Raw genomic sequence first — 230686 nt, forward strand, 5'->3', positions numbered from 1 at the left:
CTGTCCAGCACAACGCGCACAGCCAGCGGCCAAGGCGAAACTGCACGACGCTATCAGCAAACTCGCGATAGCCGTAGCGGGCGCGAATCTCGATGGTGTGCCGCCAGCGCTGTTCGCTCTCGCGGTAGGCCAGCACGCAGTCGGGGTCGGCGATGCCAAGCTGGGACGACAGCGCATGCAGTACCGCGCCGGGCACGGCGGCCGGGTCTTCCTGGAAGGTGCCGAGAAAGTGGGCCGTGGTCAGTTGCAGGACCATAACCCAGCCGATGGCTGTCGCGCCGCTTGGTGGCGATCCACTCACGGTCATCGTCGTCCGGGTGGAAGTAGCGCGCCAGTTCTTCGCTGGAAAGCGTGTCTGGATAGCGGCCGTAGCGTTCCCGTTGCGTGGTGGACAGGAAATTGACCGGCATGGCTCAAAGCGCCTCGGCGCAGAAGATGGCCGGCGTGACGATGTGCGTACGCCCAATGCGGCCGCGTTGCAGCAGCCCGGCGCGGCGGTCGCCTGTCACCAGGTAGTCGGCCTCGCCGCCCAAGGCCATTGCCAGTAGGAAAGCGTCGTTCGGATCGTTCGCCTCGATGCCATCCGACAGCGGCGGTAGTTGCGCCAGCACGATGGCGCGCTGCATGTTGTTGACCATCGTGCCGACGCGGTGTGCGGGCAGGATGGCCTTGAGCTTGGGGTAGCGGTTCACTCGCCGCAGCTCATCAAGTTGCGCCGCCGATGTCACCAGCTCGAAGCGCGTCGCGCGCCAGGCGCGATAAATCGCATCGGGTGGCCCGTGTGGCGAAATCAGTGCGCCGAGCAGCACGTTGGTGTCGAGGACGACGCGCATCAGTGCTCACGCGCCCACTGCACAGCCTCGTCAATGAGATCGGTCAGTTCGGTTTCGCTCATGCCGGCGGCGGCAGTCTTGGCCTGATCGACGGCGCGCTCCAGTAGGTAGGCGCGCACGGCTTCCTCGATGAAACGCGACAGGTCACCCTTGCGGCCGCCGCCCTGCGCGGCGATGAACATGCGCACGGACTGATCCACGTCCGGCGACACAGCGATGTTCCAGCGAACGGTGTTCATGATGATCTTCAGTCCAGCATTTGGATGTATAGGTGTTTACACACCTTATTGGCGCTCTTCGCAATAGTTCGATAAAGCCTTCGTTTTGTAAGACTTTAGTGAAGCGCCCGACCGGGGTGTCCTCTGGTCGTAGCGTTCCGTGCAAGTTTTGGGCTTTGGCCTTTATGGCTGTCTCACCCCGCTACGCCGCCTCTATCCGCTTCCTGTTCGTCGAACCAGCATGTTGCCTGCAGCTTCCTTCAGACGCCTCCTCGCGGAGAATTCCCTTGCTGTTCGGCTAGACCCTTCCCCTTGCCGGGTGGGTTCCGGACTTTCACCGATTAGTCGTTTCTCTCGCCACCACAGCGAGACAGACAGCGCCAGGCACGGCGCTACGCGCCGTGCCTGGCGCACAATAAAAAGGCCGCCCACAAAGGACGGCCTTGTATGCACTAATAGGGATCACTCAGATCCGACTCTGCGTGGCCGGATCCCCAACCTTCGCCCCGGCATCGCCACGCGGTGGCGGCGGTGGCACGGACGAACCGGACGACGAGGAGGTCTTCGACCAGTCCGCCGGCGGACCCGGGACGCGGCCAGCCATGATATCGTCGATCTGGTGTGCATCGATGGTTTCGTACTGCAACAAGGCATCGGCCATCACGTGCAGTTTGTCGATGTTGTCGGTCAGGATCTGGGTGGTGCGGGCATAGGCGTGATCGAGAATGTCACGCACCACTTCATCGATTTTGCGTGCGGTTTCGTTGGAGACGTTCTTGTGCTGCGTGACCGAACGACCCAGGAAGACTTCGTCTTCCTCTTCGCCATAGGTCATCGGACCCAGCGCATCGGACAAACCCCACTTGGTGGCCATGTTGCGGGCCATTTTGGTAGCACGCTCGATGTCATTGGACGCACCGGTGGTGACCTTATCCGCGCCGAAGATCAGCTCTTCAGCCACACGACCACCGTACAGCGAGCAAAGCTGCGATTCGATCGCCACCTTGTTCATGCTGTACTTATCGCTTTCCGGCAGGTACATGGTGACGCCCAACGCGCGGCCACGCGGAATGATCGTGACCTTGTAGACCGGATCATGCTCGGGCACGACGCGACCGACAATGGCGTGGCCCGCTTCGTGATAGGCGGTGAGCTTCTTTTCGTCTTCGCTCATGGCCATCGAGCGGCGCTCAGTACCCATCAGGATCTTGTCGCGCGCCTTGTCCATGTGACTCATGCGCACTTCGCGAGCATTCTCGCGCGCGGCAAACAGCGCTGCTTCGTTGACGAGATTGGCGAGGTCCGCGCCGGAGAAGCCCGGTGTACCACGCGCGATCACCATCGCGTCCACGTCGCTGGCGGTGGGCACCTTGCGCAGGTGCACTTTGAGGATCTGCTCGCGGCCCTTCACGTCCGGCAGGCCAACCACCACCTGGCGGTCGAAACGGCCCGGACGCAGCAGCGCCGGATCCAGCACGTCAGGACGGTTGGTGGCCGCGATGACGATGATGCCCTCGGTACCTTCGAAACCATCCATCTCCACCAGCAATTGGTTGAGGGTCTGCTCGCGTTCGTCGTGACCACCGCCGAGACCGGCACCACGGTGACGGCCGACTGCGTCGATTTCATCGATGAAGATGATGCACGGTGCGTGTTTCTTCGCCTGATCGAACATGTCGCGTACACGCGATGCACCCACGCCGACGAACATTTCCACGAAGTCGGAACCGGAGATCGAGAAGAACGGCACCTTGGCCTCACCCGCAATCGCCTTGGCGAGCAGCGTTTTACCAGTACCGGGCGGGCCGACCATCAACACGCCACGCGGAATCTTGCCGCCCAGGCGCTGGAACTTGCCTGGGTCGCGCAAGAACTCGACCAGCTCGCCGACTTCTTCCTTTGCTTCGTCGCAGCCAGCGACGTCACTGAAATTAACCTTGACCTGATCCTCACCCTGCAGCTTGGCGCGCGAACGGCCGAAGCTCATCGCACCACGGCCACCGCCGCCCTGTTGCATCTGGCGCATGAACCAAATGAACACGCCGACGATCAGGATCACCGGCAGCCAGTTCACCAACAAGCCAATCAGAGAGAAGCCCGTGCCGGAATCCTGGGTGACGGTGACATTCTTATCCTGCATCTGCTTGATCACCGTATTGGTGGAAAAGCCGAGTACAGGGGCTACCGTGCGGTAGTTGCTGCCATCCTTCAGCTTGCCACTGATGGTGGCGGGGGTTTCGGCGCTGATCGTGGCGGTCGCGACATTGCCGCTATCCACGCTCTGCACGAAGCTGCTGTAAGCCAGATCCGAAGAGGCGCCACCGTGCGGGTTGAAACTCTGGAAGACGGTGATCAATACCACCGCAATCACCAGCCAGAGCAACAGGGTTTTCCATGTCTCGTTCATGCGTGGTTCTCGCCAGTTTGCCGCTCCGCCGGTTTGAACCCGGTAGCCAGCGCGTATACCTCACGCGAACGCGCGCGGGAGGCTTTAGGTTTACGCATACTTACGCGCGAAAAATCCGCGCGCAAGCTGCGCAGGTAATCATCAAAACCCGTTCCCTGGAACAGCTTGATTAGAAACGCTCCGCCCGGTTTGAGCCAGTGCCTGCTGAAATCAAGTGCCAGTTCGGCCAGATCCATGGCTCGGATCTGGTCGGCCAGTGCCACCCCACTCATATTGGGGGCCATGTCCGACAGCACAAGATCGAGCTTCTGCCCTTCCAGGTGGGACTCAAGTTCACGCAAGACACTTTCTTCACGAAAATCACCCTGCAGAAAATCCACCCCGGCAATCCCCTGCATAGGCAAGATATCCAGCGCCACCACGGCACCACTATCGCCCAAGCGCTGCCGGACTAGTTGCGACCAACCGCCGGGAGCTGCACCCAGATCAACCACCCGCATGCCTGACTTGAGCAGGTGATCGCGCTCGATCAGCTCTTCCAGTTTGAAAACGGCGCGCGAGCGCAGACCCTCAGCCTGGGCCTTCTTGACGTAGACATCGTCGAAATGCTCCCGCAGCCAGCGGGAACTACTCTTGCTGCGAGGCATGGTGGGGAATGGGCCGGGGACAGCGGGCGATCATGATACCCTGCGCGGTCATCCCGCCGCGAATCCCAAACTGAACACATGGCCATTTCCCCTTCACAGCGCCGCTACCTGCGCAGCTTTGCCCATGACCTCCATCCGGTGATCCTGCTGGGCGCCAAGGGTGCGACCGAAGCCGTGGTGAAAGAGCTCGATCTGGCGCTTTCGCACCATGAACTGGTCAAGGTGAAGTTGTCCGGCGGCGACAAAGAAGAGCGCGCGGCCCAGATCGATACGCTGATCCATGGCACCGGCGCGGAAAACGTGCAGCAAATTGGCCATATTGTGGTGCTGTTCCGGCGCAACGAAGACGATCCGCGTCTGGCCCTGCCCCGCTGAGGAATCACGATGGATCTGTCGCTGGATCGACCGGGCGATTTCCTGTTTGTACGTCGGGTCGCCCCTAACGCTATTACGGTGGTGGATCGCGAGCTCACCGCCAGCTTTCTGCTTGCACCGGAACGCGCCGTGGAACACTGGACTGTTACCAGCGCCCAAGCCCTGGACGAAAGCCATGTCGATGGCATCCTCGAACTGAAACCCGAAGTGGTGCTGCTCGGCACCGGCTTCCGCCAGCAGTTTCCGCCAGCCGCCTTCATGGCCGGCTTCCTGCGTCTGGGTATTGGTATCGAAGTGATGGACAACGCCGCCGCCGCGCGCACCTATGGCCTGCTCGCGGGCGAAGGGCGGCGAGTCGTCGCGGCCTTTATCTTGCCGTGACGGCCTGATTGGATCGCTCAAGCCCCTCCGGGGGGAGAGCCATCTTGCGAGAAGGCATGGATCATGTTGTTTGTGCGTGAACACGTCGCATGCGCCGCTGCCACGTCGCGGGTACCCCGTGAGGGCTGAATATTACGCAAGGGCACATGCGGGTTGCGTGTTAGGAGTTCTCTGAACCACCTGCCCGGCTTATTTCGGCACGCGTTCCAGCGTGCCGGCTGAATGCCTCTGCTCTCCCAAATACTCCAGCCAGCGAGCCAGGAAGCTGTTCATCTGCAAGCGGTGCTGGAACACGGTATGCGTAGGCGTGAACGGTCCCAGCACCTGCCACAAGTGACGCCCGGGATGGCAATGCAAGGCCTCTGCCACATGCGCGTCGGTGTAAACACGCAACTGGGCCGAGGGCGCGCGACGCCCGGTCTGGGCGTCGACAAATCCATAGGTAAGTTCCAGCTCCAGCGTGTACGGGTGGCATTCCTGCACCACCAGATGCACCGGCAAGCCATCGTCGACATCCGACACATAATCGCCCGGCTCCAGCTTCTGTGGCGCAAACAGGCGCGTCAGCCGATGGTAGTTTTCGGCATAGAGTCCCATCAGGAACTCGAAGCGTCCTGGCAGCAAGGCGGTACGGCGGTCGAGTACGACACTCATAAGGTTAAGGGTTTCTCCATCGCTCAGAACATGGTTTTTTCAATACCGAACTGATCGAAGATTTTGCTCGCAATCTCTTCGATCGATACATGTGTGGTATTGAGACAGGGAACCCCTGCCTGCCGCAACAGCCGGTCAGCCTGATCCAGCTCCCATTTGCATTGCTTCAGCGTGGCATAACGGCTGCCTGGGCGCCGTTGTTCGCGAATCTGCGCCAGGCGATTGGGCTCAATAGTCAGGCCGAACAAACGATTCTTGTACGCCCGCAGGCGGGACGGTAGTTCGAGCTTTTCCAGATCCTCGTCGGTCAGCGGGTAATTGGCGGCGCTCACCCCATAATGCAAAGCCATGTACAGGCAGGTGGGTGTCTTCCCCGAGCGTGACACCCCCACCAGGATCAAGTCGGCCTGGGCGTAATCCACGTCCATGCCATCGTCATGGCTCAAGGCGTAGTTGGTGGCGTTGATACGCGCTTCGTATTTGTCGAAATCCACCAGGCCGTGCGAACGGTTCACTGCACCGGAATGACGGGTGCCGAGCTCTTCTTCCAGCGGCCCGATAAACGGAGCGAACACGTCCAGCATCAACGCACCGCTGGTCGCGACGATGTCGCACAACGCTCGATCGGCCATGGTGTTGACCACGATCGGCCGATCTCCGCTCTGGGCATAGCGGGTCTTGATGCGCGTCGCTGCGGCTTCGGCTTTTTGCGAGTTATCGATAAACGGTAGGCGATGCTTTTCGAATTGCACCCCGTCGAACTGGGCAAGGATGCTGTTTCCGATCGTCTCGGCCGTAATACCAGTGGAATCGGAAATGAAAAAAACCGAACGTTGCATGCGTTTTCCATAGGCTGATGGGTTCCTGTCCTGCACCATATCGCAAGCAGTAATCCCTGTCTTTGCTTGACCAACGCCTGACTGGTATGCAGTTGGCGCGGCTACGGTTTGGAATGGTCTTCTTGTGCCACGCACCATCAGCAGCGGACAATACCAATCTTTCGCGGCACGGACTTCCCCCACACCGCCCCCAGCTTATTAATGACGAGCTCTTTGAGGAGACTCCCTTGAACGACCTGGTGCTTTGGCTCGACCAACTGCGCATGACTGATCTTGGCAAGGTCGGCGGCAAAAATGCGTCACTCGGCGAGATGATCGGTCATCTGGCCCAGCTCGGAGTCTCCGTGCCGGGCGGTTTTGCCACCACGGCAGACGCCTTCCAGCAGTATCTGGAAAAAAGCGGCCTATCCAAGCGCATCGCCGAACGGCTGGCCGCGCTGGATGTGGATGATGTGGACACCCTGGTCGCCGGCGGCAGGGAAATCCGTGGTTGGATCGTCGACACCGCCCTGCCCGTCGACCTCGAAAACGCCATCCGCGACGCCTATGTCAAGCTCTGCAAGGATACCGGCAGCGACAACATCGCCGTCGCCGTGCGCTCCTCCGCCACTGCTGAAGACCTGCCCGATGCTTCGTTCGCGGGCCAGCAGGAAACCTTCCTCAACGTGGTCGGCATCGACGAGGTGCTGCACAAGGTGAAGGAAGTATTCGCGTCGCTCTACAACGACCGCGCCATTGCCTATCGCGTGCACCAGGGTTTCAAGCACGAAGACGTGTTCCTCTCCGCCGGCGTGCAGTTGATGGTGCGCTCGGACGTGGGCGCTTCCGGCGTGTTGTTCACGCTCGATACCGAATCGGGCTTCCGCGATGTCGTGTTCGTCACCGGCAGCTATGGCCTGGGCGAAATGGTGGTGCAAGGCGCAGTGAACCCGGATGAGTTCTACGTATTCAAGCCCACGTTGAAAGAAGGCAAGCCAGCCGTACTGCGCCGCAGCCTCGGCGCCAAGCAGCAACGCATGGTTTATTCGAACAAACCGGACGAGCGCGTGCGCATCGAAGAAACGCCCACGGCTGACCGCAACCGTTTCTGCATCACCGATGCCGACGTGCAAGAACTGTCCAAGCAGGCGCTGGTGATCGAAAAGCATTATGGCCGCCCTATGGATGTCGAATGGGCGAAAGACGGCAACACCGGCAAGCTGTACATCGTGCAGGCCCGCCCGGAAACCGTGAAATCCCGCGCCCACGCCACCCAGTTGGAACGCTTCCATCTCAGCGAGCAAGGCAAGGTGCTGGCTGAAGGTCGCGCCATCGGCCAGAAAATCGGCGCCGGCAAGGCGCGCGTGATCCGCTCGCTCGCCGACATGAACAAGGTGCAGCCAGGCGATGTGCTCGTCGCTGACATGACCGACCCCGACTGGGAGCCGGTGATGAAGCGCGCCTCCGCCATCGTCACCAATCGCGGCGGCCGCACCTGCCACGCCGCGATCATCGCGCGCGAACTGGGCGTGCCCGCCGTAGTAGGCACGGGCAATGCGCTGGATACCATTCCGGATGGCCATGCGGTGACCGTGTCCTGTGCCGAGGGTGATACCGGCATGATCTACGAAGGCCAGCTCAAGTTCGATCGCGTCACGGCGGACCTCGGTGCCATGCCCGCAGCACCGCTGAAAATCATGATGAACGTAGCCAACCCGGAACGCGCCTTCGACTTCGGCATGCTGCCGAATGCCGGCATCGGTCTGGCCCGCCTGGAAATGATCATCGCCAGCCATATCGGCGTGCATCCGAAAGCACTGCTCGAATACAACAAGCAGGATGCCGAAATCAAAGCCAAGATCGACGCGCGCATCGCCGGCTATGCCGATCCGGTGAGCTTCTATGTCGATCGTCTGGTCGAAGGCATCGCCACTATTGCCGCTTCGGTGTATCCGAAACCGGTGATCGTGCGCCTGTCGGATTTTAAATCCAACGAGTACGCCAACCTGCTTGGCGGTTCGCGCTACGAGCCGCATGAAGAAAACCCGATGATCGGCTACCGTGGCGCCAGCCGCTACGTCGACGCCGGCTTTGCCGAATCCTTCGGCCTGGAATGCAAAGCCGTCAAGCACGTCCGCGAAGTGATGGGTCTCATCAATGTTTGGGTGATGATCCCGTTCGTGCGTACGCTGGACGAAGGCCGCAAGGTGGTCGAGGTGCTCGGCAAGAACGGTCTCAAGCAACGCGAGCACGACCTGAAGATCATCATGATGTGCGAGCTGCCGTCCAATGCTCTGCTGGCCGACGAATTCCTCGACATCTTCGACGGCTTCTCCATCGGCTCCAACGACCTCACCCAGCTCACCTTAGGGCTGGACCGCGATTCCAGCGTGGTCGCCCACCTGTTCGACGAACGCGATCCGGCGGTGAAGAAACTGCTGTCGTTGGCGATTCAAACCGCACGCAAGCGCGACAAATACGTCGGCATCTGCGGCCAGGGGCCCTCCGATCACCCGGATCTGGCCGAATGGCTGATGGACCAGGGCATCGAATCGGTGTCGCTGAATCCGGACACGGTGGTGGATACCTGGCTGCGGCTGGCCAAGAAAAAAGCCGGTTGATTCGCAAAGCGTTGATGACGGGGCGGTGGCAACACCGCCTCGTTGCGTATGTGATACTCGAACGATCAATTCCGTGTTTGCTTCATCTGGAAAGATGGCGCTGCTCACGACGTCGAAATCACCGACTACGATTGATGACCTTACAGTCAGATACAACAACGGCTGGCATACTCTTTGGCATACCAACCGTTACTGCCTGTTTAGAAGCCAAATGAAAACAGTGAATTGGCTCTATTTTTGTGGCGGAGAGGGTGGGATTCGAACCCACGGTACGCTTACACGTACGCCTGATTTCGAGTCAGGTACATTCGACCACTCTGCCACCTCTCCGGTAAGGTGCCCTTGGTTCGGCGCGAACCAAATATGGTACGTGCTTGTCGAGGGGCTGGCAACTGATTCGGCAAATCATAGCCGTTTGCCCGTCGCCCGGCGCGGGCCCACTGCTGTCTAGGGAAGATCACACTGATCAATGGAATGTCGCCTATACCAAACGTTTCGCAGCATCAGCGGATGCAGAGAATGGACCGGACAATCCCACCCATGCGAATTCACAGAATCTTTTGCGCCACGCATCCACATCCGGCATGCTGCGGCTATTCACGTAGCAGATTCACATGATCGAATTCGGACACGGAACCCACGTTGGATTGCGCCGTACGCGCAACGAAGACACCTATTACGCCGATGCCGCGCTAGGCCTCTTTTTGGTGGCCGACGGCATGGGTGGGCATCAACACGGCGAAGTAGCCTCTGCATTGGCGCGGGATGCCGTGGTGGAAGGTGTGCGGCATGGGCAATCGCTGGCCCAGGCCGTGCATAGCGCGGCCACGCAAGTGCTGGAACGCGCGCAGCGTTATGACGATGCGCTGCCGATGGGTAGCACCGTTGCAGCCATCCGTATTTCCGACCAGAGTTACGAAGTGGTCTGGGTGGGCGACAGCCGCATCTATCAATGGAAGAATGGGCTGCGTCAGATCAGCCACGACCACTCGCTGGTGCAGCGCCTGGTTGAGGCAGGGCTGATCGATGAATTGCAGGCCAGGCGGCATCCGCAACGCAATGTGCTAACCCAAGCGCTGGGCATTACCGCACTTGGACAACTACATATCAGCCTGGCGAAGGGCGAGCTTGCGCCCAGCATGAGCTTTCTGGTGTGCAGTGATGGGTTGACCGAGGAGGTGGACGACAACGCTATTGCTGGTGTGGTTGGGCGCCAGGACCTGGCCGCGCAGGAATGCATCGATCACTTGCTACTGGCCGCACTCGATCATGGCGGCAGCGACAACATCACGGCAATTCTGGCACGCGTTCGCTGACACGTGCCCGATCGTTCACGCTCCCATTTCCTGCTTGCGCCAAGCCGATTGCCCGCCTGCGCTCTTGTCCAATGCATCGAGACGCTGGGTATGCGCACCCAGCTCTTCTTCATTGGCTCGCAATACACGGGGACGCCGCGTCAGCACCAGCGGCGTAACGATCGCTTGTGCACCGGTTTCCTTGGTACTTTCGAATCCCAGGTCGAGCACGACTTGCCCAGACGTCATGGCCAGATAGACATCCGCCAGGAGCTGCACGTCGATCAAACCACCATGCAGGTCGCGTGCCGAGTTATCCACACCCAGTCGCTTACACAATGCATCGAGGCTGTTGCGCTGGCCGGGATAGCGTTCGCGCGCCATCGTCAGCGTATCCAGCACCGTACAATGATCCTTGATGCGGCCGTAGTGTTCGCCGGCACGCGCCAGCTCGGCATCGAGGAAGCCTACGTCGAAGGTGGCGTTATGGATGATCAGTTCGGCGCCATCGATAAACGCCAGGAACTCTTCCACAATGTCCGCAAAGCGCGGCTTGTCGAGCAAGAACTCGTCCGCAATACCTGTCACCTCACGCGCGGCTTCATCGATGGCGCGATCAGGATTGAGGTAAGTCTGGTAGTGATGACCCGAGAGCCTGCGCTCGATCATTTCAACGCAAGCAATTTCGATCAGGCGATGCCCCTGGCGTACTTCGAGGCCGGTGGTTTCGGTGTCGAGAACGATCTGCCTCATGTAAGGGGTGTTCCTATATCCTTGAATTGCTCTGCCTGCTCGCGCGCAGCCTGATCCACCCGTTCGTTTTCGACATGGCCAGTGTGTCCTTTCACCCATTGCCAGCGCACCTGATGCGGTGCCGCCGCTGCCGCAAGACGCTGCCAGAGATCCTGGTTCTTCACCGGCTTTTTGTCGGCGGTACGCCAGCCATTGCTGATCCAGCGCGGCACCCATTCTTCGATACCCTGCATGACGTAACGCGAGTCGGTGGTAACCGTGACCTGGCACGGGCGCTTGAGCGCTTCGAGTGCGCTGATCGCAGCAAGCAGTTCCATCCGGTTATTGGTGGTCTGCGCTTCACCACCGCTCAGTATCTTTTCTGTTCCCCTGGCTCTTAATAACGCAGCCCATCCACCCGGGCCGGGATTGCCAAGGCATGCGCCATCGGTAAACGCTTCCACATCCGCCACTCGTTCTGCTCCGACTTCTCTATGCGTGTATTTGTAGTGTTGCTCAACTGACCGAACTGCGCCGTGCACCCGGTGCAAGACCTGCCCGAACAGGTGTCGTCACTGGCTTGGGACGCAACCGTGTGGGCGTACTCATCGGCCCATTCTTGCGCGCAATCAGCACATACCCGCCACCCAGCAGCCTGGACGCTTCGCTACTCCCTTTCGACGCCAACGGCAGTGCACGCCCTACCCTTTGTACCCGCTCGACCTGCAGGTCGGCGCGACGCAGACGAGCGGCGATCTGAATGGGGGACATCGCATGCGAGGCGCTGCCCCGTGTCTGCCATAACCACCAGGGGATCCAGCCGCTGAGGGGATTCATCCCGGTCAGCACAAGCATCCCGCCCGGGGCCAGCACCCGGGAGATCTCTTCCAGAGACAGCGACGCAGGTTCCAACGCATGACGAACCAAGACCAGATCGAAGACCTGATCCAGAAAGGGCAGTGGCTCGGTTGCGCTAGCGTGAATGTCACCCTGAAACCGTCCTTGGGCCAGTCGCAGTGTCACCCACTGACCAAGGTAGGGAGGATTAGGTGGCCTGTCCTGGGAGGCCGCCGAAAGCAACAACGCCCGGCTGCCCGTACAACGGCGCAAGTCCGGGATGTAGGCCACTGCCTCGTCGGCGAGCAGACCAAGCATGGGCGCACTGGCATAAATATCTTGGGTGCGCTGTGGCATGTAAGATGGCCTGTCGCGGGGCGGGCTGGACCCAGAGTTTAGCGGGTGACCCCACAAAGACGAACCTGCACCCAGCCCTATTCGAAAGATATATCTATTAAGGATGCTCTGATCTATTCCACGTCATGCCGGCGACGTGGAATAGATCAGAGCATCCTTAACGCATATCTAACGCCCCCTCACGCCTGGGGTTTTATAGTCCCAAGCTGCGCGCATGCGGGAAGCCTGCGCCAGTCGATACGAAAACAGAGCGGAGAACGCCCTTGCACGTCGTACCGTTACCGGCGCTTGCCGACAACTACATCTGGCTGCTGCATGACAAGAGCAAGCAGGCCATCGTGGTCGACCCGGGCGCAGCCGCTCCAGTCGAGGCTGCGCTCGCTTCGCGCGGGTTGGTGTTGCGTGCCGTTCTGCTGACACATCACCATGCGGATCACATCGGCGGCGCGGGTCGTCTGCGCGACATCTACGACGTTCCCGTCTATGCGCCCGATGACGAGCGCATCGAGGTCGCGACGCACCACGTGAAGGATGGCGAAACCCTGTCGCTGCCACAACCCTCTGCGCGCTTCGACATCATCGCCGTACCAGGACATACGCTAAGCCACATCGTTTACGTCGGTGAAGGTGTGCTGCTGTGCGGAGATACCCTTTTCAGTCTTGGTTGTGGCCGCCTGTTTGAGGGTACGCCAATGCAGATGCTTGCTTCCTTGCAACGTCTTGCTTCGCTACCCGGCGACACCCTGATGTGCTGCGGACACGAATACACGGTTGCGAACGGTCGTTTTGCGCAAACCATAGATCCCGATAACGCTGCACTCCGGCAGCGGCTCGACGAAGTCGCGAAGCTGCGCGCCGATCATCGCCCCAGTGTGCCTGTAACACTGTCGAGCGAATTGGCCTGCAATCCTTTCCTGCGCATAAACAGCGAGAGCGTGATCGATTGGTGTCGCCGGCATGGTGCCGCCAATGATCCAGTGACTCGCTTCGCTGCGTTGCGTTCTGCCAAGGATGCATTCCGCGCATGAAACCGACGCCGCGATTTCTTCCTGCTGTACTTGCCTCGCTACTTGCAGCTTGCGCAACCCCGCCCACCACCGGCCCAACCCACGCACCTGCAACGGTGACACCCACACCGATGCCCTCACCCACACCATCACCGACGGCCGCAACACAGCCGGAAACTGCGCCGCCAGCATCGCAGGCAGACACGGCCAAAGTGTGGGACAGGCTGCGCAACAGCTTCGCGATGTCGGACTGCGATGCAGACCCGCAAATCATGGTCTGGGCGCATCGCTATACGCAGAGTCCACAGCGCTTTGAAACACAGATGAGCCAAGCACTGCCGCAGTTGATCTACGTGCAGCAGGTGGCCGAAAAATACGACGTCGCCGGCGAATTCGCCCTGCTACCTTGGGTGGAAAGTCAATATCGGTCAGTGCCTGGGCATCACAATCTGCCGGCGGGTATGTGGCAGATTGTGTCCAGTACAGCAAAAGTGATTGGCCTGCATGCCAATCACGGCTATGACGGCCGTCTGGACACCGCCGCTTCGACCGACAGCGTCATGCGTATGCTGCGCGACTATCACAACGATCTACACGATTGGCGCCTGGTCGATTACGCCTTCAATCGCGGCGAATTCGGCATGCAACGGCTGGTGCGGCAGCACGGTCTGCCGCCGGATGAACCGGCCATTCCAAAGATGCCGGTACCGCGCGTCACACGCGAGCATCTGACCAAGCTGTTAGCCATTTCTTGCATCGTGCGCGATCCGGAACGCTTCAATGTGGAACTGCCGACGCTTTCGGCTGACCAGCACCTGGAAACGGTTGAAGTCAATCACGGCATGACACTGTCCACCGCAGCCATCCATGCCGGCATGGATGCGGATTCGCTCAAACGACTGAACCCGGCACTGTTGAGCAATACGGTGGATGCCAATACACCCAGACATCGGCTGCTGATGCCACACCGCAATGCCGAACAATTGCGCACGGCAATGCAGATGGCGAACGACCAGGACATGACAGCCAGCCTGTCTGGCATCAACAACCCACCGCCACCTTCTCTCTTTGCGGATCAACCGACGATCACGGATGAGAGTACCCAGACCTTTTCCAACAAAACGCGCCACGCCCGCACCCACACGGTGCGCAATGGCGAAAATCTCTGGCAGATCGCGAAGAACTATTCCACCAGCGTCAGCAAGATCGAGCGCCTGAACCATCTGCACGGCAAACCGCTCAAGCTCGGACAGGTGCTCAAGCTCGATTCACCCTGAATCCCCTGCTCGCGCCCAGCTGCTAGACTGCTAAGACGACTCCTTGGGGACCGCCTTTTTATAGGCACGACCTCGCCAGTTACATACGATCCTTGGCGATCTGAATCTTGGTCTTGGTCTTCAGCATATCGACGAAGCCCTGGGTTTCCACACCACCATAAGCTTGCACCATCTGGCGATAGAGCTGACGCCGATCGTCATCAGTGAGCTTCGACAAGTCGCCACCTTCCACCTTGTCGAACGCAAGCACCGCGTAAGAGCCATGATCCAGCGCCACATCTGCGAACTGCGGCTTGCCATCAGTCATCGGATGTGGCATCACGAAAACCTTGTCGAGCAAGGCTTGCGGAACACCCTGCTGCACGCGCTGTGCCTGATTGACCGTTTGCACATTCGCATGTTCGGCCTGGGCCAGCGTCATGATGTCCTCACCCTTGCCCAATCGCTGGACCAGCACGTCGGCCTTCTCTTGCGCCGCGCTGGCAATGCGTTCGTCCAGAATTTTCCGCACGATCGCATCATGCACTTCGGCAATCGGCTTAGGGGATGCCGGTACGTGTTTGTCCACGCGCAGCACGACCGAATCCGTCTTGCCCAGGTCGACTAGGTTGGAGTTGTTGCCGGAATTCAACACGTCATTGGAAAACGCGGCCGCGATCACTTTCGGATTGGCAGCAATGCCCTCGCCACCCGTGCGGCTGAACAGCGATGTTTCCTTGACCTGCAACTGCAAAGCCTGCGCAGCTGACTCCAATGAGCCTGGATTCTGCGAGGTCAGGTCGGTCATCTTGCCCGCGGCGTCGTTGTAAGCACGGTCGTGATCGGCCGAGGTGGCTTCCTTCACAAGCTGGTCGCGCACTTCTTCAAATGGCTTGGTCTGACCACTTCGGACGTCACGCAGATAGATGATGTGATAGCCCTCGTCGGATAGCACCGGCTTGGAAATCTGGCCTTTCTGCAAGGCAAACATAGTCGATTCGAACACTGGGTTGGTTACACCCTTCTGCAGCCAGCCGAGATCGCCACCAGCGAGCTTCGAACCCACGTCGTCCGAATTCTGTTGCGCCAGCTTGGCGAAGTTTTCCGGGGTGGCCTGGGCGGCAATCTTTTCGGCCTTCTCCAGCGCGACCTTCTGCTGATCCGGCGTGGCGTTTTTCGGCACATTGATCAGAATGTGCGAAACCTCGCGCTGCTCTGGCAAGCCGAAACGGGCAATTTCATCCTGGTAGCGCTTCTTCAATTCTTCGTCGGTAGGTTGCGGAGCTTTCGACTTCAGGTCGGCTGCTTTCACCTCGATGTACTTCAGCGACACCCGTTCCGGATTCATGAAATCCGCCTGATGCGTCTTGTAGTAATCCTGCACTTGCGCGTCCGTTACCTGGCTGTCTGTCGGCGTCTGGCGCGGTAGCACGACATAGCGGAACGTTCGGCGCTGCAGTTTGATGTCCAGATAGCGATCGATATCGGCCTGGGTGACGATGGTGCTGCCGCTGATGGCATCCGGCAGCAGGCTGCTTTCCAACGAGGTGCGGATATTGTTCTGGAACATGTCCGGTGTCATGCCTGCAGCGGCAAGTTGCGCGCGGTACATGTCGGCACTGAACTGGCCATCGACCTGGAACGCCGGGTTCGAGGCGATGGTATCGCGCAGAGCCTGATCCGACACCCGCATGCCGAGGTCTTCATTGGCTTGCAGCAGCACTTGCTGGGCGATCAATTGATCCAGGATCTGCTGCTTGAATTCGGGCTTGTCGAAAACGCTCGCGTCGAACTGGTCACCCATCTGCGCACGCTGCTGCTGACGAATGCGGTTGATTGTGTCTTGATAATGCTGCTGATCGATCTCGCGTTTGCCGACCTTGGCGACGAAGGATTCAACCTGCGAGCTGAAGTAACCCTCGATGCCGAAGAATGACATCGCAAATACGGCGATGCCCAGCACCACAATGGCTGGCCACCCTTGCATTTTGTCGCGTAGTGATTGCAGCATAGATCTTCCCGCGATGGTGTTGGCGCGTTGCCGCGCATGTTCGATATGTCCTAAACAACAAGGGCGCCACGGGGGCGCCCTTGCAAACCGTGGCGGAGCGGACGGGACTCGAACCCGCGACCTCCGGCGTGACAGGCCAGCATTCTAACCGACTGAACTACCGCTCCACATACTGGTGGGCGCTGTAGGGATCGAACCTACGACCCTCGCCTTGTAAGGGCGACGCTCTACCGCTGAGCTAAGCGCCCGCAACCAAATCGGCCGTTTAGTTTACGGCGTCCTTGAGTCCCTTGCCAGCCTTGAACGCTGGAATCTTCGAAGCGGCGATCTTGATCTCTTCATTGGTGCGAGGATTGCGACCAGTACGGGCAGCGCGCTCGCGAACGGTGAAGGTACCGAAGCCGACGACCGCCACGTCTTCGCCACTCTTTAGAGCCTTTTGCACCGTCTCGAAAAAGGCTTCGAGCGCACGGCCGGCATCAGCCTTGGTCAGTTCGGCGTGTTCGGCAACGGCATTGATCAGATCGGTTTTATTCATTGAGTTACTCCCTTAAACAGGTATTCGGCCCGCGGATAGGTTGGGGACGGGACAACGCAGGAAAGGATCGGAAGGATTCTATGGAAGGCGTTGCCACGCGATCCCGCATCACTGTGCATACTGACGCAGCCTCAGGATGGCGGTGAGCCTTTATACCAGCGCCCCCCGAGGTCCGCAACACAAGCTATACCAACGCTTTGCATGGTATTCAGATGTATACGACGGGCACCACAACATACCGTGCAAGCGTTGCTTGGCAATGGTGTGGCTTGGTGTGAAACGGGCGACACATAAAACGTGTCGCCCGTCGCAATCACAACAAAGTCAGTGCACTTAGTGCGTGCGCGTAGGTGCTTCGGCCGCCTCTTCGTGCGAAGTAGTCTCTGCCGATGCCGCAGCGGGCTCCGCCTCCTCCTTGGCAGATAGTGGTTGCAGTGGACGCTCGAGCGCAATATCCAATACCTCATCGATCCAGCGCACCGCATGGATATCCAGCGACCCAGTGATGTTTTCCGGAATATCCGCAAGATCCTTGCGGTTCTCGTCCGGAATGATCACGGTGGTGATGCCTCCGCGATGAGCTGCAAGCAGCTTTTCCTTTAAGCCTCCGATGGGCAGTACGCGACCGCGCAGAGTGATCTCACCCGTCATGGCGACCTCGGAGCGCACTGGCACCTTGGTCAAGGCGGATACGAGTGCCGTACACATGGCAATACCCGCGCTGGGACCATCCTTGGGCGTGGCACCTTCCGGCACGTGGATATGCAAGTCCAATTTCTCATGGAAGTCCGGATCGATGCCGAAGCGGGCGGCACGCGCGCGCACCACCGACAATGCGGCCTGGATCGATTCCTTCATGACATCGCCAAGCTGGCCGGTGTGCACCTGGCGCCCCTTGCCGGGCACGATCGATGCTTCGATGCTGAGCAGATCGCCACCGACCTGGGTCCAGGCCAAACCCGTCACTAGCCCCACTTCGTTCTGCAGTTCCTTACGACCGAAGTCGAAGCGGCGCACGCCGAGGTAATGATCCAGATTGTCAGAGTTGACCCGTACCTTACCGAGCACGGCCTTGATTTTGCCTTTCTTGGTTTCCGCAGACTTGGCTTTCTCGGCGACAACCTTGGTTTTCTCCATAGCCTTCTTATGCTCACCCAGCGTGAGTTGCTTAACCACCTTGCGGCAGATTTTGGAGATCTCACGCTCAAGATTGCGAACACCCGATTCGCGCGTGTAGTAACGCACGATGTCGCGCACAGCCTCTTCGTCGACGCTGATTTCGTCCGGCTTCAGACCGTTGGCTTTGATCTGCTTGGGCAACAGATATTTCTGTGCAATGGCGAGTTTTTCGTCTTCGGTGTAACCGGGGATACGAATGACTTCCATGCGATCCAGCAACGGACCAGGAATGTTGAGCGAGTTAGCCGTCGCAATCCACATCACTTCGGAAAGGTCGAGATCGACTTCCAAATAATGATCGTTGAACGCGTGGTTCTGCTCCGGATCGAGCACTTCCAACAGCGCCGATGACGGATCGCCGCGAAAATCCATCGACATCTTGTCGATCTCGTCCAGCACGAACAGCGGATTTTTGCTACCGACTTTGTTCATGTTCTGCACGATACGACCTGGCATCGAACCGATATAGGTACGGCGATGACCACGAATTTCCGCCTCATCGCGTACGCCACCCAGGCTCATGCGAACGAACTTGCGATTGGTCGCCTTGGCAATCGATTGGCCAAGCGAGGTCTTACCCACACCCGGCGGGCCGACGAGACAAAGAATGGGACCCTTCATAGCGCTGACGCGCTGCTGCACAGCGAGGTATTCAAGGATGCGTTCCTTGACCTTCTCCAGACCAAAATGATCGGCATCTAGCACGTCCTGTGCGAGCGCGAGATCTTTGCGCACTTTGCTGCGCTTTTTCCACGGCACGCCGATCAGCCAATCTAGATAGTTGCGCACCACCGTAGCTTCGGCGGACATCGGCGACATCTGTTTGAGCTTGCCGAATTCCTGGCGCGCTTTGGCCAGCACCGGCTTGGGCATGCCAGCATCTTCGATCTTCTTTTGCAGCTCTTCGATTTCGTTCGGGCCATCCTCACCCTCGCCCAACTCTTTCTGGATGGCCTTCATTTGTTCATTGAGGTAGTAGTCACGCTGACTCTTTTCCATCTGCGACTTCACCCTGCCGCGGATGCGCTTTTCCACCTGTTGCAGATCGATCTCGCCATCGACCAGGCCAATCAACAATTCAAGCCGTTGACCGACATCGGCCGTTTCCAGCACGCGTTGCTTGTCGGACATGCGCACAGTGAGATGTGCCGCAATGGAGTCGGCAAGACGCGAGGGATCATCGATGCTCGACAAGGTTGCCAGCACCTCCGGCGGCAGCTTGCGGCTCTGTTTGACCAGTTGCTCGAACAGCGAGATCAAGGTGCGCGATACGACATCCAGCTCGCGCTCTTTCACACTGTAGACGGGCTCGATCACACGCGAGCGTGCAGTAAGCATGCCGGCGTCATCGTGATATTCCTCGATCACCACGCGCGACTGGCCTTCGACCAGCACCTTCACGGTACCGTCAGGCAATTTCAACAATTGCAACACACCTGCAAGTGTGCCGACTTGGTGAAGGTCCTTGACCGCAGGATCATCGATATCGGGGCTCTTCTGAGCCACCAGCAGGATCTGGCGCTCGCCTTCCATCGCACGTTCAAGCGCGCGCATGGATTTGTCACGGCCGACAAACAGCGGAATCACCATGTGTGGATAGACCACAACATCGCGCAGGGGTAGCACCGGCAGCGCATCCAGAAGGGTGCCAATGGCGGCAGGACTTGCGGCAATTTTTACCATCGCTGGAATTCTCTCGCGAAAAATGAGCCTTTCAACCCCGACACTGCGCCGAGGTCACTGTCTCGTCAAGTGGAGGCGATGTGGCTGGCACTCAAGTGCCCGCCAAGCAACGAAAAACACGCGGCCCCGGCAGTTGCCCGCCAGGGCCGCGGAATGCGGACTCTGTAACAATCAGATGATCAAGCTGCGGCGTCGCCGCTTTCGCTGCTGATCCTCGGTTGCTGCTGCAAGCTTCCGCGATAGATCAGGTAGGGTTCGGCCTGCCCTTCGATCACTGCGTCATCCACCACTACCTTGCTGACGTGTTCCAGCGACGGTAGTTCGTACATCGTGTCGAGCAGTACTTGTTCAAGGATGGTGCGCAAACCACGCGCACCCGTCTTGCGCTTAAGTGCTTTGCGTGCGACGGCTTGCAGTGCCTCTGGACGGAATTCCAACTCGACGCCTTCCATATCGAACAGTTTGCGAAACTGTTTCGTGACGGCGTTGCGCGGTTCGGTGAGGATTTTAACCAATGCAGATTCGTCGAGTTCGTCCAGTGTAGCCACAACAGGCAGACGGCCGACGAATTCCGGAATCAGGCCGAAGCGCACCAGATCCGCCGGCTCGACTTCTGCTAGAACCTTGCCAAGATTTTCCGTGCGTTCCTTCGAACGTACCTCAGCCGAGAAACCGATGCCCGTTGTTTCGGAGCGCTGCTGGATAACTTTTTCCAGACCTGCAAAGGCGCCACCGCAGATGAACAGGATGTTCTTGGTATCAACCTGTAGGAATTCCTGCTGCGGGTGCTTGCGACCGCCCTGCGGGGGCACCGAAGCGAGCGTGCCTTCGATAAGCTTCAGCAACGCCTGCTGCACACCTTCGCCGGACACGTCGCGAGTGATCGATGGGTTTTCGCTCTTGCGCGAGATCTTGTCGATTTCGTCAATGTAAACGATGCCCGATTGCGCCTTCTCGACATCGTAGTCGCACTTCTGCAATAGCTTTTGGATAATGTTTTCGACGTCCTCGCCCACGTAACCCGCTTCGGTCAGCGTGGTAGCGTCGGCGATCGTGAACGGAACGTTGAGCAAGCGCGCAAGCGTTTCCGCCAGTAGTGTCTTGCCCGAACCGGTCGGGCCGATAAGCAGAATATTGGACTTGCCCAGCTCGATATCGTCGCTGCGTTGGCGAGACTCCATCCGCTTGTAATGGTTGTAGACTGCAACGGCGAGTGCTTTCTTGGCGCGCGTCTGCCCGACCACGTACTGGTCGAGGGTCTCCATGATTTCCTTGGGCTTGGGCAACTGGCTACGCCCGGAGGCGGCCTTTTCTTCCAGCTCCTCACGGATGATGTCGTTACACAGCTCCACACACTCGTCGCAGATGAACACGGACGGACCCGCGATCAGCTTACGTACTTCATGTTGGCTCTTGCCGCAGAAGGAGCAGTAAAGAATCTTGCCGCTGTCATTGGAACGGCCCTGCCGCTCGTCGCTCATTCGTTTGATCCTGCTGGTAAATCCCGGTTACGGGTCGAGAATAGCACAGGGTTCCGAGTCCGCACCCGGATGCGGAACCCACGCATGCCTAAAATTAGAGCCTGTCTGCGATCTCCCCATGGCGGCCGCTCGGCACAACACGGGCTATGCGCAGATCGCAAACAGGCTCTAAATCGGCCCAAATCAGGCGGATTTGACCGTTTCGACCGCACGGCGGTCCAGAACGGCGTCGATCAAGCCATATTCCTGGGCTGCCTCAGCGCTCATAAAGCGGTCACGCTCCATATCGCGCTCGATCTTCTCCAGAAGCTGGCCGGTATGTTGAACGTAGATATCGTTCAGGCGGCGGCGCAGGTACAGGATTTCCTGGGCCTGTATCTCTATATCGGTCGCCTGACCGCGGGCGCCGCCGGATGGCTGGTGGATCATTACACGAGAGTTGGGCAGCGAGTAGCGCTTGCCTTTGGCCCCGGCCATCAGCAGCAACGAAGCGGCGCTGCAGGCCTGGCCGATGCACATGGTGCTGACGTCAGGTTTGACGAACTGCATGGTGTCGTAGATCGCCAATCCGGCAGTCACGGCACCGCCTGGGCTGTTGATATACAAATGGATGTCCTTATCGGGGTTTTCCGACTCCAGGAACAGCATCTGGGCCACGAGCAGATTGGCCACCTGGTCGTTCACTTCGCCGACCAGGAAGATCACACGCTCCTTCAGCAGGCGCGAGTAGATGTCATACGAACGTTCGCCACGAGCGGTCTGCTCGACAACGATCGGCACCAGATTGAGGTTATGGATGGGATCCATGGCCATGCGTGCGATTCTCCGCGTGTGGGGACTGAAGAGCGATTCGTGGGATTGGGTCAGACTATAGCCGGACCTGATCGAATCGTCTCAGGCACCGACCGGGCGCATTACTTCGTCGAAGCTCAGGTTCTGGACGGTGGTCTTGGCGTGATCGGCCACCCACTCCGCTACCTGATCTTCCATGACACGGTTCTGCAGTCCGGACATCAGTTGGGGATCGTCGTTGTACAGTTCAATGACCTTTTCCGGCTCTTCGTAGGTAGAGGCAATCGCGGCGAGCTGTTCGGCCAGACGGGTGCGGTCCAGTTTCAACTGCTGCTTGCGGGCGATTTCGCCCATCAACAGGCCGGCGATCACACGCATACGCGCGGCAGACGCGGCCGAATCAACAAGATGCGCCGTAGGCTGCTGGCCACGCGGTACGCTGCTGGCAGCAAGATTACGCGCTTCAGACTGCACCATCAGGTTCGGTACGTCCAGTTCCTTGTGCGATTCGGCCAGCTTCTCGGCCACCTGGGACTTCAGACGGCCCATCAACGCAGCCTTCAGCTCGCGCTCGAGGTTGGCACGGACCTCCTTGCGGAAGTTGTCCATGTCGCCATCGGCGATGCCGAACAGCTTGATGAACTCGACGTCGACTTCCGGCAGCTTCTGTTCCTGCACCTTCACGATCTTGAAGTTGACTTTGGCGGTCTTGCCCGCGAGCTGGTCATTGCGAAAATCAGCCGGAAACTCGATCTCGGTTTCAAACTCGTCGCCCGCCTTGTGGTCGGTCAGCGCGCTATCCAGCGCCTTGAACAGGGTGCCTGAGCCGATGATGCTGCCCGCGCGCTCCATACCTTCGACGGGGAAGCAGTAGTCGTTAGCGGCAGCGACGTATTCGAACATCACGAAATCACCCTCGACAGAGGCACGTTGGACTTCATCGAAGCTGCGGCGCTGCTGACGCAAGGTTTCGACCATCCTCTCGATGTCGGCGTCGGTGACTTCGGCCACTGGACGGCTGATTTCCAGCACAGCGACGTCGATTTCCGGGAATTCCGGCATCACTTCGAAGGTTGCCGTATAGGCAATTTCACCGTTTTCCGGCTTGCCCGTCGTATCGATCGCCGGGTTGGCAACCGGACGCAGGTTTTCCTTCTCAAAGGCTTCACGCAGCGTGCTGCCGATCAGGTCCGAAAGCACCTCGCCACGCACCTGCGCGCCGAAGCGCTGCTGGATCACGTAGGCCGGTACTTTGCCAGGGCGGAAGCCCTTCAGGCGCACCGTGCGGCTCATCTCAGCGATGCGAGCACTGACCTGCGTCTCGAACCGCTCAGCGGGAAATTTGACCGTGAGCCTGCGTTCAAGTTTGCCGACGTTTTCAACGGAAAACTGCATGACGTCTCCTGGAATTATCTGTGATGGCTCGTGACTGCGCCGCAGCGGTCTGGCCGCCCGCAAAATCAGCTCAAGGTCGGTGGTGCGAAAGAAGGGACTCGAACCCTTACGGGGGTTACCCGCTGGAACCTAAATCCAGTGCGTCTACCAATTCCGCCACTTTCGCATCGATCCCCAGATTGCAAGCCTCGGATTTCCAACAATTTTCAACGCGTAGCGCCGAAATGCATTGAAAAGCTGTTAGGCCACGACCCTAAGTTGATGATTACCTTATGCCAAGCCCATCATTTTACGGTTGTGTCCGCGGCCAGCACAAGCGCTTGGCGCCTCGGCTGACAGTAATTTCAGACAAACAAAAAGGACCCATAGCAATGCGGGTCCTTTATGAATTCATTCACCGAACACTTCTTCAGCCCATTGCTTTGGATCGATAGTCACCTAGGACCCATTCTTTTTTGAACGAAAGAGCTTGCACTCTAGAGTTCAAGAAAAATTGTGATCGAGAGAGAGCACAGCCAGGGAAACTCTACAGGTTGGTTTCGGGCGTGATCTCAAACACCGTACCGTCCGCGTTGCCAGAGGCATTGCCGCCACCACTATAGGTGGTGCCATACAGATGGCCACTCGCGTCTAGGATAAGTCCAGCCAAGGGAGCGGCTCCATCCCTCTCCCCTGCGAACGCATGGAGCACGCTTTCCGTGTATGTCCCCGACGAAGGATTAAGGGTCAGTTTGAACACGCTGCCATGGTTATGTTGGCCACCGTGTTCTGTCGTGCCATACAGGTTGCCCTGTATATCTTGGAGGAGTTCCGCTTGGGGAAACCCAATCGCACCAAACCTATAAAGCACGCTTTCCGTGTACGCCCCCAAAGCGTTGAGGGTGAGTTTGAACACAGTGCCGACGCCATTGCCACCTTCCGTTGTCGTACCATACAAATTGCCGCTCTTGTCTTGGATGAGTCCGGCAGTGGGCCTAGCTCCATCCGTGACCCCATTCGAACCAAATTCATAGAGCACGCTTTCCGTATATGTCCCCGTGGAAGGATTGAAGGTGAGTTTGAACACAGTGCCTTCATTGCAAACATTGCCACCGTGTTCTGTCGTGCCATACAGATTGCCACGCGCGTCTTGGAGGAGTCCAGCTACAGGAAAGTGTCCGTCGTTAAATCCTTTCGTGCCAAATGTATGGAGCACGCTTTCCGTATATGTCCCCGTGGAAGGATTGAGGGTGAGTTTGAACACGGTACCGACGCCATTGCCACCTTCCGTTGTCGTGCCATACAAATTGCCGCTCGCATCTTAGACGAGTCCTGCATAAGGAAGGGATCCATCCCCCGTCCCCCCGAACGCATAGAGCACGCTTTCCGTGTATGTTCCCGTGGAAGGATTGAGTGTGAGTTTAAACACGGTGCCATAGCCATGGCCACCGGATTCTGTTGTGCCATACAGACTGCCGCGCGTGTCTTGGATAAGTCTCGCCCGGGGATGGGCTCCGTCGCTTCCCGATGCGAATGCATAGAGTACCTTTTCCAGGTATCTCCCTGATCCGGGATTGAAATACACGTTGAACACCGTACCGGCTCCATGGGCACCCTTGAAGCAGGTTGTGCCATACAAATTGCCGCTTGCGTCTCGGAGGAGTCCGGCAGAGGGATTGGCTCCATCGTTGGTGTGCTGGAGCCCAAACGTATACAGCAACCGCTCGGTGGGAGACTGCACCTGTATGGTTTGTCGGGCCAACGTCAACATTGTCGCGCTGAGACTCAAGGCGCCCAGGACACACAGCGCTAACCAACGCCGCGGACATAACGGATAACGATTCATATACCCCTCCCCTAAACGTTAAGCCTGCGATAGCGTGACGGACGAAGCGACAGTGTGAGCTGGTCGGGATGACATTTCACGGGCGGCGATCATCTGCGACTACACATCTACGGCTTGTTGTCACAACCCATGGCGTTCATCGTTTCGTGGTTTGAAGCCTGCAGGGACTCCACAAGGGAGACCCAATGTTATGGCTGACTGGCGTTGCTCGCTGTTGAATGTTTTTGACCAAGTAACCGGACTTCAAGGTGGGGTAGCGATTGAGCTCTACTGTACTCTTCGTGATGGCAGCGTCAATTCAAACAATACCTACGCTGGCGGGGGGCTAAGGCGAAAATCGGCGCGAACTGCGAAAAACCCTTCTCTCGCATGCCTGGAACGGGTCTCGTGAATTGGGCTACACCGCCCTACCCAATCCTTGCGAGGGGTCAAGGGCTTTCGCGAAGACGGTCGCGACGTCTACATCGAGGACGACGTCTATCAGGCCGTCTGGCAGGTGGTCTCAGTCCCGCTACAAGACGCCATGGACCTGGCCTATCTCACCGGCCAGCGGGTCGCCAACACCCTCCGAATGGACGAGCGGGATGTCCGCGAAGGTTTTCTGCACGTTAAACAAGGGAAAACCGGGGGCGCGTCGCCGCATCGAGATCGCCAGCAAGCTGGTGGTCGAACTCCTGGCCCGGATCCACTGCCCGCAAAGCCTCCTACGTGGCCCAACCCACCTGACTGATCGTCACCGAGGATGGCCAGCCGCTCACTCACGGCGGCCTACGTCGCGCATTCGACCGGGCGCGTAGTCAGCCGGGGCTGAGAAGGCCGTCTTCCAGTTCCGCGACCTGCGTGCAAAGGCCGGCACCGACAAAGCCGACGACATTCGCCAGTCCCAGCAGCAGCTGGGACACTCCTCAGTGACGATGACGGAGCACTATGTCCGGCAGCGCCGCGGCGCGAAAGTGACCCTGACAAAGTAAAAATTGCGGAACAGATAGGGAATTGCGGAACAAAAAAGCACCTAGGGGTTACCTAAGTGCCTGTCTGAATTGGTGGGCCGTCAAGGATTCGAACCTTGGACCAATTGATTAAGAGTCAACTGCTCTACCAACTGAGCTAACGGCCCTGAAAAACTCGTTTTTAATCTTGCAAATTGGGGTGGACGATGGGACTCGAACCCACGACAACCGGAATCACAATCCGGTACTCTAACCAACTGAGCTACGCCCACCGTAACCTAAGTATCTGGCGCGCCCGACAGGAATCGAACCTGCAACCGTCGGCTTAGAAGGCCGATGCTCTATCCGGTTGAGCTACAGGCGCTTGACTGAAGCATAACACCTGCTGGTCGGGGCAGAGGGATTCGAACCCACGACATCCAGCTCCCAAAGCTGGCGCTCTACCAGGCTGAGCTATACCCCGATTTTCGAAACCCGGCCAGCTTTCGCGTACCGAAGCTTAGAAATGCTACGGGTGACACTCTGGCCCGTCAATCCGTATCGAACACGCCGGACTTCATTTTTTTGTCCGGCTTGCAAGCAATGCCCCGCCTGCAATGTAAACATGACTCAAACCGACATCATGCTTTTGCGAATATGGCGCGCCCGGAGAGATTCGAACTCCCGACCACCAAGTTCGTAGCCTGGTACTCTATCCAGCTGAGCTACGGGCGCGCAGTACAACCTTCTGCCACCGGCGCCGACCCGACCCGACCTTCGGAAGGCGCTGAAGCAAGAAGCGAAATTATTCAGGTACTGGCCGCAGCCGTCAATACTCTTTGTGATTTTTTTTGAAATATTCTATTCACGCACCTGACAGCAACCCATCGATCCCCGTGGCAATTCGCATTTACATGATGTTGAGCGTGAAATCGTCCGCATCCATCCATGCCGGAAAGCGCTCACGGTGTGCCAACAATGAAGCCGGATCGAGTGACACCGTGATCACCTGTTCCTGAACACCCAACTCGACAAGCGGCTCACCCACTGGATCGATGACCGCACTGTCGCCCGCGTAAGGAAGATCGTTGCCATCCGTACCAACGCGGTTCACGCCGATGACGTAGGCCAGATTTTCGATCGCACGAGCACGCAGCAACGTGCACCAGGGTTGTCGACGCGGAGCAGGCCAATTGGCAACGAAAAAAGCCAGGTCGTAATCCATGCCGCCCGCCGCCGATTCAAGCCGACGATTACGCAACCACACCGGAAAACGCAGGTCGTAGCAGACCTGCGGTAAGATTCGCCAGCCCTTCAGCTTCACGATCAGGCGCTCGGAGCCGCCTCCATAACGCAAGTGCTCGCCCGCCATGCGGAACAAATGACGCTTGTCGTACTGCGCAAAACTGCCATCCGGCCGCGCCCAGATCAATCGGTTGTAAACTTTGTCGCCTTCGCGAATGGCAAGGCTACCCGTAACAACCGCATTGACCTCGCCAGCCAATGCACGCATCCACGCCACACCTTTGCCGTCCATGCCTTCGGCAGCATGACTCGTGTCATTACTGAAGCCGGAAAGAAAGGTTTCCGGCAACACGATCAGGTCACTTTGCCCGGCTACGCGACGTAGCAGTGAACCGTAATACTCGCGATTGGCGGGCGCATCGTGCCAGCGCGTGGCGCCTTGCACGAGGGAAACATTCAGAGTTTGCATAGACGCTCTGCTGCGGCATCCATAGTGGCATCGCTCTTGGCGAAGCACAGGCGCACCAGGCGCGTACCTGGTGCTTTTTCATAGAACGGCGTGAGCGGAATGGCAGCCACCCCACCCTCTTTCACCAGCCATTCGCAGAACGCGAGATCGTCTTCGTCGCGGATGGCTGAATAATCCACCAACTGAAAATAACCACCCGGCACATCCAGCAACGTCAGGCGCGATGGTGCGAGCAGGCTGCGGAAACGATCGCGCTTGGCCTGATAGAAGCTCGACAGTTCCAGATAATGCTCCGGCGTGCTGGCAAGAAACTCGGCAAACGCCGCCTGTGCGGGATGGAAGGTGGAGAAAGTCAGGTATTGATGCACCTTGCGGAATTCCGCCGACAAATGGGGAGGCGCCACCGCATAGCCCACTTTCCAGCCGGTGCAATGGAACGTCTTGCCAAAACTCGACACCACGATGCTGCGCGCCGCCAGTTCCGGATGACGCAGCACGCTCTCGTGTGCCGCGCCGTCGTACACGATGTGCTCATACACTTCATCCGACAGCACGACGATGGGCGTGTCGCGCACGATGGCGGCAAGCTCTTCCAGATCTGCCGACGACAACACGGCACCCGATGGGTTATGCGGGCTGTTGATGAGGATCATTCGCGTTTTCGGCGTAGTCGCATCACGCACGCGCTGCCAATCGATTGAAAAGCTCGGCACAGTCAGCGGTACATGCACGGCACGCGCACCTTGCAGATCAATGGCAGGCTCATAGGAATCGTAAGCTGGATCGAACACGATCACTTCATCGCCAGCGCGCACTAGCGCCGCAATCGCCGCAAACAGCGCCTCGGTCGCACCGGAAGTGACCGTGACATCACTTTCGGGACTGATCTTATGAGCATAAAGCCGCGCAGTCTTCAATGCGATCTGCTCGCGCAGCGCCACCGTACCGATGCTGGACGCGTATTGATTGAATCCGTTCGACATGGCCCGATCGATGGCATCACGCAATGCTTGCGGTGGTTCGAAATCAGGAAAACCCTGACCCAGGTTGACCGCCTTGTGCTGCACGGCTAGATGGCTCATCACGCTGAAGATAGTGGTACCTACTTTCGGAAGCTTGGATTCGACGGTCATGAGCGGCAGTATGGATGTCCAAACGAGACGAGAAGACTAGCATGGCACCCAGTAAGACTGTCATCTCAGCGACCGAAGCGGATCTCGCCACCATCATGGTCACGATCCCAGCCACGCAGTTCGTCGCGAATATGCGCAATGCGCTGCCGACCGAGTGCATTGCGCTCCTCGTCAAGCACTTGACCATCGAGCAGTTCTGCCAGCCGCTGTGCCGTTGGCAGCATCGCATCCCAGGCATCCAGCGCAGTGACCGGGCCCGGCAGCGCCATGAAGAAACTGAGGCCAGGCGTACGCAGCGCGTCGACGCGCGTAAGATCGAAGCTACCCGGCTTGAGCATGTTGGCGACGCTGAAGATCGACCCGACTTCGCGCTTGCCGTCAACCAGTCGGTGATAGATGCCCATGTCGCCGTACTCCAGACCCGCCTTCTCAGTGGCCACGATGAGATCGGCACCATGGAAGAAATGGTCTTCACGGGCCACCACGAACAAGCTGACGATACGTTCGACCGGCACCTGCGACGGGCGCTTGCCGAGGTCGGAGCGAGGCGGAATCCGTGGTGCTGGCGTGGGAGCGGACACCGGTGCGGCAGCGGATGTTTCGTGAACATCCGCCGCCACAGACGGCGCATGAGCAACTGGCTTCGCTACCGACTCCGACGGCGCTATGGGCTGCGAGGGAGCACGTAATATGTCGACAATCGAGGCGGCATGACCGGTCGGCTTGGGCATCTGCACGGTGCTATGACCATGGCGTTGATCCGCCAAGGTAGCCCCCAGTTTTTCCAGCTCTTCGCGCAACCCCACGTCCAGCTCACCTTGCTGGGGGGCTGTTTCCGAAAACAGCAAATCGTGCCGATCGTCGCCAATATCTCTGAAAACATCATCCTCGCCGGGCGATCCACCCAGCGTCGGCTCGCGGCGTTCCACACTCGGCTCTGGTGCGGGACGGCGCTTGCCCTGCTCTTTCTTAGGTTCGCCGAACAGCCACACCAGCATCAGCACGATGATGCCAATGATCATGAGCGGGATGCCCACCCATGGATTCCACGCAAAAGCCAACTCGATTCCAGACATGATGTAACTCCTCAAGCGGCGCCAGCCAGCTTGGCCGCTTCGGCAAGGTCAACCTGCACAAGACGCGAAACACCTGGCTCACGCATGGTAACGCCGCAGAGCTGGCTGGCCGCTTCCATGGTGGCCTTGTTGTGACTGACGAAGATGAACTGCACCTTTTCGCTCATCTCGCGCACCATGTTGGAGAAACGGCCCACATTCGCCTCGTCGAGCGGCGCATCCACTTCGTCCAGCAAACAGAAAGGCGCCGGGTTCAGGGCGAAGATGGCGAACACCAGCGAAACTGCCGTCAACGCCTTTTCACCACCGGACAGCAAGGTGATGTTCGATACGCGCTTGCCCGGCGGGCGGGCCATGATCGAAACGCCCGTGCTGAGCAGATCGTCACCGGTAAGCTCCAGATAGGCATGCCCACCACCGAACAGGCGCGGGAACAATTCCTGTACACCGGCATTGACACGATCGAAGGTTTCCTTGAAACGCTGGCGGGTTTCGCGGTCGATCTTCTTGATCGCATTCTCCAGCGTTTCCATCGCGCTGGTCAGGTCAGTGAGCTGATTGTCGAGGTAGGTCTTGCGCTCGCTTTGCTCAGCGTGCTCTTGAATAGCAGCCAGGTTGACTGGCTCCAGACGAGCGATCTTCTGGCCGAGATCGGCAAGCTGCTGACGCCACTGCGTAGCATCGATATCTTCAGCGAGTTCGGACAGCAAGGTTTCCAGATCCAGGCCGGAGGCCGCAATCGCTTCGGCAAGCTGGTCGGCACGCATCTGCAACGCCTGCGCAGCGAGCTTCTGTTCGGATACTTTCTCGCGCAGCCCGGATAGCTCCTGCTCAAGATTGTGACGCTGCTGCTCCAGTTTGCGCAATTCGATATCGCAATCTTCTAACGCGCGACGTGCATCAACGAGCTGGCGATCGACCAGCAGGCGTTGATCAAGATAGGTCTGACGCTCGGCTTCCAGCTCGGCAATCGGATCAGCGCCCGCTTCGAGCTGTTCGGCAATTTCGATGCGGCGTGCTTCGATCACGCGAACCTGACTGTCCATACGCGCCAACGCTTGCTCAAGCGAGGTCCGCGAAGAACGCTTGGATTCCAGGCTCAACGCCAATGCATGCGCCTGGTCCGCGGCCTCGCGGGCGTTCATGCGCGCTTCTTCACGCGCTTCCAGCAGGGCGCGCCGTTCGTTCTCCAACTCGCGGCGCTGGTCTTCCAGATCGCCCATGTTGTTGACCGATTCGTCCAGACGTGCGCGCGCATCGCGCGTTTGTACTTGCAACTCGTCCATCTGTTCGATCAGCGTGGTGATCTCGCCGGCCACTTTTTCGGCACGGGCCCGGGCGGTTTCCACCTTGCCGTGATGACTCTGCAACTGCCCGGCCAGTTCGGACTGACGACGATGCGCGTTGTACAGCTCGCGTTGTGCGTCGTCGCGGGCACGCTCGGCCTCGAACTTGCTGGTGCGCAAGGTATCCATCCGCGCAGTGGCTTCTTCGATCTGCGCCTCAAGCGACTCGATCTGTTCAGTCAGTACACGAATCTCGCGTTCGCGTGCCAGCACGCCGACCTGATTGCCTTGCGCACGACGCACACGAGCCCAGCCCGGCCCCAGCCACTCGCCCGTCCGGGTAATCACCGACTGATACGGTGCCAAGGCTGAAAGTTCAGAGACGCGACGATGGGCTTCATCGATCGCTTCGGCAATCAGCACGTGACCGAGAATGGCCATCGCCGAAGCCGGACCACGCACATACGCGGCTAGTGTACCTGCGGTGGAAGCGCCACCCTCGGTCGCATTCAGCAAAGCCACGTCAGCATCTTTAAGCCCAGGGAATTCGCACGCCAGATCATGCGCGCCGTCAACCAATACGCTATCAATAAAACCGGACAGCACGGTTTCGACCGCCGTTTCCCAACCCGCTTCGACTTGCAGCACTTCGCCAAGCCGGCGCTTCTTGTCCAATCCGAACTGCGACAACCACGCGCTGGCCGCGCTTTCTTCCTGCCCCAGCGCAGCATTCTGCAAGGCCTCCAGCGAAGCGAGACGACCGCGCGCCGTCTGCAACTGCTGGCGTGCTTCGTTCAGCACAGCCTGCACCTGCCGCTCTTCGTCCTGCACTTTTTCATAGCTCAGCTTGTGCTGATCGAGCAGGTCACCTAGCGATTCGACGCGCTCACGCTGTGTATCGTGCTCGCTGTGCAACTGTTCGGCAGCAGCATCGAGCGCGGCCACGTTAGTGGCTTTCTGCTCGTTATCCAGGGTTTCCTTGCGCTTGCCTAAATCCATCGACTGGCGATCGAGGTAAGCCAATTTGGTACGTTCGACTTCAGCCGCGCGGCTCGCTTCGCCAGCCGTGCGCGTATAGGTATCCCAGCGCGGCTGCCAATCGGCCAGCTTGGTTTCCGTTTCGCGCTGGGCATCCGCCGTTTCATCCTGCATCTGTTGCAGGGCTTCCAGCCTCGGCTCGCCTTCGGACAAGGCCAGGCGCAAGGTTTCAATCTGCTCGCGATCCGTCGCAATGTGCGCGGCAAGTTCACCGTGTTCGCGCTCGGTGTCAGCGTGCACACGCTGCAAACGTTCGGCGGTTTCGCGGTTGTAGCGAACCTGTTGTTCGACACGCGCGATCTCGGCGCCCACCTTGTAGACCTCGGCCTGCACTGTGTTCAGATGTTCGCCGATTTCGGTGTGACGCTCACGCGCACTTTCGATCTGTGATTCGATCTGGCGCTGGGTAGTCATGCGCTTTTCGATTTCAATTTCCGCTGCGGAAAGCCCCTGTCCCTGCCCGTCGTGCTGGCTTTTGAGCCCACGGTATTCCAGCGCGCGCAGTTCGGCTTCCTTGTGGGTTTGTTCTTCCTTGTAAGCCTTCCAGCGTTCGGCGGCACGCGCCTGACGGTTGAAGTGCTCCAGTTGCTTGTCCACCTCGTCGCGCACGTCGCGCACGCGATCAAGATTTTCGCGCGTAGCCTTGATGCGGCTCTCGGTTTCCTTGCGGCGCTCTTTGTACTTGGAAATGCCCGCGGCCTCTTCCAGATGCGTACGCAACTCTTCCGGGTGCGCCTCGATGATCTGGCTGATCATGCCTTGCTCAATGATCGAGTAGCTGCGCGGACCCAAACCGGTACCCAGAAACAGGTCGGTGATGTCGCGGCGGCGGCAACGCGCACCATTGAGGAAGTACGACGACTGCCCGTCGCGCGTCACCTGGCGTTTCACCGAGATTTCCGCGTACTGGGCGTATTCGCCCTGAATGGTGCCGTCGGAGTTGTCGAAGATCAGCTCGACCGTCGCCTGTCCCACCGGCTTGCGCGCATTGGAGCCGGAAAAGATCACGTCAGTGATCGAATCGCCGCGCAAACGGCTGGCCGCACTCTCGCCCATCACCCAGCGAATGGCGTCGATGATGTTGGACTTGCCGCAGCCATTAGGCCCCACCACACCAATCATATTGGTAGGCAGATGCAAGGTGGTCGAGTCGACGAAGGACTTGAACCCGGTGAGTTTGATCGTGGTTAGGCGCATGCAGATCAGCAGCTCAAAAGGTAATGACCCGCGATCGCGGGCGACGGGTCACTGTGCCAAACGCAGGACAGCACCGCAATGCGCTTGGATTCTTGAATGATCCAAACACGTTGATGCAGGGGATTGATGGGGCTCAATCCGGCACCTTGGCGTCGATGGAAAGAGCGTGAATGCCATGGTCCATCAATTCGCCCAGCGCGGCATAGACCAGACGATGCCGCTTGATCGGCAGTGCGCCGGCAAACTCGGTACTGACGATGCGCACGTGGAAATGCCCCTTGCCCTCATTGGCATGGCCTGCATGCTTATAGCCTTCGTCCAGCACTTCCAGTTCCACCGGATGCAGGGCGTCGGTGAGACGTTGACGGATTTCCTCCACCATCGCCGCAGTCATACCGGCAGCACCTTGCGGAAGGGCTTGACGCTGACGCTGGCGTAGACGTTCGCCTCGACGTAGGGATCGGCCTTGACCCATTGCTCCGCCTCGGCCAACGAGGCGAATTCGGCCACGATCAGGCTGCCAGTAAAACCGGCCGGGCCGGGCTGTTCGGCATCGATGGCCGGAAAAGGACCAGCCAGCAGCATGCGGCCTTCTTCCTGCAGTTTGTCCAGGCGGGCCAGGTGAGCGCTGCGAGCCGCAAAGCGGCGCTCAAACGAATCAGGATGATCCGTGCCAACGATGGCGTACCACATAGTGTTGTGCTCCCACATGCAATCCTCGATTTTAGCCGACTGCGGAGGCGTCGATGCGAGGACCTTGACAAGCCCAGGTCCCCAATCACTCGGTTGCCCACGGCGGCATAGGCCATCCGTCATACCCCAGTGTGTGTTGACAGTTTTTGATATGGTGATATAGTTCACTACAACACCGGTCCACGAGCTCACTAAGGAGAGCCGTCATGAAAACACCGAACCCGATCGCTATCACCGCCGCGGTTCTGTTAACCACGGTCAGCCTGGTCGCCCTGAGCCCGAGCATCCCCAAACTCCCCGCCGCCGACATCGATGGCCTGAAGGTCATCAACCTGGCCCCGGTCGAAGTACGTCCCTCTATCGATGACGAGCGGGCAGCCGCCTTGCCGACAACCGCCAGCCTGATCCTGAGCGGTTCGCCGATCGCTCGCCAGACCGAAAGTGGCGCCAGCTTGCTCGGAGCGCAATTGGCCATGCCCTACTATTCGTTCGGCTCCACCAAGCTCGCTGCCATCGACAAGGAATAAATCCATGTCCATCACCTGGAACGACAGCGTCCCGATCTATCGTCAATTACGCGAACGCGTGGTGGCGATGATCCTGGACGGCGCCTTGAACGAGGGCGACCCGCTGCCGTCAGTGCGCCAGGTGGCCGCGGACTTCCAGATCAATCCGCTCACCGTATCCAAGGCGTACCAGGAACTGGTCGACGATCAACTTGTGGAAAAAAGGAGGGGGCTTGGCATGTTCGTTACCGATGGAGCCCGCGAGGCCCTGCTCAAGTCCGAGCGCGAGCGCTTTTTGCGCGAAGAATGGCCGGCACTGTATGCACGTCTGCAACGCCTTGGCCTGAATCTGAAAACCCTGATGCGCGAAGCGCCGCAGGATCCGGAGAACCCATCATGAATGCTGTCGTCACCGCCAGCGGCCTTAGCAAGCGTTACAAGAATGCGATCGCTCTGGATAACGTCAGTTTCGAGATTCAGCCCGGCCGCATCGTCGGCCTGATCGGCCCGAACGGCGCCGGCAAAACCACCGCTTTGAAGGCAATGCTTGGCCTGACTGATTTCCAGGGCCAGCTCAATGTACTGGGGCTGGATCCGCGCACCCAGCGCGACAGGTTGATGGAACAGGTGTGCTTTATCGCCGATGTCGCCGTGTTGCCGCGCTGGATTCGCGTGCGTGAGGCGGTCGACTTTGTCACCAACATCCATCCGCGTTTCAATCGCGCGAAGTGCGAGACCTTTCTCGCTCGCACCAAACTCACGCCTGATCAACGTGTACGGCAGATGTCCAAGGGCATGATCGTGCAGTTGCATCTGGCACTGGTGATGGCCATCGACGCCAGGATCCTGGTGTTGGACGAACCCACATTGGGTCTGGACATCCTGTATCGCAAACAGTTCTACCAAAGCTTGCTGGAAGAATATTTCGACGATAACAAGACCATTATTGTCACCACTCACCAGGTCGAAGAGATCGAACATATTCTCACCGACCTCATGTTCATACGCGACGGAAAGATTGTGCTGGATACGGATATGGATGCTGTCGGTGAGCGATTTGCCGAAGTCATGGTCAGCGCCGACATGACCGCGACCGCACGTCAGTTGAAACCCTTGGACGAACGCCAGGTATTCGGCAAGAGCATCTTCCTGTTCGACGGTGTCGAACGCGCACGACTGGAAACGCTCGGTGAAATCCGCCGTCCTTCGGTCAGTGACCTGTTCGTCGCCACCATGAAGGGGACTTACGCATGAAAACCGTGTACTGGCTGATCAAGCGCGAATTCTGGGAACATCGCGGCGGCTTTTTCTGGGCCCCGGTGATCACTGGCGGCGTGTTCCTGCTTTTGAACATCATGGGCATCATCGGCGGCGAAGTTTTCGGAGCCCATCACGGCCCCGTCTTCGGCGACTCCAACGATCCCAACAGCCTTGCCTTCATGGTCCGCTCGCTGGATGCCCACCAGATGCAAATGGTTGGATCGGGCCTAGACCTGGCCATGCTTTCGGCCAGCTTCCTGATCAGTGTCGTCTTCTGCTTCGTGGTGTTTTTCTACTGCCTCGGCGCGTTGTATGACGACCGTCGCGACCACAGCATCCTGTTTTGGAAATCCTTGCCGATTTCAAACACCGCCACGGTCGCATCCAAAGTCATCGCTGCCATCGTGGCGGCACCGATCATCGCCATCGTTTGCGGCGTGCTGACCGGCATTGCGATGCTACTGCTGTTTGCCTTGACCTTGTCGCTGCATGGTATCGGCGTCTGGTCTGTGCTGATGTTGGCCCATCCCTTCCAGGTCGTTGGCTTCCTGATCGGTTCGCTGCCTATCTATGTGATGTGGGCGCTACCGACAGTAGGTTGGCTGATGCTGTGCTCGGCCTGGGCCAAGAGCAAGCCTTTCCTGTGGGCGGTGGTGATTCCAGTTGCATTGGGCGTCATCCTCGGCTGGTTCCATCTGCTTGGCATCACTACGCTGAAAACGGATTGGTACTGGAACAAGATCCTGACACGCCTGCTGTTCAGCGTGTTTCCAGGCGGCTGGTTCAAGGAAGCCGGTGTGGATCAGTTGGATCACAATCCTCAGGCCATTGGCAACTTCCTTACCCTGTCCCATGCCTACGGGGTGCTGAGCAAACCCGACATCTGGATTGGCGCAACGGCCGGCATCGCAATGCTTGCCCTGGCCATCTGGTTCCGCCGCTGGCGCGACGATAGCTGAAACGACATAAGCACTGGCAATGTCAGTGATGGCAAGAACGATACCAACGTGCGGCACGACGTCAGCCACCACCGCTACCGCCGTGGATGCCACCCTTGGTCAGCGCACGTGGATCAAGCAGTTTCTTCAGTTCAACTTCGGAAAGCCCGGATTTCTCGAGCGCCACATCCAACACCGAGCGCTTTTCCTTGTAAGCCTGCTTGGCGATCGCCGCACCTTTTTCGTAGCCGATCACCGGATTCAACGCCGTTACCAGAATCGGATTCATCGCCAGCGCCTGATCCACACGCTCGGTATTGACGCGGAAACCGGCGATCGCCTTGTCCGCCAGCAAACGCGACACGCTGGCGAGGATATGAATCGACTGCAGCAGGTTGTAGGCGATCAGCGGCAGCATGACGTTGAGCTGGAAGTTGCCGGATTGTCCTGCAATGGTCATCGCTGCATCGTTGCCGATCACTTGCGCGGCTACCATCGCAGTTGCCTCTGGAATCACCGGATTCACCTTGCCAGGCATGATCGACGAACCCGGCTGGAGTGCCGGCAATTCGATTTCGCCCAAACCAGCGAGCGGGCCGGAATTCATCCAGCGCAAGTCATTGGCGATTTTCATCAACCCCACGGCCAGCGCCTTGAGCTGACCAGAAAGCTCCACCGCGGCATCCTGCGCTGCCATGCCTTCGAAGTAATTGCCGGCTGAATCAAAACGCACACCGGTGAGTTTTTTCAGTTCGCGCGCAACCGCCTTGCCGAATTTCGGATCAGCGTTGATGCCGGTACCTACCGCAGTGCCCCCCAAGGGCAACTGCCGCATGCGCTTCAGGCTATCCTCGATGCGATCGATCGCCGATTCGATCTGCGCCGACCAACCCGACAACTCCTGCCCGAACGTTATCGGCATCGCATCCATTAAATGCGTGCGCCCGGTCTTTGGCACATTGCGCAATTGCTGTGCACGGCGGTCGATAGTGCGCTTGAGGTGTTTTAGCGCTGGCAATAACTCTTCATGCGCGGTCAGCGTTGCACTCACATGGATGGCAGTGGGAATCACGTCATTGGAACTCTGCCCGTAATTCACGTGATCGTTCGGATGCACCTTGTTAGCGGACTTGGCTGCAAGATGCGCGATCACCTCATTGGCATTCATATGGGTGCTGGTGCCTGAGCCGGTCTGGAACACATCAATCGGGAACTGCGCATCGAACTGACCTTCTGCCACGGCCAGGGCAGCCTTGCGGATCGCGGTGGCCTGGCCCTTCTTCAGATGCCCCAGTGCAAGATTGGCTTCGGCCGCGGCGGCCTTGATCAATCCCAGTGCCCGGATAAAGGATCGCGGCAAGTGTAGGCCGGAGATGGGAAAATTATCGATCGCGCGCTGCGTCTGTGCGCCATACAGGGCATCGGCAGGCACTTTTAATTCGCCCATGCTGTCGCGCTCGATACGAAAACCGCTCATGGCTATGCCTCGTACTGGGGAAACGTCACGTGAAATGTGGAGCTCGCAACGACATAACAAGCCCGCCGGCACGTCTTGGGACCCTCTGATTTATTCCTACGCACCCGGCATGACGTCCAGAAGGCCCGCAGGCTGTGTTGCGCGGCGCAGGGCAGACTGGCCGTCTGTTCAAGCCGCGTGGCACAGCCTGCGGGCCTTCTGGACGTCACCCCGACCCTTAAAATCAGCATGTTGGGGCCGCACTGTATGCTCGCCTCGCTGCGACCCAACGTCTCGACAGACAGCCAGTCTGCCTTCGCCGTTGGGTCGCAGCGAGGCGAGCATACAGTGCGGTGACGGGTACGTAGAAATAAATCAGACGGTCCCTTGTGCCACCCGACTATAAGCCGGCCGACGTAAACCCGCCGGCAATGTAAGATGCCTGATTCTGATCCCTCGGAAGCTGCGCGATGTCCACCCATGCCCTCACCGCCCTGTCCCCGCTGGACGGTCGATACACTAGCAAGACCGAAGCGTTGCGCCCCATCTTCAGTGAATTCGGACTGATGCATCGCCGCGTGCAGGTGGAGATCGAATGGCTACTGGCCCTGGCCGCCGAAGCCGGCATTGCCGAGCTACCCGCCTTTACCCCGACGCAGATCGCCAAGCTGAAGACAATTGCCGCCGATTTCAGCGTCGAGGATGGCGCCCGCATCAAAACGATCGAAGCCACCACCCATCATGACGTGAAAGCGGTGGAGTACTTCATCAAGGAGCGCATCGGCAACGACGAATCCCTGGCGCAGGCCAAGGAATTCGTGCACTTCGCCTGCACTAGCGAAGACATCAACAATCTTTCCTATGCACTGATGCTGCGCGATGCACGCGCCCACGTGTTGCTGCCCTGGCTGGACAAGATCATCGCCAAGCTACGCGAGCTGTCACACGCTAACGCTGACCTGCCAATGTTATCGCGCACACACGGCCAGACCGCGTCGCCCAGTACCCTTGGCAAGGAACTGGCCAACGTGGTCGCGCGCCTGGAGCGCCAGCGCAAGCAGCTGGCCGCGGTGGAAGTGCCTGGCAAGATCAACGGGGCGGTGGGCAACTACAATGCGCACGCCATTACCCATCCGGCATTGGATTGGTGCGCGTTCTCGCAGCGTTTCGTCAGCGGCCTTGGCCTTGATTACAATCCGTATACCACGCAGATCGAACCGCACGATGGCGTTGCGGAATACTGCGATGTTGTACGTCGCGCTAATACGATCATGATCGACCTGGCACGTGACATATGGGGTTATATCTCGCTGGGCTACTTCAAGCAGGCGCTGAAAGCCGGTGAAGTGGGCTCCTCGACCATGCCGCACAAGGTCAATCCGATCGATTTCGAAAATGCAGAGGGCAACTTCGGCCTGGCCAACGCACTGCTCTGCCATTTCGCCGAAAAGCTGCCGATCAGCCGCTGGCAGCGCGATTTGACCGACTCCACCGTATTACGCGCACTCGGCACGGCCTTCGGTCACACACTGGTCGCGCTGGAATCGCTGCAAAAGGGCTTGGGCAAGCTCAACGTCAATGCCAACCGCCTTGCCGCCGACCTTGACGCAAGTTGGGAAGTGCTGGCCGAGGCGGTGCAAACGGTCATGCGCCGCTATGGCCTCCCCGAACCCTACGAACAGTTGAAGGCCCTGACCCGCGGCCAGAGCATCACGCGCGAATCGATACGTGAGTTCATCGGCAACCTCGCCCTACCGCATGATGCCAAGCAACGCCTGCTTGACCTGACGCCAGGCACCTACATCGGCCTCGCCGCGAATCTGGCAAAGACGATCTGATCCACCGGACCGGACAAATCAGGGCGGCATTTGTCATGATGCCCACTGCCCGGTTTGAACGAGCATCATGGCGCCACTTTCCGAATTCCTGATTTTCACCGGCATCGGTGCGCTCGCCCAACTGGTGGATGGCGCGCTGGGCATGGCGTATGGCGTTACCTCGGCCGGCATGTTGCTGGGGATGGGTATGCCGCCTGCGCTAGCGAGCGCCAGCGTGCACTACGCGGAAACGTTCACGTGCGGCGCATCCGGCCTGAGTCACTGGTGGGCCGGCAACGTGCAGAAACGCTTGTTCTGGGTATTGGTCATTCCCGGTGTGATCGGCGCCATCCTCGGCGCCACCCTGCTGGCTCATCTGCCACCTACCTGGATTCGATATTTCCTAACGCCCTACCTGCTGTTCATGGGGCTGTTCCTGCTGTTTCGTACGACCCGCCGCAAGGAGCGGCGCAAAGACATACCGCGCGGTACCGGCGTACTGGGTTTCGTGGCCGGGGTGCTCGACGCGGCAGGCGGCGGCGGATGGAGCGCGCTGACGGTCACCACCATGGTGGCGCGTGGGCAGGAACCACGCATGGTGATCGGCAGCGTGCACTTGGCCAAATGCGTGGTGAGTCTTGCTGCCAGCATCGCCTTCCTGCTGAGCATCGGCGAAAGCAAGCTGCACGTCGTGCTTGGGCTGATTCTGGGCGGCGTCATTGCCGCTCCGTTCGGTGCTTGGCTGGTGCGCCGGTTGCCGCCGCGAGTCTCGACCTTGCTGGCCGGTCTGACCGTCATGGCACTGGGTGTGTACAACGCCTATCACCTGTTGCGCTAGGACCTGTTTACCCAAGGCGCAAAGCACGCGGACACGCTTACAATGCCGTCCCATGACTCTTACACATCCATCCCGCAAACCCTTGCCCATCGAAGTGCGCGGCACTGCGAAACTGCCGTTCGGCATGTCCGCCGCGCAATTCCTGCGTGACTATTGGCAAAAGCACCCGTTGCTGATTCGCAACGCTTTTTCTGATTTTCAGTCTCCGGTTACGCCGGAAGACCTCGCCGGTCTGGCCTGCGAAGAAAGCGCCTTGTCGCGTCTGATCCAACACGATGAAGACCGCGAACGCTGGCGCGTGAAAACCGGCCCCTTGAGCGAAAGCGATTTTGCCAAGACGGGCGACGCGAACTGGACCTTGCTGGTGCAGGATGTCGACAAGTGGGATATGGACGTAGCCGCGCTGCTCGACCATTTCCGCTTTCTGCCAAGCTGGCGCGTGGACGATGTGATGATCTCCTACGCCGAACCGGGCGGCGGTGTCGGTGCACACGTCGATCAGTACGATGTGTTTCTGCTGCAGGGGTTGGGGCAGCGCTACTGGGCTATCAGCACCGATCCGAATGCGCCGAAAGATTTCCGCAGCGATGTGGAGCTGAAGCAGCTCCAACACTTCGAACCCACACACAAATGGTTGCTGGATCCCGGCGACATGCTGTATCTGCCGCCCGGCATACCCCACGATGGCGTGGCGTTCGGTGGCCCCTGCATGACTTACTCGGTGGGCATGCGTGCGCCATCACAAGGCGAACTGGTCGGCGATCTTGCCGACTACCTGGCCGAACACCTAACTGAAGACCAGCGCTTCACCGACCCGAACCTTGTGCCCGCCAAGCACCCGGGTGAAATCGACAAGGCTGCGCTAACCCGGGTGCGGGAAGCGGTACCTCTCGCAACCGCGTTGGACGAGGTGACGCTGATCGACTGGTTCGGCCGCTTCATCACCCGTTACCGCAGCGCGCAGACCCCGCTTGCGCTGAGCAAGCCGCTGACCGAAGCGGCGCTGATGAAACAACTCAACGGCGGGGCATCGCTGCTGCGCCATCCGTGGTCGCGCATGGCCTGGGCCCGGCATCGTTCGCGTTGCACCTTGTTCGCCAACGGCCATGCCTACCCTGCCACGATGGAATCGGCTACCCAGCTTTGCGACCAACGTATGTTGTCGCCACCGCACACCTTCAGCACCATCGAACGCGAGTTGATCCTGGCCCTGGTCAATGACGGCTATCTGATTCCTCGCAAACCGCGCGGACGCCACGCATGAACACGACATCCTCCACCCCAGACAACGGCATTCGTGCGATCGAAGGCCGCGAAGAATTCGCAACCGCGCGGCAACAACTGCTGACCGCCACCCACTACAAGTTGGCGATCTACCTGCCAACGCTGCTTGCGGATGTGCTCAGCAGTCCCGTCGAACTGGCAGAACTGCGCCGTATCGTGACTTTGAGAAGGATGAACGCGTGAGCTTGTGGTTTCTGATTTTCCTGAGCGTACTGCAGGGCGTCACCGAACTCTTTCCAGTCAGCAGCCTTGGCCATACCTTGCTGATCCCGGCGCTGTTCGGCATGCACATCGACAAGCACGCACCGCAGCTCATCCCCTTTCTGGTCGCCCTGCACCTAGGTACGGCGCTGGCGCTGCTAGGTTATTTCCGCAAGCGCTGGATCGCCCTGATCCGTGGCTTAGTCACCTCTCTGGGTGGCCATCACAGTGATGATGGCCACATGATGTGGGCGCTGATCATCGGCACGATTCCAGCCGGCCTGGTGGGTGTGCTGCTGGAGAAGAAACTGGAACTGGTGTTCAAGGACCTGCGCATGGTCGCCATGGCGCTGATCGCCAATGGCGTGCTGCTGTGGCTGGGCGATCGCCTCGAGCGATCGCGTGCACACAAACCGCCGGAAAAGCTCAGTTTTCGCCAGGCGTTTTTGGTCGGCCTGGCACAGGTCGGTGCACTGATTCCAGGTTTTTCGCGCAGCGGCCTCACCATGATCGCCGGTTCGGCCACCGGACTCGACAAGGAAAAGGCAGCGGAATTTTCCTTCCTGCTCGGCACACCGATCATTCTCGCCGCCGGCCTGCTTGAAATCCCCAAGCTGTTCAAGGCGCCGGAGCAACTGGCCGATGCGTTCCTCGGCGGTGTGCTCACGGCGATAGCGGCGTGGCTCAGCCTGCGCTTCCTGATGCGCTACTTCGAAGGCCGCGGGCGGTTGGCGTCGTTCGGTACGTACTGCGTGATGGCCGGCGCGGTATTCCTGGGCTGGTTCTTGTTGCACCCACAACCAGTGTAACGGCGAATCATTATTTGATCCCGCAGGTCATGTGGGCAGCGCCGCCGCCCGGCTTGCTGGCAATTTGTGAAACCCATCTCAGAAATCACTGCCTGAAGAGCGAAGGCTGTCTTTTTTACGAATTCGACGAGTGGACTTCACTGTCTACTTCCCGCATGAGGCTTTAAAGACGCAAGTAACTCAGATAGCCATTCTGGCTGCCAAATGGACCTGCCATGGGTCCGGGAGGTTATCTTCGTGGATATGGAAAATCTTGCATGCGAGCCCAACACGGAGCTTGCAACACGGCTGCACCAGCTGAGTTTCAGCGAGCGCAGAAGCGTCCTCACCGAACATATTGCCAACGAAATAACCCGGCTGGCCAATGCCGAAAGTCCAATGCCGTTGCCCAACACCCGGCTTATCGATACCGGGCTCGACTCACTCAGCGGTATGCAACTTATCGGCCACATTGAACGCCATTTCGGTGTAGCGATACCCATCACCATGTTGCTGGGCTCCGCCACGCTCAACGATCTGGTCGCGAAAGTGGAACAGTCATTCAATGATGATGCGATGGATGAAAGCGATGGCGATCTCGCTGTGCGCGCAGCCTATTCGCCGATGCATACACAAAGATCGCGGGCGTTTGCCTTGCGTGACTGGCAAGTATCAGCACCCCTTTTCCTGATTCCGGGTGCCAATGGCACTGCCTACTATTTGTCGTCATTGTGCAAGGCCCTCGACACGGATCGCGCCTGCATTGCCTTTCAGGCACCCGGTGTCGATGGCCTTGAACCGCCACTGGGTTCGATCGAGGAAATAGCGTGTCGCTATGCGGAGGAGATGCACGCGATCCAGCCCCATGGTCCTTATGCAATCGCCGGACACTCGTTCGGCGGCATCGTCGCCTATGAAGTGGCGCAACGATTGACCGAGCAAGGCGAGACGGTATTGCCACTGATCTTGCTGGATTCGGCGATCAGCGAATCCGAAGAAGGGGCCGATCAGAGCGACGAGACCATGGCGCTGTTCGAAGTGATCGGCGTGTATTGCCGCTTCTCCGAGCCACCGATGGAGCCGCCTTCGCCGAAAAAATTGACTCGGCTGCCTAGGGAGCAACAACGCCAGGCCTTGTGGACCTTGCTGAGTTCCAATCCGGCAGCAGCTCATGTTGTCACCGTCTATCGCAAGAGCTTTGCCGCTGTAACGCGCTATCGTCCACGGCATTACGCGGGCCCTGTCGTTCTGTTCCGTTCTATCGGAGGATTACCCGGTGAGGCGGTGCATCCCGAACGACGCGTCCGGCATCAGTTTGCCTCGCCTACGCTCGGGTGAGGTCAGCTTTGCCCGGCACTGCAGGTGATCGATGTACCCGGCGATCATTTCACGATGGTTATGCCACCACATGTGAGTGCGCTTGCGTCGACGATACAGCGCGTGCTGAATCACCCTGTGAGGATTCATGTGGGCCTCGATCGCCTGCGTCCCGCAACGAACACGCATACGATCGGTCGTGCGCTGGTGGTGGATACCAACGGCATCCATTTTGACCCGCAACATCCGGAAGTTCGCGAAGATCCTTACCCTTTCCTCCATCAGATTCGCGAACACTCGCCGATCTTCCGCAACGCCATCGACCAATGGTGGGTAACCCGTCATGCTGATGTTTCCACCGGCCTTCGCAACCGGCTGCTTTCCGTAGATCCCAGGCAGCTTGACTACAGCCGCGACATCAGTAGTGGGAGCGCGAAGCCCTCCGCACTGAGCAGTTGGTTTCGGCACCAGGCCAATTCGCCGCTGGCACATCTGTACAACCATTTTCTGCTGTTCCTCGATGCACCCCGGCACACCTTACTGCGCAAAGTTTTTTCCCCGCTGTTTTCCCAGGATATCATCCAGCATCTGACGCACTACATCGACGAACGTGTCACCACGTTGGTGGCGGATATGCGCAAGCAGCCAGCACCCGATCTTATGCGAGGCCTAGCACTGCCATTGCCGGTAAACGTGATCTCCAGGATTTATGGCGTGCCGCAGGAAGATGAACCTTTTGTGACCCAATGGGCCCGTGACCTGGGCATGGGACTGGATATGGGCATGTCTCATCAAGCCGTCAAGAAAGCCGAACAAAGTGCAGATGACTTCACACGTTACCTGCGCGAACACGTGGCGCGCCTCCACGACCCACGAACATCATCGCAACGTACCTCGCTGCTGAATGTCGATGACGTGATCCGTCAAGGCGTTACGCCGGACGAACTGATTGCACATATCGCCCTGTCCTACTTTGCCGGGTTCGAAACCACCACCAATACCATAGGCAATGGAACGCTGGCACTGTTGCGCAACCCGGATCAGTTTGCCGGCTTGAGAGCTGATCCAGCGCTTGCCGAAAACGCGGTGGATGAGCTACTTCGCTACGACTGCCCGGTGCTTTATGCCGTGCGTTTCGCGCTTGAAGATACCGAGATCGCGGGACAGGAAATTGCACGCGGAAGCTCCCTCATCTTCGCTCTCGCCGCCGCCAATCGCGATCCGGCGGCCTTTCCGGACCCGGATCGCCTGAACATCTCGCGTACTTCCGCCAAGCATCATGTGGCGTTTTCGCATGGAGCCCATTATTGCCTGGGCGCTGCGCTGGCATGCCTGGAACTGCAGCGCGTATTCCTAGCCCTGACGAGAGAAAACTTCGCGCTGGTTCCGGGAGGGCTTGCGTGGAGAAACTCTCTCAGCTTCCGCGGACTCGATCAGTTTCGGATTGCCTGGCCATCAAACCCGACGACGTAGTCGTTTTTTATGGAACCCACGAATCCTATTCGCTCGAATCATTCGTCAGCCATGGGATCCATGTCGGGAAACAGCACTTCGGTAAAACCGAACTTGGTGAAGTCAGTCATGCGCGACGGATACAAGCGCCCAATCAGGTGATCGCATTCATGCTGCACGACGCGCGCATGAAAACCCTCGGCGCGACGATCGATACGCTCGCCCTTGGGATCGACGCCTTCGTAGCGGATCAACGAATAACGATTCACGGCGCCGCGTAGCCCAGGAACGGACAAGCAACCTTCCCAGCCCTCCTCCATGTCCTGTGACAGTGGCGTAATGACCGGATTGAGAAGAACGGTTTGCGGTATCGGCGGTGCGTCGGGATAGCGCTCGGAGCTATCGAAGCCGAAGATCACCAGTTGCAGATCCACGCCGATCTGCGGCGCGGCGAGACCGACACCACCGGCGTCGTGCATGGTGTCGAACATGTCGGCAATCAGCGCGTCGAGTTCGGCACTGCCGATCATCGCATCGGGCACGGGCGGTGCAACGCGTAGCAAACGCGGATCGCCCATCTTCAAAATCTCGTGAATCATGCCAACCTCACGCAGGCGGAACCCTGTAGCTAACTGTGGACGGCGGGTAATGAACTCAAGCCGTCCGTGTCCTTTGTAAAGGAGGTGCCAGGCATGTGCAATGCTTCATCTATCATGGCGATGTTGTCATCAGGCGGTGGCCGACGCATACACCGAAACCGAGGTGCAACCAGCCGACGCCAAGCTGGCGCAACCGCTATTGACCCCTTGCCGCCGACAGGACGACTCTTAGCACCCATCCAAGCCTTCGCGCGGCCAAATATGCCGCCGAGGCGCAGCAAGGCGCGCGACGGAATGGAGTCGGCGCTGTCATTGATCGATCCGGAGACCGTCCATGGGAAGCATCGCAACAAAGCCGGCCGGTGTGGCAGGCAAGGTCGTCTGGGCGATCATCGCCCTCGTCGGCGCCGCCTGCCTGGGAGTGATCGCGCTGCGCCGCGACGAACCGATCAATGCCATCTGGCTGGTGGCGGCAGCGATTGCCGTGTTCCTGATCGGTTACCGCTTCTACGGCCGGTTTATCGAGCTGCGGGTGTTGCAGATGGACCCTGGCCGCGCGCCTCCCTCGATGTTGCGCAATGACGGACTGGACTACGTGCCGACCGACAAGTGGGTGGTGTTCGGCCACCATTTCGCCGCGATCGCCGGGGCCGGACCGCTGGTGGGGCCGGTGCTGGCAGCACAGATGGGCTATCTGCCGGGTACATTGTGGATCCTGTTCGGCGTGGTGCTGGGCGGCGCCGTGCAGGATTTCATGGTGCTGGGCTTGTCGGTCCGGCGTGATGCCCGCTCGCTGGGGCATATGCTGCGCGAGGAGCTGGGGCCGTTTGCCGGCGTGGTCGCCATGTTCGGCCTGCTAGCCCTGATGATGATCGTACTGGCGGTGCTGGCACTGGTGGTGGTGAAAGCACTGACACACAGTCCGTGGGGCACGTTCTCGGTGGCGTGCACGATCCCGATCGCGCTGCTGATGGGTATCTACCTGCGTTGGCTGCGGCCTGGACGCATTCTGGAAGTGTCGCTAATCGGCCTGGTGCTGCTGGCGTCCATTGCCTATGGTGCACACGTCGCGGCCACGCCAAGCCTCGCTGCCCTGTTCGACTTCGATGCGAAATCGCTAGCCTGGTTGCTGATCGGTTATGGTTTCTTTGCTTCGGTGCTGCCGGTGTGGCTGCTGCTCGCGCCGCGCGATTACCTGTCCACCTTCCTGAAAATCGGCACGATCGTGCTGCTGGCGATGGCGATCCTGTTTGCAGCGCCGGATCTGCGGATGCCCGCCGTATCGCGCTTTATCGACGGTACCGGCCCGGTGTTCCAGGGGCAGTTGTTCCCCTTCCTGTTCATTACCATCGCCTGTGGCGCGGTATCGGGCTGGCATTCGATCATTGCTTCGGGCACCACGCCCAAGCTCCTCTCCAACGAGGGCGAAGCGCGCATGGTTGGCTACGGCGGCATGCTGATGGAAGCCTTCGTCGCGATCATGGCGCTGATTGCCGCCGCTTCGCTGCATCCTGGGGTGTACTTCGCGATGAACTCGCCCTCCGCGCTCATCGGCAATACGGTGGAGCACGCCGCAGCTACCATCAGCCAGTGGGGTTTTGCTGTGACGCCGAATGACCTGTCACGTACCGCGCACGACATCGGGGAAACAAGCATCCTGAGCCGCACCGGCGGTGCGCCGACACTGGCCGTGGGCATGGCGCAATTGCTGCACAGCATTCTTCCGGGCGAACGGATGATGGCGTTCTGGTATCACTATGCCATTCTGTTCGAAGCGCTGTTTATCCTGACCACGGTGGATGCCGGCACGCGCGTGGGCCGCTTCATGATCCAGGAGATTGCGGGACTGGTGCACAAGCCGCTGAAAAGCACGGAGTCTTGGATCGGCAACGTGCTAGCCACGTCGATCTGCGTTGGCCTGTGGGGTTATTTCCTTTACCAGGGCGCTGTCGATCCGCTGGGCGGCATCAATACCTTGTGGCCGTTGTTCGGCATCGCCAACCAGATGCTCGCGGCGATCGCCCTGATGCTGGCGACCGTGGTGACAGTCAAGCTAAAGCGCGAACGCTATGTATGGGTGCCCGGTATTCCCGCGTTGTGGCTGGTGATTTGCACGCTTACCGCCGGCTGGGAAAAATTGTCGGGCCCGATCAGCTTTACCCATGCTTCGCAGGTCTACACCCAAGCCATGCAGGCAGGCACGCTGATGGGGCCGGCCAAGAATCTGGCGGAGATGCAACGCATCATCACCAACAACAGCGTGGATGCCACGCTCACCGCGGTATTCATGCTGCTGGTGTTGACGATGTGTGGCTTCAGCCTCTACGCCATCATGCAAGCCTGGCGCAGCCACCTACCCACGGCCCATGAAGCACCGCGCGTGGCGTTGGCGTCCGTGGTAGGACAAAGATCATGAAGACAGCACTTTCGGCTTGGTGGCATCGTCTGGTGCAAGCCGCGCGGCTGAGTTGTGGCGTTCCGGACTATGACGTCTATGTGGCCCACCTTCGCACGTATCACCCCGAACGCCGGATTCCAACCTACGCCGAATTCTTTCGGGAACGGCAGTCGGCCCGCTACAAAGGTACCGGCGGGCGCTGTTGCTGAACACCCGCTACAACCCAAACGTGGAAACACCGGACGATGCCCGTATCCAGAGCATGGCGCCTTTCTGTCATCCCCGCCGGTTAAACTACGATCTTTTAACGCAAGCCCGTGCCCGATCACCATGTCCCCAGGCAACCACCGCATCACCCAACCCACCTCCGAAATCGAAGCCAGCCATAGCCTTGGCTTGCGCGTGATCGCGATCTACAAGGCGGTCAAGACCGTCTGCTTGATCATCGTGGCCATCGTGGCGTTTGGCCTGCATCAGGAAAAGAATTTCGATCATCTGGTGCATGCGCTGGAACATCTGTCGCTGACCGACAGCAACGGCTTGCGCTGGCAACTGGTGCAACGGCTGGAAGAGATGGGGCCTGGCAAGTTCGTCGCCATCGGTATCGTGGCGTTGGCATATGCCGCCATCTTCGCCACCGAAGGCACGGGCTTGTGGTTGCGCAAGCATTGGGCGGAATGGTTCACCGTGATCGCCACCGGCTCGCTGATTCCGTTTGAAATCTACGAAATGTTCCACAAGTTCAACCTGCTGAAACTGGCTGCGTTGCTCGCCAATGTGGCGATTGTGATTTATCTGGTTCGGCTTGCGATGCAACCGCATGCGCGTTCTTAAGGCAACGCTGAATAAGTATCGCCGTCGTCACCAGCCCTGTCTGTCCGCAGGCCATAGGTCTGACGGCGAAGGCAGACTGGCTGTCTGTCGAGGCAACGGGCCGAAGGAATGCGAACAGACAGGGCTGGCCCCAACGTATTGAATTTAAAATGATGGGGTGACACCTGGAAGGCCCGCAGGGTGTGCCACGCGGCTTGGCAAGACGGGGCCAGTCTTCCCTGCGCCACGCAACACACCCTGCGGGCCTTCCAGGTGTCATGACGACGGCGATACTTATTCAGCGTTGCCTTAAGGCACTTAACCCGAGCAATCCAGCAACTCACACCTCGTGATGGATGGCTTCGGCAGGCAGATTCTCTTTATCCCCACGGCGCGGCACGAGTTCGACCAGATACATCGCCCCCAGCACCAGCCCACCACCCACCAACATGCGCCAGGTCAATGCATCCGCGCCCAGCGCAACGGCAAAACCTGCCGCGAAAACAGGCTCGGTGGTCATCACTATCGCGGCGCGCGTAGCGGGAAGGTGCGCTTGTGCCCAGGTTTGCATCAGCATCGCGCCGGCACCCGCCACCAGCGCCATGTAGAGCGTGGCAAGCCACGCACGAGGGTCGGGCGGCAACATCGGGCCGCCGTGACCAGCCGTGGCCAGCAGGCATATCAGGGCAATCGCCAGCATTTGGACGGCTGAAAAACCGAAGGCTTCATCAGCCCGCGACCAGGAGCCCAGCGCAACGATATGCAAACCGTACAGCAGCGCCGAAAGCAGGGTCAGCCACACGCCCTTATCTACGGAAAAATCATTCAACGACAACAATGCCAGCCCCAAGGTTGCCAGGCCAACAGCCAACCACACAGCAAGCGGTGTCCGCTGTCGCAACAGCACGGCGGCGAGGATCGGCGTAAACACCACGTACATGCCGGTGACGAAACCGCTGACGCTGGGCGAGATCAGCGCCAGTCCCCATGTCTGCAGTAATTGTCCGCAACCATAGATCACACCCAGCAGCACACCGCGCCATAACTGCCTGCGTTCTAGACGCGCCACGTGGCGATGAAAAAGCACAAACATCGCGATGGCCGCAAGAATGAAGCGCACAGCCAGAAAATCCGCAACGGGCATGCGATCCACCACGTCCTTGATCAGGACAAAAGTGGAGCCCCACACCGCCGTCATGGCCAGCAGACCGATGGTCGCCAGCACACTGATGCGCGAGGCGACACTCATCGTGTCATCAGCCCGCGCCACTGGCCGGGAATCTTGAGCAGAAAGTGCGCCCATATTCCCAACCAGACCATGGTTGCAAGATGTGGTTTGTGTGCTGCCGGATCGAACTTGCGAAACCAACGCCACATGCCGCGATGCTTGTAATAGCTGACAAACACCGGACGATGCCGGCTCGATCCACCTTTGCCGTGCAACACGCGCACATCGCCGGCCAACAGCACGCGCCAGCCGGCATCACGCACGCGGCGGCAAAAATCGAGGTCTTCGCAATGCAGGAAGTATTGTTCGTCGAATCCGTTCAACCATTCGAAGACACGGCGTGGCATCAACATCACCGCGCCCGACACGGCCTCGGCTTCCACCAGGTGATCGGGCATTTGGCCTGTGACGTTCACGCCCTCGGCGTTACGCTTGAACATCGTTGCCAAGGCACGCTGCATGATGGGGTCGCGCCGATAGGAGGCCGGATCCGGCACGCCCCGCGCGTCGCATACCACGGCACCGACCAGACCGGCCTTTTGTTCAGTGTTCGCCACGTCGAGCAGGCGCTGCAAGGCAGCTTGCTCCAGCAGGCAATCGGGATTGAGGATCAGGAAAACCTGTCCACGTGCCTGCGCCGCCGCGCGATTGATGGCCGGCCCAAAGCCCAGGTTGGCGCGATTGTAGATCACCTTCAGGCGTGAATCGTTTTCACGCGCACGTGCAATCGCCTGCGGAATACCGTCAGAGGATGCGTTATCGATCAGTAGCAATTCGAGCGGCGTGGTGCAGGCGAACACACTGTTGACGCAGTCACGCAGACTTGGACCGCTGTCGGCGGACACGACGATGACACTGAGGATGACCGGTGTGGTATCGAGGGCTGGCATGATTGGGCGGTAATTCGGCTTATTGACCGTTTATTGCGTTCTGAGGGATGAGGAATGAGGGACGAGTAGTGAGGTAGTGAGGGCGCGAACTCAAACACTGGCTCGGAACTGCACGCTTGCACCCTCGCTACTTGCCCTTCATCCCTCTTTTAAAAGTATCGACTAAAAGTATCGACATCCGTTTGACCTGAATGGATCAGAGCATCCTTTAGAGAAGATCTTTCACTTCACAACTCCTCAAGCTGATCCTGCCCCAGCACGTGCGATAGCGCGAGTGGTGGCTGATCTTCACTGCAACTGAGCCACGCCTCACCGGCATGCCATCCGTATAGTTGCCAACCATGCAAGCGGTACTGCCGTTCGTTCGCTCGATCGTACAGCACCACACCTCGTCCGGATGTGATGGGCAACGCCAACCAACCCTGCCCCGGAGCGACGGCAAGCCGCGGCTCAATGTGATCAATCTGTGTGCACGCACCTATCCGGCAACTGCCCCCGTCGATCCATGCAACGTCGACAGATATGCCATCCCTGGCGCCATCAAGCTCCAGCCATATGGGTGCCTGCAGCTCAATGATGGCGACGGCCGGACCACTCGGTGACAGTGCCAATTCGCTCCATTCGGGTTCAGCCGCTGCGATGGCGGCGCTGCGCAATGGCTTGTGATCCTGCCAGGACTCCAGCAGCACCAGCAGCGAAAAACCGATCAGCGCCGCCAGCAGGGTCAGTGTGGGTGCCAGTTCATAACCTTGCAGGGCTCGATAAGCGGCAACCAGCAAGCCTGCAAGCCCCCAACGCAACGCCCGCCGAAGGGTCCTGTTGAAACGTTGCCATCGCGGCCACAGTGTGAGCTGTATCGCGACCAATCCCAGCAACAAAAGCAAATCGATCCACCACGGCATGCATGCAAGCAACAAAGCCCATGCGATGGCCAGCACCCAGGCTGGCCATCCGCGTCGCCGCAGGATGCGGTCTAGCCGCACCACACCCTTGCGTTGCGGAACATGCGCATCCACGGCGAATCCTCGCCCCAATGATCCGGATGCCAGCTCATCTGCGCCGTGCGGAACACGCGCTCCGGATGTGGCATCAGGATCGTTACACGGCCACCCGCAGCCGTGAAGCCGGCGAGGCCACCCGGCGAGCCGTTCGGGTTGAGCGGATAGTTTTCCGTCAGCTTGCCACGGTTGTCGACGAAGCGCACCGCACTGCCCGACTTGGCCGGGCTGCACGACGGCGAAAAATGCGCACGCCCCTCGCCATGCGCCACGACCACCGGAATGCGCGAACCGCTCATGCCCTTGAAAAAAAGGCTTGGTGAGTCGAGCACTTCCACCGTAGCCAGGCGTGCTTCATATTGCTCGGATGCATTGCGCAGAAACGTCGGCCAGTGCTGTGCGCCGGGGATGATGTCCTTGAGCTGGCTCAACATCTGGCAGCCGTTGCATACACCGAGGACAAACTTGCCGGGGTCGGCAAAGAACGCGGTGAACTTGGCACGCAACATGTCGTTGTAAAGGATCGACGCGGCCCAGCCGCGACCGGCACCAAGCACGTCACCGTAAGAGAACCCGCCGCACGCGGAGAAGCCACGGAAATCGCCGAGCTTGATGCGGCCGCTGGCGAGATCGGACATGTGTACATCCACCGCTTCGAAACCGGCGCGGGTAAACGCTGCCGCCATTTCGACCTGGCCATTCACACCCTGCTCACGCAGGATCGCCACACGCGGGCGTGCGGACGCATTCACATACGGCGCCGCAATGTCATGCGCCGGATCGAAGCTGAGCTTGGGGCTGACGCCCGCGTCGGCATCGTCAATGCGCCACGCCATTTCCGCATCGGCGCTGACCGGATTGTCACGCAGGCGCTGCATAGCGTGGCTAGTTTCATTCCACGCTTTGAAGAGTTGCGTCCAATTCCACTTGAACAGCGTCTCGCCATTGAGGAACAGCTTAATGCCAAGCTTCTCCTTCGGATGGCCGATACGGTTGCTCATGCCCGCCAAGCCATACTTCACCAGCAAGGCTTCGAAGGCTTCGCGATTGGCGGTGGCGACTTGCAGCACCGCACCCAGCTCTTCGCTGAACAATGCGCGCAACGTTGCCTCCGCCCAACCATCCAGGTTGATCTCCAGGCCACAGTGAGCGGCAAAGGCCATTTCCAGCAGGGTGACGATAACGCCGCCGTCGGAACGATCGTGGTACGCCAGCAGCAAGCCGCTGCGGTTCGCCTCCTGCACCAGATCGAACAGCGCCTTCAGACGCTTGGGGTCATCCAGATCCGGCGGCACGCCGCCCCCGCGGTTGAAAACCTGCATAAGGCACGAGCCGCCCAGGCGTGCACGGCCGGCACCCAGATCCACCAACCACAGATCAGAATCGCCACGATCAAGCCGCAATTGCGGCGTAAGGGTGCGGCGTACGTCGCTGACACGCGCAAAACCGGTGATGACCAACGATACCGGCGCAACCGTGCGCTGCGGCGTATCACCATCCGTCCACACGGTTTGCATGGACAACGAATCCTTGCCCACCGGAATGGAGATATCCAGCTCAGGGCACAGTTCCATGCCCACGGCTTTCACCGCATCAAACAATGCAGCGTCTTCGCCCGGATGATTGACTGCGGCCATCCAGTTGGCGGACAGGCGCACTTCGCCCAGATCATCGATCGGCGCGGCGGCGAGATTGGTGATGGCTTCGCCGACCACGAGACGCGCAGCACCGGCACTGTTGAGCAAGGCCACCGGCGCGCGTTCGGCCATCGCCATCGCTTCGCCTTGGTAGCCTTCGAAATCAAGCAAGGTGACTGCGCAATCAGCTACCGGCACCTGCCACGGACCGACCATCGGGTCGCGTGCGCAAAGGCCGCCAACGGTACGGTCGCCGATGGTGATGAGGAAGCTCTTGCTGCCCACGGTCGGCAGACGCAACACGCGCAGCAATGCTTCGTCCATCGCGATGCCATTGAGATCCGCCACCAGATCGACGCGCGGCTTGATGTGCTTGGCATCACGATGCATGCGCGGTGGTTTGCCGAACAGCACGTCCATCGGCAGGTCGATCACGGTGAGATGGCGGCGCGGATCGGCTACGTGCAACACGCGTTCCTGTGTCGCCGTACCTACGACGGCGTAAGGGCAGCGCTCGCGTTTACAGTACGCTTCGAATTCCGGCAGGTCCGTGGTGGCGATCGCCAGCACGTAGCGCTCTTGCGATTCGTTGCTCCACACCTGCATCGGTGACAGCGAGGGATCATCACAAGGTACTTTCGACAAGTCGATGTCGCCACCCACGCCGGCATCGTTGAGCAACTCGGGGATCGCGTTGGATATACCGCCTGCGCCCACGTCGTGGAGGCTCACGATGGGATTCTCGTCGCCGCGCGACCAGCAGGCATCGATGACCTGTTGACAACGACGTTCCATTTCGGCGTTGTCACGCTGCACGGAAGCAAAGTCGAGTTCGGCGCGGGATGCCCCGGAAGCGACCGAAGAAGCCGCACCACCACCCAGGCCGATCAACATCGCCGGACCACCCAGCACGATCACCGCATGACCGGGTTGCACTTGGTGCTTGTGCACATGCTGACGGCGAATATTGGCCAGGCCACCGGCGATCATGATCGGCTTGTCGTAACCGCGACGCACGCCGGCTTCGCCGGTTTCGTGTTCATAGGTACGAAAATAACCACCCAGGCATGGACGGCCGAATTCGTTATTGAACGCTGCGGCGCCGAGCGGACCGTCGCGCATGATTTCAAAGGCACTTGCCATGCGCGGCGGCAACGGACGCTCCACTTCCCAGGGGCGCGGAAATCCTGGAATGCGCAGGTCTGACACCGAGAAACCGGTGAGACCCGCCTTAGGCTTGGCGCCACGACCCGTTGCCCCTTCATCGCGGATTTCACCACCAGCCCCGGTAGCGGCGCCTGGCCACGGCGCAATCGCCGTGGGATGGTTGTGCGTTTCCACCTTGATCGCGTAGTCGATGCGCTCTTTGCTCGCACACCACACGCCATCGGTACCACTGACGAAACGCTTGCCGGCGTTGCCCTCGATCACCGCCGCGTTGTCCTTGTAGGCGGATAGCGTATGCGCTGGCGAGCACTGATGCGTGTTCTTGATCATGGCGAACAGGCTCTTGTCCTGCGCTTGGCCATCGAGTGTCCAGCTCGCGTTGAACACCTTGTGACGACAATGCTCGGAGTTGGCCTGCGCGAACATGAAGAGTTCGGCATCGGTGGGATCGCGTCCTAATTCTGCATAACGTGCGGCGAGGTATTCGATCTCGTCGTCCGCCAGTGCCAGGCCCAGTTCGGCATTCGCCTTGGTGAGGGCGGCGCGCGGGTCGCTACCCAACGCGATGTGCACCAGCGGCTCCGGCTGACCGGCCAGGAACAAGCCCTGTGCCTGATCGAGGCCGGTGAGCACCGATTGCGTCATCGCGTCGTGCAGTACGCCGAGCACATCGTTGTAGGCCGCATCACCCGAGGCCGGCAGCCCGCTTACCTGCCAGGCGGTGCCGCGCTCCACGCGACGCACATCGAAACCGGCGCCATGCAAGATGTCGGTGGCCTTGCTGGACCAGGGCGAGATCGTGCCCAGGCGCGGCACGACCCACAGCGAAGCGGGCTGGGGCTGGGCGTCTTTGGCTTCCAGGGCTTCGAGCAGACGGGCGCGCTGCTTGCCTTCGGGCACGACAGCGGCATCGATGAAGTAGACAAACCAGCACGCCTGTGCCTTGGCACCACGATGCAAGGCATCCAGGCGGGCGTTGAGACGTTCCAGGCGGAAAGGCGAGAGGGCGCTCTGCCCGTCGAGTGAGATCATGCGGGGAAAAGGCGCTAAGCGGCGGAGCGCCGTATTGTACCTGAGAGCCTGCCGAATATTCCTTCAGCGCCTGACAGGTCCTTACATCTCGTCCCGGACACGCATGAAACGGGCAAACCGAGGCTTACCACCTGATGTCATGCCCTGATATCGAAACGTCACCATGCTGCCGACAGGCGGTGGATCACGGCGCAGTTCGTCGCTCAAGCCAGTGCCAATGCGAAAACGCGTACCGTCAGGCAGCTCGACCAGCAAGGCGCCCATCATGCCGCTGTACTTGCCTTTACCAGGCGCATAGCCGACCACTTTTGCCTCGGCGTCGTCATACGGCTTGAGCTTGAGCAGATCACCATTGCGGCCGGCGTGGTAAAGCGAAACGCCACGATGCAGCACCAGGCCCTCGCCCCCGCCTTGCACGACTTCATCGAGGCGTTGTTTCAATTCGGCTTCATCCGCCACCTTGAATTGCTTTACGGCTTGCACCCACGACACACCGAGCGCTGCAACCGTTCGCTGAAGCACAGGGATACGCTGATCGAACGTTGCTGCCTGCCCAGGCATGTCGAACACCATGTAGCGAATATGGCGCCATGCTTCGTCGTCAGGTGAATCCTGACGGATCGTGGCCGAAGCCATATCGAACTGCTCACGCCCGGCCCAAAGTTCGCCGTCCAGAGGAGTTTTTGGCCAGTTCGCGATGAACCATGTCGGCGCATGGATAACGGCACCACTGCGGGTGAGAAGCTGTTTGCCATCCCAGTAGCCACGTACGCCATCGTATTTTTCGCTGACCCAGTAGTCGCTCAGGTTGATGCCGGAGTGGTAGACATTCGCCAGCATCACTGGCGATGGCGCGGGCGCCGCAGCGTGAGCCGGATAAAGGATTAGCCCGATAAGAAGTGGCAGAGCGCAAAGTGCGCCGACTCGTCGCGTTGTTTTATGCATGACACGTCCTTGTGCAACACGAGGGATCAACCACCCGAGATGGAATGCGCCTGTACCGCTTTGAGCATATCTGTCGGCGAAAGGTAACCGCCGATCTGGGTGCCATCCTCAGCGTAGACGGCTGGTGTGCCAGTAACGCCCAGTTTCAGGCCAAGGTGGAACTGGTCCTTGACCGGATTGGTGCACGTAGCCGACTTTGGCTCACGCCCCTTCTTCGCCGCTGTGAACGCATCGTTACGATCGGAAGCGCACCAGATCGAGACCATTTCGTTATATGACGCGGTGGGCTTGCCGTCATCGCCGGTTACACCGGTGCGCGGCCAGGCGAGATACTGCACGGCGATGCCTTCCTTGTTGAACGCCTCGATTTGTTCGTGCAGAACACGGCAATACGGACAGGTCACGTCGGTAAAAACCGTCACCGTATATTTAGGATTTTTCGGTGCGAATACGATGCGGTCAGCCACGGGAACCTTGGCCAGTTCGATCTTGCGATAACCGGCCCAGGCACTTTCCGTGAGGCTGGTGCCCTTGGTGGCGTCAATCAGGTCACCATTCATCACGTACTTGCCATCCGCGCTGACATAAACCAGATGGCCCGAGGCGATCACCTGATAAAAGCCTGACATGGGTGCGGGAACGACCGATTGAATCTGCGCCTTGGGCACCAGCCGCAGGATCGCCTGCCGTGCAATGTTTTCAGGCGTATTGGCCGCCGGTGGCGGTGTGGAAACCGTAGCCGCGGCCATGGCAAGGCCAACATGGATCGCAAGCACGCCAGTGCAGAGCATCAACCAGAACTTCTTCGACATCACAACCTCACTAACATGCCGGCACCATACGGGGCACAGGCCGAAAAGATGTCGGAAGTATCGCATATCACCTGTAAAAACTTCTTCACCCTCTTTCTGAAATACGTGTCAGCCGCGCGGATGATGTTGGGCATGCAAGCGCTTCAGCCCTTCCTTGGCCACCAGCGTATAAATTTGCGTCGTGCTCAGGGAGCTGTGGCCTAACAGCATCTGCAAAGCACGCAGATCGGCACCATGGTTCAACAGATGGGTGGCGAAGGAGTGCCGTAGCACGTGCGGCGAAATGCGCTTGGCGTTGATGCCAACCGACACCGCATAGCGCTTCACCAGGGTCCAGAACATCTGTCGAGTCATGCCCTCCCCGCGCTTGCTGAGGAACAAGGCAGGCGGTTGCTTGCCCTTGGCCAGTATCGGGCGCGAGGCGGACAGATAGGTCTGGATACGCTCCAGCGCCACCTCGCCCACCGGCACCAGGCGATCCTTGCCACCCTTACCGATGACTCGCAGCACACCCTGACGAGTATTCAATGCCACCAGCGGCAGTTCCACGAGTTCGGACACGCGCAGGCCCGAGGCATACATCAGCTCGAACATGGCCCGGTCACGCAGCCCCAGGGTGGTGGTGACATCGGGTGCATCGAGCAGCCCCTCTATCTCTCGTTCTGCCAGCGCCTTAGGCAGGCTACGCGGCATTTTCGGCCGCTCGATCAACAGCGTTGGATCATCGAAACCGGGGTCGTTGCGCGCTAGGGAGGCATAGAAGCGACGAAAGGCCGACTGGCGCCGCGCCATGGACCGCACCGCGACCGGTTGCGCGCCGTGAAACGCCGTCAGGTCTTCGCGCCGTGCCGTGCGCAAAGTGCGTCCTCGCGCCGCAAGCCAGCGCGCCAAAATTTCCAGATCCTGGCGGTAGGCATCCAAAGTGCGTTGGGCCAGACCATCCTCCGACCAGACGCGTTCGACGAAGGCCGCGATCTCCTGCGCATCCGCCTCGGCGATACCGGCCGGACCTTCCTGACTGAGTTGCTCTTTACGTGTACTCACTTTCATGGGCACGATGCTGGGCATTGCGCGAGCGCCTTGCAAGCTGATCGATGACAGCGACAACGATGAACGTGATTTGCCCGCTTTGGCGGCGATGGATCGCCCTGGTCTACGACCTGGTCGCCGTGCTGGCGATCGTGATGGTGGTTGGCCTGATTTGCCAGTTGGCCACGGGCGGCCGACTGATCACCGCCGGCGCGCAAGTGCATATTGCATGGTGGTATCAACCACTGCAGGGCATCGTAGTAGCCACATACTTTGTGCTGTCCTGGCTGCGCGGTGGACAGACGCTGGGCATGCGCTCCTGGCGGATCCGGGTGACCGCCGGTGACGGCGACCCCTTGTCCCTGCGCCAGGCGATGATCCGGGTACTGGTTGCGTCCCTGCCCTTGCTGTTGCTACTGCTGGCACCGGCGTTTGGCCTCAACGTAGCACTGTGGACCTTGGCAGCCGGCTGGATAGTCTGGCTTTTGGCCGCACAGTTTGTTCCCCGCCGCCGCACCGTGTACGACCTCGCGGCCGGGACGGAAATTCGCCGAATCGGATGAAACCCAAGCGCGCGCGACCGTCCCAGCACAATGAGATAATTCCGAATTATCAAGTTGTTGATTTATAAAGACACAAAGCCTTCCCGCAATGCAGCAATTCGGACCAGAACCCGCTATCATTCGTCTTTAGAAAAACCTCGGTCTACCCCCCCATGCTTTATCAACTCCACGAATGGCAACGCGCCTTCCTTGGGCCGCTTAGTTACTACGCCGAAGCCAGCGCCCGGATGCTCACCGACCCCAGCAGCCCCCTGGCCCAGTTGCCGGGCGCGCAACGCGTGGCAGCCGGGTATGAGCTGATCCACCGCCTGGGCAAGGATTACGAGAAACCCTCGTTCGATATCCACAGCATCACCCATCCCCAGGGCAACCAGATCGCCATTATCGAGCGCATCGACCTGGAAACGCCATTCTGCCAGCTTCGCCGCTTCAAGCGCTTCAGCGACGATCCGGAAACCATCGAAAAGATGAAGAATGAGCCAGTGGTGCTAGTGGTCGCTCCGCTTTCGGGCCATCACGCGACACTGCTGCGCGATACGGTGCGCACCCTATTGCTCGACCACAAGGTGTACATCACTGACTGGATCGATGCGCGCATGGTCCCCGCTTCGGCCGGCCCGTTCCACCTGAACGACTACGTCGCGACCATTGAGCAGTTCATCCGCCACATTGGCGCCGAATCGCTGCACGTCATCTCGGTCTGCCAGCCCACCGTACCGGTGCTCGCCGCCATTTCGCTGTTAGCGGCGCGCGGCGAGGCCGCACCGCGCAGCATGATCATGATGGGCGGCCCCATCGATCCTCGCCGCAGCCCGACCCAGGTCAACAACCTGGCAATGACCCAGCCGCTGAGCTGGTTCAGGGGAAATGTGATCCACACCGTGCCCAACAATTATCCCGGGCGCGGTCGCGAGGTGTATCCGGGCTTTCTGCAGCACGCCGGATTCATTGCGATGAATCCGAATCGCCACTTCAACTCGCACTGGGATTTCTATCTCAACCTGCTGCGTGGCGATCTGGACGATGCACAGTCACATCGCAAGTTCTACGACGAATACAACGCCGTGCTCGACATGCCCGCGGAGTATTACCTCGACACCATCAGTACCGTGTTCCAGCAGTTCCTGCTGCCGCGCGGCCTGTGGGAGGTGAATGGCGAGCGCGTGAATCCCGCTGCGATCAAACGCACCAGCCTGCTGACCGTTGAAGGTGAGCTGGACGATATCTCCGGCATTGGACAAACCGAAGCGGCGCATGATCTGTGCACCGGCATTCCATCCACGCACCGCGCGCACAAAGTGATTGACGGCGCAGGGCACTACGGCATTTTCAGTGGTCGTCGCTGGCGTGAAGTGGTGTATCCGCAGGTGCGGGATTTCATCCGGCGGTCGGATATGACGCTGGTTTCCAAGCGCGCATAAAAACATCGCACCTCGCTCGAATACTGCGACAAATCCAGAGCCATCGTCCCAGCGCAGGCCGGGACGACGATGCTTAAGTGAGTGCCATGGGGGCAGCACAGCGTAACCCAACGCCTCCACGCATTAGCCGGCAAAGAATAGTCGGAATGCATCGATCACCCTTTCAACACCCGCATCATCGATATCCAGATGCGTCACCAACCGCAGCGTCGGCAGATAGCCAATACCGATACGCACCGACGCTGCACGCAGATGCGCATCCAATCCACGCAAGCATTCCGCTGGCACATCGATGAACACCATGTTGGTGTGCAGGCCAAGCAGCTTCACACCGGGAATATCACTCAAACCCTCCGCCAGGCGCGCCGCACGTGCGTGGTCATCGGCCAGACGCTCAACATGATGATCCAGCGCATGCATGCACGCAGCGGCCAGCATGCCGGCCTGACGCCAACCGCCGCCAGCGACCTTGCGCCAGCGACGCGCCTTGTCGACCAGCGCGACGGAGCCCACCAATACCGAACCAACTGGGGCACCCAAACCCTTCGACAAGCAGATGGAAACACTGTCGAAGTGTTGGGTAATCTCCCTCGGCCTCACACCGCTCGCCACAGCGGCGTTATAAAGCCGCGCACCATCCAGATGCAACGCAAGCCCACGTTCCTTGGTGAAATCACGCGCGGCCCGGATGTAGTCCATCGACATGATGCGCCCGTGCCAGGTGTTTTCCAGCGCCAGCAGGCGAGTACGTGCAAAGTGCGGATCAATCGGCTTGATGGCGACCGCCACTTTGTCCAATGGCAGCGAGCCATCCACATCATGCGCTATCGGCTGCGGCTGGATCGAACCTAACACCGCCGCACCACCACCTTCGAACTTGTACGTATGCGCATCCGCGCCAACGATGTACTCATCGCCGCGCTCGCAGTGCGTCATCAGGGCCAGCAGGTTCGATTGCGTACCGGATGGCACGAATAAACCCGCTTCAAAGCCAAGATCTCCGGCAAGGCGTTGCTGAAGCGCGTTAACGGCGGGATCTTCGCCATAGACGTCATCGCCCACCTCGGCATCCAGCATCGCCGCTCGCATGGCGCGAGTCGGCCTGGTTACCGTGTCGCTGTGTAAATCAACCCAATCCACATCACACCTCTTGAAAATTCTGGAAATACATCACTTTGCCGGGCACGAGCGCGGTCAGCAAGCCTTAAGGCGCACTCGTTTCCTGATCAGGTGCTGCCCCCAAAGAGCATTTCGCTGCACGAAAAACCTCACAAGATCAGATTTGTCCCATAGTCGCACCTCGCCGTCTTCCTCTTTAATCACACTCCACCGCTCTGACATGCGGCTTGTGTGGGAAGACATCCATGGATTCGAAAAGCATCAAGGACGATCACCGTGCACGTCGTTACCGTCTACGCTGGCACTGGCTACCGATCGCCGGATTGGCCACGCTTTCGCCCTTAGCATTTGGGCAAGAAAAACCCCTCACGCTCGACGAGCAGCAGCAACGCTTGCGTACCCAGCAGCAAGCGCTGGACCGTTCCGTGCGTACGCAAGCGCAAGATGTACGCATCGGCCAGCATGCCGCCACCGATTTCCACAGCACCGAACTCCCCATGGAAACCCCGTGTTTCGTGCTGAAGCAGATTCGCCTCGTCGGCGAGCACAGCGATGCCTTCGGCTTCGTGCAGCGCTATCTTGATCACTACGCCGGTCGTTGCGTGGGCCACGAAGGCATTAGCCTGATCGTGCGCCGTGCGGGCGATCTGATCCTGGATCGCGGCTATGTCACGACACGCGTGGGCCTGAGTGAACAGGATCTCTCCCACGACGTGCTGACGCTCATGCTTGTACCTGGCGTGGTGCATGCCATTCGCAAGGCCGATAACACGCCATCCGGTAATTGGACCTGGGCGCTGCCGATCCGCCCTGGCGACCTGCTTAATCTGCGCGACATCGAACAGGGTCTGGAGCAGATGAAGCGCGTTCCGTCGCAAGACGTCACTATCGACATCGCGCCGACCGAAGTGCCGGGCCAGTCCGATCTGGTCATCACCACCAAACGCAGCAAACCCTGGCGCGTGGTCGCCACACTGGACGATACAGGAGCATCCACCACTGGCCTGTATCAAGCGGGCCTTAACGTGGGGCTCGACAATCCGCTCAACGCCAACGACACGTTGTCGCTGGGCATGACGCACGATGTCTTCAATGGCGCCGGCCACGGCACACAAGGTTACAACGCCAATTATTCGATACCGCGCGGCAACTGGTTGTTCACCGCCGGCGTGTACGGCTATCGCTACCAGCAGACGGTGGAGGGATTCACGCAAACCTTTTTGAGCCGTGGCACCTCTCAATCCGTCGACCTTGGCGCGCAACACCTGCTGTATCGCGATCACCACAGCAAGACCACCGCCGAAGTGCATCTTGGCAAACGCTGGGCACATAGCTATATCGAAGACGTGGAGCTGGATTCGCAGCGCCGCCACATGAGCGCGATCGAAGCCGCTATCACGCATCGTCGCTATCTGGGCAACGCACAACTCGATCTGCGGCTGGCCGAGCGCTTCGGCGTGCCGTGGTTCGGCGGTCAGCGCGATCCGGCCGGCCGCACGGCAGACGACCCCACTTTCCGCTACCGGCTCACCACACTGGATGCCTCGCTCAACCATCCATTCTCGCTGGCCGGCCAGCCGGCGCAGTGGACCAGCGAATTCCACGCGCAATACAGCCATACACCGCTGTACGGCTCCGAATACATCGCCATCGGTGGCCGCTACACCGTGCGCGGTTTCGATGGCGAGCAAACGCTCGCCGCCGAGCGCGGCTGGTATTGGCGCAACACCATCACTCAGCCCATCGGAAGTTGGCCGCTGATGTGGTACGCCGGCATCGATGCCGGTCGTGTGAGTGGGCCAGGTACGGCGTACATCCCCGGCAACACCACGCTGGCCGGCGGTTTCTTCGGCTTGCGTGGCACGTACAAGCAGTTGAGCTGGGATGTGTTCGCCGGCAAGGCGATGCACGGCGGCAAGCTGCTGGAAAACACGCGGCCCGCCACAGGTTTTCAGCTCGTGTATGCGTTTTGAAACGCATGACGAAAAATCACTCGCGGCGAGCTACGACCGCTCCGCGGCGGGTGCGAATCAAGTCATTTCTTCAACAACCCAGAGAAAGGAAAGGTATGAAGAGCGTTGTGGGCGGTGTGATAGCGATGTCGATGGTGCTTACTGGATGCGGCAGCAAGACTGATGCGAACGAAAAGAACTTCGGTGCGGCGATTGGGCAATACCTAGAGCATGTCGTCATAAGATTCTGAGCCACATGACGAGGCAGCGAATTTGCACAGCGGCAAGGAAAGAGGACAGATTCTTCGCGTAGCGTGTCGCCACACCACGCCACTGTTTCAGGTACAAAAACGCATTCTCAACCAGGTGGCGATGACGATACAGGTACGTGTCGTAGTCGCGCGGCTCTTTTCGGTTTTTACGTGGCGGAATATGCGCCTGCATGCCTTGCTCATGAGCCTGCTCAACAATGGCATCACTGTCATAACCTTTGTCGGCCATGAGATGCTCAGCAGGAATGTCTTTGATCAGTTCCGCGGCCTGCGAACAATCTGCCCGGGTACCCTCTGTAACAAGAATTCGGACTGGCATACCATGCGCATCCACGGCCAAATGTATCTTGGTGTTGCGCCCCCTTTTGTGAGACCTATGCCCTGATTGCCGCCACGAGCTCCCGCTGCATGAGGATGAACCTTGCAGTGACTGGCATCGATCATCAGCCACTCAAAGTCCGGCTCATCCATCACACGTTCCAACAGACCTTCCCATGTGCCGTTATCGCGCCAGCGACAAAAGCGCCGATGGGTATTCTTCCAATCGCCGTACTCGGGTGGTAAATCTCGCCACGGCGCTCCGGTGCGAAGTATCCAGAACACTGCGTTGATGAATTGCCGATTATCTTTGGCTACACGCCCCCATCGGCCCGCTTGACCCGGCAAATGGGGTTCAAGCAAACCCCATTTTTCATCGGAGATGTCATGGCGTCGATAGGCCGCAGTCACAGAGGATTCCATCCAGCAAGATTCCATGGCGGGTAGTTAACCATATTTCAACACCTCATGACGACAGGCTCTAGACAAGAAGGGTGAGATGTGTCTGAACATCACCCAGTGGCCGGTCGATGTCTCTCAAATGGATTTGCAGCTGCAAAACACCTTTCGAACGGGAACGGCTAGCCAAATGGCTGCGCTGGAAGCCGTGGGATTGGTCATTGGCATGGACACGCAAATCGAAGGAACGGATTTTGGCGGCAAGCCAAACGGCGCGAAGTTCAAAGTTAGGCGATACACCTTGACTGACGCAGCCAAGCCATTTGAAAGGACGCAAGAGGTGAAGAGATTCGGCCTGGATGGCAGCACCAAGGAAGCGCGGACCGACCTGTGCTGGGGCAAGAAGACGCTCGAGAAAGTGGTGAAGTGGGAAGGCCCAATGAAACTCGGTGACTACCAGGAAGCCACGGTGACATTCCAGTACAAGATCAACGGGCTCGCCGACTGGGCCAAGAAGCCAGAAATTCTAGCCGCTTTCCCTTATATCGGACAGATCACGGAAGACGCCGGGAAGGAAGATCAGCAACGTGCTGTGAAGCTGACCAGCGCTGGCTGGGAAGCTAAGGGATTGAGCGACTGACCAACTGAGGGGAATGCAACATGCGTTTGCTGATTTCTTTGATTCTTCCGTGGCTGACGTTCTTCACCATTGGAAGGCCGATTGCCGGGGTAATCTGCCTGATTCTCCAGATCACACTGATCGGATGGCTACCAGCGACGATCTGGGCCGTCTATGCCTTGAGCCAGTACAAGACCGACCAGAAGATCAAGAAGGCTCTCGCTCAAAAAAACTGAACAACACAACCGAACGGGGCGATGAGCTGCTAAGTCGAGGAACAGCTTCATGGCCATGGCCCCTTAGCTCTTGATCAGAGCGTTACCTTGCAGTGGCAGTCGAACGCGCAGTGGTAACCCCCGCAGTGGTAACCCCCCGTGCGAGCACTAATTCGATGTAGGCAACGACTGATTTCGTGTCATCCGTGGGTTAGCGCACGGATGGTCTTGCTACGGTAACCCCCCGTGTGTACCCGTGCTCGCTTTGGTTTTTTCATCAAGGACAGGATGATGATCTCGCGTCGTGTTTCTTCGGGTTCTTCTCGCACATTGCCGCGTCATGCCTTGACCACGGCGGTGCTCGCCGCACTGCTCGGCACCCCGGTTCTGGTTGCCGCGCAAGTCACGCCCGATCCGAATGCCGGCGTACACCGCCCCGGTGTCGATGCGGCGGCCCATGGCACGCCGGTGGTCAACATCGTGGCGCCGTCGGCCGCTGGCGTGTCGCACAACCAATACCAGCAATTCAATGTCGATCAGCCGGGGCTGATTCTCAACAACGCCGCCAACGTGTCGCCGACGCAGTTCGGTGGATACATCACCGGCAATCCAAACTATCCGCCGGGCCGATCGGCCAAGGTGATCGTCAACGAAGTCACCTCGACCCACCCGACCTATCTGCGCGGCTATACGGAAGTGGCCGGTAACGCCGCCGATGTGATCATTGCCAATCCCAACGGCATCCGTGTGTCGGGAGCGGGCTTCATCAACACGCCACGCGCCACGCTGACCACCGGTGTGCCGGTGTTCGGTGGCGATGGTTCCTTGAGTGCCTTTCACACGACGCGCGGCGCCATCAGCATCGATGGCGATGGCTTGAATGCCTCCAACATCGACCGCCTCGATCTGATCGCACGCAACCTGGCCGTGAATGGCAAGGTGTGGGCCAATCACCTCAACGTGGCCACGGGCGCGAATCAGGTGGGCTATGCGGATCTGTCCACCCAGGCGATCGGGGGCGATGGCGTCGCCCCGGTGGTGGGCGTGGATGTGGCCGCGCTGGGCGGCATGTATGCCAACCAGATCATGCTGGTCGCCACCGACGCGGGCATCGGCGTGCGTAACGCGGGTCAATTGGCCACGCAGAGCGGCGATTTCATCATCGACAGCGCCGGTCAATTGCAACTGACCGGCACGACCTCGTCGGCGGGCAACCTCACGATCCACAGCCGCTCACTGGCCAACAGCGGCACGCTGCAGTCCGGCGGTGGGTTGTCCGTGCAAACAGCCGGCGACACGACTAACGCTGGCACGCTCTACAGCGGCGGCAACGTGGGCGTGGTCGCCGGCGCGCTGACCAACCACGGTTCGCTGCAATCGGCGGGCAGCATAGCGCTGCAAAGTGCCGGCGATGTCACCAACACCGGCACGCTCTACAGCGCCGGCGATATCCACCTTACTGCCGCCGGCACGCTCAGCAACAGCAACCTTATCGCGGCGGCCAATAACGCGACCTTGCGTGCGCAGCAAGGGGTTTCCTCCGGCACACTCGGTGCCGGTGTGGCTGGCGACGGCAGCCTGCAAGGCAGCGGTGCGCTCGACGTCGCCACCACGAACCTGCTTGCTGCTAATGGCCGCAACCTCGCCGCTGGCGGCATGACCCTGCAAGGCAGCGCGCTCGACCTGTCCCATGCGCAGACGCAGGTCGGCAGCACGATCGTCTTGATCAGCACCGCGGGCGATATCGATCATCACAACGCCACGCTTGCCACCCATGGTGCGCTGACGGTGCGCAGCGCCGGCACGCTGGACAACACCCGCGGCACGATCCAAGCCGGTTCGCTCGATGCGCAAGCCGCCGTCTGGCGCAATGCTTACGGTTCCGTGCAAACCCGCGGCGCCATGACCGCCCAGATCCAAGGTTTGCTGGACAACACGCACGGCACCTGGATCAGCGCGGCCAACGCTGCGCTGCGCGCTGGCAGCTTCAGCAATAACGATGGCCTGCTGTACGCGGCTAACGATCTGTCGCTCCACAGCAGCGGCTTGCTGCAATCCACCGGCACCCTCTACAGCGGCCAAGCGCTGGACCTGTACGCCGGTCAACTTGACCAACGCGGCACGCTGCGCAGTGACGGCGCACAAACCGTGCAGGTAGCGGGCGATGCCACCCTGGCCGGTACGACCTATGCCGGTGCGGCGTCGCAATGGCAAGTCGGCGGCACGCTCACCCACACCGGCACCCTGGCCGCACTCAACGATCTCACCCTCACCGCCGGCACCTTGGCGAGCCGCGGCACGGTGGCGGCGGGCCTTCAGTCCGATGGCAACCTCAGCGGCAACGCGTCACTGACCCTGCGCACCCAAGGCGCACTCGCCGCCACCGGCACACTCGCCGCCTCCGGGGCGCTCAGCGTGAGCGGCAGTGCCCTCGATCTGCATGGCGCCACCACGCGCGCCGGCGGCGATATCGCACTCACCGCATGGCTGGGTGATATCAACCATGCCGGCGGCGACCTCGCCACCCCGGGTCGTCTAAGCATCCAGGCCGCACACGCCTTGAACAACGCACAAGGTCGCCTCCAAGCCGGTCAGTGGAACTTGCAAGCCGGCAGCCTGACCAACCAAGGCGGCCAACTGCTGCAAACCGGCGACAGCGACACCACACTTGCCGTGACCGGCTTGTTGGACAACGCCAACGGCACCTTTGCCAGCAATGCGAACAACCTCACCATCAGCGCGGGCGTGATCAACAACACAAACGCCGCCATTCAGCACGCCGGCGCCGGCACGCTGGCGATCACCACCGATACGTTGACCAATACACAGGGTCACATCGTCGGCAACGGCAACCTGGTTCTCGACAGCGCCACCACCGTCAACGACGGTGGCACGCTGAGCGTCGCCGGCAACGCCACCCTCACCGGCACCGACTTCAGCAATGCGGGCGGCACCGTGGTGGCCAACGTGCTGCAAGCCAACCTCGGCGGCACGCTCAGCAACCAGGCCGGCCTGCTGCAAGCCAAGCTCGCGCACCTCGCCGCCGATGCGCTGACCAATGGCAACGGCCAGATCAAGGCGTTGGATGGCGATCTGGCCATCACCGTCGCCACCACGCTCAGCAACGATACCGATGGCTTCCTTGGCAGCAACCAGGGGGTGAACCTCCACACCGGCAGCCTGAACAACGCCGGCCAGCTCTACGCCGGCACCGACCTCACGCTCACCGCGCAAGCGGACGCCCTCAATCGCGGTGCGCTGCAAGCCCTGGGGTCCGTCAACGCGACTATCGCCGGCACCCTCGGCAACGACCACGGCCGCCTCGAAGCCGGCGGTGGGGACGGCACGGCATCGTTGACCCTCCACGCCGCATCGATCAGCAATCACGCTGTTCGCCAACCACGACGTGGTCTTCAACCTGGGCGGCACACTGACCAACACCTGCGGCGCCACCTTGCAAGCGGTCAACGCGCTCACCGTCAACGCGGCCAGTCTGGACAACCAGGCCGGCGCCGACATCAACAGCCGCACCACCACCCTCCATGCCGCCACGCAAACTAACCAAGGCCGCCTCGAAGGCGACAACCTGGTGTTGAACGCCAGCCACGTCAGCAACACCGGCACCATCATCGGCAACACCATCACGATCCACGCTGCCAGCCTGACCAACGGCGCCGACCTTGGCACGCAAACCGACAACAACCCCTACCAAACCGGCCTGATCGCCGCCGTCAATGCACTCAATCTCTATATCACCGGCGATCTGCTCAACCGCGACGCCATGCTCTACAGCCTGGGCGACCTCACCCTCGCCGCCGATGCCGCCGGCACGCGCAGTCAATCGGTGACGAACCTTTCCGGCGACATCGAAGCCGGCGGCAACCTCATCGTCAACGCCCAGCAGATCACCAACGAGCGGCGCGTGCTGGAGACGGAAACCTACACGCTCAGCCCCGCCGAACAGCAAGCCAACCGCACCACCCGCACCACCCTCTTCGATTGGACCACCGACCCCGAAGCCACCACCTTCTGCAACGCCTACGCGCAAACCATCGGCATGAATGGCCACGCCGTGCGCTGTGGTCCGCTGGGTTATTACGGCGATGCCGCCTACGACACGCTCACGCAAACCATCCTGTCCATCACCCGCCTCACCGCCGCCAGCGCCGAAAGCCGCCTCTTGGCCGGTGGCAACATCCGCCTCAACGGCTCCGTCCTCAACAGCAACGCCACGATCGCCGCCGGCAACCATCTGATCATCAACGGCCAGGATGGCAACAACGGGGGCGGCAACGTCGGCAGCGACACCGTGCAAAACCTCGCCTTCGTCCCCACCGTGTTGCTCCAGAACGACCTGGTGCGCTCCGTCGATGGCGATTACCGCGGCAAGCGCTGGTACTCCAACCGCGAATCCAACCAACCACCGATGGTCTTTGCCGAGCACGTCACGAGCGCCACCCTGGCGGCGGGCAGCGTGCCTTTTCTGACCCTCGATGCCGGCCCCAGCTTGCGCGCCACGATGAGCGCTGGCAACGCGGTGGACATCCGCGCGCAAGACGTCAGCAACACGCCCGTCGGCGCCGACGGCAAACCGGTCAGCGGCGTGGGTCTGGGACAAAACAGCAGCGGCCCATATCTCAGCGGCCAGGGTGGCGGCGGCGCCGGCAACGTCGTCGGCAACACCCACCCCGGCAACCTGGGCAACCTCGGCCCCGCCCCCGGCGCCCCGTTCGTCGGCACCCCGCAGCAGCCCTATCCGGTGCAACTGCCCCGCAACGGCCTGTACACCCTTCACCCCGGCAACGGCAGCCCGTATCTGGTGGAAACCGATCCACGCTTCGCCACGATGAGCGGCTTCCTCGGCAGCGACTACCTCCTGAACCAGTTGGGCCTGCAAGGTGACCTCACCTTGAAGCGCCTGGGCGATGCCTTCTACGAAACCCAGCTGGTGATGGACCAACTCACCAGCCTTACGGGCCGCCGCTTCCTCGACGGCAACGGCGATGCGTTGGAGCAATACAAAGCCTTGATGGATGCGGGCACGCAGGAAGCCCAGTCATTCAACCTCAGCGTCGGCGTCGCCCTCACCCCCGCCCAGATCGCCAGCCTGACCCAGGACATGGTCTGGCTGGTCAACCAAACGGTGAACGGCGAACAAGTCCTGGTGCCAGTGGTGTATCTGAGCCAGAACACCGCCAGCCACGTGGCCAGCGGCGCGGTCATGCAAGGCAGCACCGTCAGCATCAACGCCAGCAACCAGCTCACCAACACGGGCACCCTGCAAGCCAGCAACGATGCCCGCCTGAAAGCCGGCAATCTGCTCAACGCCGGCACCGTCGCGGCCGGCGGCAACCTGAGCGTGCAAGCCGCGCAAGACCTGCTCAACGCCGGCGCCCTCCAGGGCGGCAACGTCGCGTTGGTGGCCGGCAATAACCTCACCAGCCGCGCCGATAGCAGCACCGTCAGCCTGGGCACCGTCAACCTCAGCGGTCTCTCGCTCAGCGATGCGCAACGCGCCGGTATCGCCACCGGTGGCCAGCTCAGCGCCACCGGCATCCTCACCGCCCAAGCGGGCAACAACCTCAATCTCGACCATGCTAACGTCAACGCCGGCCAAAACCTCGGCCTGGCGGCGGGCAACGACCTCACCGCCACCGCCAGCACCCTCAACGCCGGCAACGACGCACAACTGATCGCCGGCCATAACTTCACCCTCAACGCCGCCGCCGGCCAAGGCAGCAGCCAGCAAAGCGCCCACGCCGCCAGCGCGAGCACGCACACCGATGTCACCACGCTCCACGCCGGCGGCAGTGCCGTGCTCGCCGCCGGCAACGATCTCACCAGCCAGGGCGCACAGCTCCAAGCCGGCGATCAACTCGCCCTCAGCGCCGGCCACGACCTCACCCTCAACGCCGTCACCGATACCCAAAGCCAAGGCAACAGTTGGCAGAGCGGCCACACCCAATACAACCAGATCACGCAAGACCAATCGTTGCGCGGCACCACACTCGACGCCGCCCACGGCATCGCCCTCAGCGCCGGCCACGACCTCACCACCGTCGCCGCCAACGTCACCAGCAGCAACGGTGCCATCGCACTCGCCGCCGGCAACGACGTGAACCTCCACGCGGCCCAAGAAAACCACAGCTGGCAACAAGACAGCACCACCAAAAAATCCGGCCTGCTCAGCAGCAGCACCACCACCACCCACGATGCCAGCCAGGACAGCCTGGCGGTCGGCACCTTGCTCAGCGGCAACACCGTCACCGTCGCCGCCGGTCATGACGTGAACACCCAAGCCGCACAAATCGTCGCCACCGACGACATCGTGATGGCCGCCGGCAACAACCTGAATATCGGCGTCGCCACCGACACCCACAGCGAACAGCACGAGCGCACCACGAAGACCAGCGGTGTTTTCACCAGCGGCCTGAATCTGATGATCGGGTCCAGCAAGGAAAGCAACACGTACACCGAAACCGACACCACCCCGCAAGGCAGCCTGATCGGCAGCTTGAACGGTGGCGTCACGCTTACGGCGGGCAATCTCGTGCACATCACCGGCAGCGAGGTGCTGAGCGACACCGGCACCGCCATCGTTGGCAACGACGTCACCCTCGACGCGGCGGTGGGCACGCAAGACACCACACAAACCTACAAACAACAGCAAGCGGGGATCACGCTAGGTTTGGGTGGCGGCGTGGCCAATGCGGTCAATAGCGCTTATGCCAGCGCCGAGCGCGGCAGCCAAGTCAGCGACGACCGCCTCAAAGCGTTGTATGCCGCGCAAGCCGCTTACAGCGCCAGCGATGCGCTGGGTTTTGCGCAGGGTGGATTGCTCAACGGTGCCACCAAAGACAATCCCACCTCTCAGCAAGGCGTGAACCTGCAACTGGGCCTCGGCGCCAGCAGCGCATCCAGCAGCACCACCACCCACGACGAAACCGCCTACGGCAGCCGCATCCAAAGCAACGGCGATGTGGTCATGGCAGCCACCGGTGGCGATCTGAACATCATCGGCAGTCAGGTCAATGGCAACAATGTTGCGCTGGCCGCTGCCAACAACCTCAACATCTTGAGCCAACAAGAAAACCACAGCCTGCAAAGCAGCAACCAGAACGCCAGCGGCGGTGTCGGCATCCAGATCGGCAGCGATGGCTTGGGCTTCTATGCCCAAGCTTCCGTCGGCCAAGGCAACGCCCACGGCAACGGCACCTCGCACGCCATCAGCAGCATCAACGCCAGCGACACACTCACCCTGATCAGCGGCAACGACACCACCATCCAGGGCGCCCAACTCACCGGCAACACCGTGCTCGGCGCCATCGGCGGCAACCTCTTGATCCAAAGCGAACAAGACACCGACGACTACGCCAGCAAGCAGCAACAGCTGGGCGGCAAGATGGTGATCGGCTACGGTTCGGGCGGCAACGTCAGCTACAACCAGAGCAAGGTGAATAGCCACTATGCCAGCGTCACCGACGTGAGCGGCATCAGCGCGGGTAGTGGTGGTTTTGATATCACCGTGGGCGGCAACACGCACTTGATTGGTGGTGTGATGGCCAGCAATGCCGACCCCAGCAAAAACCTGCTGGATACCGGCACCCTCACTTACGAGAGCCTTCACAACGAAGCGAACTACAGCGCCAGTAATGTGGGCGTGAGTGCGGGCTACAGTGCCGGTGGTGGTTTCAGCGGTTCGCCCATGCTTGGGGTGCCACAGAGCGGCCATAGCAGCAGCGATACGCATAGCGGTATTGCGCAAGGCACGATCATCCAACGAGATGGCAACACCGACCTCGGTGGCCTTGATCGAAATCCCACGCTCGACAATCAAACGCTCGCGCCGATCTTCGATGCGCAGAAAGTGCAAGAGCAGATGGAGATGGGGCAAGTTGCGGGCCAGGTGGGCATGCGAGCAGCCGGCGACCTGGCTGGACAAATGGGCTGGGCCGAAGGCAGTCCGGAGCGCACGATTTTGCACGGCGTCGTTGGCGCGGGTATCGCCGCGCTAGGTGGCGGCAATGTGATCCAAGGTGCACTGGGCGCTGCCGCCAATCAGCTCGTGGTCCAGAAAATGGCCGATTATCTGGAAAGCCGAGGTTACACACCTGGCACGCCGGAATTTGCCAGCATGATGCAACTGGCCAGCACCGCGGTAGGTGTGGCCGTGGGCGGTGGTGCGGGCGCGGCGACGGCGCTGGATGGAACAACGTACAACTATCTGACCCATCAGCAGAGAGATGCTCTCAAGGCGGCACTCAAATCATGCGGAAATCAAAGTGAGTGCCAGAAAGTCGTAGATGCATACACTGAACTATCGCAACAAAACGATGCAGCACTACAACAAGCCTGTGCAGTCGCGCCACAAAGTGCCTCCTGTCAGGATGGTGTACGTGAGGCATTAAGCTACGCCAGTGCACTAGCACTCCCCTGGATGGCAGGTGACGTCAATCAGTCGCGCAACAATGCGCTCAATTTAGTCATGACCAACTCGCCTGCTTACGGCGCCATCAACACCATTGATGCGCGTGCAGACTTCTTTGAGGCGATGTATCAGCTGACGGGGGCGCCATGGTTTGGCGCGGCGGAAAAAACGTCGACGACGGATTTAACAGGATGGTTATTTAACGTAGGTAACTTCGTAGCCAGCGGAGGGCTGGCGGATTGGCGTAGTCAAGCCGGCGCCCTGATCATGCAAAATGGCCAAAATAGTTTCGCCAACATCTATCAAAACTATCAAAACACAGGCTTCGATCTGAATGCATGGAGCCTTCGACAGCTAGTAACCGAACAGAACATGTTGCAGCCAGTGTATGAGCAACAAGGATCCTTGACAAAGTCGATAATATTTTTCGGTGGATTTCCCTACCACATTGATACGATGGATTTGAAAGATAGAATTGAGTTTGGATGTGGCAGGATGGCTGCGTTTGGTTATCAAGGGGATTGTCGATGACGTTTAACTATTTGATGGTAAATGGTCAGTAATTTTTAACTTATTTCTATCTTGAGTTATATCAAATAGGATGGTAAGGTAAAATATGTGGCGACTTTCTTTATTTGTTTTTATAGTCTCCCTCGTTGCGCCGTTTGCGCTTTGGTTGGCCAAGATTGGATCGGGTGTATTTCCATTTTTATTATGGATGATAGGGGTTGTTGCTGTTTGCATATTTGGATCGCGAGTTTGTGATGAAAGTGACTGGAGGAAATTTGTTCTTCCAGCTTCAACTATGTCGTTCTTTTTGCTGATGGGGATAATTTCTAGCATTTTTTTTATTGGAAATAAATGGATATATGTAGCTACTCTTTCTCTTTATTTTATTTCAGGATTTTTTTCACTAATATGCCTATGGAATCTATTGGTTTTTTATAAAAACAATGCTTGCATTAACACGAAGATATATGGATGGATGTTTTTTTAAGCACATGGTCCGTATCAATAATATTTATGATCTTATCTTTACTTCCACCCATGGTTTATATTTAGATGAGCCAAATAGAAACTACGATACGAACGCATGGATTGCGCAAGGCACGATCATCCAACGAGACAGCAACACCGATCTCAGTGGCCTTGATAGAAATCCCACCCTCGATAACCAGGCGCTCGCGCCGATCTTCGATGCACAGAAGGTGCAGGAGAACATGGAGATGGGGCAAGTTGCGGGACAGGTGGGTATGCGTGCGGCCGGCGATCTAGCCGGACAAATGGGCTGGGCCGAAGGCAGTCCGGAGCGCACGATTCTGCATGGCGTCGTTGGCGCAGGCATCGCGGCCTTGGGTGGCGGCAATGTGGCGCAAGGTGCGTTGGGTGCTGCGGCTAACCAGCTCGTCATACAACAAATGACTGATTACCTGGAAAGCCAGGGTTACCAAAAGGGCACGCCGGAATTTGCCAGCATGATGCAACTGGCCAGCACTGCGGTAGGTGCGGCGGTGGGCGGTGGTGCGGGCGCGGCGACAGCGCTGGATGGAACGACATACAACTATCTGACGCATCAGCAAGTGACCGACCTGCAAAAGGAGATCAATCGATGCGACGGCGATCGTGTTTGCATCGAATCCGCCAAGAGCAACGCGGAGATCTTGTCGGCCAATCAGGAGCAGCAGCTCATCAGCGCTTGTGGCGGCAGTGCCAGTAGCCTCTCCGGCACGTGCAAGGCAAACATCCTCGCCGCGCGTGCTTATGCCACTGATCCGCTGGCCGCCCAGTTGGGGCTGCACGTGGACCAAAACATCAGCCTGCAGGATTATCTGAATCATCGACCAGAGTGGGGATTGGTCTATGCGGATAACGCCGTCAGCCAGAATGGGCAACTGATGTTTGCGCCGGCGGTGGCGGGCGCGGGTACCGCTGTCGCGGTTGCTGCAGCGCCGGCAACGTTGGCCTGGGGGCAGGAAGCGTGGGCTGCCTATCAGGTTGCCACGCAAGGGTATTCGTTGGGGGCGGCAGCGGGTACTGGGGCTGTCGCGTCTGGGGTGACGTATACCCTGGGCATTAGTTATGGAGCTCGGCAAGATTCACGTTACGGCCAAATTAGCTTTGGCACCGCCTTCAATCAACGCTTCTCGTATCTGGGCCTTGGCACCTCGATGGCTGTGGGTGCTGTAAACAGCATGGTTGCTACGCAGATGTTTCAGTGGGCTAATGTGCCTAACGCGTGGTCTAACGTGACTTCCCCAGCGGGGGCTGTGATTCGCATAAATACCATGGCAACAGGTAAGGCTGCAGGCATGGCCGCTCAAGGTGCAGTTCAGGCTCATGAGCAAAAGCAGGAGGGGAAATAATGTTGGATGGATTTTGGTCTGGAGTATTCGGAGGGTTGTTCGCCAAGCCCATATCCATTTGGATGAGGCGCTTTAGGCTATGGCTGATTTTTATCATCGTTGTCATAGGAGTCCATATGGCATCTTTCATTGAAGATGGATGGACGAATGGTTGGGCTTATGCCTTGCAACGATCGATAACATTTACCTTTACTCCCATTGGTTTCTTTGTGCCAATCGGTATTGGACTTGGGGTGATATTCATCATATTGATTAACGCGCCAGGCAATCCAGAAAAGAGGGGCGAGCGTACGAAGGGAGGCAAAACTTCAACTTGAAGAGATGAGGCCCCTGTTTAGGCTTACCTGATTAGCGTCGAACCTCAGCCAGAAATCGCGAGATGTGCGACGCCGTCAGGCAAACACGAGCGCAGCGAACAGCGGAGATGGCTCATGGCGATCAATCATGTGCAGTTTCAGCAGGGATTGTCGATGGTGGACTTCATGCGGGCCTGTGGCACCGAGATCCAGTGTTACCGAGCCCTGTACCGGACATCGCCTGGGTGCCCACCGGTAGGGTGGGTGGTTACTCGCATCGATCAGCAATCGGTCATGCAGCGATTGGTTGACGATCCGCGTGGCTGGGTCGACGGCCCCTGGATGAGCTACGGGCAACAGACGCTCATCGACACCCTCGCGCTGGGCAACGGCCAACTCCCCAGCTGGATCACGCTCGCCATCGGCCCCGGCGCCAATGCGCACCTGAGCGCCTGCCACGCGGTGGACATCCGCGCACACGACATCCGCAACACACAAGTGGGTGCCGACGGCAAACCGGTCAGTGGCATGGGCCTAGATAGCAACGGCACCGGACAGAACCTGATCGGCAACAGTGGTGGCGGCGCCGACCTGAGTGGACTAGATCGCAATCCCACGCTAGACAATCAAGCCCTTCATCCCATCTTCGATGCACAGAAAGTGCAGGAGAACATGGAACTGGGCAATGTCGCGGGCCAGGTGGGCATGCGTGCGGCTGGCGATCTCGCCGGACAGATGGGCTGGGCCGAAGGCAGCACAGAGCGGACGATTCTGCACGGCGTGGTGGGTGCTGGCATCGCAGCGCTAGGTGGTGGCAATGTGCTGCAAGGTGTGCTGGGAGCTGCGGCTAACCAGCTCGTCATACAACAAATGGCCGATTATCTGGAAAGCCAAGGTTACACACCGGGCACGCCGGAATTTGCCAGCATGATGCAACTGGCCAGCACCGCGATAGGTGCAGCGGTGGGCGGTGGTGCGGGCGCGGCAACGGCGCTGGATGGGACGACGTACAACTATCTAACGCATCAACAAGTGACGGACTTGCAAAAGGAGATCAATCGATGCGACGGCGATCGTGTTTGCATCGAATCCGCCAAGAGCAACGCGGAGATCTTGTCGGCCAATCAGGAGCAGCAGCTCATCAGCGCTTGTGGCGGCAGTGCCAGTAGCCTCTCCGGCACGTGCAAGGCAAACATTCTCGACGCTTATGCTTATGCCGCCGATCCGCTGACTGCTCAGCTTGGATTGCAGGTGGACCAGAACATCAGCCTGCAGGATTATCTGAATCATCGACCAGAGTGGGGATTGGTCTATGCGGATCACGTCGTCAGCCAGAATGGACAGTTGATGTTTGCTCCGGCGGTGGCGGGAGGAGGCACGGCGTTGGCGGTGGCGGCTACGTTGGCCTGGGGGCAGGAGGCTTGGGCGGCTTATCAGGTTGCTACGCAGGGGTATTCGTTAGGGGCGGCAGCGGGTTCAGGAGCGCTCGTTTCAGGAGGTATGTATACAGGTGGATCTGTGGTTGGCGCGCTCGGTGACTGGTATAGAAACGGCGCAAATTTTGCGTCATCGTTTAATCAACGCTTCTCATACCTAGGCCTTGGCACCTCTATGACTGTAGGTGCTGTCAACGGCATGTTTGCTACGCAGATGTTCCAATGGGCGAACGTGCCTAATGCTTGGTCCAACGCCTTAACTGCTGAAGGTGCTGTAATTCGTATCAATACCATCGCCACGGGCAAGGCGGCAGGGATGGCTGCGCAGGGCGCAGTCCAAACGTATGAGCAAAAACAGGAGGGGAAACCATGATTGACGGATTTTGGTCGGGAGTGTTTGGAGGATTGTTCGGCCCGTCTTCGATACGATTTTTACGAAGATTTAGGTTGGTAACCATATTTCTATTTTGCCTCGCAAGCACGCCACTCGCTTTCCTCTTATTTGATGCAGTCCAAAGTGGATGGGCGATAGCTGCTCAACGATTTCTATCGAAGAAATTCTTTGGGCTGCTGCTTGGAGGGGCAGCACTTGGTGCGATAGCTGTGCTCGTTGTGGGGATCAGCACAGCAATCATGCCAGCGCAGCGGAGAGGCCGTAGCTTGAAAGATTGATAGTGATTCTCAGTTTGGCAATTTCAGACACCCAATTCAGTACAGTGGCACCTCGACAATGGCTATCTAAAAGTGATCTAGCAATGACACGAGATCAACTAGTTTCAAAGCTAACAGAACTAGGGGTTGACCCGCACAGTTATTCGTTGGATGGACTACGAAATAGTGATTGTGTTTGCGTTGTGAATGAAGATGGCAAGTCGACGGTCTACTACGTAGAGCGTGATAAGTCGGATGAACTAGCGACACTTCCTTCCGCCGAAGATGCCTACGATTTTGTCTATATGACTTTTTGTAGATGGCTCGGAGTAAAAGCGTCCACGTAGATCACCCGATATTTGCGTCATGCTTGTTGCAGACAACCGAGTGCACATCACCGGCAGCGATGTGCTGGGCAACACCGGCACCGCGATCGTCGGCAAGGACGTGACCATCGATGCGTCGGTGGGTACGCAGGACACAACGCAAACTTACAAACAACAGCAAGCCGGACTCACGCTCGGCTTGGGTGGCGCCGTCGCCGATGCGATGAACAGCACCTACGCCAGCGCCGAACGCGGCAATCAAGTGAAGGATGATCGCTTGAAAGCCTTGTATGCCGCGCAAGCCGCGTACAGTGCCAGCGATGCCTTGGGCATGGCCGGCATCTCACTCGGCCAAGCCGCCACCAAAGACACCAACCCCAACGGCATCAACCTGCAACTGGGCATCGGTGCCAGCAGTGCCAGCAGCACCACCACCCACGACGAAACCGCCTACGGCAGCCACATCCGCAGCCACGGCGATGTCACCATCGCCGCGACCGGCGGCGACCTCAACCTCATCGGCAGCCAGATCGACGGCCACAACGTGGCATTGGCTGCCGCCAACAACCTCAACATCTTGAGCCAACAAGAAAACCACAGCCTGCAAAGCAGCAACAAGAACGCCAGCGGCGGTGTGGGCTTCTATGCGCAAGGCTCCATTGGCCAAGGCAACGCCCACGGCAACGGCACCACCCATGCGATCAGCCGCATCAACGCCAGCGACACACTCACCCTGATCAGCGGCAACGACACCACCCTCCAAGACGCCCAACTCACCAGCAATACCGTGCTCGGTGCCATCGGTGGCAACCTCTTGATCCAAAGCGAACAAGACACCGACAACTACGCCAGCCAACAGCAACAGCTGGGCGGCAAGATGGTGATCGGCTACGGCTCGGGCGGCAGCATCAGCTACCACCAGAGTAAGGTGAACAGTCACTATGCCAGCGTCACCGATGTGAGCGGCATCAGTGCCGGCAGTGGCGGGTTCGATATCACCGTAGGTGGCAACACCCACCTGGTCGGAGGGGTGATCGCCAGCCGCGCCGATCCCAGCAAGAACAGCTTGACCACTGGCACGCTCCTCTATGAAGACATCCAGAACCAAAGCAGTGGCAAAGTCTCAAGCAGCAGCTTGGGTAGCGACAACAGCGTACTCAGCGGAAGCAAATATGCGATCGGCAAGACCGTCGTGGGCAACCTGATGGGTGGTGGCAGTGATGGCGAAACGCACAGCGGCACCACGCATAGCGCCATTGCCAGCGGTACGATCGCCATCGCGGACGGGCAGGCGCAACAAGCGTTGACGGGCAAGACCGCTGAGCAAGCGATGTAAGCGCTAACTCAGCGGCGTTATAAAACCATCCCCCTTCCACCACCACACTGTCCCCACGTTCAGCCCAGTGGAGATAGTTATGATCAAGCGGGAAAAAACGGAAGCGGCCCTTCAGCGCGAGGCGTTGTGGCGAGATCGACTGGAACGCTACGCGGCAAGCGGAAAGAAAGCATCTGATTTCTGCCGAGCCGAAGGCATACCGGTGTGGAGCTTCTACTCATGGCGTCAACGCCTTGCGCGTCACGCCGAGCCTCGCGTTGAGAAAGAAGCGCCCGTTGCGCCCTTCCTCGATTGGGGTGCACTCACTTCACCGGCGCCATCCATGAACGGCTTGGAGATTCGCCTCGATCTGGGTGCCGGTCTGGTGTCGACGATCGCGAGGCGCTGATGTTTTTCCCCGAAGGTCAGATCCGGATCTTTCTGTATGGCGAGCCGGTCGATAAGGCGCGCGCGGCGACAACGCCGATTCGAAACTGTTTTTCGACGAGACAAAAGTCCCGGTCGAAACCATCCACGTGCCCAACCCAGATATGGAAGGCTTGTCGCCCGACGAATACGAGGTGATCGGCGAGAAGATCAGTCATCGCCTGGCGATGCGTCCGTCACGTAGTGCCGCGCTACGTGCGCACGCTGAGCGCCGCGATACCCAAGCCCTGTCGTGCCCACCGGCACCCACAGGCGTCCTGGAAGGCAGTCGCGCCGATGTGAGTTTCATCGCCGGCACGCGGGGGAACAAATGCCGTTACCACGTGCCGCTGCATCGGCAATGGCAGCATTTGAAGGACACTGGCATCGACGTCAGCCGTGGCTGGCTGACCCAACTCTCGCAACGCGCCGTCCGTTCGCTAACACCGATCTATGACGCCTTGCTGACATCGATCCGTACGTCCCGCGTGGTCGCGATGGACGAAACCACGCTCAAGGCGGGACGTGCGAACGGGGCGATGAAAAAAGGCTATATCTGAGCCGTGTACGGCGAGCAGGATGAAATCTGCTTTGCTTATGGCGCTGGTCGCGGTACTCAATACGTCTATGACACCTTGGGCGTATCATCCGTCGACCGCCGCGTCCTGCTCAGCGACGGCTATGGGGTTTATACCGCGTATGTCAAACGGCTCGGTCTGACCCAAGCGCCATGCTGGGCACACAGTCGGCGTGAAGTGTTTGAAACACAAAAATACGAACCGCAGGCCGCCCAGACACTGCTGGACATGATCGGCCGACTGTATGCGGTAGAAAAGACCATCCGCGACGAGGGCTTGATCGGTGAGGCCAAGCGTCAACGACGCCAAGCCGACGCGGCGCCAGTGATGCGCCGGCTCTTCGAGTGGGTGGATGAAAACATCCAGGCACAAGCCTTTTTGCCCAGCAACCCGTTTCTCAAGGCACTTGGCTACATCCAGGAGCGCAAGGACGGTTTGATGGTGTATCTGGATGATCCGGATGTACCCATCGATACCAACCATGTGGAACGGGTGATTCGTGCCATTCCCATGGGAAGAAAAAACGGGACCTTCTGTTGGACTGAGCTGGGCGCCCAGCAGATCGCCATCGTGCAAAGTGCGGATTTCGGCGATCGTGATCGCGTATTTCGGTTGATCGTGACCGATCTGCGCCAGTCATTGTGCGGTGCACTCGAGTGTAACTGGACCGGTCACGATGAGGTATCGGCGGCTGGCTTGGCGGAGGACTTTCGGCGCATCGATTCGCCCTTCAACACGATGCGATGAGAGCGGTGTACGAGACGGTCGAGGATGGCATCGGCGAGGGTGGGATCGTTGAGCCAGGCGTGCCAGTGTTCGATCGGTAGCTGGCTGGTGATGAGGGTCGATTTGCCGTTGCCGCGATCGTCGATGACCTCCAGCAGATCATGGCGCGCCGCCTGATCGAGCGGTGTCATGCCCCAATCGTCAAGGATTAGCACGTCGATGCGCGCCAACTGAGCAAGCACGCGACCGAAGCTGCCGTCGGCGTGGGCGATGCGTAGCATCTCGGCGAGGCGTGGCACACGCTGATACAGCACCGGGAAGCCTTGGCGGCAGGCATGTTGTCCAAGCGCACACGCCAGCCACGTTTTACCAACCCCGGTCGGACCGGTCAGCAACACACTTTGCCCCTGCCGGATCCAGTCGCCGCCGGACAAGGTGGCGATCAGGCGTTTGTCGATACCGCGGTCGGCGCTGTACTGCACATCTTCCAGGCAGGCCTGGGCGTGTTTGAGCTTGGCCACACGAAGTAATCGTTCCTGCCGTCGACCGTCACGCCAATGGCGTTCGCGATCGACCAGCATGCCGAGCCGATCTTCGAACGGCAGATCGTGACAGGCCGGCAACAGGCGCTGTTCTTCCAGCGCCTGTGCCATGCCGTCGAGCTTGAGGGCACGCAAGTGTTCAAGGGTGGGATGGATCAACAAGGTGGTCTCCTTTTCAGTGAGTGGTGGGTGGATCGCGGTAATAGGTGGGGCCACGCAGGTTGACGTGGTCGGGTGTGACCCAGTCGGTTTGGGCGATGGCGCTGGGCAAGGGGTGTTGATCGAGCTTGTTGTGCAGGATCGACTGCACGGATTTGCGCGTGCGCGAACCGATCGCCCACGCGCGTGCGCAGGCCGCTTCCAGGCGGTCGTCGCCGTACTGGCGCGCGAGCGCCAGCAGCCCCAGGCAACTGCGATAGCCCATCTCCGGATGCGGGCGCTCGGTCAGCAGGTGCTCGACCAACTGACGGGTTGCCGCGCCGATCGTGTCGGCCCAGTGCAGGAAGCGACCGGGTGACCATTCCCGATGCGCACGATGTGCGGCCGGCATGTGGTCGGCGACCGTGGTGTGGCGTCCGCGCGCCGGGGAACGGACGTGGCTGGCGATGCGCTGGCCGGCATGCAGGATCTCGACGGTGGTGTCGGTGATGCGCGCCTCGACCTAGAGCCTGTCGTCATGAGGTGTTGAAATATGGTTAACTACCCGCCATCGAATCTTGCTGGATGGAATCCTCTGTGACTGCAGCCTATCGACGCCATGACATCTCCGATGAAAAATGGGGTTTGCTTGAACCCCATTTGCCGGGTCAAGCGGGCCGATGGGGGCGTGTAGCCAAAGATAATCGGCAATTCATCAACGCAGTGTTCTGGATACTTCGCACCGGAGCGCCGTGGCGAGATTTACCACCCGAGTACGGCGATTGGAAGAATACCCATCGGCGCTTTTGTCGCTGGCGCGATAACGGCACATGGGAAGGTCTGTTGGAACGTGTGATGGATGAGCCGGACTTTGAGTGGCTGATGATCGATGCCAGTCACTGCAAGGTTCATCCTCATGCAGCGGGAGCTCGTGGCGGCAATCAGGGCATAGGTCTCACAAAAGGGGGCGCAACACCAAGATACATTTGGCCGTGGATGCGCATGGTATGCCAGTCCGAATTCTTGTTACAGAGGGTACCCGGGCAGATTGTTCGCAGGCCGCGGAACTGATCAAAGACATTCCTGCTGAGCATCTCATGGCCGACAAAGGTTATGACAGTGATGCCATTGTTGAGCAGGCTCATGAGCAAGGCATGCAGGCGCATATTCCGCCACGTAAAAACCGAAAAGAGCCGCGCGACTACGACACGTACCTGTATCGTCATCGCCACCTGGTTGAGAATGCGTTTTTGTACCTGAAACAGTGGCGTGGTGTGGCGACACGCTACGCGAAGAATCTGTCCTCTTTCCTTGCCGCTGTGCAAATTCGCTGCCTCGTCATGTGGCTCAGAATCTTATGACGACATGCTCTAGCACTGGACGCGAAGGCGAGAGCGATCCAACGGGTTTGCTGGGTGGCCTGAATACCTATGTCTATGACGCGAACAATCCGCTAAGCAACATCGACCCCCTGGGGTTGTGGGTTTGCAACGGAAGCACAGCGCAATGCAATTCGTTTGCTCAAGGCTTGCAGTCACTTGAAGATGCATCGCAGATGCGACAACATTTCAGACTACATGCAACAAGACCTTCAGAACATCGTCAACGCCTACGGGTAAAGTGGACCCCGGATTTGAGACACCAGTTTAGACTGTCCTCCGCGAGAGGATAACGAGCAGATGAGCGAAGGCAAGAAGCGTAAGACGCACAGCGCGGAGTTCAAGGCCAAGGTCGGCCTGGAGGCGGTGCGAGGGGTGAAGACGATCAACGAGATTGCCCAGCAGTACGGCGTCCATCCGGTGATGGTCAGCCAGTGGAAGAAGGAAATCATGGATCGGGCCGGCAGCCTGTTCGAGACCAAGCGCGGTCCCAAGCCGAACGAGGCGAGCGGTGATGACGACCGGCTGTACAGCGAGATTGGTCGACTGAAAGTGGAACTGGACTGGCTGAAAAAAAGTCCGGTCTGTGAGCATGGCGATGCGGATGAGTTGGATCGATGCGACGGACACGGCGCTGTCTATCACGCAGCAGTGCGTATTGAGCGCGGTGCCACGGGCAAGTGTGTATCGCCAACGGAGCGCGCAGACCCTACCCTGCGAGGAGGATTTGCTGTTGTGCAGGTTGATCGATGAGGCGTACACCGCAAGGCCGTTCTACGGCAGCCGGCGGATGGTCAGGACCATGCGTGCGCAAGGCTATCGGGTCAACCGTAAGCGCGTGCAGCGCCTGATGCGTGCGATGGGCTTGGCAGGCATGGCGCCCGGTCCAGCGACCCGCGTGAAGCATCCTGAGCACAAGGTCTATCCCTACCTGCTGCGTGGCGTGCCGGTCGTGCGCCCGGGTCAGGTGTGGAGCACGGACATCACCTACATCCGGCTACCGCGTGGTTTCGCTTACCTGGTCGCGATCATCGATGGGTACAGCCGCAAGGTGCTGAGCTGGCGGATCAGCAACAGCCTGGATGCCGCGTTCTGCGTCGACTGCCTGGAGGAGGCATTGAGCGTTTACGGCCGGCCGGAAATCTTCAACAGCGATCAGGGTGTGCAGTTCACCAGCAAGGCATTTACGGATGTGCTCAAACGCGAAGGTGTGCAGATCAGCATGGATGGTCGCGGACGCGCATTGGATAATATTTTCGTCGAACGGCTGTGGCGCACGGTCAAGTATGAAGACGTATATCTGAAAGGGTATTCCACGATGGCCGAGCTGATGATCGGCCTGACGAACTACTTCGCGTTTTACAATGCGGAGCGCCCGCACCAGTCCCTTGGCTATGAGTCGCCGGACACGGTGTACGCCACGAGGAATGGCGGCGGTGCGCTGATCATCGACAAGTACGGCAAGGATGATGTATCCATGTCGAAAACAGGGCAGCGCTGTTCCGCTGCGGATGAGGTTGTGGAAGCAGCTTAAACTGGACTAAAAACTGTCTGGACAGTGGGGTCCACTTTAACTTAAGCGGCTCCAACTACGTCCGTCCCGTTTTTCTTCTTGGCCCGCAGCATTTGAAAAACTCACCGCACCGGGCCAGCCTGCTCATGTGAACGTCACGACGACGCTAGGATTGGCAGCGCGATCAATCATGATTTCCATCGTCCTAATGGTTGCTGGACTACTCGCCGCATTTGTTCCGGTCAATTCTCCGTCTGATGTCTCTACCGATACACGTACATCCCCGGGCCCATAATGTCCGGCGGCTTCGAACCAGGCCATGCCTGCCCCCCTGGCCCCCCCCCAACTGCGTATGCCCAGTTTCGCCGTAGTCGGCTGCCCATAGGAGCTTGGCAGATCGCACTTAAACGTAACTCCCCCCATGGTCACGGAAACTTTCTTTGTGCGATCCCAATCCAGCACGCTCTTGTTCGTAATGACGATATCGACTGTTCGCGCCGCAGCCGCATCAGCACAACCCGCAGACGTTCTTTGTCCTCTTCAGAAATGTGCTGCGCATCTACGTAACGCTTCACACCATCGCGCAACGCCCGCATCTTTTTCGACGCGTTGTTGAACTCATCCGGCACGACACCGCGATCAAGAAGCGCCTCAACGCGACGCGTGTACTCATCGCCTTCGACTTCGGTGTCAAAGCTCAGGTAGATCGGGCGTGGTAGCAATCCCTGCCGCTTAATTACGTAATGCCAACGTCCTGCTCTTATCCGTTTAGTCGCCATCCTGCACTCACGTAAGCGCCCAACGCGCCAACTTACTTTAGTTTGCCGCCCGAGAACGGGTGGTTTATGGCGCGTTATTAGGACATTTCGCAGGATTTTGCGCAACAAAAAACCGCCTTTCGGCGGTTAAGTGCTTGATCTACTTGATACGCAATGGAGGCCGAGGTCGGAATCGAACCGGCGTACACGGCTTTGCAGGCCGCTGCATGACCACTCTGCCACCCGGCCATTGCTGGGATTCTCGATCTTAATGGATCGGGACGCCTCTAAAAAACAAAAACCCCGGTGATCCGAGGTTTTACTGGAAACTAGAGCGTGAAACTAGACTGACATCGAGCCCACAAACCGAAACCGTTGTTAACTCGAGAGCCTCGTCTTATCTCGCTCTCAGACAAGAAATTAATTGTGGACTGATTCTGCATCGCTGTCAACGAGTTGAGCCCATCTCTTCCCTAACTGCAATAGCACTAACCGCGGATATAGGTCACGATCTCGACCCGCCGGTTGGGTTGCAAGCATCGAATCAACGCATCGCGATTCGGGTTTGAACACTGCACGATCGGATCCTGGTTACCGAGCCCTTCGGCACGGATCTTCGCGGCCGGCACACCCTGCTGTACCAACACGGCTTTTACGGCATCCGCACGGCGTTGCGACAAATCGATGTTGTAAGCATAGGTACCCAGTCGATCGGTATAGCCACGCACCTCGACGTGTCCGAACGACTGCGCCCTGAGTTGCGCGGCGATCTGCGTGATGTCGGCGAGTCCGCGCGGACGGATATCGCTCACGCTGCCGTGATCGAAAGGAAAGAGTGTATCGGCCGACAAACGCTCGACACGCGGCGGGGGTGGTGGCTGCGGTGAAACAACCACGAACGGATACGGACTGGGTGCTACCACGACAGGCACCCAAACCCCTGGCGCCCATACATAGGCACCGTGCGCCCATCGCCAATAGCCCTGATGCCACACCATTCCGTGGCGCGGCGGAAGAATCACTTCATAGCGTGGCCTGGGCGGCGGCACTAGAACCACTTGTGCAGACCCCGCAACAGGAGCCAGCAATGCAGCACCGATCATGGGTACAAGAAAAGCGGCACCTCCTTTCATATCAATCGCTCACTCCGTTAAAGAACCGTTTTGCGGCAATGCACCTTGCACGGGAACTGGCCATACTTGCCGGCGAGCAACGAGGCGTTTGCGCTATGGGTTAACGGGAGTGACGTCAGCGCCGTTGACCACCAAGGCGTAACTTGCGGCGTCTGGATTTACGATGTGTTGTGTTTCCCTTTGCTGCGTGCCGAAGTCATCGACTACTGACTCAAGCAACCTCGTAACGCTCCAGCCAATGAGCGTAGGATGCGGGCAGTGTCCATGACGGACGTTCAATACCCAAGGCACGCGCAGCCTTGTACGGCCAATGCGGATCGGCAAGATGCGCCCTGCCAATCATCACGAGATCGAGCTGGCCATCCTGCAGCACGCGCTCGGCAAGTTCAGGCGTGCCAATACCCCAGGCCGATGACACGGGTATGCCCACCTCGCGACGCACACGCTCGGCGATCGGTGCGAGGAACGCTGGCGCCCAGGGAATGTTCGCCATGCGCGTGGAAAACCCCACGCTGACGCTAAGCAAATCTAATCCCCTGAGTTTGAAGCCCTTGGCCAATTCGATGGATTCGGCAAGCGTCTCCTCGTCGCGGCCATCGTATTCGATCACGCCCAAGCGGGCCGTCAGCGGCAGATGCTCAGGCCACACCTCACGCACGGCGGCCAGCGTTTCCAATAGAAAGCGGCTACGGTTCTCGAAGCTGTCACCATAAAGGTCATCGCGCTGGTTGGAATGCACGGAGAAAAAACTCTGGCCAAGATAACCATGCGCAAAATGCAGTTCCAGCCATTCAAAGCCAGCATCGCGTGCGCGCTTGGCCGCCGCCACAAAGTCCGCACGTACCCGGGTGATCTCTTCCAGGGTCATTGCTCGTGGCACTTTAGGCAGGTTACCGCCGAACGATATCGCCGAAGGGGCAATGGTTTGCCAACCACGCGGGTCGTTCTCGGCAATGTGATCATCCCCCTCCCACGGCACATTCGCGCTAGCCTTGCGTCCCGCATGACCAATCTGGATGCCGGGCACCGCACCCGCCGCCTTGATTGCCTCGACTACCGGCATGAACGCCTGCGCCTGCTCGTCGGTCCACAAGCCAACACAGCCAGGTGTGATGCGACCCTCCGGCGACACCGCCGTCGCCTCCACGATAACCAGGCCGGCACCACCGCGCGCAAGGCTTGCCAGATGCACCCGGTGCCAATCGTTGATCAATCCGTCCTTGGCCACGTACTGGCACATCGGCGGCACGGCAATGCGGTTGCGCAAGGCAACGCTTTTGAACATGAGCGGCTCGAACAAAGAAGACATCAGGTGACTCCAGATTCATGTACAATAATTCGATAATAAACGAACTATCGTGCAACAGTCAAAAAGCCTTACCATCCACCCCATGCGACCCTACAAACACCTTGCCGCCGACCAACTGACACTTGAGCGGATTTTTCATGCCCTTAGCGACCCTATCCGACTGGAAATCGTACGCCATCTGGCACGCGTGGAAATGGCCACGTGCGGAGAATTGGATGGCGGTCGTCCCAAATCCAGCATGTCCCACCACTTCCGCATCCTACGCGATGCGGGACTGCTTCATACACGCGCCGAAGGCACCATCCATCAAAACACCTTGCGCCTTGCCGACCTGAATGCGCGCTTCCCAGGTCTTTTAGATGCCATCCTCGCGCAACCGACGGAAAGCGGTACACACCCAGCCAAACGCAAGCGCTGATTTATTTCGCTTAGGCGGTATCTCCCAAGCCTTTCATCTGGACCGCCCGCGCCGATGACATCCTCGCCAAGGTGACTCGAGCCAAGGCCGCGCTAGCCCGTGCCGGGCGATAAGAGCTGAACAAATCGGCGCACCACACTAGCAGGCGCGCCCGGCCGGGCGCACCAAGACAAAAGGGCGGCCGAAGCCGCCCCTCCTTATCTCACGTAGTGCCTCGCCGCCGTTTTATTTCTGCAGCAAATGCGCAATGTGCACACTTGTAATCCATCCGATTTACATGTTGCGACGATACTCACCGCCCACATCATAGAGCGCATGACTGATCTGCCCCAACGAGTTGTACTTCACCGCCTCCATCAACTGCTCGAACACATTCCTCCGCTCACGCGCGGTGCTCTGTAGCGTCTTGAGACTCTCCGGCGCCAACCCGTTGCGAGCCTTACCAAACGCCCGCACATTGTCGATCTGCTGCCCCTTTTCTTCTTCCGTGCTGCGGATGAGCTCGATCTCAGTGGCAATTTCTCCGCCGTGGTCTTTGGGCAGAAAGGTGTTGACGCCGATCAAGGGCAAACTACCGTCGTGCTTTTTATGCTCGTAATACATGGATTCTTCTTGAATCTTGCCGCGCTGATACATGGTATCCATGGCGCCGAGCACGCCGCCGCGTTCGCTGATGGCTTCGAATTCCTTGTACACCGCTTCTTCCACGATGTCGGTCAGGGCGTCAACAATGTAGCTGCCTTGCCAGGGATTCTCGTTGAAGTTAAGACCGAGTTCCTTGTTGATGATCATCTGGATGGCAACAGCGCGGCGCACGCTTTCTTCCGTTGGCGTGGTGATGGCTTCATCGTAGGCGTTGGTGTGCAGGCTGTTGCAGTTGTCGAACAGGGCGTACAGCGCCTGCAACGTGGTGCGGATGTCGTTGAACTGGATTTCCTGCGCGTGCAGGGAACGGCCGGAGGTTTGAATGTGGTACTTCATCATCTGGCTGCGGGCGCTGGCGCCGTAGCGTTCACGCATGGCACGAGCCCAGATACGACGGGCGACGCGGCCGATCACGGTGTATTCCGGGTCCATGCCGTTGGAGAAAAAGAAGCTGAGGTTGGGCGCAAAGTCGTCGATGTTCATACCCCGCGCGAGGTAATACTCAACAATCGTGAACCCATTGGATAGCGTGAAGGCAAGCTGGCTGATCGGGTTGGCGCCAGCTTCGGCGATGTGATAGCCGGAGATGGACACCGAATAGAAGTTGCGTACCTTATGGTCGACAAAGTACTGCTGGATGTCGCCCATCATGCGCAGTGCGAATTCGGTGCTGAAAATGCAGGTGTTTTGCGCCTGGTCTTCCTTGAGAATGTCAGCCTGCACGGTGCCACGCACGTTTTGCAGGGTTTCCTCTTTGATGCGCGCGTAGGTTTCGGCGTCCACCAGTTGATCGCCGGTGACGCCGAGCAGGCCAAGGCCGAGCCCTTCGTTGCCTTTGGGCAAGTTGCCGGAATATTGCGGGCGTGGCTTGCCGGCGAAAAGTTCTTCGAGGCGCTTTTGCGCCGTGACCCAGCGACTGCAGTCTTCCTTGAGGTATTTCTCCACGTTCTGGTCGATCGCGGTATTCATGAACATCGCGAGCACGATCGGCGCGGGACCGTTGATGGTCATGGAGACAGAGCTAGTCGGCGCACTAAGATCGAAGCCGGAGTACAGCTTCTTCATGTCGTCGAGCGTGGCGACATTGACGCCGGAGTTGCCGATCTTGCCGTAGATGTCCGGACGCGGCGCGGGGTCTTCGCCATACAGGGTGACAGAGTCGAAAGCGGTAGATAGGCGCGTGGCGGCGCCGCCCTGGCTGAGGTAATGGAAGCGGCGGTTGGTGCGCTCGGGTGTGCCCTCGCCCGCGAACATACGGGTGGGGTCTTCGCCGCTGCGGCGATACGGATACACGCCGCCGGTGTAGGGGTAATGGCCAGGGAGGTTTTCGCGCATCAGGAAGCGTAGTTGATCGCCCCAGTTTTGGGTTTTGGGCGGCGCAACCTTGGGGATTTTTTGGTGGCTGAGTGAGATGCGGTAGTTTTCGACGCTAATCACTTTGTCGCGCACTTTGTATTCGTTGACGTCTTCGGTGACGGATTGGTAGCGGGCCGGCCAGTCGCGTAGCAAATGCACGGCTTCGTGGCTGAGTTCGCGCAGGGCGATGTTGTAGTGTTGGCGCAGCTCCATCGGGACTCGGGACTCGGGACCCAGGACTCCGATCGCGGTGGCAGGGTATGGATGCAAAACTTCGGGTAATTTTTCGTCGCCGAGAGCCTTGAGCGATTCGTAAAAATGCTGGACCTGACTCGCCACTTCAGCGAAGTGCTCGATTTCAGTATTGATAGCCCTGCCCTGTTCGGCAATTTCCGCCAGGTAGCGCACGCGTGCGCCAGGAATCAGCACCATTGCCCGCGGCTCCTTCAATGCCGTATCAAGATGGGGAATGAAATCGCAATGCGACGCTTCCCCACCGAGTCCCGCAACTTTATCGCGCACCAACCGGCACAAGTTCGTAAACATCCAGGTGACGCCTGGATCGTTGAACTGGCTGGCGATGGTGGGATACACCGGCACGTCTTCGTCTTTCAAGGTGAAGGCAGTGCGGTTGCGCTTCCACTGTTTGCGTACGTCGCGCAGAGCGTCTTCGGCGCCGCGCTTGTCGAATTTGTTGAGCACAACGAGTTCGGCGAAATCGAGCATGTCGATTTTTTCGAGCTGGCTTGCGGCGCCGTAATCACTGGTCATCACGTAGACAGGGAAGTCGACGAGATCGACGATTTCCGAATCGCTCTGGCCGATACCGGCAGTTTCCACGATCACCAGATCGTAGGGTTGCGCCTTGAGGAAGTTGATGCAGTCATGCAGCACTTCGTTCGTTGCCGCGTGCTGGCGGCGCGTGGCCATGGAGCGCATATAGACGCGATGGCTGCGCAATGCATTCATGCGGATGCGGTCGCCAAGCAAGGCACCACCACTACGGCGACGCGTCGGGTCGACGGCGAGCACAGCAATACGCATGTGCGGGAAGGCGTGCAGAAAACGCAGCAACAGTTCGTCCACCACAGAGGATTTGCCGGCTCCACCGGTGCCGGTCATGCCGATGACAGGCACTTTGCGGGACTCGGGACTGGGGACTCGGGACTCGGTGCCGCGAGACCATTGCTTACGGAGCATGGTGAGTTCTGTGTCGGAGAAAGCACCTTCTTCCAGCGCGCTGAGTACGCGGCCGATGCTGATCTCATCGTCGATGTTCGCTTCGGCGATACGCTTTGCCGAGTCCCGAGTCCCGCGTCCCGAGTCCCGTTCGCGCGCAGCGCGAACCATCACATCTTCGATCATCTCGGTGAGGCCAAGCTTCATACCGTCGTTGGGGTGGTAGATGCGCTCCACGCCGTAGGCTTGCAGCTCGCGGATTTCTTCCGGGGTGATGGTGCCACCGCCGCCGCCGAACACACGGATATGCGAGGCGCCCTTCTCCTTGAGCATGTCCACCATGTACTTGAAATACTCGACATGGCCGCCCTGGTAAGAGGACAGCGCGATGGCGTCGGCATCTTCCTGCAGCGCAGCACGCACCACATCCTCCACCGAGCGGTTGTGGCCGAGATGAATCACTTCCGCGCCCTGCGATTGAATGATGCGCCGCATGATATTGATCGCAGCATCGTGGCCATCAAACAGGCTGGCGGCGGTAACGAAACGCAGCGGACTAATTTCAGCCTGCGCAGCGGTGGCAGGTACGTGCTTGGCGGGGGAACTCATGGGGACTCCGACAACGTGTGCGTTCAATTCCAATATTCTAGTGGGCTTGAGGATGGAGTGCTTAGAGAGGATGACCAGCAGACGGTTTTGCAAGGGATGCGCAGGCTGCATGCCCCCTTGCCCGCAAGGGAAGGTAGGCTGCCCCCGACATAACGAAATTTTTAACAGCACCCCCAGGATCGATTGAGATTCTCAAAAAGCATGCAGGACATAACGCATGCTCAAGCCATACCTTTGCAATGGGGAGAAAACCCAATGACTTCCACCGAACGATTCGGCCTGCCGCGTCTGCAAATGTGGCATCAAATTCTGATTGCGATGATCCTCGGTCTTGCCGCCGGGCATTTCATTGGCGAGCCCGCCAAGATGCTGCAACCGCTTGGCGATATCTTCATGTCGCTGATCCGCATGTGCGTGGTGCCGGTGGTGTTCGTCTCTGTGGTATGCGGCATTACCTCGCTGACCGATCTGGCCGCGATGCGTCGCATTGCATGGAAGTCGATTGCGATTTATATGGTGTCGATGGCGGTCATGGCGGTTCTGGCCATGAGTGTGGCCAGCTTTTTCAACGTGGGCGCGGGCTTTGGCCTTACCATGGGCAGCAGTCATGCCGTGGTTGCCGAGCCGACCAGCCTGAAGGATGCGCTGCTGAGTGCGATCCCGTCGAACCCGTTCAAGTCTTTTGCAGAAGGTGCGTTGCTGCCGACCATCGTGTTCGCGGTGTTGTTCGGCCTGGCCATCAACCTGACGGGTGAAAAAGCGGCACCGGTGCACAAGTTCTTCGACAGCATGTCGGCCGTGGTGTTCAAACTGGTCGACATGGTGCTGAGGTTTGCGCCGATCGGTGTGTTCGGTCTGATGACTTATGTCACGGCAGATCATGGCTTCTCGGTGTTGGGTCACCTGGGTGCGCTGGTGGCAGTGAACTATGCGGTGATGATCTTCTTCATGGTGGTGATCTGCGCGGTCATGCTGATGGCCTTCCGCCTGAATCCACTGCCGTTCCTGCGCAAGGCGATTCCGGTGCAATTGTTCGCCTACTCCTCCGCCAGCAGTGCTGCCACCTTGCCGCTGAACCTGGAGAACACGCAGCAGCGCATGGGTGTTGATCCGCGAGTGGCCAGCTTCGTGCTGCCGTTGGGCTCCACCATCAACATGTCGGGCCTGGCGGTTTACCTGGGCACCGTGGCGATCTTTGCCGGCAATGCTTATGGCATCCATTTATCGCTGATGCAGATGGTGACGATCGTGCTAACCACCACGCTGGCCTCGATCGGTGCCGCGGGCGTGCCGGGTGCGGCGCTAGTGGTGATGAGCCTGGTACTGTCATCGGTGGGCTTGCCGCTGGAAGTGATTGCGGTAATTGCGGCGGTGGATCGCTTGCTCGACATGTGCTGCACCTCGGCCAACGTGACCGGCGATACGGTGACGGCGGTGATGGTGGCGAAGTCGGAAGGCGTGTTGGATATGGAGTGTTACAACAAGGCTTGATGGTAACTGGATGGAAAAATCCCCCTTACAAGCGGGGGATTTTTTTGGTGCTTTGTAGCCACTTCCTCGGTTTCTGTTTTACGCAAGGCCAAAGGAACCTCTGAACAATTCAGCTTCCTGATTCGTTCCAAAGTTCAGCTGATAAGGCTGAGGAACCGGCTTGATACAGCCACTATTAGTGGCTCCACTGATGGTGCGTGTTCGCACCCTACAAATTTGGCTGAACCCCGCATGGCAGTTGGCTTACGAGTCGAAGGCAGCTGAACTTCGGAACGAATCAGGTTCAGCTTTGGACATCACATTGACTCACTCGGGCTTCGCTGCCGTCAAAGTAAGTATCCCCCGGCAAAGCCGGGGGCTTTATTGGGTGAGCCCCTCAAAGGGGCGATAACAGCGTGAGCCGCCTGAAGGCGGCGGGCTACACGCCCAGCTTCATCTGGTCGTAACGTTCATCCTCTTGCTCTTGGTTTCGGATGTATGCCCTCACCATCGCTTCGTCCAAGCCCACCGTCGAGACGAAATAGCCTCGTGCCCAAAACGACTCCCCAGTGAAGTTTCGATTCCGTCCTCCGAACTTGCGCGCAATGGTGATGGCACTCTTACCCTTGAGGTAACCCACCACGTTCGACACTGCATACTTCGGCGGAATGCTGATGCACATGTGAATGTGGTCGCTCATCAGGTGGCCTTCCACAATCTGCGATTCCTTGTGCGAAGCCAACTCGTGGAAGACCTCGCCCAAGTGCTTGCGTAACTCTCCAAACACCTGCTTCTTTCTCCGCTTGGGAATGAACACCACGTGGTACTTACAGTCCCAACGGGCATGACTCAAGCTTTGATACTCTTTCATCGTGAACCTCGTCTCTTGGTCGAGATTTCAGGTTCACTACGACCGCCGTATAGGTCAAACCTTGGTGAGTCCCCCGGCAAAGCCGGGGGCTTACCTCATTCTGAGTTACCTTCCGCTACGGGGCCTGTGGCTAATCCCGACGAGGACTTTCACCTCGCTGGTTGAGCGCCTTCGCGGGCGCACGGTCGCCTCTTCGATTACGACCTGGTGTTCTCCTCAAACCCTTCGGATTCCTCCAGACATCCGGTCACCCGCCATGCCCTTGCCTTTGGCTAACTCTTCCCTTTGCCGGGCGAGTAGAGGACTTTCACCTCCTAGCAGGTGTGCCCTACCGGGCGCACTAAAAAAAGCGGCCGCACATGGCGGCCGCTGGGAATGGCGAAAAACCTTTGAATCAGAAGCGGTATTCGCCCTGGATCGAGTACATGCCGACACGGGTGCCACGCATTTCCAGGCCATCGACGAACGACTCGGAAGTGCGCAGCGCGCTGCCCGGGGTGTGATAGGTGTCGTAGGCCAGGCCGAGGCTGAAGTTCTTGCTGAAGTTGTAGCCACCACCGATACCGAAATATTCACCGGTGTTGGTCGTCGTACCCCGGCCCGAGTATGTACCTTCCGGCGCATAGGCGGTAAGCGTGTACGTATTGCGGCCACGGAACCAGCCGGCGCGTGCCGACACATACCAATTCTCGGTGATGTTGTAATTGAGGTTGCCGCCCAGTAGGAAACCGCGATTCTTCTGGGTCAGGCGTGCCGCATATGGATCGGCCGAAACCTGGATGCGAGCCTGGCCCAGGTAGCCATAGCCCACTTCCACACCGTAATCGACCACGCTGTTCCAGCGATAGCCAACGCGCAGGGCACCGGCTGGATCGCGCTTGCGCAGATGGGTATCGATACCTGTGACACCTACCGAGGAAAGGGAATTGTTGTTGATGTTGTAGTCGGAATAACCGGCATTGGCATTGACAAAGGCATTGCCCTCGGCAAAAGCCGCGGCCGAAGCCGTGCCCAGGGTCAGTGCAACAGCAAGGGTGACGAGTTTGCGCATGATGCGAGTTCCTTATGGAGGTGATGTCGTGTCCATCGAGCCGCACACAAGCCGGAGCAGCTCTGACTGTAAAGATTTCGCGAAATGTAGCGGACCAAGTGGCTGATGCCTAAAGGTTTTTCATCATGCATGGTAGGGGTGCGCTTACATGATTCGTCTTGTATTTACGATTGATACGAAGGGAGTGCGATGCATCAATTCAGGGATGACACCTGTATGCGGCTCCGCAGTGTCATCCCGAAAACAAACCCAGAATTTTTCCTATATAGATATTCAATCATGCCTACCTGCCACTCAGGTATTTCCACGGCCATTAAGAGCGCTATAGTCTGCTCAAGCGGCGCAATGCCAGTCACCAGGGGAGACGAACGACGTCGAGAGGAAGAAGAGAGATAACCAGCCAATACCCGACGGCTTGCCGATGGGCAACGGTGTGTATCTGGTACCCATACCACTCAGGCGAGCGGATCGTTGTACCCACCCGGAGAAATAACATGTTCTCGACATTGCACCGCAAATCGCTTCCGCTATCCCTTGGCCTGCTATTGACCGGCCTGAGCACTGGCGCCATGGCAGCCAGTGCCACCACCGCTGTCGACATCGGGGCCACCCCGGCCAGTCAAAACGTACAGGTCACATGGGTGTTGAAGTTGCGCAATCAGGCGGCCCTGGAGGACTACATCCGACAAACCGTGACACCAGGAAGCGCGCACTATCAGCAATTCCTGACCACCAGCCAGTTCGCTCAACAGTACGGCGCGAACGACAGTGATATCTCCCGTGTGCAGACTTATCTCCAAAAGCAAGGACTGAGCAGCCAGATACTGCCAAGCCATCTGGCGATTCGCACCAGTGGCACGACCGCGCAACTCAATGCCCTGTTCAATACTTCGATCCACACCTACGTATCGCGCGAGACCGGCCATCCATTCCACAAGCCGGCGACCACCGCACAGATTCCTTCGGCGATTGCCGATGTGGTGGATGTCGCTAGCGGCTTGAGCAACGAGCTCACGTATCGTCCGCATCTTGTTTCGTCATCGGCCTTCACCGCACTCAATGTGCAGAGCCCGAAGACCAACGCGCTGAGCGCAAAGACCAGTGGCTCCAACGGCAACCCCACGGCATCGGGTGTACCCGGTGAATACACCGTGGGTGACGTGGCCAACTTCTACAACATCAATCCGCTGTATAAGCGCGGCGTCGTCGGTAAGGGCTCGACTGTCGCGATCGTGACGCTCTCGAACTTCTATCCCAGCGACGCCACCACGTATTGGTCGGATATCGGTTTGGCGACCAAGCCCAACCGCATCACGCAGGTGCATATGGATGGCGGCGGCGCGATCGATGACGGCAGTAGTGAAACCTCGATCGACGTGGAGCAGTCCGGCGGTATAGCACCCTATGCGAACATTATCGTTTACGATGCCCCCAATGCCGGAAACGGATTTGTCGATGCGTTTGCGCAAGCCGTGTCGGACAACATCGCCGACAGCATTTCAACCAGTTGGGGCCTGCCTGAAATCTTCAACTTCGCGGCGTTGAATGTAGAAGGCGCCAGCGATACCGACACCACCGACGTCGGCGACCTGCGCGCGTTCCATTCGATCTTCCTGGAAGCGGCGGTGCAAGGACAATCGTTGTTCGCCGCCGCGGGTGACTCCGGTGCGTACGACACGGTGAGCGATCTGGGTGCGGGCACAGCGCCTGGCGACTACACCGCACCGCTTACCGTGGATTCGCCGGCATCCGACCCCTACATTACTGCCTCGGGCGGCACCACCACGCCATACAGCTATGCGTTCGGCACAGGCCCAACCAAATCGATCACACAGGAGAGCGTGTGGGGTTGGGACTATCTGCAGAACTACTTCGATACCTACATCGGTCCGAATGTGGTCAATCTGTTCTCGGTCGGCGGCGGCGGCGGCGTGAGCGTGTACTGGCATACGCCGTTCTACCAGGTGCTCACCCATGGCATTCGCCGCAGCGAACCGAACCAATCGCTGGTCTACAACGACCCGGTTGCCGGCCCGACCCCCCTGTTGATCCTGCCCAGCCGCTTTAGTGGTCGTAACGTGCCGGATATTTCGTTGAACGCGGATCCGGAGACTGGCTACATCTTCGTCTCGACCTATGATGGCGGTCTCAACAGCGGCGAAGGCGGCACCAGCTTCGTGGCGCCACAGCTCAATGGCATCACTGCATTGTTGCGGCAGAGTTCCGGCCATCGCATCGGCTTGTGGAATCCGCAGATCTACGCGCTGCAGAACGTCTTCGGCTACGGCCCCTTCTCGGCGTTCAACAGCATTCGTGCCGGCGATAACTGGTTCTACTATGGCCAGCCGCGTTACAACCAAGGCGCGGGTATCGGTTCACTAGACGTAGCTAATTTGGACCTATTTTTGCGCAGCGGGTTCTGAGCAATAAACCCCGATCCCTCCCCGCTGTCGGGGAGGGATCCTCGGCAAGACAGGCATGCCGATGTCGATTGCCATGATGAAGCCCTATAAAACCACGCATTTTTTGCTACTTTTATGCACTGCAGCATTATGTCTATGCAAGCGATCCGCTGAATGTTCGATCTCGACAAATTGTACGCCTGGCATATAAATATATTTATCTCGGCTCATCCTTCCATTATGGTCAGCATCTTCTTTTTTTAGCTTCTCAAATTCATTAATCTCATTCATCAAATAGGTATAAGACCTAAAACCCATATCATTCAACATACAGGAAATTCCGTCACTGCCTTTGTAATCAACCGCATGACTAGCGCCACAAACAACCAAGCACTTATATCCTGCAACCACATCATTACTAATTTCCTTTGCCCAATAATAATTTAATTCCTCCCTTCTTTTTTGCTCTTCTTTCATCCTTTCGGACAAATCATCCAATAAATGATCAAGCACGTCCTTAGATGAAACTCCACCCTTACCAAAATTCTTGACCATATTTTTTACAAAAAAATCAGAATAGCCAAGCAATTCTTTATTTTTAGAAAAATACAACTTAAGTCTCTTTTGAACGCTATCCAGATTATCACCATCCATAAAAGACTGGCGAATTCCGTTAAATTCACTTGCAACTTTAGAAAGTTTCGACGTCTCCAACCCCTTAATATTAAGGCCCATCATGACAAAATAAGAGGCGACTCCACCGTGTCTTAAGATATCATCCTTATGATAATCTCTATGGATATTTTCAGAGATAACCAATATACCGTTATATGGATCAGCAATATAATCTAAATACTTTCCAATATATCTATCACCATGATAAAAATCATGATTTTCAGAAATAACCACTACATCAGCATCTGAAAAAAGATATTTTGGATGTGCAATGTCGATGCCTTGACTATAATAAATATGATTTAACTGATCCACATCCATTTCGTATAAATATTTAGAAGTAATCGCATCTTTTATAGACACTAACTCTTGATCACTTTCATTAGATATTTTTTCTTTACTAGAATAATATAGTTGCGATCTAATCCGTATATTTTCACTTTCCATACAACCACCTTTACGATCTTGCCCCTGAATCACGGACACTCGGTTAAGCAATATGTCGTAGCTCGAACTCGACCGGGCTGAGATAGCCGAGCATGGAGTGGAGCCGTTGTCAATTGTACAACCTAACAACAAAACGCCCACATTACCGAGCAGCGAAGTTCTCTATCGGTGGCATCAGTGGTATGGGCATACAGTGACGATTGTCTATGCGACGATTCGAGGAGGCGTCGCGCCTTTTCGCTGTCGAGTGGATGATAGCAATCGTTGTTTCGAAGTTCCGCAGTGGATGTTCTATGCAGTGACGTGCAATCGCGCATCACTAGCGTCGCAAGCAGCGCTTGATCGTGTTACGGGACGGGCTTGTGCGGCGGGCGATCTCGCTGATCGGCAAACGCTCGCGGTAATGCATTCGACGGACTTTGGCGTATGTAGCCATGGTGTGCACCTTGTCAGTCAATATGCGTTGCCGGCGGCGTCGAAGCTGCGGTTCGTGCTGCCGGTGTCGGGGCTGGCCTGATCCGTCGCATCGCTTAACCCATCGTAGCTATAGGTGGTGTTGAGTAGGTGGTGTTGAGGTTGCTGGGGTCGGTGACTTGAGTGAGGCGATCCAGGCTGTCGTATTGATAGGCCGGCATGGCGTGGAATCGATGACCGGCTTGCCGTGGAATAGGTGGCCGGCATGACACGGAATACGTATCAAACGGCAAACCAAGCCCGAACGGGCGGCCTCATGAGCATGCGTATCCCCAGGCTTCCCACGCACCTGCAACCGGAGGAGGCACACACGCTTCTCGAATTGATCGATCGATTGCGTGAAGAGCTGACGTTTCATTATGCCGATGACATCGTCACCATGCTGAAGCAGGCGTCGCCAGGTGGCATCGACGATGACTCCGAGTTGTAGCCGACGGTCAACCATGTCGCATCAAAAGGAGGCCTCGCCTCCCTTTTTACTGCGCAGCCGATACGACGGCAATTCGGCAGCCTGTACGATACCAGTGTGGTTGAGCCGGGAAAATCGTACCTGATTCGTTCCGAAGTTCAGCTATAAAGTGGACCCCGGATTTGAGACACCAGTTTAGACTGTCCTCCGCGAGAGGATAACGAGCAGATGAGCGAAGGCAAGAAGCGTAAGACGCACAGCGCTGAGTTCAAGGCCAAGGTCGACCTGGAGGCGGTGCGAGGGGTGAAGACGATCAACGAGATTGCCCAGCAGTACGGCGTCCATCCGGTGATGGTCAGCCAGTGGAAGAAGGAAATCATGGATCGGGCCGGCAGCCTGTTCGAGACCAAGCGCGGTCCCAAGCCGAACGAGGCGAGCGGTGATGACGACCGGCTGTACAGCGAGATTGGTCGACTGAAAGTGGAACTGGACTGGCTGAAAAAAAGTCCGGTCTGTGAGCATGGCGATGCGGATGAGTTGGATCGATGCGACGGACACGGCGCTGTCTATCACGCAGCAGTGCGTATTGAGCGCGGTGCCACGGGCAAGTGTGTATGAGACGTAAGCTGTTTCCGTAATTAGTGCTGGCGAAATAGTTGATAGGCGCGTGATCCGCACGCGCATTTAGCGCCACACCTAACAGGCATGGCAGCAAACAAACCATCGCATAACGGCTCACTATCGACCAAAGCGTTGGTCGCCTTGTCGTTTTACTAAAAACGGTGGATCTACATCTTACAAAGAGTATGCCAACCTAGATCGAGCACGTACTCAATACGACATACAAAATCGAAACTAGCCGAGGTTAGTTTGCGCAATGTACGATCAATCGGGAACCCATAGTTCGAATTTGCGGTGTGCGTGGTATCCATGATCAACCTCCCTGTCAGTTCGTGCCGTTGTTGTTGTCGATTGTCTGCACTAGGCGATTGAGCGCGTTGTCGCCCCATGCGATATCCCTACTTACGAGTTGTGGCACGCCAGCCGCAAGCTTGGCGCGGCCCGTACACATAGCACGATTGAGCCCCTTTGCGGAAGCGTTACAGCCTCTAGAGCCTGCCGCCAGCCATTCCGGGGAGAGGAGTGGGGAGAGGAGTAATGATGTGAGACGCATCCATGATGGCAATCATCCATGAAAATTTCCTTTTCGTTCCTACTGCGTTCGTTCCTGCCGCGTAAGCGCTAACTCAGCGGCGTTATAAAACCATCCCCCTTCCACCACCACACTGTCCCCACGTTCAGCCCAGTGGAGATAGTTATGATCAAGCGGGAAAAAACGGAAGCGGCCCTTCAGCGCGAGGCGTTGTGGCGAGATCGACTGGAACGCTACGCGGCAAGCGGAAAGAAAGCATCTGATTTCTGCCGAGCCGAAGGCATACCGGTGTGGAGCTTCTACTCATGGCGTCAACGCCTTGCGCGTCACGCCGAGCCTCGCGTTGAGAAAGAAGCGCCCGTTGCGCCCTTCCTCGATTGGGGTGCACTCACTTCACCGGCGCCATCCATGAACGGCTTGGAGATTCGCCTCGATCTGGGTGCCGGTCTGGTGTCGACGATCGCGAGGCGCTGATGTTTTTCCCCGAAGGTCAGATCCGGATCTTTCTGTATGGCGAGCCGGTCGATAAGGCGCGCGCGGCGACAACGCCGATTCGAAACTGTTTTTCGACGAGACAAAAGTCCCGGTCGAAACCATCCACGTACCCAACCCAGACATGGAAGGCTTGTCGCCCGACGAATACGAGGTGATCGGCGAGAAGATCAGTCATCGCCTGGCGATGCGTCCGTCACGTAGTGCCGCGCTACGTGCGCACGCTGAGCGCCGCGATACCCAAGCCCTGTCGTGCCCACCGGCACCCACAGGCGTCCTGGAAGGCAGTCGCGCCGATGTGAGTTTCATCGCCGGCACGCGGGGGAACAAATGCCGTTACCACGTGCCGCTGCATCGGCAATGGCAGCATTTGAAGGACACTGGCATCGACGTCAGCCGTGGCTGGCTGACCCAACTCTCCAGACACTGCTGGACATGATCCGCCGACTGTATGCGGTAGAAAAGACCATCCGCGACGAGGGCTTGATCGGTGAGGCTGCGTATTTCGGCCCATCGTGACCGCCCATTTCGGTAAGGCGTGACCGGTCATTTCGGTAAGCCGTGACCGCCCGTTTCGGTTGATCGTGACCGATTTTCGACGGTCACCGAAATCAGCGGTCACGGCTTACCGAAACGCGCCCCTCGTTGTGCATAACTTCAACGCAACGGCATCCTCCACGGCTTTTTGGAGTGGCGATGCCGACCCCGCGAGTAGCTATGCGCAAGATCAAAGAATGTCTTCGACTGAAGCTGGAGTGCGACCTCTCGCACGAACGCATCGCCTTGGCCTTGGGTCTGTCCAAGGGCGTGGTCAGCAAGTACGTGAAACGTGCCACGGCCGCCGGACTGGACTGGCCCGGCCTGTCCGCCATGGACGACAACGCGATTGCCGCCCAGCTGTGTATGTCACCACCCGCCGTGCGTGGCGAGCGGGCACCCATCGATCTGCCATGGGTGCATCGGGAGTTGCGCCGCAAAGGCGTCACGCGACAATTGTTGTGGCAGGAATACTGCGACGCGAACGCTGGCCGTCTCACGTACCAATACACCCAGTTTTGCCAGCACCTCCACGACTACACGGCCTCGCTGCGCCGTTCGATGCGTCAGTTGCACGTTGCCGGTGAAAAGCTGTTTATCGACTACGCCGGCCCCACCCTTGGCGTCGTCAACCCCGACACCGGCGAGCTGCAGCGAGCGCACATCTTCGTGGCCGTGCTGGGTGCGTCCAGTTTCACCTATGCCTGCGCCACACCGGGCGAAACGCAGATCGACTGGCTGCGCGGCTTGACGCAGACGTTGGCATTTTTTGGTGGCGTGCCGGCGCTGGTGGTACCTGACAATCCGCGCGCGCTGATCACCCAGCCGGATCGCTACGAGCCCGTGCTCAACCGTGCTACGCAGGTGTGTGCAGAGCATTACGGCATGGCGATCCTGCCGGCCCGCCCACGACGCCCGCAGGACAAGGCCAAGGTCGAGGTCGGCGTGCAGGTGGTCGAGCGCTGGATCCTCGCGCGCTTGCGCCATCCGTGCTTTTTTACCTTCAGCGCTCTCAATCACGCCATCGCCGACCTGCTGACGGACTTGAATGCACGGCCGTTCAAGAAGCTCGACGGCTCGCGCCGTTCGTGGTTCGAGACGATCGACCGTCCCGCCCTGATGCCCTTGCCGGCGCAACCCTATGAGCCGGCGCGCTTCAAGCCGTGCAAGGTCAACATCGATTACCACATCGAGGTCGATGGCCATTACTACAGCGTGCCGCATAGCCTGGTACGCAAGACCGTCGAGGCGCGCATCACCGACACCACCGTCGAGATCCTGCATGCCGGCCAGCGCATCGCCAGCCACGTCCGCTCCCCGGCGCGCGGACGCCACACCACCGTCGCCGACCACATGCCGGCCGCACATCGTGCGCATCGGGAATGGTCACCCGGTCGCTTCCTGCACTGGGCCGACACGATCGGCGCGGCAACCCGTCAGTTGGTCGAGCACCTGCTGACCGAGCGCCCGCATCCGGAGATGGGCTATCGCAGTTGCCTGGGGCTGCTGGCGCTCGCGCGCCAGTACGGCGACGACCGCCTGGAAGCGGCCTGCGCACGCGCGTGGGCGATCGGTTCGCGCACGCGCAAATCCGTGCAATCGATCCTGCACAACAAGCTCGATCAACACCCCTTGCCCAGCGCCATCGCCCAAACCGACTGGGTCACACCCGACCACGTCAACCTGCGTGGCCCCACCTATTACCGCGATCCACCCACCACTCACTGAAAAGGAGACCACCTTGTTGATCCATCCCACCCTTGAACACTTGCGTGCCCTCAAGCTCGACGGCATGGCACAGGCGCTGGAAGAACAGCGCCTGTTGCCGGCCTGTCACGATCTGCCGTTCGAAGATCGGCTCGGCATGCTGGTCGATCGCGAACGCCATTGGCGTGACGGTCGACGGCAGGAACGATTACTTCGTGTGGCCAAGCTCAAACACGCCCAGGCCTGCCTGGAAGATGTGCAGTACAGCGCCGACCGCGGTATCGACAAACGCCTGATCGCCACCTTGTCCGGCGGCGACTGGATCCGGCAGGGGCAAAGTGTGTTGCTGACCGGTCCGACCGGGGTTGGTAAAACGTGGCTGGCGTGTGCGCTTGGACAACATGCCTGCCGCCAAGGCTTCCCGGTGCTGTATCAGCGTGTGCCACGCCTCGCCGAGATGCTACGCATCGCCCACGCCGACGGCAGCTTCGGTCGCGTGCTTGCTCAGTTGGCGCGCATCGACGTGCTAATCCTTGACGATTGGGGCATGACACCGCTCGATCAGGCGGCGCGCCATGATCTGCTGGAGGTCATCGACGATCGCGGCAACGGCAAATCGACCCTCATCACCAGCCAGCTACCGATCGAACACTGGCACGCCTGGCTCAACGATCCCACCCTCGCCGATGCCATCCTCGACCGTCTCGTACACCGCTCTCATCGCATCGTGTTGAAGGGCGAATCGATGCGCCGAAAGTCCTCCGCCAAGCCAGCCGCCGATACCTCATCGTGACCGGTCCAGTTACACTCGAGTGCACCGCACAATGACTGGCGCTGACCGGTCACGATCAACCGAAATACGCGGTCACGATCGCCGAAATCCGCAGTGAGGCCAAGCGTCAACGACGCCAAGCCGACGCGGCGCCAGTGATGCGCCGGCTCTTCGAGTGGGTGGATGAAAACATCCAGGCACAAGCCTTTTTGCCCAGCAACCCGTTTCTCAAGGCACTTGGCTACATCCAGGAGCGCAAGGATGGTTTGATGGTGTATCTGGATGATCCGGATGTACCCATCGATACCAACCATGTGGAACGGGTGATTCGTGCCATTCCCATGGGAAGAAAAAACGGGACCTTCTGTTGGACTGAGCTGGGCGCCCAGCAGATCGCCATCGTGCAAAGCTTGCTGGCGACCTGTCGCTTGCACGACGTTAATCCCTACGACTACCTGGTCGATGTCTTGCAGCGCGTGGGCGAGCATCCGCAGGCGCGCGTCCATGAACTGACTCCACGCGTGTGGAAGACGCTGTTTGCCGATAAGCCGATGCGCTCTGATCTACATCATGCACATGGGGGCATCAAGGACGCCGGGTAGCGAGCGCTTACGCTGCCGCGTATTAATCCAGATTGACACGGTCGTTGTAAGTATTTGCGATGGGAAATCAGGGCCACCCACTATTCAACAACAGACACAAAGCGGAGCGGACAAACCTGCATCGACGACTTCCACATGCCAAGTACGTTTATACCTGTCGTTGTATACCTGTCGTTCCCCACAATCCGAACTTTCCTCAACCTCATCCCCTTAGGCTTTTTCCTGAAGAATCAGCGCAGCGCCCTTTTCCGCCACCATCATGGTGGCGGCGTTGATGTTGCCCGAGGTGACGTTGGGGAAAATCGAAGCATCGACGATGCGCAAGCCGCGCAAGCCATGCACCTTCAGGTGCTTGTCCACCACCGAGGTGGCCGGATGGCTGCCCATCGCCGCCGAGCCGCACAGGTGGTAGATCGAACCACAATTCTCGCGGAAATAACTGAGCATGGCCTGGTCGTCCTGCACTTTCGGCCCTGGCAGCATTTCTTCGACGGTGATGTTGCCCAGCGCCTTGGTCGACATGATACGGCGGATCAGACGGCTACCTTGGATTGCCTCCACGATGTCTTTGTCGGTGCTCAAGTAGTTCGGATCGATCACCGGCGCGTCTTCCGCACGGTTGGATGCGATGCGCACGGTGCCGCGACTGGTCGGACGGCACGGATTGAAGCACAGCAGAAAACCCGGATACGGCTCCGGCTTGATGGTGGCCTTGTTGCTCTTGGGAATCTGGTAGGAGAGCGGATTGAAGTACAACTGCAGGTTAGGATGCACCTGCACGCTGTCGCCGCGGAAGAATCCACCCGACTGATTCACGCTCATCGCCAGCGGCCCGCTGCGGGTCAGGTAGTACTGCAAGCCGACCTTCATCTGGCTGAACTTTGAACGCAACTCGTCGTTGAGGGTGGGGACGTTGGCCCGGTAGTAGTAGCTAACGCAGAGATGATCCTGCAGATGCGCACCTACCGACGGCAGATGATGGATGACCGGGATGTCGTACTGGTCGAGCAGCAGCTTGTCGCCAACACCCGACAATTGCAGGATCTGCGGCGTGCCGACCGCACCGGCGGCGAGCACCACTTCGCGCTTGGCATGGAAATCCTGTTGCCGGCCGTTCTGCTTCACGCGCACGCCCATCGCACGCGTTTCGGTATCGAACAACACACGCTCGACCAGAGCGTCCGTTTCGACCTGCACATTTTTGCGCTTCATCGCCGGATGCAAACAGGCCACGGCGCTGGAGCTGCGTTGACCGTTACGCGTACTGAGATCGTAGATGCCAGCACCTTCGAACTGCGCCCCGTTGAAATCCTGGCTGCGCGGATAACCTAGCTCTTCGCAGGCGGCGAGAAAGGTGTCGCAGATCGGATGCGTCTCGCCACGCATCGAGCTGATATGGATTGGCCCGTGGCCGCCGTGGTATTCGCTATCGCCTTCCGAATGCGTTTCCAGTTGACGGAAATACGGCAGCACATCGCACCATGCCCAACCGTCATTGCCATCCGCCGCCCAATCGTCGAAGTCATGCGCCTGGCCGCGCACATAGATCATGGCGTTGATGGCGCCGGAACCACCCAGTACCTTGCCACGCGGCGCATACAGCTTACGCCCGCCAAGATGCGGCTGCGGCTCGGAGTAATACATGTAGTTGTATTGCGGGTTGTAGTACAGCTTCACGAAGCCGCCCGGCATCTTGATCCAGGGCGAGTTGTCCTTGCCGCCGGCTTCCAGCACGAGCACTGAATACGTGCCCGACTTACTGAGGCGATCGGCCAGAATGCAGCCAGCGGAGCCGGCACCAACGATGATGTAGTCGAATGTCATGGATAAAAAACCGGTAAGGATTAGCGGAGTGCCGCGAAAAATTCAGCCGCGAGCGGGCGAGTGGTCTTTCACGTCAACGGGACACTCAGCCATCTGCAGGTGCAGGCGCCCGCCCGTGTACGGCGAGTGCTTGCGCACCACATCCATGTTCAGCTCGACACCCAGGCCCGGTTCTTTCGATGGGATGATGTAACCGTCTTCCCATTGCAGCGGCTTCTTGAGCACTTCGGCGTGGAAACCATCCCAGGTGCCGATGCTTTCCTGGATCAGGAAGTTCGGCGTGCAGGTCGCCAACTGGGAGCTTGCCGCGGCACCGACGGGGCCGTTGTAAAGGTGCGGTGCAATCTGGGCGTAATAAGCCTCGGCCATGCTGGCAATCTTCTTGGCTTCCAGCAGACCGCCGCAGCGTCCGACATTCATTTGCAGGATCGACGCGCCGCCAGCCTGCAGCAACTTGAAGAATTCGTATTTGGTGGTGAGGCGCTCGCCGGTGGCGATCGGAATCGACGTCTTGGCCGCGACCTGCGCCATCGCTTCTTCCTGGCCGGGTGGCACCGGTTCTTCGAACCACAATGGATCGTATTTCTCCAGGCGCCTGGCCAAGCGAATCGCCGAGGACGGCACCATCTGCCCATGCGTACCGAACAGCAGATCGGCGCGATCGCCTACTGCATCGCGAATTTTGCGGCAGAAGGTTTCGCAGCGCTCAAGTACCGCCAGCGAAATCTGGTGCCCGGAATAAGCCGTGTATGGACCGGCCGGGTCGAACTTCACCGCAGTGAAGCCTTGCTCTACCGCACGCACGGCGTACTCGGCAGCCAGATCGGGATCGCTGTAGTCGTACTCGCCCCTGCTGTTGACCGGATACAGATACGTGTAGGAGCGCAGGCGCTCATGCACCTTACCGCCCAGCAATTCGTAAACAGGCTTGCCGGCAGCTTTGCCGATGATGTCCCAGCATGCCATTTCCAGGCCACTGACCACACCCATCATGGTGATATCCGGACGCTGGGTGAAACCGCTTGAATACGCCTGACGGAAGAAACGTTCCACATGATGCGGATCGTGATCGAGCAGGTAGCGCTGAAACACATCGTCGATGATCGGCTGCATCGCTTTCGGATGGAAGGTGGCGGCGTAGATTTCACCCACACCCTCGATGCCATCATCGGTTTTCAGTTTCACGAATAGCCAGTACATGCCGCCGATGTGCGGTGGCGGTACGGCGACGACGTAGGTCTCCAGAGCGACAATTTTCATGCGGCCTTCCTCTTAGCAATGCGCTTGTTGAGGGCGAGTGCGGCGATCACGCCCATGACACCCACCGTGGCGATATAGGAGTAATAAATCTGGTAGCCGAACAGACCCGGATAGGTCTGGATGATCCAGCCATTGATGAGCGGTATGAAGGCATCAGGCAGGTAGCCCAGCACCGAGATGATGCCGATTGCCAAGCCTTCCACACGCGCAGGGATAGGGCAGACATCAAGAATGGCCCAATAAAGGCCGCGGATCGCATACGTCACAGTGCCGATGAAAATCACCAGTCCGGCCAACACGCCGCCCGCGGCGAACTTTGGCAGCAGCACCAGGCAGAACATGCCCAGGGCCGCCAGGCACATGGCGATGGTGAGCACACGTAGATTGGAGAAGCGATCACCCAGCCAGCCGCCACCGATACCGCCAACCGGACGCGTCCACAGCTTGACGGTGGTGATCAGTGCAGCCGTCGCCATGCCCAAGCCGACACCACCCGCCCCGAGGTAGTTGGAAAAACTGTAAGTGGACCAGAAAAAATGATAGCCACAGAACACGATGGCAGCGACCAGCCACAGTTCGCGAATGCCTGCGAGCAGTTTCAGATCGGCCCATAGATTGGTTTTGCGATGTGGTTCGATATCCGATCTGTCGTCCCGTCGCGGATCACGGATCAGCGCAAACACCACCCCCAGCGTGAGGCACACATACGCATACACGTGGATCACTGCCTTGAACGCTTCCGGATCGCTGGCATTCTGATCGTTCTTCAGATGCATGAAGATAAGCAGCGCAACCGTGGCCAACGGCGCCTCGATCAATCCGCGCCCACCATCGAGCAGACCGAAGAAGCGCCCTTGATCCTGTTTCCTGGCAATGGTCTTGACGCGCTTGATCAATGGCGCCCAGAAGGTCAGCCCCGTGGTGACGCCAAAACCGCCGAAGATCAGCAACAGCACATGAAACGGCGGCAATGTCGCATAACACATCGCCAGGACACCCGTGCCGAGCAACGAGAAGCTGATCAAGTACCGGGGCGAGATGCGATCAGCCAGCCATCCGCTGGGCAGGTAGCACACCAGGAAGGACGCGCCTAGGATCGAATAGAGATAGCCGAGCTGCACCTGGTTGAGCGCAAGAGCACCCATCATCGGGTCCTGATAGACCTGGCGCAGATAGGCCACCGCGTAGATGGAACCGGCAGCAACAACCAGAAGCAGGAGCTGGCCGTAGCGATAGAGTGTGTCACTGCGCGACCAGGTGGACACGGCTTCCGCGTTCGTGCTCATAGGCTTAGTACCTCATGACCACGAGACGTGTCTGGGTGAACTCCAGCATGCCGTGCTTGCCGTCGTCACCGCCCAGGCCGGAACGCTTCCAGCCTGCATGGAAGCCTTGATAAGGATCGGCCGGTGTGCGATTGACGTAGAGCTCGCCCGCTTCGATGCGATTGGCAACCTTGAGCGCCGTGCGATATTGCTCGGTATAGAGCACGGAAGACAGGCCGAACTGGTGATCATTGGCCATCCGCAGCGCTTCGTCCAGCGTGCCATAGCAAAGCACCGGCAGCACTGGCCCGAAGATTTCTTCTTGCACGATCTCCATGTCCTGCCGGCAATGACTCAGTAAGGTGGCCGGATAGAAGAAGCCACGGCCTTCGGGTATGGCACCACCCGCTTCGAGTACGGCACCTTCAGCCGCGGCGCGCATCACCTTGGCATGAATGTCCCGGCGCGCGCCCTCGCTGATCAGCGGCCCCATGCGGGAAGGATCTTCGGAGCGATCGCCGATGCGAATGGCGGCGAACTTCTCGCGCAACAAGTTCAGAAAGCGGTCATGCACCCTGGCGTGCACGTAGACGCGTTCGATGGCGGTACACAACTGACCGCAGTTCGTGGTCTTGGACGCCACAATCGCGCTGGCCGCTTGTTCCAGATCCGCATCCGGCTCGATGATCGCCGGAGTCTTGCCGCCAAGTTCCAGCGATGGCTTGGCGATATTCACCTTGCAATATTCCAGTACCGAACGACCGACGCCAACGCTGCCGGTAAGCGTGATCATGCCGACCGGAGGCTGGGTGCAGAGTAGGCTGGCATGCTCGTGTCGCATCGCCAGGATGTTCACGACACCGGCGGGGAATCCCGCCTGTTCAACCGCACGGGCAATTTCAAAGGCGCATAGCGGCGTGTTGTTGCTGGGCCTGACCACCACGGTATTGCCGGTAATCAAGGCCGGCGCCACCTTGCGCAGCAAGGTATAAACCGGATAGTTGAAAGGAATCAGGCAGGCTACGACGCCAATCGGCTCACGCTGCAACAGGATAGTTTCATCGGCGCTGTCGCTCGGAATCACTTCGCCCTCGATGCGGCGAGCCCATTCGGCGTGATAGCGCGTAATTTCTGCGGCATAGATGGCTTCGTTGCTGGCGTCAGTCAAGCTTTTGCCGGATTCGCTGGCCAATGCGGCACCGATCCGTGCCGCATTGGCCACGAGCACATCCGCCAGTTTGCGCAGGTATTGCGCGCGTTCGATGGCCGGCCGGCGCGCCCAATCGCGCTGCGCCCGTGCTGCAACGGCAACGGCAACTTGCACCTGTGCCGGGCTAGCTGCGTCGATCTCGGCGATGTGTTCACCAGTCGCAGGGTTATGCACGGCAATCGGCGGCTCGCCACCCGCATCGACGAATACGCCATCCATAAAGTTCCGCTCGTTGTGCATAAGTACTCCCACCCACACTTGAATGATGATTTGTCCGCGGTATCGTGGAATGCCGCTCCGTGCACGACGCGCAAGTGACCGTGCCAACTAAAAATAGTAGCCAACATTCATATAGATCTGACCTTTCCAACTATCGGTGCCTCTGGCCGCGGCACTCTGCGTATAGCTGCTCCCGCCAAGATAGGGATCGTTGCGGCCATTCAGCCATTCCACCGCAATCCACAGTTTTTTCAGGGAAAACGACGTACCCAAAATGAAACGCTGGGAATTTCGGAATGCGCTATAAGACTTGTCGTAGAGACCGTAATTCGCATACACCTTCATGCCAGACATCCATCCGCCTACATAAGTACCAGGGAGCGCGTAGCTGAGGTCGCCCGTGTAAAAGTTGCCGCGGCTGGCCACGTTGAAGGTTCCGTCATAACCACCGAAGCTCACGGAATGGTTGTCACTCGGATTTTGCGGCAGCATCTGCTGGCGCGCGTATTGAAGCTTCACGCCCCAAGGTCCATGGATGCCGGCGTAATGCAGCGCGTAGGCAACGCGCCGCCCGTTGCGATGAGTATCGCGGTTGTGCAAGGTGGAATTCATCATGGAAATACCCGCCTCGCCGTTCCAGCCACCAAGCTCGAACGTTCGCGCCGCACGCGCAATCGCCAGGCCGCGCTCGTCGTTCTGGCTGCCACCGGCTACCCCGGAATCTGCTGGAGTCACCACGATCGAATACGTGGTGCCGTTGCTGGTGCCCCGCCCCGGCCAGGCCGTCCATGCGTAATAGCCGAACTGGAGATTCCAGTCATCGACATCCTGGATGTATTTGGCGCCCAGTTCCCAGGTATCTTCCAGGCCAAGGATATTGCCTAGCGTTCCATAGAACGTGCTGCTGTAGTAAGGCTGCAGACCGAAGGGCACCTGGTTCAGGCCAATCTGCCATTGCCTCTTCGGATCAAAGCGATAGCCGATCCAGGCATATTCCGCGAACTGGATGTCACCGAAGCGGCGAACGTATTGATAAGGGTATTCCTTACCGTAGAAGCGGTAGCGGGCTGCGCCGATCCAGCTATCGGAATCATACGTGGCGCGGAGCATCACCGTATCGAGGCTGACGTTATGGATGCCACGACTCGTGTCATTGTCGATACGCATGCGCACCGCGCCGCCCAGGTCAAGGTTGTCGCTTACCTTGACCGCCAGAGCTTCCGCGCAGAAACCGGACAGGAGGAGGAAAAGCAAACTGGCGACAGGTGTCGGTAATCGTCGATGAGCCACGGTATGCGCATCCCTCGCGTGTATCTGTCAGCAGAAAAACGACGTCGCCGGACGAACCCCAAACGCAGTCCGTCAGGCAATGGGCCGAAGCCATCCTCATCGGAAACAGGCAAAAACGACAAAAAGCAGCCTTTTCCAGGCTAAAAACATGACGGCCTCGTTAAGAACAAGAATTCCGTTCACGCACGGACTGCGCTATGGGAACATATCGCGCAGACACCTCATCTCTTCTCCCTGGCAAGCGTAGGATTACAACGGTCCTGTGACATTGTTGGCCAAAACACAGGAGACATGGCCGTTGTGGCTGCACCCTGTCCGCAACCTCACGCGGGATAGTTTCTGTGCTGACTTCGTCGGAATTTGCATGATCAAAGGTGTACTTGTGGGTTTTGCTTCCGCATGGCTTATGCGATCCGCGACGCCTTCGTCAAGTCACTCGCAACGTGCCAAAAGTCATACAAAGCAGCCACGCCTCAGCATGTATTTCAATAGGCTTGTCCACAATGTCTAGGGCAACGCTACTTATTCAGCGTTGCCCTAGACTCAAAAGTGATAACTGGAGATGGTTATGAGTGCCGACACCCTGCGAGCCGCCGGACACTTCCGCAAGAGCCGCGGCACGTTGGTCGCCGTTGTGATCATCATGGCGATCATCCTGCTCATGCTGTTCCATCTCATCTTTGGCGGCAAGCCCGCCCGCACCGGCAATCCTCCACAAGTGGTCAGCGCCGCAACCGCCACGCTTGGCGACATGCCGGTGATCCTGAACGAGCTGGGCACCGTCACGCCCATTTCCACGGTGACCGTGCTGCCCCAGCTCAGCGGCTACCTGACCGACATCGGCTACCAGGAAGGTCAGGACGTGAAGAAAGGCCAGTTCCTGGCCCAGATCGATCCGCGCCAATACGAAATCAACAAGCTGCAGGCCGAAGCGCAACTGGCCAAGGATCAGGCAAGCCTCGACCAGGCCCGCGCCGATCTGGCGCGCTACCAGCAATTGCATCAGCAGAAATCGATCGCCGAGCAGACCTACATCGACCAGACCTTCACCGTGGCGCAGGACGAAGCCGCCGTGAAGGCCGACAAGGCCACGATCGCGCAAGACGAACTCAACCTCACCTATTGCCATATCACGGCACCCGTGGATGGTCGCGTGGGCCTGCGCCTGGTCGATCCTGGCAACTACGTCACCGCATCCAGCTCGCCAGGCATCGTGGTGATCACCCGCATGAAGCCGACCACCGTGCAATTCACCGTGCCACAGAATTCGCTGAGCCAGGTGCTGCAACGCTTCAATGCCGGCAACAAGCTGCCCGTAACGGTCTACAACAGCGACGACACCAAGCAGCTTGCTTCCGGCACGCTGTATGCAATCGGCAACCAGATGGCCACCAGCACGGGCACGGTCACGCTACGCGCCACCTTCGCCAATGATGACGAATTGTTGTACCCGAATGAGTTCGTCAATGCGCGATTGCTGGTGGACACGATGAAGCAGGCCGTGCTGGTGCCCACGCCCGCCGTACAGAGCGGCGCACCGGGCGACTATGTCTATCTGGTCAACGCCGATGACACAGTGTCGGTGCACAAGGTGACGCAGGGCCCGAGCGATGGCAAGAACACCGTGATCCTGTCGGGCCTCTCGGCCGGCCAGACGGTGGTGACCGATGGCATGGACCGCCTGAACGACGGCGCCAAGATCAAGATCGCCCAGGCCAAGCCGGAGTCAGGCACTGCACCCGCTTCTGCATCATCCTCGGCAAATACCCCGCATCACGGCGACAAGCGGAAGCACGACTCCGATTCCGCCTCATCCAACTCGTAATCGGCGGACGGCGATCCGATGAATATTTCCCGCCTGTTCGTACTCAGGCCGGTGGCTACGTCGCTACTGATGATCGCCCTGGTACTGGTGGGCCTGGTCGCGATGCGCTTCCTGCCGGTGTCCTCGCTGCCGGATGTCGATTATCCCACCATCCAAGTGCAGACTTTCTATCCGGGTGCGAGTCCGGAAGTGATGGCCACCACGGTCACCGCGCCGCTGGAAGTACAGCTTGGCGAAATCCCTGGCCTGCAACAGATGACGTCGAGCAGTTCGGCGGGTGCATCCATCATCACCTTGCAGTTCGATCTTTCGCTCAACCTCGACGTGGCCGAACAGAACGTGCAGGAGGCGATCAACGCCGCCAACAGCCTGCTGCCCAGCGGCTTGCCGGCACCACCTACCTACGCCAAGGTAAACCCAGCCGACCAGCCCATTCTCACGTTGGCGGTCACGTCCGATTCGATGTCGCTGACGCAGTTGCAGGACGTCGCCAACAATCGCCTGGGCACGAAGATTTCCGAAGTCCCCGGCGTGGGTCTGGTCACCCCGGCCGGCGGCAACGTACCGGCCGTGCGCGTGGAAGCCGATCCGCAGAAGCTGGCCGCGTATGGGCTCAATATCGACGACCTGCGTTCGCTGATTTCCAACGTCAACGTCAGCCAGCCCAAGGGCAACTTCGATGGTCCGAAGCTGGACTACACCATCAATGGCAACGACCAGATCCAGGATCCCAAGGATTATCTGGATACGGTGATCGCCTACCAGAACGGCGCGCCGGTATTCCTCAAGGATGTCGCCCGCGTCACTCAGTCCGCCCAGAATACCGAGCAGGGCGCCTGGTACAACAAGACTCCCGCGATCGTGCTGAACGTGCAGCGCCAGCCCGGCGCGAACGTGATCGCCACGGTCGACCAGATCAAGAAAGTACTGCCGCAGCTTGAGTCCACGCTGCCGGCCGGCATGCAGGTGAAGATCGTTTCGGACAGCACCGGCGTGATCCGTGCCTCGGTGTCCGATGCCGCGTTCGAGCTGATCCTTGCGGTGGTGCTGGTGGTGCTGGTGATCTTTGTGTTCCTGCGTAACCTGCCTGCCACCATCATTCCCAGCATTTCGGTGCCAGTGTCGCTGATCGGTACGCTAGCGATGATGTACGAGCTCGATTACTCCATCGACAACCTCTCGTTGATGGCATTGATCATCGCCACCGGTTTCGTGGTGGATGACTCGATCGTGATGATCGAGAACATCGTGCGTTACCTGGAAGAAGGCGAAACGCCGCTCAATGCCGCGTTGATCGGCGCGGGCCAGATCGGTTTTACCATTCTGTCGCTGACGGTGTCCTTGATCGCCGTGCTGATCCCGCTGCTGTTCATGGGTGGCGTCATCGGACGACTGTTCAGTGAATTCGCCGTGACGCTGGCGGTGACTATTGTGCTGTCCGGCGTGGTATCGCTGACCCTGGTGCCTATGTTATGCGCACGCATCCTGCGCGCCGAATCCGAGCGGCATCCCAGCCGCTTCGAAAAATACAGCGAAGGCTTGTTCAACAAGACACTCGCTGCCTACGAGCGCGGCCTGCGCTTCGTGATGAATCACCAACGGGCAACGCTGGTGGTCTTCGTGATAACCCTGGTCATCACGGTGATGCTGTACATCGTCATTCCCAAGGGCCTGTTCCCGGTGCAGGACGTGGGCGTGATCCAGGGTATCAGCGTCGCCGACAACTCCGTGTCCTACGCCACCATGGTCGATCGCCAGGTCGCGATGGCCGAAGCGATCCTCAAGGACAAGGATGTCGTCAACCTGACCTCTTATGTCGGCATCGACGGCACCAACACCACGCTTAACAACGGGCGCTTCCTGATCAACCTGAAGTCGCGCGACGATCGATCCGAAACTGCCGAGCAAATCGCGCGCCGCATCCAGACGGAGGTAACAAGCGTACCCGGCATCAAGCTGTATCTGCAGCCTGAGCAAGACCTGACGCTGGATACCACCATCTCGCCCAACCAGTACCAGTTCGTGCTGCGTGGACCGAGCCAGCAGGTGTTCCAGAAATACGTGCCGGCGCTGATCGACAAGATGAAACAGATCACGTCGATCCGCGATGTCACCAGCGATTTGAACAACGACGGCCTGAGCGTCAACGTTGAAGTCAACCGCCCATTGGCCGCACGCTTCGGCATCACCGCGGCGACCATCGACAACGCGCTTTACGACGCGCTGGGCCAGCGCATTGTGTCGACCATCTTCGACCAGTCCAGCCAGTATCGCGTGATCCTGGTGGCCAAGCCGGAGAAAATGCCGACCCTGCAGTCGCTGGGCGAACTCTATCTGCCCAGCCAGACCAGCAGCAGCGGCCAGGTACCATTGAGCGCCATCGCCAAGATCGAAGTCACCAAGTCGCCATTGGTGATCAGCCATCTGGCACAGTTCCCGTCGGTGACGATCTCTTTCAACCTGGCGCAGGATGCTTCATTGAGCAAGGCGGTGGAGGAGGTCAACCAGGCCGAGAAGGCGGTGAATCTGCCGCCATCGATTACCTCATCGTTCCAGGGCGCCGCGCAGGCGTTCCAGGATTCGCTGTCGAGTGAGGTGTATCTGCTGATCGCCGCACTGGCGGCCGTCTACATCGTGCTCGGGGTGCTGTACGAAAGCTTCATCCACCCCGTGACGATTCTCTCCACCCTGCCCTCCGCCGGTATCGGCGCGCTGTTGGCACTGATGATCGCCGGCGCCGATCTGGATGTGATCGGCATCATCGGCATCGTGCTGTTGATCGGTATCGTGAAGAAGAACGCGATCATGATCGTGGACTTCGCGCTGGAAGCCGAACGCGAGCATGGCAAACCGCCTGCCGAAGCGATCTTCGAAGCGTCGCTGCTGCGTTTCCGCCCGATCCTGATGACCACTCTGGCTGCGATGCTTGGTGCATTGCCGATGCTGCTGGGCACGGGTACCGGTTCGGAACTGCGCCGGCCGCTAGGCCTGGCCATCATCGGCGGCTTGATGCTGAGCCAGTTGTTGACGTTGTTCACCACACCGGTGATTTATCTGTACTTCGACCGGCTGGCACAGCGCTTCCAGCGCAAACCGTCGCTGGCGGCTGGAGATAGCGCGCCATGATGGCTTGCGTGCCACACAACCTGCGCCCTCTCCCCTCTGGGGAGAGGGCTGGGGTGAGGGGCTGGGCTCGCCATGATCTTCATGGCTCCGACAGTTCATGGCCGATGCTTCCGCGTAACGGATTTGCTTTTGCGCAAGATTGGCCCCTCACCCTAACCCTCTCCCCAGAGGGGAGAGGGGGCCAGCGCATCGCCAACGGTGGTCGCCCGTGAACATCTCGGCGCTCTTCATCAAGCGTCCGGTGGCGACCACCTTGCTGGCGATAGCCATTCTGCTGTCGGGCCTGTTGGCCTATTTCCACCTGCCTGTCGCGCCGCTGCCCAACGTCACCTATCCGGTGATCGTTGTGCAGGCCAAGATGGCTGGCGCCAGTCCGGAGATCATGGCGTCCACCGTGGCCGAACCCCTGGAAAAGCGCCTCGGCACGATTGCCGACGTCACCGAACTCACCTCCACCAGCTTCGTCGGCTCAGCGCAGATCGTGGTGCGGTTCGGCTTGAATCGCGACATCAACGGCGCAGCGCGCGATGTGCAGGCGGCCATCCAGGCGGCACGCGCGGACCTGCCGACCACGCTACGCAACAACCCGAGCTATCGCGAGTTCAACCCAGCGGATTCGCCGATCATGGCGCTGGCGCTGACATCCAAAACGCTGACCCGTGCGCAGCTTTACGACTCCGCGGATTCAGTCATCCAGCAGCAGCTCTCGCAGGTGGATGGCGTGGGCCAGATCACCCTAGGTGGCAGCGCCCTGCCCTCGGTGCGCATAGAACTGGAGCCCAACAAGCTCAACAGCTACGGCATCGGACTGGAAGACGTGCGTGCGGCCATCAGCGGCGCCAACGCAGATAGCGCCAAAGGTCATATCGATCAGGATGGCCTGCGCTACGAGGTCACCTCCAACGACCAGATCAATAAGGCGGCGCCCTATCGCGACCTGGTGATCGCGTATCGCGATGGTTCGCCAGTGCTTCTGCGCGATGTGGCGGACGTACAGGACTCCGCGGAAAACGTTCGCAACATGGGGCTATACAACGGCCAGCCCGCGGTGCTGGTGATTGTGTACCCGCTGCCGGGCGGCAACATCGTCAAGACCGTGGCGCAAATCCGCAAGGTGCTGCCATCGATCAAGGCCACACTGCCACGCAATGTGCACATCGGTATTGTCATCGACCGCTCGCAATCGGTGAACGCCGCAGTGGGTGATACGGAACGCTCGCTGTTCATGGCCGTGCTGTTGGTGATCGGCGTGGTATACGTGTTCCTGCAATCGCCACGCGCGATCCTGATTCCTGCCGTAGCGCTGCCGCTGTCCATCATCGGCACCTTCGGGCTGATGTACCTGATGGGTTACAGCCTGGACAATCTTTCGCTGATGGCGCTGACCATCGGCACCGGCTTCGTGGTTGACGATGCGGTCGTGGTGCTGGAAAACATCGTGCGCCACGTCGAAACAGGCATGAATGTTCGCGAGGCGGCGCTGAAGGGCAGCGGCGAAGTCGGCTTTACCGTGATCTCCATGAGCATCTCGCTGATCGCGGTGTTCCTGCCGATCCTGCTGATGCCGGGCATCATCGGCCTGCTGTTCCACGAGTTCGCGGTGACGCTTTCGGTTGCGATCCTGCTGTCGCTGGTGATCTCGCTGACGGTCACGCCGACCATGGCCGCTTATCTGCTGCGTCCGGGTGCGGCGATGCACTCCAAGGCACGCTGGGCGGTTTGGTACGAGCGTCAGTTCGAGCGCTTCAAACAGGCGTATTCGCGCTCGCTCAGTGCCGTACTCAACAACGCGCTGATGATCGGATTGATGCTGATCGGCCTGATCGTGCTCAATCTGTTCCTGGTCAAATGGCTGCCGTCCACGTTCTTTCCCGAACAAGACAACGGCATCCTGATGGGGCAGATCATCGCCGACCAGAGTATTTCCTTCCAGGCGATGGAGCAGAAGCTCGCGCAGCTGCAATCCATCGTACAGAAAGATCCGGCCGTAGCTTCCGTCGCCGGTTTCACCGGCGGCCGCGCGCTGAATACCGCCAACGTGTACGTGGAGCTGAAACCGCTGTCCGAACGTAAGCTCTCCGCAGCGCAAGTCGTGGACCGCTTGCGTCCCAAGCTCAACGCTGTATCAGGCTCAAAGCTGTTCATGCAGGCCGCGCAGGATCTGCACATCGGCGGGCGGCAGTCGGCGGCGGAATACCAATACACCCTGACCAGTGACGATCCAGCGGCACTGTTTACCTGGGTGCCGAAGCTGGTGACCGCGCTAGGTAAATACCGCAACCCATTGCAGGACGTGAACTCCGACCTGCAGCAGAACGGCTTGCAGACCTACGTTAATTTCGACCGCGCCACCATGGCCCGCTACAGCTTTGCGCCGAACCAGATCGATGCCGTGCTTTACGATGCCTTCGGCCAGCGCACCGTATCCACCGTGTACAACCAGCTCAACCAGTATTACGTGGTGATGGAAGTGGCGCCGCAATACTGGCAGTACCCACAGATGCTGGACCGCATGTTCTTCAGCACGGCGGCAGGTAACCCCGCCGGCACGCAACAGACGCAGATGCCAGGCAGCGTGGTATCCGGCGTGACGGCGCACTTGGCGGTCACCGCAGCATCGAATAGCGCATCCAGCATCAACTCGCTCAACGCCAACGCCCAGGCGAACCAGCTTACCAATGCCATCTCCAACTCCAAGGGCGGCACCTCCAGCGGCAGCGCGGACAGTACCGCCGCCGAAACGATAGTGCCGTTTCCGGCCATGCTCAGCTACACGAGCAACCACACTGCTACCCAGGTGAATCACCAGGATGGCCTGGTCGCCAGTACCATCTCGTTCAACCTGCCTCCGGGCGGATCGCTGAGCACGGCGATTGCGTCAATCAACCAGGCGATGCAGGAACTGGGCATGCCAGCATCCATCCACGGCGCTACAGCGGGTGCTGCGCAGGTGTATTCGCAATCGATGTCGACCATGCCGTTGCTGATCCTGGCGGCATTGGCGGCGGTGTATATCGTGCTCGGCATGCTGTATGAAAACACGGTGCACCCGATCACCATTCTGTCCACCTTGCCTTCGGCAGGCATCGGCGCGACGCTGGCGCTGCTGATCTTCGGCACCCCGTTCTCGGTGATCGCGATGATCGGCATCATCCTGCTGATCGGTATCGTGAAGAAGAACGCGATCATGATGATCGACGTGGCCATCCATTTGCAGCGTGACGAAGGCTATACGCCGACCCAGGCCATTCACGACGCAGCCGTGGTTCGCCTGCGCCCCATCATGATGACCACGGCAGCAGCCGTACTCGGTGCGGTGCCACTGGCCGTCGGTATCGGCCAGGGTGCGTCGCTGCGCCAGCCGCTCGGCATTACCGTGATGGGTGGCTTGATTCTCAGCCAGGTCTTTACTCTGTACACGACACCGGTGATCTACCTTTTCCTCGACCGCTTGCGCGCACGACTTGCCAAGTGGGCCGCCACCCTGCCGTGGAACAGATCGGACGCGAGCGCATGACTATGAAGACTTATTCCCATACCGCTCTGACCGCCTCGCTGGCACTGTTGCTCAGCGGCTGCATGGTCGGTCCGGATTACCACCGGCCACAGGTACCCGTCGCCACGCAGTACAAGGAGCTCCCCGGCTGGTCACAAGCTGCGCCAGCGGCTGAAGCCCCCAAAGGCAACTGGTGGACGGTATTCAACGATCCATTGCTCAACGAACTGGAACCGCAGATATCGGTCTCGAACAAGACCGTGCGCCAGGCTTATGCCAACTATCAGGAAGCCTTGGCGGAAGTAAAAGTCGCCAACGCCTCACTGTTCCCAACCATCGGCATAACCGGCTCGGCCAGCAAGCAGCGCACCAACACCGGCAGCGCCAGCCTGAACCCGAATTTCCATCCTGTGAATACCTCGGGCTCCGCGGAGGGCGGCATAAGCTGGGCCCCCGATCTGTGGGGCAAGGTTCGCCGCACCATCGAAGAAAACAAGGCGACCGCGCAGGCCAGCGAAGCGACTCTGGCAAACGCCACGCTATCCGAACAAACAGCACTGGCCACGGCGGTGATCGAATTGCGCGTCAGCGATGCGAATATCGACCTGCTGCAAAAAACCGTCGATGCCTACACCGAATACCTGCGTGTGGTAGAAAACCAGGGTATCGCCGGCACCACGCCACCTTCCGACGTGATCACCGCACGTACGCAGCTGGAAAACGCCAAGGCCAGCCTGATTGCGCTGGGTGTCGCACGTGCGCAATACGCGCATGCAATCGCCGTGCTGGTCGGCAAGAATCCGGAAGAGTTGGATATTCCGCACAGCACGTCTTTGCCGACGCTGCCAAGTGTGCCGGTTGGCGTACCTTCCACGCTGTTGCAACGTCGTCCTGATATTGCAGTCGCCGAACGCCAGATGGCTGCGCAGAACGCCGCCGTTGGTGTGGCCATAGCGGCCTATTACCCCAGCATTTCCCTGTCGGCCGCCGATGGTTTTTCACAGTCGCCACTGGCCGGGCTGCTGCATCTGGCCAATCATGTCTGGTCTGTTGGCGCCGATGTTGATGAGACCGTCTTCGACTTCGGTGCGCGCCATGGCGAAGTGACCGCCGCCAAGGCGTCCTACGAAGCCTCCGTCGCCAACTATCGCGGCACCGTATTAACGGCGTTCCAGAATGTGGAGAATGATCTCTCTGGCCTGCGCATTCTGGCCCAGCAGGCGGACGTATTGAACGCCGCCGTGAAGGACTCAACCCAGGGCGCGCAGATCGCCATGAACGAATATCAGGCCGGCACGGTCGACTACACGACGGCTGCCACCGCGCAGGCCACTCAGCTAAGCACGGAGCAGAGCGCCGTGAGTGTGCAGCAGCAGCGCTTGCTGGATGCAGTGTCGTTGATCGGTGATCTTGGCGGTGGCTGGTCAGCCGATCAGCTTGATGATTCCAAACCGCCTACCGCTACACATTGAACATGTCCGCCGAAAAGCCTTATTTCGACCGCAGCATTCCTCACTATCCGACAGAATCACGGATTGCTCACGCCATGTGGTACATGACCCGTCGCCACGTGTTTTCGCGCAGATTCCACGTTGACCGGCGAGTCATCGAAAAAGATATCGGCACCGAAGGCGTCAAGGAATGGACCTTTATCACGCCCGCCGAGAAACAGGGCTTCGTCGATGCGCACGCCCCAGCGTCGCAAGGTAAGAATGACGCGCTTGTGTGCGGGAGCCGAGCGTGCGGTGACCAGTGCGGTGCGAATGGGCGAATTTTCGGCCGGGAATGCCGCCTGTAACCGATGTACCGCCGTAAGGAAACCACGGAACGGGCCTACTGACAGCGGTTCATCGGCCAACTCCGTTTCGCTGCGGTGGAAGGCTTCCAGACCTTCTTCACGCGATACGCGCTCGCCTTCGTCACCAAAGATCACGGCATCGCCGTCGAAGGCAATGCGCAACTGCTCGCTGGCACGTGGCGGCGCGACGGAAGGCAGGATGGTTGCCGCAGCCACGCCGGCTTTCAGGGCGCGGCCTACGTCCTCCGCATTGGCCGAAAGGAACAAATCGGCGTTGAACGGCGCAATGTAGTCGGAGGTGGGCGCGCCGCTGGTAAAAGCCGCACGACTGATTTCCAAGCCGTAGTGCTGAATGGCATTGAAGATGCGTAGTCCGGTATCGCCCGAATTGCGGGATAGCAGGATCACTTCGACCGGCGGCACGTCGCCGGCTAGCCGATTCAAGCTCAGAAGCTTCTGCACCAGCGGAAAAGCCACGCCGGGTTGCAAAATTTCATCCTCGTGTTCGATCTGGAAAGCACGATACGCATCCAGACCATCCCGCTCGAACAACGCGTGACTATCACCGAGATCGAACAAGGCGCGGGAGGAGATGGCAACAACCAGCTTGTTGTCCATGGCGGCGCGAGGATCGTGAACGGATGCGATGGGGCGGGTCATGGACGATATTGGCTGAGAGGTTCGAGGGGAGAGGGAGAAAAGCGGAGCGTGCCGGATCAATCCGCCGCAAACTGCTCATCCAGAATGCGCTGCTCCAGATTGTGCTCCGGATCAAACAGCAACCGTACACCCTGCTCGTGCGACTGGCGGATATTCACCGTACGCACATTGCGCACTTCAAGAAAATCCGCGGTTGCGCTGATTGGCCGCTTGCCTGGATCCAACACGCGCAGGCTGACTACTGTGCGATGCGGCAAGATGGCACCGCGCCAGCGGCGCGGGCGGAACGGGCTGATCGGGGTCAAAGCCAGCACGTTGGCATCGAGCGGCAGGATCGGCCCGTGTGCAGACAGGTTATAGGCTGTGGAACCTGCGGGCGTGGACACCAGGATGCCATCGCAAATCAGCGTGGCAAGCTTCACTTCGTCGTTAAGTTTGACTTCCAGGTGCGCAGCCTGATTGGTCTGCCGCAGCAAAGACACCTCATTGAACGCCAGCGCACTGCGCGTCTGGCCATCGGCATCGGTGGTCCACATCTCCAGCGGAAACAGCTCGGCGGCGTGCGCGCACACGATGCGCTCGGGCAGCTCCTCAATTTTGTGCTTGTTCATCAAAAAGCCGACCCGGCCCAGCTTCATGCCGTAGACAGGCGCGGCAATAGCACGATGCGCGTGAAGAGTACGCAGCATGAAACCGTCGCCGCCCAAGGCGATGATCACTTCCGCTTCGACCGCAGGCACGTCGCCGTAACGCTCCACGAGTTTGCGACGTGCTTGCTGGGCGACGTTGGTTTCGCTGGCGACAAACGCGAGGCGCATGGTGGGAGATCCATCTGTGATGTAACGGGAATCGTAAATCGGGAATCGTAAATAGTTAAGAGCGAGCCTCCGCCAGCTTGCGGGAAGCCGCTCTTCACTTCACTACCCCCGATTTTACGATGCCGGGTTCTCTTTATTCGGAAATCGTAAATCGGGAATCGGGAATAGTTAAGAGCAAGTCCCCGCCAGCTTGCAGGAAGCCGCTCTTCCCGATTCCCGATTCCCGATTCCCGATTTACGGCTCTCAACCCACCGGCACCTGCGCCAACTGGGCCAGACGACGCACTGCTACCGAGGCGATCGGATAATCCGCGTTCTGCGTGAGGATTTCCGACAGCATGCTGCGGGTGTATTTCAGTGTGGCATCGTCGCGATCCAGCCATGCTTGCACGGGCGATACATCCTTGGAACTGCCATTCAGCGTCAGCACCTGCGTGACCAGCGCACGATGCTGATGATTGAGCTCATCCAGCAGCGAACCGCGTGCCTGTGCATGCCAGTGACCATCGACCGGCAAGGCTTCGATCTGACCACGCAGCCATTCCAGATCCAGCGACTGGCCTAGCTCATAGAACACGTTGGCAACCTTGGCGATGGGCTGGCCGGTCTGCTGTGCCACTTCCACCATATCGAGCATGGCGCGCAGTTCCGGCAGCTTGGCCAATCGCACGGCCAAATCGTTCGGCAGGCCGAGTCCTTCCCACTTCTCCTGGCTCGTGGCGAAATCGGCCGTGCCAGCCGGCGTCAGCGATTCCGGCACGGTGGCGCTCAGATCAGCCACGGCAGCCTGATAGCGTTCGACATTGGCCGCGATGTCCAGCGTGCCGCCCGGACGATTCAGCAACCAGCGCGTGATATGGCGCAGCAGCGACCAGACCTGCAGGATCGCGTCGATCTGCGTGCTTTCATCGACCTTGCTGTCCTGTGCTTCGATTTGTGCCCACAGATCACGCGCACCGAGAATCTCGCGTGCCGCCGTGTACGCCTTGGCGATCGCCGCCGGCCCCTGCCCTGTGTCTTCCTGCATGCGCATCATGAAAGTGGCGCCCATGCGGTTGATGGTGGAGTTGGTGACGGCGGTGGCGATGATTTCGCGCTTCAGGCGATGACGTTGCATGTGTGCGGCGTACTTGTCGTGCAACGGTGCAGGGAAGTAGCGCACCAATTCTTTCGACAGGTAAGGATCTTCCGGCACGTCCGAATCCAACAACTGCTGGAACAGGCGGATCTTGTCGTAGGACAACAGTACCGACAGTTCCGGACGGGTCATGCCCTGGCCGCGCGTCTTGCGCTCAGTCAGCTCGGTTTCGCTCGGCAGGTTTTCCACCTGGCGATCAAGTAGGCCTTCGCCTTCCAGCGTGTGGATGAAATGTGCCATCGAGCCCAGACGCTTCGCCGACTGATGCTCCATCAGCGTAATGGCTTGGTTCTGGCGGTAGTTGTCCCACAGCACCAGTTCGCCTACTTCGTCGGTCATCGCAGCGAGCTGCAGGTTGCGACCCTCCACGGTGATCTCGTTACGCTGCACGGCATCATCAAGCAGAATCTTGATGTTGACCTCGTGGTCGGAGGTGTCCACACCAGCAGAGTTGTCGATGAAGTCGGTGTTGAGCAGCACGCCATGCTGGGAAGCTTCGATGCGCCCCTTCTGGGTGAAGCCCAGATTGCCACCCTCGCCCACCACCTTGCAGCGCAGCTCCGCGCCGTTGATACGTAGTGCGTTGTTGGCGCGATCACCCACGTCGGCATGCGTTTCGCTGCTGGCCTTCACATAGGTACCGATACCGCCATTCCACAGCAGGTCCACCGGCGCCTTGAGAATGGCGTTGAGCAGATCGGTCGGCGACATGTGCTGCACATCGGCCTTCAAGCCCAATGCTGCACGCACTTCTGGCGAAATCAGAATCGACTTCACGCTGCGCGACCACACACCACCGCCGACGGAGATCAACGACTTGTCGTAGTCCTCCCAACTCGAACGCGGCAGCTTGAACATGCGCTCGCGTTCAACGAAGGATTTGGCGGTGTCCGGATTCGGGTCGAGGAACACGTGACGGTGGTCGAACGCTGCAACCAAACGGATGTGCCTGGACAAAAGCATGCCGTTGCCGAATACGTCGCCGGACATGTCGCCGATGCCGACACAGGTGAAATTCTCACTCTGCGAGTCGCGGCCCAGCGCACGGAAATGGCGCTTCACCGATTCCCATGCACCCTTGGCGGTAATGCCCATGCCCTTGTGATCGTAACCGTTCGAACCACCGGAAGCGAATGCATCACCCAGCCAGAAGCCGTGTTCGATGGAGATGGCATTGGCGATATCGGAGAACGTCGCCGTGCCCTTGTCGGCGGCCACCACCAGGTACGGATCATCCTGATCGTGACGCACGACATCGTGCGGCGGCACCACCTTGCCTTCAACCAGGTTGTCGGTGATATCCAACAGGCCGTTGATGAACAAGCGATAACAAGCAATGCCTTCGGCCAGTTGCGCATCACGATCGCCGCCCACCGGCGGATGCTTGACGAAGAAACCGCCCTTCGAGCCGACCGGTACGATCACGGTGTTCTTCACCATCTGCGCCTTCACCAGACCCAGTACTTCAGTGCGGAAGTCTTCGCGGCGATCCGACCACCGCAAACCACCACGCGCGACCGGCCCGAAGCGCAGATGGATACCTTCCACGCGCCGCGCGTACACAAAGATTTCGCGATACGGCACCGGTTTGGGTGCATCCGGCACCTGTTTGGAGTCGAACTTGAAGCTGATGTAGTGACGATGCGCGCCCTCCCACTTCTGGTAGAAGCTGGTGCGCAACGTGGCGCGAATGGTGTTCATGAAGCTCAGGATGATGCGCTCGTCATCAAGGCTGGCCACGTCGTCCAGCAGCGACTTGAGCGCTTCCCACAACACGTGCACCTGCTGTTCGCGCCGTTGCACCAACACATTGACGATGCCTTCGATCAGTTCCGGCTTGGCTTTTTGCATTTCGGCCGGGATCAGCGCCTCCATTTCACGGCGCAGGTCAGCCTGGGCTTTCTGCAACTCAGCCGCACCGAGCTGTTCGCGACGAGGATCGAATTTGGCGCAGAACAGCTCGATCAGCAGACCGGCGATGGCCGGATAGCGATTAAGTGTTTCTTCCATGTAGCTCTGCGAGAACGCAATGCCCACCTGTTGCAGGTACTTGCAGTAACCGCGCAGCACGGCCACTTGGCGCCAGTCGGCCTGCGCGAACAACACGAGGTTGTTGAAGCCGTCGCTTTCCGCCTGGCCACGCCACAGCGCCTCGAAGCTGCGCTCGAAGCGCTCGCGCAAATGTGACAATTCGAACACCAGCGGCGACTTCGACTTCAGCTCGAAATCGTGGATGGTCAGCGTGCGCCCTTCGCTCTCCAGCGTGTAGACATGCTCGGCAAGCATACGCACGCCCATGTTTTCCAGCATGGGTAGCGCATCGGAAAGCGAGATCGGCGCTCCGACGTGGATCACCTTGAAACGCAGGCTCTGGTCACGCGGATCTTCATATAGATGGAGGTGGATCGAATCGTCGTTCTTAAGGCTCGCCAGGGCGACTACGTCGTGCGCGGCCACTTCCGGCGATACATCTTCGATATAGCCGGCCGGCAGTGTCTTACCAAAGCGATTGAGCAAGACCACACCTTGCGTCTCGCCTGCATGGCCGATCAAGCTATCGCGCAGGCCATCGTGCCAGTTGCGCACAATATGCAGCAGGCGATTTTCCAGGTCTGCTGCGTCATAGATGAGCTGATCACCCGGATGCGGACGCACGGTGACATGCAAGCGCGCCAGGGCGGATTCGCCCATCAGCACGTTGGAATCCACGCTTTCGCCATGGAACACCTCGCGCAGCATCGTTTCGATGCGCTCGCGCACTGTGGTACTGAAGCGATCGCGCGGCACGAACGCAAGGCAGGTGAAGAAACGGCCGTAACGGTCGCGACGTACGAACAAGCGCGACTGGGCGCGTTGCTGCAGCTCCAGGATGCCGATCACGGTCGCGAACAGCTCGTCCTCGCTGGCCTGGAACAACTCTTCCTGCGGCAGCGTTTCCAGGATATGGCGCAGCGACTTGCCCGAATACGAATCGCGCTTGAGACCCGAGCGCGCCAGCACCGCCTCCACGCGCTGACGCACCATCGGCACTTCTTGCGGACGGGTCATGTAAGCGTTAGAGGTAAACAGGCCAAGGAAGCGCTGCTCGGAAACGGGCGTGCCATGGGCATCGAACTTCAGCACGCCGATGTAATCCATATTGCCCGCACGATGCACGTGCGAGCGTGCATTGGTTTTGGTCAGGATGATGGCATCGTAGGAACCGGACTGCGGCAGATCATGCGCCACCAGGGTGCGCAGCGAACGCGGCGCCACGGAACGCTCGCGTCCATGCAGGATGCCCAGACCCGATGCTTCAAGCGGGCGCAGCACTTCATCACCCTCGGCCTTAGCGACTTCGTATTCGCGGTAACCCAGGAACGTGAAATTGTCGTCAGCCAGCCAACGCAGAAATTCGCTGGCTTCGTGGATAGAGGCAGCGTCCAGTTGCAGCTTGCGGTTCGGGAGGTCGGCGGCGATCGCCAGCGCTTTGTCACGCATGGGCTCCCAATCGCGCACGGCGACGCGCACGTCTTCCAGCGCGGCTTCGATCTGGGCCTTGAGCTGCGACTGCGCAGCCTCGCCCTCGATATTGTCCAATTCGAAATGCATGATGGACTCGGGCAAGCCCTGCTCATCGCCCACGCGCTGCAACTGACCGTTCGCATCGCGGCTGACCTTCACCACCGGATGGATCACAGCGTGCACTGGCGAGCGAGTATTGAGCACGATGCTGACCGTATCGATCAGGAACGGCATGTCATCGGTGACGATCTCGACCGCGCTGCGCGCAGCATGCCCCGCATCGGTAACGCACACCATGGCGCGACCCGGTGGACGCTGCTGCATGAAATCAATCAGCCCTGCGATCACCCTGGCCCATTCGACTGGTGTGTGCAGGTCGATATCGGTGTTGGCAATGCGCGAGAAAAAGGCGCTGATAAAAAATTGCGCCTCATCAAGGCGCTTAGTCGGAAAACCGCTTTTCTTCAACTCTTCAAGCACGACAGACGCGAGAGGGATGTCGTTAGTCACATGGATCGCATTCATGGCTTCTATTTACTTAAGAAGTGGGGACGGGCAAGACAATGGGAGCGGTTGAGAATGGAGCAGAAAGCCTTAAAAGCATACGCTTCGTAATGCATTGAATCCATCGGCAACGCAACAACACGTTCCATTCGCAGACACATCGATCAGTGTGCGGTCATGATGACTTCGACTGAAAATGTGATTTATAGAGACATGAGTGCAGGCCGCGGGTCCGCGACTTTGACGATCCGCAAAGCGCCGATGTCCTATCTACACCGAAAAATGGGGCGACACGATTACTCAAGCCATCGTCCGCCACCTAATGATCATTGTGGGTGTAGAAAGCTTACGCAGCACGTATGTTGCTGATGTCTTGAGTCCGACACATGGCAAGTGGTTCACAGGGGATGGTGGGGTAGCCTGTGCCTTCAGTCATGATCGCAAGGGGCTGGATTCGCACTACGAACAAATTGTAAACTGATCGGTATATTTGCCAGACCTCTGTCGTAGAGGGACGAACGACACAGGACAAACCCGCCGTTATCCGATACACGTAAAATGTCCGGCACGTTTTGCCGGACATTAGAATGGTCTTTGCCTCATCCTACCCCCGTTTACGCTAAGTCATGGAGTTCTCATGAAGTCGACGTCAATGCGCACACCGGTGCTGTGCCTGAGCTTGCTGGCGCTTGCCGCCTGCAGTAGCAAGGAACAGGGCCCACCCAAGATGCCACCGCCGACTGTAGGCGTAGTGGAAGCCCAACCGCAGAACGTGCCGCTGCATAAGGATCTAGTCGGCCGTTTGTCCGCCTACCGCAGTGGCGACGTACGCGCCCGCGTATCGGGTCTGTTGCTCAAGCGCGTCTATACCGAAGGTACTGACGTCAAGCAAGGTCAGTTGATGTTCCAGATCGATCCGGCGCCGTACAAGGCCACCCTCACTGCCGCCCAGGCGGCGCTGGCATCGGCCCAGGCCACGTATACCAATGCCCACGTCATCGCCAATCGCGACCGCCAACTCGTGCCGAAGGGCTACATCTCACAAGCCCAACTCGATACCGACGAGGCCACCGAGCGCTCCTCGCTCGCCACGATGAAGCAAGCCGAAGCCAATGTGCAGATGGCCCAGGTCAACCTGAGCTACACCCATGTCACCGCCCCTATCGCCGGCCGCGCCGGCGAGCAGCAGGTAACCGAAGGCGCGATCGTCGGTGCCAGCACCACGGATACCGGCTCCAGCTCAACCTTGCTGACCACGGTCGACCAGATTGATCAGCTATACGTGAACTTCACCCTCAGCACTGCCGATCTGGATACCCTGCAACGCGCCCAGCATGCCGGCAACGTGTCGCTGTCGAATCCGGGCAACACCACGGTGCAGATCACCCTGCCCAGCGGCAGCAAGTATGACCAGCTCGGCAAGCTTGATTACTCGTCGGTGATCGTCAACCCCACCACCGGTGCCATCAACATGCGTGCACTCATACCCAACCCGCAGCAGCGTCTGCTGCCAGGCATGTACGTCACGCTCACCGCCAACATGGGGGAGTTGAACAAGGTATTTCTGATTCCGCAGGCCGCCATCCAGCGCGATCCGGCCGGCCCCTATGCCCTGGTCGTCGGCAAGGATGGCAATGTCGCCCAGAAACGCGTGGTGGCGGACAGCATGCGCGACAACGACTGGGTGGTGACCAGCGGCCTCGATGCAGGCGATCAGGTGATTGTGTCGGGCATTCAGGTCGTCAAACCGGGCACACCCGCCAAGGCGACCCCATGGGCACCTGGCCAGGCGCCGGCCGACCAAGGCCCTGCCGCCGGTCATCCATAGAGCCTGTCTAGGGTCTCGGCGTGGCCCGCGCCGGGATCTGTTTGCCTAACGGGCAAGGAGGAACGAAGGCGTGTATGTCGATACACCACTGAGTGAGGACGCAGCCCGACGGGCAAACAGACCCGGCCCGAAGGGTTGTTACGGTGTGGCTGCCATGCGGCAGCGCGCAGATTGGCTTGCCAGCCAAAGCGCTGCGCCGCGCACTACCACCTGGCAACCCCACCGTGACAACGCGGGCCACGTCAAGCCTCTAGACAGGCTCTTAGGAGAACACTGATGCCGAGTTTCTTTATCGACCGCCCCATTTTTGCGTGGGTGATCGCCATTCTTATCACCCTTGTCGGCACCATCTCCGTGTTGAACATGGGTGTGGAATCCTATCCGGACATTGCGCCGCCACAAGTCACGGTCTCGGCCACCTTTCCGGGTGCCAGCGCCCAGACCATGGAAGACACCGTCACCAAGGTGATTGAGCAGCAGCTCACCGGGGTGGATAACTTGCTGTATTTCAGTTCGGCTTCGAACTCGAACGGCACATCCACCATCACCCTGAGCTTTGCCACCGGCACCGACCCGGATATCGCCCAAGTACAGGTACAGAACAAGGTGTCGCTGGCGCAGCCGCAGTTGCCAGCCGCGGTGACGCAGCAGGGCGTGGTGGTGGCCAAGGCCAACCCGGACTTCCTGATGTTCATTGGCCTGATTTCCAACAACCCGGAGATCGACGGTAACCGCCTCAACGACATCGTCGGTTCGCAGGTCGTCAACCAGATCGGACGCATTCCCGGCGTGGGAAACACCTTCCAGGTGGGCTCCGAATACGCCATGCGCGTATGGCTGAACCCAGACAAGATGCAGGGCTACGGCCTTTCCGCCACCGATGTCCAGAACGCGATTTCCGTCCAGAACGTGCAGTTCGCTGCCGGCTCACTCGGTGCCGACCCGGCTGTCAGCGGACAGAGTTTCACTGCCACGGTGTCGGCCGAAGGCCTATTCAACAACCCTGAGCAGTTCGGTAACATCATCCTGCGTGCGAACCCCGATGGCACCGTGGTGCGCATGAAGGACATCGCACGCATCGAATTCGGCCCGGAAACCTACGGCTTCACCTCCACCTGGAGTGGCAAGCCAGTCGGTGGCTTCGGTGTGCAGTTGCTGCCGGGCGCCAATGCGCTGAACGTGGCCGAAGCCGTGCGTGCCAGGATGGGAGAGCTGGCCAAGGACTTCCCACAAGGCGTTACCTGGTTCATACCGTATGACAGTACGCCGTTCGTGCAGGTGTCGATCAAGGAGGTGCTGCGCACGCTGATCGAGGCTATCATCCTCGTCTTCTTCGTGATGCTGATCTTCCTGCAGAACTTCCGTGCCACCATCATCCCGACGCTGGTGATCCCGGTCGCCCTGCTCGGCACCTTCATCGGCCTGTCGCCGCTGGGCTTCACCATCAACCAGCTCACCCTGTTCGGCATGGTGTTGGCCATCGGTATCGTAGTGGACGACGCGATCGTGGTGATCGAGAACGTCGAGCGCATCATGACCGAGGAAAACCTCCCGCCGAAAGAAGCCACGCGCAAGGCAATGAGCCAGATCACCGGCGCGGTAGTGGCCATCACGCTGGTGCTGGCGGCAGTATTCGTGCCGTCCGCGCTGCAGCCAGGTGCCACCGGTGTGATCTACAAGCAGTTCGCGCTGACCATTGCGGTGTCGATGGGCTTCTCCGCGTTCCTCGCGTTGTCGTTCACCCCGGCCCTGTGCGCCACCATCCTCAAGCCCACACATGAGGAAAAGAAGAACTTCCTGTACAACTGGTTCAACAAGACCTTCGACTGGGTGACGCACACCTATCACGGTCATATTGGCAGTGCGGTGCGCCATGCACCGCGGTGGATGATCGTATACGTGCTGATCAGCATGCTCGCCGTTTTCCTCTACACCAAGCTGCCCACGGGCTTCGTGCCCAACGAAGACCAAGGTTTCGCCCTGGCCATCGTCAGCCTGCCACCCGGCGCCACAGTGGAACGCTCGGAAAAGGTGATGCAGGAAGTCAGCGACAAACTCGCGGCCAGTCCGTTGAAAAACGATTATGTCGGCATGTACCAGATCAGCGGCTTCAGCTTCGTAGGCCGCAGCGAAAACGCCGGCATGGTGTTCATCAGGCTCAAGGACTGGAGCGAGCGCTCGATTACGGCGGATGACTTCATCCTCAAGGCTAACGGCGTGTTGCACGGCATTCGCGACGCACAAATCTTCGTGGTGAACCTGCCGACCATCCGCGGCCTCAGCCAGTTTGGTGGCGTGGACATGTACCTGGAGGCACGCACCGGTCAGCCGCGTGCCGAGCTTGCCCAAGCGATGGGCATGCTGCTGGGCAAGGCCTCACAAAGCCCAACGCTGTTCGGCACCCGTCCGAACCTCCTGCCAGATGCACCGCAATACAACCTCACTGTCGATCGCTTGCAGGCATCGGCACTAGGCCTGTCGGTGAGTGACGTGTACAACGCCATCCAGCTTATGCTAGCGCCGGTGTACATCAACAACTTCATCTACGAAGACCGCGTGAAGCGCGTGATGGTGCAGGCAGATGCCCCGTACCGCATGGACACGAACTCGCTGAGCCACGTCTACACGCCCAGCTCGCTGACCACTAGCACGTCGTCGAGCACCACTACACGCTCGGCCAACGGACCGTACAACATGATTCCGTTGTCCAGTGTGGTGCATTCCACCTGGAGCATGGCAGCGCCTTCGCTCACGCGCTACAACGGTTATCCCGCCATCGAAATCGTAGGCGATGCCAACAAGGGCTACTCCTCCGGCCAGGCCATGGGAACACTGCAGAACATCGTCGACAGCGATCTGCCCAAGGGTTTTGGTGCGGACTGGACTGGTCAGTCGTATCAGGAAGTGCTCGCCGGCAACTCAGCGACACTCTTGATGGTGTTGTCGATCGTGATCGTGTTCCTTTGCTTGTCGGCCCTGTATGAAAGCTGGTCGATCCCGATCTCCGTGCTACTGGTGGTACCGCTGGGCCTGCTGGGCATGGTGGTCGCATCCATGTTGCGCGGTTTCCCGAACGACCTGTACTTCAAGATCGGCATGGTGACGGTAATCGGCCTGGCCGCGAAAAACGCGATTCTGATCGTGGAATTCGCCGTGGAACAACAAGCCGAAGGCAAGACATTGTTCGATGCGGTGCGCACCGCGGCCCGTCAACGTCTCCGCCCGATCCTGATGACTTCGATGGCGTTCATCCTCGGCGTGCTGCCGCTGGTGCTGTCCACCGGCGCTGGCGCCAACTCCCGCCACGAAATCGGTACAGGCGTGATCGGCGGCATGGTGTTCGCCACCTTCCTCGGCCTGCTGCTGATTCCAGTGTTCTACGTCAGCGTGCGACGCCTACTTGGCGACAAGCTGGATGAGGAGACGCACAAGCTGGCGCGTCACGAACACACCCCGCACTGAAGGAAGTCGTCTCGAACAAAAAACCCCGGCTGTGCTGGGGTTTTTTGTTGAATTTTTAAAAAACTCGAAATTATCCGAATCTCGCCATAATGCCAACGCTGCCCTTCCCCACTAAATCCATTTCGACACACCATGTACTATAAAGAACCGATTCGCCCCTTGGCAGGACGCCATGCTCTCTATCACATCCATTGCGCAGATAAAGCGCCCATCAGCCGGCGCAGTCATCGGCCTCATCACCCTGCTCGCAGCCTCACACACCTGCCCAGTTCGCGCCGACTGCATCGACGATGCCGCCCGCTATCAACAAGTGCACCCCTATGTACTACGTGCCATTGCGTATGAAGAATCACAGATGCGTGCCGACGTCATCCATTACAACACCAACGCCACCACGGATTACGGCGTCATGGGGATCAATTCCGTACATCTGCCGGAACTGTCCAGTTTCGATATTGGCGCGAACGAATTGTTGAACCCCTGCATCAACACCTACGTAGGTGCCTGGTACCTTCGTCGCAAAATGGAAAAATACGGCAACACGTGGCAAGCCGTAGCCGCCTACCACTCCGAAACGCCTGCCATCGGCGCCGCCTATGTCACCAGGATTCAAGCGCTACTCAGATCCTGGGGCGTGCTCGCTCCAGACGTCGACTAAATTGCCCCTCAGCGCCCTACCCGTCCACAGCCTGAGCAATACAAGGGATGTCATGGCCCTATTGTGCCTGTTTGGGCGTAACAGTAGGTAGGAGCGTGATAAAGCAAGTTATCTGTCCATGTCGCTATAGCGGATGACCGTTGTTGTCGTGTTGACGCCGTGCTGATAAATCACACTGTACGGCGTCGCAAGATAACCGGGACCACTGGCAAAATCGCGAGCGCTGAACCAATCTAGTTTTTGTCCACTAGAGCCTGTCGTCATGAGGTGTTGAAATATGGTTAACTACCCGCCATGGAATCTTGCTGGATGGAATCCTCTGTGACTGCGGCCTATCGACGCCATGACATCTCCGATGAAAAATGGGGTTTGCTTGAACCCCATTTGCCGGGTCAAGCGGGCCGATGGGGGCGTGTAGCCAAAGATAATCGGCAATTCATCAACGCAGTGTTCTGGATACTTCGCACCGGAGCGCCGTGGCGAGATTTACCACCCGAGTACGGCGATTGGAAGAATACCCATCGGCGCTTTTGTCGCTGGCGCGATAACGGCACATGGGAAGGTCTGTTGGAACGTGTGATGGATGAGCCGGACTTTGAGTGGCTGATGATCGATGCCAGTCACTGCAAGGTTCATCCTCATGCAGCGGGAGCTCGTGGCGGCAATCAGGGCATAGGTCTCACAAAAGGGGGCGCAACACCAAGATACATTTGGCCGTGGATGCGCATGGTATGCCAGTCCGAATTCTTGTTACAGAGGGTACCCGGGCAGATTGTTCGCAGGCTGCGGAACTGATCAAAGACATTCCTGCTGAGCATCTCATGGCCGACAAAGGTTATGACAGTGATGCCATTGTTGAGCAGGCTCATGAGCAAGGCATGCAGGCGCATATTCCGCCACGTAAAAACCGAAAAGAGCCGCGCGACTACGACACGTACCTGTATCGTCATCGCCACCTGGTTGAGAATGCGTTTTTGTACCTGAAACAGTGGCGTGGTGTGGCGACACGCTACGCGAAGAATCTGTCCTCTTTCCTTGCCGCTGTGCAAATTCGCTGCCTCGTCATGTGGCTCAGAATCTTATGACGACATGCTCTAAGGAAAATCTGCGTTCGGGACCCCGTGAAGCGGGCTCTGTCGTCTATGAAGTTTCGATCGATAGCGTTCAGTTTAAAGCGTATATTGGTTCCATGACTATGAATGTATGGACCCGTAGGGGACATACCTTCTGGAACAAGTTTTGAATCTATGAGGCAGCCAATATGCGAACCGCTGGTGACGATTTGTACGCCAAAACGCGCTCCATCACTGGCAAGGGCAGCACAGGCCTCATAGTGTGTCGCGTCACTAAATGAAAGTGCCATTCGACCCTGAGGGCTCCCCACGTTTTTCACGCCTGGAAAGTAAGTAACCAGCACGCCTTTGTATCCGATCCAAGACTTGGAGATGCAGGTGCGACTGTTTCGTAAGGATTTACCCCATGACTATGCAACGCCTCTCTCGCACACGCTGCGGCTGAGCCTGGTGGCATGTGTTCTAGGTCTGGCGGGCTGCGCCACTTACGCTCCCTTGCCAGTAGGCGAAAGGCAGGGGGCCAAGGATGTATCGCAGCTTTCGGTCGATACATCGACCATGCCGCTGCCGGCGCTGCGTGCTCATCAGTTCGACCTGTCCCACGGGACGGACGTTACCGACGTGGCGATCCTGGCGGTAGCCAATAGCCCGGATTTGAAGGTGATGCGCGACCAGCTCGGCGTTGCACGCGCCCAAGCCTTCCAGGCAGGACTGCTGCCGGATCCGCAAATCTCCATCAACCAGGAATACCTTACCCATCCCATTCCGGGCTATCGGACCGCGTCCGCCTACGGCATCAGCGAAGACGTCACCAGTCTGCTGCTTCGCTCCACTCGCAAGGCAGCGGCCAATGCGCAGGCCGATCAGGTCAACCTGGACTTGCTCTGGACGGAGTGGCAGACCATTGCTCAGGCGCGCCAACTGTTCAACCGGATCGTTTCGCTGCGTGAGCAGCAGCGGCAATTTTCCACGGAACAGGCCAAGCTCGCGCCCGTGGATGGCTACGTGCGCAAGGCATTGCAGGAGGGCAACCTCACGTTTGATGCCGCCAGCGCCGGCCTCAATGCCTATGCTGATGCCACCAAGCGCCTATCCGATTGCACCGTGCAATGGCATCAGGCGGAGCACGATCTGCGCGTGCTACTCGGGTTGGCACCGGATGCGCCGCTGGATTTGATCGGGAAGCCTTTCCAGGCTTCACCCACACCCGACCAGGTCGAGATTGCGCTGGCCAGCCTGCCGCAGCGGCGTCCGGACCTGTTGGCGCTGCAGGCCGGGTACAAATCCCAAGAGATCACCTTACGCGGTGCCATTCGCGCGCAGTTTCCCGCATTGACGGTCGGCGTTGATCGCCAAAGCGACAACTCCGGTGTCACTTCGCACGGCATCAACATCGGTGTGACCCTGCCGTTGTTCGATCGCAACCGCGGCAATATCGCGATCGAAAAAGCGACGCGACAGCAGCTCAAGGATGATTACGAAAACCGTGTGCTGACGACTCGCAACGACATCCACCAGCTGATGCTCGATCAGGCCACCTTGACCAAGCAGTTTGAACAGTCGCAGACACAATCCAAGCGTCTGGATGAAGCGCGCCGCGCTGCCGAAAGCGCCTGGCAAAAAGGCTTGCTCGACTGGCCAACCTATCTATCCATACGCGCGAATGCGCTCAGCGCAGATGTGGATTATATCGCCGCACGCGACCAGCAATCGCAGCAAGCCATTGCGCTGGAAGCCTTGCTCGGCAGTACTGATCTCCAACCGTCCCCAGCGTCCACGTTCAAACCATGAATCGACTTGTCCTTACGCGTGTCGCACTAGCGGCATTGATGCTTGCTGCGCTGGCCGGTTGCAGCAAAGGTGGCGCTGCCGATGACGATGAAGCACCGGAAGTGAAAGGCACGGTGTTGGTAACGACTGCATTGCCGGCAAACCAGACCTTCCACGACACCATCCAGGCGTGGGGCACGGTAGTGGGCGATCCGCACCGCGCCAGCACGATCAGCCTGGGCCATGGCGGCCAAGTGATCGGCTTGCTGGTGGCGGGAGGGCAGTCCGTGCAGCGCGGGCAGGCGTTGTTGCGCGTAGCGCCCGATCCAGTTGCCCGCAACATGTATCTGCAAGCCCAAAGTGCACTGGATCTTGCAACCGGCGAACTCAAACGCACCCAGCAGATGGCTGCGCAACATCTGGCCACTCAATCGCAGGTGGCCACGGCACGCAAGGCGCTGGACGATGCCAAGGCGGGCCTGGAAGCGCAGCGCGCACTGGGCGGCGGCACGGCCGAAGAAACCATCAATGCTCCTGCCGACGGCGTGGTGACGGCACTCAACGTGAACCTGGGTGATCGCTTCCAGGCGGGCACGGCGTTGTTGAGCTTCGCGCCATCCCAGGCATTGGTTGCACGCCTGGGCGCGCAGCCAGAAGAGGGGGCGCATCTCAAGCCCGGCATGCCGGTGGACGTGCAAGGTGCCTATGGCGCTGCCGAAACCTTGCATGGTCGCCTCGAGTTGGTGGGACACGCCGTCGACGCGCAGACGCACCTGCTGCCGTTGCAGGCGAGCTTGCCGCCGGAAGCCGGCAATATGCTGGTGGCCGGCTCCGCCGTGCAGGCGAGTATCGACACCACCAGCTATACCGCGTGGGCATTGCCGCGCGGCGCCGTGCTGCAGGATGACAAAGGTGCCTATGTGTTTGTCGTCGATCACGATCACGCCAAGCGCATCGACGTCACGCTGAAGCACCCGGACGGCGATACTGTCGGCGTGCAAGGCCCGCTGGACGCCAAGATGCAGGTCATCGTAACCGGCAACTACGAGCTGGATGATGGCGACGCCGTGCGCGAAGGCGACGAGGTGGACAAAGCCCCGCAAGCATCATCGAAGGCTCAGCAGGAGTCCACCAAGTGAGCATCACCGCATGGATGCAGCGACATTGGCGTTCGCTGCTGTTTCTTGTGGTCATGCTGACGATCGGCGGTATCGGCAGCACCATCTTCATGCCGGTGGCGTTGTTCCCGAATGTGCAATTCCCACACATCGTGCTTTCGCTCGATGCCGGCGATCGTCCTGCCGACCAGACGGCGATTGCCGTCACCACGCCCATCGAGACGGCGTTGCGTCGCGTACCCGGCGTGCGCGACATTCGCTCCACCACCAGCCGCGGCAGTGCGGACGTGTCGATCACGTTCGACTGGGGCACGGACATGAGCCGCGCGTTCGGCGACGTCAGTGCCGCCGCAAGCCAGGTGTTGCCGGACCTGCCAACCGGTACGCAGCTCACCACGCGCCGCATGGACCCAAGTTCGTACCCGATGCTGGCGTACAGTCTGCGCTCGCACACGCTGTCGCCCAGTGCTTTATATGACTTGGCGCAGTATCAATTGCGCCCCTTGCTTAGCGGCATTAACGGCGTAGCACGTGTGCAAGTGCAAGGTGGGGAGGTCACGGAATTCCATGCGGACGTGGACCCGAACCGTCTACGTGCGCAGGATCTCGGCCTTACCGATGTCGCCACCGCCGTCAGTCGCGCAGCGACCATCGAAGCGATGGGGCATGTTTCCGATCACTACAAGCTGTATTTGCTGTTGGCCCAGAACCAGCCGCGCACCGTGGATGCGCTGCGCCAAATCGTGGTGCGCGCGGATAGTCATGGCATCGTGCGCTTGGGTGATATTGCCGACGTGATGCTGAGCCACGTGCCGCAGTGGATTCGCGTGACCGCCGATGGTCAGAATGCGGTGTTGATTCAGATCCTGCAGCAATCGGATGGCAACAGCGTGCAGATTGCACGAGATGTGAAGCAGCGCCTGCAGGATTACGTGCCGCAGATGCCGCCCGGCGTGAAGATCGCCAACTGGTACGACCAGTCGCAGCTCGTCACCGGCGCGGCCGGCAGCGTGCGCGATGCAATCTTGATCGGCATCGTGCTGGCCGGCCTGGTGTTGTTCGTGTTCCTGCGCAATATGCGCGTGATTTTCATTGCGATGCTGGTGGTGCCGGCCGTGCTGGCGATCACTGTGCTGCTGCTGCACGTACTGGGCATGAGCTTCAACATGATGACGCTCGGCGGCATGGCGGCCGCCGTGGGCCTGATCATCGACGACGTGATCGTGATGCAGGAACACATCATGCGCCGCCTGCATGGCGCCAGCGGCAAAGTGAGCGAGCGGATCGGGTGTGCTGCGTGGGAATTTACGCGCCCGCTGACAGGCTCCAGCGCAGCGACCGTGGTGATCTTTGTGCCGCTGGCGTTCCTGACCGGTGTTACCGGTGCGTTCTTCAAAGCCCTGTCGCTGACCATGGCCAGCGCGCTGGTGATTTCCTATCTGCTGACCTGGATCGTCGTGCCGTTGTTGTCGGAACGGCTGCTGGACCAGCGGCACATCGGTGATCATGCGGGTGGTGCGTTCTCGCAGCGGATGAGGCACGGTTATGAAAACCTGCTGCAGCGCTGGCTGAAACGTCCAGTGTGGATCACAGTGTTTGTGCTGCCTTTGATCGCCGTCGGCGCCCTGGCGTTCAACCAGGTTGGTACCGGCTTCATGCCAGCGATGGATGAGGGTGGTTTTACCTTCGACTACATTTCCAAGCCGGGCACTTCGCTGGAGGAAACCGGGCGCCTGCTTAATCAGGTCGAGGCGATCATTCGCGCCAATCCGTATGTGGATACGTATTCGCGCCGTACCGGTTTGCAGCTTGGTGATGCGCTGACCGAAGCCAACACCGGCGACATCTTCGTGCGGTTGAAAAACGGTTCGCGCCCTTCCACCGAAGAGGTGATGAACGACATTCGCCAGGAAGCGGAAGAGAAGGTGCCTGGGCTGGATGTGGAAGTGTCGCAGCTGATGGAAGACATGATCGGCGACCTGGTAGCCGTGCCGCAGCCAATCGAGATTCAGCTCTACAGCGATGATCCCGACCAGCTCAACGATACGGCGCGGCAAGTGGCCGATGCGCTGGGCAAGATCGGTGGCGTCAATGGCGTGCTTCCTGGCATCAATCCCGCTGGCGATGCGTTGGTCATGACGGTGGATCCTGCCAAGGCGGCTTTGCAGGGATTGGATCCCACGGCGGTAAAGGAACAGGTCAACGCGGCCATCGACGGCACTGTCGCCACACAGCTGCCCGTTGACGGCAAGATGATCGAGGTGCGCGTGCGCTTACCGGTATCCGCCTATAAACGCCTGGAACAAGTGTCTGCGTTACCCATTCGCGCGGCGGACGGCCATTTGCTGCCGCTATCGCAAATAGCGAGCTTGCAGATCGTGCAAGGACAACCGGAAATCACGCGCAGCAATCTCAAGCGCATGGTCGCAGTCACCGGCCGCATCAGCGGGCGCAGCATGGGCATGGTGATCAACGATGTGAAAGCCATGCTGGCCAGGCCGAGCATGCTGCCCAAAGACATGTATTACCAATTGGGTGGCTTGTATCAACAGCAGCAAGAAGCCTTCAAAGGTTTGACTGTCGTATTGTTTGCTGCCATCACACTGGTATTCACACTGCTGTTGTTCCTCTACGAAAGCTTTCGCGTGGCGCTAGTGATCATGCTGATGCCATTGCTGGCCATCGGTGCGGTGTTTATTGGCTTGTGGCTCACAGGCATCGAGCTCAACATCTCCGCAATGATGGGCATGACCATGATCGTAGGCATCGTCACCGAAGTGGCGATCTTCTATTTCTCCGAATTGGAGGAAGTCGTTGTCGAAAAGCCGCTGCATGAGGCTTTGCTGGAAGCTGCCCGGCACCGTATGCGCCCGATTTTGATGTCCACGATGGCGGCGATTCTTACGCTGTTGCCACTGGCGTTGGCCTTGGGCTCTGGCTCGCAAATGCAGCAACCGCTGGCAGTGGCGATCATTGCAGGCCTGCTGGTGCAGGTGCCGTTGGTGTTGCTGGTGATGCCGGTGTTGTATGCGGTCTTGATGCGTTCGCGAAAAGTTGGAGTGAAATCCCAACAATGATATGCATGGCGAAGTTGAAGTATCACTCTGCCAGACGACAATCGATTCCAGAGCTTGTACAGGTTGTCTTTTAGACCCCGCTCGAACTCCTTCATCGTCTGACCATCTATTCCTGCCGCTTTGCCATGGGTCCGTACCAGCCGATAGGCCGCTACCACTTCCCACTTGTCTATTTCAAAGGGTTTCGCCTTTCCACCCAACTCCTCCCGGCTGCCCAGTTGATTCGGCGTTCCGGCATTCTCGACAGGTTCCCTTCGCTCCATGAGCATTACCTCACTTCATCGCTACTATGGAACCTTCCGACTCCACGATGCGCATCGGTACTTGGCCTCCCTTGTCCGGTTGTACCGTTCCCTTCGCATCGCATCGTGGTCTCCTGCGTTCCTGTTGAAGTCTGTGCCTCGGTCACGCTGCCTGAATACCGGAGACCAGCAGACCCGCATTCCCGTTAGCTGTCTGCTTTTGCTCATCAGGCTCGTCCCCAGCCCGACTTTCGATCTCATCTCATGCGTTTCGGTACGTCGCGGGCAGTTCACTCTCGTTCGTCTCCACAGCACTCACTTTTCGACCCTGCGCTTTCACCACCACAGCCTCGCGGCTGCAGCAGCCTCAGGGAGTTTGCCGACTGACACGGGAGCCTGTCGGCGAGGGGCCTTCCCTCATCTTCAACACAGCATGCAACTCTTTTCTTTACTTTTCTCCTTGGTCTTGAGTTGCTTCGCAGCACAAGGGCGGGGCACTGGCATCCTGGCAAGGTTTCTGGAACTATCGGAACGATAGGCTCACGCCCCAAGGGCTCATCGCCATGCGTTCCACACCACTGCTGCTCGGATGCTTGCTAAGTTTCTGCGCCGTCACCAATGCAACGGCTGCTGGGACGTTGGCTGCCAATGGTATGAACGCGGGGTCGGGCTACCACTGCACCGATCATTCTGCCGAACCCAGCACCCATCACGACAATTCGTCGGTGAGCGGGGATGCCATGAGCATTCTGCGCAGCGGCAAGAGCAGCTCCACCGATTCTTCCAGCAACAACCATGCTTCCAGTTCCAACGACAGCGCGGATGATGCGCCGGTCCACATGAGCGGTAGCGATACCTCGTCAGATGGCGGCTCGCCACACAGCTCCGGCCTGGGTTGGCAATCACTGCTGCCAGGCTCCATCCAGTAAGCCACTGCCACAGTCTTTTCAGTTTGGCGGCAACACCACGCTGAAGCGCGCGCCACCAAATTCTGCCGAACGATCCACCGTTAACTCGCCGCTATATGCGCGCACGATGTCCTGCACGATGGAAAGGCCAATACCATGGCCCTTGACCCGCTCATCACCGCGCACACCGCGCTGCAGAACCTTCTCGATCTTGTCCGCGTCAATACCCGGGCCATCGTCTTCCACACTGAGCAACAGGCCAGGACGCTGACGCCCCACCTGCGGCAACGGTTTCACCACCAGCAACACGTGATGGCCGGCCCACTTGAAGGCGTTCTCCAGCAGATTGCCCATCAGTTCCAGCAGGTCACCTTGCTCGCCGTAAAATGCCGCGCCATCCTCGATATCGAATTCGCATAGTACGTTCTTGGCGGCGTAGACCTTTTCCAAGCTTTGCACCAGATCTTCGGCATGACCGGCAATCGGCACCGCGCTGGCAAAAGTCTGGCGACCTGTCGTCGCTGCACGGGCAAGCTGGTAGGCCACCAGCTCATCCATCCTGCGTACTTGATCAAGCACCGGCAAGCGCGCCGCCACCGAAATGTCGCCGGATGATTCGAGCTGCGAGCGAATCACCGCCAAGGGCGTTTTCAGGCTATGCGCCAGATCAGCCAGCGTATTGCGATAACGCGTGCGCTGTTCGCGTTCGCTGTCGATAAAGGCGTTGATGCGTTCGGTAAGGCCAGTCAACTCGATCGGATACTGGCTGTCCAGGTGATCCGTATCGCCATGCTCGACGCGACTCATGTCGCTGGTCACCTTGCGCAACGGCGATAGGCTCCAGTACAGCAGCATCAATTGCAGCACGATCAACATCACGCCGAGCGTAGCCAGCCAGCCCACCAGGCTGCGCCGATACACAGCGATATTACCTTCCAGCTCGTCCTCCGTTTGCGCCACCGTAAAGGTAAGGCGCACAGGGTCGTGGTCCGTAACCTCCATGGCAACACCGAAGCTGTAGTAGTAAAGCCGCCCCAGCTCGGTATCCACCGGCCCGACGAATTGCGACACACCCGGTTCAAGCTGGTGCAGAAAGCTGAAATCGCGTCCCAATGCGGACGAGGATTCCCAGTGGAAATTGCCCCCCAACACCACGGCATACAAACCCGAACCCGGACGAGAAAACATGGGGTCCGGCGGTGCGTCCGGCATGATCGGCTTACCATCCCGGCGCACATCGGTGCCGGTGATGTAGGAAATCACGCTGTCGTGCAGGCGATCCTGCAACTTGTTGAGTTCGCTGGTCGCGTAGGTGCGCGACAGCGTCCAGCCGATGGCGCCCAGGAATGCAGCAAGCACCAAGCCGGTCGTAAGCGCTGCGCGCGCCGCCAGTGAGAACGGGCGGCGTTCTGCTGCATCATTCGTCTTCGCTGCGTGGGATGGCAAAGCGATACCCGCGTCCGCGTACCGTTTCGATCGGTTTCATCGTTCCTTCTGCGTCCAGCTTCCTGCGCAAACGACCGATGAAAACCTCGAGCACGTTTGAATCGCGATCGAAATCCTGTTGATAGATATGTTCGGTCAGATCCGCCTTCGAGACCAGCTCGCCGGCGTGCAGCATCAGATATTCGAGCACTTTGTACTCGTAACTGGTGAGGTCCACCGGCTTGCCTTCCACCGTCACGGTCTGCGCCGTGGTGTCGAGCTTGATTGGACCGCAGGCCAGTACCGGCTTGGACCAGCCGCTCGCGCGGCGCACCAGGGCATTGATGCGAGCCAGCAGCTCCTCGACGTGGAACGGCTTGACCAGGTAATCGTCGGCGCCGTGCTTGAGACATTCGACCTTGTCCTGCCAACTGCCACGCGCGGTAAGGATAAGGATGGGGTAACGTTGACCGGCTTCACGCAGGGCCTTGACCAGGTCCATGCCCGACATCTTGGGCAGGCCAAGGTCGATGATGGCTAGATCGAATGGTACTTCGCGACCCATGTAGATGCCCTCTTCGCCATCCTGGGCGGTATCCACAGCAAACCCGTCGCGTTTGAGGCGGGCTGCCAACGTCTCGCGCAGCGGCGCTTCGTCTTCGACTAGGAGGATGCGCATTAGTGTTTCTCCTTCTTGCTTCCGCCATTGGGGAATTTCTTGATGGATTGTGCCGCAGGCAGCGTGCGAGTGGCATCTGACGGCACGATAATGGTACGCACATGCCCTTCGGGCGTGAGCACCTTGATCCGGTACTCTACCTTGCGCGCCAACTGTCGTGCCTCGGCTGACAGCACTTTGCCGCCCACTTGCTGTTGAACGCGTACGACGGCCTGATCAAGACTCAGGCCGCCTTGTGGCGACGACTGGGCAACGATCGTGCCGGCTACCAGCAGCCCCATCGCTGCTATCGCCCATGTTAAACCGTGATTTAAACCCATAGTCCCGTGAATTGAGGGGCTGGGAAGATTCCCGGCCGATGCGCCATACTGCTCAACCGGGGCTGAATAATGACCGGACGAGCGTAAAGCACCCTCACCGCTGACCCATCCGTCCAACGTCTGGCGAAGACGGCCCGTAACCTCAGGCCACCACCCGCACCGAGGCGATCGCCTGCTCAATCAATGACCACCCGGCACCAGGCTGGTGAGCCCCCTCGCTCAAGATGCGCCGGAACCCACGCGCCCCTGGCTCACCTTGGTACAGGCCGAGCAGATGTCGGGTGATATGTTTCAGCAAGGTACCACGCGCCAGCTCGGCCTCAATATATGGACGCATATGCTGCAAAACACTATCGCGCGAGGGCCGTGGCAGTCCATGCAACGCCTCTTCGACCCGCACCAGCACATAGGGATCATGGTAAGCCGCCCGTCCCAGCATCACCCCGTCAACATGGCCAAGATGCTCCTGCACCGCCTCCACCGTGGTGATGCCGCCGTTGATGATCACCCGCAACTGCGGAAACTCCCGCTTGAGGCGATACACACGCTCGTAGTCCAGCGGCGGAATCTCGCGATTTTCCTTCGGCGACAAACCCTGCAGCCAGGCCTTGCGCGCATGCACCGCCAGAATCTCCACGCCGGCAGCAAGCATGGTTTCGGTGAAATGTTGCAAGTCCGCGTACGCGTCCTGATCATCCACTCCGATACGGCACTTCACCGTTACCGGCACCGACACCGCATCGCGCATCGCCTTCACACAATCCCCCACAAGCACAGGTTCACGCATCAGGCAAGCGCCAAAGCGGCCAGATTGCACGCGATCAGACGGACAGCCCACATTGAGATTGATCTCGTCGTAACCCGCCTGCGCACCGAAACGCGCCGCCTCGACCAATTCCTGCGGATCGCTACCGCCCAACTGCAAGGCAACCGGGTGCTCCTGTTGGCTATGCTCCAGCAAACGCAACTGCTTGCCGCGTACCAACGCGGCGCTGGTCACCATCTCCGTGTAAAGTCGAGCATGAGGCGACAGCAACCGATGGAAGTAGCGACAGTGGCGGTCGGTCCAGTCCATCATCGGTGCGACCGATAGCTGGAAGTCGTTGGGGTTGAGACTTTGCATGGCGCCATTTTAACCGGCACGTATTTTCGCAGCACGCGCTGTTTAGCCATTACGTTTGCTTTGGGTCGGAGGCTTACATCCATGTGCTCTCCTCGCATGCGCCAACGGCCCTGTAGTCTGCGAACAGACAGGGCTGGTGACGACGGCGATACTTATTCAGCGTTGCCTTAACTACTTGACTTGCGCCCCGTTTCAATCTCGCGCAACTCTTTAGCCGCCAACTCCGCCACTGAAAGTGCTGTCTCTGGTTTATTTCCGTCACCGAGCGTCCATGCCGCCGATAATCCCGCATAAGCTAGTACCCATTGCAACAGGCGTACGCGTGGCAACGCTGCTGCTTGAGCTACAACATCCAACTGCCTGAGAAAGCGGCCAGGTTTCGTCGCCATTTCATGATCTGAATTACAAAAAAGGTTTGCATAATCGAAACCACGCTCACCCATCAGACCCTTGGGATCAATCGCAAGCCACCCTCGCGGACCAAAATCCAGAATGTTTCCATGATGAATATCACCGTGAAGAACAACCGCTTCTTGCGATGTTGCCAAAAGATAGCGTGCAGTGTCGGCAGCCAGTGATAAAACTCCGCCATACCGCACGGCCGCTGGGTCCAGCTCACGAAACCAGTGATCCAGTGAAACAACACTGCACCATGAAGCTCCATGCTGATGTGCGTGGAGTTTCTCCACCACGCCGCAGATAATGCGACTAGCCGTGTCATCTGCTCCACTTCTAGCAAGATCAGCAAGCGACGCGATACCTTCAGCCCGCTCCATTAGAAGCGCATCCTCACCGTGAGCCAGCACTCGCGCAGCCCCATGACCAGCCCATGCAACCATAACCAGGGCGCCGGCACGTTCTTCCACAGATTCCGTCACCTTCAACATGGCAGCCTGCCCTTTCCACCGAACCGGCAAAAGCTTGCTACTGTGGGTAAAGATGGGGGCTCCATCGGGTGTTAGCCTCCAACGGGCGAGGTAAATACCAAAATAGTCGGTCATATGAACATGGGTGCTGAGTCTGGCGGCGGTGGCGTACAACATCCTGCGCCTGATGGGCCAGCAAGCGCTGCTTGGCAAGGATGCGCCGCTGACTGCCAGTCACTATGGGTTTAGTTTCGCGAATAAAGCGAATATTTACAGTCACTTGGATGTTGATGTTTCGTACCGCAACCATGTTGTGCGCGTGATTTGTCCATAATGTGTCGCACTTCGCTCAGCTTCCCGTCGCTATTGTTGCAGTAGCGTTCCCTCGTACGATCTTGCCAACGGGGAACGTCATGAAAAAGCATGCTTTTACGCGCAAGGCCCTCACCCGCGGTTGCGCTTTGGCATTGAGCGCAGCTACTGCACTTTCCGGCGCCACCTTCACACTTGTTTCCACGCCCGCGCATGCAGGTGTTGGCATTGGCATAGGTATTTCGATCAATGTGGCGCCGCCACCACTGCCGATCTACGAGCAGCCACCCATGCCAGCGGTGGGCTACATCTGGACGCCTGGCTACTGGGCGTGGGCTGATGATGGTTATTACTGGGTACCGGGCACCTGGGTGTTGGCGCCATTCGTTGGCGCACTCTGGACCCCAGGCTACTGGGGTTGGAGCGACGGCGTCTATGTGTTCCATGAAGGTTATTGGGGAACCCGCGTCGGCTTCTATGGCGGTATCAACTACGGCTACGGTTACACCGGTGAAGGTTATGCAGGCGGTCACTGGGGACCTGGCGGGTTCTACTACAACCAGTCCGTGAACCAATTTGGCGGCGTGCACGTCACTAACGTATACCACCAGACTGTGGTCAACCATGTCACCATCAACCACATCAGCTACAACGGCGGTAACGGTGGCGTCGCCGCACAACCGACACCCGAGCAGGCAACGTATGCACGCGAGCGGCACACGCCGCCTGTCGCTGCCCAGCAGCAGCACGTCGCCATGGCCGCGCAGAATCAGGCGCTGCGCGCGTCGGTCAATCACGGTAACCCGACCATTGCGGCTACCTCGCGACCAGGTTCTTTTACCGGCCCTGGTGTCGTACATTCACGCGGCCCGGGTGGACCTATGCCAGCCGCAGCAGAACAGCCGCATCCGGCGACTCCGGCAAACCATCCAGCCGGCAACGGCGCGTTGCGCTCCTCGGGTTTCGCACCGCATCCGAATCCGACGCCGGCACCCGCAAGCCATCCGCTCAATGAGCCAGCACCCGCAGAGCGACCGGGGCACTACGCTCCACAGCCGGAAGCGCGGCCGGCGCCGCATCCTCAGCCACAACCACGCCCAGAAGTTGCGCCAACGCCGCATATGACATCGCCTGCCGAACAACCCTTCCATGGCGCACCGCCGATGGTGCATCCTGCTGCTCCGCCGCCTCGCGTCGAACCGTCCCATGCAGCACCACCGCGGCCAACAGAAAAATCGCCGCCGCCCAGACGGGATGAGCACAAAGATAACCACCCACCTGGATGATGCCGCGTGATGTCGCTGTGATTGCGCGACATCACGCCCCTCAACTAACTTGCATGGAAGGAATCCTGGATCATGGCGACTCACTCCCCGTCTCCCTTGCTCAATCTGCTCAGCATCCAGCTCCCCATCATCCAGGCCCCCATGGCAGGCGTGTCGTCGCCGGAAATGGCGGCAGCCGTCAGTAACAGCGGAGGACTGGGTTCGCTAGGCGTCGGCGCCATGAACGCAACCAAGGCACGGGAAGCCATTCGTCAGTTCCGGATGCTGAGCAGCGGATCGCTCAACGTGAATGTGTTTGTCCATCGCCCAGCACAGATCAACCGGCAGAAAGAAGCCGAATGGCTGCAGCGGTTGAGTCCCGAATTCGAGCGCATAGGCAGCAAACCTCCGCAAAACCTGGACGAAATCTACACGTCCTTTCTGGCTGACGATGACATGCTTGCCATGCTGGCGGAGGAAAGGCCGAAGGTGGTGAGTTTCCATTTCGGGTTGCCGCGCGCGGATCAGATCGAAACACTGCACAAGGCTGGCATCGTGTTGCTGGCGAGCGCCACGAATGTGCAGGAAGCGAAGGCGATCGAGACTGCAGGCATCGATGTCGTCGTGGCCCAAGGATATGAGGCCGGCGGTCACCGCGGCATATTCGATCCGGATGCTCAAGACAGTCGCCTTGGAACATTTGCCCTGACGCACCTGCTGACATTCGCCGTCGATCTGCCCATCATCGCCACGGGCGGCATCATGGATGGTGCCGGCATTGCCGCGGCACTCACCTTGGGTGCAAGCGCTGCGCAAATGGGTACTGCATTCGTCGCCACCAACGAATCCCTGGCGGACACCGGTTATCGCCAGGCGCTTTTCAGTGACGCCGCACATCACACCGTGATGACGCGCGTCATTTCGGGACGCCCCGCCCGCAGCCTTGCCAATGCCTTCACTCATTGGGGTACGCGCGTGCCCGATGATGCGATTCCCGACTATCCAATGACTTACGATGCGGGCAAGTCGCTCAATGCAGCAGGCAAGGCGGTGGGGCAATCGGGTTATGACGCGCAATGGGCGGGTCAAGCGGCTCCACTGATACGAGCGTTGTCTACGCAGGCGTTGATGCAGGTGTTGAAAAGCGAGCTGACGCAGGCCCTGGCCTGAAGTTGTTGGCTGATTTGATCAAGGCATTGCCGTATAAAAGCAAGATTTTTCGCCCGCGTAGCGCTTCGCCACACGGGTGTACAGGCGGTATGATGCTAGGTTGATCGCAGCGCGCATGTGCCCTGGAGATTTCAGTGCTTCGGCGAAAGGCTTCTCACCACTATGTTGCCTGGCTGGCGATGCTGGCCATGGCATTTATTGTGGTGATGCCAGCCATTTCGCGGGTGATGCCCATGACCGGCGCTATGCCAGGCATGGATGTGGCTTGTCCGCACCCTGTCGCCGGAACCCAACATCCGAGTACACCCGATACACCCGTCGACCCCACAGCGAAATGCGGGTATTGCGTGCTGCTTCATCACAACCCGGGGCTCGCTTCCAGCGTGATGCCGCATGCACTCGCGGCAGTGGTGGGTCAAACCACTCCGACGTTTGCCCGGCCGGGCCAAGCACCTTTATCGCCCCTGCTCAGCGCCCGTCCTCGCGGGCCTCCATCGATGGCCTGATCACCCGCGAGACTTGCTGCGACGCACTTGTAGCGGGCACTTGTCTTTCCCGTCATGCCGCCCCGAAACCGGATACTTGCTACGGCCTTAGCCGGTGCAGCACATCCTTGTTCATGAGGGTATCGGCGATCGTTTTTGCCATGCGTGTCGTCTTGGCGGCAAGCCTGTTTTTGGATTCCTTACTCATGCGCACCACGCCTTCTCCCCACTCTCTCGCCATGGCGCCCATGGCGTCCTTGCAAACGCTTCGTCGGCAAACGGTGACGAGATCCATCGCTGTCACAACAAGCCTGCTTTTGCTGGCCATGCTCCCACAGGCGGCACATGCCTGCGCCACCTGCGGCTGCACGCTCAGCACGGATGCGGCCACCGGTTATTCAACCGCATCAGGTTGGCGCATCAATATCGATTACACCTATATCGATCAGGATCAGCTTCGCCATGGCAGCAGCAAGGCGACGCCGGAACAGGTGGTGAATCAACCATCCGCTCCTTCGCTTGGCGGTGGTGAAATCGAGAAAGGCACCACCAATCGCTATATCAATGTCGGTGCCACGTATCGTTTCAATGTAGATTGGGGCGTCACTTTCATCGTGCCGTATGTGATGCGCGATCACGCTACCTATGGCACTCAGTTACAGCCCTATACGCCGGCGGAAAGTGCCCCTGATCAGATCAGTGGCGCACATGTGTCCGGCTTGGGTGACGCCAAGATTCTGGCGAGCTATCAGGGTTTTCTTCCCACGCATAACCTTGGTGTCCAGTTCGGCGTCAAGCTGCCCACTGGCCACTACGGCGGACAGGCGCTGGATGGCAACCTCGTAGGCCATCCAGTGACGTTCAATACCGGCCCGCAAGTCGGCCAGTCGCTAGATACGAGTCTGCAGGCAGGCACGGGCAGTACCGACCTGATTGCAGGGGCGTACTACTTCCAGCCGGTCAGCCAGAATTTCGATGCATTCGTGAACGGACAATTCCAGGCAGCAGTGAAGGAAAATCTCGACAACCCGGGTGCCGATTATCGTCCCGGCAACATCGCCTCCATCAGTTTTGGTTTGCGCTATGAAGCACACGCCAACTGGGTGCCGCAACTGCAGATCAACTGGTTGCACAAAACGGCCGATCAGGGTTTCCTCGCCGATACCCCGGATACCGAAGGTACAGTGGCCTATCTCAGCCCCGGCATCAGCGGCAGCCTGAGCAAGAACCTTCAAGTTTATGCGTTCGTGCAAGTGCCTATTTACAGCCATCTGCAGGGCTATCAGCTATTCCCCGGCTGGACCGGCACGGTGGGTGTCAGCATGAAACTCTGACCGTCCGTCGCATAGCGTTGTCGCATGATGATGCACAACGCCTTGGCGCCTCCTTACTGAGCTGTCTTCCAATGTCACGATGCCTGGCCACTTCTCCGCACTGCATCTTTGCCGCTGTCATGCTGCTGCTCGCGCGCCCGGTGTTTGCCAACGATCTGCAGGTTGGCACACCCGCGCCGCCCATTAGCTTGACGACGCTGGATGGCAAGCACATCGACCTGCGCGACCTGCGTGGCAAGGTCGTGATCGTTGCGTTCTGGGCGACATGGTGCGACCCGTGCCGTGAGGAATTGCCACTGCTGTCAGCTTATGCGCGAGCACACGCAGCGCAAGGACTGGTCGTGCTCGGTTTCAGCCTGGATACGCCGGATGATCTGGATCAGGTGCGTGCGGTCGCCAACACGCTCAGCTTTCCGGTCGGCCTGTTGGGCGATCCGCATGTATCGGGCTATGGCCGTATCTGGCATTTGCCGGTGAGTTTCACCATCGATCGCGCAGGTCGCCTGATCGACGATGGCTGGAAGGACAAGCAACCGGCCTGGACGGCCAAGCGGCTTGAACAAGTCGTTACGCCGTTGTTAGGTGGTATGCACTGAAGATTTGGACGGCCATATCCCGTTGCCATCCCCGATACCCCAAAGGGAAAAGGAACTGCCTCTGCATCAGGTCAACTCAAACTCCAGCGACATCACAATCGCATCCTCGCGCCCGCCATGCGCGGGGTAATAACGCGGACGGCGACCGATCTCGCGAAAATCCATCGATACATAAAGTTGCCGCGCATTCGAATTGGACGGCCGTACTTCCAAAAACACCCGCTCGGCGCCATTCCAGCGCGCGATATCCAGCAAGCGCTTCATCAGATGGCGCCCTAAGCCCTGTCCGCGCTGCTCCGGATCGATGCAGACATTGAGGACATGGGCCTCGCCGGCGCCCACGGACAGAATGCCGTAGCCAATGACCTGTCGGTCCAGACACAGCACCCACGAAGGATGGCCGGCTTTCAGGCAATCGCCGAAGATACCCATCGTCCAGGGAAAATCGTAAGAAGCGTTTTCCAACTCGCTGATGCGCAACAGATCGTCCCGGCACATGGCGCGCATCTCAAGCAAGGGGCGCGCTACGGCAACCATCAGGGCGATCTGCTTACCGCCAACGCCCTGCGCACCGTACGCAGGGCCTGCCAAAGCCGCCGCTTGGCAGCCGCCTGGACAAGCACCTCGGCCGGTGCATCCACCAACACGATATGGGCATCGCGCATCACTTCGGCGGACAGTGCACGCCCGAGGGTGTGTGCCTGAGCCTGACCAAACACCAAATACGCTTGTGCATGCGGCACCTGCATGGCATCGCGCGCCTCGATTCGCGACGCGCGTCCCAGATGCGGCCCGAAAGCACACAACGCACGCCCAAGCAGATCAAGCTCACGCACAGTGCATCCCGTCGGCAACACCACGACCACGGTGGCATTCGATGGCTGCTCGGTGGCGCCTGCTGGCGCTACCAACTCCGGCATCGTCAGGCTGCGCCGGCGCCACGGCACCACACCCAGTGCGCGCAAGACACGGCTGCGATGCGCAGGGCTGGCGATCAACGCGCTCATGCGGCCCCACGGCGCGAGCGTTTGCGGCGCGTAGCCAATCCCCACAATGTCACCGCAGGTCCGGACAGCAGATAAAGCGTGAACACCACTAGCAGCACACGTGGCGGATCGACGAAGAAGGGGACCAGAATCAGTACGCCGGCAAGAATCCACAGGAACGGTACCTTGTCCCCCATCGGCAGCGATTTGAAGCTGTAGTAGCGAAAACGGCTCACCATCAGCAAGCCGACGATTATCGCCATGAATGGCGTGAACATATCCAACTCATCCCCAGAGATGCCGAAGTTGTCCATGCTCCACACGAACGACATGCACACCGCCGCCGCCGCAGGGCTGGCCAGCCCCTGGAAATAGCGCTTGTCGATCACGCCCACCTGGGTGTTGAAACGGGCCAGGCGCAGGGCCGCGCAGACCGCGTAGATGAACGCAGCAGCCCAGCCGATCTTGCCGCCCAGCGGCCCGTACTCGCGCAGACTGGACAGCGACCAGTTGTACATGACGAGTGACGGCGCCAGGCCAAAACTCACCAGGTCGGACAGCGAGTCGTACTGCACACCGAACTCGCTCTGGGTATGGGTGAGGCGCGCCACGCGGCCGTCCATGCCGTCCAGCAGGGCAGCCACAAAAACAGCGATGGCCGCATCGGTAAAACGCCCGCCTATGCTCACCACAATGGCGTAGAAGCCGGCGAACATGGCGCCGGTCGTGAACAAGTTCGGCAGGAGATAAATACCGGGATGCCGCGGCGCCCGGACTGGCGTGGTGTCGCTCATGAATCCATCCGTGACGGGATGCGCGAAGTGTAGCAGGGGTACCGGAAAACACCCCATGCAGACAAAGGAACGTGCAAGAAAGCACGTTATCGACAGTTGAATGCAAACAGGTGCTTGAGTCTTGCCCTGCACCAGTTGTTAACTAGTGCGTCACCCGTATTCAGCCCGCTGGAGTCTACCCATGCGTCGCCTGTCCATCGCCCTCGCGCTCTTGCTGGTTGCACCGCTGGCCTCCGCCCAGGTCTATAAATGGACCGACATCCAGGGGACCACCCATTATTCGGAAACACCGCCGCCGGTGGGCACCAAGTACAGCCAGGTGAGCGTGAGCACGGATACCAGTACACCGGCCAAGGCATCCTCCAGCAACAGCTCGGCGTCGGCCACCTCGTCGTCATCGTCCTCGCAGAGCAGCAGCGACAATGTGCAGCCGCCGCCGCAGCAGAATCTGCCGGATACCCCGGAAAACAGAGCCAAGGTCTGCGCCTCGCTGAAGACCAATATCAGCGCCCTGCAAGGCACCGGCCCAGTCGTCATGCAAGGGGCGGGCGGACAACAGCAGCTGCTCAATGCCGACCAACGCAAGCAACAGCTCGATACCAGCCAGTCGCAGTTTCAGCAGTACTGTGGCGGTGGCAACAACTAAACCGTTTGCACCGCGGTCAAGGTTTCCGGCACTCGGCGCCAGCCCAGCTATACTTGTTGATTTACCCTCGGATCCGTCGCACATGCGCCTTAGCCAATTCCACTTGGCCACCGTCAAGGAAGTCCCCGCCGATGCCGAAATCGCCAGCCACAAGCTGATGCTTCGCGCGGGCATGATCCGCAAGCTCGCCGCCGGTCTCTACACCTGGTCGCCGCTGGGCTTGCGCGTGCTGCGCAAGGTGGAAAACATCGTGCGTGAGGAAATGAATCGCGCCGGCGCCATCGAAATGCTGATGCCCTCCGTGCAACCGCGCGAACTGTGGGAAGAAACCGGACGCTGGGAAAAGTTCGGCGACCAGTTGCTGAAGATCAAGGACCGCAAGGAGCAAGAATTCTGCTACGGCCCCACGCACGAGGAAGTCGTCACCGACTTCGCGCGCAACGAGCTGAAAAGCTACAAGCAGCTCCCGGTCAATTTCTATCAGATCCAGACCAAGTTCCGCGACGAGATTCGTCCGCGCTTCGGCGTGATGCGCGCGCGCGAGTTCCTGATGAAGGACGCTTACTCCTTCCACCTCAGCGCGGAATCGCTGGCGGAAACGTATGACGTGATGTACCAGGCGTACACGCGCATCTTCACCCGACTGGGTTTGAAGTTCCGCGCGGTACAGGCGGACACAGGCGCCATTGGCGGCAATGCCAGCCATGAATTCCAGGTGCTGGCCGACTCGGGCGAGGATGCCATCGTATTCTCCGACGGCTCCGACTACGCAGCGAACATCGAAAAGGCCGAAGCAGTCGCGCCGTCCGCCCAGCGTCCTGCCCCTTCGGCAAGCCTGCTGCGCGTGGACACGCCCCGCGTGCGCACAGTGGAAGACGTCGCCGCTCATTTCGACATCACCACCGATCGCGTGCTCAAAACTGTACTGGTGCGGGGCAAGCAAGGCCTGGTTGCGCTGTGCCTGCGCGGCGATCACCAGATCAACGAAGTGAAGGCCACCAAGCTGATCGAGCTGCCGGACGAATCCACGCTGGCCAGCGAAGAGGACATCCTCGCCGCCGTCGGCACACGTCCCGGCTTTATCGGCCCGATCGGCCTGCCCGATTCCATTCCAGTGATCGTCGATCGCAGTGCCGCCGTATTGGCCGATTTCGTCTGTGGCGGCAATGCCAACGACACCCATTACACTGGCGCCAACTGGGACCGCGACGCACATATCACCCGCGTGGCGGACATCCGCCAGGCAGTAGAGGGCGACCCTTCCCCGGATGGCCAAGGCACCCTGCATCTGGCGCGCGGCATCGAAGTCGGCCACGTGTTTCAGCTCGGCCAGAAATACGCCGAAGCACTGGACGCGACCGTGCTCGACGACCAAGGCAAGAAACAGGTAATGCATATGGGTTGCTACGGCATTGGCGTCAGCCGCATCGTTGCGGCCGCCATCGAACAGCGTCACGACGCCGCCGGCATTATCTGGCCGGAACCGATGGCACCCTGGCGCGTCGCGGTGTGCGTGATCAATCCCAAGAACGCACCGGAAGTGAACGCCGCCGCCGAATCGCTCTACAGCGAACTGACCGCTCGCGGCATTGAAACCATTTGGGACGATCGCGGCTTGCGTCCGGGCGCCATGTTTGCGGATATGGAGTTGATCGGCATTCCGCATCGTGTGGTGGTCAGCGAACGTGGGTTGGCCGCCGGCACACTGGAATATCGTGCACGCGATGCAGCAAAAAGCAGTGCCATTACGCATGATGAGCTTTTCGAAATACTCGGATGAAATCGTTCGCTTATTAACCTGGTTGAAATAAACACATAGGATAATTCGTATATGGAATACGGATTATTCCTCAAATATCGCTTTGCATTTTTGCAATATTATGCGTAAAATTTGAAAATGCATCCGGGCATTTATCTCATAATCTCATAGCCTGGAGTATTCCACTTCTTCTCTATTTAACGGGAGCGCCCTATGACTGTTGATATCAAGAACCTCAACCACACCCAGCTTACCGAGCTGATCAGCAAGGCCCAGATTCGCCAGGATGAGTTGCGCAAGGAAAAGGTCGGCAAATTGCGCGAGAAAGTGCTGGCCCTGATCAAAGCGGAAGGCTATGCCTTCGAAGATATCTTTGGCGGCGGCACGCGTGGTACGCCCAAGCGCCGCGGCAGCACCGGCACCGTCGCTCCCAAATACCGCAATCCTGCCAATCCGGAACAAACCTGGTCAGGCCGCGGCAAGCGTCCACACTGGTTCAACGATGCGCTGAAGACAGGCAAGAAAGAAAAAGATCTTGCGATCTGATCTTGCTGCACAAAGACCTATACCGAAAACGTCGGCCAAAAACCGGCGTTTTCATTTCATTCGCCATGGCAGGGATTACAGGGGACGACGCGGCGCCACCAGCAACTCGCCAAACATCAAACCCGCCACCAGCGATATCAACAACGTCACCAGCAGCATCCCGGTATCGAAACCCAGTGTCGCATTGCGCGCCAACAGATACGACACGCTACGGAATCCCACGCTACCCGGTACCAGCAGCAAGATGCCCGGCTCGCGCACCACAGCACCAGGGCGCCCCGTATAGCGCGCATAGACATTCGCCATCGCGCTCAACAACAAACCTCCCAGGAACACGCCAAACGGCACACCCGGCACATTGATGGGAATCAATCCACCCAGACGGGTCGCCAGATAACCCACCACCACGGCGAGAATCACCACCGGCCAATCCCGCTTCGCCGCGCGGAACAGAATCGCAAAGGCAATCGCTGCCACCACTAACGCCGGATAATCCACCCACGGCGACAACGCTGGCAGCTCGAAATCCCGCGCCTCAATCCCAAACACGGCGCAAATCTGCCTGGCAGCCACCATACCGAAGGTGAGCTTGAGCAAGGTCGACATCGCCCCACCCATGCGCGCCATGCCGGAGACCAAATGCTGACTGGAAATCTCGCGCACGGCCGTGGTCAACGACATGCCCGGCACCAGCACGATCAGGCCCGCCAGGATCACCGACTTGATCGCTAGCGGCACCACCAAGGCGCTGAATACGATGACGACCAACGTGGCAACCATGGCGCAGATCGCGTCGCTCGCCACATGCAGGCGCGGACGCGTGACCGACAAAATGGTGATAGTGCCGATGATCAGGCCAACCAAAGCGGCCACCAGCAGATCCACCCAGGAACTGTGCAGGAACAATGCGGCAATGGCCGCTGCAGAAAGCCCATAGCTGCCGATCACCGCAGCTTGCTGGCGACGCGTGTCTGGCAATTCCAGCCCACGCAACAAGCGGAAACCTTCGCGCAGGTCCAGCTTGCCAGCAATCACCTGATCGGCAATCTCATCGGCGCGGCAGAGTTTGTCCAGGTTTACGTCACCGGACAGCAAGCGGATGACCTGGGTGGTCTGGGCCAGGCGTCCGTCCTCGCCCTGCGCAAGGTCCGCAAACGAAATGATGATGGCGGTGGGGATAGACCATACGTCCGCGTTCACGCCAATGCGCCGGGCGGAACCGGAAATAGCCATTTCCAGGCGAGGCGAGGCGGCGCCGTATTTGTGTAGGCGCGTGGCCAGCTCCACCAGAAAGGCGATTCGGGTGTTGAGCGATGTTGTGGCGAATTGGACGCTCATGCCTGGGTTACTTCAGCGTTGCCTTAAATAGATAATGGCTGACAGGTGCGGGCATGGCGCTATTCTTACCGGAACCGTCTCGCTTGGGTATGCGGGGGAGAGCGATTGGGCTGCAAAGCAAGTTCGCAAGTGCGCTCTCAGACCGAGCGAACCTTCAAACTCGTCCCTTCCACCGCTACCACTTCCACCGTGCTCCCGACCGGCAGATCCGGCCCGCTGACCAGCCACTGCCCATCGCCTACCCGCGCCTTGCCGCGCCCGTTGACGATGGCTTCGATCAACACATAACGCTGACCGATCAATTGCTCGCCGCGCCGGTTGAGCCGCTCATCACCCGGCTCGTCGCGCTGCAGCCGTGGGCGCACCACGTACCAGTAGAGTACGCACGATACGAAGGCTAGTACGGCGAAAGCTATCGATTGCGCCAACAAGGACAGGCCGGGCATCAGCAACACCAGCAGGCCCGTAGCTGCGGCACCGATGCCGATCCACAACATGAAATAGCCGGGCATGATCACTTCGAAGGCGATCAATACCAGCGCCACGATCCACCACAGGTAATGCGCGGCAACGCTCGCGAACATGGACGGCTCCGAATAGTGCCAGGACTCTCACTGGCGTCGTCCCAGCGTAGGCCGGGACGACGGATTCGACATGACGGGATGTCTGATGTTCAGCCTATCGACGGCGGCCCACGTCGCGCCGCCAGCTTCTCCTGCTGCTGCCCCAGCGATTCCTTCGCCAGCTCGGCAATGCCTGCCAGTGAACCAAGAATTCCGGTTGCCTCAATGGGCAGCAGCAACATTTTCTGATTGGGCGAGTGGGCCATTTCCTTCAGCGCTTCCACGTACTTGTTGGCGACAAAGTAGTTCAGGGCATTGACGTTACCGCTGGCGATCGCATCCGACACCAACTTGGTGGCTTGCGCTTCGGCTTCAGCCAGGCGAATGCGTGCTTCGGCTTCGCGGAAGGCCGCCTCTTTCTTGCCTTCGGCAGCCAGGATGGTGGATTGCTTCTCACCATCGGCCTTCAGGATCGCACTCTGGCGCATGCCCTCGGCTTCCAGAATCTGCGCGCGCTTCTCACGCTCGGCCTTCATCTGGCGGGCCATGGAATCGACCAGATCGCGTGGCGGAGCGATGTCCTTGATCTCAATGCGGTTGACCTTCACGCCCCAAGGGTGGGTCGCTTCATCCACCACGGTAAGCAGCTTGGCGTTGATCGCGTCACGCTGGCTCAGCGATTCGTCCAGGTCCATCGAGCCGAGCACGGTACGGATATTGGTCATCACCAGTGCCAGCGCCGCCTGCTCCAGGTTGGCGACTTCATACGCGGCCTTGGCGGCATCCAGCACCTGGTAGAACACCACGCCATCAACGCGCACCACTGCGTTGTCCTTGGTGATGACGTCCTGGCTGGGAACGTCCAGCACCTGTTCCATCATGTTGATCCTGCGACCGATGTCGTAGATGAAAGGAATCAGGAAATGCAGGCCCGGCGACAAGGTGCGGATGTATTTGCCGAATCGCTCGACTGTCCATTCGAAACCTTGCGGAACAATGCGCACCAGCTTGGCCAGTACGATGACGGCGACCACGATGACGATCAAACCAAAAACAGTTCCTATAACCATGACTACTCCTCCGTTTGATGGGCCGAGTATAGGACACCCTGGTCACGTCATGACGCCACACTCGCCGGCTGCGGCAACACCAGGGTGACGCGCAGGCCGCCATCTTCGCGATTGGCCAGTGCGATACGTCCGCCATGGGCCTCGCTGATCTCTCGCGCCAGCGCCAGGCCAAGGCCGGTGCCAGAGCGCTTGGTGGAATAGAACGGCAGCAGCGCCTGGGCCAGCACCACCTCACTCATGCCGGGGCCACGGTCGGCCACTTCGATACGCAGTTCGCGCCCCGTCTGCGACAAGCCCACGGTAACCCCCTCCGGTGTACTGCCGGATTCGTGTGCGTTCTTGACTAGATTGATCAGCACCTGTTCGATCTGCACCGGATCGAACCAAGCCGGCTGGGTGGGGGCATCACCCTGCAACTGGAAGCGGCAATGCAGGGCCAAGCCTTCAAAGAAGGGCTTCCATTCCACCGCCACCACACGCGGTGCCGGGAGTTTCGCAAATCGCGCATAGCCATCGATAAACCCATGCAGATGCTTAGCGCGTTCGCCAATGGTGGCAAACACGCCGGGCAAACGCTGCACATCGCCGCGACGGGCCAACTCCGCACCGGAATGCGCCAGTGAAGAAATCGGCGCTAGCGAATTGTTCAATTCGTGACTGACCACACGGATCACGCGTTTCCACGCCGCCACTTCCTGACGCGACAACTCGCGTGTCATGCGCCGGAACAGTTGCAGGCGATGCGGGCGACCTTGCAGGCGGAACACGCGCTGGGAAAGGTGGAAAGTTTCTTCGCTGCCATCCATCTCCACGCTGAAAAGCGCATCCTCCGTCCCTTCCGTCGCCTTGCGCAGCGCTTCGGGGGCATCGGCAATCAAACTGGCAAAGTACAGGCCGCTGAGACTACGCCCTTCATTGAACAGATGCCGCGCGGCGATATTGGCGTAGACGACGCGGCCACTGGCATCGGTCAGCACCAGCGCCACCGGGGTGTTTTGCACGACCGTGTCGAGCAGCAACTCGCGCTGCGCCAGATTCTGGCGCTGTTCGCGCAAGGTCTGACCGAGTTCGTTGTGCATGCGGATCAGATCACCTAATTCATCGCGGCGATGCAACGCAATGGAAATACTGAAATCGCCATCGCGATAACTGGCCACCGCGCCTTCCAGCGCGCGCAGCAGGCGCTTGACCGGCTGCATCACGATATGCGCGAACCACCACGACAGCGGCACCAGAATCGCCGCGCAGATCATCACCGCATCCATGCGGTTGGGGGTGGGCACACTGAGATTGAGCTGGTCATGCATCCAGCCGATAAGCTGGGGCAAGGGCCAGTGGGTCACCCCGACATAAACCAGCGCACCGGTCACCGAAGCGGCGGCAAGCAGAACAAAAAGGCGGCTTTCCAGCGACCTCAGGCGCATGCCGTGGTTCCGGTGTGGTCTGCACGATACCGCATCGTCGATCTCCCCAGGGAATGTGCTGGTTCTACACGTCCCGACATGGATGCGCTACTGCGAGATCAACCCATACCGTTCCATGCGCCGATAAAGCGCCTGGCGCGACAACCCCAGCGATTGCGCCGCACGGCTCACCACCCCTTCAGCCTTGTGCAGCGCGGACTCCACCACCTCGCGACTCGGTTCGTCCAGGTTCCGCACGGCGACAACACCGGCATGTTGCGGCAAGTTGAGCTGCTCGGGTGTGATCGGACCGTTGCCGGCCAGCAGCGTGGCGCGCTCGATGGCGTTTTTCAGCTCACGCACGTTGCCCGGCCAGGGATACGTAAGCAGCGCATCGCGTGCAGCACCGTTGAGTTCGGCACGGCCGGCAAGGAAGTGCTCGGCCAACGGCAAGATGTCGTCGATGCGCTCGGACAGCGGCGGCAGGTTCACGTCGATCACATTGAGCCGGTAATACAGATCCTCGCGGAAGGTACCCGCACGGATCATCGTCTTTAGATCAGCATTGGTCGCGCTCAACACGCGCACCTTGACCTTGCGCGTGCGGCCCGAGCCCAACCGTTCGAACTGCCCCGTTTCCAGTACGCGCAACAGCTTCATCTGTCCCGGTAGCGGCAAGTTGCCGATTTCGTCCAGGAACAAGGTGCCGCCATCAGCCAGTTCGAAGCGGCCTTCGCGTGCCTTGTTGGCGCCGGTGTACGCGCCGGCTTCGGCACCAAACAGCTCGGCCTCGATCAGTTCGCCCGGCAAGGCGCCGCAATTGACGGCGATAAACGGACCATTTTTCACCGATGAATTGGCATGCACGATAGCGGCAATGCGTTCCTTGCCCGCGCCATTGGGCCCGGTGATCAGCACCGGCACATCGGAACGCGCCACCTGGCACGCCAGGTCCAACGTGCGCGCCATGGCCTCGGAGGCGAATACCATGCCATCCAGATCGTATTTACGTTGCAGCGCATCACGGCGCTTGCGACGCTCCCGCCGTGTGCGGCTCACCTCGCGGGTGGATTCGGACAGCTCCAGCAGATTCTCCACCGTCGCCAGCAATTTGGTGTCGTCCCAGGGTTTGGCCAGGTAGTCGGCGGCACCGGCCTTGACCAGTTCCACGGCGGTTTCCAGATGCGTCCACGCCGTCAGCAGGATCACCGGCAGATCCGCATGGCGCTCGCGAATGGCGCGGAACAAGCCCACGCCTTCCTCGCCAGAGGTGGTATCCGCCGTGAAGTTCATATCCTGAATCACCACGTCCACGGACTCACAACCCAGCATCTGCAAGCCTTCGTCTGGCGTCAATGCGATTAGCGGCCGCACATCATGCAGGGATAGCAACAGGGACAGGGCCTCGCCCACGGCCGGGTTGTCGTCGATGATCAGTACGGTTCGCATTCGTTTTCTACGCATGCAGGCATGGATGCCGCTCCAGTGCAAAAGGTTGCCATGCCAATTGGCCTGCCGTATATGAAAATCGCTCACACTGTTCGCGTGGCGACCACCGGCGGTACGTTGGAAGCACGCCGCGCCGGTACGAACACCGCCACCTGCCCCAGCGCCATCACGATCGCCAGACCGGACAACACGTAAACAACCGGCATCGCGCTCATAGCGAAATTCAGCATCAGTACCCGGTTGAGGCCGACGGCCAGTGCGATGCCGATCACCGCGCCGGTTCCTGCGATAAGCAGGTTTTCAAGCTGGAAATAGTGAAGGATGTCGCTCTTCTTCGCCCCCAGTGCGCGACGCACGCCGATCTGGCGATGACGCTGCCCCACCCAGAAGCTGGTCAGGCCGACTATGCCCGCCGCTGTAACGGCGAGCAGGATCAGGCACACCACCCCCATCAGCACCGCCATGCCAATGTCCGCGCGATAAGCCTCGGCGCGGATATCGGCAAACGGACGAATGCCGTCATCAGCGATCACGCGCATCGGGTTGACTTTGTAGAGCACGTTCGGCGCCGCGCGCATCACGGCGTCCATCTGGCCCGGCTTGGTTCGCACGATGTAGCGTGAGAAATTGCCGTCCATGCGCACCGGGGCAATCACCGAATTCCAAGGGAAATTGCTGACCCAACTGGACGTGGTCGACACCTGCAAGCGTGCCACTTCACCGATGATGGTACTTGGCTTGGTCGCACCATCGATGTAGAGCACTTTGCCGATGGCGTCGCCTTGCGGGAACAATTTGTCCGCCAGTGCCTTGGTCACGATGACCATATCCGGCTGAGTATTGTCGCGAAAGGACCGGTTGACCACATCCGTCGCGTTGAAATTGCGTCCAGCAATCAGGTGCACGCCAAGCGTGGAAAGCAACTGCTCGTCACCCAAGTAGTAAACCGTACGTGCATCGCCGCCACGCAGGTCCGTGCCCGGCTTGAGCGCAACGGAACCACCCCAGCTCGAACCAAGCAATGGCATCGAATTGCTAGGGCTGACCGACTCAACACCCGGCATCGCGCGCAATGCGGCGAGATCCTCGCGCAACATCGCATCCAACTTTTGCAGGCTGACCGGGTCATCGCCACTGGGGGCACCGACCCACTGCTGTTCGATCATGAAGAGATTGCGCTCATCCATGCCGGTGGGACGGCGCACGTTGTCCACGCGCGTATAGATGATGAAAATGGCGTTGCAGACGATCGCCAGGGTCAACGCGATCTGTAGCGCGATAAGCACCACACCAGCTTTGTGCTTACGCAGCGCGGCGATAATCGGAGGCAAGGTCATGGCATCGATCCTCAGTTCGATTTGAGCTGCAGCGCGGGTTGTACGCGCGAGGCACGGAAGGTGGGATATAGGCCGGCCAGCATCGTCGCGATGATAGCCACCAACAGGGTCAGCCCCAGCAAGCCGAGGTCCAGACGCGCCAGCGTGGCGATTTCCTTCGGCAACACCCAGCTCACGCCGTGGATGCCGATCCAGGTGAGCAACAGGCCGAGCACGCCACCGGTCAGCCCGACGATGCCCGCCTCGACCAAGAACTGCGTATAGATCGCCATGCGCGGTGCACCCAAGGCGCGGCGTATGCCGATCTCGGAACTGCGGCGCAGGAACTTCGCCAGCAGCAGCCCGGCGGTATTGACCAGGCACACCACCAGCAAGCCGAGGGCGACCAGTAACGAAATTTTGGTATCGCTCGGCACCACATGTTCACTATCCATCCACTCGGGCAGATCGCGCAGCCTATTGTTCACCGGCCAACGGAAGCGGCCAGCCTCTTTTTGCTGGCGTGCATATCCATCCAGATAACTGCGATAGGCGTCAACGGCGGCCTTGTCGTCCAACTCGGCCATGTAGGAAATCCACACACAGGTGGACTGCTGCAGGCCGACGAAACCGGAGCTAGCGGGAATGTCCGCGCAATTGGTATTGCCGTTATTCATCATGCCAACGTCAATGGCACGCTGAAATGGAATGAACACATCCTCGTGTCCGGTGGTGAAGCCGCCAGTGTTCACCACATCGAAGAACACCGGCTTGGGATTCCAGTTATCCAGCACACCCACCACGCGATAATCCTTGCCATCGATATCGATCGTCTTGCCGACGCTGTTGGTTCCACCGAACAGTTTCTGGTTGATATCGCCGTTGAGCACCACCACCGCCGCACGCTGTGCGTCATCGGCCATGCTCCAGCCACTGCCATATTTGAACGGCGCGTCCACCATCGGGAAAAACTCGCTGTACACGGCATGGCCACCGACATTGATCGGATGCTTGTTGGGGTCGGGCGGCACGATCGACGGCGAGACGCGGTACATGGCCGACTGCAACTTGGCGCGGTGGTCGCGCATCAGGGCAATGGCATCCTGGTAATCCATCGCATCCGGTGGGTCATTGTTGTTGCTGCCGTCCTGGTGCCCCTTGGGCCCCCACACGTCAATCTGCGGCACGAACAACCGCGACGATTTCCAAGGAATCGGATCGCCCGACACGGCGCGAAATACCGAATAGCTGGTCATGGACGCCGCCACGCCGAACGCAATCGCTAGAATCATCAGCGCGGTGAGACCAGGACTTCTTTTCAGACTTCGTACCGCCAGATCAACGTAATAGCCCAACATGGAGCACCTCCACCCGTTTGTTGACAACCCCGCGAAGGGCTCCTGTCTCACATCGATCTGGTCGCCTCTACCGGCGGCACGCGCGATGCACGCAAGGCCTAGGCGAACATTAGAGTCTCGTTTCGGCCGAAAAAGATAACGGCGAGAGTGGCCCCTCGCTCCAGCCCTCTCCCCAAAGGGAGAGGGGACGAGCATCAGCCGCGCACTTGCCCTGCAGCAGCGGTATAGGCGGTGTGGAAGCGCGGATCCTCGGCAAGATCCACCACCTGGCCATCGATGATGTGCACGTTGCGCTGCGCGCGTGCGGCCAGTTCTGGATCGTGCGTGACCATCACGATGGTCGCGCCTTCGCGGTGGATTTCTTCCAGCAGTTCCAACACGCCGCGTGCCATCTGCGTATCCAAGTTGCCGGTCGGTTCGTCGGCGAGCAACAAGCGCGGGCTGCCGGCCAGTGCGCGGGCAATCGCGACGCGCTGTTGCTGTCCGCCGGAAAGCTCGGCCGGATAGTGCTTGGCGCGCGAAGCCAGGCCCACCCGCTCCAACGCGCCCATGATGCGTTCTTTGCGCTCCGGCGCCTTCATGCCGCGATAGCGCAGCGGCACTTCCACGTTGTCGAACACATTGAGATCGGGAATCAGATTGAAAGCCTGGAAGATGAAGCCGATCTTTTCGTTGCGAATCTTCGAACGCGCGTTGTCGTCAAGGTTGCTGACTTCGATACCGTCAAGGTGATATTCGCCACCCGTGAAGGTTTCCAGCAACCCTGCAATGGTGAGGAAGGTGGTCTTGCCCGAACCCGATGGACCCGTCACGGCGACGAATTCGCCTTCCTTAACATCGATGTTGAAATCGCGAAGCGCGTAGGTCTCCACCACTTCGGTGCGATAGACCTTGGACAGATGCGTCATTTTTAGCATTACTTAGTCCTTTCAGTTTTGGAGAACGGGAATCGGGAATCGGGAATCGGGAATCGTAAGAGCAAGACCTGGCGAGCTTGGGAGCAACTGCCTTTCACCATTGACCATTGACCATTCCCGATTCCCGATTCCCGATTCCCGATTCCCGATTCCCGATTCCCGATTCACGTCTTTCAACGACTGATCACGACACGCTGTGCGCCTTTGAAATTGTCGGCACCAGAGATCACGATGTTGTCGCCTTCCTTCAGACCATCGAGAATCTCGACCTTGTCGATGCTACTTTCGCCCACGCGGATCGGCGTCTTGCTGGCCATGCCGTCGCGCACAATGTAGGCGTAGCTGCCGCCGGACTCATCCACGAATGAACCACGCTGTACGGTGAGTACGTTGTTGCGGTGATCAAGCAAGATGCGCACGGACAGGCGCTGGTTCTGGCGCAGTTGCTTGGGCGTTTCGCCATCAAAGCGCACGCGCGCGGCGACTTCGCCATTGACCACTTCGGGCGAGATGGCACTAACGATGCCTTTCCAGGTGTTGTCGTTGCCGCTGATTTCGCCGCTCATGCCGATGGCCAGATCGCGTGCAAAGCTTTCCGGCACTTTCACTTCCACTTCGAGCGCGGAGAGATCGATCACGCTAAGCAACTGGGCGTCTTTCGCCACGGTTGCGCGCTCGGCAATAAAAAGCTGGCCGACCTGGCCATCCACCGGCGAGCGCACATGGAGGCTATCGACCTGGCGCTGCAGATCCTGCACCAGCAGTACCTGACGGTCGTGCGCGAGCTTTTTCGCCTTGATATCGAAGGTTGCGCTGTCGCTGTCCAGGCCAAGATCGCCCTTGGCGTGCGCCAGCGTAACCTTAGCCTTATCCAGGGTCGCCTCGGCGCGGTCCACGTCCATCTTGTTCACGCCACCGCCTGCGTAGGCTGTCTTGTAGCGGTCGAAATCGCGTGCCGCGGTTTCTTCGTCGATCCTGGCGTTGTCGTACGCCTTCTGCATCTCGGAAGCCTTCTTGCGCGCATCGATTTGCGCTTGCAGATAAGCCACTTCCATCGCATCGGCGTTGGACTGCTCCTGCGCCAACTTGTTGCATAGCTCGGGGCTGTCGATCACCGCCAACACCTGGTCTTTTTTCACGGTGTCGCCCGCATGCACCTGCAGGGTGACGGCACCACCGTAGGTGGCGTAAAGCGTCGGGCTTACCGCAGCCACCACCTGGCCTTCGGCAGCAATATCGCGAATGAAGGGGCCACGTTGCACGGTGGCGAAAGCGAGGCGCGAGGCGCTGACCGATGCGTCAGCGGAAAACAGACGGCCGATGCCCGGCAGCACCAGGGCAAGCACGACGACAACAGCTACAGCGGCGCTGATCCACAAGAGCTTTTTCCTTGGGCTCGGTTTGATCTGGATCAGGCGGTCCTGAGCAGAGGTGTCGCGAATCATGGATGGGGTCCTTGGCCACGGACAGTGCGGTCCCCAACACATTCAGCAATCCGCGTGCCAAGTCTCGACGAGCCATCAAGATATGCAATTTCAATAAGTTGCATGCGCCTGCATGCCATCCATGGCTGTCCGCGGACACTCGCCGGACAGTTGGAAGCTCACGCCACGAACAAACTTGCAGCAGATGCAGACCTCGCTTCACACCCTCCCTTTCCAATACGCTTATAGGTCAACCCGCCGTATTACACCTGGCTGGTGATCCAAGGACTACCGCTAATCACAATGCCCATCGCCTATACCCGTAAACAGATCACCCAATGGCTCGGTAACCGTACCATCCTCAAGGCCATGGACTACCTCCATGACGTTTCCGACTTGCATTGGGATGGCCCTACCCTGCACGGAAGAGTGCAAGGGACGGAGTTTGCCCCTTACGAAACCGAGATCCGTTTTTTCGACGTGAGCCCGTCGCGCCTGCGAGAAGCCACATGCTCATGTCCGGTTGGCATTCGCTGCAAACACGCAGCAGCACTGTTGCTGGTCAACTTGCAAAGCCCGGCCAAAACCAGCCATGGCGTTCGTCCAGAATTGTTGCGCTGGCTGGAGGGGTTCCGCTCCCAACTCGTCCCCACCAGCAAACCCAAGCAGGCATCCAGCCGCCCGACGCATTCGCTGCTATATGCCTTCTGCACCGATATCGACCAGGCACCCGGTGTGTGCATGTTCAAGGCGCGGCTCAATCCTGCTGGAAAGGTCCAATCATTGGGGTCGGTCTGGAACAACATCGATGCGGCGCTGACCAGGTCGATGAAGTTCATTACCGAAGACGACCTGCCCATCCTGCGTGCGTTCCGACAAATCCACCCGGATTCCTACTACGACCATTTCCCCTTGTCGGGCATCGAAGGCGCCACCGTGATCGAACGGATCCTTGCCACAGGCAGAGCCTTTGCGTTCGAGAAGAACAGCGACGGCATGTATTACGGGATAGACAACAAAACTTATACTTTCGGCAACATCAACACCGCGCCGGCTCGCCCAGCCAGTGTGACCTGGCAAGCCGACGACAAGAATCGCATCAAGCCCGTGCTGCAGGTCGATCCGCCGGCCACGTTGCTGTTCATGACACAGCCTTGTTGGTACGTCGACACCACCCGCGGTGAAGCCGGCATCATTGACAGCTCGTGCCCCGCGACATTGTTGGCTGCCTTCCTGAGCATGCCGCCGGTATCCTCGAGCGAACTGGGCGTGGTCGCCGCCGTCATGCAGGAGGTGGCGCCAGAGCTACCTTTGCCGACTTCCGACGATACCCAAGTCCCCACGGTCGATATCACCCCCACACCTGTCTTGTACCTGGAAACCCGCCCCATTGCCGTCTACCACGGCGACTTCGACGTCGACAATAAGAGGCTGGATTTCGCCACCTTGCATTTCGACTATGCCGGTGTGCGACTGGAGGCCGGAAGTACCCGCTCGCTTGCTCGCAACGCGCAAGACGAAACCGTGTATGTGAAGCGCCGCCCCGAAGACGAACAGAAAGCTGCAAAAATGCTGAAGCAGATTGGGCTGCGAAAGATTCCGCGTAACAACCTGTTCGGTCATCGCGTTCCCGACAGCGATGTGCTTTCCCTGCGCACTGCTTCCGACTGGCCCGCCTTTATGCAAGCGGCCGTGCCTGAACTACGCCGTCAAGGCTGGCAGGTGGAGATGAGCGCGGATTTCAGCCAGAACGTGATCGTCATCGACGATATCGACGGCAGTATCCAGCAAAGCGACAACGACTGGTTCGACCTGGACATGGGCATCGTGGTCAATGACCGCAAGGTGAGTCTGGTGCCGTTGCTGACCACACTGTTCCAGCGGGACGAACGCTGGCTGTCCGGGCAGTTGGAGAGCATCGGCGACGATGAAATGATCGAACTTCGTACGCCGAACAACGAACGGCTGCGCATGCAGGCTGCGCGCATCAAACCGATCATGCGCGTGCTGATCGACCTGTTCGAAGGACTCGGCAGCGGCGAAAACCTGCGCGTATCCACGCTGGACCTTGGACGCCTGCAAGCACTCCACGATACCGGCCGCTGGCAATTCCACGGCGACAGTGCCATCCAGGCATTGGCAAAACGGCTGCTGGCAGGTCCAGGCGTGCATGACGTCGCACCACCTACCGGCCTGAAGGCGCATTTGCGTCCGTACCAGCAGCAAGGACTCAACTGGATGCAGTTTCTGCGCACCCATGACCTGGCCGGGGTACTGGCGGATGACATGGGCCTGGGCAAAACGGTGCAGACGCTGGCGCATATCCTGTGCGAAAAGGAGGCTGGCCGGCTCGATCGTCCCGCCTTGGTGGTGATGCCCACCTCGCTAATGCACAACTGGTGCGAAGAGGCGCAGCGTTTCGCACCTGCGCTGCGTGTGCTGGATCTGCACGGGCCGCAGCGTCAGGAAAACTTCGGACGCATCAGCGAACACGATCTGGTGCTGACCACCTATCCATTGCTCTGGCGCGACGAAGAAGCCCTGACGAAAACGGATTACCATCTGCTCATCCTGGATGAAGCTCAGTACGTCAAGAACGCCACCTCGCAAGCCAGCGCGGTGATCCGCAAGTTCAAGACCCGCCACCGCCTGTGCCTGACCGGTACACCGCTGGAAAACCATCTGGGCGAACTGTGGTCGCAATTCGATTTCCTGCTGCCTGGCTTGCTGGGTTCGCAGCGCGACTTCACCCAGCGCTGGCGCACGCCGATCGAGAAAAACGGTGACACCGTGCGGCGCGAATTGCTGGCACGCCGTATTCGCTCCTTCGTGCTCCGCCGCCGCAAGGACGAGGTAGCACAGGAGCTGCCTCCCAAAACCATCGTCACCATTAACGTGGAACTGGAAGGCGCGCAGCGCGATCTTTATGAATCCGTGCGCAGCGCCATGCAGAAGAAAGTGCGCGACGCCATCGCCGCCAACGGCTTTGCTCGCAGCCATATCATCGTGCTGGAAGCGCTGTTGAAACTGCGCCAGGTATGCTGCGATCCACGTTTGGTGAAAACACCAAGCGCCGGCAAGATCAAGCAGTCGGCTAAGCTCGAAACATTGATGGACATGCTGCCGCCGATGATCGAGGAAGGCCGCCGGATCCTGTTGTTCTCACAGTTCACCAGCATGCTTGGACTGATCGCCACCGCACTCGATGCGCAAGCGATTCCCTATGCCATGCTCACCGGCGATACCATCAACCGCGCTGCCGTCATCAAGCGCTTCAACAGCGGCAAGGTGCCGGTATTCCTGATCAGCCTAAAAGCTGGCGGCGTGGGCCTCAACCTGACCACCGCCGACACCGTCATTCACTACGATCCCTGGTGGAACCCGGCCGTGGAAAATCAGGCCACCGACCGTGCGCACCGCATCGGCCAGGACAAGCCCGTGTTCGTCTACAAGCTGGTGACCACCGCCAGCATCGAAGAAAAGATCGTGGTCATGCAGGAGAAGAAAGCCGCGCTGGCCGAAGCGGTGCTCACCAAAGATAGCGGGAATGTGGCCAAGTTTTCAGCGGAAGACATCGAAGCCTTGTTCGAATCTACTTGAACTGCGCAAAGGAGGCTATAACGCCAATGTATGTTCGATACGTTCTTTCAACGCCAGATCAAATTTTGGCAGCAACTCCAGGACGCCCAGGTTCTGCTCCAATTGATCTTTCCGGCTCGCGCCCAGAATGACGGTGGAAACGTTCGGATTGGCCAGACACCACGCAATCGCCAATTGCGCGGGCGTGGCGCCCCATTCGGCAGCCATGGCGGGCAACCGTTTCGCCTTCTCCACGCGCTCGCCGCTTTCGCCCAACACCATGTCACGCAGCCACTCATAACCTGGCTGTGTAAGGCGAGATCCCTGCGGCACGCCCTGGCTGTATTTGCCACTCAACAAGCCTGACGCCAGCGGCGACCAGATGGTGGTGCCCATGCCGTAGGCGGCATACAACGGCGCATATTCCTGCTCCACGCGCTCGCGATGTAGCAGGTTGTATTGCGGCTGCTCGACCACCGGCGCATACATGTGCATGGCTTGAGCGATGCGGTGCGCTTCATGGATTGCGGTGGCCGGCCATTCGCTGGTACCCCAGTACAGCACCTTGCCCTGGCGAATCAGGGTATCCATCGCCGCCACGGTTTCCTCGATCGGCGTTTCCAGATCGGGGCGGTGGCAAAGGTAAAGATCCAGATGCCCCACACGCAAACGTTCCAATGCCTGGTGACAGGCTTCGATCACGTGTTTGCGCGACAGACCGCGCTGGGTCGGCCGCGGGTTTTCCGCAGCACCGAAATACACCTTGCTCGACACGCAATAGCTGTCGCGAGGGAAACGCAGATCGGCCAGCACATCGCCCATCAGGCGCTCCGCTTCACCGTGGTTGTAGGTCTCGGCGTTATCGAAAAAGTTGATGCCGTTGTCCCACGCCATCGCCATCAGGTCGCGCGCTTCGGAGCGCCCCACTTGACGGCCGAAGGTAACCCACGCACCAAAAGACAGCGCGGACAGTTGCAAGCCGGTACGGCCAAGACGACGGTATTGCATGGGAATCTCCTGTATGGCGTAAGGGCTGTTATTCCACCGTGAAGTCAACGATCAGGATTGTTCAGACCAGACGAAGTATCGCCCACAACACGATCGCGGCAAAAATGCCCGCGATCACATCATCAATCATCACACCCAGCCCACCTTTCACATAACGGTCCAGCCAGCGGATCGGCCAAGGTTTCCACACATCGAACAGGCGAAATAGCGCAAAGCCGGTAACGATCGCCCACCACGGCGCAAGCAATGCGGGCAGCAATGCAATCCACTGGCCGATGAATTCATCCCAGACCAGGCTGCGGTGATCGTCCACACCGAGCGCACGGCCGGCGACATCGCATGCCCATACGCCTATCACGAAGCCCGCCACGATCACCAGCAAATTGATCGGCAGCGAGCACTGACGCAACAGCAGCCAAGGCAGGATCGATGCGAGCGAACCAAAGGTGCCCTGTGCTACCGGCGTGAGCCCCGAGCCGAAACCACAGGCTAACCAGCCCGCAGGTGTGGCGAGCAGCGCGCGGCGTTGCGCTTCAGTGAGTGTCTTGTGTTCGTTCATGCGCCGAAATGATCCCAGCCGTGGTGTTGCGGTTCCAGCCATTGTCCGTGTTCATCGCGCACGCGCACCCCTTGGCCATTCACCATGCGGCCGATGCGGGTGGCGCCACAACCGAGCCGCGCAAGATCGGCCTGCACGATCGCGACATGTTGCGTCGGTACGGTAAAGCACAGCTCGTAATCGTCACCGCCGCTCAAAGCGAAATGGCGCGAGGTGGTATCGTCGAAAAGATCGAGCAAGGCGGATGAGCGCGGTAACAGGGAGACATCCATCTCCGCACCCAGCTCGCTCGCCGCGCAGATATGACCGAGATCGGCGAGCAGCCCATCAGAAACATCAATACAGGCATGGGCATGCCCGCGCAGCGCGAGGCCGGCAGCGACGCGCGGCGTCGGGCGATTGAGGCGATCGATCAGATACGTCGAGCAGGCATCTTCGTGGCCGCCCTGCTGCACCAGCGCCAGACCCGCCGCCGCATCGCCCAGCGTTCCCGTGACGAAGATGGCATCACCAAGCTGCGCACTGCTGCGCATGAGCGCTTTGCCCGGCGGCACGAAACCATGCGCCGCAACGCTGAGTGTGAGCGCGCCACGTGTCGTGTCACCACCGACGAGGGCAAGCCGGTACAACTGTGCGAGTTCGGCGAAGCCGGTGGCCAGATCATCGATAAAGGCCGGCTCCGCATTTGGCAGCGTCAACGCCAGCAGCGCCCACGCCGGTGTCGCACCCATCGCGGCAAGGTCGGAAAGATTGACAGCCAGAGCTTTCCAGCCGATATCCGCGGCAGAGGTACCTCGCGGGAAGTGCACGCCTTCGACCATCGTGTCGATGGCGACCACCAGTTCCTGTCCTGCGGGGACGGCGAGCAATGCAGCGTCATCACCAATGCCCAGGCACACGTCGTCGCGCCCTTGGGCGGTGCGCTGACGGATGCGGTCGATGAGGGAAAATTCCATATGCGCCTTTACTCCCTCTCCCCTAAGGCGGATACGCGCCCACCCTTTGAAGCTGGTCAATGACGGCGGCACAAGATTGAACCTTTTTGCCACGCACAAGCCCGAAACGAATCATTCACCCTTCTCGGTAGGGCGAGCCTGCGCTGCCAACTTGTCCAGTACCCCATTGACGTAGCTATGCCCGTGGTCCGCACCGAAACGCTTGGTGACTTCAATCGCCTCGTTGATGATCACGCGGTACGGCACGTCCGGACGAAACTTCAGCTCGTACGCAGCCAGGCGCAGCACTGCACGTTCAATGGGATCGACCTGGCCGACATCGCGATCGATGTACGGCTTGAGCGCCTCATCGACCGCCTCCACGTGCCTTTCCACACCGCGCAGCAGATCCTCGAAATAGTCCAGGTCGGCCACTTCCATATCCTGCTCGTGGCGGAACTGATCGATCACCGAGGTCATCGAGCTGCCGCTCATCTGCCACGCGTACAGCGCCTGCAGCGCACGTCGGCGTGCACGCGAGCGCGCGGCAAGATCGATGCCTTCGGGACGCGAATTCATGACAGCTTTCCGTACAGATTGACCATCTCCAGCACGGCGATGGCCGCATCGGCGCCTTTGTTACCAGCCTTGGTGCCAGAGCGCTCAATGGCTTGTTCGATGGTGTCGGTGGTGAGCACGCCGAAGGCCACCGGCACACCCGAACCCAAGGCGGCCTGGGTCAGCGCCTTGGTGCATTCGCCCGCCACGAAATCGAAATGCGGGGTGGCGCCACGAATCACCGCGCCCAATGCGATCACCGCCGTGTATTTGCCGGAGTTTGCCAGCTTGTGTGCGGCTAACCCGATTTCCCAGGCGCCCGGCACACGGATCAAGTCGATCGCATCATCACTCACGCCATGGCGCACCAGCGCATCACGCGCACCAGCCACCAGCGGCTCGACCACAAAACCGTTGAAACGGCCGGCGACGATGGCAAAACGGCCCTTGGGCGTGGCGAAATCGCCTTCGATGATCTTCATGCTGCGAGATTCCTTTGGGACGGACGGAGCCGTGCGAGCCAGCTATTTTACGGATTTGAGGAAGAGACTGCTTGGAGCACGCTCATGGAAGGTTCGTGGATGTGCCGCAGGTGGGGATAACCGTGGAAATCCAGGCTGACCCGCTGCCCGACCACGCGCAGCCGCGCCGGCACGCCGAATGGCAGGGTGAACTTATCCGGCTCGTGGCCGAATGGCATGCCGGAAAGCACGGGGATGCCGACCATGCGGCGGATCTGGGCAAAGCCGTCGGCCAAGTCGTAACCATTGTCATAGGCGACTGGTCGGCACTGAGTGAAGTTGGCCAGGATCAGGGCCCGCTGCCGCCCCAATACACCGGACAGGTGGAGCTGATACAGCAAACGCTCGATGCGGAACGGCGGTTCGCCCACATCCTCTACAAACAGGATGCCGCCCTCGATGCGCGGGAAATACGGCGTTTGCAGCAGACTGCACAGCATGGCGAGGTTGCCGCCCCAAAGCGGCCCTTCCACCGAGAACTCGCCAACCTCACTGCAATCCCAACTCGCATTGCCCCGCGGCACACTGATGGTGCGCCAGAAATGCCGCCAGGTGAGCGGACTCAGTTCCTTCGCGCCAAAATCCGGCCCTAGCATCGGACCACCGAAACTGACCAGACCTGATCGGGCATACAAAGCCATCTGCAAGGCGGTGAAATCACTATGGCCGACCATCACCATCGGCTGCCCGGCCAAGCGCTCGCGCAGGGCGTCGTAATGCAGGTGTTCCAGCAGGCGCGTGGCGCCATAGCCGCCGCGGATGGAGAGCGCGACATCCGGCAGGGTATCCAGTGTGGCCAGCGTATTGATGTCCGCCACACGCTGCATATCGCTACCGGCATAACGCAGCTCGCTGCGTTCCAGCACTTCCACGCTGTCTACGACGCATCCGGCGTCGCGCAAACGCACCACGCCACGTGCCATCGCATCGCGGTCGTGCGGATAACCGGAGGGGGCAATCAGGCGAACGCTACAAGAAGAACGAGCTTGCATGATTTTCCTGTTTCATCATTAGAAATATGTGCAAAATTTGCACCTATTGGTTCATCTAGAATGATCAAGGCGCGATAGTTGCCGCGGTTACATTCGCCTTGCCATTCAACTCAAAATCCCGCGACGAATGCCCGATATGGATGGGATAGCTGCCCGCCGCCACCTGCCACTGGTGACCCTGCACATCGAAGGTGGCGAGCAGGCGTGGATCGATAGTGGCGGTGACTGCGTGGCTTTGCCCCGGTTGCAGCGGCACCTTCTCGAATCCGGCCAGGCGACGGGGCGCTTCGCCGCTGTCCGCCAGCATGCCGACATAGACCTGCGGCGTATCCATGCCGGCACGGCTACCCAGATTGGTGACCTTGAAACTCACCGTGACATGGTCGCCGTCACTGCTCACATGCAAATCGCTGTAGCCGAATTTGCTGTACGACAGACCAAAGCCGAACGGGAACAACGGCTGCAACTTCTTCAAGTCGTACCACTTGTAGCCGACTGACGCACCATCGATGTTGTAGTCAACGCTCTGCGCGTTGGTGATGACCGGACGCGGCAATTGCTGTTCGTTCTGTGGGAAGGTGACCGGCAAGCGGCCCGATGGATTTACCTTGCCGGCTAGCACATTGGCAATCGCCTCGCCGCCACGCGCACCGGGATACCACGCTTCCACCACCACGCTGACTTTCGACAGCCACGGCATCTTCACCGGCCCACCGTTTTCCAGCACTACCACGCTATGCGGGTTGGCGGCGGCCACGGCATCGATCAGGCCGTCCTGCTTGTCAGGCAAGGCAAGGTCCGGCTGATCGATGCCTTCGCAGGTCCACTGAGTGGCGAACACTATGGCGAGGTCTGAAGACTTGGCCAGCGCGGCCGCCTTGGCGGAATCGCTACCATCGTCATACACCATCTTTGCGTTTGGCAGCAGCTTCTGCAGTGCCTTCATCGGCGAAGAAGGGTCGTAGACCTTCCACTGCCAGTCCGGCCCCTTTACAGCCGGAATCGCCGGCCCGCCGATCGGCCACACCTGTGCCGAACCGCCGCCCGACAACACGCCTACATCCGCATGACCACCAATGAGGGCGATCGTTTTGATACCTACCTGAAGCGGCAATTGTGCCTGGTCGTTTTTCAGCAACACGATGGCCTGTTCGGCCGCATGCTGCGATACCCGTGCATCCGCTTCCACATCCAACGGCTTGATCACTGGCGGATGCTCGAACAGGCCCACGGCATACATCGAACGCAGGATACGATGCACCATATCCTGCAAACGGCTGCGCGGAACCGTGCCCTTTGCCATGGCCTGCAGCAGCGGCTCTCCGAAACTGTTGAAGCGGGTACCGAGGCTCAAGCCGCTGACGGGATCAATGCCGGAGACCTGATCGACGCCGGCCATGGCATCCATCGCGCCGTGATCGCTGCCCCAATCCGTCATCACCCAGCCGGGATACTTCCAGTCACCCTTGAGAATGTCATTCAACAGGTGACTATTGGAGCAATCCCATACGCCATTGACCTTGTTGTAACCACACATCACCGAACCAGGATGGCCGTCTTCGATGGCCAGCTCAAAGGCAAGCAGATCCGATTCGCGCATCGCACGCTCGTCGATGTCGGAACTGACCGTGGTGCGATGAGTCTCTTGATCGTTCAGCGCATAGTGTTTGATGGTCGAGATGACGTGCTGCGATTGGATGCCACGCATCTCGCCCCCATCGATGCGGGAAGCCAGCAGCGGATCTTCGCCGAGGTATTCGAACGTGCGGCCGCTGCGCGGCTCGCGCGTCAGGTTGATGCCACCCGCCAGTAGCACGTTGATACCTTGCGCATGCGCTTCTCCGGCAATCATGCGGCCGCCGTCATAGGCAATCTGCGGATTCCAGGTGGCGGCCAGGCCCAGCGTGGAGGGCAGCGGCGTGGTGTTGCCTTGCTCGCCACGCACATGATTCGGCTGGCCATTCTTCTTGAGGTCGGTAGGGTAATTTTGTACTCCGATGCCAGCGTCGTTTTCTTGCAGCGCGGGGACGGCCAGCTTCGTCAGCGCGGGCACATAGCCCGCGGTACCGATGCTGTCCGGCATCTTTTGTCCGCCCATGGTGTTGTAGGTCTGCACCAGCTGATGCATGTCTTGCAGCGACATGCGCTTGACGAGCTGATCCGCACGTTGATCAGGACTGAGCGACGACGATGCCGCCGTGGACTGTTGCGCGAAAGCGCTGGAAACACACACCAGTGTGAGCACCGACAAACCTATCGCGCGGATGGGCACGCAACCGCACGGCAGATCCTTGATCTTCATCCCGACCTCGCTTCAGCCGAACCATCGGGGGCAGAGTAACGGGAATCGCGAAGGGGGAATAGTTAAGGCAACGCTGAAGCGCTTACTCCGCGTGCTCCACCACCTCCAGCCCGAAACCCGCCAAACCTACCATCTTGCGCGGGGTGCCCAGCACACGCAGGCGATGCACGCCCAGATCAGTGAGGATCTGCGCACCAAGACCATGCTGGCGCCACTCCTGTTGCTGCACTTCCTCGGGGGCCTGCTGTGCCGGCTGCCGACTGAGACGACGCAGCAGTGCATCCGGCGTATCTTCGCCGGACAACACCAGCAGCACGCCACGCCCCTCATCGGCGATGCGGCGGAGTGCCGACGTCACGGTCATGCCAAGATCATCACGCTGCAAGTGCAACACATCGGACAGCGTGTTGCGCACATGCACGCGCGAAAGCACCGGGGCGCCATCGTCCACCTGCCCTCGCACCAAGGCAAAATGCAGACCGTGTCGAATGGCATCGCGATAGGCCACCAGGCGGAACGGACCGAACTCGGTCTGCACGCTTTCTTCGTAGACGCGCTTGACCGTCTTCTCCGTTTCCAGGCGATAACGGATCAGGTCGGCGATCGAACCCATCTTCAGCCCGTGCTTTTGGGCGAACATTTCCAATTCGGGGCGGCGCGCCATCGAGCCATCTTCGTGCAGCACTTCGATCAACACCGCGGCGGGCTCCAATCCCGCCAGCGCGGCCAGATCGCAACCGGCTTCGGTATGGCCCGCGCGCGTAAGCACGCCGCCCGGCTGCGCAGTGAGCGGAAAGATGTGGCCCGGCTGCGACAAGTCCTGCGGTTTCGCATCCGTTTTCACCGCCACCTGGATGGTGTGGGCGCGATCGTGCGCGGAAATACCCGTGGTAACGCCTTCGGCAGCTTCAATCGAAACGGTGAAGTTGGTGTGATATGGCGAGGTGTTATCGCTCACCATCGGGCGCAGGCCAAGCTGGCGCGTGCGCTGTTCAGTCAGCGTGAGGCAAACCAGGCCACGCGCCTCGCGCACCATGAAGTTGATGTCCTCGGGCCGCACCATCTGTGCGGCCATGATCAGATCGCCTTCGTTCTCGCGATCTTCGTCGTCGAGGATCACCACCAGGCGGCCAGCGCGGATGTCTTCGAGGATTTCGGGGATGGTATTGAATGCCATGGTCTGATCCTTACGCGAAGCCGTGCTGCTTCAAAAATGTTTCATCGATACGCGAAGCCTCTTGGCCTGTAATCAACCGCTCGACGTAACGCGCCACGACGTCCACCTCGATATTCACCGCATCACCAGCCCGGCGCGTGTAGAAAGTCGTATGTTCCACCGTGTGCGGAATGAGGTTCACGCCGAAGCGGTTGCCGTTGACTTCGTTGACGGTAAGGCTGGTGCCGTCGATGCAGATCGAACCCTTGGATGCGATATAGCGGGCAAGCTGGGTGGGCACTTCGAAGGTCCAGCGCTGCGAGCGGCTGTCCGGTGTCACGGACACCACCTTGCCGACGCCGTCGACATGACCAGACACGAGGTGTCCGCCAAGGCGATCGGCCAAACGCAAGGCTTTTTCCAGATTCACCGGATCGCCGGCCTTGTGCTTGCCCAGTGTCGTCAGCGACAGGGTTTCATTGGATACGTCGGCAGCAAAACCATGCGTCGCCAGCGTTACCGCCGTAAGGCACACGCCGGAAACGGCAATGCTGTCGCCCGATTGCACATCGGAAAGATCCAAACCCGCCGTATCGACATGCAGGCGCACATCGCCACCGCGTGGCTCAAGCCGCACGATGCGGCCCATGCTTTGAACAATACCGGTAAACATCAGCGCACCTCCGCAAGGAAGGTGGGCAAAACATAGCAAAAATGAATAAGCATGAACGTTCTCCACGCAAAGTCAGTGGGAACGCCCCAAGGCATGAGGCACACGCATCGCTTACGCGATGCATGCCGCCGTCTTCTTTCATCCGGACTGTGCGCCGCAGCGGCGAACCGCTGCCACGTAAACCGTCGGCTCCGGCATTTGACCGGATCTGCTGACCTTCTGCCGTATTGGAAAGTCCGCACGAGAATGCGCAGACTCTTGCGAGGAACTCGCATACGGCAAAAGCGCTCGCGGGCTCAAGTCTTGCGACCTCTACCGCCGGTGGGGAATTCCACCCCGCCCTGAAGACGTTGGTTGTAGGCCGGACAAGCCGGCTGGCGAAATTTAGCACCGAACTAGACCCTTCGGGAAGGTCAGCATCAACTTCGCGCTATGACGTAGCGGCACGCAGTTGCAGGCGCCAGTCATGACCAACCTGGCGCTGATCGATGCAACGCAGCGACCAGCACTTGGTCATGTCGGTCAGTGTCGGCAGATGCAGCAGCGGACGGGCGCCGTCACCCAGCATAAGCGGCGCGACATACAGCAGCAGCTCGTCCGCCAGCCCCTCGGCAAACAACGCGCCGCAAAGCGTCGGGCCGGCCTCGACATGCAATTCGCTGCAACCGCGCTGGACCAACAGGGCAAGCACCGCATGCAGGTCGAGGGCGGCATCGCGTTCGGCCATAACAACGCGCTCGACTTGGTCGAAACGGTTATCTGTGACTTTTGCCGCCGCGGCATGCATCACCAAGGTTGGCGTTTGGCCATCCAGCACATGGCTGCCTACCGGTGTGCGCAGGTGCCGGTCCAACACTACACGCAACGGTGGTGTGAACGATTCTTGCCGAAGACGAACCGTCAAGCGGGGATTGTCTGCCAGCACGGTGCCGCTACCGGTGAGAACGACCGAACTGCGCGCACGCCATCGCTGCACATCAGCACGCGCAGCTTCACCGGTAATCCATCTCGATTCACCATCGGCCAGCGCGGTACGGCCATCCAAACTCATCGCCAGCTTGACCCGCACCCATGGCCGGCGCCGCTCGATACGACTGAAAAAACCGATGTTGAGCTCGCGTGCTGCCTCGTGCAGCAAACCTGTTTCAACAGCAATACCGGCAGCGCGCAGCCTTTCGACGCCGCGGCCGTCCACTTGCGGAAACGGATCTTCGGCGGCGATCACCACCCGTGCGACACCCGCGGCAACCAGTGCATCGACACATGGCGGCGTACGGCCGTGGTGGGCGCAAGGTTCCAGCGTCACGTATGCCGTCGCACCACGCGCCGGCTCGCCCGCTTCGCGCAAGGCGAAGATCTCGGCGTGCGGCTGGCCGGCACGCTCGTGCCAACCCTGCCCCAACACCCGCCCGTCTTGCGCGATGACACAGCCGACCCGAGGATTGGGCTGCGTGGTGTAAAGGCCACGTTCGGCCAGGCGCAGGGCTTGTGCCATGTGCGTTACATCATCGGCGGTAAAGATCATGGAAACGTCTAAATAACCCTATGCATGATCGTCAGTGTGCGCGAACACGCGGCGTTTGTCGCGCCGCCACTAGCAGGAGTAGCCTTGATAATTTCAGGCTGGCGTGACGTTTCAGGAAGCCGCAAACGCGCTCGTCATCCCAGTGAAAGCTGGGATCCAGTGACTTTCTACCCCAAAGGCGCTGGACCCCGTTTTCTCTGGGGTGACGACAAGGCGAACAGAAATCCCACGCCAGCCCATCCATGTCACGCCATCCGGCCAGGGAAACAGTCATGATTTACGAGAACATTCTAGACACCATCGGCAATACGCCCATCGTCCGCCTGCATCGCGTGGCACCGGCCCACGTCACGTTGTATACCAAGATAGAAGCGTTCAATCCCGGCGGTTCGGTCAAGGATCGTCTCGCCATTGCGGTGATCCTCGACGCGGAAAGGAAGGGTCTGTTGAAGCCCGGCGACACGGTCGTCGAAGCGACTTCCGGCAATACCGGCATCGCGCTGGCGATGGTCTGCGCCGCACGCGGCTACAAGTTCGTGGCAACCATGAGCGAAACCTTCTCGGTGGAACGGCGCAAATTGATGCGCGCCTATGGCGCCAAGGTGATTGTCACGCCTGCTACTGAGCGCGGCAGCGGCATGGTCCAGCGTGCGGAAGCACTGGCGGCTAAACACGGCTGGTTCCTGCCTCGGCAGTTCCAGAACCCGGCCAATCCGGCTTATCACCGCAACACCACGGCGGCGGAGATCCTGCGTGATTTCGCCGGCAAGCGACTCGACGCCTTCGTGACCGGCTGGGGCACCGGCGGCACGCTAACGGGTGTGGGCGAAGTACTCAAAGTCGCCCGCCCCGAAGTGAAGATCGTGGTTTCCGAACCTGCCGGCGCATCGCTGCTTGGCGATCAGCCGTGGCAGCCACACAAGATCCAGGGCTGGACACCGGACTTCGTGCCGGAAGTGCTCAACCGCCAAATCTTCGATATCGATCTGCCAGTGGATGACGTGCTGGCTCGTGACACATCGCGCCGCCTGGCGAAAGAAGAAGGCATTTTTGTCGGCATTTCCGCCGGTGCAACCGTGGCCGCCGCACTGAAGTATGCGGAAACGGCCGAGAAAGGCAGCGTGATCCTGGCGATGTTGCCCGATACCGGCGAACGCTATCTGTCCACCTTTCTGTTTGAAGGCGTGGATGAAGGATCGGATGATGGGTGGTTGGAGAGTCTGGGCTAAGTGCCCGGCTCTTGCATTGGCGTCATACCCGCGAAAGCGGGCATCCACTTTCACGTCAGGATCGATGAATCATAAGGCGTACGCGTAGCAACGCAACAACGCCAAGGACACCCAACGGACCTGTCACCGTCGCATGGGCGAGCCGTGGCACATCATCGTCGAGCTTACGCATCCCGATGCGCTTTCGCGCAAGGACTATCTTGGCAAGGATGCCACCTTCACGCTGGCGCCGGCGGGTGACGAGCCGCATACGTTCCACGGCTGCATCACCACCTTCAGTAAGCTCAAGACCACCAAGAATGTCTGCTCCTATCGCTTCGTGATCAAGGCGCACGTCATGGATGTTGACACTCACCGCTGAACAATTCGTCCTACTCTCGCTACCCGATCCGCCCGAGTTCGCGCCCGCCCTCGCCACTGAAGTCCGCCGAGACTTTCCCACATCGGTTGCAGCCATGGATGACACCGCGCTTATTCGCTACGTCTCGCGTTCGAACCGCATCAACTACGACTATCAGCTTTATATCGCCAACCTGCATGCCTCGCGGATCGTCACTCGGCTGATAGCCCATGGCGCCGCGCACGCGGAGGGTCGGTGAACGCGCAACGGCGCATGGCCGCCATCCTTCGTCACACCCCGGATAACCACCACAGCCATAGCGATGTATGCCTACGCATCGAGCCTGGCTTCGACGACATACCCTGACATGCCAAGCGGCTAACGTCGTGCCCTGCCCGCGCGCTAGCGCGCCGGTCAAGCATTCCGCAGGGAGTCATCAATGCACGACCCGAACGATATCGTGGCGGCCATCGCGCCGCCGCTCCATCAGCGCTACTTCGTCGACGTCACCGGCTTTGCGCGCAACGAAGCGTCGTCCGTGCGCGAGTTCGAAGTACACGAACAGCTCGGCCATTACTACCGCATCACGCTCACGCATCCCGAGGCGCTCACGCGCGCGGAGATGGTCGGCAAGGATGCGAGCTTCCGCATGCTGTCCGCCGACGGCACGCCGCGCCGCTTCGCCGGTTGCATCACCGCCTTCAGTCAACTGCGGCGCAGCCAGGACGAATACACCTATCGCATCGTGATCGAACCGCACGTCGCGCGCCTGCGTCTCACGCGCGCCAGCCGCATCTTCCAGCATCAGACCGCGCCGCAGATCATCGAGGCGATCCTGCGCCGTCACGGCTTCAAGGGGCACCAGTTCATCTTCAAGCTGCGCCGCAAGTACCCGGAATATACTTTTAGATTTCAGTATCAGTGCAGCGACGCATGTTTCATGAAAATACTCATGGAACAGGAAGGCTTATTTTCCTACGTCGAAGAAGGCGAACACGGGGATCTTCTCGTGCTCGGGGACGACATCGACCATTATATACCTCCCCACGCTGACCCTGCCTTTCCGTGAACCCGCTGGCCTGAATGCCGGCGGTGACGCCATCCTTGCACTCGAAACGCACGCGCGAACCGTGCCGCAGTCGTTCCGGGTGGCCGACTATAACCCGGATCTGGCGTGGGAGCGTATCCAGGCCGAAGCCAATGTCGCGAGTAAGGACACCACGACTTACGGCCAGCCGTATATCTACGGCACCGGTCATCTGGATCAGAAACAAGCCCAATGGGAAGCACAACTGCGCCACGAAGCCGCCATCAGCGGGCAGGTGCGCTATCAGGGCGAGACCACCCATCCCGGCCTGCGCTGCGCGCGCATCACCCACACCACCGAGCCTTTGCCCGATGCACCGAACGGCATGGTGATCACCGAGGTGATCCACCGCGGCGCGCGCGACCAGGCGTATCGCAACAGCTTCAAAGCGATACCGGCCGACCGGCGCTTCCGCCTGCCGCTCGACGAGGCGTCGTGGCCGAAGATCCACGGCACGCTATCCGCGCGCGTCACCTCGCCGAGCAAATACAAGTACGCCTACCTGACCAAGGCCGGCTACTACGTGGTGCGCTTCGATCTGGATTTCGATGCCTGGAATCCCGGTGGCGAAAGCGTGCCGTTGCGTCTTGCCAAACCCTTCGCCGGCAAGCGGCAGACCGGCATGCACTTCCCCGCGCTGGATGGCGACGAAGCCGTCATCGAGTTCCGCGACGGCGACCCGAACAAGCCCTATATCGCCGCCTTCCACCACCACAGCCAAGCCGTCGACCTGATCACCACCCAGGACCGCTGGCTGTCGCGCAACGTGATCCGCACGCAAAGCGACAACAAGCTGCAGATGGAAGACTGGAAGGACCAGGAGCACGTCAAGTTCAGCACGCAGCATTCGGGCAAGAGCCAACTCACGCTTGGCCATATGGTCAACGGCAACCGCGAGAAGCGCGGTGAGGGCTTTGAGCTGCGCACGTCGGCGCACGGCGCCGTGCGAGCGGGCCGTGGTTTGTTCGTTTCGTCCAACGACCGCCCCAACGCAAAGGGCAAGCAGCTCGATATGCGCGAAGCGTTGGAGCAGCTCAGCGCCGCGCAGTCGCAGATGGAACAGTTGGCGCAAACCGCCCAATCCGCCCAAGCCGATGCCGCCGATGCCAAGGCCATGAACGAGGTGCTGCAGAAGCAGATCAAGGACCTGCAGCAGGCGGTCATGCTGCTTTCCGCGAGTTCCTCCATCGCCCTCACCACGCCCGAAACCATCCAGCACAGCGCCGGGCGCAACCTCACGTTTACTGCGGGCGAAAACGCCGACATGGGTGTGCTGCGCAAATTCACGGTCGCCGCAGGCGAGAAGATCAGTCTGTTCGCGCAGACGCTCGGGATGAAACTCTTTGCCAACCAGGGCAAGGTGGAAATTCAAGCCCAGGGTGACGACATGGCGCTCGCCGCGCTCAAGGATCTCACCATCACCAGCACCAATGGTCGACTGGTGCTTGCCGCGTCCAAGGAAGTGTGGATCGGCGCTGGCGGCTCGTATATCCGCATCAACGGCAATCGCATCGAGAACGTGTCGCCCGGTGACATCCTGGAGAAGTGCGCGCTCTGGGACACCGTCGAACCGGCGTCCGAAAACATACCGCTGCCGCAATTCCCCCGAACCACTTGCAAGAGCTGCCTGATCGACGCCATGCGTCAAGGTGCTCCCGGCGTGTTCATCAGCTAGGTGCCTGCCATGTTCCGCTACATCCTTTTCGATTCCTGCCAGCATCCACGGTTTCATCAGAAATTGCAGCAAAGAAACATCTTGTATGGCTCACTGTTCGAGGGGCACGCCGAGGAATCACTCCCGGAAATAGCGCCACTACTGATCGACGTCACGGTCGAAAGCGAAGCGACCCAGAAGGTCATTGACGAGACGACTCGAATCGGCCAACTGAAACCGTGCGTCAGCGTGCTCGAATCAACGCTGCCGTTGTTCTTGTTGACCGACCATTTCGCTCAATTCCATCTGATTGAAAGACCAGATGGGCAATCCATGCTCATGCGATGGTATGACACGCGAATATTGCCCGTCTGGCTGGACGCTCTAACCGCGGAACAGCGCATGTTCTTCACACGCGGCATCGCGCAGTGGACAAGCATCGATCGGTTTGGCGACGAACAGAGACACCCTATCGCTGAGAGCGACATCGAAACGGCAAAACGCGCGAGCCTCCCTTTGCAACTTGACGCATCGCAAGCTGAGCGTTTGCAAACCGCATCAGAACCCGACGCACTGATCTACGAGCTGCGCAAAACCATCGCCAAGCAAATCGATAGCATTCCGCATCGCGTGCTCTATCCGTTTATACACACGCACTGGCAGATGGCACGACAGCATGGCCTGTGCGATCGACACGCGCAGACGCTATGGCTCACGCTGGCGCTGCGTACCTCTGGCAAGTTTGTGGAGCACCCCACGGTCGCAGAGCGATTTGCGTCGCCGTCTTCGCAACCCGAGCAACCGTTTGCGGACTGGTTCAATACGTTGCCGGACGACCTATGGGAGCTCGGCAAGCCTTTGTGGGAGCAGTGAATCCATGCCTCAGTCCCACCATCCAAGCCCAGAGCAACGTCCCGCAAATCATCGCGCTACGTCCTCAAAACGAAAAAAGCAGACCCACCGTGTGCGGAGCTTTTTCATATTCGTCAGCTCAACCTTCGCCAGCGGCTACCTGCTGCTCATATTGACCGCCATGTACTCATGGCTTACCGAAGGCGACAAATCATGCGGTGGCTACTTTTGCATATCACTCTCGGAACTCATCGCCGTCCTATCCTCCTTCCTTCTCGCTCCCTTGATCGGCGCTTGGATAACCGTCCAATTCAATGCGTGGATGCATTGTCGCGCGCACCGGGTCATGTCGGAGGAAGAACGACGATTTATGGAGCTTCCGTAATTTAAATACCCGGACTTAGATGCCCGCACAATCATGACGTAAATCCGCGTCCTATTCGATAACGCCGTTGATCATCCATAACATCCAAGGCAGTCAGGAGACTCGATGAAAAACTTCAAGAAACTTGGGCTTGGTTTCATGCTTGCGCTGCTGAGCATGATGCTTTCCAGTTGTTATACCAGTAATGACAGGATGGGACTCGATGTCGTTGGTTATAACCATACCGATCGCGATATTGGCTGGTTCACCGTCGGCAATGGCGGGGGCGGCATTCTAGGTAAACACAAAGGAGGCGGAGGTTTCGTTTGCTGCATTTCCATTCCAAGAAAATACAAGCCTGGCATGACCGTCACCGTTCGCTGGGGCGGAGTCGACAGGGAAACGCAGGAACGTGTTGTTGAAGTCGCTCCCTACATCCCCGAAGACGGCGGAATGCTCGCTGTCCACTTTCTTCGCAACGGCGATATCAAAATATTTGTCACCATGTATTACCTCGAGCACCCCAATTACACACTCAAGGGCGACGAAGCCAAGATGTAAATGCATGTCTTATTCAATAACGCCGTTGATCATCCATAACACCCAAGGCGGTCAGGAGACTCGATGAAAAACTTCAAGAAACTTGGGCTTGGTTTCATGCTTGCGCTGCTGAGCATGATGCTTTCCAGTTGTTATGCCAGTAATGACAGGATGGGACTCGATGTCGTCGGTTATAACCATACTGATCGCGATATTGGCTGGTTCTCCGTCGGCAACGGTGGAGGAGGATACCTCGGCAAACACGAAGGAGGCGGAGGTTTCGTTTGCTGCATTTCCATTCCAAGAAAATACAAGCCCGGCATGACCATCACCGTTCGCTGGGGTGGAGTCGATAGGGAAACACAGGAACAAGTCGTGGAAGTCCCACCCTATACCTCAAAGGATACGGGTGTATTCGCCGTCCACTTTTTGCGAAATGGCAGCGTCAAAGTATTCGCCACCGACCTCGTCTTTTTAAGCAATCCTGATTACCCGATCAAGGGCGACGAAGCCAAGATGTAAATGCATGTCTTATTCGATAACGCCGTTAATCATCCATAACACCCAAGGCAGTCAGGAGACTCGATGAAAAACTTCAAGAAACTTGGGCTTGGTTTCATGCTTGCGCTGCTGAGCATGATGCTTTCCAGTTGCTATAACAGAAACGAAAGCATCGGACTCGATGTCGTCGGTTATAACCATACCGATCGCGATATTGGCTGGTTCACCGTCGGCAATGGCGGGGGCGGCATTCTAGGGAAACACAAAGGGGGAGGAGGTTTCGTTTGCTGCATTTCAATTCCAAGAAAATACAAACCTGGCATGACTGTTACTGTGCGATGGGGAGGAGTCGAAAGAGAAACGCAGGAGCAAGTCGTGGAAATCCCGCCCTATACCTCAAAGGATACGGGTGTATTCGCCGTCCACTTTTTGCGAAATGGCAGCGTCAAAGTATTCGCCACCGACCTCGTCATTTTAAGCAATCCTGATTATCCGCTTAAAGGCGAAGAAGCCAAGCTGTGACACCCCTAAAGCAAAAGAAGGAACGTTCCGTGTCAAACAAGCTAGTGATTCCCAATCCAATGCCCACTGATGGCTATCGCACACTCTCTCCACGAGAAATGGCACAAAGACAGAGCGCCTTGACCTGTATTCGGAGCAAAGAGTCTGCGCAATGCCAAGGCCAGGTTTACGCCACGGTGTTCTTTGACGGTACCGGCAACAATATGGATTGGAAGGAACCCGGCACGCTGGGCAAACAGGAAGAACTAGACAAGCACAGCAACGTCGCTAGACTGTTCAACGCCCGGCTTGATGAGCCTCAGAACGGTTTTTTTTCATATTACATACCCGGCGTAGGAACGCCTTTCAAGCAAATCGGCGACGTGGATGGTGGCGATATCGCGCTTGGTCGGCGCAAGCTCGGCGAGACCGCTGGCTACATGGGCGCAGACCGCATCAACTGGGGCATCACACGCATTTTCAATGCAATGCATGCACGTGCCACTGATGGCCATGCGCTGTTCACCGACGCCATGGCTAAAACCGTTGCCAACAATATGAGCTCGGCGATAGGCGCCATCGGCTTCGAGAATAGCTACCGCCGAAGGGTATTGCGCAAGTGGGAAGAAAAGCTCTCCGCCGTCGTCAAAGGAAGTCAGCGCAAAATCACGCAGATCAACGTCGCGGTGTTCGGCTTTTCGCGCGGGGCCGCGGAGGCAAGGGTTTTCGCCAATTGGTTGAGCGAGCTTTTGCAGCAAGACGATGGCGGATACGCGTTAGCAGGCGTACCGCTACGCATCTATTTCATGGGCCTGTTTGATACCGTCGCCTCCGTTGGCGGTTCTGACGCCATCCCGGGCGTTGAAGGCCACCTGGCATGGGCGGATGGCAATATGCGCATCCCTCCCACCGTGGAGCAGTGTGTGCACTACATCGCGTTGCACGAGCAGCGCGCCTCGTTCCCGCTGGAAACGGCTGCAATCGTACGACAGGTGGTCTATCCCGGCATGCATTCTGACGTGGGTGGCGGTTATTTGCCCACTGAGCAAGGCAAGCTTTCGCAGCTATCCCAAATCCCTCTGAACGACATGCACTTCGAGGCATTCAAGGCTGGCGTCCCCTTACTGTCCAGGGAAGAGATCGAGGGCAATCCTGACTACAAAAAGGACTTCTTCATACCGCCAGACCTTATCAAAGCCTATAACGCATTCTGGCAAGACTGTGACATCGGAAACGCCTCCGGCACAGAAGTCACCCGCGATTTTGTGCACCGACACACGCATCAGTACCTGCAATGGCGCGGTGGCCTGTTCGAGCGTTGGCAAGCGCTCAAAACCCGGGCGTTCTATCAACGGGCCAATGCCAAGGACAAAGCCGACCTGGACGCCAGCCAGAATGACCTCGCGCAACAGATTGCGGCAATACGCGGGCGTCTACGCGTAACCGGCGAAGGAACCCATGACGTTCTCGGCCATACGCCCATCGTGCTCATAGGCCGTCTGTTCTATGACGATCCGTTTCAGCCGGTGGACGCAACCACCCGCACGTTGCTCGCGGTCATGGATAGTCGCGTGGACCTGCCCGATGCCGTCCGCCGATTCCTGGACGACTACGTCCACGATTCACGTGCGGGGTTTAACGACATTCCAAAGTTCCGCCTGGAACCGTATCGGCTTACGGGTGGTTACCTCCGCTACCGAAACATTTTCCAGAACGAGCGCGAAACCGGAAAAACGGCATCCGCCGAGACGTCGCTTCCTGCTTCTGGTGCGGCACCCGCGTCAGACGCACGCAGGGAATTGGCCTAACGCATGGCGAGGGAGCAGCAAACATCATGAGCAAGTTCATTCGACTCGGCGACAGCACCGACCACGGCGGCAAGGTTATCAGCGCCTCGAACACGATGCGCATCCGCGGGCGTTTCGTCGCGCGTAAAGGGGATGAGGTGTGGTGCCCCAAGCACCCCGATGTCCGCCCTAACCGCATCACCGAAGGCGACTCCAAAACGACCGATGGCGGCATTCCCGTGGCACGCGAAGGGCATCGTGCAACGTGCGGCTGCCAACTTATTTCCAGCCTCCACTGACATCGATTTATGCCTGTAGAACTGCCAACCCCACAGTGGGACACCACGCCCCCCACACTTCCCAGACCCTTCGTGTGGCTGGGCTTGTTCGTTGCCATCATGCTGGCGGGTGTCATCTTGGCCCTGCTGACATGGCCCAAAGGCGAACCCACCGACACGGCCTGGTTCTGGATGCGTCTGCTCGCGTTCCCGGCACTCGCGTGGTGCCTGCTCTTTGGTTTGCGATGGCTCTATCACGAGCAGGAAAGCGCGCGCCTGCAAGCCGCGGACGACGTGCTGGCTGCCGACCGCGCCAAGGCACTTCTGTTCGCTCGGGAGCCACTGGCGGTGCTTAACGCGAGCTACCTCTGCGCGATAGGTCCGGGCGAAGCCGCAACGCAAATCGTCGATGGCGAAAGCAAGCTCGAATCCCGCGACTCGTTTTCCGACGGCACCTCGGTACGGCACACCGCGCTTGACGTCGAAGGTTTTAACCAGGAAGAACGTTTTCAGTCGTGCTTCACGGCGTTGATACGCCAACTCGCGACCTCCTTGACCGAGATTCCTCGTCGCGTGCCGCTTGCTGTCTATCTGCAACTTCCTGCAGACGCGCCGCACGAGCAAATATTCGCGCTCTGGCAATACTGCTGGGATGCCGCAGGATATCGTTCCGTAGAAACAACCCTGCTCCACGAGGAGCAGGGCATCATGGCGCTCGACGAATGGCTGGATATTCGTGGCGGCCCCGAACTCGAAAAAATTGCACTGTTCATTGCCGTGCAATTGCATGAAATGCCTAGCGCCAACAGCGCTGAAGCGGCGGTCGCATTGCTGCTGGGCTGGGCGCCACTCGTCGAACGAAAAGCACTCCCGTCGCTTGCACTGCTTCATCGCCCGGTGGAAGACAGCAAAGACAACGTGAACGAGACGATTTCGCGAGCACTCCTGTGGGGCAACGCAGAAGCAGCGAACGTCGAGCACCTCTGGCAGGCCGGCTTGACGCACGCAGACGCATCGTCATTGATGCAAGCGTCCTCCGACCTGTCACTGGGTCTTTCGTCCAAGCAAGCCGCGGACGGAATACATGATATCGATGCCGCCATCGGCGATGCAGGCGTTGTCGCCGCTTGGCTTGCCATGGCGCTTGCCATCGAACACGTATCGCAGACACACATGCCGCAACTTGTCGCGAGTCGGCAAAACACACTACGCGCGACGGTCGTTCAACCCGTCGCAACACATCAGGAATCAGGACTGCAGGGATGAATACTCGAAGATTGTCAGGCTTCTGGATGGTCGTGCTCACGATGACGGTCGGCGCCGCCATCACGGCATGGTACCAAGGTGCCGCATTGCACCCGTCCTCGGTTGTCCGCGTGCTGGTCGTGCTACTGATCGGCGCCTCCGCACTGTTGGCACACGGTCTTCTCATGGGCGCATGGCATTGGGTCGCACGACAGCATTGGGTCGCACGACAGGCGCCGCATCGCGACGAAGAGCGCTACACACGCGATGGCACCGCGCGAGTTGGCGCCCCACATGCGTCCACTGCTCCCATCCTCGCGCGACTGTGGCGAGACGAACTGGCTCTCGCGCTCCGGGAACGGCACGGCCTGCGCTGGCGCTATCGCCAACCCTGGCTACTGCTCACCGGCAACGACAAAACCATCGCACGTCTGCTGCCCGAGCTCGCCGAGCACGGTCACTTGATCACCGACGAGGCCGTGCTGCTGTGGCACGCCAACGACGACAACGGCCAACCCAACGACGCCTGGCTGCAACAGCTCTATCGCCTGCGTCGCCGTCGCCCGGTGGATGGTCTCGTGCTGGTGGTCAACGGTGTCGAAGACACGCTCGCGCCGACACGCGGCACCCCCGGCATCCACTTGGCCCGTGTCGCGCAAAGCTTGCATTGGTCAGCACCGGTCTACGTGCTCGATGCCGCCCAGGTCGATGAGGTGAACGACGGCACCACGCCGATCGCCGGTTGCGAATTCCCCCAAGGCCGCGTTGCGCCGTCGATGGACACCGAAGTGCGGACGCTGCGCGATCAGCTCGCCCATCTCGGCGTGCATCGCCTGGGCGCCAATCCGCGCGATATCTATATCGCTAAGCTGTCCGAACGCCTCGATGGGCGCGCCGCGCCCTTGTCAGCCTGGATGGCCAGCCTCGTGGCGCGCCGCTTGCCGGTGCGCGGCGTGTTTTTCACGCCGTTCCCCGCGAAGTCCGTCGAAAGCGGCGCCGCCTCGGGCACCGTCCTTCCTGCACTGTGGTCGCACCTTGGCGATCTGACCCGCCGCGATCGCGGCCGCCGCATCGGCTGGCATCCGATCACCGTGTGGTCGGTCATCGCACTGGCCCTGGTCGGCATTGGCACCGTCGGCACGCTGGTCTCGGCCTTCGCCAATGCGCATGAGCTTCAACGCTCGCAGGCCGTCGTGCGGTCACTCGATCAGGGCGATGACGCCACGCGCGTTCGCGCCTTGCTGGCCTTGCAACAACGCATCGGTGTGTATGAAGCACGCGTGCGACGCCGCGCCCCCGGCGTGCACGGCTTCGGCCTCAACCGCAACCGAGTCACGCTCGACACGCTCTGGATGCGTTATGCCGACGCCAGCCGCGCGTTGCTCACGATTCCCGTGCAGCGCAGTCTCGAAGCATCGCTCGCCGCCCTCGGCAAGGTGCGCGCCGATGCCTTGCAGGATCGCGACGCGCAGCAGCGCGACTACAACGTGCTGAAGACGTACTTGATGCTGGCCGATCCGGCGCACACCGATCCCGACTTCCTCGCGACACAACTCGCCACCGTCTGGCCGGTCATCCCGCGCATGCCGCCCGGCGAATGGCAGGACACCTCACAGCGTCTGGCCCGCTTTTTCGCGCAGCACCTGCACGCACACCCCGATTGGCGTATCCAGCCGTCGGCGCCGCTGATTGCCACGGCACGCTCGACGCTGGTCAATCAGATCGGTCTGGCGAACGCGGACGACACGGTCTACCAGTCGATCCTCGATGGCGTGCGCGGCAAGTATGCCGACCTGTCGTTGCCGGCATTGCTCAACGGCACGGATGCGCAAGGGCTGTTCGGGACGAGCGCGAGCGTGCCGGGCGTGTATTCCCGCGCCGCCTGGGACGGCATGATCGCCGCGGCGATCGACCAGGCGGGCGAACGCCAGGTGGAAAGCGATGGGGTGTTGACCGACGGCAAGACCATCGCCTTGCCCGAGCACGATGCGCAGCGGGCCGGCGATCTGAAGCAACGCCTGACCGCACGCTACTTCGCCGAGTACGCCGCCGCGTGGCAACGCCTGCTCAATAGCCTGCATTGGCAGCCGGCGACGAACCTCAGCGTGGCCGTCGATCAACTCACGCGGCTGACCGATGCGCAGACCTCGCCGCTGATCGCCCTGATGAAGTCCGTGCAGCATCAGGCCCAGGCGGGGCGTCCTTCGCAGGCGCTTGGCGACACGCTGGTGCGTCGTGCGCAGAGTCTGCTCGCAAGTGCGCGAACAGGCGGCCTTGACCGCCGCGAGTCTGGGTTCCGCCTGGGCGGGTTTCGGCGATGCGCTGTTCCTGCGTCCGCTCGACGGCGCGTGGCAAACGATTCTGCAACCGGCCGCCGCCAGCCTCAACGAGCTCTGGCGCGCCAGCATCGCGGCGCCGTTCAACAGTGCGTTCGATGGCCGCTATCCGTTTTACGACACGAACGCCGACGCCTCGTTCGCGGAACTCGGCCGTTACGTGCGTCCCACCAGCGGCTTGATCAACCGCTTCCTCACCGTCGAACTGGCCGGTGTGCTCGCCCAGCAAGGGGATATGTGGGCGCCCAACGGGCTGGCGCCGCAAACGCTGGCGTTCGACCCGGCCTTCCTTAAAGCCATCCAGCAGATGTCGCTACTCGGCACGCGCTTGTATCCGTCCGGCGACGCCAGTTATCGCTTCGAGATCATGCCGCAGCCCACGCCCAACGTGACGCGCTCGGAGCTGACCATCGACAAGCATGCCGTCGTCTACTTCAACCAGCAGGAAACCTGGACGCCGATCGCCTGGCCCGGCGACGGCTTGAACGGCCATGCGGCGCTCACCTGGCAAACGCTCGATGCCGGCGTGCGGCAAGTCTTCGATGCCACCGGCGATTGGGCGTGGCTGCGCCTGCTCGCCACGGCCGAGGTCAAACCGCTCGACAGCACCCGCTATGAACTCACCTGGACGCACCCCGACGCCGAATCGCTGCGCTATGTCCTGCGCACGCAGGTGGGCGCGGGGCCGCTGGATCTGTTGGCACTGCGCGGCTTCACACTGCCCGAGCGGATTTTTATCGTCGGCAAGAACGGCGCGTCGCCCGTCATGCATCCCCTGCCGCCGGAGCTGCGTTCGCCATGAAGCCTTTCTTTCTCACGATAGCCGTGTTGCTCGCGCTGACGGCGCTACTGCTGACCGGCTGCGGTGCATGGCAAACCACCAAGGACACGTCCACCGACGTCAGCCGCGCGATCTTCGTCGCCAAGGTCAAGCAGATGCATCTGGTGATCGAGGGTCGCGCCGAACTCAACCGCGACGAGCGTGGCGCGTCGCTGCCGGTGGCGATGCGCGTCTATCAACTGAAGGATGCCAAGGCGTTCGAGCAGGCGACTTACGCGCAGTTGTTGCACGATGCCGACCGCGTGCTCAAGGCGGACGCGTTGAGCCACACGGACATCGTGCTGGCACCCCAAGCCACGATCACGCTCAACACACCCATGGCCGACAACGCGCAGTACGTGGGCGTGGTGGCGTTTTTTCGCGATCCGTCGCACGCCGCATGGCGGCTCGTCATGCCCAAAGCGCAGTGGAAGAAGACCGATCCGGTCACGCTCAGCGTGATCGGTAACACGCTGGAACGGGAGGGTGATGCGCCATGAGCACGCGCTTACCCCGCGGTCGCGCCGTTCGCTCATCCGTCCACATCGATTACTTGGCTCGCTTGCAGCAGTTGGCCGCCGAGGCCGGCGTGACCTGCCTGGAAAGCCGCTGGCGGGGCTCCGATGTCAAACATCGCTTCCGCTGTCCGCAGGGACACACCTGGCAGCGCCTTCCCTGCAACGTGAAAAAGACCGCGCGTTGTCCGCATTGCGATCTCAAGCTGGAAGACCGGCAACATCGCCTGATGCCCGATGGTCTGTCTCGCCTGCAACAGGCCGCGGCCCGTCACGGTGGCGTGTGCCTGGCCGAGCAATTCGAGGGCGTTCATCACCGCCATCGCTTTCAGTGCGCGCACGGACACGTCTGGGAAGCCCTTGGACACAACATCCTCAAGGACCGATGGTGCCCGCGCTGCAAGGGATCGCGGGCGCGCGAGAGCAAGCGATTGCCCGACGGCCTGGCGAAACTTCAGGCCGCGGCGCAGGCGTACGGCGGCCGCTGTCTGAGCACGACCTACGTCAACATCAAGACCCGCTACCGCTTCGTGTGCGCCAAAGGCCACCCCGTGGAGGCCACGGCCGAGGCCATCCTCCTTCGTGGCCGGTGGTGCCGGCCGTGCGGCTACACCCGCAAGCGGTACCAACTGGAAGACGCCCAGAAAGCCGCGCGTGATCGGGGCGGACAATGCCTGTCCGACAGCTACCGTAACTCGTCAACCCGGATGCATTGGCTCTGTCATCGCGGTCATAGCTGGCACGCACCCTTCGCGACTATCTGCCAAGGCCACTGGTGCGCGCAGTGCGCCCACCTCGCCAAGATCCGCTCGCGCCGCTCCAAGGCTCGCATCCGCTACCAGGTCGCTGGTGACATCACCCGCGCGCCGGATGAGATCAAGGACAGCAGCTCTCCATGCTGACGCATCGGCCCAAGGCAACACTGAATAAGTGCCGCTCCAGCATAGCTACGCTTGTGCGTGCGCTGATTCGTAAAGTCCTTGGCGTACTTTTTTAGCTCTTGCGATGATTACGCTTCACCGCTGCTGCCGCCTCGCCGAGTAACGAGAGCTGCAAGTTCTCCAACCCCGACGGAAGATCGCGTTCCAGCTTCTCGATCTCCTCGCGGAACGCATGCACGTCCTCGAACTTGCGATAGACGGATGCAAAGCGCACGTATGCCACCTGATCGAGCTTTTTCAACTCGCGCATCACCAACTCGCCAACATGGCGCGACGGCACTTCGCGCTCGCCACTCTTGCGTAAATCATCGATGACCGCACGCACCGCCGCATCCACTGCCTGGCTGGCCACCGGACGCTTCTGCAAAGCCCGCTCAAAGCTGACGCGCAGCTTGCGTTCGTCGAAACTCTCACGCCGTTCGCCACTCTTCACGATCGCCGGCAGTTTCAGCTCTGCCGTTTCGAAGGTGTTGAAGCGCTCGCCGCACTCCGGACATTCGCGACGACGGCGCACGGTGGCGCCGTCGTCGGCAAGACGTGAATCGATTACGCGGGTGTCTTCATGCTGGCAGAAGGGACAGTGCATTAGCGGGACTCGAATAAACCAAACTTGCACCCTAGGGCTCTGCCGAGTTTCGAGTCCCGAATCCCGAGTCCTGGTTTCTCATTAACCATAAACAGGGAATGTCTTGCATTGAGCCGATACTTTTTCGCGCGCGGCTTTGATCACACCTTCATCGGCCGGCGCATCTAGCACGTCGCAGATCCAATGGGTCAGCTCGACTACATCGGATTCCTTGTAGCCGCGAGTGGTGACGGCGGGGGTACCCACGCGCAGGCCGGAGGTGACAAAAGGTTTGCGTGGATCGTTTGGCACAGCGTTCTTGTTGACCGTGATGTGCGCTCGGCCCAGTGCCTCTTCCGCGTCCTTGCCAGTGACATCGCGACCGATCAGGTCGACCAGCATCAGATGGTTCTCGGTGCCACCGGACACGATTTTGTAACCGCGCTCGATAAAGGTCTTGGCCATCGCCTTGGCGTTTTTCACCACTTGCGCCTGGTAGTCCTTGAATGCCGGCTCCAACGCTTCCTTGAAGGCTACCGCCTTGGCGGCGATGACGTGCATCAGCGGGCCGCCCTGGATACCGGGGAACACGATCGATTGCAGCTTCTTCTCTATCTCTTCACCCGCGTCCTTGGCGATCACGAAACCACCGCGCGGACCGCGCAGGGTCTTATGCGTGGTGGAAGTAACCACGTGTGCATGCGGTACGGGGTTCGGATACACCCCCGCGGCGATCAAGCCGGCCACGTGCGCCATATCGACGAACAGGTAGGCACCGACCTTGTCGGCGATGGTGCGAAAGCGCGCCCAGTCCATCACCTGCGAATAAGCGCTGAAGCCGGCCACGATCATCTTCGGCTTGTGCTCGACAGCCAGGCGCTCGACTTCGTCGTAATCGACCAGGCCGTGCTCGTTGACGCCGTACTGCACCGCGTTGAGCAGCTTGCCGGAGATGTTGACCTTGGCACCGTGCGTGAGATGGCCACCGTGGGCCAGGCTCATGCCCAGAATGGTGTCGCCCGGATTGAGCAGCGCGAAGTACACCGCCTGGTTGGCTTGCGAGCCGGAATGCGGCTGCACGTTGGCGTAGGTGGCGCCGAACAGTTGCTTGAGGCGCTCGATGGCGAGGCGTTCGGCCACGTCCACGTATTCGCAGCCACCGTAATAGCGTTTGCCGGGATAACCCTCGGCGTATTTATTGGTGAGCACGGACCCTTGGGCTTCCAGCACGCGCGGGCTGGCGTAGTTCTCGGAAGCGATCAGCTCGACGTGGGTCTCCTGGCGTCGCGCTTCGTCGGCAATGGCCTTGGCTAGTTCATTGTCATAGCCGACGATCGTGTCGATCTTCGGGAACATTCGAGCCTCATGGGGTGATGGGCGGCAGTGATTCTTGAAAGTGTAACGGCAGGGGTGTTTGGGGGCCACCCGCAGTGACTTATTGTCAGGCTCCTGTGCGTATCCGCAGGGAAAGCTGGCAGCCCTGCATGGCCAATCGGACACAAAAAGTGGCGAACCCATAGCGATCGGCTCGCAACGACGCGGCCCGTAACCTGCGGGAGAACATCATCGGGATCTACCGATAACCCGCTATAATGTTTTGTTTGATAACTCACGCCCTGCGCGTCGCCCATTCATCCAGGCGGCCATGCGCATGCCCTCGGAGCCAGCATGCAATACATCTACACCATGAACGGGGTCAGCAAGATCGTTCCCCCGAAACGCCAGATCATCAAGGATATTTCGCTGAGCTTCTTCCCCGGCGCCAAGATCGGCCTGCTGGGCCTGAACGGCGCTGGCAAGTCCACCGTGCTGCGCATCATGGCCGGCGTGGATACCGATTTTCAGGGCGAGGCGCGCCCGCAGCCCGGCATCAAGGTCGGCTATCTGGCGCAGGAGCCGCAGCTCGATCCGGAAAAGACCGTGCGCGAAGCGGTCGAGGAAGGTGTGTCGGTAGTGCTGGACGCGCAAAAGCGCCTGGAAGAGGTCTATGCCGCTTACGCCGAAGAAGGCGCCGATTTCGACAAACTCGCTGCCGAGCAGCAAGCGCTGGAAAACATCCTGGCCGTGAACGACGCCCACGCCTTGGAGCGCCAGCTGGAAGTGGCCGCCGACGCGCTGCGCCTGCCGGCCTGGGACGCCAAGATCGGCCCGCTCTCCGGCGGTGAAAAGCGCCGCGTGGCACTGTGCCGCCTGCTGCTGTCCAAGCCGGACATGCTGCTGCTCGACGAACCCACCAACCACCTGGACGCCGAATCGGTCGACTGGCTGGAGCAATTTCTGCAGAGCTATCCCGGCACCGTGGTGGCCGTTACCCATGATCGCTACTTCCTCGACAACGCCGCCGAGTGGATTCTGGAACTCGACCGCGGCCGCGGCATTCCGTGGAAGGGCAACTACACCGAGTGGCTGGAACAGAAAGACCAGCGCCTGAAGCAGGAAGCGCAACAGGAAAAGTCGCGCCAGAGGGCGATCGAGAAGGAACTGGAATGGGTGCGCTCCGCCGCCAAGGGCCGCCAGTCCAAGGGCAAGGCGCGCTTGAACCGCTTCGAGGAATTGAACGCGGTCGAGTACCAGCGCCGCAACGAAACCAACGAAATCTTCATTCCGCCGGGCGAGCGCTTGGGCCAGGAAGTGATCGAATTCAAGAACGTCAGCAAGGCATTCGGCGATCGCCTGCTGATCGACGATCTGTCGTTCAGGGTACCGCCGGGCGCCATCGTCGGCGTGATCGGTCCGAACGGCGCCGGCAAATCCACGCTGATGAAGCTGATCACCGGCAAGGAGCAAGCTGATTCCGGCGAAGTGAAGCTGGGTCACACGGTCAAGCTGGCCTACGTCGACCAGTCGCGCGGCATGCTCGATGGCAAGAACAACGTGTGGCAGGAGGTGTCGGGTGGTTTGGACATCCTCACCATCGGCAACTTCGAAATCCAGTCGCGCGCTTACATCGGCCGCTTCAACTTCAAGGGCACCGATCAACAGAAGATCGTCGGCAACCTGTCCGGCGGTGAGCGTGGCCGCCTGCATCTGGCCAAGACCCTGCTGCAGGGCGGCAACGTGCTGCTGCTGGACGAACCGTCAAACGACCTGGACGTGGAAACCCTGCGCGCCCTGGAAGACGCCCTGCTGGAATTCCCCGGCTGCGCCATGGTGATCTCGCACGATCGCTGGTTCCTCGACCGCATCGCCACGCACATCCTAGCGTTCGAAGGCGACTCGCACGTGGAGTTCTTCCCGGGTAACTACAACGAATATGAGGCGGACAAGAAGCGTCGCCTGGGTGATGAGGCGGCGAAGCCGCATCGGGTGAAGTACAAGAAGCTGGCGTAATGCGCCCAAGGCCCCTCTACCATCGGGAGAGGGGTTGGGGTGAGGGTACGATCAACGCGCGATGCCAACAGCTTGCGCCAAACACCAACACCACGCTCCGCCCGAACCCTCACCCGCCTCTCGGCACCCTCTCCCGGAGGGAGAGGGACTCACTCAGGCAAGATCTGGAGAGACTCGATGCACTTCATGCAATCCCTGCAACAAGCATGGACCCGCAACAACTCCCTGGTTTGCGTCGGTCTCGATCCCGAACCCGCCAAATTCCCCGCGCACGTCCAAGGTCGCCCCGACGCGGTGTTGGAATTCTGCACCGCCATCGTCGACGCCACCGCCGACCTGGTCTGCTGCTACAAACCGCAAATCGCCCACTTCGCTGCTCTGCGCGCCGAAGACACGCTGGAACGCCTGATCGCGCACATCCACGCCAACCATCCCGGCACTCCGGTCATTCTCGACGCCAAACGCGGCGATATCGGCAGCACCGCGCAACATTACGTCGGCGAAGCCTTCGACCGCTACGCCGCCGATGCCGTCACGCTCAACCCCTACCTGGGCCGCGACTCGGTGCAGCCGTTTCTGGAGCGCGCCGACAAGGGCGTGATCCTGCTCTGCCACACCTCCAACCCCGGCGCGGCGGACCTTCAAGACCTCGACGTCGGCGGCAAGCCGCTCTATCAGCATGTGGCACAGATCATCGCGCGCGACTGGAACAACCACGGCAATTGCGCCCTGGTCACCGGCGCCACCTGGCCACAGCAACTGGCCGAAGTGCGTGCACTGGTCGGCGATATGCCTTTGCTGGTTCCCGGTATTGGCGCCCAGGGCGGCGACGTGGAAGCCGTGGTCCGCAACGGCCGCACCGCGGCGGGCACGGGACTGATGATCAGCTCCTCGCGCGCGATTCTTTACGCCAGCCAGGGCGAGGATTTTGCGAATGCTGCCCGCAAGGCCGCACTCGAACTACGCGATAGCATCAACCACTATCGGCAGCGCTGACCGAATTCAGTTCTGGCTGACTTACGAGTAAGGGCAGCACTAAAGGTCTTGTTACCGCTGCCATCACTGTCACCTACGGCAGTCGGCCACCGTCATCAAAAATCATCAACCAACTTGCCGCGTCGCAACAGCCACAGGCTATAATTAACAGGATTTTTCGCCAGCGAAACCGCCTCGAACGAGCGGCTCGCTGCAAGCCTCCCTTCCCTGCCGGTGGTGACGTGAGCACAAACCTAATCCGCGAGTTTTCCGAATCCTCGCAACTCGCAGGCGGCAACGCCGATTACGTTGAATCCCTGTATGAAGCCTGGTTGGCCGGCCCCGAATCGGTGCCCGCCGAGTGGAATACCTACTTCAAGACCTTCAATGGCCGCGAGTCTGGGGACGTGCCCCATTCCGCGGCCATTGCGCGCATAGAAGCTGCGCAAAGGCAGCGCCCCAACGGCGTCATGACCATGCCGGTCAGCGATGAGCACGCACGCAAGCAGGCCGGCGTGCTGCGCCTGTTGACAGCCTATCGTTCGCGCGGCCATCTCTTTGCCGACCTTGATCCGCTGGGCCTGGCCCATAAGACGCACGCACCGGATCTGGACCTGGCCTTCCATGGCCTGTCCGACACCGACCTCGACACCGAGTTCGATTGCGGCAACTTCGCCGGCGGCGGCCAGCGCATGAAGCTGCACGAATTGTTTTCCCGCCTGAAGCGTGTGTACACGAACACGATTGGCTCGGAGTTCATGCACATCTCCGACCACACCCAGCGCAACTGGATCTACTCACGCCTGGAACAGGCCAATGGCAGCGCTGGCCTGGACAAATCCGGCAAGCAGCGCATCCTGGATGGCCTGACCGCCGCCGAGGGCCTTGAGCGCTACTTGCACACCAAGTATGTCGGCCAGAAGCGCTTCTCGCTGGAAGGCGGTGACAGCCTGATCCCGATGGTGGACAACATCGTCCGTGCCTCGGGCGACAACGGCATCAAGGACCTAGTCATCGGCATGGCACACCGCGGCCGCCTGAACGTGCTGGTCAACATCCTCGGCAAGCCACCGAAGACCCTGTTCAACGAGTTCGAAGGCAAGTTCGAGCATGTAGCGGACGACCCGGCCCATTCCGGCGACGTGAAGTACCACATGGGTTTCTCCGCCGACGTGCGCACGCCGAACGGTGGCGTGCACGTGGCACTCGCCTTCAATCCTTCGCATCTGGAAATCGTCAACCCGGTGGTGGCCGGCTCCGTGCATGCGCGCCAGGTGCGCGGCAGGGACACCGAGCGCACCCAGTCGCTGGCCGTGCTGATCCACGGCGACGCTGCGCTGTCCGGTCAAGGCGTGAACATGGAATTGTTCAACATGTCGCAGGCGCGCGGTTTCAAGATCGGCGGCACCATCCACATCGTGGTGAACAACCAGGTGGGCTTCACCACCTCCAACCCGCAGGACACGCGTTCCACGCTGTACTGCACCGACTTGGCCAAGATGGTCAACGCACCGGTATTCCATGTGAACGGCGACGATCCGGAAGCGGTGATCCAGGTCACCCGTCTGGCCTATGAATTCCGCAAGCAGTTCCGCAAGGATGTCGTCATCGATCTGGTCTGCTACCGCCGCCATGGCCACAACGAAGCCGATGAACCGTCCGCCACGCAGCCGGTGATGTACCAGATCATCCGCAAGCGTCCAACGGCGCGCGAACTCTACGGCCAAGTGCTGCAGAAGGAAGGCGTGCTCGCCGAAGGCGATCTGCAAAAGCAATTCGATGCCTACCGCGACCGCCTCGAAGCCGGCGCGGCGATGACCGAGCTGCATCCGTCGCTGACCAAGGATGTGGAAGTGGACTGGAGCCAGTTCATCGGCAAGAAGCTCTCCACCCCGGTCAACACTGGCGTGGCAAAGACCACGTTGGTAGAGCTGGCCAACCGCATCCTGGATGTGCCGACGGATCTGACGCTGCAGTCGCGCGTCGCTAAGATCTACGACGACCGCCGCAAGATGGCCAGTGGCGAGTTGCCAGGCGACTGGGGCTTTGCCGAGAACCTCGCCTACGCAACCCTGATCGACGAAGGCCACAACCTGCGTCTGGTCGGCCAGGACGCCGGCCGCGGCACCTTCTTTCATCGCCACGCCGTGTTGCACGATCAGAAGGATGGCCACACCTTTATGCCGCTGGCGACACTGCGTCCCGATGCGGATGTCGAAGTGATCGATTCGCTGCTCAGCGAAGAAGCCGTGATGGCCTTCGAATACGGCTATGCCACCACCGATCCGCACACGCTGAATATCTGGGAAGCGCAGTTCGGCGATTTCGCCAACGGCGCGCAGGTGGTGATCGATCAGTTCATCAGCTCCGGCGAAGCGAAATGGGATCGCCTGTGCGGCCTGGTGCTGTACCTGCCGCATGGTTACGAAGGCCAGGGTCCGGAGCATTCCTCCGCCCGTCTGGAGCGCTTCCTACAACTTTGCGCGCTCGACAACATGCAGGTGTGCGTGCCGACCACTCCGGCGCAGGATTTCCACATGATCCGCCGTCAGATGCTGCGCCCGACGCGCAAACCGCTGATCGTGATGACGCCCAAGTCGCTGCTGCGCCACAAGCTGGCCGTGTCCACGCTGGACGAGCTGGCCAACGGCAGCTTCCAGCTGGTGATCGGCGAGCATCGCGAACTGGCGGCCAAGAAGGTCAAGCGCGTCGTGTTGTGCGCCGGCAAGGTCTACTACGACCTGCTGGAAAACGCCGAAAAGCGTGATGTCAGCGATGTCGCCATCGTACGCGTGGAACAGCTGTATCCGTTCCCGCGTCCGGAAGTCACCGCCGAACTGGAGAAATATCCGGCCGCCAAGGAAGTGGTGTGGTGCCAGGAAGAGCCGATGAACCAGGGTGCCTGGTTCCAGATCCGCCACCATCTGCAAGCCTGTGCCAACAGCAAGCAGAGCCTTTCCTACGCCGGTCGTGCCGGCTCGCCCGCGCCAGCTGCCGGCCACCTCAACGATCACGTTGCCGAGCAGGCCGCACTGGTCGAACAGGCGCTGGTTGCACCGGTTGGCAACGATCACTCCGTTGAATAAACATCCAAGAATCTCGCACTCACGGATGAGCGACCAACCCCAGGATCCTCTATGTCCACCGAAGTCAAAGTCCCCGTTCTACCCGAGTCCGTGTCCGACGCCACCATCGCCGCCTGGCACAAGAAAGCCGGTGAAGCGGTCAAGCGCGACGAGAACCTGGTTGATCTGGAAACCGACAAGGTCGTGCTGGAAGTACCGTCGCCGGTTGATGGTGTACTCAAGGAAATCAAGTTCCAGAGCGGTGACACCGTGACCAGCCAGCAGGTGATCGCGGTGATCGAAGAAGGTGCAGCGGCCTCCGCGCCGGCTCCCGCTCCGGCCGCAACCGTACCTGCTCCGGCATCCGCGCTGGCAGCGGGACCCGGGACCCGGGACGCGGGACTTGGCAAAGCCGGTTCCGATGACCTATCCCCTGCCGCTCGCCGCGTCGCGACCGAAACCGGCGTTGACACCACCAACGTCGCCGGCACCGGTCGCGATGGCCGCATCATCAAAGAAGACGTCGTCGCTGCAGCCAACAAGCCCGCCGCCCCGAGTCCCGAGTCCCGAGGGCCGAGTCCCGCCACACTCGGCCCTCGCGCCGAAGAGCGCGTCCCGATGACGCGCATCCGCGCCCGTATCGCCGAGCGCCTGATGCAGTCGAAGAACTCGATCGCGATGCTCACCTCGTTCAACGAAGTGAACCTCGCCGAAGTCAGCAAGATGCGCAAGACGCTGGGCGAGCAATTCGAAAAGGCGAACGGGGTGAAGCTCGGCTTCATGAGCTTCTTCGTGAAGGCCGCCACTGAAGCGCTGAAGCGTCACCCGATCATCAATGCCTCGGTCGATGGCAACGACATCATCTATCACGGCTACCAGGACATCTCCATCGCCGTGTCCACCGACAAGGGTCTGGTCACACCGGTGCTGCGCGACGCGCAGAACATGAGCTTCGCCGATGTCGAAAAGGGCATCGTCAACTACGCCAAGAAGGCGCGCGACGGCAAGCTGGGCCTGGACGACCTGCAAGGCGGCACCTTCACCATCACCAACGGCGGCACCTTCGGTTCGCTGCTGTCGACCCCGATCGTGAACCCACCGCAGAGCGCGATTCTCGGCATGCACACCATCAAGGAGCGTGCGATCGTCGAAAACGGCCAGGTGATCGCCGCGCCGATGATGTACCTGGCGCTGAGCTACGACCATCGCATCATCGACGGCAAGGATGCGGTGTTGTTCCTGGTCGATATCAAGAATCAGCTGGAAAATCCGCAGCGCATGCTGTTGGGCATGTAAGCCTCTCGTATCCCCTCTCCCTCCGGGAGAGGGGATGGGGGTGAGGGTGCGGTAACAACGCAACGCCTCACTCCGCACGTACCCTCACCCGCCCTCCGGGCACCCTCTCCCAAGGGGAGAGGGATAAAGCGAGACAAAGAAATGAGCGACAAATTCGACGTCATCGTCATCGGCGCCGGCCCTGCCGGCTATGTAGCCGCGATCCGCGCCGCGCAACTTGGCCTGAAGACCGCCTGCATCGACGCCTTCGTCGGCAAGGATGGCAAGCAGGCGCTCGGCGGCACCTGCCTCAATGTCGGCTGCATTCCCTCCAAGGCGCTGCTCGATTCGTCCAAGCAGTATTACAACCTGTCGCACAACCTGCCGGCGCACGGCATCAGTGTCGAAAACGCCAAGATGGACATGGCCACCTTCATCGGTCGCAAGGACAAGATCGTCAAGCAGTTCACCGGCGGCATCGGCCAGTTGTTCAAGGCCAACAAGGTCACGCCGTTCTTCGGCAAGGGCAAGCTGCTCGGCTGCAAAACAGGCGATAGCAAAAACGTCGAAATCACCAGCAACGGCGGCAGCAAGCAGACCATCAGCGCCACCAACGTGATTCTCGCTTCCGGCTCGGTGCCGATCGAGCTGCCGTTCGCCAAGTTCGACAACAAATTCATCCTCGACAACGCCGGCGCATTGGACATCAGCGAAGTGCCGCAGCGTCTGGGCGTGATCGGCGCGGGCGTGATCGGACTGGAACTGGGCAGCGTGTGGAATCGTCTGGGCTCGCAAGTCACCATCCTCGAAGCGCTGCCGGATTTCCTGGCGGTGGCCGACCAGGACGTCGCCAAGGTCGCCAAGAAGGAATTCGAGAAGCAGGGTCTGACCATCAAGCTCAGCGCCAAGCTGACCAAGGCTGAAGTCAAAACCACGTCTAATAAGAGCAGCGAAGTCGCGCTGACCTACGAAGACAAAGATGGCACGCACGAACTCACCGTCGACAAGCTACTGGTAGCCGTGGGCCGCCGCGCCTACACCGAAGGCCTGCTGGCCGACGACACCGGCGTGAAGCTGGACGAACGCGGTCGCATCGCGGTCGACGAACACAACCACACCGGCGTGGACGGCGTGTGGGCGATCGGCGACGCCGTGCGCGGCCCGATGCTCGCGCACAAGGGTTCCGAAGAAGGCGTGGCGGTGGCCGAGTGGATCGCCGGCAAGGCCGGTCACATCAACCTCGACACCGTGCCGTGGGTGATCTACACCGAACCGGAAATCGCCTGGGCCGGCAAGACCGAGAAGGAACTGAAGGACGCCGGCGTGCCGTACAAGATTGGCACCTTCCCGTTCGCCGCCATCGGTCGCGCCGTGGCCATGAACGAAGCAATCGGTCAGGTGAAGGTGCTCGCGCATGCGGAAACCGACCGCCTGCTGGGCGTGCACATGGTCGGCCCGGGCGTGTCCGAGCTGATTGCCGAGTGCGTGGTGGCGATGGAGTTCAAGGGCTCCGCCGAAGACCTGGCCCGCATCGTCCACGCTCACCCGACGCTGTCCGAAGCGGTGCACGAAGCGGCACTGTCGGTGGACAAGCGCGCCATTCACAAGGGCAATTGAGGTCAGGATGACCTCACCCTGGACAGCACATGGATGTGCGACGATCCGGGGTCCATCCTGGGTCTGATGGCTTCACCCCGGACAGTGCATGGATGCACGATGATCCGGGGTCCAGACCAACGACCCGCTCGTGGGAACATGGGCGGGTCATCTTATTTAAAGTACCGAAACCTTCGCGGTCGTCATCCCAGCGTAGGCAAGGATGACGAGCAAGACATCACGAGACTCAACATGCCCCCATCCGCCGCCCTCTGCGTCTATTGTGGTTCCAGCTCTGGCAAGCATCCCGAATACATGGAAACTGCACGCATCTTCGGCACCGAAATGGCTCGTCGCGGCATCACGCTGGTTTATGGTGGTGGCAAAGTCGGCCTGATGGGAGCGATAGCCGATGCGGTGCTCGCGGCGGGCGGCAAGGTCATCGGTGTGATCCCGCGTCAATTGGTCGAGCGCGAAGTGGCGCATCCGGACCTGACCGATATGCACGTGGTGGAAACCATGCATCAGCGCAAAACGCGCATGTATGAACTTTCGGATGCGTTCGTCGCCCTGCCCGGCGGATTCGGCACCATGGATGAAATGTTCGAGATGCTTACCTGGTCGCAGCTCGGCTTGCATAAATATCCCTGCGCGTTTTTCGATGTGCGCGGCTATTACACACAGTTGCGCCATATGATGGATCACATGGTGGACGAAAACTTCGTGCGCCCCGAGCAACGCGCAAGCATCTGGTTCGGCGACAACATGCAAGCGCTTTTCGACTGGATGTCACAGTATCAGGGAAGCTACACCTTGAAATGGATTGACAGCCGCAGTGTCAAAGCTTGAACGAGAATGCCATCGTGAACATCTCTGCCGATTTCCGCGCTTTTCGCATCCATAACGACGCGGCGGGTTATCGTGGCGGCCTTGAAACCATGCACACCGACGCCCTCAGTGCCGGCGAAGTGCTGGTAAAAGTCGCTTACTCGTCGGTGAACTACAAGGATGCACTGGCCGGCACCGGCCAAGGCAAAATTCTTCGCCAATACCCGCTCAACGGCGGCATCGACGCCGCGGGTGTCGTCGTGGCTTCCACTGATCCGCACTTCAGAGAAGGCGACGAAGTGTTATGCACCGGCGCCGGTCTTTCCGAAACACGCGACGGCGGCTACGGGGAATATATCCGCCTGGCCTCGCCATGGACCATTGCTCTGCCCAAAGGCCTGAGCCTGCGAGAAAGCATGATTCTCGGTACCGCCGGCTTTACCGCCGCGTTGGCCTTGTTGCGCATGCAAGACAACCACCAATCTCCCGCGATGGGCCCCATCGCCGTGACGGGCGCCAGTGGCGGGGTAGGCATGCTTGCGATAGATATCTTCAGCCACGCTGGCTACGACGTGCATGCGATCAGCGGCAAGGCCGCCCATTTCGATGTCCTGCGCAGCCTTGGCGCGACCGAATGCATCGATCGCCATCAGCTCAGCTTCAGCGGCAAGCCACTGGATTCGTCCCGCTTCGGTGGCGCACTGGACAACGTCGGTGGCTCCATGCTAACCGGTCTGCTACCGCTCATTGTGCCTTACGGCAACGTAGCCCTTTGTGGCAATGCCGGTGGTATCGCTTTCGACAGCACGGTTATGCCGTTCATCCTTCGCGGCGCCAGCCTGCTCGGCATCGCTTCTGCCGGTACCATCCGCGACCAGCGCAACCAGGTGTGGCAACATCTGGCCAGCGACTGGAAACCTCGCCACCTCGATCGTATTGCTACCCGCGAAGTCGCCCTTGACCAACTTCCGGAAGTATTCGAGCGTATGCTGGCAGGTAATTCGTTCGGCCGCACACTGGTGCGGGTGGGCAGTGTTTAACGTTTTTGAATTTGGAAGCGTCGTCACGACGACTTAAAATTAACGAAACAGACAGGGGGATTCCCACCTTATGGCACGCATCCTGATCGTCGACGATTCAGAATCGCAGCGCACTGGTATCACGCGTATCGTCGAGAAGCTCGGCCATAAGGCGGTGACAGCCAAAGATGGTGCCGACGGTGTCGAGAAAGCCAGACAGGAAAAACCTGACCTGATCCTTATGGACGTAGTGATGCCCAACCTCAATGGTTTCCAGGCCACTCGCACCATCAGCAAGGATCCGGAGACGGCACATATTCCGATCGTGCTAGTCACTACCAAGGACCAGGAAACCGACAAGGTGTGGGGCATGCGTCAGGGCGCGAAAGCTTATGTGACCAAACCGATCAAGGAAGAGGAATTGGCCACAGTGCTGAAAGAGCTGCTGCAGGTCTGAGTTGTTGCTTTGGGTGTCAAAACACAAACGGCGCCGCAAGACGCTGTCCGTTTGTGTTTTGACCAGCGCCTCGCAAGCAGGAGGCAAGGCCATCACACCTCAATGCCGTGGATCGTAGTGCGCAAACTGCGCCCGCAACGCTTCATAAGCCTCGCGTTGCGCCTCGCTATCCACCGGCGGCGCTTTGATCGAGATTTCCACGAACTGATCCCCGGGCATCGGTCCCGGCATGCCTCGCCCTTTCAGGCGCAGCTTGCGGCCCGATTGCGATCCGGCCGGAATACGCAAGTCGACGGTCCCGGCTAGCGTCGGCACCGATACGATCGCCCCCAGAGCAGCCTCCCAGGGGCTGATCGACAGTACATACAGCACGTTCAAACCATCCAGCTTGAAGCGAGCATCGTCACGGATGCCCACTTCGAGCAACAAATCCCCCTGAGGTCCCCCTCCCACTCCAGGGTGGCCCTGGCCACTCAGGCGAATGACCTTGCCCGGCTGGATACCGGCTGGGATCTTCACCTCCAACACCCGCTCCTTGCCAGTGCCATCGCCCAAGCTCAGACGTGTACGGCCGCCATCGAAGGCGGTCTGCAGGTCGATCTGTACATGTGCTTGCACATCACGGCCACGACGGGCACGTGACTGTCCCGGCCGGGCGCCGCCAGTGGTACGGCCGAACAGACTCTCGAAAAAATCACTGAAGTCGCCCTCGCCCGACTCACCAAAATCGAAACCCTGGCCCTGCCCCCAGTTCGGCGGCGGCCGAAACTGTTCGCCTTGACGGTAGCCACCAGCACGGAGCTGGTCATAGGCGCGGCGCTTCTCGGCATCGCGCAATACTTCGTTAGCCTCGTTGATTGCCTTGAATTTCTCTTCGGCGCCGGCTTCCTTGTTTTTGTCCGGATGGTATTTACGCGCCAGCTTGCGATAAGCCGCCTTGACATCAGCCTCGCTGGCGTCGGGCTTCACACCGAGAATGTCGTAATAATCTTTGAATTCCACTGCCGTTCCCCGAGGCTGATTCAAGCAAAAACAAGCAGCCCGCCACGGATCATGAGCCGTGGCGGGCTGCTGCTGCGACATGCTGCGCCAAGCCGATCACGACGCAGCGCAACGCGGTTGCCGCCTTGTTCGGCATCGCAATTTGTCGCACACCCTGCTTGCCGATCGCATGGATGTTGGTTCCAAAGCCGCTATTTTCAAGGCGACAGCAGACCTCTAGGATGGGACGATTGCCTCCACGCGTTACCTAATCCTCGACCCTCATGCCTATCCAGATCGGACAAACTGTGCCGGATGTCGAAGTCATCGTTGTCGACGATGCAGCTGACATCCAGCGACTTTCCACCGCCTCGCTCTTTACCGGGCGCAAAGTCGTGCTGTTTGGACTCCCCGGCGCCTTCACACCAACCTGCTCGGAGCGCCATCTACCGGGTTACGTCAAGCATTACGCGGCCTTCCAGGCACAAGGTATCGAGGTGTATTGCCTAGCGGTAAACGATGCTTTCGTGATGAAGGCATGGGCAGCATCCCAGCATGCTCCCGCCGGCCTGAAGTTGCTCGCCGACGGCAATGCAGCATTCACCCAAGCCTTGGGTTGGGAGATCGACGGCAGCAGCTATGGCATGGGCCTACGCTCGCGCCGCGCCGCTTTGTACGCGGATGACAGCGTGGTGCATCAGCTCTATATCGAAAGCCCGGGCGAATTGCGCGTGAGCTCGGCAGAAGCCTTGCTAAACGCAGCACCGTGGTTTGCCCTACAAAATGACGAGATATAGATCACATTGAAAGTGTGTGATATTTCCTACAAAATGAAGCCGGGTGCTTACAAAGAATCCGGCTTAAGCGCATTGACGCGCACGTTGGTCAATGCACATCCAACTCGTTTAACAAGCGCAGATAGCGCGGTGGCCGGGTCATAACGGGAGATCCTTATGAGCCGCACCACGTTGGCTTATCTGCTGCTTACCGTGCCTCTTCTAGTATCAGCCGCGCCGTCCACCTCATCGCAAGGTGGCTTGATTACCTTCGTTGGGTCGATCACCAGACCGACATCGATGCCAACACCGACCGGCGCCCGCGACAACGCAACGAGCCTCGCCGAACCCGCTACGATCCAGCCGCTGATGGCGGCTCAGGCCCGCCTACACGCGGATGTGCTTGACTACTTCGCTACGTATGCGGCACCGGATGCAAAGATAGTCACGTTCACGTATTACTGATCCGCCTATCGGGGAGGGAGTCGGGATAACCCGACCCCTCCCACTTCGACGGCGATATTAGGTAGTGGGCTTCGTGTCCATCTAGCTGCGCCGTGCCCCCAGGGCGATCGCGCTATCTCCCCAGGTAGGCGGTGGTGGAGTGTGGCGACAATCGGCGAAAGTATGGGGATGCTGCCAAATCCCATGCCCTTTTTCAGCAACCTGGCCGACCACTCATGTCCTTGTTCCAACTCAGTCCAGATTTTGCGCATCGCATCCTTGGTCGATCTCCCTCGCCGATATCCAAAACTGGCAGCATCGAATATCGGCTCAAAGATAGCTTCCAGACGGTTCATCAGCGCCTGTTGCCATACCCTGTCGTAGACAGTGGGTATGCCTAGTGGCCTGAATTTACCCGGCTGACCGCTCTTGGGTATCAGTTGACGCTTCACTGGCAGCGGCTGGTAAGTCTGCGTGCGCAGTTCCTCGTGGAGCCGCTTCAGGTTCCCTTGCAGGTCCCTTTCGAATTCCACCAAGCTCTGTCCGTCGATACCTCACGCTCCTCGGTTGCGCTTGACCTTCTCCCAAGCCAACTCCAGGTTCTTCATCTTGTAAATCTTGTCCACTAGCGAGTGGACCTTCTTCTCACCGGTCGGATTCAGCCAGTGCGCCAATCTCCTCGGTGTATTGCGTATTTCGGCCCATCGTGACCGCCCATTTCGGTAAGGCGTGACCGGTCATTTCGGTAAGCCGTGACCGCCCGTTTCGGTTGATCGTGACCGATTTTCGACGGTCACCGAAATCAGCGGTCACGGCTTACCGAAACGCGCCCCTCGTTGTGCATAACTTCAACGCAACGGCATCCTCCACGGCTTTTTGGAGTGGCGATGCCGACCCCGCGAGTAGCTATGCGCAAGATCAAAGAATGTCTTCGACTGAAGCTGGAGTGCGACCTCTCGCACGAATGCATCGCCTTGGCCTTGGGTCTGTCCAAGGGCGTGGTCAGCAAGTACGTGAAACGTGCCACGGCCGCCGGACTGGACTGGCCCGGCCTGTCCGCCATAGACGACAACGCGATTGCCGCCCAGCTGTGTATGTCACCACCCGCCGTGCGTGGCGAGCGGGCACCCATCGATCTGCCATGGGTGCATCGGGAGTTGCGCCGCAAAGGCGTCACGCGACAATTGTTGTGGCAGGAATACTGCGACGCGAACGCTGGCCGTCTCACGTACCAATACACCCAGTTTTGCCAGCACCTCCACGACTACACGGCCTCGCTGCGCCGCTCGATGCGTCAGTTGCACGTTGCCGGTGAAAAGCTGTTTATCGACTACGCCGGCCCCACCCTTGGCGTCGTCAACCCCGACACCGGCGAGCTGCGGCGAGCGCACATCTTCGTGGCCGTGCTGGGTGCGTCCAGTTTCACCTATGCCTGCGCCACACCGGGCGAAACGCAGATCGACTGGCTGCGCGGCTTGACGCAGGCGTTGGCATTTTTTGGTGGCGTGCCGGCGCTGGTGGTACCTGACAATCCGCGCGCGCTGATCACCCAGCCGGATCGCTACGAGCCCGTGCTCAACCGTGCTACGCAGGTGTGTGCAGAGCATTACGGCATGGCGATCCTGCCGGCCCGCCCACGACGCCCGCAGGACAAGGCCAAGGTCGAGGTCGGCGTGCAGGTGGTCGAGCGCTGGATCCTCGCGCGCTTGCGCCATCCGTGCTTTTTTACCTTCAGCGCTCTCAATCACGCCATCGCCGACCTGCTGACGGACTTGAATGCACGGCCGTTCAAGAAGCTCGACGGCTCGCGCCGTTCGTGGTTCGAGACGATCGACCGTCCCGCCCTGATGCCCTTGCCGGCGCAACCCTATGAGCCGGCGCGCTTCAAGCCGTGCAAGGTCAACATCGATTACCACATCGAGGTCGATGGCCATTACTACAGCGTGCCGCATAGCCTGGTACGCAAGACCGTCGAGGCGCGCATCACCGACACCACCGTCGAGATCCTGCATGCCGGCCAGCGCATCGCCAGCCACGTCCGCTCCCCGGCGCGCGGACGCCACACCACCGTCGCCGACCACATGCCGGCCGCACATCGTGCGCATCGGGAATGGTCACCCGGTCGCTTCCTGCACTGGGCCGACACGATCGGCGCGGCAACCCGTCAGTTGGTCGAGCACCTGCTGACCGAGCGCCCGCATCCGGAGATGGGCTATCGCAGTTGCCTGGGGCTGCTGGCGCTCGCGCGCCAGTACGGCGACGACCGCCTGGAAGCGGCCTGCGCACGCGCGTGGGCGATCGGTTCGCGCACGCGCAAATCCGTGCAGTCGATCCTGCACAACAAGCTCGATCAACACCCCTTGCCCAGCGCCATCGCCCAAACCGACTGGGTCACACCCGACCACGTCAACCTGCGTGGCCCCACCTATTACCGCGATCCACCCACCACTCACTGAAAAGGAGACCACCTTGTTGATCCATCCCACCCTTGAACACTTGCGTGCCCTCAAGCTCGACGGCATGGCACAGGCGCTGGAAGAACAGCGCCTGTTGCCGGCCTGTCACGATCTGCCGTTCGAAGATCGGCTCGGCATGCTGGTCGATCGCGAACGCCATTGGCGTGACGGTCGACGGCAGGAACGATTACTTCGTGTGGCCAAGCTCAAACACGCCCAGGCCTGCCTGGAAGATGTGCAGTACAGCGCCGACCGCGGTATCGACAAACGCCTGATCGCCACCTTGTCCGGCGGCGACTGGATCCGGCAGGGGCAAAGTGTGTTGCTGACCGGTCCGACCGGGGTTGGTAAAACGTGGCTGGCGTGTGCGCTTGGACAACATGCCTGCCGCCAAGGCTTCCCGGTGCTGTATCAGCGTGTGCCACGCCTCGCCGAGATGCTACGCATCGCCCACGCCGACGGCAGCTTCGGTCGCGTGCTTGCTCAGTTGGCGCGCATCGACGTGCTAATCCTTGACGATTGGGGCATGACACCGCTCGATCAGGCGGCGCGCCATGATCTGCTGGAGGTCATCGACGATCGCGGCAACGGCAAATCGACCCTCATCACCAGCCAGCTACCGATCGAACACTGGCACGCCTGGCTCAACGATCCCACCCTCGCCGATGCCATCCTCGACCGTCTCGTACACCGCTCTCATCGCATCGTGCTGAAGGGCGAATCGATGCGCCGAAAGTCCTCCGCCAAGCCAGCCGCCGATACCTCATCGTGACCGGTCCAGTTACACTCGAGTGCACCGCACAATGACTGGCGCTGACCGGTCACGATCAACCGAAATACGCGGTCACGATCGCCGAAATCCGCAGTGTATCGCCTTGGGGGTTTTCACTAAGGGAACTTGTCCTTGCCATACACCTTACTCATTGGTTTGCTGTCTTGCTCCAACCGCCTTGCCGACTGCCTTCCCCAGCTCACTCCGCTGCCGTCTGCGACGGTCGCCCTGCTTTCGCAAGACTTGAGGTACTACTCAGTCGTCCAACGACTCACACAACATCACTCGCCATTTCGCTTTCGCTTATAGGTTCGTTTATCCCAGTGCCACCCGGGAATTCCGTGAGTCCTCCCAGGGTCACGCATGAATCTTCCACACCGTGCCGTCCGCACACACCTTGGTTCGATGGGTGGATAAGAACACCTTCGCCTCCATAGTGCAGGCTCGACCTTGCCCCATCTTTGGCCGACCCGTTCATCTGCAGGGTCGCCCCTTCGATTACGGCCCGGTGTGTCTCCTCAAACCCTTCGGATTCCACCTCACGGTGAACACCCGGTCCTCCCGCCTCATGACTGACGGCTGGCCGGCAAGGCATTACCCCCACCTTTGGATACAGTGCCCCTTATCTGAGCACCGGAGGAACTTGAACCCTCCCGATTCATGCGCTGCTTGGCGCACACTACGGCCTCTGCTGACTTCTGTGTGTCCATCAAACCACCTCGCGGTGATCCTAGCCTCGCGGCAGCCACACAGATCTCCCAGGGTAAGACGCGTGACTTTCATGCTTATGTCCGTCGGATCTACGCCGTAGCGTTCCGTGCAAGTTTTGGGCTTTGGCCTTTATGGCTGCCTCACCCCGCTACGCCGCCTCTATCCGCTTCCTGTTCGTCGGACCCGCACTTTGCCTACAGCTTCCTTCAGGCGCCTCCTCGCGGAGGATTCCCTTGCTGTTCGGCTAGACCCTTCCCCTTGCCGGGCAGGTTTCGGACTTTCACCGGTTAGTCGTTCCTCTCGCCACCACAGCGAGACAAACAGCGCCAGTCACGGCGCTACGCACCATGCCTGGCGCACCACAAAAACAAAGCCCCGGCATAGCCGGGGCTTTGTTTGATCTGAGGGCGGAGTCGCTTACTCGCCGGAGGGCTCCTGCATGTCGCCCACATCACCCTGCTCGGGCGACACCGAACCGTCACCGGCCTCAGTTTCGTCCTCGCTGTTTTCTTCGGCATCCAGCCGCACCACGCTTACCAGCGCCTCTTCCGCCGGCAGACGGATCAAGGTCACACCCTGCGTATTACGGCCAAGCTGCGAAATCTCCGTGACGCGTGTGCGCACCAGGGTGCCCTGGTTGGAGATCAGCATCAGCTCGTGGGCTTCGGTCACCTGCGCGGCCGCCACCAGGGCGCCGTTGCGTTCGGAGCACTGGATACCGATCACGCCCTGTGTGCCGCGTCCCTTCTTGGGGAACTCGTCCAGCTGGGTACGCTTGCCATAGCCGCGTTCGGTGGCGGTAAGAATATCGCCCTGTGCTTCGGCAACGATCAGCGAGACCAGCTTCGCTTCCTCAGCGAGCTTCATGCCGCGCACACCGGTAGCGGTGCGGCCCATCGGGCGCACTTCGCTTTCGTCGAAGCGCACGACCTTGCCGTTGGAAGCGAACAGCAGCACGTCGCTGTTGCCATCGGTCAGCACCACGCCGACCAGTGCGTCGCCCTCGTCCAAGTTGATGGCGATCTTGCCCTTTTGCAGCTGGAAAGCGAATTCGGTAAGCGATGTCTTCTTGACCGTGCCATCTGCCGTGGCGAAGAACACGAAACGATCGGCGTTGTACTCGTGCACCGGCAGCACCGCTTGCACCTTCTCGCCTTCGGCCAGCGGCAGCAGGTTCACGATGGGTTTGCCGCGCGCGTTCGGGCCGGCTTCGGGCATCTGATATACCTTCAGCCAGTAGACACGACCGGTGCTGGTGAAGGTGAGCAGGGTGTCGTGGGTATTCACCACCCACAGCTGCTCGACGAAATCTTCTTCTTTCAGTGCGGACGCGGAACGACCCTTGCCGCCGCGACGCTGTGCACGATAAATGTTGGCCGGCTGACGCTTCACATAACCGGCATGCGAGAGCGTGACGACGACATCTTCCGGCGCGATCAGGTCGAGCACGTTGAGGTCTTCTTGCGAGCGCTGGATTTCGGTGCGGCGCTCGTCGCCGAATTCGGCTTTGACAGCTTCCAGCTCTTCGCGGATCACGGCTAGCAAACGTATCGGATCTTCCAGAATCTCGATCAAGCCACGGATGATTTCCAGGATTTCGCGGTATTCATCGGAAAGTTTTTCCTGCTCCAGACCGGTCAGGCGGTGCAGGCGCATGGCGAGAATTTCCTGCGCCTGCGTCTCGGAGAGCTGATAACCATCGCTCTTCAAGCCTTCGCGCGGGTCGATGTCTTCCGGACGCGAGGCTTCCGCCCCCGCCGCGGCCAATAGGCTGCTGACCAGACCCGGTTGCCACTTGCGCGCCAGCATGCGCTCGCGTGCTTCCTGCGGCGAGGCGGAGGTCTTGATCAGCTCGATCATCTCGTCGATGTTGGCGAGGGCGACCGTGAGACCTTCCAAGATATGCGCACGGGCGCGTGCCTTGCGCAGTTCGAAAATCGTGCGTCGGGTCACCACCTCGCGGCGGTGGCGGATAAACGCTTCGAGGATTTCCTTCAGATTGAGCGTGCGCGGCTGACCGTCGACCAGCGCCACCATGTTGATGCCGAAGGTGACTTGCAACTGGGTTTGCTGGAACAAGTTGTTCAGCACCACATCGGCCATCGCATCGCGACGGATTTCGATGACGATGCGCATGCCGTCCTTGTCGGACTCGTCGCGCAGTTCGGAGATGCCCTCAAGGCGCTTTTCCTTGACCAGCTCGGCGATCTTTTCGATCAGACGCGCCTTGTTCACCTGGTAAGGCAGCTCGTGGACGAGGATGGTCTCGCGGCCATTGGATTCGGTTTCGATTTCGGCGCGTGCACGCACCAGAATGCGGCCGCGCCCGGTGCGATAGGCTTCGACAATGCCGGCCGAGCCGTTGATGATGCCGGCGGTGGGGAAATCCGGGCCCGGCACATATTGCATCAGCTCGTCGATGCCCAGCGAAGCATCGTCGATCAGCGCAATGGTCGCCGAAACCACTTCGTTGAGATTATGCGGCGGCACGTTGGTGGCCATGCCCACCGCGATACCCGCCGAACCGTTCACCAGCAGATTCGGCACGCGCGTGGGCAGAACCAGTGGTTCCTGCTCGCTTTCGTCGTAGTTGGGGCCGAAGTCGACGGTTTCCTTGTCGATGTCGGCGAGCAGCTCGTGGGTGAGCTTGGCCATGCGCACTTCGGTGTAACGCATGGCGGCGGGATTATCGCCGTCGACCGAACCGAAGTTACCCTGGCCATCGACCAGCATGTAGCGCAGTGAGAAGGGCTGGGCCATGCGCACGATGGCGTCGTAGACCGACGCATCGCCATGCGGATGGTATTTACCAATCACGTCACCGACGATGCGCGCCGATTTCTTGTACGACTTGTTCCAGGAGTTGTTCAACTCGTTCATCGCAAACAACACGCGGCGATGCACGGGCTTCAAGCCATCGCGAACATCCGGAAGGGCGCGTCCCACTATCACGCTCATGGCGTAATCGAGGTAGCTCTGGCGCATTTCGTCTTCGATATTGACGCGAATGACTTCTTTGGCGAGCTCTGCCATCAATCGGCTTCCCTGGTAACGAATAAAAGTCTCGAGACAGGCGCTGGACGCTTGTCTGCGAGGGTCAGACGGTAGCCTTAAAGTATAACACAAAGAGCCTTGAAAAGTGCTTATTTAAACCTTTTCAATCAATAAGTTACGAGCGCGTTTTGGCACGCCTGAAAAGAAGCGTCCGGGCACTTACAAAATTGACGAAAGCAGCGAAAAACGACCCCACGGCAACCGCCAATACTGGCCACTTATGCCAACCGGGAAACGCGATCAAGCACGCCACGTAGGCCCCGTAATTGACCGCTGCCCCACCGCCCATCAAGGCCATCCAATGCAACCACTCGGTAAACAGCGCGCGACCGCTCTGACGTGCGGCGAAGGTCTGGCTGCGGTTCCACCACCAAGTGACCGTGGCAGCGACGAGGAAGGAAATCACGCGGCCGGTATACGGATTGAAGTGCGCAAAACTCACCAGCATCTGCACGATGCCCGCATCGACGACGAAGCCGATGACGCCACCCACGGCAAACAGCATCACCTCATGACTCAATTTCATGCGCCGAACACGGCCCGCATACGTTCGGTAGTGGGATGCTCGATGACACCACGCTCGGTGACGATGGCCTCGATCAGCGAAGCCGGCGTGACATCGAAAACCGGATTCCAGGCCTGCGCGCCTTCCACCACAGTGCGATGGCCCGCCACGCTGAGAAGCTCCGTCGAGTCGCGCAACTCAATGTCGATGTCATCGCCGGAAGCAGTGGCCATATCCACCGTCGAGGACGGCGCCACCACCATGAACTTCACCCCATGGTGGTGCGCGGCGATGGCAAGCTGATAGGTACCGATCTTGTTGGCGGTATCCCCATTTGCGGCAATACGATCCGCACCGACGATGACCCACTTCACTTCGCCAGCTTTCATCAGGTGCGCGGCTGCCGAATCAGCAATGAGCTTGGCCGGAATACCATCGCGGACTAGCTCCCACATAGTGAGGCGTGCGCCCTGCTGCCATGGCCGCGTTTCGCCGGCATAGACATGGTTGATGCGCCCAGCCGCAACACCTGCACGGATCACGCCCAGCGCCGTGCCGTAGCCAGACGTCGCGAGCGAGCCGGTGTTGCAATGGGTCATCACGCTGGAGCCCGGAGCAATCAGCGCGGCACCCAGTTCACCCATATGGAAGTTGGCGGCGAGGTCTTCGTCCTGAATGGCCTGAGCTTCACATTCCAGTGCGGCGGCATCCGCGCCAGCCGAGATGCGAACTTTCATGCGATCGAGCGCCCACATCAGGTTCACCGCGGTAGGGCGTGCAGCACGCAGTTGTGCCAGCGCCTGATCCAGCGGAGCGCCTTGCTTCACAGCGAGCACGACGCCCCAGGCTGCGGCAATACCGATAGCGGGTGCGCCACGTACAGCAAGATCCTTGATGGCCTGGGTAACGGCGGTAGCGTGGCGGCAGTCCAACCATTGCTCTTCAGCCGGCAGCAGGCGCTGGTCCAGAAGGCGAAGATGATCACCATGCCATTGCACGGCGCGGATGGTGTCGTGGGATTGTCTGGCAGAGGCGGACGCGGTTGTCATCCCATCATTCTATCAGGCTCGTCGTGATTCGTTGGGTTAACCCGCACTTGGCCTCTGTCTCTTGATCACATCTTTTCGGCCATGCCGTAATCATCAAAAACAGCCTGAAATACCCATTTTTTTGCAAAAAACATAGATGCCTGATCAACTAAAGATGTGATCAAGAAACAGGACTTGATCCGGGGGTAACCCAACGCGATCACGTGCGGTCACGCAGCCATTGGTGAATGGCGGGCGCGACTTCGCGTTGCGCACGGCCCGATACATAGATACCGATATGTCCGCCCTTGAACGCAAGCTCGGTGTAGTCCGTGGTGCTGACATGGCGCCCTAGCGGCCTGGATGCATCCGGCGGCACTAGATGATCCTGGGTGGCGTAAATGTTGAGGATGGGCTGGGAAATCATGCCCAGATCCACCGGCTGCTTACCGATTTGCAGATCGCCCTTGATCAGCTTGTTCTGCTGGAAGAATTCCTTGATGAACTGGCGAAACGCTTCGCCAGCCTGATCGGGTGAATCGAAAATCCAGCGTTCCATGCGCAGGAAGTTTTTCAGTTCGTTGGGATTGTCGAGGATGTCTACCATGCTGACGTACTTCTGCTGATTCAGGCGCAATGGCTTCAGCATCAGGTACACCCAGTTCATCAGTTCGGCCGGGATATTGCCCATGGCATCGACAAACAGGTCCACGTCCATGCTTTGCACCCATTGTGAAAGCATGTTGTCCGGGGTGCGGAAATCCACCGGCGTCACCATGGTGATCAGATTTCTCACCTTTTCGGGGTGCATGGCGGTGTAGCACAACGAGAACGTGCCTCCCTGACAAATGCCGAGCAGATTGATCGCATCCAGGCCGTGGCGCTTGCGAATCACATCGACGCAGCGATCCAGATAACCGTTGAGGTAGTCATCCAGCGTCAGCCAGCGATCCGCGCCGTCGGGATAACCCCAGTCGATCAGATAGACGTCTTCGCCCTGAGCCAACAGGTTGCGCACCAATGAGCGGTCATCCTGCAGGTCGGTCATCCACACGGTGTTGACCAGCGCGTACACGATCAGTGTCGGCACTTTCGCTGTAGGCTTGTTGCTGCCTTTCATGTGCCACAGGGTGAGCTTGTCTTCGCGATAGATCTCTTCGCGCGGGGTGTTGGCGTATTCCTGCTCGCCCAAACCACGCAAGTTCTGTGCGCCAGCCGCCAGCTTGCGCTGGAACGTAGCCATTTCGTTGAAAGCCTGCTGTGGATCGATGTGCAACGGTATATGCATGGATGATCCTTACTTGCGCTTGCCCGAAGCGGAACGTGCGGTTTTAGCGCGCGGTGTTGCGGCTGGCTTACCGATGATCGCCCGAACCTTTTCTCCAGCCTTGGAGGCTGCCAGCTTATGCTTGAGTTCGGCGATCTCAGCCTGCAGCGCGTCGACTTCAGACGTATCCACCTGAAACTCCTGGTGCTTGTGCGCCTGCATGTCGCGACGCAACTGCTGCACACGCTGACCAAGGCTGTGCACTTCGCTTCGAGTGGGAATACCCAGTTCGCGGCACATCTGTTCGGTCTGTTGTTGCTGCAGTTTGCGTACTTGCATCTGCGCATTGACCATGGCGCCGAATACGTCGCGGTATTCATCGGACAGGGCCATTTTCGAATAGGCGTCTTCCATCGCATCGACCCACAGGTCATACAGCGCCTTCATGGAATCGAGCTGCTTGCCGGGTTCTGCGCACTCGGTGAGCATGTCCTGCAAGCGTGCAATGCCCTGCGTATTCACTTGTTGCAATAGCGCCTGATAACGGGCGCTGATCTGCATGTATTCCTGGATAGCCGCGGCCAGGGCCTGCTGGTCAAGCTGCATTTCGCGCGTGAGGCCGAAGGCCGGCAGACTGGGCGCGGTGCCCATGCTGGCAATGTTGATGTTGCCCATGCCGTTCATGCCAGCTCGCTGCATCGCCTGCAACCAGGATTGCCATTGATGTTCAAGACCAAAGGCGGAAGGGCTGTCTATGCCCGCCACCATCTGGGCGAACGGCTGGGTGAAGCCGGTCAGGAAGGGCTGCATGGTAGCCGACTGCTGCCAGTTACCCATCATTGGCCCCCACCCAGCCACGCCGGCACCGGCACCGGCGGCTTGCTGAAGCCAGCTCCCATACGCTTTGAGGCTCGAGAGACTGCGGGTGAGCAGGTCGTCATTTTGAGTGGCGGTGGGAATGCTAAAAGGAGCGGTAACCCCAGGCTGTTGCAGATAACGCATCCAGGCATCCCAGGATTGCTGCGCAAAAGCCTGGTAGTCCCTTAAAAAATCCTTGCTATGGTCCGACATGCCTGCACCCTCGAAAGGAACCGACATCGTACCAAATTGAACCGTGCAGAAATGAAAACGCCCGGCTACAGAAGCCAGGCGTTTTCGATGATCAACGCGTCGGAAAACTCAGGCGCTGGCGCCTTCGTCCTCGGTGACCGCCTTCATCGACAGGCGGATACGGCCCTGCTTGTCTACTTCCAGCACCTTGACCTTGACAATGTCGCCTTCCTTGAGCTTGTCGGAAACCTTCTCGACGCGCTCGTTGGAAATCTGCGACACGTGCACCAGGCCGTCCTTGCCCGGCAGAATGGTCACGAACGCGCCGAAATCCATCAGCTTGGCAACCTTGCCTTCGTAGATACGGCCCGGCTCGACGTCGGAAACGATCTGGTCGATGCGCTTTTTCGCCTCTTCGGCGGCCAAACGGTTGACCGAGGCGATGACCACGGTGCCGTCGTCGCTAATGTCGATGGTGGTGCCGGTTTCCTCGGTGATGGAGCGGATGGTGGCACCACCCTTGCCGATCACTTCGCGAATCTTGTCCGGATGGATCTTGATGGTGAGCAGACGCGGCGCGTATTCGCTCATTTCCGAACGCGGCGTGCTGATCACCTTGGCCATCTCGCCCAGGATGTGCAGACGACCACGCTTGGCCTGCTCCAGCGCCAGCTTCATGATTTCTTCGGTGATGCCCTCGATCTTGATGTCCATCTGCAGCGCGGACACGCCTTCAGCGCTACCAGCCACCTTGAAATCCATATCGCCGAGGTGGTCTTCGTCACCCAGGATGTCGGACAGCACGACGAAGTCGTTGTCTTCCTTCACCAGACCCATGGCGATACCTGCCACCGGCGCCTTGAGCGGCACGCCAGCGTCCATCATGGCTAGCGAGGAACCGCACACCGAAGCCATCGAGGAAGAGCCGTTCGACTCGGTGATTTCAGACACCACGCGCAGCACGTACGGAAATTCTTCCATGCTGGGCTTCACGGCCTGCACGCCGCGCTTGGCGAGACGGCCGTGGCCGATTTCGCGACGCTTGGGCGCGCCGAAGCGACCGGCTTCACCGACCGAGAACGGCGGGAAGTTGTAGTGGAACAGGAAAGGATCCTTCGACTCGCCTTCCGGCGCATCGATGATCTGCGCATCGCGCGCCGTACCGAGCGTGGCCACGACCAGTGCCTGGGTTTCGCCGCGAGTGAACAGCGCCGAACCATGCGTACGCGGCAGCACGCCCACGCGCACGCTGATCGGACGGATGTCGTCCAGCTTGCGGCCGTCGATACGCACCTTGGTCTTCAACACGCCGTCGCGCATGGTGCGGTATTCGATGTCGGCAAACGCGTTGCTGATATCGAGGTCGGACCAGCCGCGCGTTACGGCGGTTTCGGCGATGCCGGCCTTGATGTCGGCCTTGAGTGCGGAGATCGCATCGCGGCGTTCCAGCTTGTCGCGGATCGCGAAAGCCTTTTCCAGGCGGTCGCCGAGGATGCTGTTGATGTCGCTGAACAGCGCGTCGTTGCGCACCGGAGCGGTCCATGCGAAAGCCTTGCGGCCGGCGTGGGCGACAAAGTCGCTGATGGCCTGGACCGCCGTCTGCATCTGTTGGTGACCGTATATCACCGCGCCCAGCATGACTTCTTCGCTGAGCAGCTTGGCTTCGGACTCCACCATCAGCACCGCGTTGGCCGTACCGGCGACGACCAGATCCAGGTCGGAGGTCTTCAGCTCGGCAACGGTCGGGTTCAGCAGGTACTTGCCGTTCGCATAACCCACGCGCGCCGCGCCGATCGGGCCCTTGAACGGAATGCCGGCCAGGGTCAGCGCAGCGGAGGCGCCGAGCATGGCGGGGATGTCACCGTCGATTTCCGGATTCAGCGAGACCACCTGAGCGATGATCTGCACTTCGTTCTTGAACTCTTCCGGGAACAGCGGACGCACCGGACGATCGATCAGACGCGAGGTGAGCGTCTCCTTCTCGGTCGGGCGGCCTTCACGCTTGAAGAAACCGCCCGGGATACGACCGGCGGAGTAGAACTTCTCGACGTAGTCGACGGTGAGCGGGAAGAAATCCTGCCCTTCTTTCGCCTTGGACGCAGCCACCACGGTAACGAGCACCACGGTGCCGCCCATGCTGACCATGACGGCGCCTGAAGCCTGGCGGGCGATTTCGCCCGTCTCCAGTGTGACTTCGTGATTACCGTACTGGAATGACTTGGTTACTTTCGCCATGAGATTTGATTACCTGCGCAAGCCGAGACGTTCGATCAAAGTCTGGTAACGGCCCAGATCGCTGCCCTTCAGATAGCCGAGCAGACGCTTACGCTGGTTGACCAGCTTGAGCAGACCACGACGCGAGTGGTGATCCTGTTTGTGGGTCTTGAAATGATCGGTGAGGTGTTCGATGCGGGCGGACAGCAGGGCGACCTGCACTTCCGGCGAACCGGTATCGTTCGGCTTACGGCCGAAGTCAGCAATGATCTTGCCGGACTGTTCTACGGTGAGGGACATGAGTATCTCTTCCTATAAAAGCGGATGCGGAACTTGCGCAACGTCACCACCCGGATGGCGTTGCGCAAGCTCCGACAGTTGGACAAACGTACTGAATCAAGAGAGTTATTGTAGCGAGCCTGAGCGCATTGCAACAAGACCATGTTAAAGATGGCTTTCTTGCTCGCTCTCTGGTTCAGACCGAGGGAGGTTGAAGCCGCGCAGAATGCGTACCCTGCCCTGCTCGTCGCAATCGACCAAGGCGAGCAGGCGGCCGTCATGGGCAAAAGCGACGGAGCGCCCCCTGTGGGCATCACCAGGCCACTCAATCTGGCGTCCATGTGAGACGGCTCGGCTAGCTTGCGGGTCGAGATGTAGGGGTGGCAGGTCGGAAACCCCCGCTGCCAGCGGCAATACGAGGCGATTCAGTACTTCTTCCCCTTGTTTTGCAGCATCGCGAAGCTGATCCAGGGTGACCATGGCCGGCTCGCGGAACGGGGCGACCCACACGCGGCGCAGCGCCGTCAGGTGCGCGCCACAACCCAGGCTTTCTCCCAGATCCACGGCCAGGCTGCGGATATAGGTACCTGAGCCGCATTCCACGTACAGGGTAAGGGTGTCCGGGGTACGGGACACCCGTTCAAACCGATCAACCTCGACCTCACGCGGAGAAGCCTGAACGAATTCTCCGCGCCGAGCCTTTAGATACAGCGGCTCGCCGTCCTGCTTGAGTGCCGAATACACCGGAGGTACCTGAATAATCTTCCCGCGCAGCGAAGCCAGCGCGGCCTCGATAGCCGCGTCATCCAACGCAGGCACTGGCCTCCGTTCGAGCACTTCGCCCTCAAGATCTGCCGTAGTGGTCGTCATGCCCAGACGGCACTCAGCGACATAAGCCTTGCGCGAACCAAGCAAACTGCCGGCGATCTTGGTGGCCTCACCGAAACACAGCGGCAACAGCCCGGTAGCCAAGGGGTCTAGCGCCCCCGTATGGCCGCCCTTGGCAGCGCGCAGGATCGCCAAAGCCATTTGCAATGCCTTGTTCGAGCTCAATCCCAGCGGTTTATCGAGCAGCAGTATGCCGTGCAGGTCACGTGCACGGGGACGTTTTCGGCGACGACTCATAGTGAATGCAGAAACGTTTGCGAAAACTCAATCGTCGTTATCATCAGCCACGGGACCGGGCGAATCCTGACGCAGCAGATGCTCGATGCGCTCGCCCTTGTCGACCGAATCATCGTACTTGAAGCGCAGCTCCGGCACTCGGCGCAGGCGCATCTGGCGCGAAAGCGTTCGGCGGAATTCTCCTGCTAGCTCGTTGAGTACCTTCACGACCTCTTTGGACTGGGTCGGCAGCAAGGCCGTCACCCAAACGGTAGCCCAATCCAGATCACGTGTCACTTCCACGTCCGATACGCTACATGATGGCAAGCCGTGATCGCGCACGGCAGCATGCACCAAAGTGCCGATCTCGCGGCGGAGTTCGGCGCCGACGCGGTCTGTGCGTTTGAAGTCGCGGGAGGGCATAGATGAAAGCCGGGAATCGTTAATCGTTAATCGGGAATAGTGAAAAGCGGAAACTCCGAAACAAAACGAGAATCATGCGGGAATCGCTTTTAACGATTGACGATTCCCGCACGTTGTAGCGCCATGCGCTACAACGTCCTAGCCACTTCGATACGCTCAAAGCACTCGATCTGGTCACCCACTTTCACATCGTTGTACTGCTTCACGGCGATACCGCATTCCATGCCGTTGCGCACTTCGTCGACGAGGTCCTTGAAACGGCGGAGCGATTCCAGTTCGCCCTGGAAGATCACAGTGTTGTCACGCAGCACGCGGATCGGCTTGCTGCGCTTGACCGTGCCTTCCACGACCATGCAACCGGCCACGGCACCGAACTTGGAGCTGCGGAATACATCGCGCACCTGCGCGACGCCGATGATTTCTTCGCGCACTTCCATGCCCAGCAGACCGGATGCTGCCTGCTTCACCTGATCGATCACGTCATAGATGATCGAAAAGTAGCGGACATCCAGACCCGCGGTATCGATCACCTTGCGTGCCGAAGCATCCGCACGAACATTGAAGCCGATGACCAGCGCCTTGGATGCAGCCGCCAGCGTGGCGTCGGACTCGGTGATGCCGCCGACGCCGGCTGCAATCACGTTCACCTTCACGTTGTCGTTGCCGATCGTGCTCAGCGACTCGCGCAGGGCCTGTACCGAACCCTGTACGTCAGCCTTGACCAGGATGTTGAGTGTTTGCTGCTCAGAGCCCTGGCCCATCTGCGCCATGATGTCTTCAAGACGGTTGGCCTTGCTGACCATGCGCGTTTCGCGACGCTTGAGCTGGCGCTCGGCCGCGACTTCACGTGCCAGGCGCTCATCCGCCACCACCACGAAGTCATCACCGGATTCCGGCACGCCGGACAAGCCCAGTACCTGCACCGGAATGGACGGACCGGCCTCCTGGACAGTCTTGCTGGTTTCGTCGACCAGCGCGCGCATACGGCCGTACTCGATACCGCACACAACGAAGTCGCCACGCTTCAGCGTACCCTGCTGCACCAACACGGTAGCTACCGGGCCACGACCGCGGTCCAGGCTCGATTCGATGACCACACCCGACGCGGCGCCATCCTTGACTGCGGTCAGTTCCATCACTTCGGCCTGCACGGAAATCGCATCGAGCAGATCGTCGATACCCATACCCGTCTTGGCCGACACCGGCACGAACGGCGTGTC

General features: G+C 59.6%; 180 protein-coding genes, 10 tRNA genes, 10 pseudogenes and 1 riboswitch (2 of these 201 running past the window's edge). Of the genes and pseudogenes, 95 read left to right on the forward strand and 105 right to left on the reverse strand.

What is annotated here, in order from left to right; all coding sequences use genetic code 11:
- The 5 genes and pseudogenes from EO087_RS06570 to rlmE form a co-directional block, all read right to left on the reverse strand.
- Positions 1-410, reverse strand: a pseudogene (locus EO087_RS06570) (DUF4158 domain-containing protein); its annotated part reaches 465 nt to the left of the window's first position; the annotation flags it as partial.
- A 3-nt stretch (positions 411-413) separates the two neighbouring features.
- Positions 414-833, reverse strand: a complete 420-nt coding sequence (locus EO087_RS06575; RefSeq protein ID WP_128898174.1) for a putative toxin-antitoxin system toxin component, PIN family — start codon at positions 831-833, stop codon at positions 414-416.
- Entirely contained in the window at positions 833-1072 is a 240-nt protein-coding gene (locus EO087_RS06580) for a ribbon-helix-helix domain-containing protein (RefSeq protein ID WP_128898175.1), read from the reverse strand. The genes EO087_RS06575 and EO087_RS06580 overlap by 1 nt, the downstream gene beginning before the upstream one ends.
- A gap of 445 nt (positions 1073-1517) precedes the next feature.
- Positions 1518-3458, reverse strand: coding sequence for an ATP-dependent zinc metalloprotease FtsH (ftsH, locus tag EO087_RS06585; protein WP_164931788.1), 1941 nt, complete (start codon positions 3456-3458; stop codon positions 1518-1520).
- On the reverse strand, positions 3455-4105 hold the full coding sequence (gene rlmE, locus EO087_RS06590) for a 23S rRNA (uridine(2552)-2'-O)-methyltransferase RlmE (RefSeq protein ID WP_128898176.1): 651 nt from the start codon (positions 4103-4105) through the stop codon (positions 3455-3457). The genes ftsH and rlmE overlap by 4 nt, the downstream gene beginning before the upstream one ends.
- Positions 4106-4183: 78 nt before the next feature.
- Between rlmE and yhbY the strand changes: the two genes are divergently transcribed.
- Together yhbY and EO087_RS06600 are read left to right on the forward strand one after the other, a co-directional pair.
- Positions 4184-4480, forward strand: a complete 297-nt coding sequence (yhbY, locus tag EO087_RS06595) for a ribosome assembly RNA-binding protein YhbY (protein ID WP_128898177.1) — start codon at positions 4184-4186, stop codon at positions 4478-4480.
- Between the two features lie 9 nt (positions 4481-4489).
- A complete protein-coding gene (locus EO087_RS06600) occupies positions 4490-4861 on the forward strand; it encodes an Mth938-like domain-containing protein (protein ID WP_128898178.1) in 372 nt (123 codons plus the stop codon).
- Between the two features lie 189 nt (positions 4862-5050).
- Here the strand turns inward: EO087_RS06600 and EO087_RS06605 are convergent, their stop codons facing one another.
- Both EO087_RS06605 and EO087_RS06610 read right to left on the reverse strand, forming a co-directional pair.
- Positions 5051-5515 (reverse strand): DUF1249 domain-containing protein, encoded by a 465-nt coding sequence (locus EO087_RS06605; protein WP_128898179.1) that lies wholly within the window; start codon positions 5513-5515, stop codon positions 5051-5053.
- A 23-nt stretch (positions 5516-5538) separates the two neighbouring features.
- The gene (locus EO087_RS06610) at positions 5539-6354 is read right to left on the reverse strand and encodes a pyruvate, water dikinase regulatory protein (protein WP_128898180.1); all 816 of its coding nucleotides are present in this window, start codon (positions 6352-6354) and stop codon (positions 5539-5541) included.
- A 227-nt stretch (positions 6355-6581) separates the two neighbouring features.
- Here EO087_RS06610 and ppsA point away from each other — a divergent pair, with 227 nt between their 5' ends.
- Positions 6582-8954: a phosphoenolpyruvate synthase gene (ppsA, locus tag EO087_RS06615; protein ID WP_128898181.1), complete on the forward strand. Its 2373-nt coding sequence runs from the start codon at positions 6582-6584 to the stop codon at positions 8952-8954.
- 240 nt (positions 8955-9194) lie between these two features.
- Here the strand turns inward: ppsA and EO087_RS06620 are convergent.
- Positions 9195-9284, reverse strand: a tRNA-Ser gene (locus EO087_RS06620).
- Positions 9285-9568: 284 nt separating this feature from the next.
- On the opposite strand from EO087_RS06620, the gene EO087_RS06625 reads away from it, so the two are divergent.
- Entirely contained in the window at positions 9569-10270 is a 702-nt protein-coding gene (locus EO087_RS06625) for a protein phosphatase 2C domain-containing protein (RefSeq protein WP_128898182.1), read from the forward strand.
- Between the two features lie 15 nt (positions 10271-10285).
- Here the strand turns inward: EO087_RS06625 and dnaQ are convergent, their stop codons facing one another.
- The 3 genes from dnaQ to EO087_RS06640 are packed head-to-tail and all read right to left on the reverse strand — an operon-like array spanning position 10286 to position 12175.
- A complete protein-coding gene (gene dnaQ, locus EO087_RS06630; protein WP_128898183.1) occupies positions 10286-11002 on the reverse strand; it encodes a DNA polymerase III subunit epsilon in 717 nt (238 codons plus the stop codon).
- Positions 10999-11454, reverse strand: coding sequence for a ribonuclease HI (gene rnhA / locus EO087_RS06635; protein WP_128898184.1), 456 nt, complete (start codon positions 11452-11454; stop codon positions 10999-11001). The genes dnaQ and rnhA overlap by 4 nt, the downstream gene beginning before the upstream one ends.
- A 43-nt stretch (positions 11455-11497) precedes the next feature.
- Positions 11498-12175 (reverse strand): methyltransferase domain-containing protein, encoded by a 678-nt coding sequence (locus EO087_RS06640; protein ID WP_128898185.1) that lies wholly within the window; start codon positions 12173-12175, stop codon positions 11498-11500.
- A gap of 263 nt (positions 12176-12438) precedes the next feature.
- On the opposite strand from EO087_RS06640, the gene gloB reads away from it, so the two are divergent.
- Both gloB and EO087_RS06650 read left to right on the forward strand, forming a co-directional pair.
- Positions 12439-13203, forward strand: coding sequence for a hydroxyacylglutathione hydrolase (gloB, locus tag EO087_RS06645; RefSeq protein ID WP_128898186.1), 765 nt, complete (start codon positions 12439-12441; stop codon positions 13201-13203).
- On the forward strand, positions 13200-14459 hold the full coding sequence (locus EO087_RS06650; RefSeq protein WP_240669152.1) for a LysM peptidoglycan-binding domain-containing protein: 1260 nt from the start codon (positions 13200-13202) through the stop codon (positions 14457-14459). The genes gloB and EO087_RS06650 overlap by 4 nt, the downstream gene beginning before the upstream one ends.
- A 79-nt stretch (positions 14460-14538) precedes the next feature.
- On the opposite strand, the gene EO087_RS06655 is transcribed toward EO087_RS06650, so the two are convergent.
- The 21 genes from EO087_RS06655 to EO087_RS06760 all read right to left on the reverse strand — a co-directional run bounded on the left by EO087_RS06655 (position 14539) and on the right by EO087_RS06760 (position 34408).
- The gene (locus EO087_RS06655; RefSeq protein ID WP_128898187.1) at positions 14539-16449 is read right to left on the reverse strand and encodes a SurA N-terminal domain-containing protein; all 1911 of its coding nucleotides are present in this window, start codon (positions 16447-16449) and stop codon (positions 14539-14541) included.
- Between the two features lie 90 nt (positions 16450-16539).
- Positions 16540-16616: transfer RNA gene (locus tag EO087_RS06660), tRNA-Asp, on the reverse strand.
- Between the two features lie 6 nt (positions 16617-16622).
- Positions 16623-16697 (reverse strand) — tRNA-Val (locus EO087_RS06665).
- 17 nt (positions 16698-16714) lie between these two features.
- Entirely contained in the window at positions 16715-16987 is a 273-nt protein-coding gene (locus EO087_RS06670; RefSeq protein WP_128898188.1) for an HU family DNA-binding protein, read from the reverse strand.
- A 333-nt stretch (positions 16988-17320) separates the two neighbouring features.
- A complete protein-coding gene (gene lon, locus EO087_RS06675; protein ID WP_128898189.1) occupies positions 17321-19849 on the reverse strand; it encodes an endopeptidase La in 2529 nt (842 codons plus the stop codon).
- Between the two features lie 179 nt (positions 19850-20028).
- On the reverse strand, positions 20029-21330 hold the full coding sequence (gene clpX, locus EO087_RS06680) for an ATP-dependent Clp protease ATP-binding subunit ClpX (protein ID WP_128898190.1): 1302 nt from the start codon (positions 21328-21330) through the stop codon (positions 20029-20031).
- Between the two features lie 183 nt (positions 21331-21513).
- Positions 21514-22143: an ATP-dependent Clp endopeptidase proteolytic subunit ClpP gene (gene clpP, locus EO087_RS06685; protein ID WP_128898191.1), complete on the reverse strand. Its 630-nt coding sequence runs from the start codon at positions 22141-22143 to the stop codon at positions 21514-21516.
- 81 nt (positions 22144-22224) lie between these two features.
- Entirely contained in the window at positions 22225-23517 is a 1293-nt protein-coding gene (tig, locus tag EO087_RS06690; RefSeq protein WP_128898192.1) for a trigger factor, read from the reverse strand.
- Positions 23518-23597: 80 nt separating this feature from the next.
- Positions 23598-23683, reverse strand: a tRNA-Leu gene (locus tag EO087_RS06695).
- Positions 23684-24043: 360 nt separating this feature from the next.
- A complete protein-coding gene (locus EO087_RS06700; RefSeq protein ID WP_343133208.1) occupies positions 24044-24802 on the reverse strand; it encodes a choice-of-anchor tandem repeat GloVer-containing protein in 759 nt (252 codons plus the stop codon).
- Positions 24803-26383: 1581 nt separating this feature from the next.
- Positions 26384-26459 (reverse strand) — tRNA-Lys (locus EO087_RS06710).
- Between the two features lie 28 nt (positions 26460-26487).
- Positions 26488-26564: transfer RNA gene (locus tag EO087_RS06715), tRNA-His, on the reverse strand.
- A gap of 15 nt (positions 26565-26579) precedes the next feature.
- Positions 26580-26656, reverse strand: a tRNA-Arg gene (locus tag EO087_RS06720).
- Between the two features lie 22 nt (positions 26657-26678).
- Positions 26679-26755: transfer RNA gene (locus EO087_RS06725), tRNA-Pro, on the reverse strand.
- Between the two features lie 174 nt (positions 26756-26929).
- A tRNA-Arg gene (locus tag EO087_RS06730) sits at positions 26930-27006 on the reverse strand.
- 175 nt (positions 27007-27181) lie between these two features.
- Positions 27182-27985, reverse strand: coding sequence for an amidohydrolase (locus EO087_RS06735; RefSeq protein WP_128898194.1), 804 nt, complete (start codon positions 27983-27985; stop codon positions 27182-27184).
- Positions 27973-29118, reverse strand: a complete 1146-nt coding sequence (locus tag EO087_RS06740; protein ID WP_128898195.1) for a pyridoxal phosphate-dependent aminotransferase — start codon at positions 29116-29118, stop codon at positions 27973-27975. Before EO087_RS06740 ends, EO087_RS06735 begins: the two co-directional genes overlap by 13 nt.
- Before the next feature lie 65 nt (positions 29119-29183).
- Positions 29184-30194, reverse strand: a complete 1011-nt coding sequence (gene zipA / locus EO087_RS06745) for a cell division protein ZipA (RefSeq protein ID WP_205744451.1) — start codon at positions 30192-30194, stop codon at positions 29184-29186.
- Positions 30195-30205: 11 nt separating this feature from the next.
- A complete protein-coding gene (smc, locus tag EO087_RS06750; protein ID WP_128898196.1) occupies positions 30206-33715 on the reverse strand; it encodes a chromosome segregation protein SMC in 3510 nt (1169 codons plus the stop codon).
- Positions 33716-33848: 133 nt separating this feature from the next.
- Positions 33849-34109 carry a BolA family protein gene (locus tag EO087_RS06755; RefSeq protein WP_128898197.1) on the reverse strand — a complete coding sequence of 87 codons (261 nt, stop codon included), beginning with the start codon at positions 34107-34109 and terminating at the stop codon, positions 33849-33851.
- Positions 34106-34408, reverse strand: a complete 303-nt coding sequence (locus EO087_RS06760; protein ID WP_128899841.1) for a YciI family protein — start codon at positions 34406-34408, stop codon at positions 34106-34108. The genes EO087_RS06755 and EO087_RS06760 overlap by 4 nt, the downstream gene beginning before the upstream one ends.
- A gap of 206 nt (positions 34409-34614) precedes the next feature.
- On the opposite strand from EO087_RS06760, the gene EO087_RS06765 reads away from it, so the two are divergent.
- From EO087_RS06765 to EO087_RS06780, 4 genes are read left to right on the forward strand one after another with little or no spacing between them, the layout of a single operon-like run.
- Positions 34615-34935 (forward strand): hypothetical protein, encoded by a 321-nt coding sequence (locus EO087_RS06765; protein WP_128898198.1) that lies wholly within the window; start codon positions 34615-34617, stop codon positions 34933-34935.
- A gap of 4 nt (positions 34936-34939) precedes the next feature.
- Positions 34940-35314, forward strand: a complete 375-nt coding sequence (locus EO087_RS06770) for a GntR family transcriptional regulator (protein WP_128898199.1) — start codon at positions 34940-34942, stop codon at positions 35312-35314.
- Positions 35311-36168, forward strand: a complete 858-nt coding sequence (locus EO087_RS06775) for an ABC transporter ATP-binding protein (protein ID WP_128898200.1) — start codon at positions 35311-35313, stop codon at positions 36166-36168. The genes EO087_RS06770 and EO087_RS06775 overlap by 4 nt, the downstream gene beginning before the upstream one ends.
- Positions 36165-37133, forward strand: a complete 969-nt coding sequence (locus tag EO087_RS06780; RefSeq protein ID WP_128898201.1) for an ABC-2 transporter permease — start codon at positions 36165-36167, stop codon at positions 37131-37133. The genes EO087_RS06775 and EO087_RS06780 overlap by 4 nt, the downstream gene beginning before the upstream one ends.
- A 61-nt stretch (positions 37134-37194) precedes the next feature.
- Here the strand turns inward: EO087_RS06780 and EO087_RS06785 are convergent, their stop codons facing one another.
- On the reverse strand, positions 37195-38589 hold the full coding sequence (locus tag EO087_RS06785; RefSeq protein WP_128898202.1) for a class II fumarate hydratase: 1395 nt from the start codon (positions 38587-38589) through the stop codon (positions 37195-37197).
- A gap of 449 nt (positions 38590-39038) precedes the next feature.
- On the opposite strand from EO087_RS06785, the gene purB reads away from it, so the two are divergent.
- From purB to EO087_RS06820, 7 genes are all read left to right on the forward strand, one after another.
- Positions 39039-40406, forward strand: a complete 1368-nt coding sequence (gene purB / locus EO087_RS06790; RefSeq protein ID WP_128898203.1) for an adenylosuccinate lyase — start codon at positions 39039-39041, stop codon at positions 40404-40406.
- 67 nt (positions 40407-40473) lie between these two features.
- Positions 40474-41223 carry a sulfite exporter TauE/SafE family protein gene (locus EO087_RS06795; RefSeq protein ID WP_128898204.1) on the forward strand — a complete coding sequence of 250 codons (750 nt, stop codon included), beginning with the start codon at positions 40474-40476 and terminating at the stop codon, positions 41221-41223.
- 52 nt (positions 41224-41275) lie between these two features.
- Positions 41276-42487: a cupin domain-containing protein gene (locus tag EO087_RS06800; protein ID WP_128898205.1), complete on the forward strand. Its 1212-nt coding sequence runs from the start codon at positions 41276-41278 to the stop codon at positions 42485-42487.
- Positions 42484-42690, forward strand: coding sequence for a hypothetical protein (locus EO087_RS06805; RefSeq protein ID WP_128898206.1), 207 nt, complete (start codon positions 42484-42486; stop codon positions 42688-42690). Before EO087_RS06800 ends, EO087_RS06805 begins: the two co-directional genes overlap by 4 nt.
- Positions 42687-43517: an undecaprenyl-diphosphate phosphatase gene (locus tag EO087_RS06810; RefSeq protein ID WP_128898207.1), complete on the forward strand. Its 831-nt coding sequence runs from the start codon at positions 42687-42689 to the stop codon at positions 43515-43517. Before EO087_RS06805 ends, EO087_RS06810 begins: the two co-directional genes overlap by 4 nt.
- A gap of 243 nt (positions 43518-43760) precedes the next feature.
- Positions 43761-44834: an alpha/beta fold hydrolase gene (locus tag EO087_RS06815; RefSeq protein WP_240669181.1), complete on the forward strand. Its 1074-nt coding sequence runs from the start codon at positions 43761-43763 to the stop codon at positions 44832-44834.
- A 129-nt stretch (positions 44835-44963) separates the two neighbouring features.
- Positions 44964-46286 carry a cytochrome P450 gene (locus EO087_RS06820; RefSeq protein ID WP_164931790.1) on the forward strand — a complete coding sequence of 441 codons (1323 nt, stop codon included), beginning with the start codon at positions 44964-44966 and terminating at the stop codon, positions 46284-46286.
- Positions 46287-46324: 38 nt separating this feature from the next.
- On the opposite strand, the gene def is transcribed toward EO087_RS06820, so the two are convergent.
- Positions 46325-46864: a peptide deformylase gene (gene def, locus EO087_RS06825; protein ID WP_128898210.1), complete on the reverse strand. Its 540-nt coding sequence runs from the start codon at positions 46862-46864 to the stop codon at positions 46325-46327.
- Positions 46865-47198: 334 nt separating this feature from the next.
- Between def and EO087_RS06830 the strand changes: the two genes are divergently transcribed.
- The 3 genes from EO087_RS06830 (at position 47199) to EO087_RS06840 (ending at position 50096) form a co-directional block, all read left to right on the forward strand.
- Positions 47199-49280 (forward strand): carbon starvation CstA family protein, encoded by a 2082-nt coding sequence (locus EO087_RS06830; RefSeq protein WP_128898211.1) that lies wholly within the window; start codon positions 47199-47201, stop codon positions 49278-49280.
- A complete protein-coding gene (locus EO087_RS06835) occupies positions 49277-49471 on the forward strand; it encodes a CstA-like transporter-associated (seleno)protein (RefSeq protein WP_128898212.1) in 195 nt (64 codons plus the stop codon). Before EO087_RS06830 ends, EO087_RS06835 begins: the two co-directional genes overlap by 4 nt.
- Positions 49472-49592: 121 nt before the next feature.
- Positions 49593-50096, forward strand: a complete 504-nt coding sequence (locus EO087_RS06840; RefSeq protein WP_128898213.1) for a DUF2127 domain-containing protein — start codon at positions 49593-49595, stop codon at positions 50094-50096.
- A gap of 319 nt (positions 50097-50415) precedes the next feature.
- Here the strand turns inward: EO087_RS06840 and EO087_RS06845 are convergent, their stop codons facing one another.
- The 7 genes from EO087_RS06845 to xerD form a co-directional block, all read right to left on the reverse strand.
- Entirely contained in the window at positions 50416-51324 is a 909-nt protein-coding gene (locus EO087_RS06845; RefSeq protein WP_128898214.1) for a DMT family transporter, read from the reverse strand.
- Positions 51321-52193 (reverse strand): glycosyltransferase family 2 protein, encoded by an 873-nt coding sequence (locus EO087_RS06850; RefSeq protein WP_128898215.1) that lies wholly within the window; start codon positions 52191-52193, stop codon positions 51321-51323. Before EO087_RS06850 ends, EO087_RS06845 begins: the two co-directional genes overlap by 4 nt.
- Before the next feature lie 227 nt (positions 52194-52420).
- Positions 52421-53209, reverse strand: coding sequence for a hypothetical protein (locus EO087_RS06855; RefSeq protein WP_128898216.1), 789 nt, complete (start codon positions 53207-53209; stop codon positions 52421-52423).
- Positions 53167-57027 (reverse strand): phosphoribosylformylglycinamidine synthase, encoded by a 3861-nt coding sequence (gene purL / locus EO087_RS06860; RefSeq protein ID WP_128898217.1) that lies wholly within the window; start codon positions 57025-57027, stop codon positions 53167-53169. Before purL ends, EO087_RS06855 begins: the two co-directional genes overlap by 43 nt.
- Positions 57028-57108: 81 nt before the next feature.
- Entirely contained in the window at positions 57109-57972 is an 864-nt protein-coding gene (locus EO087_RS06865; RefSeq protein ID WP_128898218.1) for a DNA ligase, read from the reverse strand.
- Positions 57973-57998: 26 nt separating this feature from the next.
- The gene (locus EO087_RS06870; protein ID WP_128898219.1) at positions 57999-58784 is read right to left on the reverse strand and encodes a DsbC family protein; all 786 of its coding nucleotides are present in this window, start codon (positions 58782-58784) and stop codon (positions 57999-58001) included.
- Positions 58785-58892: 108 nt separating this feature from the next.
- Positions 58893-59834 (reverse strand): site-specific tyrosine recombinase XerD, encoded by a 942-nt coding sequence (xerD, locus tag EO087_RS06875; RefSeq protein ID WP_128898220.1) that lies wholly within the window; start codon positions 59832-59834, stop codon positions 58893-58895.
- A 44-nt stretch (positions 59835-59878) separates the two neighbouring features.
- On the opposite strand from xerD, the gene EO087_RS06880 reads away from it, so the two are divergent.
- Together EO087_RS06880 and phaZ are read left to right on the forward strand one after the other, a co-directional pair.
- A complete protein-coding gene (locus EO087_RS06880) occupies positions 59879-60376 on the forward strand; it encodes an RDD family protein (protein ID WP_128898221.1) in 498 nt (165 codons plus the stop codon).
- A 152-nt stretch (positions 60377-60528) separates the two neighbouring features.
- On the forward strand, positions 60529-61797 hold the full coding sequence (gene phaZ, locus EO087_RS06885) for a polyhydroxyalkanoate depolymerase (RefSeq protein WP_128898222.1): 1269 nt from the start codon (positions 60529-60531) through the stop codon (positions 61795-61797).
- A 123-nt stretch (positions 61798-61920) separates the two neighbouring features.
- On the opposite strand, the gene ltaE is transcribed toward phaZ, so the two are convergent.
- The gene (gene ltaE, locus EO087_RS06890) at positions 61921-62937 is read right to left on the reverse strand and encodes a low-specificity L-threonine aldolase (RefSeq protein ID WP_128898223.1); all 1017 of its coding nucleotides are present in this window, start codon (positions 62935-62937) and stop codon (positions 61921-61923) included.
- 224 nt (positions 62938-63161) lie between these two features.
- On the opposite strand from ltaE, the gene EO087_RS06895 reads away from it, so the two are divergent.
- Positions 63162-64889 carry a ShlB/FhaC/HecB family hemolysin secretion/activation protein gene (locus EO087_RS06895; protein ID WP_128898224.1) on the forward strand — a complete coding sequence of 576 codons (1728 nt, stop codon included), beginning with the start codon at positions 63162-63164 and terminating at the stop codon, positions 64887-64889.
- 95 nt (positions 64890-64984) lie between these two features.
- Entirely contained in the window at positions 64985-65119 is a 135-nt protein-coding gene (locus tag EO087_RS16890) for a hypothetical protein (protein ID WP_255417055.1), read from the forward strand.
- Here EO087_RS16890 and EO087_RS06900 read toward each other — a convergent pair.
- A protein-coding gene (locus tag EO087_RS06900) for an IS5 family transposase (protein ID WP_240669003.1) occupies positions 65106-65881 on the reverse strand; the annotation gives its coding sequence in 2 pieces (ribosomal slippage) (positions 65106-65512 and positions 65512-65881; 777 coding nt in all). The two genes, EO087_RS16890 and EO087_RS06900, sit on opposite strands and share 14 nt — an antisense overlap.
- A gap of 76 nt (positions 65882-65957) precedes the next feature.
- Here EO087_RS06900 and EO087_RS06905 point away from each other — a divergent pair.
- The 4 genes from EO087_RS06905 (at position 65958) to EO087_RS06920 (ending at position 75650) form a co-directional block, all read left to right on the forward strand.
- Entirely contained in the window at positions 65958-66497 is a 540-nt protein-coding gene (locus tag EO087_RS06905; RefSeq protein ID WP_128898225.1) for a hypothetical protein, read from the forward strand.
- Between the two features lie 20 nt (positions 66498-66517).
- Positions 66518-66712 (forward strand): YqaE/Pmp3 family membrane protein, encoded by a 195-nt coding sequence (locus EO087_RS06910; RefSeq protein WP_128898226.1) that lies wholly within the window; start codon positions 66518-66520, stop codon positions 66710-66712.
- Between the two features lie 225 nt (positions 66713-66937).
- Complete coding sequence (locus EO087_RS16700; protein ID WP_128898227.1) at positions 66938-70252, forward strand: filamentous hemagglutinin N-terminal domain-containing protein; 3315 nt, start codon at positions 66938-66940, stop codon at positions 70250-70252.
- Between the two features lie 1660 nt (positions 70253-71912).
- Positions 71913-75650 carry a hemagglutinin repeat-containing protein gene (locus EO087_RS06920; protein ID WP_240669182.1) on the forward strand — a complete coding sequence of 1246 codons (3738 nt, stop codon included), beginning with the start codon at positions 71913-71915 and terminating at the stop codon, positions 75648-75650.
- A gap of 3 nt (positions 75651-75653) precedes the next feature.
- On the opposite strand, the gene EO087_RS06925 is transcribed toward EO087_RS06920, so the two are convergent.
- Positions 75654-75962: a hypothetical protein gene (locus EO087_RS06925; RefSeq protein WP_128898229.1), complete on the reverse strand. Its 309-nt coding sequence runs from the start codon at positions 75960-75962 to the stop codon at positions 75654-75656.
- Positions 75963-76120: 158 nt separating this feature from the next.
- On the opposite strand from EO087_RS06925, the gene EO087_RS06930 reads away from it, so the two are divergent.
- The 6 genes and pseudogenes from EO087_RS06930 to EO087_RS06960 all read left to right on the forward strand — a co-directional run bounded on the left by EO087_RS06930 (position 76121) and on the right by EO087_RS06960 (position 83257).
- The gene (locus tag EO087_RS06930; protein ID WP_128898230.1) at positions 76121-77482 is read left to right on the forward strand and encodes a hypothetical protein; all 1362 of its coding nucleotides are present in this window, start codon (positions 76121-76123) and stop codon (positions 77480-77482) included.
- Positions 77483-77598: 116 nt separating this feature from the next.
- Positions 77599-77799 carry a hypothetical protein gene (locus tag EO087_RS06935; RefSeq protein WP_128898231.1) on the forward strand — a complete coding sequence of 67 codons (201 nt, stop codon included), beginning with the start codon at positions 77599-77601 and terminating at the stop codon, positions 77797-77799.
- 114 nt (positions 77800-77913) lie between these two features.
- A pseudogene (locus tag EO087_RS16705) lies at positions 77914-78012 on the forward strand (IS1595 family transposase); the annotation flags it as partial.
- Positions 78013-80231: 2219 nt separating this feature from the next.
- Positions 80232-81527 (forward strand): hemagglutinin repeat-containing protein, encoded by a 1296-nt coding sequence (locus tag EO087_RS06945; RefSeq protein ID WP_128898233.1) that lies wholly within the window; start codon positions 80232-80234, stop codon positions 81525-81527.
- Between the two features lie 79 nt (positions 81528-81606).
- Positions 81607-81915, forward strand: coding sequence for a hypothetical protein (locus tag EO087_RS06950; protein ID WP_128898234.1), 309 nt, complete (start codon positions 81607-81609; stop codon positions 81913-81915).
- Between the two features lie 205 nt (positions 81916-82120).
- A pseudogene (locus tag EO087_RS06960) lies at positions 82121-83257 on the forward strand (IS66 family transposase).
- Here the strand turns inward: EO087_RS06960 and istB (EO087_RS06965) are convergent.
- Positions 83182-83940 (reverse strand): IS21-like element helper ATPase IstB, encoded by a 759-nt coding sequence (gene istB / locus EO087_RS06965; protein WP_128897459.1) that lies wholly within the window; start codon positions 83938-83940, stop codon positions 83182-83184. The pseudogene EO087_RS06960 and the gene istB (EO087_RS06965) overlap by 76 nt on opposite strands.
- A gap of 13 nt (positions 83941-83953) precedes the next feature.
- A pseudogene (locus EO087_RS06970) lies at positions 83954-84439 on the reverse strand (IS21 family transposase); the annotation flags it as partial.
- A 62-nt stretch (positions 84440-84501) separates the two neighbouring features.
- On the opposite strand from EO087_RS06970, the pseudogene EO087_RS06975 reads away from it, so the two are divergent.
- Together EO087_RS06975 and EO087_RS06980 are read left to right on the forward strand one after the other, a co-directional pair.
- Positions 84502-85277: pseudogene (locus tag EO087_RS06975) on the forward strand (IS5 family transposase).
- A gap of 318 nt (positions 85278-85595) precedes the next feature.
- Positions 85596-86829, forward strand: a protein-coding gene (locus EO087_RS06980; RefSeq protein ID WP_240669153.1) for an IS3 family transposase whose coding sequence is annotated in 2 segments (ribosomal slippage) — positions 85596-85867 and positions 85866-86829 — 1236 coding nt in all. Because the reading frame shifts where the segments join, the coding sequence is not laid out codon by codon here.
- 404 nt (positions 86830-87233) lie between these two features.
- On the opposite strand, the gene EO087_RS06985 is transcribed toward EO087_RS06980, so the two are convergent.
- From EO087_RS06985 to EO087_RS07000, 4 genes are all read right to left on the reverse strand, one after another.
- Positions 87234-87587: a hypothetical protein gene (locus EO087_RS06985; protein WP_128898238.1), complete on the reverse strand. Its 354-nt coding sequence runs from the start codon at positions 87585-87587 to the stop codon at positions 87234-87236.
- Positions 87588-87741: 154 nt separating this feature from the next.
- Positions 87742-87815, reverse strand: a tRNA-Cys gene (locus EO087_RS06990).
- A 239-nt stretch (positions 87816-88054) separates the two neighbouring features.
- A complete protein-coding gene (locus tag EO087_RS06995) occupies positions 88055-88699 on the reverse strand; it encodes an OmpA family protein (RefSeq protein WP_240669154.1) in 645 nt (214 codons plus the stop codon).
- Between the two features lie 211 nt (positions 88700-88910).
- A complete protein-coding gene (locus EO087_RS07000; RefSeq protein ID WP_128898239.1) occupies positions 88911-90008 on the reverse strand; it encodes an NADH:flavin oxidoreductase/NADH oxidase in 1098 nt (365 codons plus the stop codon).
- Between the two features lie 49 nt (positions 90009-90057).
- On the opposite strand from EO087_RS07000, the gene EO087_RS07005 reads away from it, so the two are divergent.
- Entirely contained in the window at positions 90058-90426 is a 369-nt protein-coding gene (locus EO087_RS07005; RefSeq protein WP_240669155.1) for a helix-turn-helix domain-containing protein, read from the forward strand.
- Between the two features lie 273 nt (positions 90427-90699).
- Here EO087_RS07005 and EO087_RS07010 read toward each other — a convergent pair whose 3' ends face one another.
- On the reverse strand, positions 90700-94215 hold the full coding sequence (locus tag EO087_RS07010; protein ID WP_128898240.1) for a methylmalonyl-CoA mutase family protein: 3516 nt from the start codon (positions 94213-94215) through the stop codon (positions 90700-90702).
- A 255-nt stretch (positions 94216-94470) separates the two neighbouring features.
- Here EO087_RS07010 and EO087_RS07015 point away from each other — a divergent pair, with 255 nt between their 5' ends.
- Complete coding sequence (locus EO087_RS07015; protein WP_164931793.1) at positions 94471-95706, forward strand: dicarboxylate/amino acid:cation symporter; 1236 nt, start codon at positions 94471-94473, stop codon at positions 95704-95706.
- 418 nt (positions 95707-96124) lie between these two features.
- On the opposite strand, the gene tnpA is transcribed toward EO087_RS07015, so the two are convergent.
- Both tnpA and EO087_RS07025 read right to left on the reverse strand, forming a co-directional pair.
- A complete protein-coding gene (gene tnpA, locus EO087_RS07020; protein WP_128897727.1) occupies positions 96125-96556 on the reverse strand; it encodes an IS200/IS605 family transposase in 432 nt (143 codons plus the stop codon).
- 394 nt (positions 96557-96950) lie between these two features.
- A complete protein-coding gene (locus EO087_RS07025; RefSeq protein WP_128898242.1) occupies positions 96951-97607 on the reverse strand; it encodes an outer membrane beta-barrel protein in 657 nt (218 codons plus the stop codon).
- Between the two features lie 494 nt (positions 97608-98101).
- Here EO087_RS07025 and EO087_RS07030 point away from each other — a divergent pair, with 494 nt between their 5' ends.
- Positions 98102-100030, forward strand: coding sequence for a S53 family serine peptidase (locus EO087_RS07030; RefSeq protein WP_128898243.1), 1929 nt, complete (start codon positions 98102-98104; stop codon positions 100028-100030).
- Between the two features lie 84 nt (positions 100031-100114).
- Here EO087_RS07030 and EO087_RS07035 read toward each other — a convergent pair whose 3' ends face one another.
- Together EO087_RS07035 and EO087_RS07040 are read right to left on the reverse strand one after the other, a co-directional pair.
- Entirely contained in the window at positions 100115-101164 is a 1050-nt protein-coding gene (locus tag EO087_RS07035) for a hypothetical protein (protein WP_128898244.1), read from the reverse strand.
- Positions 101165-101661: 497 nt separating this feature from the next.
- On the reverse strand, positions 101662-101766 hold the full coding sequence (locus EO087_RS07040) for a hypothetical protein (RefSeq protein WP_128898245.1): 105 nt from the start codon (positions 101764-101766) through the stop codon (positions 101662-101664).
- Positions 101767-101861: 95 nt separating this feature from the next.
- Here EO087_RS07040 and EO087_RS16230 point away from each other — a divergent pair, with 95 nt between their 5' ends.
- Entirely contained in the window at positions 101862-102035 is a 174-nt protein-coding gene (locus EO087_RS16230; RefSeq protein WP_164931794.1) for a hypothetical protein, read from the forward strand.
- Between the two features lie 207 nt (positions 102036-102242).
- A pseudogene (locus EO087_RS07045) lies at positions 102243-102630 on the forward strand (transposase); the annotation flags it as partial.
- Between the two features lie 330 nt (positions 102631-102960).
- Here EO087_RS07045 and EO087_RS16895 read toward each other — a convergent pair.
- Positions 102961-103086, reverse strand: a complete 126-nt coding sequence (locus EO087_RS16895; RefSeq protein ID WP_255417057.1) for a hypothetical protein — start codon at positions 103084-103086, stop codon at positions 102961-102963.
- Positions 103087-103332: 246 nt separating this feature from the next.
- On the opposite strand from EO087_RS16895, the gene EO087_RS07050 reads away from it, so the two are divergent.
- The 5 genes and pseudogenes from EO087_RS07050 to EO087_RS07070 all read left to right on the forward strand — a co-directional run bounded on the left by EO087_RS07050 (position 103333) and on the right by EO087_RS07070 (position 107277).
- Positions 103333-103641, forward strand: coding sequence for a hypothetical protein (locus EO087_RS07050; RefSeq protein ID WP_128898234.1), 309 nt, complete (start codon positions 103333-103335; stop codon positions 103639-103641).
- Between the two features lie 58 nt (positions 103642-103699).
- Positions 103700-104080, forward strand: a pseudogene (locus EO087_RS07055) (transposase); the annotation flags it as partial.
- Positions 104081-104355: 275 nt separating this feature from the next.
- Positions 104356-105924: an IS21 family transposase gene (gene istA / locus EO087_RS07060; protein WP_128897722.1), complete on the forward strand. Its 1569-nt coding sequence runs from the start codon at positions 104356-104358 to the stop codon at positions 105922-105924.
- Positions 105925-105937: 13 nt separating this feature from the next.
- A complete protein-coding gene (gene istB / locus EO087_RS07065; protein ID WP_128897459.1) occupies positions 105938-106696 on the forward strand; it encodes an IS21-like element helper ATPase IstB in 759 nt (252 codons plus the stop codon).
- A 134-nt stretch (positions 106697-106830) separates the two neighbouring features.
- Positions 106831-107277 carry a transposase gene (locus EO087_RS07070; RefSeq protein ID WP_240669156.1) on the forward strand — a complete coding sequence of 149 codons (447 nt, stop codon included), beginning with the start codon at positions 106831-106833 and terminating at the stop codon, positions 107275-107277.
- 210 nt (positions 107278-107487) lie between these two features.
- Here EO087_RS07070 and EO087_RS07075 read toward each other — a convergent pair whose 3' ends face one another.
- From EO087_RS07075 to EO087_RS07095, 5 genes are all read right to left on the reverse strand, one after another.
- Positions 107488-109101 carry an FAD-dependent oxidoreductase gene (locus EO087_RS07075; protein ID WP_128898249.1) on the reverse strand — a complete coding sequence of 538 codons (1614 nt, stop codon included), beginning with the start codon at positions 109099-109101 and terminating at the stop codon, positions 107488-107490.
- A gap of 42 nt (positions 109102-109143) precedes the next feature.
- Positions 109144-110361 carry a mandelate racemase/muconate lactonizing enzyme family protein gene (locus EO087_RS07080; RefSeq protein WP_128898250.1) on the reverse strand — a complete coding sequence of 406 codons (1218 nt, stop codon included), beginning with the start codon at positions 110359-110361 and terminating at the stop codon, positions 109144-109146.
- Entirely contained in the window at positions 110358-111647 is a 1290-nt protein-coding gene (locus EO087_RS07085; protein ID WP_128898251.1) for an MFS transporter, read from the reverse strand. The genes EO087_RS07080 and EO087_RS07085 overlap by 4 nt, the downstream gene beginning before the upstream one ends.
- A gap of 4 nt (positions 111648-111651) precedes the next feature.
- Positions 111652-113076, reverse strand: coding sequence for an aldehyde dehydrogenase (aldA, locus tag EO087_RS07090; RefSeq protein ID WP_128898252.1), 1425 nt, complete (start codon positions 113074-113076; stop codon positions 111652-111654).
- An 87-nt stretch (positions 113077-113163) separates the two neighbouring features.
- Entirely contained in the window at positions 113164-114309 is a 1146-nt protein-coding gene (locus EO087_RS07095; protein ID WP_128898253.1) for a hypothetical protein, read from the reverse strand.
- A gap of 604 nt (positions 114310-114913) precedes the next feature.
- Here EO087_RS07095 and EO087_RS07100 point away from each other — a divergent pair.
- The 4 genes from EO087_RS07100 (at position 114914) to EO087_RS07115 (ending at position 124264) form a co-directional block, all read left to right on the forward strand.
- Positions 114914-116170 carry an efflux RND transporter periplasmic adaptor subunit gene (locus EO087_RS07100; RefSeq protein WP_128898254.1) on the forward strand — a complete coding sequence of 419 codons (1257 nt, stop codon included), beginning with the start codon at positions 114914-114916 and terminating at the stop codon, positions 116168-116170.
- An 18-nt stretch (positions 116171-116188) separates the two neighbouring features.
- Positions 116189-119296, forward strand: a complete 3108-nt coding sequence (locus EO087_RS07105) for an efflux RND transporter permease subunit (protein ID WP_128898255.1) — start codon at positions 116189-116191, stop codon at positions 119294-119296.
- 208 nt (positions 119297-119504) lie between these two features.
- Positions 119505-122813, forward strand: a complete 3309-nt coding sequence (locus EO087_RS07110; RefSeq protein ID WP_128898256.1) for an efflux RND transporter permease subunit — start codon at positions 119505-119507, stop codon at positions 122811-122813.
- A gap of 2 nt (positions 122814-122815) precedes the next feature.
- Positions 122816-124264: an efflux transporter outer membrane subunit gene (locus EO087_RS07115; protein WP_128899844.1), complete on the forward strand. Its 1449-nt coding sequence runs from the start codon at positions 122816-122818 to the stop codon at positions 124262-124264.
- A gap of 56 nt (positions 124265-124320) precedes the next feature.
- On the opposite strand, the gene EO087_RS07120 is transcribed toward EO087_RS07115, so the two are convergent.
- The 3 genes from EO087_RS07120 to EO087_RS07130 form a co-directional block, all read right to left on the reverse strand.
- A complete protein-coding gene (locus EO087_RS07120; RefSeq protein WP_128898257.1) occupies positions 124321-125250 on the reverse strand; it encodes a 5'-nucleotidase in 930 nt (309 codons plus the stop codon).
- A 56-nt stretch (positions 125251-125306) separates the two neighbouring features.
- On the reverse strand, positions 125307-126068 hold the full coding sequence (locus EO087_RS07125; protein WP_128898258.1) for an NAD kinase: 762 nt from the start codon (positions 126066-126068) through the stop codon (positions 125307-125309).
- A 244-nt stretch (positions 126069-126312) separates the two neighbouring features.
- A complete protein-coding gene (locus EO087_RS07130) occupies positions 126313-131235 on the reverse strand; it encodes an NAD-glutamate dehydrogenase domain-containing protein (protein WP_128898259.1) in 4923 nt (1640 codons plus the stop codon).
- A gap of 616 nt (positions 131236-131851) precedes the next feature.
- Here EO087_RS07130 and EO087_RS07135 point away from each other — a divergent pair.
- From EO087_RS07135 to EO087_RS07170, 8 genes and pseudogenes are all read left to right on the forward strand, one after another.
- On the forward strand, positions 131852-133042 hold the full coding sequence (locus EO087_RS07135) for an efflux RND transporter periplasmic adaptor subunit (RefSeq protein ID WP_128898260.1): 1191 nt from the start codon (positions 131852-131854) through the stop codon (positions 133040-133042).
- 276 nt (positions 133043-133318) lie between these two features.
- Positions 133319-136504, forward strand: coding sequence for an efflux RND transporter permease subunit (locus tag EO087_RS07140; protein ID WP_128898261.1), 3186 nt, complete (start codon positions 133319-133321; stop codon positions 136502-136504).
- Between the two features lie 172 nt (positions 136505-136676).
- A complete protein-coding gene (locus tag EO087_RS07145) occupies positions 136677-137162 on the forward strand; it encodes a lytic transglycosylase domain-containing protein (protein ID WP_128898262.1) in 486 nt (161 codons plus the stop codon).
- 309 nt (positions 137163-137471) lie between these two features.
- Positions 137472-138247: pseudogene (locus tag EO087_RS07150) on the forward strand (IS5 family transposase).
- A 366-nt stretch (positions 138248-138613) separates the two neighbouring features.
- Positions 138614-140026 (forward strand): TolC family protein, encoded by a 1413-nt coding sequence (locus EO087_RS07155; RefSeq protein WP_240669157.1) that lies wholly within the window; start codon positions 138614-138616, stop codon positions 140024-140026.
- Entirely contained in the window at positions 140023-141144 is a 1122-nt protein-coding gene (locus tag EO087_RS07160) for an efflux RND transporter periplasmic adaptor subunit (RefSeq protein ID WP_128898264.1), read from the forward strand. Before EO087_RS07155 ends, EO087_RS07160 begins: the two co-directional genes overlap by 4 nt.
- The gene (locus tag EO087_RS07165; RefSeq protein ID WP_128898265.1) at positions 141141-144200 is read left to right on the forward strand and encodes an efflux RND transporter permease subunit; all 3060 of its coding nucleotides are present in this window, start codon (positions 141141-141143) and stop codon (positions 144198-144200) included. Before EO087_RS07160 ends, EO087_RS07165 begins: the two co-directional genes overlap by 4 nt.
- An 805-nt stretch (positions 144201-145005) precedes the next feature.
- Positions 145006-145371, forward strand: coding sequence for a hypothetical protein (locus tag EO087_RS07170; RefSeq protein ID WP_128898266.1), 366 nt, complete (start codon positions 145006-145008; stop codon positions 145369-145371).
- A gap of 18 nt (positions 145372-145389) precedes the next feature.
- Here the strand turns inward: EO087_RS07170 and EO087_RS07175 are convergent, their stop codons facing one another.
- The 5 genes from EO087_RS07175 to EO087_RS07195 all read right to left on the reverse strand — a co-directional run bounded on the left by EO087_RS07175 (position 145390) and on the right by EO087_RS07195 (position 149898).
- A complete protein-coding gene (locus tag EO087_RS07175; protein WP_128898267.1) occupies positions 145390-146796 on the reverse strand; it encodes an ATP-binding protein in 1407 nt (468 codons plus the stop codon).
- Positions 146768-147454 carry a response regulator transcription factor gene (locus EO087_RS07180; protein WP_128898268.1) on the reverse strand — a complete coding sequence of 229 codons (687 nt, stop codon included), beginning with the start codon at positions 147452-147454 and terminating at the stop codon, positions 146768-146770. The genes EO087_RS07175 and EO087_RS07180 overlap by 29 nt, the downstream gene beginning before the upstream one ends.
- A complete protein-coding gene (locus tag EO087_RS07185; RefSeq protein ID WP_128898269.1) occupies positions 147454-147735 on the reverse strand; it encodes a hypothetical protein in 282 nt (93 codons plus the stop codon). Before EO087_RS07185 ends, EO087_RS07180 begins: the two co-directional genes overlap by 1 nt.
- Positions 147736-147916: 181 nt before the next feature.
- On the reverse strand, positions 147917-148852 hold the full coding sequence (gene dusA / locus EO087_RS07190) for a tRNA dihydrouridine(20/20a) synthase DusA (RefSeq protein ID WP_240669183.1): 936 nt from the start codon (positions 148850-148852) through the stop codon (positions 147917-147919).
- Positions 148853-149064: 212 nt separating this feature from the next.
- Positions 149065-149898: an aminoglycoside phosphotransferase family protein gene (locus EO087_RS07195; RefSeq protein WP_128898271.1), complete on the reverse strand. Its 834-nt coding sequence runs from the start codon at positions 149896-149898 to the stop codon at positions 149065-149067.
- A gap of 10 nt (positions 149899-149908) precedes the next feature.
- On the opposite strand from EO087_RS07195, the gene EO087_RS07200 reads away from it, so the two are divergent.
- From EO087_RS07200 to EO087_RS07210, 3 genes are all read left to right on the forward strand, one after another.
- Complete coding sequence (locus EO087_RS07200) at positions 149909-150097, forward strand: hypothetical protein (RefSeq protein WP_128898272.1); 189 nt, start codon at positions 149909-149911, stop codon at positions 150095-150097.
- A 79-nt stretch (positions 150098-150176) separates the two neighbouring features.
- Positions 150177-151361 (forward strand): YXWGXW repeat-containing protein, encoded by a 1185-nt coding sequence (locus tag EO087_RS07205; protein WP_128898273.1) that lies wholly within the window; start codon positions 150177-150179, stop codon positions 151359-151361.
- Between the two features lie 72 nt (positions 151362-151433).
- Positions 151434-152510, forward strand: a complete 1077-nt coding sequence (locus tag EO087_RS07210) for a nitronate monooxygenase (protein ID WP_128898274.1) — start codon at positions 151434-151436, stop codon at positions 152508-152510.
- A 585-nt stretch (positions 152511-153095) separates the two neighbouring features.
- Here the strand turns inward: EO087_RS07210 and EO087_RS16235 are convergent.
- Positions 153096-153323 (reverse strand): hypothetical protein, encoded by a 228-nt coding sequence (locus tag EO087_RS16235; RefSeq protein ID WP_164931709.1) that lies wholly within the window; start codon positions 153321-153323, stop codon positions 153096-153098.
- Between EO087_RS16235 and EO087_RS07220 the strand changes: the two genes are divergently transcribed.
- Together EO087_RS07220 and EO087_RS07225 are read left to right on the forward strand one after the other, a co-directional pair.
- Positions 153322-154329 carry a transporter gene (locus EO087_RS07220; RefSeq protein WP_240669184.1) on the forward strand — a complete coding sequence of 336 codons (1008 nt, stop codon included), beginning with the start codon at positions 153322-153324 and terminating at the stop codon, positions 154327-154329. The genes EO087_RS16235 and EO087_RS07220 overlap by 2 nt on opposite strands.
- A gap of 119 nt (positions 154330-154448) precedes the next feature.
- Positions 154449-154925 (forward strand): TlpA disulfide reductase family protein, encoded by a 477-nt coding sequence (locus EO087_RS07225; RefSeq protein ID WP_240669158.1) that lies wholly within the window; start codon positions 154449-154451, stop codon positions 154923-154925.
- Between the two features lie 66 nt (positions 154926-154991).
- Here EO087_RS07225 and rimI read toward each other — a convergent pair whose 3' ends face one another.
- Genes rimI through pssA form a run of 3 tightly spaced genes read right to left on the reverse strand, consistent with a single transcriptional unit; the run spans position 154992 to position 156705 of the window.
- Positions 154992-155462: a ribosomal protein S18-alanine N-acetyltransferase gene (gene rimI, locus EO087_RS07230; RefSeq protein WP_128898277.1), complete on the reverse strand. Its 471-nt coding sequence runs from the start codon at positions 155460-155462 to the stop codon at positions 154992-154994.
- Positions 155462-155932 carry a hypothetical protein gene (locus tag EO087_RS07235; RefSeq protein ID WP_128898278.1) on the reverse strand — a complete coding sequence of 157 codons (471 nt, stop codon included), beginning with the start codon at positions 155930-155932 and terminating at the stop codon, positions 155462-155464. Before EO087_RS07235 ends, rimI begins: the two co-directional genes overlap by 1 nt.
- Positions 155929-156705 carry a CDP-diacylglycerol--serine O-phosphatidyltransferase gene (gene pssA, locus EO087_RS07240; protein ID WP_128898279.1) on the reverse strand — a complete coding sequence of 259 codons (777 nt, stop codon included), beginning with the start codon at positions 156703-156705 and terminating at the stop codon, positions 155929-155931. The genes EO087_RS07235 and pssA overlap by 4 nt, the downstream gene beginning before the upstream one ends.
- A gap of 181 nt (positions 156706-156886) precedes the next feature.
- On the opposite strand from pssA, the gene EO087_RS07245 reads away from it, so the two are divergent.
- The 3 genes from EO087_RS07245 (at position 156887) to EO087_RS07255 (ending at position 159656) form a co-directional block, all read left to right on the forward strand.
- A complete protein-coding gene (locus tag EO087_RS07245) occupies positions 156887-157351 on the forward strand; it encodes a DUF4124 domain-containing protein (protein ID WP_128898280.1) in 465 nt (154 codons plus the stop codon).
- A gap of 82 nt (positions 157352-157433) precedes the next feature.
- Positions 157434-159131 carry a proline--tRNA ligase gene (locus EO087_RS07250; RefSeq protein WP_128898281.1) on the forward strand — a complete coding sequence of 566 codons (1698 nt, stop codon included), beginning with the start codon at positions 157434-157436 and terminating at the stop codon, positions 159129-159131.
- A gap of 192 nt (positions 159132-159323) precedes the next feature.
- Positions 159324-159656, forward strand: coding sequence for an H-NS histone family protein (locus tag EO087_RS07255; protein ID WP_128898282.1), 333 nt, complete (start codon positions 159324-159326; stop codon positions 159654-159656).
- A 75-nt stretch (positions 159657-159731) separates the two neighbouring features.
- Here EO087_RS07255 and EO087_RS07260 read toward each other — a convergent pair whose 3' ends face one another.
- The 9 genes from EO087_RS07260 to EO087_RS07300 all read right to left on the reverse strand — a co-directional run bounded on the left by EO087_RS07260 (position 159732) and on the right by EO087_RS07300 (position 170515).
- Positions 159732-160994: a threonine/serine exporter family protein gene (locus EO087_RS07260; protein WP_128898283.1), complete on the reverse strand. Its 1263-nt coding sequence runs from the start codon at positions 160992-160994 to the stop codon at positions 159732-159734.
- A gap of 137 nt (positions 160995-161131) precedes the next feature.
- Positions 161132-161578 (reverse strand): NfeD family protein, encoded by a 447-nt coding sequence (locus tag EO087_RS07265; protein WP_128898284.1) that lies wholly within the window; start codon positions 161576-161578, stop codon positions 161132-161134.
- Between the two features lie 89 nt (positions 161579-161667).
- On the reverse strand, positions 161668-162621 hold the full coding sequence (locus EO087_RS07270; protein ID WP_128899846.1) for an SPFH domain-containing protein: 954 nt from the start codon (positions 162619-162621) through the stop codon (positions 161668-161670).
- 53 nt (positions 162622-162674) lie between these two features.
- The gene (locus tag EO087_RS07275; RefSeq protein WP_128898285.1) at positions 162675-164051 is read right to left on the reverse strand and encodes an ATP-binding protein; all 1377 of its coding nucleotides are present in this window, start codon (positions 164049-164051) and stop codon (positions 162675-162677) included.
- 87 nt (positions 164052-164138) lie between these two features.
- Positions 164139-165479 (reverse strand): sigma-54 dependent transcriptional regulator, encoded by a 1341-nt coding sequence (locus EO087_RS07280; RefSeq protein ID WP_128898286.1) that lies wholly within the window; start codon positions 165477-165479, stop codon positions 164139-164141.
- A gap of 83 nt (positions 165480-165562) precedes the next feature.
- Positions 165563-166816, reverse strand: a complete 1254-nt coding sequence (locus EO087_RS07285) for an FtsX-like permease family protein (RefSeq protein WP_128898287.1) — start codon at positions 166814-166816, stop codon at positions 165563-165565.
- 11 nt (positions 166817-166827) lie between these two features.
- Positions 166828-168153 (reverse strand): ABC transporter permease, encoded by a 1326-nt coding sequence (locus EO087_RS07290; RefSeq protein WP_128898288.1) that lies wholly within the window; start codon positions 168151-168153, stop codon positions 166828-166830.
- A gap of 194 nt (positions 168154-168347) precedes the next feature.
- Positions 168348-169070: an ABC transporter ATP-binding protein gene (locus tag EO087_RS07295; protein ID WP_128898289.1), complete on the reverse strand. Its 723-nt coding sequence runs from the start codon at positions 169068-169070 to the stop codon at positions 168348-168350.
- Positions 169071-169243: 173 nt separating this feature from the next.
- Complete coding sequence (locus tag EO087_RS07300) at positions 169244-170515, reverse strand: efflux RND transporter periplasmic adaptor subunit (RefSeq protein ID WP_128898290.1); 1272 nt, start codon at positions 170513-170515, stop codon at positions 169244-169246.
- 282 nt (positions 170516-170797) lie between these two features.
- Here EO087_RS07300 and EO087_RS07305 point away from each other — a divergent pair, with 282 nt between their 5' ends.
- A complete protein-coding gene (locus tag EO087_RS07305) occupies positions 170798-174094 on the forward strand; it encodes a DEAD/DEAH box helicase (protein ID WP_128898291.1) in 3297 nt (1098 codons plus the stop codon).
- A 15-nt stretch (positions 174095-174109) separates the two neighbouring features.
- Here the strand turns inward: EO087_RS07305 and EO087_RS07310 are convergent, their stop codons facing one another.
- The 10 genes from EO087_RS07310 to ribD all read right to left on the reverse strand — a co-directional run bounded on the left by EO087_RS07310 (position 174110) and on the right by ribD (position 184272).
- Positions 174110-175081: an aldo/keto reductase gene (locus EO087_RS07310; RefSeq protein ID WP_128898292.1), complete on the reverse strand. Its 972-nt coding sequence runs from the start codon at positions 175079-175081 to the stop codon at positions 174110-174112.
- A gap of 61 nt (positions 175082-175142) precedes the next feature.
- Complete coding sequence (locus EO087_RS07315; protein ID WP_128898293.1) at positions 175143-175640, reverse strand: phosphatidylglycerophosphatase A; 498 nt, start codon at positions 175638-175640, stop codon at positions 175143-175145.
- The gene (gene thiL / locus EO087_RS07320; protein WP_128898294.1) at positions 175637-176596 is read right to left on the reverse strand and encodes a thiamine-phosphate kinase; all 960 of its coding nucleotides are present in this window, start codon (positions 176594-176596) and stop codon (positions 175637-175639) included. The genes EO087_RS07315 and thiL overlap by 4 nt, the downstream gene beginning before the upstream one ends.
- A gap of 111 nt (positions 176597-176707) precedes the next feature.
- Positions 176708-177154, reverse strand: a complete 447-nt coding sequence (nusB, locus tag EO087_RS07325; RefSeq protein ID WP_128898295.1) for a transcription antitermination factor NusB — start codon at positions 177152-177154, stop codon at positions 176708-176710.
- The gene (gene ribE / locus EO087_RS07330) at positions 177151-177615 is read right to left on the reverse strand and encodes a 6,7-dimethyl-8-ribityllumazine synthase (protein WP_128898296.1); all 465 of its coding nucleotides are present in this window, start codon (positions 177613-177615) and stop codon (positions 177151-177153) included. The genes nusB and ribE overlap by 4 nt, the downstream gene beginning before the upstream one ends.
- Before the next feature lie 47 nt (positions 177616-177662).
- A complete protein-coding gene (gene ldcA, locus EO087_RS07335; protein WP_128898297.1) occupies positions 177663-178646 on the reverse strand; it encodes a muramoyltetrapeptide carboxypeptidase in 984 nt (327 codons plus the stop codon).
- 64 nt (positions 178647-178710) lie between these two features.
- Entirely contained in the window at positions 178711-180948 is a 2238-nt protein-coding gene (locus EO087_RS07340) for a glycoside hydrolase family 3 C-terminal domain-containing protein (RefSeq protein ID WP_128898298.1), read from the reverse strand.
- A gap of 82 nt (positions 180949-181030) precedes the next feature.
- On the reverse strand, positions 181031-182125 hold the full coding sequence (ribBA, locus tag EO087_RS07345) for a bifunctional 3,4-dihydroxy-2-butanone-4-phosphate synthase/GTP cyclohydrolase II (RefSeq protein WP_128898299.1): 1095 nt from the start codon (positions 182123-182125) through the stop codon (positions 181031-181033).
- 10 nt (positions 182126-182135) lie between these two features.
- Positions 182136-182777: a riboflavin synthase gene (locus EO087_RS07350; RefSeq protein ID WP_128898300.1), complete on the reverse strand. Its 642-nt coding sequence runs from the start codon at positions 182775-182777 to the stop codon at positions 182136-182138.
- 126 nt (positions 182778-182903) lie between these two features.
- Positions 182904-183130, reverse strand: a riboswitch (FMN riboswitch).
- A gap of 77 nt (positions 183131-183207) precedes the next feature.
- Positions 183208-184272, reverse strand: a complete 1065-nt coding sequence (gene ribD, locus EO087_RS07355; protein ID WP_128899847.1) for a bifunctional diaminohydroxyphosphoribosylaminopyrimidine deaminase/5-amino-6-(5-phosphoribosylamino)uracil reductase RibD — start codon at positions 184270-184272, stop codon at positions 183208-183210.
- Between the two features lie 272 nt (positions 184273-184544).
- Here ribD and cysK point away from each other — a divergent pair, with 272 nt between their 5' ends.
- The 16 genes and pseudogenes from cysK (at position 184545) to EO087_RS07430 (ending at position 199253) form a co-directional block, all read left to right on the forward strand.
- Complete coding sequence (gene cysK / locus EO087_RS07360; protein WP_240669159.1) at positions 184545-185531, forward strand: cysteine synthase A; 987 nt, start codon at positions 184545-184547, stop codon at positions 185529-185531.
- Positions 185532-185664: 133 nt separating this feature from the next.
- The gene (locus tag EO087_RS07365) at positions 185665-185892 is read left to right on the forward strand and encodes a contractile injection system protein, VgrG/Pvc8 family (protein ID WP_128898302.1); all 228 of its coding nucleotides are present in this window, start codon (positions 185665-185667) and stop codon (positions 185890-185892) included.
- Positions 185873-186130, forward strand: a complete 258-nt coding sequence (locus EO087_RS07370; protein WP_128898303.1) for a hypothetical protein — start codon at positions 185873-185875, stop codon at positions 186128-186130. Before EO087_RS07365 ends, EO087_RS07370 begins: the two co-directional genes overlap by 20 nt.
- Positions 186131-186310: 180 nt before the next feature.
- A pseudogene (locus EO087_RS16710) lies at positions 186311-187976 on the forward strand (type VI secretion system Vgr family protein); the annotation flags it as partial.
- A gap of 36 nt (positions 187977-188012) precedes the next feature.
- Entirely contained in the window at positions 188013-188633 is a 621-nt protein-coding gene (locus EO087_RS16715; RefSeq protein WP_343133212.1) for a DUF2345 domain-containing protein, read from the forward strand.
- A 9-nt stretch (positions 188634-188642) separates the two neighbouring features.
- Positions 188643-189485, forward strand: coding sequence for a DUF4123 domain-containing protein (locus EO087_RS07380; protein ID WP_128898045.1), 843 nt, complete (start codon positions 188643-188645; stop codon positions 189483-189485).
- A 469-nt stretch (positions 189486-189954) separates the two neighbouring features.
- On the forward strand, positions 189955-190389 hold the full coding sequence (locus EO087_RS07385) for a DUF3304 domain-containing protein (protein WP_128898304.1): 435 nt from the start codon (positions 189955-189957) through the stop codon (positions 190387-190389).
- Positions 190390-190452: 63 nt separating this feature from the next.
- Positions 190453-190890 (forward strand): DUF3304 domain-containing protein, encoded by a 438-nt coding sequence (locus EO087_RS07390; RefSeq protein WP_240669160.1) that lies wholly within the window; start codon positions 190453-190455, stop codon positions 190888-190890.
- 63 nt (positions 190891-190953) lie between these two features.
- Positions 190954-191391: a DUF3304 domain-containing protein gene (locus tag EO087_RS07395; RefSeq protein WP_128898305.1), complete on the forward strand. Its 438-nt coding sequence runs from the start codon at positions 190954-190956 to the stop codon at positions 191389-191391.
- Between the two features lie 29 nt (positions 191392-191420).
- A complete protein-coding gene (locus tag EO087_RS07400) occupies positions 191421-193178 on the forward strand; it encodes a DUF2235 domain-containing protein (RefSeq protein WP_128898306.1) in 1758 nt (585 codons plus the stop codon).
- 26 nt (positions 193179-193204) lie between these two features.
- A complete protein-coding gene (locus EO087_RS07405; RefSeq protein WP_128898050.1) occupies positions 193205-193456 on the forward strand; it encodes a PAAR domain-containing protein in 252 nt (83 codons plus the stop codon).
- A 9-nt stretch (positions 193457-193465) separates the two neighbouring features.
- Positions 193466-194701: a hypothetical protein gene (locus tag EO087_RS07410; RefSeq protein ID WP_128898051.1), complete on the forward strand. Its 1236-nt coding sequence runs from the start codon at positions 193466-193468 to the stop codon at positions 194699-194701.
- Between the two features lie 893 nt (positions 194702-195594).
- Positions 195595-196809, forward strand: a pseudogene (locus tag EO087_RS16925) (ImcF-related family protein); the annotation flags it as partial.
- 127 nt (positions 196810-196936) lie between these two features.
- Positions 196937-197818, forward strand: coding sequence for a type VI secretion IcmF C-terminal domain-containing protein (locus EO087_RS16930; protein ID WP_343133213.1), 882 nt, complete (start codon positions 196937-196939; stop codon positions 197816-197818).
- Positions 197815-198336 (forward strand): type VI secretion system lipoprotein TssJ, encoded by a 522-nt coding sequence (tssJ, locus tag EO087_RS07425; RefSeq protein WP_128898309.1) that lies wholly within the window; start codon positions 197815-197817, stop codon positions 198334-198336. Before EO087_RS16930 ends, tssJ begins: the two co-directional genes overlap by 4 nt.
- Positions 198333-199253: a hypothetical protein gene (locus EO087_RS07430; protein WP_128898310.1), complete on the forward strand. Its 921-nt coding sequence runs from the start codon at positions 198333-198335 to the stop codon at positions 199251-199253. The genes tssJ and EO087_RS07430 overlap by 4 nt, the downstream gene beginning before the upstream one ends.
- 91 nt (positions 199254-199344) lie before the next feature.
- On the opposite strand, the gene nrdR is transcribed toward EO087_RS07430, so the two are convergent.
- Positions 199345-199878, reverse strand: a complete 534-nt coding sequence (gene nrdR, locus EO087_RS07435; protein WP_128898311.1) for a transcriptional regulator NrdR — start codon at positions 199876-199878, stop codon at positions 199345-199347.
- 81 nt (positions 199879-199959) lie between these two features.
- Positions 199960-201213 (reverse strand): serine hydroxymethyltransferase, encoded by a 1254-nt coding sequence (gene glyA, locus EO087_RS07440; protein ID WP_128898312.1) that lies wholly within the window; start codon positions 201211-201213, stop codon positions 199960-199962.
- A 312-nt stretch (positions 201214-201525) separates the two neighbouring features.
- Between glyA and ettA the strand changes: the two genes are divergently transcribed.
- The 8 genes from ettA to pilH all read left to right on the forward strand — a co-directional run bounded on the left by ettA (position 201526) and on the right by pilH (position 212402).
- Positions 201526-203187 carry an energy-dependent translational throttle protein EttA gene (gene ettA, locus EO087_RS07445; protein WP_128898313.1) on the forward strand — a complete coding sequence of 554 codons (1662 nt, stop codon included), beginning with the start codon at positions 201526-201528 and terminating at the stop codon, positions 203185-203187.
- A gap of 177 nt (positions 203188-203364) precedes the next feature.
- On the forward strand, positions 203365-204183 hold the full coding sequence (gene pyrF / locus EO087_RS07450; RefSeq protein WP_128898314.1) for an orotidine-5'-phosphate decarboxylase: 819 nt from the start codon (positions 203365-203367) through the stop codon (positions 204181-204183).
- Positions 204184-204404: 221 nt separating this feature from the next.
- Complete coding sequence (locus EO087_RS07455; protein WP_128898315.1) at positions 204405-207248, forward strand: 2-oxoglutarate dehydrogenase E1 component; 2844 nt, start codon at positions 204405-204407, stop codon at positions 207246-207248.
- A gap of 51 nt (positions 207249-207299) precedes the next feature.
- Entirely contained in the window at positions 207300-208523 is a 1224-nt protein-coding gene (gene odhB, locus EO087_RS07460; RefSeq protein ID WP_128898316.1) for a 2-oxoglutarate dehydrogenase complex dihydrolipoyllysine-residue succinyltransferase, read from the forward strand.
- A gap of 141 nt (positions 208524-208664) precedes the next feature.
- Positions 208665-210119 (forward strand): dihydrolipoyl dehydrogenase, encoded by a 1455-nt coding sequence (lpdA, locus tag EO087_RS07465; protein ID WP_128898317.1) that lies wholly within the window; start codon positions 208665-208667, stop codon positions 210117-210119.
- Between the two features lie 231 nt (positions 210120-210350).
- The gene (locus tag EO087_RS07470; protein ID WP_128898318.1) at positions 210351-210947 is read left to right on the forward strand and encodes a TIGR00730 family Rossman fold protein; all 597 of its coding nucleotides are present in this window, start codon (positions 210351-210353) and stop codon (positions 210945-210947) included.
- A gap of 14 nt (positions 210948-210961) precedes the next feature.
- Positions 210962-211966, forward strand: a complete 1005-nt coding sequence (locus tag EO087_RS07475; protein WP_128898319.1) for a YhdH/YhfP family quinone oxidoreductase — start codon at positions 210962-210964, stop codon at positions 211964-211966.
- A gap of 70 nt (positions 211967-212036) precedes the next feature.
- Positions 212037-212402: a twitching motility response regulator PilH gene (pilH, locus tag EO087_RS07480; RefSeq protein ID WP_128898320.1), complete on the forward strand. Its 366-nt coding sequence runs from the start codon at positions 212037-212039 to the stop codon at positions 212400-212402.
- Between the two features lie 99 nt (positions 212403-212501).
- On the opposite strand, the gene EO087_RS07485 is transcribed toward pilH, so the two are convergent.
- Positions 212502-213404: a DnaJ C-terminal domain-containing protein gene (locus tag EO087_RS07485; RefSeq protein ID WP_128898321.1), complete on the reverse strand. Its 903-nt coding sequence runs from the start codon at positions 213402-213404 to the stop codon at positions 212502-212504.
- A 263-nt stretch (positions 213405-213667) separates the two neighbouring features.
- Here EO087_RS07485 and EO087_RS07490 point away from each other — a divergent pair, with 263 nt between their 5' ends.
- The 4 genes from EO087_RS07490 to istB (EO087_RS07510) all read left to right on the forward strand — a co-directional run bounded on the left by EO087_RS07490 (position 213668) and on the right by istB (EO087_RS07510) (position 217831).
- Positions 213668-214180 carry a peroxiredoxin gene (locus EO087_RS07490; RefSeq protein WP_128898322.1) on the forward strand — a complete coding sequence of 171 codons (513 nt, stop codon included), beginning with the start codon at positions 213668-213670 and terminating at the stop codon, positions 214178-214180.
- A gap of 156 nt (positions 214181-214336) precedes the next feature.
- Complete coding sequence (locus EO087_RS07495) at positions 214337-214624, forward strand: hypothetical protein (protein WP_128898323.1); 288 nt, start codon at positions 214337-214339, stop codon at positions 214622-214624.
- A gap of 866 nt (positions 214625-215490) precedes the next feature.
- Positions 215491-217059 (forward strand): IS21 family transposase, encoded by a 1569-nt coding sequence (gene istA, locus EO087_RS07505; RefSeq protein ID WP_128898324.1) that lies wholly within the window; start codon positions 215491-215493, stop codon positions 217057-217059.
- Positions 217060-217072: 13 nt separating this feature from the next.
- Positions 217073-217831, forward strand: a complete 759-nt coding sequence (istB, locus tag EO087_RS07510) for an IS21-like element helper ATPase IstB (protein WP_128897459.1) — start codon at positions 217073-217075, stop codon at positions 217829-217831.
- Positions 217832-218959: 1128 nt separating this feature from the next.
- Here the strand turns inward: istB (EO087_RS07510) and gyrA are convergent.
- The 10 genes from gyrA to infB form a co-directional block, all read right to left on the reverse strand.
- The gene (gene gyrA, locus EO087_RS07520; protein WP_128898326.1) at positions 218960-221575 is read right to left on the reverse strand and encodes a DNA gyrase subunit A; all 2616 of its coding nucleotides are present in this window, start codon (positions 221573-221575) and stop codon (positions 218960-218962) included.
- Between the two features lie 136 nt (positions 221576-221711).
- On the reverse strand, positions 221712-222122 hold the full coding sequence (locus EO087_RS07525) for a GtrA family protein (protein WP_128898327.1): 411 nt from the start codon (positions 222120-222122) through the stop codon (positions 221712-221714).
- Positions 222119-223150, reverse strand: coding sequence for an S-methyl-5-thioribose-1-phosphate isomerase (gene mtnA, locus EO087_RS07530; RefSeq protein WP_128898328.1), 1032 nt, complete (start codon positions 223148-223150; stop codon positions 222119-222121). The genes EO087_RS07525 and mtnA overlap by 4 nt, the downstream gene beginning before the upstream one ends.
- A 199-nt stretch (positions 223151-223349) precedes the next feature.
- Positions 223350-224417, reverse strand: coding sequence for a class III poly(R)-hydroxyalkanoic acid synthase subunit PhaC (locus tag EO087_RS07535; protein ID WP_128898329.1), 1068 nt, complete (start codon positions 224415-224417; stop codon positions 223350-223352).
- A gap of 9 nt (positions 224418-224426) precedes the next feature.
- The gene (locus EO087_RS07540) at positions 224427-225467 is read right to left on the reverse strand and encodes a poly(R)-hydroxyalkanoic acid synthase subunit PhaE (RefSeq protein WP_164931796.1); all 1041 of its coding nucleotides are present in this window, start codon (positions 225465-225467) and stop codon (positions 224427-224429) included.
- A 108-nt stretch (positions 225468-225575) separates the two neighbouring features.
- Entirely contained in the window at positions 225576-227681 is a 2106-nt protein-coding gene (gene pnp / locus EO087_RS07545) for a polyribonucleotide nucleotidyltransferase (protein ID WP_128898331.1), read from the reverse strand.
- Between the two features lie 9 nt (positions 227682-227690).
- Positions 227691-227960, reverse strand: a complete 270-nt coding sequence (gene rpsO / locus EO087_RS07550) for a 30S ribosomal protein S15 (RefSeq protein ID WP_128898332.1) — start codon at positions 227958-227960, stop codon at positions 227691-227693.
- Between the two features lie 144 nt (positions 227961-228104).
- Entirely contained in the window at positions 228105-229064 is a 960-nt protein-coding gene (truB, locus tag EO087_RS07555) for a tRNA pseudouridine(55) synthase TruB (protein ID WP_128898333.1), read from the reverse strand.
- Between the two features lie 27 nt (positions 229065-229091).
- Positions 229092-229466, reverse strand: coding sequence for a 30S ribosome-binding factor RbfA (gene rbfA / locus EO087_RS07560; protein ID WP_128898334.1), 375 nt, complete (start codon positions 229464-229466; stop codon positions 229092-229094).
- A 128-nt stretch (positions 229467-229594) separates the two neighbouring features.
- On the reverse strand, positions 229595-230686 hold the final stretch of the coding sequence (infB, locus tag EO087_RS07565; protein WP_128898335.1) for a translation initiation factor IF-2. It continues 1713 nt past the right edge of the window; 1092 of the gene's 2805 nt are visible here — the last part of the coding sequence; its start codon lies beyond the right edge, outside the window; the stop codon is at positions 229595-229597.

The sequence above is a fragment of the Dyella sp. M7H15-1 genome, assembly GCF_004114615.1.
GTDB lineage: Bacteria > Pseudomonadota > Gammaproteobacteria > Xanthomonadales > Rhodanobacteraceae > Dyella_B.

What these genes read in the sequence shown, in the direction of transcription:
- EO087_RS06575 (WP_128898174.1), bottom strand. Translation starts at nt 833, where the DNA reads ATGCGCGTCGTCCTCGACACCAACGTGCTGCTCGGCGCACTGATTTCG.
- EO087_RS06580 (WP_128898175.1), bottom strand. Translation starts at nt 1,072, where the DNA reads ATGAACACCGTTCGCTGGAACATCGCTGTGTCGCCGGACGTGGATCAG.
- ftsH (WP_164931788.1), bottom strand. Translation starts at nt 3,458, where the DNA reads ATGAACGAGACATGGAAAACCCTGTTGCTCTGGCTGGTGATTGCGGTG.
- rlmE (WP_128898176.1), bottom strand. Translation starts at nt 4,105, where the DNA reads ATGCCTCGCAGCAAGAGTAGTTCCCGCTGGCTGCGGGAGCATTTCGAC.
- yhbY (WP_128898177.1), top strand. Translation starts at nt 4,184, where the DNA reads ATGGCCATTTCCCCTTCACAGCGCCGCTACCTGCGCAGCTTTGCCCAT.
- EO087_RS06600 (WP_128898178.1), top strand. Translation starts at nt 4,490, where the DNA reads ATGGATCTGTCGCTGGATCGACCGGGCGATTTCCTGTTTGTACGTCGG.
- EO087_RS06605 (WP_128898179.1), bottom strand. Translation starts at nt 5,515, where the DNA reads ATGAGTGTCGTACTCGACCGCCGTACCGCCTTGCTGCCAGGACGCTTC.
- EO087_RS06610 (WP_128898180.1), bottom strand. Translation starts at nt 6,354, where the DNA reads ATGCAACGTTCGGTTTTTTTCATTTCCGATTCCACTGGTATTACGGCC.
- EO087_RS06625 (WP_128898182.1), top strand. Translation starts at nt 9,569, where the DNA reads ATGATCGAATTCGGACACGGAACCCACGTTGGATTGCGCCGTACGCGC.
- dnaQ (WP_128898183.1), bottom strand. Translation starts at nt 11,002, where the DNA reads ATGAGGCAGATCGTTCTCGACACCGAAACCACCGGCCTCGAAGTACGC.
- EO087_RS06640 (WP_128898185.1), bottom strand. Translation starts at nt 12,175, where the DNA reads ATGCCACAGCGCACCCAAGATATTTATGCCAGTGCGCCCATGCTTGGT.
- EO087_RS06650 (WP_240669152.1), top strand. Translation starts at nt 13,200, where the DNA reads ATGAAACCGACGCCGCGATTTCTTCCTGCTGTACTTGCCTCGCTACTT.
- EO087_RS06655 (WP_128898187.1), bottom strand. Translation starts at nt 16,449, where the DNA reads ATGCTGCAATCACTACGCGACAAAATGCAAGGGTGGCCAGCCATTGTG.
- EO087_RS06670 (WP_128898188.1), bottom strand. Translation starts at nt 16,987, where the DNA reads ATGAATAAAACCGATCTGATCAATGCCGTTGCCGAACACGCCGAACTG.
- lon (WP_128898189.1), bottom strand. Translation starts at nt 19,849, where the DNA reads ATGGTAAAAATTGCCGCAAGTCCTGCCGCCATTGGCACCCTTCTGGAT.
- clpX (WP_128898190.1), bottom strand. Translation starts at nt 21,330, where the DNA reads ATGAGCGACGAGCGGCAGGGCCGTTCCAATGACAGCGGCAAGATTCTT.
- clpP (WP_128898191.1), bottom strand. Translation starts at nt 22,143, where the DNA reads ATGGCCATGGATCCCATCCATAACCTCAATCTGGTGCCGATCGTTGTC.
- tig (WP_128898192.1), bottom strand. Translation starts at nt 23,517, where the DNA reads ATGCAGTTTTCCGTTGAAAACGTCGGCAAACTTGAACGCAGGCTCACG.
- EO087_RS06735 (WP_128898194.1), bottom strand. Translation starts at nt 27,985, where the DNA reads ATGCAAACTCTGAATGTTTCCCTCGTGCAAGGCGCCACGCGCTGGCAC.
- EO087_RS06740 (WP_128898195.1), bottom strand. Translation starts at nt 29,118, where the DNA reads ATGACCGTCGAATCCAAGCTTCCGAAAGTAGGTACCACTATCTTCAGC.
- zipA (WP_205744451.1), bottom strand. Translation starts at nt 30,194, where the DNA reads ATGTCTGGAATCGAGTTGGCTTTTGCGTGGAATCCATGGGTGGGCATC.
- smc (WP_128898196.1), bottom strand. Translation starts at nt 33,715, where the DNA reads ATGCGCCTAACCACGATCAAACTCACCGGGTTCAAGTCCTTCGTCGAC.
- EO087_RS06755 (WP_128898197.1), bottom strand. Translation starts at nt 34,109, where the DNA reads ATGACTGCGGCGATGGTGGAGGAAATCCGTCAACGTCTCACCGACGCC.
- EO087_RS06760 (WP_128899841.1), bottom strand. Translation starts at nt 34,408, where the DNA reads ATGTGGTACGCCATCGTTGGCACGGATCATCCTGATTCGTTTGAGCGC.
- EO087_RS06765 (WP_128898198.1), top strand. Translation starts at nt 34,615, where the DNA reads ATGAAAACACCGAACCCGATCGCTATCACCGCCGCGGTTCTGTTAACC.
- EO087_RS06770 (WP_128898199.1), top strand. Translation starts at nt 34,940, where the DNA reads ATGTCCATCACCTGGAACGACAGCGTCCCGATCTATCGTCAATTACGC.
- EO087_RS06775 (WP_128898200.1), top strand. Translation starts at nt 35,311, where the DNA reads ATGAATGCTGTCGTCACCGCCAGCGGCCTTAGCAAGCGTTACAAGAAT.
- EO087_RS06780 (WP_128898201.1), top strand. Translation starts at nt 36,165, where the DNA reads ATGAAAACCGTGTACTGGCTGATCAAGCGCGAATTCTGGGAACATCGC.
- EO087_RS06785 (WP_128898202.1), bottom strand. Translation starts at nt 38,589, where the DNA reads ATGAGCGGTTTTCGTATCGAGCGCGACAGCATGGGCGAATTAAAAGTG.
- purB (WP_128898203.1), top strand. Translation starts at nt 39,039, where the DNA reads ATGTCCACCCATGCCCTCACCGCCCTGTCCCCGCTGGACGGTCGATAC.
- EO087_RS06795 (WP_128898204.1), top strand. Translation starts at nt 40,474, where the DNA reads ATGGCGCCACTTTCCGAATTCCTGATTTTCACCGGCATCGGTGCGCTC.
- EO087_RS06800 (WP_128898205.1), top strand. Translation starts at nt 41,276, where the DNA reads ATGACTCTTACACATCCATCCCGCAAACCCTTGCCCATCGAAGTGCGC.
- EO087_RS06805 (WP_128898206.1), top strand. Translation starts at nt 42,484, where the DNA reads ATGAACACGACATCCTCCACCCCAGACAACGGCATTCGTGCGATCGAA.
- EO087_RS06815 (WP_240669181.1), top strand. Translation starts at nt 43,761, where the DNA reads ATGGAAAATCTTGCATGCGAGCCCAACACGGAGCTTGCAACACGGCTG.
- def (WP_128898210.1), bottom strand. Translation starts at nt 46,864, where the DNA reads ATGATTCACGAGATTTTGAAGATGGGCGATCCGCGTTTGCTACGCGTT.
- EO087_RS06830 (WP_128898211.1), top strand. Translation starts at nt 47,199, where the DNA reads ATGGGAAGCATCGCAACAAAGCCGGCCGGTGTGGCAGGCAAGGTCGTC.
- EO087_RS06835 (WP_128898212.1), top strand. Translation starts at nt 49,277, where the DNA reads ATGAAGACAGCACTTTCGGCTTGGTGGCATCGTCTGGTGCAAGCCGCG.
- EO087_RS06840 (WP_128898213.1), top strand. Translation starts at nt 49,593, where the DNA reads ATGTCCCCAGGCAACCACCGCATCACCCAACCCACCTCCGAAATCGAA.
- EO087_RS06845 (WP_128898214.1), bottom strand. Translation starts at nt 51,324, where the DNA reads ATGAGTGTCGCCTCGCGCATCAGTGTGCTGGCGACCATCGGTCTGCTG.
- EO087_RS06850 (WP_128898215.1), bottom strand. Translation starts at nt 52,193, where the DNA reads ATGCCAGCCCTCGATACCACACCGGTCATCCTCAGTGTCATCGTCGTG.
- purL (WP_128898217.1), bottom strand. Translation starts at nt 57,027, where the DNA reads ATGATCTCACTCGACGGGCAGAGCGCCCTCTCGCCTTTCCGCCTGGAA.
- EO087_RS06865 (WP_128898218.1), bottom strand. Translation starts at nt 57,972, where the DNA reads ATGCATAAAACAACGCGACGAGTCGGCGCACTTTGCGCTCTGCCACTT.
- EO087_RS06870 (WP_128898219.1), bottom strand. Translation starts at nt 58,784, where the DNA reads ATGTCGAAGAAGTTCTGGTTGATGCTCTGCACTGGCGTGCTTGCGATC.
- xerD (WP_128898220.1), bottom strand. Translation starts at nt 59,834, where the DNA reads ATGAAAGTGAGTACACGTAAAGAGCAACTCAGTCAGGAAGGTCCGGCC.
- EO087_RS06880 (WP_128898221.1), top strand. Translation starts at nt 59,879, where the DNA reads ATGACAGCGACAACGATGAACGTGATTTGCCCGCTTTGGCGGCGATGG.
- phaZ (WP_128898222.1), top strand. Translation starts at nt 60,529, where the DNA reads ATGCTTTATCAACTCCACGAATGGCAACGCGCCTTCCTTGGGCCGCTT.
- EO087_RS06895 (WP_128898224.1), top strand. Translation starts at nt 63,162, where the DNA reads ATGGATTCGAAAAGCATCAAGGACGATCACCGTGCACGTCGTTACCGT.
- EO087_RS16890 (WP_255417055.1), top strand. Translation starts at nt 64,985, where the DNA reads ATGAAGAGCGTTGTGGGCGGTGTGATAGCGATGTCGATGGTGCTTACT.
- EO087_RS06905 (WP_128898225.1), top strand. Translation starts at nt 65,958, where the DNA reads ATGTGTCTGAACATCACCCAGTGGCCGGTCGATGTCTCTCAAATGGAT.
- EO087_RS06910 (WP_128898226.1), top strand. Translation starts at nt 66,518, where the DNA reads ATGCGTTTGCTGATTTCTTTGATTCTTCCGTGGCTGACGTTCTTCACC.
- EO087_RS06920 (WP_240669182.1), top strand. Translation starts at nt 71,913, where the DNA reads ATGCAAGGCAGCACCGTCAGCATCAACGCCAGCAACCAGCTCACCAAC.
- EO087_RS06925 (WP_128898229.1), bottom strand. Translation starts at nt 75,962, where the DNA reads ATGCTAGAAATTATCCCCATCAGCAAAAAGAACGACATAGTTGAAGCT.
- EO087_RS06930 (WP_128898230.1), top strand. Translation starts at nt 76,121, where the DNA reads ATGGTCCGTATCAATAATATTTATGATCTTATCTTTACTTCCACCCAT.
- EO087_RS06935 (WP_128898231.1), top strand. Translation starts at nt 77,599, where the DNA reads ATGGCATCTTTCATTGAAGATGGATGGACGAATGGTTGGGCTTATGCC.
- EO087_RS06945 (WP_128898233.1), top strand. Translation starts at nt 80,232, where the DNA reads ATGCTTGTTGCAGACAACCGAGTGCACATCACCGGCAGCGATGTGCTG.
- EO087_RS06950 (WP_128898234.1), top strand. Translation starts at nt 81,607, where the DNA reads ATGATCAAGCGGGAAAAAACGGAAGCGGCCCTTCAGCGCGAGGCGTTG.
- EO087_RS06985 (WP_128898238.1), bottom strand. Translation starts at nt 87,587, where the DNA reads ATGGCGACTAAACGGATAAGAGCAGGACGTTGGCATTACGTAATTAAG.
- EO087_RS06995 (WP_240669154.1), bottom strand. Translation starts at nt 88,699, where the DNA reads ATGAAAGGAGGTGCCGCTTTTCTTGTACCCATGATCGGTGCTGCATTG.
- EO087_RS07000 (WP_128898239.1), bottom strand. Translation starts at nt 90,008, where the DNA reads ATGTCTTCTTTGTTCGAGCCGCTCATGTTCAAAAGCGTTGCCTTGCGC.
- EO087_RS07010 (WP_128898240.1), bottom strand. Translation starts at nt 94,215, where the DNA reads ATGAGTTCCCCCGCCAAGCACGTACCTGCCACCGCTGCGCAGGCTGAA.
- EO087_RS07015 (WP_164931793.1), top strand. Translation starts at nt 94,471, where the DNA reads ATGACTTCCACCGAACGATTCGGCCTGCCGCGTCTGCAAATGTGGCAT.
- tnpA (WP_128897727.1), bottom strand. Translation starts at nt 96,556, where the DNA reads ATGAAAGAGTATCAAAGCTTGAGTCATGCCCGTTGGGACTGTAAGTAC.
- EO087_RS07025 (WP_128898242.1), bottom strand. Translation starts at nt 97,607, where the DNA reads ATGCGCAAACTCGTCACCCTTGCTGTTGCACTGACCCTGGGCACGGCT.
- EO087_RS07030 (WP_128898243.1), top strand. Translation starts at nt 98,102, where the DNA reads ATGTTCTCGACATTGCACCGCAAATCGCTTCCGCTATCCCTTGGCCTG.
- EO087_RS07040 (WP_128898245.1), bottom strand. Translation starts at nt 101,766, where the DNA reads ATGCCGGCCTATCAATACGACAGCCTGGATCGCCTCACTCAAGTCACC.
- EO087_RS16230 (WP_164931794.1), top strand. Translation starts at nt 101,862, where the DNA reads ATGAGCATGCGTATCCCCAGGCTTCCCACGCACCTGCAACCGGAGGAG.
- EO087_RS16895 (WP_255417057.1), bottom strand. Translation starts at nt 103,086, where the DNA reads ATGTGTACGGGCCGCGCCAAGCTTGCGGCTGGCGTGCCACAACTCGTA.
- EO087_RS07050 (WP_128898234.1), top strand. Translation starts at nt 103,333, where the DNA reads ATGATCAAGCGGGAAAAAACGGAAGCGGCCCTTCAGCGCGAGGCGTTG.
- istA (WP_128897722.1), top strand. Translation starts at nt 104,356, where the DNA reads ATGCCGACCCCGCGAGTAGCTATGCGCAAGATCAAAGAATGTCTTCGA.
- EO087_RS07075 (WP_128898249.1), bottom strand. Translation starts at nt 109,101, where the DNA reads ATGACATTCGACTACATCATCGTTGGTGCCGGCTCCGCTGGCTGCATT.
- EO087_RS07080 (WP_128898250.1), bottom strand. Translation starts at nt 110,361, where the DNA reads ATGAAAATTGTCGCTCTGGAGACCTACGTCGTCGCCGTACCGCCACCG.
- EO087_RS07085 (WP_128898251.1), bottom strand. Translation starts at nt 111,647, where the DNA reads ATGAGCACGAACGCGGAAGCCGTGTCCACCTGGTCGCGCAGTGACACA.
- aldA (WP_128898252.1), bottom strand. Translation starts at nt 113,076, where the DNA reads ATGCACAACGAGCGGAACTTTATGGATGGCGTATTCGTCGATGCGGGT.
- EO087_RS07100 (WP_128898254.1), top strand. Translation starts at nt 114,914, where the DNA reads ATGAGTGCCGACACCCTGCGAGCCGCCGGACACTTCCGCAAGAGCCGC.
- EO087_RS07105 (WP_128898255.1), top strand. Translation starts at nt 116,189, where the DNA reads ATGAATATTTCCCGCCTGTTCGTACTCAGGCCGGTGGCTACGTCGCTA.
- EO087_RS07115 (WP_128899844.1), top strand. Translation starts at nt 122,816, where the DNA reads ATGAAGACTTATTCCCATACCGCTCTGACCGCCTCGCTGGCACTGTTG.
- EO087_RS07120 (WP_128898257.1), bottom strand. Translation starts at nt 125,250, where the DNA reads ATGACCCGCCCCATCGCATCCGTTCACGATCCTCGCGCCGCCATGGAC.
- EO087_RS07125 (WP_128898258.1), bottom strand. Translation starts at nt 126,068, where the DNA reads ATGCGCCTCGCGTTTGTCGCCAGCGAAACCAACGTCGCCCAGCAAGCA.
- EO087_RS07130 (WP_128898259.1), bottom strand. Translation starts at nt 131,235, where the DNA reads ATGAATGCGATCCATGTGACTAACGACATCCCTCTCGCGTCTGTCGTG.
- EO087_RS07135 (WP_128898260.1), top strand. Translation starts at nt 131,852, where the DNA reads ATGAAGTCGACGTCAATGCGCACACCGGTGCTGTGCCTGAGCTTGCTG.
- EO087_RS07140 (WP_128898261.1), top strand. Translation starts at nt 133,319, where the DNA reads ATGCCGAGTTTCTTTATCGACCGCCCCATTTTTGCGTGGGTGATCGCC.
- EO087_RS07145 (WP_128898262.1), top strand. Translation starts at nt 136,677, where the DNA reads ATGCTCTCTATCACATCCATTGCGCAGATAAAGCGCCCATCAGCCGGC.
- EO087_RS07160 (WP_128898264.1), top strand. Translation starts at nt 140,023, where the DNA reads ATGAATCGACTTGTCCTTACGCGTGTCGCACTAGCGGCATTGATGCTT.
- EO087_RS07170 (WP_128898266.1), top strand. Translation starts at nt 145,006, where the DNA reads ATGCGTTCCACACCACTGCTGCTCGGATGCTTGCTAAGTTTCTGCGCC.
- EO087_RS07180 (WP_128898268.1), bottom strand. Translation starts at nt 147,454, where the DNA reads ATGCGCATCCTCCTAGTCGAAGACGAAGCGCCGCTGCGCGAGACGTTG.
- EO087_RS07185 (WP_128898269.1), bottom strand. Translation starts at nt 147,735, where the DNA reads ATGGGGCTGCTGGTAGCCGGCACGATCGTTGCCCAGTCGTCGCCACAA.
- dusA (WP_240669183.1), bottom strand. Translation starts at nt 148,852, where the DNA reads ATGATGGACTGGACCGACCGCCACTGTCGCTACTTCCATCGGTTGCTG.
- EO087_RS07195 (WP_128898271.1), bottom strand. Translation starts at nt 149,898, where the DNA reads ATGACCGACTATTTTGGTATTTACCTCGCCCGTTGGAGGCTAACACCC.
- EO087_RS07205 (WP_128898273.1), top strand. Translation starts at nt 150,177, where the DNA reads ATGAAAAAGCATGCTTTTACGCGCAAGGCCCTCACCCGCGGTTGCGCT.
- EO087_RS07210 (WP_128898274.1), top strand. Translation starts at nt 151,434, where the DNA reads ATGGCGACTCACTCCCCGTCTCCCTTGCTCAATCTGCTCAGCATCCAG.
- EO087_RS07220 (WP_240669184.1), top strand. Translation starts at nt 153,322, where the DNA reads ATGCTCCCACAGGCGGCACATGCCTGCGCCACCTGCGGCTGCACGCTC.
- EO087_RS16235 (WP_164931709.1), bottom strand. Translation starts at nt 153,323, where the DNA reads ATGGCCAGCAAAAGCAGGCTTGTTGTGACAGCGATGGATCTCGTCACC.
- EO087_RS07225 (WP_240669158.1), top strand. Translation starts at nt 154,449, where the DNA reads ATGCTGCTGCTCGCGCGCCCGGTGTTTGCCAACGATCTGCAGGTTGGC.
- rimI (WP_128898277.1), bottom strand. Translation starts at nt 155,462, where the DNA reads ATGGTTGCCGTAGCGCGCCCCTTGCTTGAGATGCGCGCCATGTGCCGG.
- EO087_RS07235 (WP_128898278.1), bottom strand. Translation starts at nt 155,932, where the DNA reads ATGAGCGCGTTGATCGCCAGCCCTGCGCATCGCAGCCGTGTCTTGCGC.
- pssA (WP_128898279.1), bottom strand. Translation starts at nt 156,705, where the DNA reads ATGAGCGACACCACGCCAGTCCGGGCGCCGCGGCATCCCGGTATTTAT.
- EO087_RS07245 (WP_128898280.1), top strand. Translation starts at nt 156,887, where the DNA reads ATGCGTCGCCTGTCCATCGCCCTCGCGCTCTTGCTGGTTGCACCGCTG.
- EO087_RS07250 (WP_128898281.1), top strand. Translation starts at nt 157,434, where the DNA reads ATGCGCCTTAGCCAATTCCACTTGGCCACCGTCAAGGAAGTCCCCGCC.
- EO087_RS07255 (WP_128898282.1), top strand. Translation starts at nt 159,324, where the DNA reads ATGACTGTTGATATCAAGAACCTCAACCACACCCAGCTTACCGAGCTG.
- EO087_RS07260 (WP_128898283.1), bottom strand. Translation starts at nt 160,994, where the DNA reads ATGAGCGTCCAATTCGCCACAACATCGCTCAACACCCGAATCGCCTTT.
- EO087_RS07265 (WP_128898284.1), bottom strand. Translation starts at nt 161,578, where the DNA reads ATGTTCGCGAGCGTTGCCGCGCATTACCTGTGGTGGATCGTGGCGCTG.
- EO087_RS07275 (WP_128898285.1), bottom strand. Translation starts at nt 164,051, where the DNA reads ATGCGCCTGAGGTCGCTGGAAAGCCGCCTTTTTGTTCTGCTTGCCGCC.
- EO087_RS07280 (WP_128898286.1), bottom strand. Translation starts at nt 165,479, where the DNA reads ATGCGAACCGTACTGATCATCGACGACAACCCGGCCGTGGGCGAGGCC.
- EO087_RS07285 (WP_128898287.1), bottom strand. Translation starts at nt 166,816, where the DNA reads ATGACCTTGCCTCCGATTATCGCCGCGCTGCGTAAGCACAAAGCTGGT.
- EO087_RS07290 (WP_128898288.1), bottom strand. Translation starts at nt 168,153, where the DNA reads ATGTTGGGCTATTACGTTGATCTGGCGGTACGAAGTCTGAAAAGAAGT.
- EO087_RS07295 (WP_128898289.1), bottom strand. Translation starts at nt 169,070, where the DNA reads ATGCTAAAAATGACGCATCTGTCCAAGGTCTATCGCACCGAAGTGGTG.
- EO087_RS07300 (WP_128898290.1), bottom strand. Translation starts at nt 170,515, where the DNA reads ATGATTCGCGACACCTCTGCTCAGGACCGCCTGATCCAGATCAAACCG.
- EO087_RS07305 (WP_128898291.1), top strand. Translation starts at nt 170,798, where the DNA reads ATGCCCATCGCCTATACCCGTAAACAGATCACCCAATGGCTCGGTAAC.
- EO087_RS07310 (WP_128898292.1), bottom strand. Translation starts at nt 175,081, where the DNA reads ATGCAATACCGTCGTCTTGGCCGTACCGGCTTGCAACTGTCCGCGCTG.
- EO087_RS07315 (WP_128898293.1), bottom strand. Translation starts at nt 175,640, where the DNA reads ATGAACGAACACAAGACACTCACTGAAGCGCAACGCCGCGCGCTGCTC.
- thiL (WP_128898294.1), bottom strand. Translation starts at nt 176,596, where the DNA reads ATGGAATTTTCCCTCATCGACCGCATCCGTCAGCGCACCGCCCAAGGG.
- nusB (WP_128898295.1), bottom strand. Translation starts at nt 177,154, where the DNA reads ATGAATTCGCGTCCCGAAGGCATCGATCTTGCCGCGCGCTCGCGTGCA.
- ribE (WP_128898296.1), bottom strand. Translation starts at nt 177,615, where the DNA reads ATGAAGATCATCGAAGGCGATTTCGCCACGCCCAAGGGCCGTTTTGCC.
- ldcA (WP_128898297.1), bottom strand. Translation starts at nt 178,646, where the DNA reads ATGCAAGCTCGTTCTTCTTGTAGCGTTCGCCTGATTGCCCCCTCCGGT.
- EO087_RS07340 (WP_128898298.1), bottom strand. Translation starts at nt 180,948, where the DNA reads ATGAAGATCAAGGATCTGCCGTGCGGTTGCGTGCCCATCCGCGCGATA.
- ribBA (WP_128898299.1), bottom strand. Translation starts at nt 182,125, where the DNA reads ATGGCATTCAATACCATCCCCGAAATCCTCGAAGACATCCGCGCTGGC.
- EO087_RS07350 (WP_128898300.1), bottom strand. Translation starts at nt 182,777, where the DNA reads ATGTTTACCGGTATTGTTCAAAGCATGGGCCGCATCGTGCGGCTTGAG.
- ribD (WP_128899847.1), bottom strand. Translation starts at nt 184,272, where the DNA reads ATGGCACAAGCCCTGCGCCTGGCCGAACGTGGCCTTTACACCACGCAG.
- cysK (WP_240669159.1), top strand. Translation starts at nt 184,545, where the DNA reads ATGTCACGCCATCCGGCCAGGGAAACAGTCATGATTTACGAGAACATT.
- EO087_RS07365 (WP_128898302.1), top strand. Translation starts at nt 185,665, where the DNA reads ATGGGCGAGCCGTGGCACATCATCGTCGAGCTTACGCATCCCGATGCG.
- EO087_RS07370 (WP_128898303.1), top strand. Translation starts at nt 185,873, where the DNA reads ATGTTGACACTCACCGCTGAACAATTCGTCCTACTCTCGCTACCCGAT.
- EO087_RS16715 (WP_343133212.1), top strand. Translation starts at nt 188,013, where the DNA reads ATGGAACAGTTGGCGCAAACCGCCCAATCCGCCCAAGCCGATGCCGCC.
- EO087_RS07380 (WP_128898045.1), top strand. Translation starts at nt 188,643, where the DNA reads ATGTTCCGCTACATCCTTTTCGATTCCTGCCAGCATCCACGGTTTCAT.
- EO087_RS07385 (WP_128898304.1), top strand. Translation starts at nt 189,955, where the DNA reads ATGAAAAACTTCAAGAAACTTGGGCTTGGTTTCATGCTTGCGCTGCTG.
- EO087_RS07390 (WP_240669160.1), top strand. Translation starts at nt 190,453, where the DNA reads ATGAAAAACTTCAAGAAACTTGGGCTTGGTTTCATGCTTGCGCTGCTG.
- EO087_RS07395 (WP_128898305.1), top strand. Translation starts at nt 190,954, where the DNA reads ATGAAAAACTTCAAGAAACTTGGGCTTGGTTTCATGCTTGCGCTGCTG.
- EO087_RS07405 (WP_128898050.1), top strand. Translation starts at nt 193,205, where the DNA reads ATGAGCAAGTTCATTCGACTCGGCGACAGCACCGACCACGGCGGCAAG.
- EO087_RS07410 (WP_128898051.1), top strand. Translation starts at nt 193,466, where the DNA reads ATGCCTGTAGAACTGCCAACCCCACAGTGGGACACCACGCCCCCCACA.
- tssJ (WP_128898309.1), top strand. Translation starts at nt 197,815, where the DNA reads ATGAAGCCTTTCTTTCTCACGATAGCCGTGTTGCTCGCGCTGACGGCG.
- EO087_RS07430 (WP_128898310.1), top strand. Translation starts at nt 198,333, where the DNA reads ATGAGCACGCGCTTACCCCGCGGTCGCGCCGTTCGCTCATCCGTCCAC.
- nrdR (WP_128898311.1), bottom strand. Translation starts at nt 199,878, where the DNA reads ATGCACTGTCCCTTCTGCCAGCATGAAGACACCCGCGTAATCGATTCA.
- glyA (WP_128898312.1), bottom strand. Translation starts at nt 201,213, where the DNA reads ATGTTCCCGAAGATCGACACGATCGTCGGCTATGACAATGAACTAGCC.
- ettA (WP_128898313.1), top strand. Translation starts at nt 201,526, where the DNA reads ATGCAATACATCTACACCATGAACGGGGTCAGCAAGATCGTTCCCCCG.
- pyrF (WP_128898314.1), top strand. Translation starts at nt 203,365, where the DNA reads ATGCACTTCATGCAATCCCTGCAACAAGCATGGACCCGCAACAACTCC.
- odhB (WP_128898316.1), top strand. Translation starts at nt 207,300, where the DNA reads ATGTCCACCGAAGTCAAAGTCCCCGTTCTACCCGAGTCCGTGTCCGAC.
- lpdA (WP_128898317.1), top strand. Translation starts at nt 208,665, where the DNA reads ATGAGCGACAAATTCGACGTCATCGTCATCGGCGCCGGCCCTGCCGGC.
- EO087_RS07470 (WP_128898318.1), top strand. Translation starts at nt 210,351, where the DNA reads ATGCCCCCATCCGCCGCCCTCTGCGTCTATTGTGGTTCCAGCTCTGGC.
- pilH (WP_128898320.1), top strand. Translation starts at nt 212,037, where the DNA reads ATGGCACGCATCCTGATCGTCGACGATTCAGAATCGCAGCGCACTGGT.
- EO087_RS07490 (WP_128898322.1), top strand. Translation starts at nt 213,668, where the DNA reads ATGCCTATCCAGATCGGACAAACTGTGCCGGATGTCGAAGTCATCGTT.
- EO087_RS07495 (WP_128898323.1), top strand. Translation starts at nt 214,337, where the DNA reads ATGAGCCGCACCACGTTGGCTTATCTGCTGCTTACCGTGCCTCTTCTA.
- istA (WP_128898324.1), top strand. Translation starts at nt 215,491, where the DNA reads ATGCCGACCCCGCGAGTAGCTATGCGCAAGATCAAAGAATGTCTTCGA.
- gyrA (WP_128898326.1), bottom strand. Translation starts at nt 221,575, where the DNA reads ATGGCAGAGCTCGCCAAAGAAGTCATTCGCGTCAATATCGAAGACGAA.
- EO087_RS07525 (WP_128898327.1), bottom strand. Translation starts at nt 222,122, where the DNA reads ATGAAATTGAGTCATGAGGTGATGCTGTTTGCCGTGGGTGGCGTCATC.
- mtnA (WP_128898328.1), bottom strand. Translation starts at nt 223,150, where the DNA reads ATGACAACCGCGTCCGCCTCTGCCAGACAATCCCACGACACCATCCGC.
- EO087_RS07535 (WP_128898329.1), bottom strand. Translation starts at nt 224,417, where the DNA reads ATGCATATACCGTTGCACATCGATCCACAGCAGGCTTTCAACGAAATG.
- EO087_RS07540 (WP_164931796.1), bottom strand. Translation starts at nt 225,467, where the DNA reads ATGTCGGACCATAGCAAGGATTTTTTAAGGGACTACCAGGCTTTTGCG.
- pnp (WP_128898331.1), bottom strand. Translation starts at nt 227,681, where the DNA reads ATGGCGAAAGTAACCAAGTCATTCCAGTACGGTAATCACGAAGTCACA.
- rpsO (WP_128898332.1), bottom strand. Translation starts at nt 227,960, where the DNA reads ATGTCCCTCACCGTAGAACAGTCCGGCAAGATCATTGCTGACTTCGGC.
- truB (WP_128898333.1), bottom strand. Translation starts at nt 229,064, where the DNA reads ATGAGTCGTCGCCGAAAACGTCCCCGTGCACGTGACCTGCACGGCATA.
- rbfA (WP_128898334.1), bottom strand. Translation starts at nt 229,466, where the DNA reads ATGCCCTCCCGCGACTTCAAACGCACAGACCGCGTCGGCGCCGAACTC.